Consider the following 230,686-nt stretch of genomic DNA (forward strand, 5'->3'; position numbering starts at 1 on the left):
GAACATGCTGGGTGGCAAGGACGACGAACCAACCAACACAGGAGGCACCGAAACGACGGCCTCCTCTGCCACTGCGCCTTCCTCTTCCGCATCCTCCAGCTCTTCGAAGCCAACCTCCAGCGGCAAGCAGCAGCCTGTCTACGACCCAGGCACCACCGACCCGACGAAGAGCGAACGACACATCTTCAACCGCGAACCAAGCACGAAGGACGTGCTGCCAGCAGAGTTCGCGGACAAGATCCGCAGCTGCCTGGACAAGCGCACCGACAAGTTCGGCACCACCTGGGTGGAGGGCACCAACGCGATGCACTACTCCTGCCTGATGGACTACGGCGCGCTCGGCGAGTTTGAGAAGGAGATCGCCTACAACGGCTCCAAGTACATCTTCGTCGGCGCGGACGCAGAGACCGCGTACCAGGACATCCAGAAGAACGAGAAGATCAAGCCACAGAAGATCCAGGATGCCGGCAACGGCAAACCTGAGATCAACATCGGCTACGAGAACCCGCAGGACAACAGCCCAGACTGGATGGTGTACTACCCAGACCAGAAGGTGCTGGTGACCTCCCACACCGGAACCAACTTCCGTGGCAAGGAGAACGACTACCTGAAGTTCTTCGGCTTCATGTAAGAGGTACGTGATGTACAACCCCTACCAGGACGATCTTCAGTTTGGACAGCCACCGCCGCCCGAACCCAAGAAGCGGGGCTGGCTGGGACCACTGCTTGCCTTCCTCGTGTTACTCGCGGGTGGGGTAGCGGTGTGGTTCTTCGTCCTAGGTGGGCAGGTGCCGGGGAACGACACTCCAGCACCAATTGTCACCGAAACCCCGCAATGGAAATGGGAACAAAAGTCGCCCTAGGCGCATTACACAGCTGATATTGACTTACTTACCAAAGGAATCGCTCGCATGAATGACGCTTGGCACCTCGCCATTGACTTTGGCACCAGCAATACTTCGGCCGCACACACTGCGCCTTTGTCGGGAAGCATCGAGGCGGTCGCCCTGACGCACCGCTCGAATTTGCTGCCTTCAGCGGTTTTCTACCACGAGGGCGACGTACTCACCGGTGAAACCGCTCTCATGCAGGGGCGCAAAGACCCAGCAAACCTGATGATGTCGCCGAAGCGCTTCATCGACCACGACAGCGTGCAGCTCGGTGGCCGCGAAGTCGAGCAGCTGGACCTAGTTGCTGCCGTGATCAAGCACGCCGTCGAACAAGCAAAGTCCCAACACTCCGGCACCAATCCGGCAACCGTCACCCTGACTCACCCGGAAGCCTGGTCCGCGCACTCACTCGGCCAGCTGCTGTCCGCGGCTCGTCGCGCCGGGCTTGTCGACGACCAAATCCGCACCATCTCGGAGCCTCGCGCCGCCGCGATCCACTATGCGGCTCAACAGCAGATTCCTGCTGGCAAGCACGTTGCAGTGTTCGACTTCGGTGGCGGCACCCTCGACATTGCCGTGCTGCAGGCACAGCCGGATGGCAACTTCCGCGTGGTGTCCGCCAAGGGTGACAACACCCTGGGTGGTCGCACCGTGGATAACCTGATGTACCGCTGGGTGATCTCCCAGATCGAACTCGACGACCCCGACTTTGCCGACTACATCAAGAAAGCCCCAGCCTCAGTCATGCACTCCCTGGAGTCGAGCGTGCGAGAGGCCAAGGAAGTGCTTTCCGACGCCTCCTCGGCATCCATCACCATTACCACCCCGCAGGGCGAACGCGATCTGCTGCTCACCCGCGAAGAGTTCAACAACATCATCGAGGGCGCTGTCACCCGCGCGGTCGAGCTCACTGCCTCCGCATTGCAACAGGCAGGCGTCCAGGGCTCCGAAACTCCGCTGTACCTCACCGGCGGTTCCTCCCGCATCCCGCACGTCCACAACCGTCTCGCGCAGGTTGGGCAGGTCGAGCGTCTCGACGACCCAAAGACCGTGGTCTCCCGTGGCGCACTGCGCGCGACCCTCAGTGGTTTCACCGCAGGCGCGGACGGTGCCACCACCCACACTGCTCCGCAAGCCAACCCACTGTTCGCAGCCCCAACCTCTGGCGCGAACCCATACACGAACCCACCACAGCAGCCGCAGCAACAGCCACAGGCATCGTCAATGGTCAACATGGCTAAGCTTCCCAAGCCAGGTGGATCCGGCATCAAGAAGTGGGTCATTGGTGGCGCCGCGGGCCTCGTCCTCATTCTTGGCCTTGTCGCCGTGCCAAAGCTAATCGGCGGAAACGACAAGTTTGAAGTCACGCCACAAATGGACGAGGACCACCTGGCTCGCGTTGAACCAGAAACCGCCAACATCATGCCGGCTGCATTCCTGGACAAGGTCTCCGACTGCAACGATCCATCCAAGTCCTACTCCTCCGTCAGCTGGATGAAGGACAAGGAATCCCGCAGCTGCCAATTCGTCAAGGACCTTCCAAACGCTCCGGGCAGCTCCAACTACTACACCAACAACTTCGAAGTGTTCACAGGTGACACCGCAAAGCAGGTCTACGACGCCATGAATGGTTCGGGTGGCAAGATTCGTGAATTCCAGAAGGGCAAGGGCGGAAAGCCGGAGATCGTCGCCGTAGAAAACGACGGCTACACCTCCATCGTTGTCTGGTACAAGAAGGAAAACTACCTGATGGTGTGGGACAACTACGCTAAGCCGACCGACAAAGAAATCAGCGACTGGGCGCAGTACTTCGGCTTCATCAAGAAGTAAGGAAAAACATCCCGTATTTGAGCCAGTTTCTGAGCATTTCCCCAGGTGAGCTTGTCCAAATACGGGAAAGATTTCCCTTGAACTGAAAAACATCCCCCATTTCGACCGTTCCTCCTGGGCAAAACGCCAGGAAAGCCGTCCAAATGAGGGATGTTTTTATGCCTCCGCGACGCCTGCTTCGCGCAGCGCCTCCAGCAACCGGGTGCGCGCCCGGTTGATTCGGCTTTTAACGGTTTGGATTGGGATGCCTTGCTGGTCCGCGATTTCTTGGTAGCTCAGGCCACCGTATTCGCGTAGGACGAGGGATTCGCGGAATTCGTCGGGAAGCTGCGCGAGGGCTTCCTTGACCACGATTGACGCGGTGACCTGCTCGTCGACTGCGGAGCCGGTGGCGACTTCGTCCATGCCGGCTTCGTCGTCGGGGAGTTCGCGGCGCTTGCGGACGATTTGGAGTGCCGCGTTGGAGGCGATGCGGTAGGCCCAGGTGGAGAATTTGGCTTTGCCGTCGAAACGCTGCAGGTTTTGCCAGGCCGCGGTGAGGGCGTTTTGCATGGCGTCTTCGGCGTCGTGGCGGTTGCCGGTGATCGAGAGGCACACGGCCCACATGCGGCCGGAGGCTTCCTTGGCGAGGGCAGCAAAAGCTCGCTCGTCGCCAGCTTGGGCGCGAGCGAGCAGTTCTGCTTGGTTAGGAGTGGTGTCGTCGAATCCTGCGAGGTTAATGTCCGTCATGGCTTATACCCCCGGATCGATGTCGTCGAGGCTGGAGCCGGGGTCTTCGTCGCCTGCGGGAGCGAAGGGATCGTCGTCCTGGTGATCGAAGGCTTCTGGCTCAGCGCTGTCGGGGAGGAAATCATCGTCCAGTGAGTCGTATGGCTCATCGGCGAACATGTCGTCAGCCGATGGCGCATAGTCATCATTCGGGATGAGATCGCCTTCCGGAGCTGGAGTGTTGGGGTCGGTTGCGATGCTCAGCATTGCGTCCAAATCCAAGTCCTCAGGTAGTGCGTCCTGCCCGTACAGCTCCTCCAATGGTGGGAGTACGGGGGTATCTGCGCCGGAATCAGCGAAGTCGGCAGCAAGATCGATGTCGTTACTCATGTGTGTCACCTCCGTTCCACCAGATCAAAGAATGTGCGTTGTTGCGGTTGAACCATCTACCAACAGCTCACCTATCAGTAAGATGCGCCGATTGGGTGAAAGGTTCCCGAAGTTCGCAATTTTTTGAGTGGTGGTGGTTAGAATCCGACGAATCGGGTGGACAGTGCGGGCTCGTCACGAGAAAGTGCCAAGCCTTCCCATGGCAACGACACTAGCTGAGCTGCCAGGTATTCGCGTGATTGGTCGAGTGTCGGCAAGTCGGCGACAGGGTGTCCGTCGCGCATCAGTGGCACAGTCAGTGGCCGAACGTTCAGCGAACCGATCTTCGGAGCTTCAGCGTCGAAAGGCGTGACGATTTCTTCGACCGCGGTGCCCGTGTTGCGGCATGCGCGGAAGCCACGCTTTGCGCCGCCGACAGACTTCTTGCTGGACGAGCGCTTCGCGACGGGGTGGCCGTCGACCTCAACGACCTTGTACACCATGCTTGCGGTTGGTGCGCCGGAGCCGGTGACCACGGAGGTGCCGACGCCATAAATATCGACGGGGTCGCCACGTAGGCCCGCGATCGCGAATTCGTCCAGGTCGCTGGAGACCACGATCTTCGTGTTGTGCGCGCCGAGATCATCCAATTGCTTGCGCACGCGCCTGGTCAGGATGCCGAGGTCACCGGAGTCGATACGGACGCCACCGAGTTCTGGTCCTGCCACTCTAATGGCGGTTTCCACACCCTTTTCAATGTCGAAGGTATCGACCAGCAAGATCGTCCCAACCCCCTGGGAAGCAATCTGGGACTTGAACGCTGCCTCTTCGTTCGGCGTTCCGTCTTCATTGACGTGCACAAGGGTCCACGAGTGTGCTGCGGTGCCGGACACTGGAATTCCATAGCGGTGGCCCGCCTCAAGGTTCGAGGTTGCCTGGAATCCAGCGAGGTAGGCAGCTCGGGAAGCGGTGACCGCCGCGTACTCATGGGTGCGACGAGAGCCCATCTCGATGATCGGGCGACCATCAGCTGCCGTGACCATACGTGCAGCCGCGGATGCAATTGCGGAGTCTGCGTTCATGATGGAGAGGATGACCGTCTCCAAAATCACGCATTCTGCGAAGGTGCCGCGGATGGTCAGGATCGGGGAGTTAGGGAAGTAGAGTTCGCCTTCGCGGTAGCCGTCGATATGCCCGGAGAACTTAAAATTGCGCAGGTAATCCAGGGTCGTCTCGTTGAGAAAATCGAGGCCTTCCAACTGGTCTTCGGTGAAGACATAGTCCTCAACAGCATGAAGGACGCGGGCTGTGCCTGCGACAACTCCGTAGCGTCGTTCATTGGGAAGGCGCCGGGAAAACACTTCGAAGGTGCATTGACGGTGCGCAGTGCCGTCCGCCAGTGCGGCCTCCAACATTGTCAGCTCGTACTTATCGGTGAGCAGGGAAGTCGAGCGATCGGATGGAAGCGAGCTCGGATGCTTGGAAGGTGTTGAAGAGGTCACAATCGCAATCTTAGTGCACTCTTTCCGGGCGGTGGGGCGTGCGGTTTTGCTCGTCCTGGATCTATTGCCTGTAGTTTGCTACCACCACCCGTAACTCCAGCGGATTTTCAGATAGACCTACTAAGCTGGGTACCCATGAACATGATGAGCACCCCGTCGGCGCCCATGGCTACTCCAGAGTTGGAGGAAGCCATTGATGTAGACGTGATGACCAGCGAGAACCTGCCTTGGATGTGCATCGTGTGGGATGACCCGGTCAACCTCATGAGCTACGTAACTTACGTGTTCCAGACTGTCCTGGGCATGAGCCGGAAGCGTGCCACAGAGCTAATGATGCAGGTGCACACTGAGGGTAAAGCCGTGGTGAGTACTGGTGAGCGAGACAAGGTTGAGGGCGACGTGAAGAAGCTCCACACGGCTGGCCTGTGGGCCACGATGCAGCAGGCGGGATAACTGTTATGGATCCGTGGAAAAAGAAGAAGTCCCTGCTCAAGGGTGCTCGATACACCGTTACTTTTGAACCAATGGAGCGGGAAGTCCTGGGCGATATGGCAGCTGCCGTGGCGGAGGTGCTGATTAATCGTTGCCAAACTGCGCCGAAGGATGAGTTGGCAGAGCTCACTGGCATGGCATCGGGACATAAGGAAGCCCCGGCTGATCCTGCTCTTGCCCGCCTGTTGCCTGATTTTGAGATGCAGGGCGATGAGGAGTTTGAGGGGGATAACTCCTTGCTGCGATCCCTGCACGAGAATGATATTTGCCGTGCGAAGCTGGAAAACCTCCAGGTCATCACCAACGCTCTCGGACCCGATGGTGGCGTACATGTGACGGCAACTGAAGCCGAGGTGCACGCTTGGCTCGCTGGACTCAATGACATTCGCCTGTACCTGGCCTCCGGTGAGCTTTCCGGTGCCGAGGGTGAGGCTGAGGATCGGGACATGCTCGTGCAGTGGCTGGCATACAACCAGGAATCGCTGCTCGAAGCCATGATGGGGGAGCTGTAGCGTGCTTTGCGACGTCCCCGGCCTCCGCGTCGGTCACCGTAGTTTGGGGGATACCGGCGTGACAGTGGTGGTGGCTCCTGATAGTGCCGTCGCTGCCGTCGATGTGCGGGGCGGTGGCCCGGGCACTCGGGAAACTGACTTGCTGGAACCACACAACACGGTCGAACGAGTGCATGCGGTGGTGCTTTCTGGTGGCTCAGCCTTCGGTCTGGCCAGCGCGGACGGCGTGATGCGGGCCTTGGAGGAACGCGGAATTGGATTCCAAGTGGTGGGGGACATTCGGGTTCCGATTGTTCCGGGCGCGGTGATCTTTGACCTGTTGGTCGGGGATGCGAAGCATCGGCCGACAGCAGAGGACGGGTATCTGGCTGTTCAGACAGCTTTTGAAGACGAAGTATCGGGCTCGGGATCTGTCGGTGCCGGCTGTGGCGCTACTGCGGGCGTAATTCGGGGCGGTTTTGGTCAGGCGTCGGTGAAGGTTGGGCAGTACACGGTGGCCGCCGGCGTGGTGGCTAATCCCGTTGGTGCGGTGATCGATAAGGAAACCGGCAGGCTGTGGGGAGATCCGGGCCGGGAGGCCGTCGATAAGGCGCGGTTTGCCCAGTTGAAGGGCCTGGAAACCAAGCTCAACACGACCATTGGTGTTATCGCTACGGATGCGCCGGTGACGAAGGCGCAGGCAAAGCGGCTAGCGATGACAGGACACGATGGTTTGGCGCGAGCGGTTCGCCCAGCTCATTCGCCATTGGACGGCGATACTTTGTTCGCGCTGTCTACCGGGGCTGGCAGCGGGGTTAGTACGGAAGAGATGATTGCACTGTCCACGGCATCCGCGGATGCGGTCTGTGCAGCCATTGTGGATGCGGTGATACACGCAGCCAATGGGTATGGGCTCAGTTGTTATCGAGATCTTGTGTAGTTCTTTAGGACAATTCTTTCCAAAAACTAACCCAAATGGGTGGGGATAGGGCTCTGGAAGTGCCTCATTTACGATGAAGCACAGATAACGTTGAATGTGTTCACAAATATCTCCTAAAGAAATTGGATGATTTGCATGGCGCATTACGATCTCTACAAATCTCTCAGCCTTTCCACCGCAAGTTCTACAGAAGATCTCGCGGCTCAGCTCGATTCCCGCATCGCTACCTTGCGTGCTCAGGGAATCCAGGATCACCAGGCTGAACTTCAAGAGCCACTGACTGCGCGTGCCATCCTCGGAGATCCAACCAAGCGAGAAACCTACGACCGCATGCTCGCGGACCCAACCGGACCGGAGATCGGCATCCAGCAGCTGCGTGAGCTCGCGTCGCACAACCCATGGGCCGCGCCAAAGACGACCTCCTTTGACAGCGCGAAGCAGTTCTCGCAGCAGGCGCTCGGCAACTTCCAAACGAAAATCGCAGCGGAAGCCGTCGGCAAGCCACTGCCGGCAAACGCTGGGCTGCGTGAGTCCTGGAAGGGCTCGCCAACGATGGTGAAGGTCCTCGCCATCCTGTGCTTCGTCATCGCTGGCCTGAACCTGATCCGTTTCATGGTGTGGATGTTCGGCATCGGTGAATTCACCAGCGCATTCAAGAAGGAGCTCAGCTCCTCGTCATCCTCTTCTTCGTCCACGCTGTCCGGCATCATGGATGAGCTGGGAAACATCCTCGGAATTTTGGTTGTTCCGCTCATGCTGTTCTTCATGCTCCTGGTGGGCATGTGCGTACTGCAGTACATCTGGTCTGGAATCGTCGTGCTCCGAGGCCACAACAGCTCTGCGAAGATCATGATTCCTGCCATTTCCTTCATTTGGTTCGTTATCCAGATCGCCTTTTTGATGTTCCTAAGTGCCCTCGCAGCGGCCGAGTCTGAAGGCGAATCCCTCCTTCCGGGCGGTTTTGTTATCCAGGGAATGAACTGGATCAACACCCTGCTGATTTTCGCTGTTATCGTCTGCGCAGTCTTCCCGGTGGTGCGCGCGTGGCTGGACGCCAAACCAGTCCAGAATGCGTCCGACCATGGCTAGCACGGTTTACCGCTACGATGCCTACGACATCTTGGGCATCGAGCGCACCATGTCCTCCGCTGAGATCGCGCAGCTTATCGACGAGCGCATCGCCTGCCACACCTGGACCAACCGCGGTGGCCGCGAGGAACTCATGGCCATCAGGCATGTCCTCGGCGATTCCCGCAAGCGCCGGTGCTACGACGCGCGGCTCGACAGTGAAAGCGACGCCGAGCTGGGAATGGAAAGCTTCATTTACCTGGCCAACGAGCATATCGGGGAAAGTAAGAAGCCGTACGCTTTGGCCTTGGTAGCTGTGGTGACAGCGCTGGTGCTGACTCTTGGAATTAGCCTGACAGCGCAGTTTGCTCCCACTACAGAGGAAGAACTGGTCTACAGACCTGAGCTGGGCGGGGATGAGCACAGCCGGATGGTCTGGGACGAAGAAGAGTCACTCTAACCCAGGGGCTGTAATAGGCTGGGGTGCGACCGTGAGCAGATTCAGGAGTCCGCGATGTACAACTCTTCCAGCGCCCCAGCCTCCCCGCCTAAACGTGACCGCGCTTTGAAGCGTGGCTTCAACTGGGCGATCACTTACCTCGCGGTGATTTGGATCGTCCATCTGCTGGTGATCCTCACCGGTGGATACTTGCGCGCATTTGGTGTGCATCCTCTCGACCTCAGCAGTCTGCCGTTTATCTTTACCAGCCCATTCCTGCATCTCAATTTCGCTCACCTGATTTCCAACAGCATTCCGGGCGCCCTGTTTATCTTCCTCATCGGCATCAGCGGTAACCGCGTGGTGGCCGAAGTAACCCTCTTCACCATCGTTATTGGTGGCCTCGGCACCTGGCTCACTGGCGGACCAGGCACGAACCACATTGGCGCTTCTGAATTGGTGTACGGCTGGCTGGCCTACCTGATCATTCGCGGCATTTTTAACCGCCACTTTGGGCAGGTCGCCCTCGGTATTGTGCTGGCGTTTTCCTACGCGGGATACATCTGGGGCATGTTCCCGAACACCCCGGGGATCAGCTGGCAGGCGCACCTTTTCGGCGCGATTGGTGGCCTCGTTGCCGGCGCAGTCATTACCTCGGATGATCCGATCGAATTGATCCAGAAGCGGGAGCAGAAGCGCCTGGGGCAGCGCCTGATGTAGCAGGGCTAGTATTGAACTCAATATGATTTCCAAAGACGCGCCCATTGGCATTTTCGACTCCGGAGTAGGTGGCCTCACCGTCGCCAGGTCCATCATTGACCAGCTCCCCAACGAGTCAATCCTTTACATCGGCGACACCGCCAACGGCCCCTACGGCCCACTGCCTATCCAGAAGGTCCGCGAGCACGCGATGCGCATCGCCGACGAACTCGTTGAACGTGGCTGCAAGATGATCGTCATCGCCTGTAACACCGCCACCGCTGCATTTCTTCGCGACGCCCGCGAGCGCTACGACATCCCCGTCGTCCAGGTCATTTTGCCTGCTGTACGACGCGCAGTAGCCACCACCCGCAACGGCAAAATCGGCGTCATCGGCACCCTAGGAACCATCAACTCGGGCGCGTACCAGGACATGTTCGCCGCTTCACCACACATCGAATGCGTCGCTGCTCCGTGCCCGCGCTTCGTGGACTTCGTCGAGCGTGGCATTACATCGGGGCGCCAGATCCTCGGCGTGGCGGAAGCCTATTTGGCTCCATTGCAGGCCGCAGGCGTCGACACGCTCGTGCTTGGGTGCACGCACTACCCGTTGTTGTCGGGCGTCATCCAGCTCGCGATGGGCGACAATGTCACCCTCGTCTCCAGCGCGGAAGAGACCGCCAAGGATGTGCTGAAGGTGTTGAGCGAAACGGACATGCTTTCCGACGGCCCCGCCACCAGGACTTTTGAATCCACCGGCGACCCGGAGAAGTTTGCTCTCCTTTCACACCGGTTCCTTGGCCCCGGCATCATCGAAGTCTCACCCCACGAGAATTTCGCTTAAGCTTCGCAAAAATCGTCCGTTCGTGAGAAAGTTGGGTTATGAAGCTGACCATTCTTGGCTGCAGTGGAAGCACCGGAGCCCCAAACAATCCCGCCTCCGGCTACTTCATCGACGTGCCCGGCGCGCCGGGCGTCCTCATGGATTGTGGCCCAGGTGCCCTCGCGAAGCTGCAGGAATACGCTAACCCTGCAGAACAACACCTCGTGCTCAGCCACCTCCACGCCGACCACTGCCTGGATGTTCCGTCGCTCATAGTGTGGCGACGCTACCACCCGACGGCCCCCTCCTCGGCGCGTCATTTCCTGCTCGGCCCTTCCAACACGATCGACCACATCGGCCGAATGACGCTGGAAGCCCGCAACGGCCTCGACGACATGTCCGACACCTTTGCCTTCACCGCATGGCAGGACCGCGTCCCACAGATCCTCGACCGCGTGACGATCACCCCATACCCGGTCATCCACCCAGTGGAAACCTTCGCCCTGCGCGTCACCGAAGCCACCACCGGCAAGACCATCGCCTACTCCGGCGACTCCGCCTACACCGACGCACTCGTCGAATGCGCCAAAGACGCCGACATCTTCCTCTGTGAAGCCACCTGGGGAGCATCCTCCCTCGGCAAGGCTCCTGACATGCACCTCAGCGGAGCGGAAGCCGGCCTCATCGCTTCCCGCGCAGGCGTGAAGAAGCTGGTCCTGGTGCACATTCCGCCATGGGCCAACCCGCAGGAATCCCTGGATGCTGCCCGAGACAACTTCGATGGGGAAGTAGTCGTTGGCGAGTCCGGGATGGTTTTCGACATCTAGAAATCTTTCCCCTATTTGGACCAGGATTTGGGCAAAGTCCCAGGTGAGCCTGTCCAAAGATGGGAAAGATTTGCCTTCTTCCGAAAAACATCCCCCATTTGAGCAGGGTGACCTGGGGAAACGTCGAAAAGCGCGTCCAAATAGGGGAAAGATTTCGGCTACGCTGGTCGTATGACTTCTTTTACTCGCGCCGATGGCCGCGCGCTCGATGAAATGCGTCCTGTCAAGATCACCCGCGGTTTCACTACGAATCCTGCGGGTTCCGTGCTCGTCGAGTTCGGTAACACCCGCGTCATGTGCACCGCTTCCGTGGAGGAGGGCGTGCCTCGCTTCAAGAAGGATTCCGGCGAAGGTTGGCTGACCGCCGAATATTCGATGCTCCCAGCGTCCACTCACGAGCGCATGCCTCGCGAGTCCATGAAGGGCAAGGTCAAGGGCCGCACCCATGAAATCTCTCGCCTGATTGGTCGTTCCCTCCGTGCTGCGATTGATCTGAAGGAGCTTGGCGAGAACACCATCAACATCGACTGCGATGTTCTCCAGGCCGATGGTGGCACCCGCACCGCCTCCATCACTGGCGCTTATGTCGCACTTGCCGACGCAATCGCAGTCCTCAAGGCTCGCGGCGTTGTCCCTGGTAATCCGCTGCTTCCGCCAGTTGCCGCTGTGTCCGTTGGCCTTATCGACGGCAACGTCTGCCTCGACCTCCCATACGAAGAGGATTCCCGCGCCGAGGTCGACATGAATGTTGTGATGACCGAGTCCGGCCAGTTCGTGGAGATCCAGGGCACCGCCGAGCACGGCACCTTTACTCGCGAGCAGATGAACGCTTTCCTCGACACCGCTGAAAAGGGCCTGTACTCTCTGATCGCAGCGCAGAAGGCTGCACTGGAGCTGCCACTCTAATGGATCTGCTGCTCGCCTCAAACAACAAGAAAAAGGCTGCTGAGCTGGCCCGCGTGGTCGAGGGCGTGAATATCCTGCTGCTAAAGGATGTTGAGCCTTACGAGGAACCCGTCGAAGACGGACGCACCTTCGAAGACAATGCTTTGATCAAAGCACGTGCTGGAATGAAGGCAACGGGGTTGCCCACGCTTGCTGATGACTCGGGCCTGGCCGTCGATGAGCTAAACGGCATGCCAGGCGTGCTTTCCGCGCGCTGGTCGGGCAAGCACGGCGACGATGAAGCCAACAATGACCTGCTTCTTGGTCAGATGGCGCACGTTCCCGACGAGCGTCGCGGTTGTGCCTTCGTTTCCGTCTGCGCGCTCGTGCTGCCGGACGGCACCGAACATGTTGCCAAGGGAGAGTGGCGTGGCATGCTGCTTCGCGAGCGTCGTGGCGAGAACGGGTTCGGCTACGACCCGCTGTTCCTGCCTGACGACGCCGACGGTCGCGCATCCGCTGAACTCACGGCAGAAGAAAAGGACGCGCGCTCCCATCGCGGGAAGGCTCTGGCGCAGTTGGCAGATCGGATCGCTGCGCTGAAGTAGTTCGTAACCTGTTCGTCGTAAAACCCCGTTTTCGGAGGTTTCTCGAAAACGGGGTTCTTGATTCTACGACCTAGTTGTTACGACAAACGCTGATCTACAGCAGCCCAGCCTCCGCCACGATCTCGCGGATTGCCTTGCGGGAAGGCTCATCATCGATTGGGGCCAGAGGTGCGGTCATGTGGTTGGTGGTGAACACACCCATGAGCTCGAGGGCGGTCTTGAAGGAACCGACGCCTGCTGCCGGGCCTACCTTGCCAATTGGTTGGAAGACGATCTCGAAGAGTGCTGCCAGCCTGTCCTGCTCTGCCTTCATGGCGGCGAAGTCGCCGGCCTGGTAGGCCTGCCACATGCGTACGTAACCAGCTGGATCCACGTTGCCAAGACCTGGGACGCAGCCGTCAGCGCCAGCAAGATATGCGCCATCAACCACTGCTTCGTGGCCGGTCAGGACGGTCAGTGGGCTGCCTGCTGCCTTGTTCATCATGCAGAGGCGACGGAAGGAGACATCGTCGCCGGAGGAGTCCTTTACTCCCTGGAGGACTCCTTCGGCGCCGAGCCGCACCAGCATCTCTGGTGCAAGTTTGCTGTGCACACACACTGGGATGTCGTAGGCAATGAGTGGGAGAGAGGTTGCTTCGCGCAGCGCGCGGAAGTGAGCCTCAATCTCGCTAGGTCCGGTGATTGCGTAGAACGGCGCGGTGGCAACCACTGCTTGGACGCCGAGGCGTTCGGCCACGCGAATGTGCTCAATGACTCGGTTGGTTTGGGTATCAATCACACCTGCGTAGACGGGGACACGGCCGTCGACAAGCTGCAAGACGGTGGCGATGACCTGCTCGCGCACGGCGTCGCTGAGGAAGGCGACCTCGCCGGAAGAACCGAGGACGAAGATTCCGTCCACGCCACCGCTGATGAGGTGCTCGACCAGCTTGGTCAGGGATGGGACGTCGACATCGCCGCTGTGGGTGAGCGGGGTGAGAATTGGCGGGATGATGCCGGAAACGATGGAATTCATTGCAAATGCAGCTTTCTTAAAGCAGAGATGGGGTAGCAGCCAGGAGCGTGCGGGTGTACTCCTGCTGAGGGCTTGCGAAAAGGTCATCGGTTGCCTGTTGCTCGATGATTTCGCCCTTGTACATCACGCACATGCGATCCGCGATGTAGCGGACGGTGTTGATGTCGTGGGAAATGAACACCAAGCCGAGGCCGAGCTCGGAGCGAAGATCGGTGAGCAGGTTCAGGATCTGCGCGCGAACAGACACATCCAGTGCGGAGGTCGGCTCGTCGGCGATGATGAGGTCGGGCTCAAGGGCGAGTGCGCGGGCAATAGCGACGCGCTGACGCTGGCCACCGGAAATCTGACGAGGCAGCACGTCCAGTGCGGAGCGGGGCAGACCCACCAAGTCCAGGAGCACTTCGACTCGCTTTAGGCGAGTGTTGTCGTTGCCGATGTGGTGCACACGCAGCGGATCAAGCAGTTGCTCCTTCACCGTCATGCGCGGGTTCAGGGCGGTGGCAGGATCCTGGAACACCATGGAAATTGAGCGGCCGAGCTCCTTGCGGACCTTGCTGTTGTGCTTCAGTGGCTTGTCGTGGAAGAACACCTCGCCACTGGTTGGCTTTTGCAGGCCAACCATGACGCGCGCCAGCGTGGATTTGCCACAGCCCGACTCGCCCACGATGCCGACCACTTCCCGGCGATCCACCCAGAAGTTCACGTCCTTGTTGGCGTGCACGGTGTCGGGGCGGAATAGCTTGCCGGTGCGGGTCTTGTGGATGACGTTGATGTTCTTGAGCTCAATGATTCGTTCAGACATGATCTATGCTTCCTTGTCAGCCTTAGCCTTGCGAGCAGCCATAACGTCATCGGTTGCCGCAAAGAAGTGAGTCGTTGAGCCAGCCACCGCACGTGGGATTGGGCGTTGTCCAACTCCCAGCTGCGGAGTGCGCGAACGCGGTGCGAAGCGATCGCCGTCGACAAAATCGCGCGGACTTGGTACGGTGCCGGGCACTTGGTACAGGCGGTCAGCGCCGGCCTCAATGGACAGCACTGCGCCGAGCAGACCACGCGTGTACTCATGCTGCGGGTCAGCGAGCAGCTCGCGGGTATCGCCGCGCTCCACAACCTGACCTGCGTACATCACCGTGATCTTGTGCACAAGCTTTGCGACGAGCGCGAGATCGTGGCTGACGAAGATCATCGAAAAGCCCAGCTTCTCGCGCAGCTCATTGATGAGGTCAACAACCTGGTGCTGCACCGTCACGTCCAACGCGGTCGTTGGTTCGTCGGCGATGAGCAGGCGAGGATTCCTGGTCAGCGCCATTGCGATGAGCACGCGCTGGCGCTGACCACCCGAAAGTTCGTGCGGGTAGGACTTGAGAGTACGGACTGGATCCAGGCCCACAAGCTCCATCAGCTCTTCTGCGCTGCGCTTGCCACCGCGACGGATGAGCTGCTGCAGCTGGGTGCGAATGAGCATGGAAGGGTTCAGCGAGCTGAGGGCATCTTGGTAGATCATGGCCATGTCGTGGCCACGAAGTGCGTTGCGCTCCTGAGGGGACAGCTCGAGGAGGTTCTTGCCGTCAAACAGGATTTCGCCACTGATGCGAGCCGTTGGTGGGAGAAGTCCCATGATGCACATGGCGATGAGCGACTTGCCACAGCCGGATTCGCCGACCAGGCCCATAGCCTCGCCGGGTGCCACCGTGAAACTGACATGATCCACGATATTCACGTCGCCGTGCGCCTCTGGGAAGGCGATGCACAGGTCCTTGACCTCGATGAGAGGCTCGTGCGAATGGTCGAAGCTCATGCGCCTGTTGTCGGCCATTTCGGCGTCGTGAAGCTTAGCCAAAGAAAGCTCGAGGGAGGCGACGGCTTCGTCGTCGGAGACAGAACCAAGTGCCTTGCGGGTGTCGATGGAAGGGTCGTCGTCATGCACGCTGACCGTACGCTTAATGCGTGGCGACGCCATGGCGTCCGTGAGTCCTTCAGACAAAATGTTGAGGGCAAGCACGGTGATGAGGATCATCAGGCCAGGGAAGAAGGTAGGCCACCATGCTCCGGAGAGCAGCAACTGCTTGCCGTCGGCAAGGATATTGCCCCAGGATGGCAGCGGTGGCTTCACGCCGGCGTTGATGAAGGACAGGGATGCTTCGAAGACGATCGCGTCAGCAACGAGCACCGTGGCAAACACCGCCACTGGCGCGATGGTGTTGCGCGCTACGTGCTTGAACAGGATGTGTGGAATGCTCGCACCCATCACCTTCGTGGCGGCCACGTAGTCCTCGCCGAACTCGGACAACACATTCGCGCGCACCACGCGGGAAAGCTGCGGAATGTAGAGGAAGCCGATGGCGAAAACAAGGACCGGGATGGAGTTACCGAACACGGCCACGAAGACCGCAGCCAATGCGATGCCAGGGAAGGACATGATGATGTCCAGGATGCGCATCAACACTTCGGAAATAACCTTGTTCGAGGTTGCCGCAACGGATCCGAGTACGGCTGCAACAGCCAGGGCCGCTGCCGTCGCGCACAGACCAATGATCAGCGAAGCACGGGAACCGTAGACAACGCGAGAGAAGATGTCGCGGCCAATGGCGTCCGTGCCGAACCAGTGTTCGCTGCTTGGTGGCTGCACTGGCACGTTGGATTCGAGTGGGCTGTACGACGTGAGCAACGGTGCGAAGAGCGCCATGAGGGCTACCAGCCCGAGGAATCCCAGGGCAATCTTGGAAGCAATCGGAAGAGAACGCAGGCCTTGGAAACGGTATCCAGCCTTGGATTCCAGTTCGGAAGTGAGTTTCTTTCGCATTAGATGCTCCTGATGCGTGGATTAACCAGGACGTACAGCATGTCCACCACGATGTTGATGATGATGAAGGCAATGGCCACGGTGAGCGTGACGCCTTGAACCAGGTACACGTCGTTGCGGGTGACGCCGTCCAGAATGAGCTGGCCCATGGCCTGGATGTTGAAGATGATCTCGATGATCACCGCGCCACCCATCAGGTAGCCAACACGAAGGCCCAAGACGGTGATAGGGGTGATCAGCGCATTGCGCAGCACATTGCGGGAAATCACCTCAGCCTTTGGAATGCCAGCGCCGATGGCGGTGCGCACATAGTCCTTATCCAGCTCTTCCACCATGGCGGTGCGGACAACACGTGTCAGGGAACCTGCCACAGGAACCGCGAGGGCAAACGCAGGCAGGAACATGTTGTTCAGATACACGGATGGATTCTCGGCAAACGGCACCCACATCGTGATCAGAGCAGGGAAGTAGCCGAGGCCGCCTGGGATCGTGCCCAGCCATTGAATGAGGAGAATAGCGAGCCAGAACGAAGGAGTGGCGAGCGAGGCAATCGAGATGACGCGAATCACCTGATCAGGCCACTTATCACGGTAAAGAGCCGCGATGACGCCGAACACGAGGGAAATGATGGCGGCGATGATAAGGCCTAGGAAGGTGAGCTGAAGAGTGATCGGGAATGCCTTGGCTACCACCTCAGTAACGGAGGAATTACCGGTAGTGGTGCCGAGGTCTCCTTGCATCATTCCGACGAGGAAGTCCCAGTATCTGGCGAGAAGCGGATCGTTGAGGCCGTGTTCTTCGCGGTATTGCGCCAGCGCATCAAGCGATGCTGATTCACCGAGTGCGAGTCGCGCCGGGTCTGCTGGGCTGAACGACATGATGAAAAACACCAGGAACGTCACACCGAGGATCATGATGGGCAGTGCGATCAGGCGTCGACCGATAAGTCGAATGAGATTTGACACGAGCTGTCCTTAACCAGTGTGTGGATAGAGCTGGAGGACTGTAAGTTATCCCCCGGGCTGGGCGGGGTCCCCTTGGATAACCCCGCCCAGATGAACTACTGCGTTACTTTGTGGTGGCGACGTCGAGGAACGACAAGCCTGTGAGAGCGATTGGCTTGAAGTCGATCAGCGTCGACTTATCCCACGCAGTAGTGGTCTTGCGGTGGAACAGCGGGTAGAGCGGGACATACTCGGAGATCTTGTCGAAGAGCTCGGCCCACTTGGCATCCTGTGCGTTTGGATCGGTGTCCTTCAGGGCTGCGTCGAGAAGCTTCTGCACCTCGTTGTAGCTTTCCTGACCCTTCCAGTTCATACGGGTGTCGGTCCAGGTATCGCCGGCGTACCACCAGCGCATGAGCAGGTCAGGGTCGGAGCCGAAGACGGATGGGTCACCAGGAGCGATGACGACGTCGAAGGACTCAGGCTTGCCGTCGATGGTGTTGTACACATCGGAGGACTTCTTCTCGATGAACTCGACCTTCAGGCCAACACCAGTCAGGGACTGCTCGATCAGTGGGGTGCACTTCTTGACCCAGTCGTGGTCGGTGCACAGCAAGCGCATCTCCTTCAGGCCAGTCTCCGCGAACAGCTCGCGAGCCTTTTCTGGCTTGTAGGTGTAGACGTTCTTAGCCTGCTTGTACTTTGGGTGCTCCTTGTGCAGGAAGCTCGTGGCGGCAGTTGCCTGGCCGAGCATTGCGGTCTCGATGATCTTGTTGAAGTCGATAGCGTAGAGGAAGCCCTGGCGGTTCTTCACATCGTTGAACTTCGAGGTCGCTGCGCAGTTGAACATGGCGAACAGCAAGCCGAAGCCCTGCACTGACTCCACGGTGGATACTGCCTTGAGCTGCTCGACAGAGAGGTAAGGCACGGAGTCGATGGCCTGGACAGTCTTGGACTGGATGGCGTTCGTACGGGTGGAAGCGTCAGGGATGATCTGCCAAACCATGTTCTTTGCCTGGGCTGGGCGAGGGCCGTTGTAGCCATCGAAACGCTCAAACTTGATGGTCTTGGACGTACCGCCGTTGTCGGTCATCTTGTAAGGGCCACTGCCCATTGGGTTGGCTGCGAACTTGTCCAGGTCGGCCTCGACAGCTTTGCGGGAAATGATCTTCACCACGGCCAAGCGCTCGGCAAAGACACCGACTTCGTGCTTCATGGTGAATTCGACGGTCTTGTCGTCCTTTGCCTTCACAGATTCGATGAACGGAATGAAGGAGGCGTACAGCGACTTGTTGGCTTTGTCCAGCACACGCTGGAAGGAGAATACAACGTCATCGGCGGTGACAGGGCTGCCATCGTGGAATTTTGCGCCATCACGCAGCGTGACCTCTGCGGTGGTGCCCTTTGGATTTGGCATTTCCTTCGCCAGTGCGGCGTAGGCTTTGCCAGTTGCAGGATCCATCTCGGTCAGGCCTTCAAGGGTGTGCCAGTTCGCTGCCACGGTGAGGGCTGCAGTGGTGGACATTGGGTCGTAGCCATTGGTGCCAAGCTCGTAGGAGATGGCTGCGTTGATGGTGCCGTCTTCCTTCTTAGCCTTTGGATCGGCGGCAGGGGCGTTGGCTCCGCCGTTTTGGGCAGGCTTGCCACATGCGGACAGGGTGGCACTCAGGCCGGCTGCGGCGCCGACGACGCCACTGATCTTCATGAAGTCGCGACGGGAGTATGCGCGGGTCATGGGGTGTTCCTTTCAGGTTGTGCTCTGTCGTACCGATGAGCTCGAATTCGAGATATTTAGTTATTTGGGTCACAAAGTCTGGGGGTGAGGTGGGTGAATCACTTCCTGTTAGAAAATAGCATACGTCAGACGTCTGACGTTGTACAGGTTTTCTGGTAATCTCTGGCATGAAAGCGATCACCGTTTTATTTGCCCACGTCAAGCGGTGAACTAGTGAGCATGATGAGAGCTTTCGCGGTTATCTCATACCCCTTTGTGGGCCGGACAAACTCCGGCGCACGTCACATAAGGACCCCTCATGGCACGAGCGAGTGATAAGAACAAAGTCAATCCGACGGTTACTGCGATCGAAAACTACATGCGGGAAAATTCGCTGAAACCCGGTGATCTCATGCCTTCGGAAGCTGCTCTGTGTGAACTCCTCGACGTCTCCCGAAGCTCAGTACGCGAAGCGATTCGAACCCTCGTTTCCCTTGATGTGATCGAGGTTCGTCATGGCCACGGAACCTACGTTGGCCAGATGTCCCTTGCACCTCTCGTGAATGGGTTGACGCTGCGTCTGACCATCGGCAAGGACGGTGCACTGCGAAACCTGCAGCAGGTAGTCGACGCCCGCATGGCGTTTGACAAGTTCAATGCCAAGCAGCTCATCGAGGCGTATCGCACCAGCTCAACGGACAAATTGCGGGAGATCGTCGACTGCATGCGCGAAAGCTTCAACAAGGGCAAGCAGATCACCAAGTACGACGCGAAGTTCCACGAAGAGCTCAACAGCAAGCTGTCCAACCAGCTCATCCAGGAGCTGTACATGGCACTGTGGCAAGTCCACACCAAGGCCGTGCCGCTCCTCGACCTCACCAGGGAAAAAGACTTCGAAGAAACCGTCAAAGCACACAAGGGCATTATCAAAGCGCTCGAAGCAGGCGACGAGGAACAATTGCTCCGCATGATCGACGCACATTACGGCCCGCTGCAACGAATGATCGAGGAAAGGCTCAATGACTAACTCGGTAATCGCCATCGACATCGGCGGCACCAAAATCGCTGCCGCGCTTGTCGACGCCTCCGACCCCACCCGCGTTCTGCACAAGATGCGCGTTCCAACCCCACCTAGCAACGTGTTGGCAGAGGTCAGCGCGGTCATTCGTTCCCTGCTGAACCTGTCTACTGGAACGGTTCTTGGAGTGGGAATCGGCGCGCCAGGAGTGATTGACCCTGTCCGCGGCACCGTGGTCTCCTCTGGCCCAACAATGTCAGGTTGGGCGGGAACAGCGATTGCTAAAACCCTATCCAACGAGTTTTCTCTGCCCATCGCAGTGCACAACGATGTCCGCATCATGGGTCTTGGCGAGGCAACCTTCGGCGCTGGTCAAGAATTTGGCAGCACGCTGTTCGTCAGCCTCGGCACCGGCGTGGGTGGCGCGATCGTCCGAGATGGAAGGCTGCAAAAGTCCCCGCATTTCACAGCTGGTGAGCTGCGCGGTCTGATCGGGCGCCAAGCGGACGGCACCGCTGCGTCCATTGAGGACTTCGCCTCTGGCACTGGACTTGCTGCCACGTACAACCGCTTGCACGGCACGAACATCGATCTCCACGAAATCATGCGCCGCTACGAGTCTGGTGACGCTGGAGCCCAAGAAGTCATCGCCCGCAACATGACAGGTTTGGGAGAAACCCTCGCTGGTTTTGCTAGCGCCATTGATGTGGACGCAATTGTGGTTGGCGGGGGAGTAGCCACCATCGGCGAACCCATCATGGAGCCTTTGACCGCCGCATTCCGAGCCTGCGCACTACCGCCACTCAATACCATTCCCATCATCCGGGCCGAACTCGGCACCGATGCGCCCCTCATCGGTGCAGCCTGGTGGGCACTAACCACCATCAAGGAGAACAAGCAATGAAAACCCAAAAATTCCTCGACGCCGTACGCGGCAGCCTCATCGTGTCAGCCCAGGCCCCAACTGGTCACCCGCTCCGCGATACCCGCACCATCGCCTTCCTGGCAAAGGCAGCGGAAGCCGGTGGCAGCACCGCCATTCGCTGTGGCGGCTACGGCGGACTAGCGGACATTGAGGCCGTTGTTGAGGCAGTGAATGTGCCGGTCATCGGACTTACCAAGGAAGGCGACACCGGTGTGTACATCACGCCTTCCGTGGCTTCGGCGGTAGCCGTCGCAAAGGCAGGAGCAGCGGTGGTTGCCATTGATGCAACTGACCGGCCTCGTCAAGATGGTTCAACCTTCGCTGAGCAGGTAGCTGCGGTGCATGAAGCGGGCGCGATCGCCATGGCTGACATTGCGACGGCTGCGGAAGCAGTGGCAGCTCACGAGGCTGGTGCCGACCTCATTTCGACGACGCTGGCGGGCTACACTCCGCATCGCGAAAAGACGGAAGGACCGGACCTTGAGCTCATTCGGGACATTCGCGCCCAGTTGGGCGATGACGTGTTCCTCATCGGCGAGGGCCGTTTCCACACCCCAGAGCACGTGCGAGCTGGCAAGGAAGCGGGCGCGGACGCAATCATCGTGGGCACCGCCATCACCGACGTCGCGTGGATAACCACCCGGTTTGCTGGAGCATTCAATGACTGATCAGTACGTCGCCCTCATTGAGCTGCCGACAGGATCACTCGGCGCGCATCGAGTAGGGGTTGCAGATGGCGTCATCACATCGATGCAGCCCACGGATGAGAAACCAGATCTGCGGATTCTTCCCGGGCTGGCAGACATTCACAATCACGGGGCAGTAGGGGAGTCCTTTCCCAACTCTGACCTCGATGGATGTCGGGCAGCTGCGCGATACCACCGTTTGCGTGGCACCACGACCTTGCTGGCCTCAACCGTGTCACTGCCAGAAAACCTGCTGTTGCCACAATTGAGCGTGCTTGCCGATCTGACTGACCTCGGGGAAATCGACGGAATTCATGCCGAAGGGCCCTTTGTCAACGCATGCCGATGTGGCGCCCAAAATCCGGCCGCCATCATTCCTGGCGATCCCGATCTACTTTCTCGCATGATTGAAGCCTCCCGCGGGCACCTGAAGTCCATCACTTTTGCGCCCGAGACCGCGCGGATGCGGGAGCTCGTCGACATGTGCGCCAAGCACGGCATCATCGTGTCTTTTGGTCACACCGACGCCTCCTTTGCCGAGATGAACGCCGCGATTATTCAGGCGGTGGACGCTGGGGCTACCGTCACCGCAACGCACCTGTTCAACGCCATGCCTCCACTTCATCACCGGGATCCGGGCGCCGTCGCAGCGCTTGTTACTGCTGCGACTCGTGGCGAAGCCGTCGTTGAGCTCATCGCCGATGGCGTGCACCTCGCCGACGACACCGTCAACATGGTCCTAGCGACCGTTGGCGCAGATCGTGTCACCTTCGTCAGCGACGCCATGGCCGCAGCCGGACGCGCCGATGGCCAGTACATCCTCGGCGAGCTGGACGTCACCGTCGCAGCCGGAGTTGCACGCTTGTCGACGTCCGACGGCAGCGAAGGCGCCATCGCCGGCGGCACCTCGACGGTCATTGAGCAGGTTCAGCGCCAGGTACAGCATGGGCGCTTGCTTCACGACGCCCTCACCGCAGCCACCACAGGCCACCGCCTCCTCGGCGTGGAACACCGAAGCCGCATTGAAGTGGGAAGACCTGCGAACTTTGTGGTGTGCGGGCCTGATTTCACCGTTCGGAAAGTTTATCGAGAAGGCCAGGAGGTTTCGCCATAATGGACGTCATCATCACAGACCAGCCGGACAAGGTGGCTGCCGACATCATCGAGCCCTACGTCCGAGACAATGCCACGTTGGGCCTTGCTACGGGTTCAACCCCGCTGCCGACCTATCGCGAGCTCATCCGGCGTCATGAAGAGGAAGGCTTGAGCTTCGCCAAGTGTCGCGCCTTCCTGCTCGATGAATACATCGGGCTACCCATCACTCACGAGCAAAGCTACTACCGCACCATCAGGCGCGAATTCACCTCGCGCATAGACATTCCCGATGCCATGGTGCAAAGCCCAAACGGCATGGCACTGGATTCAGTAGAGGCAGGTCACGAATATGACGCTGCTATCAAAGCAGCAGGTGGGGTGGATATTCAGATTCTTGGTGTCGGTACCGACGGGCACATCGCCTTCAACGAGCCAGGATCTGCTTTTGAATCCCGCACCCGGCCGACCTCACTTCACCCGCAAACCGTGAAAGATAATTCGCGGTTCTTTGAGGGGGACGAATCAAAAGTGCCCCGTCGCGTACTGACGCAGGGGCTTGCGACGATCATGGAAGCGCGTCACCTCGTTCTTATTGCTACTGGTAGTGGCAAGAAAGAGGCAGTTGCTGCGCTCGTGGAAGGGCCGGTTGACACCGCGTGCCCAGCCTCAGTGCTGCAACGGCATCCGCATGCCACGGTGATCGTCGATGAGGCGGCTGCTGCGTTGTTGAGTAGGAAGTAGCGAATGTCGTAGCTGGTTGGTCGTAGAATCAAGGACCGCGTTTGGGGTAGGCCTGGAAAAGGTGGATTTACGACCAACTTGTTACGACAACTGCGCAGCGCGCTCTACAGCTGGAAAGCCGCAGTGACTTCCTTGCGTCGCTTGTGCTCAGCAACGAAGGAGAGGAACGGGATCGTGCCAGCGAGGGCGGTAGTGATCCACTTGAGTGGTTCCCATCGGGCATTGATGCCGAGGTTGACCGTGCTGATCAGATACAGCATGTAGAACACGCCGTGGGCCTGGGCAACGTAGAAGAACCAGCCTGGCGCGTCGCTTGGCGAAGGCAGAATCAGGTACTTGTACACCATTTCGGCTACCAAGATCAGCAGCCAGACACCGGTGACAAAGGCAGCTGTGGAGAACAGCTTCAGTGCTTTTCGTACTCGTTCCTGGCGTTCTGGGTGAATCTGCGTCATTGCTCTTTCCTTCGTCTGCGGGGCTCGTTGAGTGCGTTGAATTCTTCGACGTCCGTGTTGATTCGGGTAGGCAAGAAGTCCTCGTCGATTTCCGTGATTTCGCCTTGTTTTTCCAGCTCGACTGGAGCGACGCCTGTTTCGGCGTATTCATTTTCCAGTTGAATGTAGCGTCGGTAGGCGTAAACGATGAAGGCGCCGAAAGCTGGCCATTGGATGGCGTAGCCAAGGTTTTGGAACGTGCCGGTGCCTGCTCGGAACCTGGTCCATTGCCAATACGCCAAACCAAGGGTGGCGGCGACGGCAAGGGTGAGGAAGACAATGTGGGAGAACTTCACACGTTTCTTCGTGCGAGCAGGCTCGATACTTTCGTCGTTTACTTCACTCACAAGGCAACAGTGTACCTGTTGTCCCTGGAAGGCAAGCGATTCGGTAGTTGAACTACGTGATGTGTATTATGTGAGAAACCACGGGCTTGTGGCGGAATTGGCAGACGCGCTGGATTTAGGTTCCAGTGTCTTAGGACGTGGGAGTTCAAGTCTCCCCAGGCCCACAATATGAAGCGAGATCCTATGGATAGGATCTCGCTTCTTTTTGTTTCCCAGCTATCCTAAAGATATGAGTATTTCACGCCATGTCGACGCGTTTCTGGCTGCCGGTGGGATTGAGCAGTCCGACGAAGTCGTGCCCGAGAATGAATGTCAGATTTTTTCTGGCCAGGTGGCGGATAGTGAAGCGGAACTCGCCCAGGCGCGTGAGTTCGTAGCCACTTTGCTAAGTTAGCTAGCCCCCCAAGATTGGGGTAGCTCGCTCAAAACTAGTTTTCGTAGCAAAAATAACCAACGTCCAGGGGATTTGAAAGGGAAAAGGTTAGACACGCAAAACTAAACACCGCTCAAACATGACGGTTTCCTCAAGATCTGTGGCATATTTGCTTTCGTTAACCCGCGAGATGGGTGAAGTGTGCCCAGGCAATGGAAAGAGGAAAACATGCATGTAATCGGTGCAAATCGACTTATTGACGAGCTATCCAGTACTCCGTTTGCGCTGGTATTTGCAGGTCAGGGTGTCGATTGGCTGAATGGTTTGCGCACTGCCATCGCAGCAGGTGCTGGCCGGGCGATCACCGACATTGTCGAGGAAGCTGCCACCAAACTCACTGCCGTGGAAGATGAGATCGCGGCCGCGCGGCCGTTCGGATTCGAGCCAATTCAGTGGGCGGATTCTGAGCAGCCACCGCTGATTGATGCATCTATGGCGTCGATAAGCGTGCCAGGCATCTTTACCGCGCAGCTCGCCACCTTGCAGAATCTTGAGGCGCAGGGACTCGACATTGAACGCGCTCGCACTGCCATTGGACACTCGCAGGGCATCCTCGCTGCCTTCGCAATGCGGGACCTGACGCGCGCTTCCGAGTTCCTCGCTATCGCCCAGCTCATTGGCGCTGCGGGCAGCAAGGTTGCTCGGGAAAAGGGTTTGGTGCCGGCAGGGGAGTCCACCCCGATGCTGTCCATACAGGGCATTACTCGCGAGCAGCTCGAAGCAGCGATTAAGGGCACAGGCATTGAGATTGGGCTGCGCAATGCGCGCAACTGGTTCGTCGCTGTTGGCGCTCCACAGGAACTGGAGCAGCTGCAGGCCAAGCTCGAAAAGCTGGCTGCGAAGGATGCCCGTGATATCGAAACCAAGAAGCGCGGTGGCACCCCATTCGCGCCAAAGTTTGCCTTCCTCGGCGTGCAAATCGCTTTCCACCACAGCGCGATGCAGCCAGCCGTCGATCTCGCAACCGCGTGGGCTGAGCAGGCCGGACTCGACGTGGAACTTACCCGCGAGCTCGCCACCGACATCCTGATCACCCCGGAAGACTGGGTTTCCGATGTCCTTGAAGCAGTTGATGCGGGCGCGCAGTGGCTCCTCGACGTCGGCCCCGGCGAAGGCGTCTGCGCCCTCACCACCAGCGTCGCAGCAGGCCGCGGCGTGGGCACCCTGCGCATCGGCACCGCTGCCGGCCAAACGCAGCTTTTCGACGCCGGCCACGCGCCTACCCGCCCCGTTTCCTACGACCACTTCGCTCCACGCGTGGAAAACGGCAAGCTCGTCACCAAGTTCACCGAGCTCACCGGCCGTTCCCCAATGCTGCTTGCGGGCATGACCCCGACCACCGTTGACCCGGAGATTGTCGCTGCTGCCGCGAACGCTGGCCACTGGGCCGAGCTCGCTGGTGGTGGCCAGGTGACCCCGGAGATCCTAGAGTGCCACCTGGAACAGCTCGATGACCTTCTGAATCCTGGCGTAAACGCCCAGTTCAACTCGATGTTCCTCGACCCTTACCTGTGGGGTATGCAGATCGGCGGCAAGCGTCTCGTACAGAAGGCTCGTCTCAATGGCGCCCCAATCGACGGCGTGGTCATCACCGCTGGTATCCCGGAGCACGACGAAGCTATCGAGCTCATTCACGAGCTCCGCGACAATGGCTTCCCATGGGTCGCCTTCAAGCCGGGCGCCGTGAACCAGGTGCGCAAGATCCTGGAGATCGCCCGCGCGGTCCCAGAAATCCCAGTGATCCTGCAGGTCGAAGGTGGTAAGGCCGGTGGCCACCACTCCTGGGAAGAGCTCGATGACCTGCTGATCGCCACTTACGGCATGATCCGCGACACCCCGAACACCGTCCTGTGTGTCGGCGGTGGCATCGGCACCCCAGAGCGCGCTGCCGAGTACATCCTCGGCACCTGGTCCGAGAAGTACGACCTGCCAAAGATGCCTGTCGACGGCATCCTCGTCGGCACCGCTGCCATGGCCACCAAGGAGGCCAAGACCTCTGATTCCGTCAAGCAACTCCTGGTGGAAACCAAGGGCCAGGACGAGTGGGTTGGCGCAGGTAGCGCCGCTTTCGGCATGGCCTCCGGCCGTTCCCAGCTGGGCGCGGACATTCACGAGATCGACAACTCCTTTGCCAAGTGCGGTCGTTTGCTCGATGAAGTCGCAGGCGACGCTGAGGCCGTTGCCGCCAAGCGCGAAGAAATCATCGCCGCCATGGCCAAGACCTGCAAGGTCTACTTCGGTGACCTGGAGGAGATGACGTACAACCAGTGGCTCAGCCGCTACCTCGAATTGTCAGGACCCGTTAACGGGTCCTGGACCGACGTCTCCTGGAAGAACCGCTTCGCGCAGATGATCGAGCGCACCGAAGCCCGCCTCGTCGCCCAGGACCACGGCGAGTTCGAGCCTCAGGTCACCCTGGTCAATGACCCGGCTGCGGCCGTCGCCAAGCTTGACGAGCTCTACACCACCGATGACCTGCTGCACCCAGCCGACGTCGCCTGGTTCCTCGGCCTGTGCCGCACCCCGGGCAAGCCGGTTAACTTCGTGCCGGTGATCGACAAGGACGTCCGCCGCTGGTGGCGCTCCGACTCCCTGTGGCAGGCGCACGACGCGCGTTACGACGCCGACCAGGTCTGCATCATCCCAGGACCTGCTGCGGTCGCCGGCATCACCCGCGCGGACGAGCCAGTGGCCGAGTTGCTGGGCCGCTTCAACCAGGCTGCGATCGATCGCCTGAGCGATGCCGTAGTTGCTGAGAAGACCGCGTCTGACCGTGTGCTCGCAGCTGAGGGCACCTACTGGGCCGGTCGCAACATCCCATCCATGATCGCGAGCCTCGGTGCTCGCGATGAGTGGCAACTCACCGAGGACGGTGCGAACCACGCTGCTACCGGTGCCACCCTGCGTGACCTTGATGCCTCCCATGCAGAGCTCACCGTGCCGCTGTCCGGCTCCACCGCGCCGGGCACCACCGCGGACCTCAAGATCCGCTTCACCGTTCCTGAGGTCGGCGTACCGATCGTCACCCAGGAAGATGCAGAGGCCGCCATGGGCGAGCTGACCTGCATCGCCGCCGGTGGGGAACTGGCAACGATCCAGGACGGCGTCGCCCGCTGGACCACCACGCTATCCACGGACCATATCGCCGACTACAACAACGTCACCGCCGCCTACCTGGATCGCACCGTGACCCCCGCTGGCACCGCACCAGACGTGCTGGTGGGCTTGGCATGGCCAGCGATCTTCGCTGCCGTGAAGTCCGCCGTTATCCCGGGCACCGATTCCGCATCCGTAGTCGAAGGCATGCTGTCCCTGGTCCACCTCGAGCACCACATCAAGCTGGTCGAGGCGCAGCCTGACGAGATGCCAGCAGCTTCCGTTGCTATTCGCGTCGAAGCAACTGCGGACGAAGTTTCCGACACTGACATGGGGCGCGTGGTCATCGTGCGCGCCCGCGTTTACGCAGGATTCCCAGATGGTGAGCGCCAGGTAGCGCAGCTTTCCGAGCGCTTTGCCATCCGTGGCCGCGCCGGCAAAATGACCGCCCGAACCAACACCTCCGTGTTCCCAACCGTGGTGGACACCCCGCGTTCCTTCCGCGCCTACGCCAAGGTCGTGGCTCCAACCTCGATGAAGCCGTTCGCCATTGTCTCCGGCGACCGCAACCCAATCCACGTCTCCGACAGCGCCGCCGCGCTGGCGGGCCTGCCAGACGGTGTCATCGTTCACGGCATGTGGACCTCTGCCATTGCTGAGCTCATCGCATCCTCCGGTTTCGAAGGATCTGAGCCGGTCAAGGTCATGGAGTACACCGCAACGATGCTCGCACCGGTTCTGCCGGGTGCGGAAATCGAGTTCACCGTTGAGCGTTCCGGTGTGGACAACCGTCCGGGCTTTGGTGAGGTCCGCGAAATCACCGCGAAGGTGGACGGCAACCTGGTCATGACGGGTACCGCAGTCATGGCAGCCCCGCGCACCTTCTACGCTTTCCCAGGCCAGGGCATCCAGTCCCCAGGCATGGGCATGGCCGCCTACGCAAGCTCCGCTGCAGCGCGCGACGTGTGGGATCGCGCGGACGCGCACACCCGCTCCAAGCTGGGCTTCTCCATCCTGGAGATCGTCCGCAACAACCCTTCCGAAGTGATCGTGAAGGGCGAGAAGTTCCAGCACCCAGACGGCGTGCTGTACCTGACGCAGTTCACCCAGGTCGGCATGGCAACCCTGGGCTGCGCGCAGATCGCCGAGATGCGCGAGGCCTCGGCTCTCAACCAGCGCGCCTTCTTCGCTGGCCACTCCGTGGGTGAGTACAACGCGCTGGCAGCGTACGCTGGCGTGCTGTCCCTGGAATCCGTAGTTGAGATTGTTTACGCCCGCGGCCTCACCATGCACCGTTTGGTCGAGCGCGACGAACAGGGCGTTTCCAACTACGGCCTGGCTGCGCTGCGTCCGAACAAGATGAAGCTGTCCTCCGCAGAGGTCTTCGACTACGTGGCCGGCATTGCTCAGCGCACGGGCGAGTTCCTGGAGATCGTTAACTACAACATTGATGGTGTTCAGTACGCTGTCGCCGGCACCCGCGCAGGCCTTGCAGCTCTTGCTGAAGACGCAGAAAAGCGCGCGCCAGGCATGCGTGCCTTCATCCAGATTCCGGGCATTGACGTGCCGTTCCATTCCTCGCACTTGCGCGATGGCGTTGGCGCATTCCGTGAGCACCTCGATTCTCTGATCCCAGCCGAGATCGACCTGGACATCCTGGTCGGACGCTACATTCCAAACCTGGTGGCCCGCCCATTCTCCCTTGAGCGCAACTTCGCCGAATCCATGGCCGAGGTCGTCTCCTCGCACCTGCTGGACGAGATCCTCGCTGACTTCGAGGCCGCTGAGAAGGACCCGATGAAGCTCGGTCGCACCCTGCTCATCGAGCTCCTGGCTTGGCAGTTCGCCTCCCCAGTGCGCTGGATTGAAACCCAGCACTTGGCCCTGACCTCGTTGAACGTGGATCGCTTCGTGGAGGTCGGCGTCGGCTCCGCACCGACGATTGCCAACATGATGGGGCAGACCCTTCGCCTGCCACAGTATGCAGCCACCAAGATCGAGGTCCTTAACATCGAGCGCGATGCCGCGACTGTGTTCGCCACCGATGCGATCACTCGCGAAGTGCCTGAAGAGGAAGCTCCGGAAGAAAACCCTGTGTCCGAAAATATCGCGGTTCAGGCCACGGAAACTCCGGTTGCCTCTGCTGCACCGACTGGTGGCGCCGGCCCGGATGACATCGCCTACACTCCGGCCGACGCGACAGAAATGCTCATCGCCATCTGGACCAAGGTTCGCCCAGATCAGATGGGTGCCACGGACTCTATCGAGACCCTGGTGGAGGGCGTGTCCTCCCGCCGCAACCAGCTCCTCCTGGACCTCGGCGTCGAGTTCGGCCTGGGTGCGATCGATGGTGCAGCCGATGCCGAACTGTCCGATCTGAAGAACACCGTCTCCCGCATGGCCAAGGGCTACAAGGCCTTCGGACCTGTGCTCTCTGATGCCTCCGCCGACGCTCTGCGCCGCATCACCGGACCTACGGGCAAGCGCCCTGGCTACATCGCCGAGCGCGTCACCGGCACTTGGCAGCTCGGCCAGGGCTGGGCTGACCACGTCCAAGCCGAAGTTGTCATCGGCGCCCGTGAAGGTGCCTCCCTGCGTGGTGGCGACCTCGCCACCCTCTCGCCGATGGCCCCAAGCAACGCCTCCGAGCTCGACGCGCTTATCGACGCCGCAGTCCAGGCCGTCGCTTCCCGCCGAGGCATCTCCGTAGGCCTGCCTTCCGCAGGTGGCGCTGGCGGTGGAGTAGTGGATTCCGCTGCGCTCGGTGAGTTCGCGGAAGCAGTCACTGGCCGTGAGGGCGTGCTGGCAGAAACTGCCCGCACGATCTTGTCCAACCTGGGGCTGTCCGCAGCTCCAGGCAAGGGACTGCCTGAGGCTGACGAGAACGCTGCACTGTTCGACTTGGTGTCTCGTGAACTCGGCTCCGACTGGCCACGCCAGGTCGCACCTTCCTTCGATGCGAACAAGGCCGTGCTGCTCGATGATCGTTGGGCTTCCGCCCGCGAAGACATTTCCCGCTTCGCGCTAGGCTCGCTGGAACACCTCGACATCACCGGCGCTGGCGAAGCCGCAGCTCAGCAGGCCGAGTACTTCGGTCTGACCGAGCTGGCTGCCCAAGCCCGAAACACCGAGGCACTGCAGTACAGCACTGACGTTGCCGTGGTGACCGGTGCTTCCCCGAACTCCATCGCTGCAGCGGTCACCGAAGGTTTGCTCGCTGGCGGTGCGACCGTCGTGGTGACCACGTCCAACCTGAGCCACAAGCGCTTGGAGTTCTACAAGAAGCTCTACCGCGACGCAGCTCGTGGCCAGGCCGCGCTGTGGATCGTCCCAGCTAACCTGTCCTCCTACGCTGACCTTGACGATGTGATCGAGTGGATCGGCAACGAACAGACCGCGACCGTGAACGGCGCGAAGAAGGTTCTGAAGCCTGCGCTCGTTCCGACGCTGCTCTTCCCATTCGCAGCACCGCGCGTCTCCGGCTCCCTCGCCGATGCCGGCCCGCAGGCCGAGAACCAGATGCGTCTGTTGCTGTGGTCCGTCGAGCGCCTCATCGCGGGTCTCTCCGAGATCGGCGTGGACAATGAGATCGGCAAGCGCCTGCACGTCGTGATCCCTGGTTCCCCTAACCGTGGCCGTTTCGGTGGCGACGGTGCCTACGGTGAATCCAAGGCCGCCCTCGACGCGCTGGTCACCCGCTGGCATGCCGAGCCGGTCTGGGGTAGTCGCACCTCGCTGGTTCACGCTCTCATCGGCTGGGTTCGTGGTACCGGCCTCATGGGTGGCAACGACCCACTCGTCGACGCCGTCGAGGCCGCAGGCGTGCGCACCTATGCCACCACCGAGATCGCAGCAGAGCTGCTATCCCAGGTTGCTTTGGAAGTACGCGAAGCCGCTTCGAATGCTCCGATTACTCGCGACTTCACCGGTGGCCTTGGCGAGGCCGATCTGAACCTCGCTGAACTGGCTCGCGGCGCTGCCGCTCGCCAGGAAGTGAAGGAGGACGTCGAGAAGCCAGTGACTGTTAAGGCACTGCCGACGCCGTTCCGCCCATTCACCAACACCACGCCGTCCTTCGAGGTCACGCAGCGTCTTGAGGACATGGTCGTCATCGTTGGTGCCGGTGAGCTGGGCCCTTACGGCTCTGCCCGCACGCGTTTCGACGCCGAATTGACCGGCGATCTGTCGGCCGCGGGCGTCGCGGAGCTGGCATGGACTATGGGCCTGATCCACTGGGATGAGGATCCGAAGCCAGGCTGGTACGACGCATCCGACGAGCCAGTGGCCGAGGAAGACATCTACGAGCGCTTCCACGATGAGGTCTTGGCACGAGTCGGCGTGCGCCAGTACCACGACGACTTCGGTATGGTCAGCAACCTCATGCCTGAACTGACCACCGTCTACCTGGACCGCGATCTGTCCTTCTCCGTTTCTGATGAGGCAGCAGCCCGCACGTTCGTGGACTCCGAGCCGGAAACCACCACCGCTCACTTTGATGAGGAAGCAGGGGAGTGGATTGTTACCCGCAAGGCTGGCTCCGCTGTCCGCGTGCCACGTCGCATGGCGATGTCCCGCTTCGTCGGCGGTCAGATTCCGGAGGGCTTCGACCCAGCGGTGTACGGCATTCCTGCCGACATGATCGACAACCTCGACCGCGTGGCCGTCTGGAACCTGGTGTGCACCGTTGACGCCTTCCTGGCCAGCGGTTTCACTCCGGCGGAAATCATGCGGGCGATTCACCCAACCCGCGTATCCTCCACCCAGGGCACCGGCATGGGCGGTATGGCCTCCCTGCGCTCCCTCTTCGTTGACGGTCTGCTGGCCGAGCCACGCCAGAACGACATCCTGCAGGAGGCACTGCCAAACGTCATGGCCGGTCACGTCATGCAGTCCTACGTCGGCGGCTACGGCCAGATGATCCACCCAGTGGCTGCCTGCGCGACCGCCGCGGTGTCGGTGGAAGAGGGCATGGACAAGATTCGCCTCGGTAAGGCTGACTTCGTGGTCGCTGGCGGCCTCGATGACCTTTCGATGGAAGGCATCACCGGCTTCGGCGATATGGCAGCTACCGCCGATTCAGGAGAGATGCGTGGCAAGGGCATCTCCGATCGCTACTTCTCTCGCGCCAATGATCGTCGTCGTGGGGGCTTCGTGGAATCCGCAGGTGGTGGCACCATTTTGCTGGCGCGCGGCAGCGTCGCTGCAGATCTTGGATTGCCAGTTCTCGGTGTGCTCGGTTTCGCTGAGTCCTTTGCTGATGGCGCTCACACCTCTATTCCAGCGCCAGGCCTGGGTGCCCTGGGTGCTGCGCGTGGCGGTACCAACTCGCGCCTTGTGCATGCGTTGGCGGCTCTCGGCGTCACCCCAGATGACATCGCGATCGTGTCTAAGCACGACACCTCCACCACAGCGAACGATCCGAACGAGTCCGACCTGCACACCCGCATTGCGCGTGCCATCGGTCGTACCCCGGGCAACCCGCTGTACGTCATCTCCCAGAAGACGCTCACCGGCCACGCCAAGGGTGGCGCCGCCGCCTTCCAGATGATTGGTCTTACCCAGGTGCTGCGCTCCGGTGTGGTTCCGCCAAACCGTTCCCTGGACTGCGTCGACCCAGCTCTCGCGGGCAATGAGAACCTGGTATGGCTGCGTTCACCGCTGCAACTTGAGGCTCCAAAGGCGGGTCTGGTTACCTCTCTTGGATTCGGTCACGTCTCCGCGCTCATTGCGATCGTGCACCCGGCAGCCTTCGAGGCTGCGCTGGGCGATCGCGCTTCCGAGTGGCGTTCTGCTGCGGCTGCACGCGAAACCGCAGGTCTGCGCCGAATCCTCGGTGCAATGCATGGCGGATCCGCGCTCTACGAAAAGCCAGTCGACCGCAACCTTGGCGGCACCGGTCAAGTGGCCAAGGAACGCGAAGCAGCGATGCTCCTGTCCGAGAACGCGCGTCTCATTGATGGGGTGATGCAGAGCTAGGATTTCTGGATCTGGCAAGGCCCGGTATTCCCATGGGATACCGGGCCGTTTGCCTTTCTGCAGGAACACTCTCCTCGCCGGGATCATTTCACTGTCGTAGGTTCGGTGTCACTAGGAGGTAGCCCATGATGCGCAGTGATTCATTGAAATGGCTGCAACGTTCCGCCTTAGCGTGGATGGTTTTCGATGTGCTCTGCCTGATGGTCGCCTTCCGAACAAATGAAAAGCTTGATGGCCCAGAAGCCATCATCCTCTTGCTGTTTTTGCCACTTGTTTTCCTCTATTTCGTAGTGCTTATGCTGTGGGCACTAGTGCACCTTGTCTTGAGCATCGCTGCTCTGAAGGCTGCGGAGAAGAGTGAACGATTCAACGTTCTCTTTCATGCTGTCTCCGCTGTATTGGCGATGGCGCTATTTATTTGGATCGCCCCGAAGGGCTTGTTCCACATGAATCTGGTGATGGTTCCTTTTGGGATGATTCCGGCTTGGTTGTGCGGACTTATCGGCCCGTATTTGACCACATCTCGAACCGATTCCTCGGAATGGGATGTGATGCTTCCACGGTGATGACAGGGGGCTATCGAAGTAACAAATCAATTACGGTAACCGCGTATTTTCAGTGGCGTGGGTTACTATCTCGCGGTTTCGCCCCAGACTTGATTTGCGATAAGACTATTTGACATAACGCAATGTGGTAGCGGGTTTTCGGGGCGGGGTCAGTGGGCGATTGGCGCGCTAACAGGTCAACAGTTGATAACGATTTGCGCCTGTGACCTGCAAAGATGTTAACGGAGGGGTGGTTAATCTAGATAGGTACGGCTTAAGAACTTCATCGAAAGGCTAGACCTGTGATCTCCTCAAGACCATTCGCCATCGCCATGTCCTTCGTGGGACTTCTCGTGGGGGCAGGCTTCGCGACTGGCCAAGAGGTTGTTCAATACTTCACCTCCTTCGGTGTCGAAGGTGTCTGGGGAATCATCGTCGCTGGCGCTATCATGACGCTCGCCGGCACCGTCTTCCTACAACTCGGTAGCTATTTCCGTGCCAGCGAGCACAATGCCGTTTTCCGTGAGGTTACGCACCCGGCGATTTCCAAACTCCTCGACATTTCCGTCATCATCACCCTGTTCGCCATCGGCTTTGTGATGCTCGCCGGCGCCGGCTCCAACATGGCGCAGCAGTTCGGCTGGCCGACGTGGGCTGGTTCCACTCTGATGTTGGTGCTGGTCATGGCGTGTGGGCTTCTCGACGTCAACAAGGTCTCAGCTGTCATCGGAGCTGTGACCCCGTTGATCATCATCGCAGTGGCTTTTGTCGGTATTTACACTGCGCTGAACATGCCCTCGGACCCAGGCGCGATGATGGAGATGTCTGCGCAGATCGAGTCGCCGGTATCGAACTGGCTGGTCTCTGCATTGAACTACAATGGCTTGGCCCTGATCCTTGCCGTTTCCATGAGTCTGGTGATTGGTGGCGATCACCTCGATCCACGCGAGGCTGGCCGTGGTGGTTTCTGGGGCGGAATCGTCTACACCGTGCTGATGGGTATCGCATTCTTTGCCCTGCTCATGAACGCCGATGATGTCATGCAGTCCGACATCCCAATGCTGTACATTTTGGACGGCATTCACCCAGCGCTCGGCTTCATCATGTCCATTATCATCTTCCTGATGATCTTCAATACTGCCATCGGCATGTTCTACGCCCTGGGCAAGCGACTTTCCGCGGGTAGGGAAGAGCGCTACCTGCCGATCTTCATCGGTGGCTGCCTCGCGGGCTACGCCGTCTCCTTCTTTGGCTTCAAGACTCTCATGGCCTACGTCTACCCGGTTATCGGCTACATCGGCATGTTCATGGTCGTTGTCCTGGTGTTCGCCTGGATTAAGTACCTCGGAGACATTAAGGATGAAACCCGTCGCCGTGCCCGCATCAAGGCACTGCTGCGCCTCAAGCTGCGTCCGGATGCTCCTTACGACGACGCCAAGGATGCCGTCATCGGCGAAGCCCTCACCGATTCCGTGGTCGACGAGGGCGAGCTGCTTAACGACGTCCTCGAAGAGGTGGCAGAAGACCTGCACAATGATGATTCAGTTGACTTCGATGCCGCAGACTTCGATGCAAGCGATCACGATGCCCAGGACTATGTGGAGGCTGCGCGCTAATCCTTGGTCGTAATCAGTTGGTCGTAAAACCGGCACTTTCGAGGGCTCGCTTTTCTCGGATCTGTAGGTTTACGACCATTTTTTTCACGACAAACTGGCGGAAGCAATCTCCCGGAGGGCCGCGAGGTGTGCCTTCCAGGCCTGCATTCCATTCTTTGTTAGCGCTAACCGAGTCTGTGGCCTTTTGCCCACGAAGAGTTTCTTGATCTTCACGTACTCTAATTCTTCCAATGCTGACGCATGCTTCGAAAGTGTGGAATCGGTGGTGGCGAGATAGTCGCGCAATTCGGTAAACGGCATGTATTCCACGCCAGCTAGAGCTGCCATGATGGAAAAGCGCAGTGGATTGGAAAAAGCAGGGTTGAGTTCCATGCGGGGATGCGTGCTCATCGGTTCGCCAACGCTTCCCAGGTAGGGCCTGCAATGGCGAGAATCAGGAAGATAATGGCTTCCGTCATGGCGACCTCCAGTGAAGTCGGGATCACGGTTGTCGCGGCCCAAGTGAGCATCCAGACAACCATCATCACAGACCAGCGGGTTCCGAAACCGCGCCGGGCAGAGGGGTGAATCTTTGCGAACAGGCCGATGAGACTGGTGGCAGCAATGTTCCAAATCATCAACAGAATGATGAGTTCCTGAGGAGCACCCCCGGCGTAGTACTGGCACATCGCGTACATGGCGGTTGCGCCGCAAATGAGTTCGTATGTGATCCATGCGGGGTGGAATCCACTGGCGCGGCGCTCTAGTGATTGGGCGAGAGCGAGTTGTTCTTGGGCGTTTTGTGGTGTGGTCATACTTCAGATCGTAGCAACTACTTTCCATTTTGGAAAGTGCTTTCCTGCACTATTCTTAAAAACTCTACGAATTCATATTTCGGTAGAAGAATGTTCACTCAACCGTTATTGCGCAGTCACAAACATGTGTGAATATCAACATCCGTGACTGAATCGGTAAAAGATCTGCGTCGAAAAGCAGAAAAAGCCAAGCGCCGCGAGTGGTGGTTGGCCACGCTGCTGCTGGCGCCCAACCTGATCTTGCTAACGGTGTTTACCTACCGTCCGCTGATCGACAATATCCGACTGTCCTTCTTCAACTGGAACATTTCCTCGCCAACGTCCACCTTCATCGGGCTGGACAACTACAAGGAATGGTTCACTAGGGAAGACACTCGGACCATCCTGTCCAACACACTCGTGTTCACCTTCTTTGCGGTGCTCGGATCGATGGTGCTCGGGCTCGCGCTGGCCATGGTGCTGGATCAGAAACTGAAAGGTCGCAACTTCACGCGCTCGGTGGTTTTCGCCCCGTTTGCAATCTCCGGCGCCGCCATCGGCGTGGCATTCCAATTCATTTTCGACCCCAACTACGGCCTTATCCAGGACCTCCTCGCCCGAATCGGGCAGGTAGCGCCGAACTTCTACGGCGAGCCGAAGTGGGCCATGTTCATGGTCACCTTCACCTTCGTCTGGAAGAACCTCGGCTACACCTTCGTCATCTACCTGGCGGCCATGCAGGCTTTATCGAAAGACCTGGAGGAAGCCAGCGCCATCGATGGCGCAAACTGGTGGACCAGGTTTACCAAGGTCACGCTGCCACAGCTGCGTCCGACCACTTTCTTCCTCTCCATCACTGTCACCCTGAACTCGGTGCAGGTCTTCGACATCATCAACGTCATGACCCGTGGTGGCCCCCAGGGCGACGGCACGATGACGCTGGTGTTCCAGGTCTACGAGGAAACTTTCCGCAACTTCCGCGCCGGCTATGGCGCGACGGTGGCGACGATCCTCTTCCTGATTCTCCTGGCCATCACGTTGATTCAGGTTCGGTACATGGATAAGGAGCACAACCGATGATGGACATTCATGGTGGATCACCAGCGATGCGCGTCGGAAAGCGCGTGGCAGGTTACCTTGCCATCGTCGCCATCCTGCTCTTCGTCGGCTTGCCATTGTTCTGGATCTTGATGACCTCCTTCAAGGAGCGCGGTGACATCTACACCCAGCCGGTCGCGTGGCTGCCACCGAACTGGACCAACGAAAACTACGGCGTTGCGACGACTGAAGTGCCGTACTGGAAGTACCTGCGGAACTCGGTCATTATCACGCTTTCTTTGTGCGTGATTAAGGTCGTTCTCGGCACCTTGTCGGCATATGCCCTGGCTATCTTGCGATTCCCGGGTCGAAACTTGGTTTTTATCATCGTCATTTCGGCGCTGATGGTGCCGAGCGAAATCACCGTGATTTCTAACTTCGCGCTCGTGAATTCGCTGGGCTGGCGCAACACCTTCCAGGGCGTCATCATCCCGCTGGCAGGCGTCGCATTTGGAACCTTCCTCATGCGCAATCACTTTATGTCCCTGCCGTACGAGCTCATCGAGGCAGCACAGATGGATGGCGCGGGCCCCATCAAGTTGCTCACCCGCGTGCTGCTGCCGATCTCGATGCCGACCCTGGTGGCGTTCACCGTGATCACCCTGGTCAACGAGTGGAACACCTACCTGTGGCCGTACATCATCACGGACACCGAAGCCGTCGCCCCGCTTCCAGTGGGCCTGACGATGCTGCAAAACAACGACGGCATGACCAACTGGGGTCCCGTCATGGCGGCGACCATCCTCACGATGATCCCGATCCTCATAATCTTCCTTGGTCTGCAGAAATACATGATCAAGGGCCTCACCACCGGCGCCGTCAAGGGCTAACCGGACCACACAATTCAGGAGAAACAATGAAGCGTCGCAATTTCCTCGCGCTGGCCGGCCTCGGCGCCGCTGGTGCAACTCTGACCGCCTGCGCAGGCACCTCCTCTACCTCTACTGATTCCGGCAAGTCCGACGGCAAGAAGGTTACCGAGCTGACCTGGTGGTCCAACCACCCAGGCAAGTCCAAGGACGTCGAAACCGAGCTGATCAAGCGTTTCAACGAAAAGAACCCTGACATCAAGATCAACCTGATCGACGGCGGCAAGAACTACGAAGAAGTCGCCCAGAAGTTCAACGCAGCCCTCACCGGCAACGACCTGCCTGACATCGTCGTGCTTTCCGACGTCTGGTGGTTCAACTTCGCCATCAACGGCCAGATCGCCAAGATGAACGAAGTGGCAAAGAAGGCCAGCATCGACACTTCTTCCTACGTGTCTTCCCTGTACGGCGACTACGAGCTCGACGGCGCCAACTACGCCTTCCCGTTCGCCCGTTCCACGCCGCTGTTTTACTACAACAAGGACGTCTGGGCTAAGGCTGGCCTGCCTGAGCGTGGCCCAGAGACCTGGGAAGAAATGGACGAGTGGGGCAAGAAGATCATGGCCGTTGTCGACGGCAAGACCAAGGCACACGGCTGGGGCAACGCAGTTGACTACCTGGCATGGACCTTCGAAGGCCCAATGTGGACCCTGGGCGGCTCCTACTCCGACAAATGGGACCTGAAGTTCAACTCCCCAGAGACCGTCAAGGCTGTTGAGTGGCTGAAGAAGACCGTGGTCGGCGACGGTGCCTACGCTACTGTCTCCCAGGACATCGCCGCTGACTTCTCCGCAGGCTTGGTTGCTTCCGCCATCATGTCCACGGGTGACCTCTCCGGTCTGAAGAAGAACGGCAAGGTCAACTTCGGCACCGCTCCGCTGCCAAACCCAAAGGGAAACGGTGGCTGCCCAACTGGTGGCGCAGGTCTGGCAATCCCAGCAAAGATCTCCGAGGAGCGCCAGATCGCAGCTGCGAAGTTCATCGACTTCATCACCAACGCAGCCAACACCGCTTACTGGTCCCGCAACGTCGGCTACATGCCAGTTCGCACCACCGCAGTGGACGATCCTGAGCAGAAGAAGTTCATGGACGAGAACCCGAACTACAAGACGGCCGTCGATCAGCTGCCAAAGACCCGTTCCCAGGACTACGCTCGCGTGTTCATCCCAGGTGCGGACACCAAGATCGGTGGCGCCTTCGAATCCATTTTGATCGGCAACAAGGATCCGAAGGAAGAAATGGACAAGCTTCAGAAGGAAGTCCAGTCCATTTACGACGCTCAGGTCAAGCCACAGCTGAAGAAGAAGTAGGAACAAAGAACCCATGGCAACTGTCACGTTTAACAACGTCAGCCGCATTTACCCGAAGGCCGAGCGCCCTGCAGTGGACTCGCTGAACCTCGACATCGCCGATGGCGAGTTCATCTGCCTCGTCGGTCCGTCCGGCTGTGGCAAGTCCACCAGCCTGCGCATGCTCGCTGGCCTGGAGCCGACTGACAAAGGCAGCATCCACATCGGTGGCATGGACGCCACTGGTGTCGCTCCTCGCGACCGTGACGTTGCCATGGTGTTCCAAAACTACGCGCTGTACCCAAACATGACCGTGGCGCAGAACATGGGTTTTGCGCTGCAGAACGCGGGCGTGCCGAAGGCCGACATCGCCTCGAAAGTCGCTGAGGCCGCCCGCATCCTTCAACTCGAAGAGTTCTTGGACCGCAAGCCAGCCAACCTCTCCGGTGGCCAGCGCCAGCGCGTCGCCATGGGCCGCGCCATCGTCCGCGACCCCAAAGTCTTCCTCATGGACGAACCCCTGTCCAACCTCGACGCCAAGCTTCGCGTCTCCACCCGCTCGCAGATCTCCGCGCTCCAGCGTCGCCTCGGCACCACCACGGTCTACGTCACCCACGACCAGGTCGAAGCCATGACGATGGGCGACCGCGTCGCAGTGCTTTCCGACGGCGTCCTGCAGCAATGCGCCTCCCCTCGCGAAATCTACGATCGCCCAGCCAACGCCTTCGTCGCCGGCTTCATCGGCTCGCCAGCCATGAACCTGTTCACTCTGCCTCTTACGTCGAACGGGGTCTCGCTCGGTAACTGGTCGGTTGGGCTCACCCCTGGCCAGGATGTTCGCTCTGACAAGGACATCATCATGGGCGTGCGACCAGAAGATTGGATCATTGGCACCTCAGGTCTTGAGGTAGTGGTAGAACATGTCGAAGAGCTGGGCCACGAATCCTACGGCTACTGTGTGCCAGTCTCAGGTTCCGTTGAAGCTCACTCTGGCGACATGAACCGCATCGCTGTCCACGCACCACATGCCCGCGGAATGAACATCGGTGATCGTTTCTTCATCGAGCCACGCCCAGATTCCTTCCACATGTTCTCCACCTCAACGGGCTCTAGGATTTAGCCTGTCGGATTTGGTGAAGCAAACGATAGAATTGGGAGCATTTCTACAGTTTGCTTCACCAAATTCCGCAAAGGGTTCTATGCACATCGGAATCGACCTCGTCCACATCCCATCTTTTGCTGCTCAGCTTGAGCAGCCGGGATCGAGGTTCCTTGAGGTCTTCCACCCCACGGAGCTGCGCCGATCGCTCTCCAAGGTGAATCGCGCTGAGCATTTGGCTGGCTGTTGGGCGGCGAAAGAAGCCTTCGTCAAAGCCTGGTCGCAGTCTCTTTACGGTCAGCCGCCGGTTGCCGAGGAAATGATCTGGTCCTCCCTCATAGTTGAACAGGACCAATGGGGGAGAGCGCGCCTCCGCCAATCCTTAGTCGACGCAACAGCGGAAATCTCCATCAGCCACGACGGGGACTACGCGACGGCAGTGTGCATGTTTGAGCCGGGCGAACCCTGAGTTTAGGACCCCGAGTTTCGGGCGACTCGAGGAGAATTTTCGCCCAAAAACGCCGAAACTCGGGTTCCTAAACTCATCGGTCAGGGGATTGGCCGTCGCGACGGCCGGGTGAGGAATTGGTTGAGCTCGGGTATGAATTGATTGTCGCGGAGCATCTTCCAATCAACGCGCAGGAATTCGTATCCCAGGTTCTTGAGGCGCTTTTCGCGTTTGAGTTCGGCCAAGACGATTTCGGAGGCGTCTCCGTAGTCGCCGAGGTATTTGTGGTCGCAGTCCACTTCGATGATCAGCCATTCGTCGAGGTAGATGTCGGCAAAGTGGATGTGCCCTCCAGTATGAAGCTCCTTTTGTAGCTCCATTTTGGTGAACGGTGGTGATGCTTCAATTATTTGAGCTCGAGCCCAGGATTCCGCCGCACTTTCGCTTTTGGGGTTGGCGCAGTCAATGACTTTCCTCGCAACAGCGGAACCTTTCGCTCGTCCGATCTTTTCGACTTCGTGTTTCAGCGAGGCAACCGTGCCGCCACGGCGTAGGTAACCGTCGGCGACGGCGAGTCCAACGTGAAAGCCGTGCCAACGCGCGACATCGATAACAGTTCGAGTTGGTGTGGTCACGTTGAAATTTTCAAATCTCTTGATTGCTTCAGCTGGCAGATACGCATGCCGATAAATGGTGTGCCTTGGCCAACTGGATTTGCGGGGTGGCCGGCTATGTCCTGGAAGGGTCAATTCGCTTGGGGACCAAGGCACGATCACGGGCAATCTCCATAGGCGCGCTGCGGACAGACCACACACAACTGCCTTGTGGGCTGAATAGCCGCTGGCCAAAGCTCGAACACGGGCCTGTTCCCACACTGGCAGTTGATAGAAGGCACTTCTATCCACGTAGATGTGGCCGTGTAGTTGTAGCAAGGTGTCGCTTCCGAGGCCTTCCCAAAATTCTGGATCGCTTAAGTTTTGGGATCGGTAATTGTGAAACGGAACGGGGCTTTTGTTGATTTGCATGCCCCGGAACATAGGTACATAGGGGCTTAGCGGTCATCCGTTGGGTCTGAAAAACTGTGGACAGCTGGGGTTGTCCACAGGCATAGGGATGAACCGTGTAATTAGGATTGCGTGTTTCGGTGAAATCAGGTACAAAAATAGGCTTGTTTCAGCGAAAACCGCCCGAAACTCGGGTTCCTAAACTCATGTTTCGGGCCCTGAGCCCGCCCCCAAAAAACTAGACCTGCGCCACGGCAAACAGGTATGCCACGAGCATCCGTTTGATCTCTACGACGGTCGCCTCAAAAGAGTATTCGTCTTCGCGAATTCCGTAGTTGAGCAGCGAAGTTACGGTGTGTATCAGGATGCCGGCGAGGCCCAGGCGCATTTCTAGTGGGGCGTTCGGCGCGAGCGGCTCCATGACGGAAGCGATGATGGAAAGCATTTCTTGCTCTGTCGCTGCCGCGGTCGCGCGAGTTGCTGGTGTCGACTGGATGGCGTGCCACACTGCGCGTCGGGAAGGATCTTCCTTCCACAGTTTGGCCAGGTGGTCGATGAATTCGTCGAGGAAGTCTGGCCATTGCAGGGCAGGGACTCGTTGGGAGAATGCCTGCAATTCGGAGACGATGGAGGCGGTGTCTTCGCGATCCAGCTCGCAGATGAGCACGTATTTGTTGGCGAAGAACTGGTAAAGCGTTCCGATGGGAACCTCGGCCCGCTTGGCGACTTCGTCAAACGTGAAAGACTCGAACCCGGCGTCGATAAGCACAGCGCGTGCGGAAGCCAAGATGCGGCTGTACTTTTCGCGGCTTCGTTGCTGCGCGGGGCGGCGCCGGGGGACGAGGATTTCAGACATGGCTTAGGAGGCGACTCCGAGGTCGCGAAGGACGCGGGCGACGTGGCCGGTGGCGCGCACATTGCGGAGGGCCAGGCCGATGGTCCCGTCGGCTTCGATGAGGAATGTGGAACGAATGACACCCTCAACGATCTTGCCGTAGTTCTTCTTCTCACCGAACGCGCCGTAGGCCTTCAAGGTTTCCTTGGAGGGGTCGGAAAGGAGTGGGAAGTTGAGGTTGTGGTCGGCGCGGAATTTTGCGAGCTTATCGACGGCATCAGGGGAAATACCTACGACCTTGATGCCTACCTCGTTGAGTGGCTCCAGGCTGTCGCGGAAGTCGCATGCTTCCTTGGTGCAGCCGGGCGTGTTCGCGCGAGGGTAGAAGAAAAGCAGGACTCGTTCGCCGGCGAAATCGGACAGGGAAATGGTTTTTCCTGTGTCGTCGCTAAGGCTGAACTGAGGGGCTGCGTCACCTGTGGCTAGTGTCATGAATCCAAGCTTACCTGGGAGTCCTGCACGAAGGCCCTTTAAGACGGTAGAGTTGAGCGGAGAAATCGAACGTAAATCTTAGGAGAGAACTCGTGGCACGCAACATCGATGACATTCAGCGCGAGATTGAGCGCACCCGCCGTCAGCTTGCTAGCACCCTCGACCAGCTGGCTGAGCGCAGCCGTCCACAGGCCCTGGTGAGCGATGCACAGCAGTCTTTGACCCAGAAGCTGCAGGACCCAAAGGTGCAGGCAGCAATCGGTGGTGCAGTAGCACTCGTCGTTGCACTCGTCGGCGTTTCGGTGTCCCGTTCCCGTAAGAAGAGCCGCGACCTCAAGGAAATCCAGCGTATGCTCGCAGCTCGCGCTTCCTAGTCATTTCGCAGTTGCAAGGCCCTCCGCATCGAGCGGAGGGCCTTTTTGTATGCATTGTGAAATAAGAAAAACACCGCCTGACTAGGTCAGACGGTGTTTCTATTGTGCGCCATCAGGGACTTGAACCCCGAAGGGTTTTAGAAGCTGAATAACAGTGCGTTTGCACTGGTCAACGGCATACTTTGGTAGATGCTCTGCTCTGGAAAATAACCATACACGGGCTTTGTGCCCAATTCGTGCCCAGAGAGAGGTAAAACCATGAAGTTGTTTCAAGACTTGCTGACGCTAGATAAAGCTTTGAAGGCCATCGTCATCAAAGGTGAGTGTGATCTAGTTGATGTTGACCGAATCGCCTTCGCAGGCGTTGAAGACGGCCGCATTTTCCTCATCCATGATGAGAACTTGAGTGACGAACACCCGATCATCTCCCCCGTGATTGACCTTGCCCGGCGCGCCGGGTTGGTGGCGGATAGCGACATCACGCGGGAATCTGAACAATACCTGTCCACATTGGAACGTGTACGCTGGTTCGCCTAAGACATGAAAAATGCCCTCACAGCTTCGCGCTGTGGGGGCTTCGTCGTGTTCGTGGTTAGTCTTCCAACGCCCGGTAGATGGATGGCCGAGAAACTCCGAACTGTTTGGCGATGGCAGAGATGCTTTCGCCTTCGGCTTTGAGCTGTCGCACTTGCTGCATCTGCTCTGGAGACAGCGATGGCTTGCGTCCCTTGTACTTGCCCTGTGCCTTTGCGATGGCAATGCCTTCGGCTTGTCGCTCCTTAATCATGGAACGTTCAAACTCTGCTACGGCTCCCAACATGTTCAGGAGCAAGTTGGACATAGGGGAGTCTTCGCCGGTGAACTCCAAATTTTCTTTGATGAATCGGACAGCGACACCCTTGCCGTTCAGTTCCTCGACGATGGTGCGAAGGTCAACGATGTTACGCGCCAGCCTGTCCATGCTGTGGACGGTGAAGGTATCGCCTTTGCGTGCGTAGCGGATGGCTTCTTGCAGCTGTGGACGGTTCGCATCCTTGCCGCTTGCCTTGTCGGTAAACATCTCATCGACGTGGATGCCTTCTAATTGCCGCTGCTCGTTTTGGCCTACAGAGCTAACGCGCTGGTATCCGATCACTGCCATTGTCCTAGTCCCTTCGTTGCCGTGGTGTGTACGGATAAATCTAAGACCTAACCGGACAACTGTCAAACAATGGGAGATTTGACCCTAACGTACAGCGGGAACAGGTTGGGGTGGTGATGTACGTATGGCTGTACGTTATACACACATTAGGACCTTAAGGCAGCAATCCGAATTGAGAACCTTTCTGAAAAATCATCCATTTTGCAAACCTAATTGTGGTAGAATCACCTTAAACTTTTCAAGGCTACACCTCCCTTTCTCACACCGCATTCATGAAGGAAGATTTTAAGTGAAGGACAGAAAACGTCTCACCGGTCTTGCCCTTGTAACTGCAAGCGCAGTCTTCGCAGGGAAACAGCCAATGCCCAGGATGCATGGAATAAGGAAGACGACGAAGGGAGGGTAACAACGCGGCACACTGGAGAAATGTCCAGAGGTTTGGGAAACCAAGCACAAGAATCGTCCAATACTTCAAAAACGGACCATGCTTTTGATGAAATATTTTTCGGCAATGGCCCCAACGCTAAGATCCTCGCAAAGAACCTAAAAGATCCCATTTACGCTTCATTAGCTAAAGAAAAGGAGGCATCCCGCGAGGATGATGAACTTCACCTAAAGGTGAGGACCCAGGTTGAGTCCATGGAGCCTGGTTTTGTAGAGGGCTTCAACAATGAAATCGCGACTGGAAACCCTTATCGGATCGAAAGGGCGCTCGAACGAGGAAGCGATCTCATTACCCAGTCCCTTGAAAATGACCTAAACAATTCAGGCGCAAACGCATCCCCACAATGCGCATTCGTTTTTGCCTGGGCAGTCGCTGTTTTGGTCAACTACGGTGCGGCCGTAAATATTGAGACGTATGCGCTTGTCCATCATAAGGTTAAGCTCGCTGAGTCCAGGGCTGTCATTTCCGAGGAGCAGGCAAGTCTGGAGCGTCAGCGAGTTGTTACAGCGATCTTGGAGACTTACGCCCCGTGATCTCAGGGAATAGATCATCGACAGCAGTGCCTCTGCGGAGGAGTTCCCATTACATCCTGAGTTTCGTGTTTTCAGTGCTCTTTTTAACAATGACGTTTACAGCACTACCTACATTGGCGTTCGATCCCCCCTGGAAGGGGACGAAATGGGAAAGTATACAAGGCCATGTTTTCCCCCAAGGGTGGGGTTTCTTCACTAGAAGCGCCCAAGAGCCCTTGGTAACTCCTTGGAGCAAGGATGGTTTGCCACTCTCGCACCTACCGACTTCTCGCTGGGTGAATTTCTTTGGACTAAATCGAGAGGGACGGGCTCAAGGCGTGGAAGTTGGATCTCTCCAGAGCCAACTTTCCGATGAACAGTGGACTTCATGTGCCGACCTAGCCACCCCTACAAGATGCTTGCAGAAAGCAAAGGTAGAAGGTGGCGACAAGTTTAGCGTGCATTCCACTACGAGAAGCCCCAGTTTGTGCGGAGAAATAATGCTCTTAGAAACTAAGCCCGCTGATTTCATGTATAGGAGCTATGTTGATGAAGATATCATCGCCGTCAGATTCGCAAGAATTGACGTACACTGCGCGAGCAGGCCTTAAATCTAAAGTATTTTTGCCGAATGTAATTGGCCCTAGTTTCTCAGTTTTTCGGTCGGGTCTCGCGGCTTGCGCCGGTGCCACACTCCTTTTTACGCCCGGGGATAAACTAGTTCCCCCGCGGTTTATAGGCGAAGTGCCCAATCCAGTGTTCGAAGGGATAAACAAGCTTTCCTTGTTCTTCATCCTCAGCGATCATCCCGAAGCTGCAAGAGTTATAGGCCTGATACTGTGCTTAGCATCTATATTGGGGGCATCCTCTATTGGAGTAGCGTGGATCTTCTACTCTCTACACAATACGGCAATCACTCCAGACGGAGGCGATCAGATTGGCTTGATCGCGAGTATCTTCTGCTTGACCCTCGGTTTGGCAAGATGGATCATCAAGCAATTCCCGACACGTCGGCTTGGCTACCTTCTAGCTTTCTATTCATTTTTACTGTTTAAAGTTCAGGTGGCATTTGTTTATGCAAATGCGGCAATCGCAAAAATTAGAGTAGACAACTGGGCAAATGGGACTGAAGTCTATTATGACCTTATTTCTCCATTCTTCGGGCTCACTGGGCTCAGGCAAATCCTCTTTGCTCCGATTTTAGCGAGCCCCGCTTTTATTACGTTTCTCACTTGGGGCACTATTGCGGTTGAGCTGTACATAGCTGCAGCTACTTTCGCATCCGACAAATGGAAATCTACGGCGATCTTGGCAGCTGTGTTTTTGCACGGGGGAATTGCTTTATTCATGGGAATTACCTCATTCTCCCTCACGATGCTCACAGTGGTGATTTTCGCCTTACTACCCATGAAGATAGTTGGAAGGAAGTTGAGTGATATTCATGACTGGTTCAAGTTATCGATCAAGAGTATTTGGATATAATTTTAGTCGGATCGTACTTATCTTCGCAGTACTCTTATTGTGTGTCTACTTCTTGACCAGAAGAGATCAAACCGCCTTTATCACATGCGGTCTTTTAGTGTCTCTGGCAATTTTCTTTAATGTCGGGGTGTTGCTGAATGATGAAATCCTTCGGATTTCAGTTCTTGGCATTCCAGTTAGCAACGTTCGTTTGGAATCTCTGAAGGGGGCGGAGATCCTTCCCTCGGGCCCCATACTCGAATCCCAAACGTTTGGGGTTCACTTCCTGGATGGCACTATTTCATTCCATGCCGGTTCTGCAAATATCCTCCTACACCGCAATATCGGAAGACCCATTCGCTTGACGGTTAAAGACCCAGAGGAATTTTTACACCTCCTAGCGGAGAACTCCGCTATTCGACCCGCTTCTCACAGTTAAGCCCCCGGTGCCGACACAACTGGCAACCAAAAGCATAGTCCAACGGACAGGTTTGGGTATGGCATCGCTTCGGGGTGGCATAGTGTCCTCGCGCCGGGATGGTGGGATGGATGGCCTTGCCTGCGGCGTGGATTGGGCTTGCTGTCCTGTGTGGCCTTTGGGATGTATTGGGGAGCGTTTGCAGTTGGGATGCTGTAGCCGTCCCAATTCTGGTGAGGTTTGATCGGGAATGTCTGAGCGGGTGGCACATACTCAACTCCGGGAAGGCAGTCTTGACTTGCATGGCCTACGTACCCCAGGGGGGTATACCCCTGCCCTGGGGGTGCCACCGAAGCGTAATGCGGGTGTCAGTTCGTGTACGAGTCTGAGGTTTATGGTTGGTGTTCACCAACTATTTTGCATTGTGAACTACCTGGAGTTTTCGACATTTTGGGGGAAAAGTCTGTAATTTACATCACAAAACGCCCCTCTGACTTGATATTGCCAAAGGGGTTGCTGTAATGTTGAAGGGCTAGACTCTGCGTTTCTGTCGAACGCTTGTTCTAGCTTGCTATGTGAGAACTGAACAGTGAACCCCGATGCCCACAGGAGAAGTCTGTCATTTTTCAGTTGCGGCGCACTGCCATGCGCCCACAATTTCCCGAGCACAACAAAGTCAAGGAGGTACGAAAAATCATGTAGTCACGACACTACACCCCCTCACCCAACGCTGTCCAATATCACGTTGACAGCATCACCCAACTAACAAAGGAGATTCCTATTTCTAAAGTCAAAAAGTCTTTCTCTGAACTCCGAGAGTTCTACGCACTGCAAGGCAAGCGCCTTTGCAAGACCTGTTTCGACGTCATCGACTTCGATGCATTCCCCAACGATAAGAAGGGCAATCGTGGCAAGGCGGGAGAGTGCCAGCCATGCCAGAGTGAGCGCCAGCGCAACCGTGCCCGAAAAGCCAACGGTGTCCAAGGCCGTCTTGACTCTGCGGTTAAGCGATTCCGAAGGAACGGCAAGCGGGTCTATCCGTTCACGCCTGGGGAATGGAAGGAGTACATGGTCAAGAAACGCCATGCTGACATTGATCGCTGCTACTACACCGGAACCCCGTTGCAAAGCAATGACAAGTCCGATGCCAGCACGTTCATGGAGCTGGACCATGTTAAGCCGATGAGCGCTCCGCGTTCCACGCACTCTGTGGGCAACGTAGTACCCGCCACCAAGGCGTTTAACAATTTCAAGCGTGATAAGCGTGCCATCGAAGCCGTGATGACCGCCCCGGAACATCTCCAACCCATCCAATGCTATGCAGGTTTTGCCGAAGGCATGGCGGGCACTGACTGCTACGGCAACCCCAACGCCCCGGCGCGAATCGAAGGGTGGAGCGACGGCGATTCCCCTGCCATCACGTTCTACGTGCCCGAAGATGACACCGTGGGCGGTGGTCGATGACCGTCGATGCATACACCGACCAGGACATTCAACGCCTGGTAGATGAGCATTTTGCTTCGATTCTGCCAACGCCTTCGGCTTATGACATCGCCCAAAGACTCAACGGCGATCTTGAGGAGTGGGTTTATCCCGGCTTCGTCTGCGATAGCTACACGATGTTCGTCGGCAAGCCCAAACAAGGTAAATCGCTACTTGCAGTGAACCTTGCCGCTTCGTTTATCTCCGGTGAACCTTTTATAGGTGTTTCGCCTGCGAAGGCCTTGAGCTGCAATAACGTCCTAATTGTCACCACCGAAGCCAATGGTGAGAAGGAGAACGTTAGAAGGTTGCAAGCCCTGGGTGTTGACCTGCAACACGCTTTCGTCAACCGCGTTGGCATCGAAGGCGTACCAGAGCTGTCCTACGAAGCTGCCGAAGCTGGAAACGTCGGCCTGGTCATAATCGACAACATCTTAGGTGTCTGCCGTGGCATCGACATCAACAAGCCCGAAGCTATTACGGCATTGACCGAAGTAGCAGAGCGGTTTAACCGCGCCGGGGTGCCTGTGGTGTTCATCCACCACAGTGCCAAGGCAAGTGGTAGTGACCCGTTGGCTGCGTCGATGGGTAACAACGGCATCGTCGGATTGATGCGCCACGTCGTGGGCGTGGTGAAGTCAAAGGATGCGGTGAAGCTGACCACCGAAGGCAATGTAGGAGACAGTGGGAGTCTACGCATCCGCTTTGACGAGAACGGCAAGGCTGAACGGGTGGAGGATGCAAAGCCCGAAGCATCCGAAGCTAACAAGGCATTGGCTGCAATGGCAGAGTTGGCACGAAGCGCCCCGGCTTCGTGTACATCCAAAGCCGATGTGTTCCGCTACGTCACCTCCCAGCTGGACCGGCAAGGCGTATACAACGCCAATGGCACGCCATACAGCGAAAACACGGTGAAGAATCGCATCAACCAGATGGTGAAGTCCGATGACTCATCCTTGCGATGGGATGCCGAATCGAAGCGATTCACCTAGGAAAGTTGACCGATGGGGCTTCGGTCAAGTCGGTCAAGTGGTCATATAACCGCTGGTCACAGGCTTGACTTCTGACCGAAGTTTCCCCTTATGTATCCCCTGGTCAAAATTCTTTCTTGTCTCATCGGAGAGTGAATATCCAACGGCCAATTGGGGATTGGCCTTGGGTATGAACGACCAACCACAGTGGAAGGCTGGAGCCATCAAGCTCCAGCCGACCAAGGATAACTAAGTTATATTCCCTCGCCGGGCACCAAGCCCCGGCGGGGTAGTGGAGAATAGTGGTTCCGTCGATGACTAAGCATCTCCGTCACCTAGTAGGCCTCCGAAGAATGATGATCTTCGTCGGCCACCGAAAAAAGGCTCGTTCTACTCACTCACACCGCCCCAGGTGTTCGTTCGTACCCTCGAGATGAGCGACGGGGAAAACCCGGCGCGATCAGTCACCAAGGTTAAGGTTGTCCATCAACTCCTGTGGCCTGTGTTCCCTTGCTCGCATGTACGTGCCAACGATGGTTGCTGTATCCTCCTGTCCTAGTATCCTGCCTATTTCCGATGGAGTGGCACCGGCTTCGGCAAGCCGGGTGATGAGGTACACACGCCCGTAGTGTGGCGTGATCTCCGAAGTAACTCCTGCCTTGTCTTTGGCACGGTTGAAGATGCTTCGGTAGCTGGTGTCGAAGACAACACTGCCTTTGTCTGTCATCGTGGCGTACTCCTCCATGCCGGGGTTGTATGTGTTGATGTGGTCGATGATGATGCTTCGGAACTCCCGAAGGACAGGTACGGTACGGTAGCCTGCCATTGTCTTAGGTGGATGCAAAGCCATTTTCATCCCACCGACTCCGTTGGGAACCCGTGACAAAGTACCGCGTACACGCACGTTTGACGGGTTAATATCCTGTCCCTTGAGTGCAAGTGCTTCGCCGATCCTAAGGCCGTGAAACAGGCAAAGAACGGTGATTAAGCGGTATCTGTGAGGTACTTCGTCAAGGATTGCCCGAAGCTCTGCTGTGGCGGGTAGCTCCTTGCGATGCGGCTTGCTTCGCTTCGTCGCTGCTCTGACGTAGACAGGGTTATACGTGATGTATCCGTACTCAACGGCAAGCTGCATCACCGACCTTAGTTTCTGGTAGGCCTTCGTGTTTCTGTGAGCTGTGCCAGCGTTTGCGGTAACGGTGTCTTGCCACCACGACGCTACTTTCTTCGGGGTGAGCTTGTCCACAGAGGTCTTGCACAGCCCTTCGTGACAAAGCACTCTGCTCGACAACACTTCGGTGTAGGTGTTCAACGTCGATGCCCGAATGTTGGGAGCTTGCACCTCCAGCCAATGGCGAACAAACTCCCCAACGGTGGGAATCTTTGGGGGAACTGGCTTGTCCTGTGGCGGTGTCCATGTGCCAAGGTCGATGCTCCTGCGAACATCTGCCAGCCATCCAAAGGCTGCTAGTTCATCTGGGAATGTGTCTTCGGCCTTGTATCTGTTGCCATCTGGCCCTGTGTATCTCGCTTGCACTCTGCCCGAAGGTAGGTGCCGAAGGGAGCCAAAACCGCGTGCCCAATTCGTGCCCACGCGTGCCCTAAAACCTTCCTCCAAACGCATCGCGGACAGCGAAGACGCGCCGGGGGTTGTGATAGTCTAATTCCTGTCCTAAGCAGGGCAAACCACCAAAAAAGACCAGGTTCAAAACAGTAAAAATACCGTTTGACCTGGCCTTATTGTGCGCCATCAGGGACTTGAACCCCGAACCCACTGATTAAGAGTCAGTTGCTCTGCCAATTGAGCTAATGGCGCATCGTTGTCTTAGAAGCTCTTGGCCTCGTTGGCAACGAAGAAAAATATAACAGGTAGTCGGTCAACAAACAAAATCGCCTGGTCATGACGCATTTTTTGGGGCGGGAACATTCTGTGCCGAATTGTTATCTAACTGGGTGAGTTTTAGTAACGAAGATCTGAGGAATGGGGATACATTGTTAAGCGTTTGGAATATTTGTTGCGTTATTGCGGAGGATAAATGAAAAGGTCCGTCGGTGCGGTTGCTGTCGCGGTCGTGATGGCGTTGTCGCTGGTGGGTTGCACTATCGAGCGAGGAGAAGACGGATCCGGTTCTGCTCATACGCCGGAGGCACAAGTTGCCGTCGTTGAGAAGCTCCCTCCGGTCATCTCGGTCGATGATGGTGCAAAGAACGTGAGCCCCGGCGAGCCTGTCGTTGTAAAAGCGCAAGGCGAAGACCTTACTGAGGTCGTCATGAAGAATCAGGACGGCAAGGTTGTCAAGGGCGAGCTGTCGGCCGATAAGAAGTCTTGGACCACCGCGGAAGTGCTTGGTTACTACCGCACGTACACCTTGGTTGCCAAGGATGCGGGTGGCAACGAGTCCACTTCCAAGTTCTCCACCGTTTCTCCGGCGGGCACTGCAACCGTGCGACTTTCGCCATTCGAGGGCGCGAACGTTGGCGTGGGGCAGACGATCGGCATGCGCTTTTCGACGCCTATTACTGATCGAAAGGCCGCTCAGGAGGCCATTCAGATCACGACCGAGCCAAAGGTCGAGGGCGCGTTTTACTGGCTGAACGATTACGAAGTTCGCTGGCGTCCGGAGCACTACTGGGCTCCAGGTACGAAGGTAAACGTGAACGCCAAAATCTACGGCGCTGACCTTGGTGGCGGCATTTATGGTGGGGAGGACAACTCCACCCACTTCACCGTCGTGGGCGGTTACACCGCGGAAATTGATGACAACACCAAGACCATGACCATTTACGACGGCGACCAGGTAATCAAGACGATGCCGGTGTCCCTCGGTTCCAGCAGGTGGCCAACGCCAAGCGGTATTTACATCGTCGGCGATGAATACCCTGAGATGATCATGGACTCGGAGTCTTTCGGTCTTTCCATCAAGGAGGGCGGCTACAAGACTCCGGTTAAGTACGCGACGCAGCTCAGTTACTCGGGCATCTTCGTCCACGCCGCACCATGGTCAGTGTGGGCGCAAGGGAGTCAGAACACCTCTCACGGCTGCGTGAACGTCTCCACTGAGAACGCCGCGTGGTTCCAGGAGAACTTCAAGCGCGGAGATATCGTCACCATCTCTAACACCATCGGTGGTCCGTTCTCCGGCTATGACGGACTCGGTGACTGGAATATTCCTTGGTCCGAATGGAGCAAGGGCAACGCCTAGTTCAAGGCCTCCGACATGGAGGCCTTTTCCTTTTCCAGCTCAGCCACAGTCAGCTCAGCTGCCTCCCGCACCTCTGGGTTGAAACCCTCCGTGAGATGCTGCTGGGCGGAGCGCCCAAAGCCCTCCAAATTGGCTAGCATCATCTCCACATAGCGTCGGTCGAGGTCCGCGCCATGAAGCGCCCCCATCTGGTCAATCTCGGCCTCAGTTGGGATGCCCGCTGGATTGGCAGGGAAAATGGCCTCCGGCGTGGAGACACCCCACACCGCCAGCAATTCCTGTTGCGAAGTGAGCGTGGCCGAATGCTGCGCAGAAAGACGCTTGGCGATCTCTTGGCCCTTTGCCGAAATGCCAGGGGCTTTCAGATACAGCTCAGTGGCCTTGGCTACGCGCTGACTACGCACAACTGATTCAGATACGAACTCGACATCAGCAGAATTGAAATTCGTATCACGAGGCATGCTGTCGGGAGCTTGTGCCTTTGGGGACTCGGGGATGGTCGTCGACGTCGGTGCGGTGGAAACTTCTGACGACGACGGCTGTGGGCTAGGGGTTGGGGAAATCAGCGTAATCGGCCGTGCGCCTGGGGAGGCTTCCGGCTGAGGATCTTTTGACCCGCAGCCTGCCACCAGCATCACGGGGACAGCCATTGCGATAACAGATTTCTTCATCATTCACCTTCCTGTCCTTCAACCCAAGGTAGCGAAAGTTCGTACCAATGCGCATTGATTTATTGGAAGTGACAGGAAAGAGACAGCAAAAAGCCCCGGACTAAAAAGTCCGGGGCTTCATACTAGGGGTGGCTGACGGGACTCGAACCCGCGACACCCAGGATCACAACCTGGTGCTCTACCAGCTGAACTACAGCCACCATCGCTGTTTTAAGCAGCGGAGTTCATATTAATGCACAGCGCGTAATTTACAAAAACCGCTGGTAGGCGTCGGTCGAGGCGGTTGCACACGCGGTTGCTTCCTCGGAAGTCGGGCCTGGATCTGCGACGAAAATTGCACGTCGGTAGTAATCCAGTTCGCGGATGGATTCCACGATGTCGGCCAGCGCGCGGTGAGACATTCCCTTGTCCGGCTGCCCAAAGTACACACGTGGGTACCAGCGCCGGGCGAGTTCCTTTACGGAGGACACATCGACCATGCGGTAGTGCAATGCTTCGTCGAGGCGAGGCATGAACGCCCGGATAAACGTCCTATCCGTTGCGATCGAATTGCCAGCTAGTGGTGCTGGATGCTCGGGGGAGCAGTGCTCTTCGATCAGTGCGAGAACCGCATCCTCGGCGTCCTCCAGGGACAGGGTGGAGGTGCGGATGTCGTCGATAAGCCCGTTGCTGGTGTGCATGTTACGGACGTAGTCGTCCATCTCGGCGAGCTCGTCTTCGGTGGCGTGGATGACCAGGTCGACGCCTTCGCCAAGGATGTTCAGGTTCGCGTCGGTCACCAGCGCTGCGATCTCGACGATGGCGTGGCGCGAAGGGTCGAGGCCGGTCATTTCCAGGTCAACCCAGACGAGTCGGTCATTTTTCAGTGCTACAGGTTCCATCTACTGGCCCATCTTCTTGTAGAAACCACCGATGATTGGCGCGATGACGCGGGTCGGGGCGACGTTGGTGACAACTTCCATGATCTTGGCCAACGGGCCCGGCACGACGCGGCGCTTACCAGCAGCCATGGCCTCGAGAGTCTCACGGGAGCAGGACTCGTAGGTGGTCCACACGGCGTCGGGGACAACGCGGTCAACGATTGTTTGTTCCTCTTCCGGAATCACGGCTTCGCGCACCGGGCCTGGTGCCAAGAGGGTGCAGGTCACGCCGGTGCCCTTGAGTTCGTAGTGCAGCGCCTCGGTGAATTTGTTGAGGCCGGACTTGGTGAAAATGTACGTTGCATTGTTCGGAATCACCATGTCGCCCGCGAGGGAGCCGACGTTGCAGATCGCACCTGATCGGCGTGGCAGCATCTGGTCCAGTGCAGCGCGGGTGAGTTCGAAGCATGCGGTGGCGTTGAGGTGGAACTGGGTGAGTTCATAGTCCCAGCTCTGATCCATGAACTTGCCAAAGGAGGCGATACCCGCGGAGTTGATCAGGATGTTGATTTCGCGGGACTTCATGTGTTCGATGAGTGCGCGACGAGCATCGTGTTCGGCCAGGTCGCAGGCGTACACCTCCGCGATGATGCCGTATTTTTCCTGCAATTCATTTGCAAAGGTCTGCAGGACATCTTCGCGACGCGCCACCAAAATCAGATTGTGGCCCATGTCAGCGAGGTCGTGGGCCATGGCCATGCCAATTCCTTGGCTCGCTCCCGTCACGAGCGCTCGGGCGTTGGGGCTGGGCTTGGGAAGTGCCATGGTTCTCCTTGTTGGTTCGTTGTGCGCCTTAAGTTTAGCGGGGCACGCTTATCGACGACTATCGTTGTATTAGTCACTCTTTGTAGTCATCCTTGGGAGTCTCATTGCTGAAACGATCCACTGCCTGCGCACTTGCAGTATTCATGTTGGCCACCCCGCAGGCGGGAGCTCAAGTTATGGGAAGCTCCCAGCTGCCTCCCTTTGTGATACCTCAGATGCCTCAGCTTCCACCGCTGCCAGCTGGATCCTCACTGCCGCATATTCCGGGAGTGCCACTTCCTGTGGCGGGCAATGTCAATGTGGATACTGTTTTGGGGCAGATCAATTCGCAGCGCATCGCTGGCGGTCTCGGAACAGTCTCCTACGATCAGGGGATCGCTAACCGGGCGTACGGTCACACACGCGTGCTGCTGGACAACGACACACTCAATCACAGTGGCACTGAGTTGGAAATCATCGCGCGCGTGCCGGAGATCGGAATGGCTGTGCCCATGTGGATGGACTCTTCACCACACCGAGCAGTGCTAATGGAACCGAGCAATACCCGAGTTGGCATGGGGATTGAGTTTGACCCGACGGATGGGCGCTGGGTGATTGTTGCTCAATTCGCATAGCTTTTATAGCCTGCGCAACTAAGTGTGATCAGGTACTCTCGCGGGCATGATCCCAGAGATTCGTCGTGTAGGACAACACGCTGCCCTTGTTGCGAATACCAAGCAGGAGATGTTCGGTGAGTTCCTCACCGCTCACCTTGGCGAGGAATACCACTGGAGCTTCGATTCCGGTGTCCTCACCTTTGAATCGGAGCAGGGGAGTATCCAATGCGATACCTACCCAATTGCTTCGATCGCTGTGGATCCAGCGACCTTGTTGTGGCGCTGGCAGCCACTTTCTGAGCAGGAAGCCCAGTACTTCCGCGGGGAAGTGTCTGGCCACTTCCGCGAATTTGGCGAGCAGCACGGACTGACAACCTTCACGTCTCCAGAAGTTCCTTACGAAGTGGGCGAAGACCAGGCTGCGACCATTGCGCAGGTTGGCCATGACATCATTCACGCAGGCTACGAAATCTTTGGCCCAAATGCCGTTTTCTACCAGGCACGTTTCAACGCGGCCGGTTCCAGGCTCGTGTGGGGCCTCGGCAACTTCCGCACTGAAGCAGGCCCGATTTATGTCCCAACCCCAGATCTTCTCGATGTCCTCATCAAAGCCGATCGTCTGCTGATGTCTGTTGACGATATCGGCTGGTCCATGGACGGCCTCGCACGTCACTTCCCAGGCGTAGATTCCAAGATCGACGAACTTATTCCAGGACGCTCCTACAAGGCGACCTACACCGAACCGACGGGCATGAAGCACGAAATCCAGTGGATGTACAACGAAGCGCGCACTGAGCTCAACCTGGAAAGCAAGATCGGTCAGAAGCCTTGAGTGGTTTCTGCGGGTTTAGTTGCGCGGGGATCGCAGCTCGCCCTAACTGAAAACTGGTGACATCCAGGGATCCCCGCACAACTTATGAACATATACCTGAAAAAAGAAAAGCCCCCCCTGCAGGATTCGAACCTGCGACCTTACGGGTAGAAGCCGTCTGCTCTGATCCGCTGAGCTAAGGAGGGATTGTTCGCTTAGAACAATAGGAGACTTTACCGCACCTGCCTCGGCTGCGAACAAATTAGGTGGGGACCGTGCCGGGCGGGTTAGGGTAGTAGCCATGACGGGTAAGTACAAGGACTCTAAGCTGCTCTATTTGCTGTTTGCAGCGGTTGCCGGTGTAGTGGGAGCTTACATTTCCTGGGTGTTCCTCGGGGAGTCTCTCGCGGCTCTCGGTATCCCGGATCCGGGGCCTCTTACTACCGCTGGCCTGCCGTTCCTTCGATCGGCGGGACTCATGGTGGCGGCCTTGGCGGTCGGTTCGTTCATGGCAGCGGCTTTCTTCATCAAGCCACAAACCAATGATTTGCGGGAAACTCAGCTGAGCGTCGACGGCAGCGTTGCTGCCCGCACGGGCGCGATTTCCAGCCTGGTTTTTGCTGTGATTGCGCAGCTTATGGTTCCGATGTACCTGTCCGATGTTTCGGGCGCACCTCTCAGCGCGACGGTCAATCCTGCCGAATGGCCTCGCGCGCTGGAGCTCGTGTCTACCTCCTTGGCATGGCAGGTCACCGCAGCGTTCGCCTTCATCACCGGCATCGGCGCTCTCACCACGTACCGCTGGATAATGCAGCCGGTGTGGCTCGTCGGTTCATTGTTAGCCGTCGTGCCACTTGGTATGGAGGGACACTCCGCAACCGGTGGCGACCACGACTACGGCACGAATTCCTACCTGTGGCACCTGATCTTCATGATGCTGTGGGTCGGCGGCCTCATGGCGCTCATTGCTCATGGCCGTCGAAAAGGCCCCGGCTTGGACGTTGCGACCAGGCGCTACTCGACGCTGGCGCTGGTGTCCGTCGTGGTGATGGCGGTGTCTGGCTTGATCAACACGTCTATTCGCATGCACTGGACAGACCTGCTGACCACGGGATATGGGTTGCTGATCCTGGCCAAGACGATCGGCGTGATTGTGTTGGGGCTGTTCGGCTTTGTGCACCGCCAGCTGACGATCCCGAAGCTGCCGGAGCAGCCGGCGTTGTTCAAGCGCGTGGCGATCGTAGAAGTCCTGGTCATGGGCGCGATCACCGGTGTTGCTATTTCGCTGGGGCGCACTCCGCCACCGCCACCGCGCAATATTGACCTGAACACCATGGATATTGAGCTCGGATACAAGCTGTTCAAAGAGCCAACCATCTGGAACGTGTGGACCATGTGGCGCTTCGACATCCTCTTCGGTGCAGCTGCCATCATCTTCGCCATCGCGTACCTGTGGGCCGTGTTCAAGGTGAAGGATTGGCCGATTCACCGCACCTTCTGGTTCCTGCTCGGCTGCCTAACGCTGCTGCTCACCGTATGTTCCGGCATCGGTATGAACATGCCGGCAACGTTTTCCATGCACATGGTCGGCCACATGATTCTGACCATGGGCGTGCCGATCGGCTGGGTACTTGGTGGTCCTGTGACCCTGTTCCTGCAGGCGCTGAAGCCAAATCCCGACAATCCGGGCCCGCGCGAATGGCTAGAGGTAGCGGTGGATAATCCGTGGCTGCGTTTCCTGATGAACCCAGCCGTCAACACGGTGCAGTTCGTGGTGTTCTTCTACATTCTGTACATCACGCCACTGTACGAAATCATGATTGATGAGCATGCTGGTCACCTCATCATGAACGTGGTGTTCCTATGGTCGGGTTCCTTGTACTACTGGGATCTGATTGGCGTCGATAAGCGACCGGTGGAGCACACCCCAATGTCCAAGCTGTGGTGGCTGACGTTCTCCATGCCGTTCCACCTCTTCTTTGGCGTTTATCTGATGATGAATTCCACCATCCTCGGCGAGGAGTTCTACACCAACCTTGGCCTGCCGTGGCACGTCGATCTGCTTCGCGACCAAATGGTCGGCGGCGGCATCTCTTGGGGCTCGGGCCAATTCCCGCTGCTCATCGTGTGGGTTGCCCTGATCTGGGAATGGTTCACCTACGACCGTGACACCACAGCCGTACAGGAGTCCAACGTGAAGGAACTTGAGGACGATCTCGACCTCTACAACGCCCAACTGCAATCTTTCAGTAAAGGCAAAAATCCTCACGATGACTACTACAGCGCCACCTTCGACCGCTAAACCTGTGGATAACTCGAGTTATCCACAGCCCAGCGCGCGGGCTTCTCGACGCCCATAGGTACATCAGCCATAGTTTCCTTCCGTATCCACTTTGGTACGCATCCGAGAAAAACAATTTGGGGGAACTATGGCTCAACACAGCTTTACTATCACCGGCAACATCATTTCCGATCCGTCTTTCCACTCATGGGAGGACAAAGCCGTTTACCGCATGCGCGTGGCGACCTCGCGGCCTGTGCGCGTCGGCGAGGAGTGGGTCAACTACGACCAGCTCTACATCAGCGTCGAGTGCTGGGGCGAACTAGCTCGCAACTGCAGGATGTCCTTGTGGAAAGGCATCAACATCATTGCCACCGGCACGCTCGTGACACACGAGTGGGAGGACAAGGATGGAATCAAACAGTCCCGCATTGTCCTCAAGGCGACGCACATCGGCCCAGACCTTGGCAAGTTTGTGGTCAATCCGATGCGTTCGGACCAGCTAAATCCGACGAAGAAGGACCAGGAGCAGCAGCCTGACTCCACTCCAACCGATGAACAGGTAGAGAAGGTCCTTTCCGAGCACGAGAAAGAAATGGAGCCAGCAATGGCGGGGGCCAGTGCCCCGGAGGAGAAAGGGGAGCCACCTTTCTAACTGAAACCGATCAGCTCATGTACCCTTTAGGTGACTATTGACTCTTAACTAAAAGGGGACATCTTGGGCGAGTTCATCTACACGATGAAGAACGTGCGTAAGGCGCACGGCGAAAAGGTCATTCTGGACAACGTCACCATGGCGTTCTACCCAGGTGCCAAGATCGGTGTCGTTGGTCCTAACGGTGCTGGTAAGTCGTCGATTCTGAAGATCATGGCCGGCATCGACCAGCCGTCCAACGGCGAGGCCTTCCTGGATCCAGGTGCCACCGTCGGCATCCTGCTCCAGGAGCCACCACTCAACGAGGAAAAGACTGTTCGCGAGAACGTCGAAGAAGGCCTCGGTGAGATCTTCGAGAAGAAGCAGCGCTTCGAGGCCATCGCCGAAGAAATGGCGACCAACTACACCGACCAGCTCATGGAAGAAATGGGCAAGCTGCAGGAAGAACTCGACGCAGCTGACGCTTGGGAGATCGACTCCAAGATCGAGCAGGCGATGGAAGCCCTGCGCTGCCCACCTTCCGATTCCCCGGTCACCCAGCTCTCTGGTGGTGAGCGTCGCCGTGTCGCACTCGCAAAGCTGCTGCTTTCCGAGCCTGACCTGCTGCTCCTCGACGAGCCTACCAACCACCTCGACGCAGAATCCGTCCTGTGGCTGGAAAAGCACCTGGCCGATTACAAGGGCGCCGTCCTGGCCGTCACCCACGACCGCTACTTCCTCGACCACGTCGCAGGCTGGATCTGTGAAGTTGACCGAGGCAAGCTCTACCCATACGAAGGCAACTACTCCACCTACCTGGAGAAGAAGGCTGAGCGTCTGGAGGTTGCTGGCAAGAAGGACCAGAAGCTGCAGAAGCGCCTGAAGGAAGAACTCGCGTGGGTTCGCTCCGGTGCTAAGGCTCGTCAGGCCAAGAACAAGGCACGTCTGGACCGCTACGAGGAAATGGTCGCGGAAGCCGAGAAGTACAAGAAGCTCGACTTCGAAGAAATCCAGATCCCAACCCCACCACGCCTGGGCAACCAGGTTGTTGAGGTAAAGAACCTGGAGAAGGGCTTCGATGGCCGCGTCCTGATCAAGGACCTGTCGTTCACCCTGCCTCGAAACGGCATTGTTGGCGTCATTGGTCCAAACGGTGTGGGTAAGTCCACCCTGTTCAAGACCATCGTTGGCCTTGAGCAGCCGGATGCCGGCGAAGTTGTTGTTGGCCAGACCGTCAAGCTTTCCTACGTTGACCAGAACCGCGAGAACATCGATCCGGAAAAGACCGTGTGGGAGGTTGTCTCCGACGGCCTTGACTACATCGTGGTCGGCCAGAACGAAATGCCATCCCGCGCCTACCTGTCCGCCTTCGGCTTCAAGGGCCCAGACCAGCAGAAGCCTTCCAAGGTCCTCTCCGGTGGTGAGCGCAACCGCCTGAACCTGGCGCTGACCCTCAAGCAGGGTGGCAACCTGATCCTCCTCGACGAGCCAACCAACGACCTCGATGTGGAAACCCTGTCGTCCCTGGAAAACGCACTCCAGCAATTCCCAGGCTGTGCCGTGGTCATCTCCCACGACCGCTGGTTCCTCGACCGTACCTGTACCCACATCCTCGCGTGGGAAGGCAACGTCGCTGAAGGCCAGTGGTTCTGGTTCGAAGGCAACTTCGAGGACTACGAAAAGAACAAGGTCGACCGCCTCGGTGCTGAAGCCGCACGCCCATCGCGCGTCACGCACCGCAAGCTGAGCCGCTAAGCGACACGCCGAAGCCCTCTTCCCACACAGTGAGGAGGGCTTTTGCTATGGGGGTGCAGCTCGATCAGAAATATCCCCCCATTAAGGGTCAGTTAAGCGTTTTCTTTCCTTGGGGTGAATGAATACAGGTTAATTCTGATCTTTTCTGTGGAAAATTTTTGCCAAATGTCTTTTACCTGCGAAAGTTCTACGATTAAAGAACATAAATTTGTCTGAAAATTGGATTCTTTAAAAGATCGTAGGTGCTGACATGGCCTGTCGGATTAGCGCTTCCATTTGGCGAGCGGTTGTAGCGATTCTAACTGTCGCCGCAGTTGTGGCTTCAGGGATGGTTTCCCTAGCGGGGCAATCGCAGGCGCAAATTTTGCCACCTCCGCCTCAGCCATCTGAGACTATGTACGTCAATTCCGGTGTCTTTGGCTACCCAGAAGGTGGAACAGACCTGTTCTACGTTGGTAGCAGTTTCGGCTCTGTGAGGGCATTGCCTCAGATGACTTGTCCTGGGTCCCCAGTAGATTTGTTGCCGGGACAGGAAAAGGCGTGTTTACAGACAGGAATTCAAGCACCTTACGGCATGGTGCTGACGGATGTGCAGATCCAGCAGCCGGCAAATGCGGAAGATTTCCAATGCTTTGACTCTGCGGGCGCTCCGTGGACTCAGGGTGGCACGATTGAATTTGGCCAGAACGTGACGTGTTATGGCGCGATTGCGTACGCGAATACTGCGGAAACCAATACCTACGAAGTCGTGGCCACAGCGGTTGATATGGCCACCGGGCAAACTATCAGCAGTAGTGACCCGCTGACTTTCCTCACCCGAGTGGCGAACGTCCAATTCACCAAGATGATCAGTGGTGTTGCGACTCAAAAAGCGCCAGGTGTTTTGATTCCAAGCGATGCGGAAGTGCCTGTAACGTTTTTGGTCAAGAACATGGGTGACCTGGAGCTGACGTCGATTAGCGTTGCGGACCCGACGGTAAACAATCTGAGCTGCCTAAAGGATGTCCTTGCTATCGGCGAGGAAATGACCTGTACTGCAACACTCAGCCCGATCGGGCCGGAAGCAAACTATTCCGGGACTGCGAATCTTACCGCCACAGTCACGCCACCTTCAGGCCCAACTCAATTAACTGCCGAATCTACGGGGTACGCTTACTCCGCGTCAGCGCCGAAAATGACCGTGACCGAAACCGTCTCGCCGTTGGCTGGGCCTGGAGACTTGAACGTGTCTCCGGGACCGCTAGTCATGATTCGGCGCGGACTCGACTTCTTTGTTGAAGTTACCAACTATGGCAATGAAGCGCTGAATAATGTTTCAGTTGCTTCTAATGATCCGAGCATTTACTTCTATGCCCAGAATGGCAATCCTTATTCCCTTGCTCCTGGTGAAACCGTCGTTTTTGCTGCACAGAAATACCCGGGGCTTGACGCAAATACGGAATACAGTCACACCGTCACGGTCACTGCCGTGAGCGCAAACACCGCTACCCCAATGAGTGCTCAGCAGACTGTGTACGTTCACACCGATGCGTTGTCCCTTGACGTGGGACTCAAGAAGCAGGTTTGGGGTAGAAGTGCTGAGGGAATTGTCGGATGGTACGACGCAGACGCGGTAGCTGACGGGATTGTGATCATTCCAAGGCAAACCTGTGAAGGCATGGACCCTATGGGGCCAACGCCGAAGTTTGCTGGGCCAACGGCGGATCCAATCCTGGAACCGATGCCTACTAACACGTGTTTCCGGTTCATTGTTGAAAACAACAGCAACACCGTGATTACCGAAGGAAGGATAGTTGATGACGTCCTTTCGGATGTGATCCTGGATCCTATCGGCATGGAAAGCACGCGCGGCCTGATTCGCTGTGGTGGCGGTGGTGGGATTTACATGGCCCAGCCGATGGTCAGTGATCCAGTAGCCAATCCCACGATCGAACCTTCAGTGTGGCTACCATTGATTGAGCCGGGCACGAATTACACCTGCTACGGCAGTTTGCCGACCACCGAGACGTCCGATCCGCACGTGAATAATGCGACGGTAACAGTGGGCTCACTGGATCCAAACTACTCGGTAACCAATCCTGTGTTTGCCATCCCAGAACCACCGTTGCCACACAGTTTCACTGTGAAGAAATTCATCAACGGTGTGGAGGCGCCAGACAAAGCAAGCGCGGTGGTCGTCGAAAACGGTGCAGTGCCTGCCTTTACCTTTGAGGTAGCGAATACCGGTCAGGCTCCAATGACAAGTTTCCAGCTGACCGACAGTTACTTTGCGCCTGATCAAATCACTTGTGATGCGACAAGTTTGGCTCCCGGAGCAAAAACTACGTGTCGAGTACTAGATGGTGCAATGGATCCGCTTAGCTATGGACAGTTGCATACGAACAAGGCAACTGTCGTTGCGACGTTCCAGCCGTACACCACACGCGCTGATCTGGTCGTAGAAACCTTGTCTGCGCAGGCATTTGCAACGGTGCTTCCAACGACTGTCACTACAACTCAGACCGAAACTGTAACCTCCACCTCGGTCACGACGGAACCGGCAGTAACCGAGACGGTTATGAACACGACTACGTCTGTCACGACCGAACCAGCCGTAACTGCAACGGTGACCGAGTCGTTCACGGCTGATCCAGTGACGACAACCCTGGAAATTCCTACGACGGTCGAGATTCCAACCACGCTCAGCGTGCCGACCACGATCGAGAATCCAGTCACCATCGTGGTTCCAACGACGATCGACGCCCCTCCGGCAGAAACGATCACGGCAACTGCCACTGTGACTGAACAAGTCACGGCGGAACCGGTCACGACGACGCTGGAGATTCCAACGACGGTCGAGATCCCAACCACCATTAGCGTCCCGACTACCATTGCGACGACGCTGCCGGGAACGACGTCAGAAGTCGTTATTACTACGACTCTCGAGGTGCCGACCACGATCGATAATCCAACCACGATCGAGGTTCCAACGACGATCGATGCGCCACCACCAGTCACGGTTACGACTACTGTCACGACGCCATGCAACTGCACGACGATCACGACGCTTCCAACCGAGCCGGGAGCCACGGAAACCGTGACGGTCACGGTCGTCGTACCGGAAGACAATGTGGTCACCACGACAGTCACTAACCCGGAGGTCACGGTAACTCAGACCATCGAGCCGACGACTACCGCTCCGGGGGAACCCGTCACCATCACTGTGGTGGTACCTGAGCCAGAAACTCCAGGGACCATCACGGAAGTTGTCACGACGACGGTCACGACAACGGTGGACAAGCCATGTCCAGATTGCACGAGTGAGCCACCGACGGACGTCGATAAGCCAGGCGGAAGTTCCGAGGGGAGCTGGTGGTGGCTGCTCGCCATTCCGCTGGTTGCGGGCGTGATCGGGTTGATCGCTCACTTCCTGCCGCAGCTCTCGCCGGGCATTAGGCTTCCGGCGTGGCTTGGAGTCCAGAATCCACCGCCAGAGCCAGTTGTTGTGACAACTGAGCAGCATCCGGAGCTGACCAAGGGGATTCCGCCGCAGTGACACGCATTTAATTTCTAGTCCAAAACTAGTTTGTGCGGTGGGAGGGTGTAAAACTAGTTAGGCTGGATGTGTTCGAAAACTGTGAAGGAGTATGCGATGGCCGAGACGAATAACCGATTGACCAATGGGCCGGTCCACACCACAAAGATCCCGGTGCGTTGGGGCGACTTCGACCGTTTCGGCCACATCAACAATGCGTCGTACATTGAGCTGGCGCAGGAAGCGCGCGCTGTCTTCGCGATGGAGGAATTCGTCGAGCGAGGCCACGCCATGCCAGCAGCATTTGTGCGTAGCATGAAGATCGACTACCTCTCCGCGATCATGCCGGACACGATGGAAGTGATCGTCGAGACGCAGGTCGTGCACATCGGCACCACCTCCTTCACCACGGTCCAAAACGTCAAGGACCGACACGGCGCGATCGCCTGCGTCGTCGAATGTGTGCAAATCACCGTCGATCTCAAAACCGGTCGCCCGCGCCCCATCGAGGAACATGAGCGCAAGGTGCTCGCAAGCGTCTCGACGCCTGAAGCCGCCCTCACCCCAGGTCAGGACAACGAGTGAACATCACTGCAGGGGAGCAGGGGCTGAAAACCCTGCTCCAGCGAGCCATTGCTCTCGATAGTCAAGCCCTCGCCCGCGTTCAACAGCTCCCGGACGACCAACTCGACATCTTCGTCACCACGCCCTTCAACGTGCTCGCTTCTCGACGCATCACAGGCACCCTCAACGAAGCACCGGGTACCTTCTCGGCGACAGCTTTCCTAGACGGGACACAACTAGGCGATCTCACGGCGGCGTGGCCGGGCGCGCTTCCGCCTCATGACGGATGGCAAGAACTCGACGTGCTTCCTGTCGACGTAGTGCACCAGCTCGCGGACCAAGGTCGCGACCTCGCGCGTCAGTTTTCTGGGCCAATGGGCCCTCCGAAATCATTGCTCGACCAAACCGTCATCGAAGTATCAAACGAGTCGGCGGTTGCTGCTGTGTCGATGCGACTTATTTTTGCCTGCACATCGCTCGGATTGATCCCTGGAATCGGGGCTCGTCCGGATATTCCGCGACACCTGCGAGTATCCAAATGTGGCCGATGGACCCGCATCGATGCGCCGTTCGGATCCGTGTACCAGAACCAGGGGTTGGGGTTGCTGGTTTAGGGGCTGGGGCTGGCGCCTCGTTTTCACGAGGACGATAATCCCCGTTAGATAATGGGCCTGTAGTACTTTTGAAGTGGCCAATATCTAACGGGGATTATCGTTGTCGTGGGGCGCGCCCCACGACTTACCCTCGCTCCACCCGGTTAATCAGCATGTCTGCGACTCGAACCATGTGATCCCACATGGCTGCGCGATGTTCTTCGGACATGTCGATGGTGTCCAGGGCTTCCTTCATGATGGTTAGCCAGCGCTCGGCTTCCGGGACTCCGATGGAGAAGTGGGCGTGGCGCATGCGTAGTCGCGGATGCCCTCGGTTTTCGGAGAAGGTTTGGGGGCCTCCCCAATATTGGGCGAGGAACCAGCGGAGACGTTCTTCGGCGCCTTCCCAGTCGTCATCCGGGTACATGGGACCAATGAGGTCGTCTTTGCGCATCCGGATGTAGAACTCGTGGACCAGCTTGTTGAAGGTGGCTTCGCCGCCGACGGAGTCGTAGAAGGTCATTTAATCGGCTTTCGGTTCGCTAGCGTTTGGTCGTGGCAGGCGTGGATAAGGGGGCTCGATGCCTACCTGGCCCAGGGATGGGATGATCCGGGCGAGCATTTCACGCTGCACCAACCACTGTTGGTTTGGCTTGGTCTTGACACGCAGGCGGATGATCATGTGGTCGATGTCCACGGAGTTGACGCCGTCGAGGACCGGTGCTTCCAGTAGGTGGGGCTTGATGTCTTCCTCGTCTGCGACGGACCGGGCCGTGGCGAGCAGCGTTTCCTTGGCGAGCTTAATGTCGTTGTCCAAGGCGATTGGGATGTCGATGCGGGCAATGGCGTAGCCCTGACTGAAGTTGCCGACTTTCAGGATTTCGCCATTGCGGACAAACCAAAGCGTGCCATCGACGTCGCGAAGCGTGGTGAGGCGCAGGCTCACATCCTCAACGGTGCCGGACACGCTGCCGACATCAATGATGTCGCCGACACCGTACTGGTCTTCCACCAGCATGAAGATGCCCGAGAGGAAGTCCTTCACCAGCGACTGGGCGCCGAAGCCGAGGGCAACGCCGACAACACCCGCGGACGCGATGATGGGGGCGACGTTGACGCCGAGCTCGGAAAGGATCGCGATGATTGCCCATAGCCACACGAACAGGGCAAGGGCCGAGGTGGCGACGGCACCGAGGGTACGGATGCGGGCGTCGCGACGCGGATCATGTGTGATCTTCGGCGCCTTCTCTCCCGGGCGCAGCGGTCCGAGGGTGGGCAGGCGAGGGGGAGTGTCGATAGTGTGTTGCACAACCTTCTTCACCACACGACGCAGCACCCAATTCGCCACCACTGCGATCACCAAAATGAGGGCGATCTGGATAGGGCGCTCGATGAGCCACATGTGTGTAGTGGGGTTGTTCCACCAGGAAGAGACGTCCTGAACAGTTTGGCTTTGCATCACCGAACTAGGTTAGCGGAACTAGACGCAAGAAGCAGTAATGATGAACGTCATCGGGAAGAGTTGGGTCTGTCCCGAGTACACGCGTGTTCCCTCGGCCTCGCCACTGATTGTCGTGACCCCGTCCACCTTCGTCATCTCAACCTGGATCGCATGGTCGGTGAATTCGACGGCATCTTCGGCATCGGAAATGGACAGTGCGCGGACGCCCTTGTCGTCAATGATCACGCTCGCTGCGCTTTTCGACGGCATGTCCCCAATAATCACGGTCGTATCTTTTCCGTGAGTTGCGCACACGGCAGTGGTACCCGGTGGCAGGATCTGGATGCCGTTGAGATACGCGGATCCGGTGGCGTGCGTACTTTGCGTTGGGCTTGAGTTGGGGCGTGTGGCCTCGGAGGAAGTCTGTGGTTCGTCACCAGTTTGCACGTTGTCCTTCGAGCAGCCTGCAGCTGAAAGGCTGAGTAGGCAGCAGGCTAGTGCGGTGAACGTGCGCAGTGGGGTGAACCTCATGGATAACAGCCTATCTGATGGGTGTAGCGGACTGGGCTTCACGTTTGACCGAAAACATTATTGGAAGCTACTGTCAATACATTATTGGCACTAGTTTTCATGAAAGGCAGTCATGCATCGTTCACGTCGAATGTTGAGCTGCATCCTCGTCGCATCTTTACTGGGCGGAATCGCTCCCGTAGCCGCTCATGCTGGACCCAACGACGACAAAACCCTGGCAACCCAAAGGCACATTGATTCGCCGAAAATCACATGGGATGAAGGCCGAAAGAACTTTCACCTGGTGTCGGAATTTGGTGGCAAGCAACTGCCAATCGAAGACACCGCCAACTGGATCGGTCGGGGAGACCCCAGCAACCCCCAATACGTCTTTGAGGTCCCTGCGGACGAACGCATGAGCTTCCTGGGGAATGAAGGGGACCAGCTATATTGGGCGCACCCATTTCCCACAGGTGATTTCCCTATCTGGATTGGGTTCGGCGCCGATGTCGGGATTCCGGTTTCAGAGTTTCGCGACGAATCCTTCCAGCTCGACCTCGTTGGATTCGAAGGACCCGGCCACATGGAGCTGTTCGGCTACAGCGACGAAGATTTCCCCGTCACCCGCATGCTGTCCAGCCATGACCCTGGCTTTCGCAGCACCTGGGTCGAACCAGGAAACCACACGCACAACCACACAACCTTCACCAAACCCGGCCAATACCTGATCACCTATCGAGCTTCCGCGCGCGACAAGTCAGGCAACCTCATCGCCTCGGAACCTCAGACCGTCGCGTGGCAAGTTGGCGGCTCTAAGCCAAGTGCGCAGGGGCTTGGCGACGTCCAAGCGAAGTTTGACGCTGCCAGCACGATGGATTCTGGCCCCACCTTTACTGTTGAGCCTGGCGACGGCGATCTGACTAGTTTGAGCCTCGATACCGGAAACGAGTCGGACTCGGGCCATGTTGTGTTCTTCATTGATGGTCACTACCTCGCCGAAGTTCCAGTGTCCGGAGGCGTGGGGCAGTGGAATGAAATGCTGGGTTCCCAGCAGTCGAATCTTCAAGCTGTCTACATTTCTGATGACAACAAGGCCTGGGCATCGGAGCCCATTGAGTTCACTCCGGGAATGGAGCAGACCAGCACCACCGCTTCCGGGAGCTACCCAGAACCTACGACTCAGGATCCTGCCCCTGCATTCACCACCGATGAAATCACCGTGACAGAGCCCGGGATTTCGGTTACCTCGCAAGAGCACCCGGTTGGAATGGACATGGTCGCCATCACCACGAATCCGCAAGACGATCGACTGTCATACCGGGTAATCGGTGGCTACTACAGTGGACCAGACGAGGAATTCCCTGTCTGCCCGATCGACTTCATCTCCGCCCCAGGCAGTCGAACCAGCATCCAAAATCGCACAGACTGCGAAGATATGGAGCTGCGCCTTCGATTCATCCCAGATTCCAAAACCAATGTTGGAGCAGTGACCGAAAGCTTCCCAAATGGGCAAGGCGAAACTGCGTTTACGATGCAGACCGGTGCTACACCAACGACGACCGCAGCCCCGGAACCGATTGAACCGCCAGCCGAAGGGGAAGCAGTCCGAATCGATCGAGGCCACATCGACATCGGGCCCCGAAACATCGATGGCACCACACAGCTGATGATTACCGACGACTCGGGCCAGCACGCAAAAGACAGCGTGGTTCGAAAGCCATCAGATGTCACGCTCGTCGTGACACCACGATCGAAAGAAAAAGTCAGTGGCGACGTCGAAGGATTCGACTTCCTGAAGGGAGTGTCCGAAGCATGGGTGCTCGGCCAGGCTCAACAACCTGGAATCGTGTGGCCAGGATTTTCCACCGAGCACCTACCGGAACTCGGAGACAAGGACCGGGTCCAATTCACCCTGGAAACGGAAGAGCAACCTGAAGGCGCAGCGTGGTTTGCCTTTACCCAGGGGATCGTCGGCGTTGAGGAAATGCTGGCTAACTCAAAGGACAAGTCCACTTTTGAGCGCACCGGACGGATCCACCTTCACAACAACTGGGTTTTCACCAAGCCGGGAACTTACAAGATCCGAGTGAAAGTGGAGTCGGATACGTGGAAGACCGACTTTGGCACGATCACTTTCGATGTCGTCGATAAGGCGGGGGAGCAGCCCGGGGTACCGGTACCTACGAGCACGCCGGCACCGCAGCCGACCTCGCAAGTCCCAAAGCCCACCACGACGGCAACGCCGGCACCGAAGCCGACCACGCAGCCGACCTCGCAAGTCCCAAAGCCCACCACGACGGCAACGCCGGCACCGAAGCCCACCACGCCACCGACTAAAGGCAGCTCCAATTGGCCACTCGTAGCGGGAGCAGCGGGCCTCGGAGCGCTCGTTCTTGCCAAGAAGCATGCTTCTCAGGGAAGTTCCGAAGCTCCAGAGCGAAACGTGAGCGCAACCAAAAACGCGACGCAAAACACCGCCAAGGGTGAAACTCCCGAAGCTGTGGCGAAGCAAGCCAGCAAGCCTAAAACCCAACTGGCTCAGACCGGCGCAAACGCGATGATCCTGGTGGGCATCGCCATGTTCTGCGCCGGTATTGGGCTTGCACTCCTCGCGCTGCGCAGACTGCAAGCCTAACGACTACTCCGCTGCGTCGATGGCTCGCAGACGCAGGGAGCGTGCCACGCGGTCGCGGGCCTCGGAAACAACACGTTCGAGGCCAGCGATCGGCTTGGTGGCCAGGAACTTGTCAGCGCGAGCCAAGCCTTCTTCGGTGATGTCCCACGTAGGGAACAATCCGGTGAGCGTTGCGCGTGCGACCTCGGAGGATGCTCCATCCCAGAATGCGCCCGCACGCTGGTAGAAGGCCTCGTTGAACTGCTGCAGATTCTCAGAGCTGCCTGCGAAGGTGAGGCCTTCCAGCTTGTGGCGGGTGTTGAGGTTGGACAGCGGGTTCTCCAAATCCAACAAGGTCTCAAACACTGCAGCCTTGTTGTCCGCGGTGTTGATTGCGGCCTCGGCACGCCAAGCGGAATTCTGGCCGGAAGCTGACTTGTCGCGTTCCTGCTCGGCAGCGATGGCTGCAGGAGCATCCTCGATGTGGCCCGCGGCAATGAGCGCGGTCAGTGCCCACCAGCGCAGGTCAGCATCAATGTCGAGGCCCTGAGGGGCATTGCCGTCAAGGATGCCTCGGAAGTAAGCGATTGCGCGCTCATTCGGACGTACCTTAGCCAGCGCCTGAGCGAAAGCCAGCTGGTAGTCGCCGGTCTTAGACTCCACACCATCGAGCAACAGATCAGCCAGCATGTCGTTGCCGGTTTCCTTCACCCATGCCGGATCGGCGTAAGAGGTCACAGCGGTGGATGCCTGCAACAGAATGCGCTCGAGAACTGCGATTTCCGACTCGGAAGCTGCGCCAGCTGCCACGAGCGCAACGAAGTCGCGTGCCTTCAGATCTCCTGCGCGGGTCATCTCCCACGCTGCGGACCAGCACAGAGTGCGGGCCATCGGATCCTCAATATCGGCGATGTGCTGCTGCACGAAAACCAGGGAATCAGGATCGAGGTTCATCAGGCAGTAGGTGAGGTCATCGTCGTTGACCAAAATGAGGTCCGCCTTATCGACGCCCACCAGCTGGTCCACGGAAGTCGTTGCGCCTTCGATGTCCAGTTCTACCTGGTGGGTGCGCTGGACGCGGCCGTCGATAAGCGAGTAGAGCCCGACAGCGACGCGGTGGGTGCGCAGCTCACCTGCACCTGGATGAGCGCCTTCCTGGGTGACGGCGAAGGAGGTGTACTTGCCGTCCTGGACGGTGAAAACAGGGGAGAGCTTGTTGATGCCCGTGGTCTTCAGCCACTGGTCAGCCCAGGTGGACAGGTCGCGGCCGGACGACGCTTCGAATGCCTGCAGGAGGTCGCCAAAAGTCGCATTGCCGAAGGCATGGTTGGCGAAGTGGCGGCGCACACCGGCGATGAAGGCCTCGCGTCCAACGTAGGCCTGCAGCTGCTTGAGGACGGAGGAACCCTTGGCGTAGGTAATGCCGTCGAAGTTCGCTTCCACGGTTTCGATGTCGGTCGCATCTGCGAAGACAGGGTGGGTGGAAGGCAGCATGTCCTGCTGGTATGCCCAAGACTTCTCCACGTTGGCGAAGGTCACCCACGCGGTATCGAACTCGGTTTCCTCGGCCTGGGAAATGGCGGCGGACCAGGTGGCGAAGGACTCATTGAGCCACAGATCGTCCCACCACTGCATGGTGACGAGGTCGCCGAACCACATGTGGGCCATCTCGTGGAGGACCGTGTCGCAGCGGCGCTCGTAGCGGTAGCGGGTGACCTTGGAGGTGAAGACGTACTCGTCGCGGAAGGTCACGCAGCCAGCGTTTTCCATGGCGCCCATGTTGAACTCCGGTACGAAGAGCTGGTCGTACTTGCCAAATGGGTAGGCGTAGCCGAAGTTGCGGTGGTACCAGTCGAAGCCCTGCTTGGTCTGCTCGAACAGGGTGTCCGCGTCCAGTTTCTGGGCGATCGAGGCACGGCAGAAAATGCCGAGTGGAATTTCTAGCTCGTGTGGCTGGTCAGCTGGGGTTTCTGGATGGTGCGTGAGCGATCCCTTCCAGGTGTCGCGGATCTCGTAGTAAGGGCCGGCGCAAACAGCGACGAGGTAGGTGGACAGCAGATAATCAACCTCAGCCTTATGGATTGCGGTGTCTCCATTGTCTTCAATGGTGGTTGCCGCGTTGGTGATGAACTTCCAGTCCTTCGGCGTGGTCGCAGTGATGGAATAGGTGGCCTTCTGATCAGGCTGATCGAAGCAGGCGAACATGCGCTTGGCATCGGCGGTCTCGAACTGGGTGTACAGGTAGGTGTTGCCATCGGCTGGGTCTTCAAAGCGGTGCAGGCCCTGGCCGGTGTGGGAGAAAGGAATGGTGGCGTCCACGACCAGCTCGTACTCGCCCGGCTGGAGGCCCTTGAGCTGGAGGCCGTTTTCTGGGGAGTAGTCACCATCGAATGCTTCGCCATTGAGCGTCGCGCTGACGCGATTGGCACGCAGGTCAATGAAGGTGTCACCGGCCTTCTTGACAGTGAACTTTACGGTGGTGAGGGACTCAAAAGTGTCGTCAGTCTTGGTCAGGTCAAGCGTGATGTCGTAGTGCTTTACCTGGAGCAATTCGGAGCGCTGCTGTGCTTCGGCCCGCGTCAAATTGATAGAAGTCATGGTGTCCTTTCTCTACAATTGACTCCAATGTACCCCGTCGAAAAGGAGCTTTTCCGATGACTTCCACCGTCACTTTTTGGTTCGATGTGTCCTGCCCTTACTGCTGGATTACGTCCCGCTGGATCAAGGAAGTAGAGAAGGTGCGCGACATTTCGGTGCAGTGGGTGCCGATGTCGCTGTCTGTGCTTAACGACGGCCGAGACCTGGATCCCGGATACATGGAAAAGATGCAGGCGAACTGGGGGCCAGCCCGCGTGTTCGCTGCCGTCGCCACCGATTACCCAGAGAAGGTAGATGAGCTGTACACGGTTCTGGGCACGATGGTGCACAACGATGGAAACGGTGGGCGTAGGGGCTTTGGTGGCTACGACGATCTCATCCCAACTGCTCTGGAAAAGGTTGGTTTGCCAGCCTCGTTGGCAGCTGTTGCCAACACTGACGAGTGGGATGCGGCGTTGCGCGACTTCCATGCATCCGCGATGAAAGAAGTGGGCGACGAGGTGGGAACCCCAGTGGTCAAGCTGGGGGACACCGCGTTCTTCGGTCCAGTCCTCACCCGCATTCCGCGAGGCGAGGACGCTGGGCGCATCTTTGATGGTGCCTTCGCCCTCGCCGGCTATCCACACTTCTTTGAGATCAAGCGCTCCCGCAACGAACGACCGGAATTCGACTAGAAGTTAGCGTCGGACCACATGCAGCTGGCGCCGGTTGGGGAGTCCTTTTCCTCTACGATCACCCTGTCGCCTTGCAATACTCGGCAGGTGAAGGTGGCCGCGGGGTCGACGGAGTAGATATCGACAGGCATAGTCGAGGCTATGCCGGCTGACTTCAGTGTTTTGGCCTTGACGGTGTAGGGCATCTGTTGGTCGACTAGATCCACGACTCCCTTGTCATCGGTGTAAGACAAGGTTGCCTTGCCAGCGCTGGAGTCAAACTCGAAGGTGACTTCCTCGAAGAAGGATTCACCGAGCTTTGGCTGTTCCGGAGCTAAGGTGGCGCCAGGAGTGGCCTGTGCATTGTTGTTGCTCTGGTTTTCTGGCGCCTTTTCTGCCTCCTTTTCTGGGGCTTTTTCTGGAGTGCCCGATGAGCACGCGGCCAGTGAACAACAGAGAATACCGGCCACAGCAAGCTTTGCGAACTTCAATGAAGTCTCCTCATTTTTATAGGTTGAACAGGTCCTCTCATTTTGAGTCAAGGATCATGAAGCATGCCTGCAAACTCGGCATTTTGTTGCAGATTTGATACCGCTTGGGGCTACAGAATCACCTTCCCTTCATCGATGTCCTGTAAAAGTTGGCCCGGAACCGAACACTGACTGATGCCATCCGGTGGCGCGGTGCGCTCAAATAACAGCTTCCCTTGGTAGTAGGCGGAGCATTTGAGTGGTTCTCTATCTGGAGTCGCCGCGGTGGCGTTGATGTAGTAATCGTCCGTGGTGATGTCCGTGGTGTACGGGAGCGACACTTTCTGAGCCGAACCCTTGTCGATGGTTGCAATTGCAACCCCATCGCCGTGAAAGGTCACGGTAACGGTGCGCTGCTTCCTGTCGTACTTCAGTCCGCTGTCTTTCATGTATTCGTGCAGAACCGCTTCGCTCATCGGCTTTGGTGGCCGATCGGACGGGGTCGGTGGCGTCGTTATGTTTTGGGGCACCGCGGTCTGGAGCACATGTGTTTCCGTTGCAGACGGTTTCTCGGGATCAGTTGTCCCTGAATTGGTCGAGCATGCTGTGATGAGTGAGCATGCCACCATAGCGCCAAAAACTTGTCGTGTTTTCACGGCTCACCTACTTGAAGTCAGAGTCGGTCCAAATGCAGCTGGCCACAATGGAAGAGTTCACCGACTCTGCGATCACCTTGTTCCCCTTCTTCACGCGGCAGGTGTACGTGGCCTTGTGATTAGACTTCGTCGTCTGTGCTGGGGAAACAGACGCAGCGCCCATTGCCGTGAAGGTCTTAGCGTTCACCTTGTATGGCATCTTCTGGTTTTCCTTGGCCTCGGCGCCATTTTCCGTTGTGTAGGTGATATTCGCCGTCGGCTCAGAAGACTCAAACTCAAAAGTGACTTCCTCGGTTTCGCCACCAGGCAGCGGAGAATTCTTGTTCGGAGCCTTGGACGCGCCAGGAGCACCATTCCTCAACTCCTCGATTTCCTTCTTCTTCGCGTCCTTTTCTTCTTGAGGCATGCCATGATCGATGATCTCATTGCCCCGCTTCTCAAAACGACCACCTTCAGAATTGAAAGACTCATCTTCCTTGCCAGGCAGCTGAACACTCATGCAGCCAGTCAGGGACACACACAACAGGGAAGCAATAACAGCCTTAGCGATCTTCACGGGAAGCTCCTCACGTAGCAGTTCAATAGGTTACGTCAATTGAATGTGGCTACGTGAGGAAATGTTCCCGGAAAAATTAGGCGGAGCGCCAGCGCATGCGGCCATCTTTTCCTGGCGCGCAGACCATTGGTGTGCCCTTGCTGGTTACTCCCGTTCCTCCCGAGCAAAAGGCTCCGGGGTGAACAACGTTGCCAGCGGCTGGGGCAGCAGGAGCTTCGGCCGGAACCTTAGCTGGCGGAAGCTGCTGCTTCTCGACGGGAGCTGGCGCCGGTGCGGGAGCAGGAGCTGGTGCCTCTTGCTTCTTTTCGACAGGCGCCTTTTCTTCCTTCACCTCGACCTTTTCGGGTGCCGGTGACTCAGGAGCTTTCGATTCAGGCGCCTTGGATTCCTTAGAAGGCTTTTCCGTCTTGGAAGGTTTTGGGGTTTCCGAGGACGTTGGGATGGAAGCGATGCCCTTTGGCTCTTGGGTATCGGAGGAGGAAGAACACCCAGTGAGTAACAATGCGGCAGCGGTGAATAGGGCAAGGTAAGGCTTGGTGGCAGACAAGGAAACCTCTTAATCAAGTGGCGAAAGTGACCTATTCGTTATCTTTCTCCCTTTTCTTGAGCTTCGCATTGCGGGCGCTAAAGATCACTTATTTGTGGGGCATTCTTTGAGAACCTGCTCGATCGCATCCCGTTCTTCGGGCGTGGCCCAGAGGTGGTATTTCCGCTTGACCTCGATTTGTCGTTCCACGTAGGCGCACCTGAACTCGGTGTTTGGCGGTAGCCACCGGGCTGCATCCGCATCGCCTTTGCGAATGTTTTCTTCGCCCGAGACAGCAATGAGATTGAGCGGGTCATTGGCGAAGTTGCGCTTTGCGTCGTCGTCAAGCTGCTGCGCCCCGGTTTGCCACGCGTTCGACAACGCAACGACGTGGTCGATCTGCACCTGTTTGCTCCCGCGCTGGAAGTCGATGCTGGTGCCGGTGAAGGGGTCGTTCAGGGTGCCGCTGAGTACGACGCAGCCGCGGGTGCCGGGTTTGAGGGTGACGTCGGTGAGGTCGCGTCGCAGAATGTCGTTGCGGGTGTCGCAACCATTGTGGCCGAATTCGGTGGTGACGTCGTCTGACCAGGCCTGACCGAATGCCGCCCGCGTGTAGCCGGTTTTCGGGTCGCTTGGCCGAACCTCCAGTGGGAATGGTTCAGGCGCCGCCGAGCAACTGGTCAGGAGCAGGGCGACGCCGACAAGAACCGCAACCTTATGACTGTGCAGCGGTTGCCTCCACGACGCGGATCGGCAAGGTCATTTCCGCGGGCTTCACGACGTCTACAGGACCATCCCATGCTGGTGGGATGTAAACGCACGTTGGGTCGGACGCACTGACATCGCCGGTCAATGCGTAGGCTGTGGAGCGAGAGCCACCGCACACGTTGTGGAATTCGCAGACCGAGCACTTACCGTGCCAAGAATCAGGGTCACGCAGCTTCTTGAATACCGGCGAGTTGGTGTAGATGTCGTGGAAGTCCTGCGTTTTGACGTTTCCGCAGTGCATCGGCAGGAATCCGTTGGGGTAGACGTCGCCGATGTGGTCGATGAACGCGAAACCGGAACCGGAGTTCACGGCCATCGGTGGGCGTGGCGGGCGAGGGTTCTCCGCGACTGCTCCAAGCAGCTTGGCGGTCTTTTCGGTCAGCTCCTGGTACAGTGCGCCACCTTCATATGGGACGCCTTGTTCGTTTTGAATGACCACGCGACGGTATTGAGGTGCTTCGGTGGTCTTGATTGCGATGCGGTTGGAAATATCGGCGAGCCAGTGCAGCACATCCTCGCGCTCCTGGGGGTTCAGCGCGTCGAGGGCGGCGCCACGGCCAGTAGGGACCAGGAAGAAGACGTACCACATCTTGGCGCCCATCTCCATGACCGTCTTGAGCAGCGCAGGGGCTTCGTGGATGTTCTTCTTGGTGAGTGTCGAATTGATCTGAAGGCGGTATCCGGCTTCATTGATCACAGGCGCCATAGCGACGGTTTTATCGAAGGTGCCCGAGAACCCACGGAACGCATCATGAGTTTCTGGGGTGGCACCATCCAACGACATCGACATTGCCTTGCCGCCGGCTTCGCGGAGACGGTTGATCCGCTCTGGAGTTAGCTTTGGGGTGACGGAAGGGGAGAGGGAGATATTCAGTCCCAGCTCGGTGCCATATCGGGTGAGCTCTTCGAGGTCATCGCGTTCAAACGGGTCACCGCCAGTGAGGACCACCAGTGGCTTTGGTTTGTCGTAGCTAGCAAGATTTTCGAGCAGTTTCTTGCCCTCTTCGAGCGTCAACTGGTTCGGATTCGGTTCGTGCTGCGCGTCCGCGCGACAGTGCTTGCACACCAGAGCGCAGGCGCGAGTCACCTCCCAAATAACGATGAAAGGCTTGGCATTGATGTCATGGCGTACGGTGCGTACGACGGGCGCATGAGGCACAGCAAATTCTCCTATAAGCAAGGTGTTATCTCCGACGCTAGCCCCGAAGATCGCTATTCGTCCAACTTTGTGACGAACAACTACAATTGCTTACATGCGCGTATACCTAGGAGCGGACCACGCAGGGTTCGAAATGAAGAACATCATCGCTGAGCATCTTCGTGGCTTGGGCCATGAAGTTATCGACTGCGGTGCCCACACTTACGATGCCGACGACGATTACCCAGCTTTCTGCATTGAAGCTGCATCCCGCACGGTTAACGACCCAGGTTCCCTGGGCATCGTTCTTGGCGGATCCGGCAACGGCGAACAAATCGCCGCAAACAAGGTAAAGGGTGCCCGCTGCGCACTCGCGTGGTCCCCTGAGACCGCACGCCTTGCGCGCGAGCACAACAATGCACAGCTCATCGGCCTCGGCGGCCGCATGCACACGCAGGAAGAGGCGCTCGCCATTGTCGACGCGTTCCTCGACCAGGAATGGAGCCAGGCCGAGCGTCACCAGCGTCGCATCGACATCCTCGCCGACTACGAGAAGACCGGCATCGCACCAGCTCTCCCAGCTGAATAAGCTACTTCTTCGCTTTAGCGCGCCCCGCAGCCCATTCCTTTACTTCATCCGAACTCCACAAAGTAAGGCCATGAAGTTTGGCTACCGGCTTCGGGGCGCGCCCACGTCCGGCATAGCTGGTAAAAGTACCGCGAGCGGTATTAGAAAACTCCGCACACTCGGATGCGGTCCACAAATCTTGTCCGGTAACAGCGTCAATAATCTTAGGTTGCATGCCCCTCGATTTTAGAGAGCTTCAAGCTTAAAATGGTCTACTGTGCGCCACAGTTCTATAACGGTCCAGCGAATTTTGGTGCCTGAGTCGCAGTGCGCTATAGTTATCGCTCGTACCACACTTGGGAATGTCGTATAGTGGCTATTACCCCAGCCTTCCAAGCTGGTGACGCGGGTTCGATTCCCGTCATTCCCTCCAATTTTAACCGCCAGTTAGCTGGCGGTTTTTCGCATCTCTGACATTGTTTTCGCCGGTCGGCTGAATCTGCACCCTGCTATGCGGTTGTGCCGGGCTGGATTGCGTGTTGGAGGGTGCAGATTTGAACTGTCGGCAGAATCTGCACCCTGCTATGCGGTTGTGCCGGGCTGGATTGCGTGTTGGAGGGTGCAGATTTGAACTGTCGGCAAAATCTACACCCAGCTATGCGGTCTCACGGGGCTGATTTACGCGTTGGAGGGTGCAGATTTGAACTGTCGGCAAAATCTACACCCAGCTATGCGGTTGTGCCGGGCTGATTTACGCGTTGGAGGGTGCAGATTTGAACTGTCGGCAAAATCTACACCCAGCTATGCGGTTGTGCCGGGCTGATTTACGCGTTGGAGGGTGCAGATTTGAACTGTCGGCAAAATCTACACCCAGCTATGCGGTTGTGCCGGGCTGATTTACGCGTTGGAGGGTGCAGATTTGAACTGTCGGCAAAATCTACACCCAGCTATGCGGTTGTGCCGGGCTGATTTACGCGTTGGAGGGTGCAGATTTGAACTGTCGGCAAAATCTACACCCAGCTATGCGGTCTCACGGGGCTGATTTACGTTTAGGAGGGTGCAGATTTGAACAGCCAACAGAATCTACACCCTGCTGTTGGCGCAGCACCGACCTAACGCCACAATGACTGAATCCTGCGCGGAAGATGCAGTGGAAAAACACTTTCTGCCAGCCGTTTTGCTTTCCATTGTTAAGTCTGTGTAAAGTACTCTCTCGTACCGCACACAAGCGGAACAAAGATCGGGGCGTGGCGCAGCTTGGTAGCGCATCTGCTTTGGGAGCAGAGGGTCGCAGGTTCAAATCCTGTCGCCCCGACAAAATAACGAGGTATCACGAAAGTGGTACCTCGTTTTTGTTTCTTTGTATGGTTAAGACCCCCTCGTTGAATTAGGCTGAAAACGCCACCGGTAGAGTGTTGACTTAACTTACTCGCACTAACTAACCCCAGGAGATTTACTCGTGAAGAGTTCTGTAGAGCAGCTGAGCGAAACCCGCGTCAAGATCACCGCCTCGATTCCTTTCGAGGAACTCAAGCCTGAATTCGACCAGGCCTACCAGACGCTGTCTCAGCAGGTTTCCATCCCGGGTTTCCGTAAGGGCAAGGCTCCTCGCCAGCTTCTGGAAGCACGCATCGGTCGTGGCCCAGTGCTCGAGCAGGTCATCAATGACATGATTCCTTCCCGCTACTCCCAGGCAGTGGATGAGCACGAGCTCAAGGTCATTGGCCAGCCAGTCATCGACATCACCAAGCTGGAAGACGGCGAGCTCGTTGAGTTCACCGCTGACGTTGATGTTCGCCCAGAGATCACCGTCCCTGACTTCTCCAAGATCTCCGTCGAGGTTCCTTCCATTGCAGCTGGCGAGGACGCTATCGACCACGAGCTTGATCACCTGCGTGAGCGCTTCGGCACCCTGAAGGATCACAACCACAAGCTCAAGAAGGGCGAGTTCGTCACCATCAATCTGTCCGCCACCGTTGACGGCGAGCCAGTTGAAGAGGCCACCACCGAGGGTATGAACTACGAGATCGGCAGCGACGACCTTATCGAAGGCCTGGACAAGGCCCTCATCGGTCTAAAGAAGGACGAAGTTGCTGAGTTCACCACCACCCTGACCCAGCCTGAGTACGAAGGCAAGGAAGCCGTCGTTAAGGCTGAGATTACCGCGACCAAGATGCGTGAGCTCCCAGAAGCTGACGACGAGTTCGCTCAGATGGCTTCCGAGTTCGACACCATCGAAGAGCTGCGCGAGTCTCTGGCAAAGCAGGTCGAGGAGAACTCCAAGGCTCAGCAGGCAGGCGCAATTCGCGACGCTGTTCTGAAGGAAGCTCTCGCACAGTCCAAGTTCCCACTCCCAGAGTCCATCGTCGAGGAGCAGGTCCAGGGCCAGCTTCAGCAGCTGCTCGGCCAGTTCGGTGGCGACGAGAACCTGTTCAACTCCCTCCTTGAGGCGCAGGGCACCACTCGTGAGAAGTTCGACGAGGATTCCCGCAAGTCCGCTGAAGAAGCAGTTCGTACCCAGCTGTTCCTCGATGTTCTCGCTGAGGAAGAGCAGCCAGAGGTTTCTCAGCAGGAGCTGTCCGACCACATCCTGTTCACCGCACAGTCCTACGGCATGGATCCAAACCAGTTCGTGCAGCAGCTGACCCAGTCCGGCCAGATCGCGAACCTGTTCGCTGACGTCCGCCGCGGCAAGGCTCTCGCCGCTGCTATCTGCAAGACCTCCGTGAAGGACGCAGACGGCAACGATGTTGACCCAGCTCAGTACTTCGGTGCTGAGGAAGAGGAAGCAACCGAAGAGGCCTAAAGCCTTTTAAAGAAGTTCCCGGGCTATGCCCGGGAACTTTTGTTTGTGCAGGTTGTAACAAGCACAGTGTTTAGCTGCGTACATAAGCGACCGGCCTGAAGATGAACTGCAGATTTGTGCATTCTTGAGTGCTCGCAACGCTGACAGCGAACACGGGCATTTTCCGGTAGCTTCGTGCGTTACATTGGTTGCTAACGAAACTTAGAAAGTAGGGATTTCATGACCTCACCAAACGGAATGAACCTGAGCGACTCCGTCTACGAGCGTCTGCTCCGTGAGCGCATCATTTTCCTGGGTAGCCAGGTGGACGACGATATCGCCAACAAGCTGTGCGCGCAGATCCTGCTCCTTTCCGCTGAGGATCCAACTCGCGACATTTCGCTGTACATCAACTCCCCAGGTGGTTCCGTGACCGCTGGCATGGCGATCTACGACACCATGAAGTACTCCCCATGCGACATTGCTACCTACGGCATGGGCCTGGCTGCATCCATGGGTCAGTTCCTGCTCTCCGCAGGTACCAAGGGCAAGCGCTACGCCCTGCCACACGCTCGCATCATGATGCACCAGCCTTCCGCCGGCGTCGGCGGCACTGCTTCCGACATCGCGATCCAGGCTGAGCAGTTCGCGCACACCAAGCGCGAGATGGCGGAGCTGATCGCTGAGCACACCGGCCAGACTTTCGAACAGATCACCAAGGACTCTGACCGTGACCGTTGGTTCACCGCGCAGCAGGCCAAGGAGTACGGCTTCGTCGACCACGTCATCGAGCACGCCAAGCACGGCGATCTCACAAACTAAGGAAGGACTGTTTCACCATGCAGATGCCAACTTCCCGTTACGTCCTTCCACAGTTCGTCGAGCAGTCCGCTTACGGCACGAAGACCACGGACCCATACAACAAGCTCTTTGAAGAGCGCATCATCTTCCTGGCGAACCAGGTTGACGATGTCACCGCCAACGACATCATGGCGCAGCTTCTTGTGCTTGAAGGCATGGACCCAGATCGCGACATCACCATGTACATCAACTCCCCAGGTGGCTCCTTCACCTCGTTGATGGCGATTTACGACACCATGCAGTACGTCCGCCCTGACGTTCAGACCGTCTGCCTCGGCCAGGCTGCTTCCGCTGCAGCTGTCCTGCTCGCAGCCGGTGCCCCAGGTAAGCGCGCTGCACTGCCAAACGCTCGCGTTCTGATTCACCAACCAGCAACCGGTGGCGTCCAAGGCCAGGTCTCCGACCTTGAAATCCAGGCCCGCGAGATCGAGCGCATGCGTTCCCTCATGGAAACCACCCTGGCTCACCACACCGGCAAGAGCGCAGAGCAGATCCGCATCGACACGGATCGTGACAAGATCCTGACCGCCGCTGAAGCAGTCGAGTACGGCATCATCGACCAGGTCTTTGACTACCGCAAGCTGAACAAGTAATCAGCGCGCGAAGATGAGCGCCTGAATTGGACTTCTGAGCCAGTTCAGGCGCTTTTTCTAACCCAAGAACTCCTCCACTAAGGCATTGAACTCCGCTGCCCGCTCTACATTGAGCAAATGTGCAGCAGGGGAGAACTCCTCGTAACGGGATCCCGGAATAGCTTGCAGGGTTTGCACCACAGATGGTGGGGTAGAGGTGTCCTGTTCGCCGGCGACGATAAGAGTCGGCACCGTAATTGATTCCAAAGAAGTGTTATGGAACCCGGAAAGTGCCTCGCAGGCCAGCGCGTAGCCCTCAGCAGGGGAACCGGACACCATCTGGCGCCAGTATTCGTAGGAAGCTGGGTGGGAAGCCCGCCAGGTAGGGGAGAACCAACGCTCAAGGGTGCCGTGGGAGAACTCATCCAGCTTTCCGGCGCGAACATCAGCTGCCTTTTGGATCCAGGCGTCTGATTCTCCAAACTTCGGGGCGGTGGAGACCAGAACCAACCGGCGCACTCGATCAGGGTGGTTCAAAGCGATGTGTTGTGCAAGCGCACCTCCGAGGGACAGTCCCATGAGGTCGAACTGTTCAAACGGGAGCGTGTTAAGGATGGCCGTCGCAAAGCTCTCAACGCTTGGTGCGACGGTGTCGGACAGGCCGTGCCCCGGCAGATCAACCGCGACTACCTGGCGGGAGGCGGAAAAATGGTCAAGCTGCGGGAGCCACATCTTGACGGAGGAACCGAGAGAACCGAGGAGCACGAGTGGGGTTTCGGATGAGGAACCGTAGGTCACAGTGTGAAGAGTCATAGGCACAAGCCTAGTCACGGCGGGGCATTGTTGACCGGCTAGAAATATGCGGTATGGTAGGGCATCTCCCCTTGGAACCTGGCCGAAGATTGCGAGATCGAATACACCCATGGCACGCATGCAAGAAAGCGCTGACCTGCTCAAATGCTCGTTTTGTGGCAAGAGTCAAAAGCAGGTGAAAAAGCTCATCGCCGGTGGCGGTGTGTACATCTGTGACGAGTGCATCGAGCTGTGCAATGAGATCATCGAAGAGGAGCTTGGGGCTGCCGCTGCGGAGCAGAGCAACGAGCAAAAGCTGCCAAAGCCAACCGAGATTTCCGCGTTCCTGGATAAGTACGTCATCGGCCAGGACCGTGCCAAGCGCGTGCTCGCAGTGGCGGTGTACAACCACTACAAGCGCATCCGTGCCGAAGAAGCCCGCAATCTTGGTCGCAAGAAGGACGACGAAGTCGAGCTCGCCAAGTCCAACATCCTCATGCTCGGACCAACAGGCTCCGGCAAGACGTACCTCGCACAGACACTCGCCAAGCTTCTCGACGTTCCATTCGCCATCGCCGATGCCACTTCGCTGACCGAAGCGGGTTACGTGGGCGAGGACGTAGAAAACATCCTGCTCAAGCTGCTGCAGGCTGCTGACTACGACGTTGCCCGTGCGCAGCGCGGCATCATCTACATCGACGAAGTGGACAAGATTTCCCGCAAGTCCGAGAACCCGTCCATCACCCGTGACGTGTCCGGTGAGGGCGTGCAGCAAGCATTGCTGAAGATCCTGGAAGGTACCGTCGCTGCCGTGCCACCTCAAGGCGGTCGCAAGCACCCGAACCAGGAGTTCATCCAGCTGGATACCTCCAACATCCTGTTCATCGTGGCGGGTGCATTCGCTGGCCTGGAGCAGGTCATCGAGGCCCGTCGAGGCAAGAAGGGCTTGGGATTCGGCGCTGAAGTGACGTCGAAAGCCGAGCGTGACGAGGTGGACATCTTCTCTGAGGTGCGCCCAGAAGACCTGGTGAAGTTCGGTCTGATCCCAGAATTCATCGGTCGTCTGCCGGTCGTTGCGACCGTGACGAACCTGGACCGCGAATCGCTCGTTCGGGTGCTCACTGAGCCGCGCAACTCCCTGGTCAAGCAGTACCAGCGACTGTTTGAGATGGACGACGTGTCCTTGACCTTCACCCCTGAGTCTCTGGAAGCTATCGCTGACCTGGCACTGGATCGCAAGACCGGTGCGCGTGGCCTGCGCTCCATCATGGAAGAGATTCTCGTGCCGATCATGTACGACATCCCTGACCGTGAGGATCTTGCCGAGGTTGTCATCTCCGCAGAGGTCGCGCGTGGCGAGGCGGAGCCTCAGCTGATCACGCGTTCCGAGAAGGAAAAAACCGCTTAGAAATTGAGGGAGTCGTCGTAAATTGCGCTGCTGGCGCCCTTATCGCCGGCGTCGGCGCGCAACTTCAGGTAGCTCATTTCCTCGCGTGATCCCAGGTTGGATGTGAGGAATGCAAGCACCGTGTCGACCACCAAGTTGAGATTGCCTTCGAAGTTGGCCTCGTCCAGAAGGTCGATGGAGTAAAGGTTGTTGAAGGTCGCGGAGTAGACCGTGCGGTGGTAGCAGATCGACGTGATGATCGAGTAGACATCCACCGCTGAAATGCCCGAACGGAAAGCACCAGCATCCTGGCCCATCATAAGCAGCTTGTCCATTTGAAGCAGCACGCTGGACTGATCCGCTAGGGGAGCGGACTCACGCATGCCACCCCAGTCAAAGAGATTCTCCAGCACCATCAGTCGCACCGCATGTGGGTGGGAAGTGATGCGACGGTAAATGACCTCGACAACCTTCCGAACGCCTTCCACAGGAACCGTGGACTCAAGCTCCATGTCCTGTGGCTCCGGGCGGAGCTGAGCGATCGCGAGGTTGAGGGCTTCCATATACAGGCCCTTTTTGTCACCGAAGTGGTAGTGGATCATGCGCTTGGACATTCCCGATTCGTGCGCAATCGTGTCGATCTTGGCTTCATCGAATCCGACTTCCGCGAATTGGACCAGTGCAGTTTCCACAACGCGTGCGGTGTCAGATTGAACGGAGGCGCTCACTACGGTGACCTTTTCTTCAAAAAATTCGGGCAAGGATATAGAACCAATCGTGCCTGAAAAAGTCCGTTTCAGTGGTGGCGTGGCGAAACATCCAGTGTGAGTCACACAATCTCACCTCCGATTGGGTGTAGCAAGGCACAACGTTGATGTCGTTGTCATTGCACCCGATCTTGGTCATGTCAATTTTTTGTCCTGTGGAAACGGTGCTTTCTCGCTACGCTGGGTGTTAATGCATCCGGTTTGAAAGGACCAACATATGACCGCCGCAAAGAAGATCACCGTCACCGGCGCTGCCGGTAACATCGCCTACTCCCTCCTCTGGCGCATCGCCAACGGCGACGTCTACGGCAAGGATGTCCCAGTTGAGCTCAACCTTCTCGAGATCGAGTCAGCCCTGCGCGCCACCGAAGGCGTCGCAATGGAGCTCCTGGACTCTGCATTCCCACTGCTGAAGAACATCCGCATCACCGCAAATGCTAACGAGGCTTTCGACGGCGCTTCCGCTGCCTTCCTGGTTGGTGCAAAGCCACGCGGCAAGGGCGAGGAACGCTCTGACCTGCTCGCTGCCAACGGCAAGATCTTCGGACCACAGGGCAAGGCCATCAACGAGGGCGCTGCTGATGACATCCGCGTCGTCGTCGTGGGCAACCCAGCCAACACCAACGCCATGATCGCCATGAACGCAGCTCCAGACGTACCGGCATCTCGCTTCTCCGCTCTCATGCGTCTGGACCACAACCGCGCCCTGTCCCAGCTGGCCACCAAGCTGGACAAGGACTCCACTGACTTCGAGAAGATGGTCATCTGGGGCAACCACTCCGCAACCCAGTTCCCAGACATCACCTACGCAACCTGCGAGGGCAAGCCAGTGTCCGAGCTCGTGGATGCTGACTGGTACAAGGGTGAGTTCATCCCACGCGTCGCAAAGCGTGGCGCTGAAATCATCGAGGTCCGCGGCCACTCGTCCGCAGCCTCCGCAGCTTCCGCAGCTGTCGACCACATGCACGACTGGATCAACGGCACCACCTCTTGGGTCTCCGCTGCAATCCCATCCACCGGTGCATACGGCATCCCAGAAGGGGTCATCGTTGGTATGCCAACCTACGCTGAGGGTGGCGAGTGGAAGGTCGTCGAGGGCCTCGAGCTTTCCGACTTCCAGCGCGAGATGATCGACGCCAACGTCAAGGAGCTTTTCGACGAGCGCGAAGCCGTCAAGGACCTGCTCGGCTAGTCTCTCTTAGTGAAGCGCCCCGCTTTTGTGCGGGGCGTTTTGCGTTACCAGGGTGGGGTTGATAGCGGGTTGTCGGATGAAACGAATCGCTACGCGTTCAATAACTGATTACCGGGGTGTCTGTGATGGGTAGGCGTAGGGGTTTGTACCCGTAAACAAATCGCTATCAACGGCTCACCGGTAGTTCTGAAATGATTGTTAGTCACTCACAAAAGCATTGTCTGGTTCATCCGCCCACAAGTCGATGCGGGACACAGCTACTTCCTGTTTTTGCTGCCACCACCACCGTGGTGATTCCACCAGTACGGGGCGGTTCAACAGTACTTCGATATTGGTCCCTTCCGCACCCCCGAGAATAAGGCCATCATCCGCAATGCAGTGCTGATCCGTGGCAAAGGTTCGGCCGTGTCGAAAGCAAGAGATGGCATCTCGAGGGACGACTGCGACTTGTGCTCCCTTCACCTTAAGTACCAGCGTCGAACCATCGAGGAAACTCGGATAGACGTACTGTCGGCCACAATACGCAATGAGCATGAAGATTCCATAGCCACTTAACGCAGCGAGACTGAGTCGCAAAGCTAGGGAATCCAACAACAGTTCAATGGCGATGAGCTCAATGATCGACGCGCAACCGATGGCGATGGGGAGTGTCCACATCCCTTTGGTGTGCATGATGGGTTGGGCATCGGTGGGAAAGAACTGCTTGCGACGGACCAAGTACCAGAAGTCGCGCCAAAGTTGCAGTTCCTGAAGAAACACCCGGACCGGAAGAACGGATTTGATGCCGTGGCGGGCGGCCTGAGTAATTTGAACTACGAGGAGGACAAGGACAACGAGCCCGAACCATTTCATGGCAGCGCAGCCTCAAGTAGCTTTCGCTGAGTAGGAGAAAGGTCTAGGTCTGAGAGCTGGAATGGCAGAGAACCAGGGCGGAGGGTTTCTTCGATTCCTTGAGTGTAGGCCTGCGGAACAGCTTCCCGGAACTCTTGCAGTACCTCAGTGGTCGGCTCTGAGCAGCTCCAAAGCGCTGCGAGTTTTCGCGTTGCAGCTATGTGGCTGGCTGACTTGAGGTTTCGTGACAATAGCTCCCACGTGCGGGGAGTAGTCACCCCTGCAATGACCATGAGATCAAGCATGGCAATCTCATGCTTGGCAAAATCTGAATTCCCGATGACATCAACGAGCAGTTGCGTGACTGCCCGCGGCGCGCCTACTTCGCCTAGAGCCAACAGCTCTAAGCGACGGCGTTGCTCCGCAATAGCCTGTTCTTGAGCATCCAGATTCGCCTGGGCTTCGGTAACGAGCTCAGAAAGTGGCGCTGTACCGATCTTTTTCAGTGGGACCCCTGCCTGGCTCAAGGTTCTGATTTGGAAGGCGTGCGCCAGGTTATTCACCGAATACTCCCGATAGTTCGCAGACGTGCGACGAGGCTCTGGGAGCACCCCAAGTGCATGGTAGTTGTGAATAGTGCGCACCGAGCAACCGCATGCCTTCGCAACATCAGAAATCTTCATGCCCCAGTTGTAAACCATGACACAGTGTGAGGGTCAAGGAATTCCGGTGTAGAACCCCGCCACTGGTGCAGATGTAGACCGCGTTAAGATAGTCTCCATGACTAATCGCGCGGACAAACTTCCAAAGAGCTGGGACCCGAAGGCCGTCGAAAAGGGCCTGTACGAGGGTTGGGTAGAAAAGGGCTACTTCACTGCTGATCCAAGCAGTGACAAACAGCCATTCTCCGTTATGTTGCCGCCGCCGAACGTGACGGGCCAGCTCCACATGGGCCACGCGCTGAACAACACGCTCATCGACGCCATCACCCGTCGCAAGCGCATGCAGGGCTTCGAGGTCCTGTGGCTGCCGGGCATGGACCACGCCGGCATTGCGACGCAGACCAAGGTCGAGGCGATGCTGCGTGAGACCGAGGGCAAGAAGCGCTGGGATTATGAGCGCGAGGAGTTCATCGAGAAGGTTTGGGAGTGGAAGCGCGAATACGGCGGACGCATTACCAACCAGATGCGCGCCATCGGTTCCGGCGTCGACTGGTCCCGCGAGCGCTTTACGCTGGATGAGGGCTTGTCCAACGCTGTTCAGACCATCTTTAAGCAGCTGTACGACCAGGGCATGATTTACCGCGCGAATCGCCTGGTCAACTGGTCCCCAGTGCTCGAGACCGCTGTCTCCGACATTGAGGTCGTGTACAAGGACGTCGAAGGCGAGCTCGTCTCTATCCTCTACGGCGATCCAGACGGCGACCACGTTATTGTCGCCACCACCCGTGTCGAGACGATGCTTGGCGACGTTGCTGTCGCTGTCCACCCAGATGATGAGCGTTACAAGGACCTCGTCGGCAAAAAGCTTCCACACCCATTCATCGAAGGCCGCGAGATGATCGTGGTTGCCGATACCTACGTCGACCCAGAGTTCGGCACCGGCGCCGTAAAGATTACCCCAGCTCACGACCCTAACGACTACGCCCTTGGCCAGCGCCATGACCTGGACATGCCAACCATCATGGACGCCACCGGCCACATCTCCGACACCGGCACCCAGTTCGATGGCATGGACCGCTTCGAGGCCCGCGTGAAGATCCGCGAAGCCTTGGCCGCACAAAACAGAATCGTGAAGGAAGTGCGCCCATACCTGCACTCCGTCGGCCACTCCGAGCGCTCCGGCGAGCCAATCGAGCCACGCCTGTCCCTGCAGTGGTTCGTAAAGGTAGAGGAGCTGGCCAAGATGGCCGGCGACGCCGTGCGTAATGGCGACACCAAGATCCACCCAACGAATCTCGAGCCTCGTTACTTCGACTGGGTCGATGACATGCACGACTGGACCATCTCGCGCCAGCTGTGGTGGGGCCACCGCATCCCGATCTGGTACGGACCAGAGGGCGAAGTCGTCTGCGTCGGACCTGGCGAGACTGCACCTGAGGGTTACGTCCAGGACGAAGACGTCCTCGACACCTGGTTCTCCTCCGCACTGTGGCCGTTCTCCACGATGGACTGGCCAGAGGGCTCCCCAGAGCTGGAGAAGTTCTACCCAACGTCCGTGCTGGTCACCGCCTACGACATTCTGTTCTTCTGGGTTGCCCGCATGATGATGTTCGGCACCTTCGCAGGCAAGAACTCCGACCTGCCGAAGATCCCGTTCACCGACATCTTCCTTCACGGCCTCGTCCGCGACGAGCAGGGCCGCAAGATGAGTAAGTCCCTGGGCAATGGCATTGACCCAATGGATTGGGTGGAGAAGTACGGTGCCGACGCCCTGCGCTTCACCCTGGCTCGTGGCGCCAACCCTGGCGTTGACCTGCCGGTGGGCGAAGACGCCGCACAGAGCTCCCGCAACTTCGCTACGAAGCTCTTCAACGCAACGAAGTTCGCCCTGATGAACGGCGCAAAGGTCGGCGACCTCCCAGCCCGCGATGAGCTGACGGATGCTGACAAGTGGATCCTCGACCGCCTCGAGACAGTCCGCGCGGAAGTCGACGATTACCTGGATCGTTACCAGTTCTCCAAGGCTAACGAAGCCCTCTTCCACTTCGTCTGGGACGAGTTCTGCGACTGGTACCTGGAGATCGCCAAGACTCAGATGAACGAGAATACTCAGATCGTTCTCGGCCGCGTCCTGGACGTGGTGCTGCGTCTGCTGCACCCAGCGATGCCATTCGTTACCGAGGTCCTCTGGCAGGCGCTTACCGACGGCGAATCGCTCGTCATCGCCCAGTGGCCAACGGCCGAGATGACCAACGGCGGCCTCCCAGTCGATGAAACCGCAGCTCGTCGCATCGACGATGCCCAAAAGCTCATCACCGAGATCCGTCGCTTCCGCTCCGACCAGGGAGTGAAGCCATCCCAGTGGGTTCCTGCTCGTCTTGACTTTGAAAAGGTGGACCTGGAAGGCCTCGAGGAGACGATTCGTGGCCTGGCACGCGTCGAGAAGCCAGCGGAGGAGTTCGCAGCCACCGCAAGCATCGAGGTGCGCCTGGCTCAGGGCACTGTAGAGGTCGAGCTCGATACCTCCGGAAGTGTGGACGTTGAGGCCGAGCGCAAGCGCCTGGAGAAGGACCTGAAGGTGGCGGAGAAGGAGCTCGATACGACGGCGAAGAAGCTGGGTAACGAGGCATTCTTGGCGAAGGCTCCGGAGGCTGTGGTGGAGAAGATCCGCGCGCGTCAGGCGCTGGCCAAGGAAGAGTTCGAGCGCATCACTGCGCGCCTGAAGGAGCTCGGCTAGGGTCTACAGTCATGCACTTCGGCATCGACTTCGGCACCACAAGAACCGTCATCGCAGCCGTTGACCGCGGGAATTACCCCGTGGTCGCGGTTGCTGACACATACGGTGACATGCGGGAATACATTCCGACCGTGGTGGCGCTCGATGGCGAAAAGCTCGTTGCGGGCTGGGAGGCAGAGGAGCGGCCACATAAGCTGCGCTCGTTTAAGCGATTCCTCTCCGACCCGCAGGCGCACCCCAGCATGAAGGTGCGCATCGGGGACAGCGAACGAACGCTGGAAGAAATCCTCGACGCGTTCGCCCAGGAAGTAGTGCGTAAACTGCAGGAACACTGCCAAAGCGAACACATTGATGTTGTGTTGGGAGTGCCCGCCAACGCGCACTCGGCGCAGCGCCTCATGACGCTGGCCGCTTTCACCAAGGCAGGGGCTACGGTCACCGGCATGGTGAACGAGCCATCCGCCGCGGCCTTTGAATACACCCACCGCCACGCGCGGACGCTCAACGCGAAGCGCCGCGCCGTCATCGTCTATGACCTCGGCGGAGGCACCTTCGACTGCACCTTGCTGCGTATCGAGGACCATGAACACGTGGTGGAGAAGACCGTTGGTATCTCTCGTCTTGGTGGCGACGACTTCGATGAACTGCTCGCAGACCTTGCCCGCAAGAAGTTGGGTAAGGACGCCGACCTTCTTGAGGAAGCCCGACTGGCCAAGGAGCAGCTCAAGCCCCAAACCAAGCGGATGTACTTGGACGCAGGCGATGACGCTGTTGTTGTTCCGGCCGAAGAGTTCTACGAGGCAGCCACACCGTTGGTGGAGCAGACCTATGAGGTGCTTCAGCCACTCATCGGTGATTCGGAAAGCCTCACCGACACCGACATTGCGGGCATTTACCTGGTCGGCGGCGCGAGCTCCCTCCCGCTGATTCCGCGGTTGCTGCGCGAACGATACGGCCACCGCGTCCACCGCTCTCCACTGCCAACCGCATCCACCGCGGTGGGACTGGCGATCTTTGCCGACCCCGAATCAGACTTCAAACTCCGCGACAAAGTCTCCCGAGGCATCGGAGTGTTCCGCGAACGCAACCATGGCGCAGAGGTCAGCCTCGATACTGTCCTCGAGCCGGGCCTGGCAGAACAGCACGAAGTGCAGCGCCGATACTGGGCAGCGCACAACATTGGCTGGTTCCGCTACGTCGAATTCTCCGCCACTAGCCCCGGCGACTTCAGCATCCTGGCTGAGCTCCTCGTCCCGTTTGATCCGGCCCTCAGGCACCATTCCCAAGAAGAACTCGCGCAGGTGCCAGTCCAACGCTGGCCGGACGGCTATCCGTGGCCCGAGGTCGTGGAAAGCATCAGCATGGATTCCAACGGGATCGCCTCCATCAAGATTGGTATTCCGGCAGAAAGCTTTGAAGTGGCCGTCGACGTGCGTGCGCTACACTAATCCGCATGGCTGAACACGAGGTTTCCCTGGGAGAATCAGGGCTGATGCTGCCCATCGACGCGGCAGGTCCCGCCAACGAACCCGAGTCACGAGAAATCACTGCCGAGGACTTGGCAGAGCTCGCGCGGGTAGAAGCAGAACTGGATCAGCGCTGGTCCGAGACTCAAATCGACCCGACGTTGGAGCGCATCGAACTGCTCATGGATCTGCTCGGTAATCCAGAGCGTTCCTTCCCCGCGATCCACGTGGCCGGAACCAACGGCAAGACCTCGACCGTCCGCATGATCGAATCGCTGCTGCGCGCGTTCCACCGCCGCACCGGTCGCACCACGAGCCCGCACCTGCAGCTCGTCACCGAGCGCATCGCCATCGACGGCCTCCCGATCCACCCTCGCGACTACGTGCGCACCTGGGAAGAAATCAAGCCTTACGTTGAGATGGTCGATGCCCGCTCCGAAGTGCCGATGAGCAAATTCGAAGTGCTCGTCGCCATGGCCTACGCAGCCTTCGCAGACGCACCGGTTGATGTCGCCGTCGTGGAGGTTGGCCTGGGTGGTCGCTGGGATGCCACCAACGTCATCAACGCGGACGTCAACGTCATCACCCCAATCGGCCTCGACCACACCGGAATCCTCGGAGACACGATTGCACAGATCGCAGGGGAGAAGGCCGGCATCATCAAGTCCCGCTGGGACAAAGATGACCTGCTCGCACCACCGGACAACGTCGTGGTCATCGCCGAACAGGAGCCGGACGCAATGACGGTCCTGCTGGAAAAAGCCGTCTCTGTGGACGCTGCGGTTGCGCGCGTTGGGTCTGAATTCGGCGCAGTGTCCAGCACGATCGCTGTCGGTGGCCAGCAAGTCACCCTCAAGGGGCTGGGCGGTGTGTACGAGGACATTTTCCTGCCACTGTCTGGTGAGCACCAGGCGCGCAATGCTGCTGTCGCGCTCGCTGCCGTCGAAGCATTCTTCGGCGCGGGCCCGGGACGACAGCTGGACCTCGACACCGTCCGCGAGGGCTTTGCCCAGGTGGAATCCCCAGGCCGCCTCGAGCGCGTGCGTGGCACCCCTACTGTCTTCATCGATGCAGCTCACAACCCGCACGGAGCAGCTGCCCTCGGCAAGGCATTGGACCGAGACTTCAACTTCAGCCGCATCATCGGCGTCATCTCCGTCCTCGCTGACAAGGACGTCCGCGGCGTCTTGCTTGCACTCGAGCCATTCCTCAGCGAAGTGATCATCACCCAAAACACCTCGCCACGCGTAATGGACGCCTACGAACTCGCCGAGCTCGCCCGCGACATTTACGGCGACGAGCGGGTGCGCGTCGAGGAGCGCCTTGTCGACGCCGTCGACGCCGCCATCGAACTGGCCGATGAGAACCCAGGATCTGGCATCATCATCACTGGCTCTGTTGTGACTGCGGGCGAGGCTCGCGCACTGTTTGGAAAGGAACCTGCATGAGTAAGCCTGAATACGGTCCTCTTGGCCCCGGTCACGCCCCGGCGAAAGACCCCATGAAAGGCCTTCGTGGCGTCATGGCGGGCACTTTAGTGATGGAAGCAATTTCTATCTTGCTGGTGCTCACCGTCATCCTTCGCGTTGATGGTGGCGAGCACTGGACGCCACTGAACTGGGGTTACGTGACTTTTGTGGGCGTTGCCATGTTCGTCTGGGCTTTCATGCAGCGGCTTCCCTTTGCGCTGCCGGTAAACCTCGGGCTGCAGGTGCTGGCCGTAGCTGGATTCTTCGTGCATCCGTCCATGGGCATCATGGGTCTGGTTTTCGTGGGAGTATGGGCATACATCCTCGTGCTGCGCAAGAACCTAATCGAGCGTATGCGACGTGGTCTGCTCACTACTCAGCACACCTAGGAGCTACGTTTTCATGTTCATGCGTAATCTCGACTTCTTCGCAGCTGCGATCTTTGCCTTGCTTGCCATCTATGTGCGCGCTGCAGGAATGGGAATGTGGCTGGCGATCGTGTTCATCATCGCTGCAGGCTCCAGCCTTATTTCGGGCATGGTCAAGCGTAATAACCGTCTGCGGTTGGAGCGTGAGCCTATCACCCTCACACCAGAACAAGTCAAGATTATCCGCGATCTGAAAGCGCAGGATAAGGGCTATGCCGCGATGAAGCAGGTGCGCCTGTGGTACCGCTATTGCGACCTTAAGACTGCAGTGGAACTAGTAGAGAAGGTAAAGTAACTGCCATGACTGAACGTACTCTGATCCTCATCAAGCCAGACGGTGTTGCAAACGGCCACGTTGGCGAAATCATCACCCGCATCGAGCGCAAGGGCCTCAAGCTCGTCGCCATGGACCTGCGCATCGCAGACAAGGAAACCGCTGAGAAGCACTACGCTGAGCACGCCGACAAGCCATTCTTCGGCGAGCTGGTTGAGTTCATCACCTCCGCACCACTGGTTGCTGGCATCGTTGAGGGCCCACGCGCCATCGAAGCTTGGCGTCAGCTGGCCGGTGGCACCGACCCAGTGTCCAAGGCAACCCCTGGCACCATCCGCGGCGACTTCGCACTGACCGTTGGCGAGAACGTCGTCCACGGCTCCGACTCCCCAGAGTCCGCAGAGCGCGAAATCGGCATCTGGTTCCCAAACCTCTAAGCTCTTAGGTTCCAGGCCCGTCTCCTTGTTGTGGGAGGCGGGCTTTTTGCTTGTGCTTATCGGGTTTTCCGGGATGTGTGTTGTCGGCCGGAGGGTTTGTGTCTTTTGCTGAGTTTAGGAACCTGAGTTTCGGAGGGGATGCGGTTGTTTTGCCCTCGGCCGGAGGGATTTCATCCCTAAACTCGGGTTCTTAAACTCCGGTTTCCGGGCTAGTCCCTCCGTTTGTGCGGGGTTTGCTGGTTATCGGTGGTATTCATTAGGAGTGGCCTGGGATTCCCGCAGAAGTGATCCCGTTGTAACGGCTAATCCCTAGAAACGAGCTCCACGTACGTGCCACCCACTTCCGAAAGATCCGCCAAACCGACCTTCGCGAGTGCCACGCTGGATTGGAGTACCTCGATTTCCGGTACATCCAGCTGCTTAGCCAAGTAGTCGATTCGGACTCGGGTGCCGTCGATCGCTCCCAGGTTCAGGAGTTTCTTCATCAGTGCTTCGTGCTGGGCCGCTACTTCGGCAACCTCTGGTTCGCGAAGCTTGGCGGCTAGCTGTGCGCGGGCCTCGCGAGTCTGCCAGCGAGAGATGCGTTCCTGTTGGTTCGTCGCAGTAAAGAGAGAGTAGGCCATGAGGATCGTGAACAACACGAAAGTGAGAACGCGATCCGAAATTAGATGCAGCAGCGCGAAGGCTCCCAGCGCGGAAAACATTGCGGAAAGTGGATAGGCGACAAAATATGGCGCTGGTGGATGAACTCGGTAGACATCAATTACGTCAAGTGGGCGTTTCTTCAGTCCTAGTGTGGCGAAGCTCGCGATCATGAAAAGGAACACGATGGCCCAGAACCAGGGTTGGTCGTCGTAAAGCCCGGTTGCGAGGGCGGCGGTGAGCATAGCAGATGTGCCAATTGCCACAAGTTTCCACATGTTTCCCATCATAGCCACGCTGTATCTGCATGGGCGGGCGCGGTTGTGACACAATGGAGTGCACGAACGCTGTTGTTCGCTCCTTAATGAGGATCGCTGAACGACGGGCGGACGGAGAAGACTTGAAAAAATCCAATAGTGCGCGACCTGTGCGGCGGCTTTATATGCGCCCGGGACAAGCGCACATAAATGAACATAGGAGTGGACCGTGGCAAACGGCGTAGCAGAATTTGATAGAAGTCAGCTAGGGGAGAAGACGCGTGTCCACCTGCTGGCGAAGGCTATCGGGCTGAGCTCGAAAGAGCTGATTGACCAGCTGAAAGAGATGGGTCTGAAGAAGGTCGCGCAGTCTACGCTAAGCAAGGACGAAGCTGAGCGCCTGTTGGATGCACTGGCCGGAACGGACGAAACCCCAGAGGTCGACGAGGCGCTGCGCAAGCGCGTCGAGGCTAATGTGGCCAATGAGATCCATCAGATCGAGGAAAAGGTTGAGCGCGAGCTCAGCGCAATTGACTTGACTCCAGCTCCGGAAGAGGAGCTGCTGGAGGACATCGAGCCTGCCATCACCCCAGCTCCGGAGAATATTTTCATCCCGCCTATTTTCAAGGCGCCGGAGCCAGTTGTGGTCGAAGAGCCTGCTGATGAAGAGGAAACTGCTGCCCCGAAGCGCCGCGGTCGTCGTGGCAAGGGCCGTGGCAAGGCTGTTGAAGAGCCGGTGGTTGAGGAAGAAGTCACCGACGAGCCAGTGGGCATCAAGGGCTCCACTCGCCTGGAGGCTCAGCGTCGCCGTCGTTCTGAGCTGCGCGAAGAGGGCCGCAAGAAGCGCCACATCGTTTCCGAAGCTGAGTTCCTTGCTCGCCGCGAGTCCGTTGAGCGCGTGATGGTTGTTCGCGAGCGTGAGCGCGAGGACGGACTTGGTCGTGTGACCCAGGTTGGCGTTCTCGAAGACTCCATGCTTGTCGAGCACTTCGTCACCTCCGATACCCAGTCCACCATGGTGGGCAACATCTACCTCGGCCGCGTCCAGAACGTGCTGCCATCCATGGAAGCCGCATTCATCGACATCGGAAAGGGCCGCAACGGCGTGCTCTACGCCGGCGAAGTCGACTGGCGCAGCGCTGGCCTCGGCGGCCGTTCCCGCAAGATTGAGCAGGCACTCAAGTCGGGCGATCAGGTGCTCGTGCAGGTCACCAAGGATCCGGTGGGGCACAAGGGCGCACGCTTAACGACGCAGATTTCCCTTGCGGGTCGCTTCTTGGTGTACGTCCCAGGCGGACGCTCGGCCGGCATTTCCCGGAAACTGCCAGAGCCAGAGCGTCGTCGCTTGAAGGAAATCCTGAAGGAAGTAGTCCCAGGTGATGGCGGGGCCATCATTCGTACCGCTGCCGAAGGCGTGCACGAGCGTGAAATCGGAGCCGACGTCAACCGTCTGCACACCCTGTGGGAGCAGATCCAGGATCGCACCGCGAAGGAAAAGTCCTCCAAGGGTGCGAAGCCTGTCACCATGTACGAAGAGCCAGACATGCTGGTCAAGGTTGTCCGTGACCTGTTCAATGAGGACTTTGACAAGCTCATTGTTGACGGCGATCGCCCGTGGAACACCGTGTCCGCATACGTGAAGTCGGTGGCGCCTGATCTTTACGATCGCCTGGAAAAGTACGAGTCCTACGACCACGGTGGCGCGGACGCCTTCGAGACTTACCGCATTGACGAGCAGCTCCACAAGGCCCTCGCTCGCAAGGTGTGGCTGCCTTCCGGTGGCACCCTCGTCATTGACCGCACCGAGGCGATGACCGTTATCGACGTCAACACCGGCAAGTTCACCGGTTCCGGTGGCAACCTGGAAGAGACCGTCACCAAGAACAACTTGGAAGCTGCCGAAGAAATCGTGCGCCAGATGCGCCTGCGTGACATGGGCGGCATGATCGTCATCGACTTCATCGACATGGTCCTCCCAGAAAATCAGGACCTGGTGCTGCGCCGCCTCACCGAGGCCCTCGGTCGTGACCGTACCCGGCACCAGGTTTCCGAGGTCACTTCGCTTGGTCTGGTGCAGGTCACCCGCAAGAAGCTCGGAACTGGCCTGCTCGAGACCTTCTCATCCGAGTGTGAATGCTGCCAGGGGCGCGGAATAATCCTGCACACCGATCCAATCGACCAGGACGATGATCGCCCTATCTACGGCAAGAAAGCCGCTAAGGCTGCCGAAAAGAAGCGCGAGCCAAAGGAACACCCTGCCATCAAGGCGATGCACCGCGAAGAGGAAGCGGAGGAGCCAAGCATTGAAGAGCTCGCCGCTGCTGTCGTCGTGGTGGAACCAGAGGTTAAGGAAGAAAAGCGTCCTTCGAGGCGTCGCCGTGGCCGTCGGGGTTCCGATAGCAAGTCCTCCGAAAACAAGGTGTCTGAGATCGAAAAGATTGCTGCAGAAGCTGTAGCAACAGCTGATGAAGCAGATCCAGAAGAACCATCGGGTGCATCCTACGAACAGGCATTGGAGGAGTACAACAACTCGCCACGCCGTCGACGCGCCACGCGCGGAAACTCGAAGTCGGACGTGCCTCCACGCAAGGCTGATTTCGAACCGAAGGTAGAGCCAAAGGAAGAAGAGCTACCAAAGGAAGACGTCACGGTTATTCCGGCGCCTCGCAAGGGACGTCGCCGGGTAGTGAAGCGCCTCGCGGCTACCGATAATCCGGCTGCGGTCGTCGATAAGCCTGTGAAGTCTCAGCCTTCACAGGGGTCACAGCCGTCTCGCGGGCGTCGTCGGGTAGTTCGCCGCACAAGTAGGTAGCGAGCACGCGGTTTGTATTTTTAGGCGTTTACCGGGTAGTCTTTGACAGTCGCTGTTTACAGCAAGGTAAACGCAAAAAATCATTTGTCCATTCGGGTGCGCATCCGCGCGTCCGAGCCGAGTTCTAGATAAAGGGGTAGCCCTCCTATGTATGCGATCGTCAAGACCGGCGGAAAGCAGTACAAGGTTGCCGAAGGTGACCTCGTCAAGGTCGAGAAGATCGAGGGTGAGCCAGGTTCGTCCGTGGCTCTCACCCCGGTTCTGCTCGTCGATGGCGCAACTGTAACCACCGATGCTGAAAAGCTTTCGAAGGTCAGCGTTAACGCTGAGATCGTCGAGCACACCAAGGGCCCGAAGATCAAGATTCTGAAGTACAAGAACAAGACTGGTTACAAGAAGCGTCAGGGCCACCGTCAGCCACTGACCGTTGTCAAGGTAACCGGCATCAAGTAAGCCGGCAGGCTTTGTAGATTTCCTGAAGGAGGGAAAACCAAATGGCACATAAGAAGGGTGCATCCTCGACCTCTAACGGTCGTGATTCCGAGGCAAAGCGCCTTGGCGTTAAGCGCTTCGGTGGTCAGCAGGTCAAGGCCGGCGAGATCCTCATCCGTCAGCGCGGAACCAAGTTCCACCCAGGCGAGAACGTTGGCCGTGGTGGCGACGACTCCCTGTTCGCTCTCAAGGCTGGCGCTGTCCAGTTCTCCACCAAGCGCAACCGTCGCATGGTGAACATCGTCCCAGCTGAGGCTGTAGAGGCGTAAGAGCTTTACAAAAACAAGGACCCCGCTTAGGCGGGGTCTTTGTCGTTTCGAAGGTCCTACCGTTCAATCATGTTGTTATCGGCAATAGTAATCTTGCCGTGTGGCCACACATCCTTAAAGTCTTGAGGCTTTGGATGCGGCTCGTCCTTCTTTCGGTAGTTCTCCGGCAGCAGTACAAGATCGCCATCGCCGTAGACTCTCGCACCAGTGATGCCACGCCCTTCCAACTTGGGCTGCAATTCTAGGAGCCATGAAATTGCTTGCGGGGCTTCCTCCGGTTTTGCAGTGACTGACCACAGAAAGTTGCCCTTTGACTTCTCTCCTCCGCACTCGACCAGTCGTAACTCCAGGGTTGGTGAATTAGGCAACGTGCTGGAGCTTTCGATAGCAGCTTTGCTGTCCTTGAAAAAGTTGGTGCAGGAGGAGTCTTTCATTTTGTACCACTTGACTTCGCTGCGATCACCCTCGATCCGGATCCAGTCGGCCGAACGAGGTGCAGCAAAGGCGAGGTCGAGAAGCACTTCGATGTCTTTCCCTAGATGCCCATTCGAGACGATGTCGATGCTTCGCTCGCCCCACGACTTAAACGAATAGTCTTGGTGACCGATTTTCCACTTCTTTGGCGTGGATGCGCGCAGTTCTTTGTCGATGCCGGTGACGATTGCGCGCCCCCGAGCCTTATCTACGGGCTCACGTGCGGTGACGTCGATTGAGAGCTTTGGATTGCTGTGCTTTTTGTTGCGGGATTTCACGGACACAGTCGCGTCTTCGCCAGCAACGTCTTTCAGTGAGTTCGTGATGTGCAGGATCGTGGCAGTCTCAGCTTCGGTGAGTGGCTCCTCGATGAGGGTCTTTTCCCATAGAAAGTTGCCACCTGCAAGTAGGCCGCCAACGAAAAGGAGGCTCAATATGATGACGCTTGCACAACCACCTAGGAGGCCGAGTGCAATCACCGTTGCCTTGTTCATACCTATGAAGCTACCGCGACGCAGCAGCGAAGTGACGGATCAAGGGCCAAACCGTTATACTCAATCGAATCTCGCCAGGGCACCTAGGATGGGAGCCGTAGGCGTCGAAAAGCATGCAATAGATAGGAACACCCATGAACCGTTTTGTTGACCGCGTGGTCTTGCACCTTCAGGCTGGCGACGGCGGAAACGGGTGTGCTTCCATCCACCGCGAGAAGTTCAAGCCACTGGGTGGCCCTGACGGCGGTAACGGCGGACATGGTGGCGACATCATCCTTGAGGCCAGCCCACAGGTGCACACCCTGCTCGACCTGCACTACCGCCCGCACATCAAGGCGCAGCGAGGCGCCAATGGCGCTGGTGATCACCGCAACGGTGCTCGTGGTGAGGACCTGGTGCTGGAGGTGCCAGCCGGTACCGTCGTGATGAATGACAAGGGCGAGGTCATGGCCGACCTGACTGCACACGGCATGCGCTACATTGCAGCTGAAGGTGGCCACGGTGGCCTCGGCAATGCTTCACTGGCTAGCCGCTCCCGCAAGGCTCCGGGCTTCGCTCTCAACGGTGAACCAGGCGAGCAGCACGACGTCATCTTGGAGCTCAAATCCATGGCTGACGTCGGACTCCTCGGCTTCCCATCTGCTGGCAAGTCGAGCTTGATCTCGGTCATTTCTGCCGCAAAGCCGAAGATCGGCGATTACCCATTCACTACGCTGCAGCCGAACCTTGGCGTGGTGGAGGTTGGACACGAGACCTTCACCATCGCTGACGTTCCTGGCCTCATCCCGGGGGCAAGCGAAGGCAAGGGACTGGGCTTGGACTTCCTCCGCCACATCGAGCGCACTGCTGTGCTTGCGCACATCATCGACACCGCAACGATGGAGCCAGGTCGCGATCCAATCTCTGACATCGAGGCGCTTGAAGAAGAGCTGGCGAAGTACGAGTCTGCGCTGGCCGGTGACGTCGGGCTGGGTGATCTGAAGGATCGCCCGCGCATCGTTGTGCTGAACAAGACCGATGTTCCGGAGGCGCTTGAGCTGGCTGAATTCCTCAAGGCTGAGATTGAGGAGAAGTTCGGCTGGCCGGTATTTATCATCTCGGCTGTCGCGCACCAGGGCCTCGAGCCACTGAAGTACAAGCTCTTGGAGATCGTGCAGCAGCACCGCAAGGCGAATCCGAAGGCAAAGGCTGAGGTCCGCACGATTATCCGTCCGAAGGCTGTGGACGCGGTGGACAACAAGCAGGGCTTCGTCGTTGAGGAAGACCCTGAATTTGAGGGCGCGTTCATCGTTCGTGGTGAAAAGCCAGAGCGCTGGATTCTGCAGACCGACTTCGAAAACGACGAGGCGATCGGCTACCTCGCGGACCGCCTGGCACGTGCGGGCGTCGAGGATGCGTTGTACAAGGCCGGCGCCGTCGAGGGCGCGCAGGTGACCATCGGTGGTGTGAGCTTCGAATGGGAGCCAATGACCGCCGCCGGCACCGACACCCCAATGACCGGACGAGGCACCGACGTGCGCCTGGAGCGCACCGACCGTGTTTCTGCAGCAGAGCGTAAGCGCGCTTCCCAGGCTCGTCGTGGCCTCATCGACGAGTTCGACTATGGCGAGGGGGAAGTGGCCGATCGTGATCGCTGGCAGGGCTAGAATTAGCTCTCATGCACTCTCTGCCACACACGCCGTATAACCTCGACTCGACCAAACCCGCGCAATTCCCAGATGCGCTGGCGAGCGGTCCGGCGTTCGGGCACGAGTCAGAACTTCGCGAGCGGATCTCCAAGGCCCGCCGCGTGGTGGTCAAGATTGGTTCTTCTTCGCTCACTGCGCCTGACCACACCGTTGACGTGGCGAAAATTGACCGCATTGTCGACGCGCTGCAGGCACGCATGAGCCGCAACACCGACATCGCTGTCGTGAGCTCCGGCGCTATCGCTGCTGGCATGGCGCCTTTGGGCCTCAAGAATCGTCCGACCGACCTTCCAACCAAACAAGCAGCTGCGGCCGTTGGCCAGGTTTATTTGGCTCACCAGTGGGGTATCAGTTTCGCCAGGTACGGCAGGGCAGTGGGACAGGTTCTGCTGACCGCGAGCGACGCAGGGCAGCGCGACCGCGCCCGTAATGCGCAAAACACTATCGACCGGCTTCGCCAGCTCCGCACCGTGCCGATCATCAACGAAAACGACACCGTCGCCACGTCCGAGGTGCGTTTCGGTGACAACGACCGGCTCGCTGCCATCGTCGCCAACCTGATCAGTGCCGACGCATTGGTGCTGCTTAGCGACGTCGATGGCCTCTATGACAAGAACCCTACGGATCCCACGGCCCGCTTCATCTCAGAGGTGCGCGACAGTCGCGATTTGGAGGGAGTTATCGCCGGTGGTGGCGGCTCCGTTGGTACGGGTGGCATGGCAACGAAGCTTTCCGCCGCGGGCCTGGCTACCCGTGGCGGAATCCCTGTGCTCTTGACCAGCGCTGACAACATTGGTCCTGCACTTGATAGGGCAGACGTCGGTACGGTTTTCCACCCGAAGGCCAATGCGCTAAATGCTTGGAAGTTTTGGGCGCTGTATGCGGCCGATACTGCAGGTACCCTGCGCCTCGATGCAGGCGCAGTGAAAGCTGTGACCTCGGGCGGTACTTCGCTGCTCGCGGTGGGTATCACCGAGATCGAGGGTGATTTCCATGCAGGTGACATCGTGGACATCATCGGCCCGGCAGGGGAGATCGTGGGGCGCGGCGAAGTGGCCTTTGACTCGAAGACTCTGCTGACTATGCTCGGCAAGCACACCCACGAGCTGCCAGAGGGCATGCAGCGACCAGTGGTACACGCCGATTACTTGTCCAACTTCGCCTCCCGAGCCTGACTGAGGAATTTTCAGTTAGGGGGTGTGTGAGGTCCCCGGAGAGACTAGGCTAATTAGCCACATACTGTTTGGTCTAGAAAAGGAAACCTCATGAAGTCTCTGTCTAAGTCCCTGGTTGCTGCTGGTCTTGCAACTGCTCTGACTCTTTCTGCTGCTCCTGCCTACGCACAGTCCTCTGAGCCTGCTCCAACTACCGATACCACCACCACTCAGACCGATAACTCCATGGCCCCAGGCACCATCGGTGCTCTCGTTGGCTCTTCCGTGGTTGGCTTGGGCGCTGCGCTGGCAACCCAGGGCCAGGCTCCACTGCTGGACATCGCAAAGATCCAGGAAGGTTTCTCTAACCCTGCTCTGATGCCTTACGCTGCTGCGTTCACCGCGGGCATTCTTGGTCTTGGCGCTGTCATTGGCACCATGATCGCAAACGCAGTCGGCTAAAATTTGTCGGTATGACTGTTGATACCGGCTCGTACACCACTGAACGCGAAGAAGTCCTGGCCAAAGCCCGTAAGGCTAAAGCGATCACGAGCATCATTGCTCGCCTGACCACAGGCCAGAAGGACGAAGTGTTGGTGGCGGCCGGTCACCGGCTCATCGAGCGCAGCGCAGACATCATCGCAGCAAATGCGAAAGATATCGCTGCTGGTCGCGAGGCCGGAATGGACGATTCGATCATCGATCGCCTGTCGTTGGACGAGCAGCGCATCGCCGGCATCGCGGGGGGATTGTTCCAGGTCGCAGGCCTGAAGGACCCGGTGGGGGAAGTGCTTCGTGGCGGGGTGATGCCGAACGGCATCCAGATGAAGCAAATTCGAGTGCCTCTCGGTGTCATGGGCATGGTGTATGAAGCACGCCCAAATGTCACGGTAGATGCCTTCGGACTCGCGCTGAAATCCGGCAATGTGGCGCTGCTACGTGGCTCGAAGTCAGCGCGCAATTCAAACGTGGCCCTGGTACAGATTTTGCAGGAAGTGCTGGTTGAGCACGGCATTCCTGCTGAAGCTGTGCAGCTTTTGCCTTGCGAAACTCACGAGAGCGTCAAAGACCTCATCACCGCCCGCGGGCTGGTGGACGTGGTCATTCCGCGCGGTGGCGCGGGACTGATCAACGCAGTGGTCACGGGAGCGACGGTGCCAACCATCGAAACAGGCACTGGCAACTGCCATGTCTACATTGACCGCGACGCCGATCCAGCCATCGCGGTGGACATTCTCCTCAACTCGAAGACCCGCCGCCCGAGCGTATGCAACACTGCGGAAACCGTCCTCCTGGACTCCGCCCTCGCGGATCCGCAGCACTACATCAAGGCCCTGCAGGCCGCGGGTGTGAAGGTTCATGGTGACGTCGAAAAGCTCGGCGCTGACGTTGAGGCGGGCGAGGACGACTTCGCCGACGAGTACCTCAGCATGGACATCGCAGTCGCGCTTGTCGACGGCGTAGACGGCGCAATCGAGCACATTGCTCGTTACTCGTCCGGGCATACGGAAGCGATCGTGACCAGCAACATTGTCACTGCGCAGCGCTTCGCGGACACGGTTGATGCGGCTGCTGTGATGATCAATGCGTCCACCGCATTCACTGATGGTGAGCAGTACGGCATGGGTGCAGAAATCGGTATCTCCACGCAAAAGCTGCACGCCCGTGGCCCAATGGCGTTGCCGGAGCTCACCTCCACCAAATGGGTGCTGCAGGGGACTGGACAGACCCGTCCTTAAAACTCATTTGCATCACAAACCCCAGTGGGAACATGCGTTTCAGCTGGGGTTTCATTCGTTTTTAAGGTGTGTCACAATCGACGCTGTTATTCGACTGGAGTGGGAGCGGACATGAAGAAGATTGCGGCATTATTCGGTGCATTGGTGACGGCAGCAGCAGGATTGGCGGTCACACCGGCTGCGGTTGCACAGGATCAATGTCCGGCTGTTGTAGTTCTGGCTGCTCGTGGCTCCGGCCAAAATGGTGGCTACGAGTGGCAACCAACCCAGTACGGTGCGTCCCCGTGGGTGTCCAATGGTCGCGAAGGATCGACCATCCGCACCTTCCTGCACTACGTAGATAACGTTCATCAGCGTGATCACGGCACCTCCGTAATGTCGAACGTGCAGGTAGTGGGCATTGATGAGCGCGCCTACCCAGCAAACTTCCCAGAGACTGACTTCCGCCAACCAACCAACGTCTCCGAGGCGCTGTCCGAATTCACTGGCAAGGCGCTGCCACGTGCAACGACCTTCATCCAGTCCATTACCCAGGGGCGCGTTGGCGCTGAAGCAACCGTTCGTGCACACGACGCTGCCACCGGTTGTAACTCCAAGTACCTGCTCGTCGGCTTCTCCCAGGGCGCCGCAGTTATCACCGACCTGGAGACCAAGTTGGCCCGCGAGGGACGCCTGGCCGGTGCTGTGTACCTCGGCTCTCCATACACCTCCGCGAGCGACCCGCACCGCTTTGGTTCCGGTCTTTCCGGCAACGGCGTCCTGTCGAAGACGCCAGGCAATGGCTCCCGAATCGCAAGCAATAACCAGCGCATCGAATACTGCGTGCAGGGCGACGTCTGGTGCGACTTCAACGCGTCCAAGGTGGCAAACGGCACCGTGGAAAATCCTTGGGGCCATAACCAGTACTTCATTGGCAACACGCCGTTCCCAGGGGATCGTGACCACGTGGCGCGTCGAGTAGCAGAATTCATTCACGCCGCCGGATAGCGTGTTGTAGGCTGAAGAGCCATGACTGGAGCTTCGCAGCCACAACGCATCGGCATCATGGGCGGGACCTTCGATCCGATCCACAACGGACACCTCGTGGCCGGGTCGGAAGTGGCGTCCCGTTACAACCTCGATCTGGTTATTTACGTGCCGACGGGGCAGCCTTGGCAAAAATCCGACCGCAAAGTGTCTTCGGCGGAGGATCGCTACCTCATGACTGTGATCGCGACGGCCTCCAACCCATCATTCCGCGTCTCGCGCGTCGACATTGAGCGCGAAGGGCCTACGTACACGATCGACACCCTCAACGACCTGCGGAAGCAGTACCCAGACGCTGAACTGTATTTCATCACCGGCGCCGACGCGCTGGCCCAAATTGTCACCTGGCGCGACTGGCCGGAAATGTTCGAGCTGGCCCACTTTGTTGGCGTCACCCGCCCAGGCTACGAACTGACCTCCACAATTGACCCCGCAATTCACAAGGGGCGGGTCACTTTGCTGGAGATTCCTGCCATGGCGATTTCCTCAACAGACTGCCGAGCGCGCGCCGCCTCGGGGCGCCCAGTCTGGTACCTCGTCCCCGACGGAGTCGTGCAATTCATCAGTAAAACCGGCCTGTATGAAACCATTTGAGGGGTTTCATCCGTCTAAGTAAGTGTGAACACTTTTACTTTTGACTCCATTCCAATCCCTGTTTCTCGAGGTCGGGCAGGATTTACCCGCATCGACCGTGGCGTACACATACCCACCGGATCCCCACTTTCGGGGGTGTTGTGGGCGAGATGTATTTGGACCAAGTCGCCCTCCGTAATCTTCGGTGGCTTTGTCGGGCTTACCTACCACTACATCCATTTCTGGCAGGACACCTTGCCGATTGTCGGGCATGTGCTCGGTTCCAAGTCTTTCAATAGAAAGCTTTACCTGCAGTGGGGACGATTTTCAGGCCAGAGCATTGCTGGCCTCGACCCTTGCTTCAGAGACCTTCGCGTCGCATCACTACCTGACTGCGTCATCGATTGCCTCATTCAGCTCAAAAAACACCAGGTCGAGTGGGACGTCCCACCGATCCCAGGTCTTGAGCCTTGGCAAGTCCGAGCCGTGCAAGTCATTGATGCAGCGCGGCGCCACCGACAACTTACCTGGGCTGAATTAAAGCAGGCCGCAAAACACCGCTTCTGCGCCAAGCAACTTCTCGCACTCAGCACATCAAGTTCAGATCTTTGCGACTCACCACGCGAAACTCTCTTACGCCTGTTAATTTCTGATCTCGCTGCAAACCCCGAGTTGCAGCACCCGATCTTTCGGAATCCAGGCGATGAATTCCCGTTCACCATCATCGACCTGGCATGGAAAGACCACAAAGTAGCTGTCTACTACGACGGCGAACACCACCTAGATCGACGACAGCGGAATAGAGATGCAGAGATCAGAAACCATCTCGAAGAACTCGGATGGGTGGTAGTCGCCGTCACTGCTCCCGAACTAAGGAATCCAGAGCGACTACGCCGCAGAGTGAAGAGGGCTATCGATAGAGGGCGGTAGGTTGCTTGGAGAGAATCTGCACCCTGCTAGGCGATTTTGAGTGCGTGTTTGTTGCGTTGGAGGGTGCAGATTTGCTCCGCTGTTAGAATCTGCACCCTGTTGCCCGCCCGAAACGCGTTGGAGGGTGCAGATTTGCTCTGCCGTTAGAATCTGCACCCTGTTGTCCGCCCCAAACGCGTTCAAAGGTGCAATTTTGCCACCACAAAGATTGACACCAGGGCACCCAACAGGTGACTGAATCTTGAATGGCTGTGCCCTCGACTGGCTCAAACCCCCTATGGCGTGGAAAACTAGGTACTTAACTACTACCTGAAGGATTTTCGTGACTGCTTCTCAAGATTCGATTCGCTTTGCGACTATTGCTGCAAAGGCCGCCGATGAAAAGCTGGCGGAAGAAATCGCTGTCATCGATGTGTCTGACGTCCTGACCATTACGGATGTTTTCGTTATCGCGTCGGCAAGCAGCGAGCGTCAGGTGAGCGCGATCGTGGAAGAGATCGAGGATAAGCTCACCGAGAACAACATGGAGCCTATTCGTCGTGAGGGTGCTCGCGAGGGGCGTTGGGCGCTGCTGGACTATGGCGAGTTCGTCGTTCACATTTTCCGCACCCAGGAGCGCGAGTTCTATGGTCTCGACCGCTTGTGGCGCGACTGCCCACTGATCGACATTGAGGGCATCGAGACTCCGCAGCGTCCAAAGGCGTGGGAGATGGAAGTCAATGAGCGCGATGCGCAGTCCATTGACGATATTCCGCTCGCTGAGCAAGAACCTGATGTGGATGAGCTGTGACTCGTCAGCTCATTTTGATGCGTCACGGGGAGACGTTCTATAACGCGACCCGTAGGATGCAGGGGCAGATGGACACGGACCTGTCTGATGTGGGCCGTGAGCAGGCGCAGAGCGCGGCTGAGTATCTGCATGACAAGGGCATCGCCAAGATCATTTCCAGCGATTTGAAGCGTGCTCATGACACCGCGATGGCGGTAGCGACCAAGATTGGTGCGGACGTGGTCGTCGATAAGCGTTTGCGTGAAACCCACCTTGGGCAGTGGCAGGGCATGAACCACGAGGAAGTCGACGCGCAGTACCCAGGTGCGCGCGCGTTGTGGCGCCACGATGCTGCGTGGGCACCTCCGGAGGGGGAGTCGCGCATTGAGGTGGCGGCGCGTGCACGGGCGGTTATCGACGAGCTGATGCTCGCCTACCCGCAGTGGGACGACGCTACTGTCCTGGTTGTCGCCCACGGTGGCACGATTGGCGCGTTGACCTCGGCGTTGCTCGGTCTCAGCACAGATCAGTACCCGATTTTCTCCGGCCTCAAGAACACGTGTTGGGCGCAGCTGACTGCCCGCCCGCGTTACTACGTCGGCAGCCCTGATGCTGACGGCGAGGGGGATCCGGTGATCCCGCAGGCACGTTTCACGGCTGAAAATGTGGGCGATGCGCAGTGGTACCTGGACGGCTGGAACATGTCTGCTCCAAAGGTGGGGTAAGCGATGCCGGTGAGGGTTGTTACTGACTCGTCGGCGGGCCTGCCTAAGGATTTGGCCGAGGATCTGGAAATCACTGTGCTGCCGTTGCACGTGATGAGTCGTGGGGGAGCCACCTCTACCGCGGGGCTGACGGCGCTTGAGCTGACAGCGGCGTACGCCCGTCAATTGGAGCGTGGCAACGACGACGGCGTGCTGGCCCTGCACCTGTCGAAGGAACTGTCCTCCACCTGGACAAATGCAGTGACGGCTGCTGGCGTTTTCGACGGCACCGTGCATGTGGTGGACACGAATTCCGCAGGCATGGCAATTGGCGCTGCTGCGATGGCAGCGGCGAAACTGGCCAAACAGGGCGAGGATCTGGAGACGTGCTACCAGGCCGCGATCGACACCTTGGAACGCGCCGAGCTGTACCTGTACCTGCACCGAGTGGATGATTTGCGCAAGTCAGGTCGTCTTTCGGCGACCACGGCACTGATGTCTTCTGCGCTCGCAACGCGTCCGATCATGACGCTGCGCGAGGGGCGCGTTGAGCTCGCCGCGAAGACCCGCACCCAAACAAAGGCCTTTATCAAGCTGGTGGAAATGATCGCGGAAAAGGCTTCTGGCCAGCCCGTTTTCATTGCGATCCAGCACACCGAAGCCCGCGAGGCAGCGAACACGCTACTCAAGACGATGCAGGCCGTGCTGCACGTGGATTCTTCCTATGTCCTCACCGATCTGGACGAAGCCATCAGCACCCATGTTGGCCCGGGAGCCCTCGCGATCGCCGTTGTTTATCCACAGACGGTCACTCATCCACAGGCATAGCACTTTCGCTAACGTGCGATCGGGGCCAGCGCGCTAACTTCTAGCGCCATGGACCTCTCACAACGCCTCACCGACCTTGCCCGCCCCACCGGCGAGGAAGACCTGCTCGCCGTCAAATACCCCGAGCCTCGCCTGCGCATCAGCCCCACCCACGGCTTGTGGGTCGCCGCCCTGTGCGTGGTTGCGCTGTGCGGGTGGCTGTTGCTTCGCGACGCCCCATCCCAGCCATCCACCTTCGCCCCAGCGGAACTCGTCTCAACCACGCCTACCCCAGATTTTCTGGTGGTGAGCGTAGTAGGAGAGGTGACTCGTCCAGGACTAGTCACGCTCACTCCCGGCGCCCGAGTCGACGCCGCTGTGCAGGAAGCGGGCCCATTACCTGGAGCGGATTTGTCGGCGTTGAACTTGGCCGAAAAGCTCAGCGATGGCAAACAGATCGTGGTTCCCGTCCCAGGGGTTGCCCCTCCCGGTGTTGGGGCTGCGACTCCGGGCAAGATCTCTCTCAATTCCGCCACCGCTGCGGATCTAGAGCAACTGGATGGGGTGGGGCAGAAGACGGCGGAGGCGATCATCAAGCATAGGGATTCGATTGGTGGTTTCACCTCGGTTGAGCAGCTCAAAGATGTCAAAGGTATTGGTCCCGCCAAGTTCGCTGCCATCGAGCCCGAGGTCAGCTTGTGAGGGAACTTCGCCTAGTTCCCGCAGCGACAGTGACGTGGCTGGCAGTGCTCGTTACGTTGATGTCCCGTCAGCCGCTATGGGGCATGGCGATAGTTGCAGTCACGGCGCTGGCAGCGTTTTGGTTCCTTGGTGAGGCCGTCACTGCAGCATCGCTGGCAGGCACAGCAGTGTGCCTGGCATGGCTTCGGATGAAAAGCGTGCCTAAAGAACTAGCCGCTCAATTCTTGGCGAAAGTGGTGTCTACCCCGATACAGACCCGCACAGGCGGTTGGTCGATGCAACTCGAGGTAGGTGGCACATCGCTACGTGCATTCACCCAGCAACAGCCTCCGCCTCGCGGGGCGACGATCCTGGTGACGGGGGAGGAACAGAAACACGACGACCCGGAAATCGCTTCCTATCACGTACGAGTCTCAAGGGCCCATATCGTAGAGGAACCCCAGGGGTTCACGGCCTGGTCCAACGATCTGAAGGACCGGTTTCTGGAAACCTGCGCCCGCTGGCTGGGCCCTAAAACTGAAGGCCTCGTTCCTGGAATGGTGCTGGGCGATACCCGCGCGCAGAGCGACACCGAAAAACAGATGTATGTCGATACCGGTCTCGCCCATCTATCGGCGGTATCTGGTGCAAACATCACGATCATGACGGTCACCGCCGTATTCCTGGTCAAAGCCTGCACTTTGGGGCCACGCGCGCAGGTCGCTGGGGCAGCGTTCACTCTAGGAGTGTTTGTGGCAATCGTGGGATTTGAACCCTCTGTGCTGCGCGCCAGCGTCATGGGGATCGTTGGATTGCTAGCGGTCCTTGGCTCAGCTCAGGCCGAACCTGCGCATGGCTTATGCCTCGCCGTGATCGCCCTGCTCATTTATGACTCCAACCTAGCCACCTCCTTCGGCTTCGCCCTCTCTGTGGCAGCAACGGCCGGTCTCATCGCTCTCGCCCCACTGATTTACCGTGCCATCGCAAGATTCCCTGGCCCCGATCTACTGAAAAGAGCTCTCGCGGTTGCCATCGCAGCGGACCTCGTGACCATGCCACTGGTTGCTGCGATGAGTGGGAAAGTCCTCACTGCCAGCGTCCCTGCCAACGTCGCTGCAGCGCCCGCAGTAGCCCCAGTGACGATTCTGGGCCTCATCGGAATCCTATTCCCGCCTGCACTCAAACTCGCCGAGCCCTTCGCCTGGTGGATCGCCACCGTCGCCCACACCTTTTCGAGCGCCCCCGATCTCGCGATCCCCACCACCTGGGCCCTCCTCATCGCTGGATGGCTGCTCTTTCTCATCCACATCAAGAAAGCACACTGGCTGCTGCTCGGCCTCATCCTCCTCATCCCGAAACGCGAAGCCGACACCGTCCCCTTAAGAAACGTCATTCACGTGCAGGACCTACCAGACGAATTCGAAGCGCCTCCCGGGGTGGATGCTGTGATCGTCGACAAGCCCGGGTGCCCCAGCAAACGACCCCACCGCAGCCCGGCCGGCGTGCCGATCCTGTACCCACAGCGGGATGGGGCGGTCCGCGTGCTTGTCGACGGCACCCAGCGCGCAGAGCGCGGTCACTTCTAGCTACGATGGACGCGTGACCCAACCCGTGCACCTGATCCTCGGCGAAGAAGACTTCCTAGCCGAGCGAACCCAAAAGACGCTCCTCGAACAACTCCGCGTTGAACTGCCAGCGGGGGAGCAACTGCAGGTCACGCACATGAAAACCGGACAGCTCACCCCTTATGAGCTGGTGGACATGTTCAGTCCTTCGCTGTTTTCCGATACGAGAGCGCTTGTGTTCACAGATGCTGCGGAATCCGGTAAAGAGCCACTCGAATTGCTCGTGGATGCGTGCCGTGATGTCGCGCCGGGCATCACGGTGATCATTAGGCACACGGGCAAGGGACGGAATAAGCCACTGCTGGACAAGCTGAAGAAGCTGTCGACGGTGCATGAGGTGAACAAGCTGAGCGCCAGGGATCGGCAAGGCTTCGTGACAAACGAGTTCCGAAATCTCGGCGTACGCCCAACCCCAGACGTGGTGCACGCGCTGCTGGAAGGCGTCGGCTCAGATCTGCGGGAACTTGCATCGGCAGTGGGGCAGCTCGTCGCCGATACTAATGGGCACGTCACCGTCGAAGCCGTAAAGGCCTACTACGAGGGCGTAGCGGAAGTTAGTGGTTTTGATATCGCCGACCTCGCGTGCTCGGGAAACGTGACCAGGGCAGTGGCATCCACGCGCCGGGCCTTGCAACTCGGCGTCGCCCCGGTCCTCATCGCCGCCGCGCTGTCTAACTCAGTGATGGCCATCGCTAGGTGTTACGCCGTACGCGGGCGGGCGAATGAATACGAGCTGGCCAAGACGCTTGGCGTGCCACCATTCAAGGTGAAGTCCATCCTCCAGGTGGCGCGTCGTTGGAATGGCGATGCGATCTCTGATGCCGTGATCCTCATGGCTGATCTGGAGGCCCAAACCCGTGGCCGGGGCGGAGACATTGAGTTCTCGGTGGAAAGCGCGGTCCGTCAGGTCGCAGAATTGGCAGGGCGTTAGACTGTTCGGCGTGACTTTTTCTGAAGGCAGCCGCGCATGACACTTTCCCAACTCGGCACCATTCTCGCGCTCAACGTAGCGGGAATGTACACCCCCGGACCTGATGTGTTCCTGCTGCTCCGCTTGGCGGCCCGCTCCAGGCGCCATGCTCTTGCAGCCGTGGCAGGCATCGCCACGGGCATTTTCGTGTGGGTGACGCTCACCGTGATGGGCACAGCTGCGCTCTTCGTGGCCAATCCATCGCTGCTGGGATGGATCCAACTTCTTGGTGGAATGTGGCTGCTGTGGATGGGATTCAGCATGGTGCGTTCCGGATGGGAGCAACGCGTGAACAACGTTGTGCTGTCGGAACTAGCATCTGATGAGCTGCTGGGCAGCATGGGGAAGAATTACCGTCTCGGACTGATGACCAACCTGGCTAACCCGAAGGCCGTGCTGTTCTTCGCCTCGATCATGTCGCCGTTCATGCCAACTGATCCGACGGTGCTGACCTCCATCGAGATCATCGGCAGCATCGTGTGCTGCACCTTCCTCGGGTTCGCGTTGTTGGTATTCATCGTGTCCGCGGATGTCGTGCGCAGGCGACTCGTGGCCGCCGGGCCGTGGATTGATATCGTGGCTGGACTATTGTTTCTGGCTGTCGGCGTGTGGATGGTTTCGCAAGGAGTCCAAGCGGTCTTTTAAGAAAGACAAATGTGGCCCCGGATCAATGAAGATCCGGGGCCACATTCAGCAGAAGGTTATTAAGCCATCTTGTTCACTGCGGAAGCCATGTTGGACTTCTTGTTAGCAGCGTTGTTGCGGTGGAAAACGCCCTTAGAAACAGCCTTGTCCAGGGAGCGGGAAGCTACGCGAAGCTGTGCCTCTGCAGCAGCCTTGTCGCCAGCCTCAACAGCTGCACGGAACTTGCGGATCTCGGTGCGGACTGCGGAGCGAACTGCCTGGTTGCGCTGACGAGCCTTCTCGTTCGTCTTGATGCGCTTCATCTGAGACTTGATGTTTGCCATCTTGAAAATACCTCTTGTGAGTAGAAAACAATGGAAATGTTTCCACTAGAAACCCAGCCGTGTAGGCGGACCCAAGGTCCTGACCGCCATATTGTGGTCACGGGGGTGAAAAGTGAATAACGGGTAAACCCTAGCACCTACCTCTAGGTGCCACCAAATTAGCCCCAGCCGTATTCGCTGCGCAGCTTCGTCGCGATGCGCTCGAAGCGTCGACGAGGCACAATCGCCCCTTCCCGGCGAATCGCGAGTTCGGGCACTTCGATGACCTTATCCACGCACAGCCAGCACGGCGCGCCGGAGCAGTCCCAGCTGCCGGATCCAATATCCAGCCAACCTTCTTCATCCTCGTGATCCGAGTTTGGCGAAATCAACAGGCCAAGGATCGTTTCCATTCCGTGCCCAACCACCAGAATCGGGCGTTCCCTCGGGCCCTCCGGTCCCGCCAGGGAGATCCACACGACTTCGCCGGGTTCGGCGTGCCCGTCCATGTCGGGGGCGTAATAGATATTGCGGACGATCTCCGCGGTAGGGTGCACGTCGCAGACCGCTTCAACGCGTTCGCTAGTCTCCTCTGACGAGCTGCCGTCCAGTCCTAGCCGGTTCCCGAGCCTTGCGAGTCCCGCATCCAACCGGGCACGCTTTGCTTCTCGACGCCGCTGCGCAAACGTCCTCATGTGCGTCAGCATTTCTTGAAACTTGCCTGCACGCGAAACCTCGGTCATAGGTAACTAGGGTACCCGAAAAACGCTGCTATGGGCGTGGCTTTCCTTCGTACCAGAAGGGGACAAAGGTGATGTCGCAGGCAGGGATTCCGAGGTGGTGAATGCCATAACGGCGGGCTGCCTTGACCAGGCGATCTTCTCCAGAAGCCCACAACTTCTTGGTGCCGTTCAGGTGCCAGCTGGACAGTGTGTTTTCCATCGTGGTTGGCGCTGAGGACGGTGGGGTTTCAGTGATCGCACAATGGGCAAGTTGCGGGGCGTATGAGGTGAGGGCGGATAGCTCGACGTCGAGAAGCGACGGGGTGCAAACGGCGACGCTGCATCGGGCGAGGGCTGGGGACGGCAGGCGATCCAGGATTGAGAGGAGGGCAGGGGTGCCCGTTGCGTCTGCTACCAAGACTTGTGGTGCGGAAGTTGGTTGCCAGAGGGATTGGGCTGTCCAAAAGCCGCAGGTGTCGCCTGGTTGTGCAGTGGAAACCCAAGACGATCCCGGCCCGGCTGCATGCAGAACGACGTCGAAGGACAACAGTCCTTGCTCGGGATCCAACTTGCGGACCGTGTACCAGCGCAGGTTAGGGCGAGTCTCTTCAGGTAGCCGAGCAACCGCAGCACGGATGTTGATGTCAGAGCATTCAAAGGGGACAAATCGCTGGCCTTGTTGAGGCATGACAAGGCCAAAGTATTCATCAGGACCAGTGAGTTGGTATCCGATGAATTGTGGGGAAAACAAGGTGATTCGGCGCAGGTTAGGGCAGGGGTCAACGATGGAGAATACCGTGCAGCTCAACAGTGAGTGTGCCATTTCCCGTATGCCTTTCTTGTTTGCCCCGTCGAGGTTAGGTTAACCTTAGTTCACTAAGGTAAGGGTTACCTAAAGAAAAGGATTGGAAGATATGAACCGTCGCGGTTTTCTCGCCGTCGTTGCAGCGTCCGCACTCGTGCTCACAGGGTGTTCCCGGGCAGAGGTTTCCACGTCCACGCCTGAATCGCCACGAGTCGCAGCCCTCGGTCTCGGCGACGCCGATACTCTCCTTGCCCTCGGCATCACACCGGTGGCTGTAGCCCCATTTTCTCCGGAAGGTTCCCTGCCAAAGAACGGATTGGAGCCATGGTCGCAAGAGTTGGCCAAGGATAAGGAGATCACGCCGATCTTCAATACTGCGCAGGGCTTCACGGCTCAGGTGTTGGAAAAGGTTACGGCGACGAATCCATCGCAGATCGTGGCAGTGAACCAGGCTGTCGATGACCAGGCGAAGGCATCGTTGGAAAAGATCGCGCCACTGACGCTCAAGCCTGCCGGCGAGAAGGATTGGCAGATTCCGTGGGACAAGCAGGTCACCACGATTGCTGGTGCCGTAGGCAAGTCCGCTGAAGGTGAAAAGCTGATCAAGGACACTGAGCAGGCGTTTGCCACCTATCGGGACAAGCACCCTGAGCTGCAGGGCAAGAAGGCTGCCATCGTGATGCCTTATGCCGGCAAGCTCGGTCTCTACACGTCGCTTGACGGCCGTGGCCAGTTCATTGAATCGATGGGCGTGACGATCCCGAAGGAGCTGCAGGGTTCGGAAGGCAGCTTTTACGTAGACATTGCACCGGAGAACTACCACACTCTGGAGCAGGTCGACGTGCTGTATGTGCTGGATTACCAGGGCTCTGCCGAGCCTTTGAAGACTGATCCGGCTTTTGCGACCCTGTTGCCTAAGACGAAGTTCGTCTCCCAAGAAGTCGGCAACGCGATGAGCACGCCAAATCCGGTTTCCATTCCGTGGGCCCTTGAAAAGCTCAGTTAGCCTCTTGGGATTGCTAGCGCTGTTCATCGTCTCCTTGGCGGTGGGTTCGCGCTACATCCCAGTTTCTGAATTAATGGACCCGTCGGTCCGCCATATCGTGGTGGGGATGCGCCTCCCTCGAGGCGTGGTCGCACTGTGCGTTGGGGCGTCGCTGGGGCTGGCGGGACTACTTGCGCAGACCTGGACTCGGAATCCGCTTGCCGACCCTGGCATTGTCGGCATCACTGCCGGTGCGCGGTTCCTCGTAGCGCTCGGCTCCTTGGTCGGCGTCACGAGCCTGTGGCTGCAAGGAGCTTTCGCACTGGTAGGGGCCTTGTTGGCCACGTTGCTGGTGCTGGGTGTGGCCCGGACGGTGTCTGACCCGCTCACTCTCATCCTTGTGGGCGTGGGTGTCAATGCCACCCTCATGGCATTGACGATGCTCCTCGCGCTGCAATCCCAGTCGGTCTTTAACGACATGCGATCTTGGTCCGTCGGCTCCACCATCGGCCGGGGTGTCGGACACGTGTGGGTCGCTGCCATTGGCCTGCTGTTGGCAGCCGTTATCGCCTTTGTCGCCTCCCGCGACCTCGACATTCTTGGTATGGGCGCAGATTCCGCGGCGGCCCTGGGTGTCTCAATTCCTCGAACGCTGGCCCTCGTGGTGTGTGCGATTGTTATTGCGGCGGGTTCGGCCACGGCCGTGGTGGGTCCGGTGGCGTTCCTGGGGTTGGCTGCCCCACACATGGTTCGGGGGTCTTCTGTGCGGCGTCGATTAGCGCCCGTCATGCTGGTCGGCGCTGGACTTGCCCTGCTTGCCGACGTCCTCGGCCGCCTCCTCCTGCACCCTGGCGAAGTCGAATTCTCCGTCGTGCTCGCCGCAATTGGCGCGCCTCTCATGATTTGGATGATCCGCCGATGATCCGAGTTTCTCTTTTAGGTATCGTCGCCTATTTCGCCTTGCTTTGCCTGGGCGCAGTCGCGCTCTCACCGCTGGATGTATTCGCGGCGCTGACCGGTGGCGGTTCGGCGCAAGCAGTCAACGTGGTGTGGGATTTGCGTTTGCCCGTCGCGATCGTCACCGCCGTAGCAGGAGCAAGCTTGGCGACGGCTGGCGCCTGGTCCACGACGGTCGCGCGCAATCCGCTTGCCTCGCCCGACATGCTGGGCATCAGTGGTGGTGCCGCGGTGGCCGTCGTGGCCTTTCCTGTGTCGTCCTTCTGGGAACGAGCTCTACTGGCTCTCGCAGGTGCGGTTTCATTTTTGCTGCTTCTGCTGTTCCTGAGCATCCGGAGGTCGGTGCAGCAACTGATCTTGATCGGCGTTGCTTTGGCGCTGTTTTCCCAGGCCGCGGTGTCCTACCTGTTGCTGCGAGCAGACCTTATGCGGGCGACTGAAGCGCAAGTGTGGCTGGCGGGTTCCACCGCCTTTGCGCGTTGGCCGGTGGTGCTGCCTTTGATACTGGGTGTGCTTCCGTTCTTGGTGTTGGGGCTGTCGCAGCATTCCTCCTTGCCGATTCTTGCGCACGACGATGCCACCGCGATCTCCCTTGGTGTCCCGGTTTCCCGAGTGCGCTTGTTACTGGTTATCGCAGCAACTGGAATTGTCGCTGTTGTCGTGTCCGTGGTGGGGCCGCTGGCGTTTGTGGCGCTGGTGGCGCCGCAGCTCGCCCGACTCATGGGCGGGGGAGTGCTGCTTTCTGCCATTTGGGGTGCAACACTCATGCTCGTGTGCGCAGTCGTTTCAGTACTGTTGCCGGTGACCGCTCCGGTCGGCCTGCTCACCTCCGCAATCGGTGGCGTGATGCTGGTGTACTTGGTTGTCTCAAGGAGGTCCGCATGGAACTGATCGCTAAGGATATCGTCGCAGGCTACGGTGCTGGACCTTCGGTGGTGCAAGGGGTGTCCTTGACGGCCCAGCCGGGCACCGTCACCACGCTTCTTGGTCCGAACGGTTGTGGCAAGTCCACGTTTTTGAAGACGCTCTCCCGTGTGCTTTCGCCGCGCTCTGGATCCGTCACCGTGGATGGATCTCTGGTGCATGACATGGCTCCTCGTGAGGCATCACGGATCATTGGCATGCTCGCCCAGCAACCCATCGCCCCGGCCGGTATTACCGTCTCCGACTTGATTGCGCGCGGGCGCCACCCTTACCGAGGTCTCTTCGGAGGCTTATCGGCTACTGATAAGGAAGCTATCTCTAACGCCATGGAGATGGCTGGCGTAACTTCGCTGGCAACGGTCCCAGTGGCCGACCTTTCTGGAGGTCAGCGCCAACGAGTTTGGTTCGCCATGGTGCTCGCTCAAGACACCCCGATCATCCTGCTCGACGAACCAACTACCTACCTCGACCCAGCTCACGCCCTCATGGTGCTCGACTTGGCCCGCGAACAAGCGTTATTAGGGAAGACGGTGATCGCCGTTCTTCACGACCTCCAGCTAGCCGGAACCTACTCCGACCAGCTCATACTGATGAAGTCCGGTGAAGTTGTAGCGTCTGGTGCTCCAGCTTCCGTTCTGACACCTTCGAATCTTGCTTCAGTGTATGGACTCCGAGCAGAAGTATGGGAAGATCCATCTTCCGACTCGCCGGTGATCGTGCCAAGGGGAGTTGTGTAAGGGCTGGTGGTTAGACGAGTTCGTTTTGACGAGGATTCCTAGGTGGCGGTCTGACCCCAGTCGTGGTTCCTTGGATTCTCATCTAATCATTCTCGTCAAACTGCGTGTGGGTGGCCGGATGTCTCTTAGCCGGGCGGATGCCGAGATTGGATCGGGCTTTGTCGTGTTGGACGAGTTCGTTTTGACGAGGATTCCTGGATGGTGGCCTGACCCCAGTCGTGGTTCCTTGGATTCTCGTCTAAACGTCTTCGTCAAACTGGCGTTTGGGGGGCCGGATGTCTCTTAGCCGGGCGGATGCCGAGATTGGATCGGGCTTTGTCGTGTTGGACGAGTTCGTTTTGACGAGGATTCCTGGATGGCACTCGGGTCCTCGTCCCGTGTCCTTGGATTCTCGTCCAATCGTCTTCGTCAAACTGCGCAACCTGACGACGCTTGTTACGATCCAGGCATGTCCATTTGGGGGAATGGAATCGATGTTAGGGATGCGCGTCGCGTCTCCGCTTCCGATCACATCTTTTTTGCAGAGGTTGCATCCGGTCTTTGGTATCGGTTGCATGGTTCTTTCTATATCCGGGAAGAAGATAAATGGGAGCTCCCGCCGTGGACGTTGCAGCGTTTGCGGGTGATTGCGGTAGGCAAGCAGGTGAGGGTGGCTGTGCTCGTCGGCAAGGCTGCGGCCGTGTTGTGGAATTTCCGGCCGATCGATCACGAATTCACGATCGAGCTGGCGTTTCCGAAGGGAACGGCAGTACCTCCGAAACGGAGTCAGTTGGAGCATGTGAGGTATCGGCGACAGTTCCTCCCGAGGGGGGACACGGTGGTGCATAAGGGCATTCGGTTGACGTCGGCGGCGAGGACAGTCATCGATGTTTGTCGGTGGGAGAGTTTTGCTGAGGGGTTGGCGGCAGTGGAGTCGTATCTTCGGGCCGGGTACAGCAAGAGGCAGTTGTATAAGACTTTGAACGTCATGGGGAAGGTACATGGAAAGACGCAGGTACTTCGCGTTTTAGAGGTGGCGAGTGCGATATCGGAATCGGTGGCGGAAAGTTGGGCGAAGGCTGAGCTCATCGAGATGGGGCTGGACTTTGGCAAGGTCAAGCAGAATCCAAAGCTTCAGATCGAAGGCAGGGAACGACGCCCGGACTTCCTCTACGAAGATTGGCTCGCAATAGAGATCGATGGCAAAGCCAAATACGACGGTTCATACGGCGATCCGATACCCGCTTTGCAGGCGGAGCGTCGTCGTGAGAAGCAGTTCCTTAATGCCGGATTCACACTAGTGAGGGCCGAGTGGGCGGACCTGAAGTCGGGCCAGTTCAGGGTCCGCGTCGCAGACGCTTTGCGACGCCATAGGCGCTAATCCGTTTGCCATCTTGGACGAGTTCGTTTTGACGAGGATTCCTGGATGGTGCTGAGGTTTTCAACCTGTGTCCTTGGATTCTCGTCTAATCATTCTCGTCAAACTGCGTTTGGGAGGCCTGGCGGGCGGCCTTGCGGGTCTTGGACGGGCGTATCCCGTAAATGGTACGGGTTCCGCCGTCTTTGACGAGTTCGTTTTGACGAGGATTCCTGGATGGCGGTCTGACCCCAGTCATGGTTCCTTGGATTCTCGTCTAATCATTCTCGTCAAACTGCGCCTCAAGTAAACCGTGAAATAACAGCCCACGGCCTCTGGTAATGTTCCTAGCGTTATATAGGAAAGGGCCCTCATTGTCTAAGAACAACTTTGCGGAAACTACGTTCACGGATCCAAAGCAGATCCGTAACTTCTGCATCATCGCGCACATCGACCACGGTAAATCCACGCTGGCCGACCGCATCCTTGGTCTTTCCGGCGTTATCGAGGCGCGTGATATGCGCGATCAGTACCTCGACAATATGGACATTGAGCGCGAGCGTGGCATCACCATCAAGGCGCAGAACGTGCGCATTCCGTGGACCCCGAAGACGGGCAAGCATGCGGGCGAGCAGATCGTCATGCACCTCATCGATACGCCGGGCCACGTCGACTTCACCTACGAGGTCTCCCGCGCGCTGGAGGCATGTGAGGGCGCCATTTTGCTTGTCGACGCCGCCCAAGGCATCGAAGCCCAGACCCTGGCGAATCTCTACCTGGCCATGGAGAACGATCTCGAGATCATCCCGGTCCTCAACAAGATCGACCTGCCGGCTGCTGATCCGGAGAAGTACTCCCTGGAGATCGCGAACATCGTGGGCTGCGAGCCGGAGGACGTGCTGCGAGTATCCGGCAAGACTGGCGAAGGCGTGGAAGCGCTGCTGGACAAGGTGTGCGAACTCGTGCCACCTCCGACTTCCGAGTTCGGTGCAGACGCTCCGGCTCGTGCGATGATTTTCGACTCCGTCTATGACACCTACCGTGGCGTGGTCACCTACATTCGTATGATCGACGGCAAGCTCGAGCCGCGCCAGAAGATCAAGATGATGTCCACCGGCGCGACGCACGAACTGCTGGAAATCGGCATCGTATCCCCAACGCCGAAGAAGTGCGCAGGCCTTGGCCCGGGCGAAGTCGGTTACCTGATCACCGGTGTGAAGGACGTCCGCCAGTCCAAGGTCGGCGATACCGTCACCTGGGCAACCGGTGGTGCAGAGGAACCACTCAAGGGCTACGCCGACCCGAAGCCAATGGTGTACTCGGGTCTCTTCCCGATTTCGCAGGCGCAATACCCGGATCTTCGCGATGCCCTGGAAAAGCTGCAGCTCAACGATGCAGCGCTTACCTGGGAGCCTGAGACTTCCGTGGCGCTGGGATTCGGTTTCCGCCTCGGATTCCTTGGCCTGCTGCACATGGAGATCACCCGCGACCGCTTGCAGCGCGAGTTCGACCTGGATCTGATTTCCACTGCGCCGTCGGTAAGCTACCGCGTCGTTGCCGAGGACGGCACCGAGCTCATGGTGCACAACCCGAGCGACTGGCCGGGCGGCAAGCTGCGTGAGGTGTGGGAGCCGATCGTGAAGACGACCATCATCGTGCCTTCGGAGTTTGTGGGCACGACGATGGAGCTGTGCCAGCAAAAGCGTGGCCAGATGGGTGGCATGGACTACCTCTCCGAGGATCGCGTGGAGCTGCGCTACGTGATGCCGCTGGGCGAAATCATCTTCGACTTCTTCGACATGCTCAAGTCCCGCACCCGCGGCTACGCCTCCCTCAACTACGAAGAGGCCGGCGAGCAGCAGGCGGACCTGGTAAAGGTCGATATCCTGCTCCAGGGCGAGCCTGTCGACGCCTTCTCTGCCATCGTCCACAAGGACAACGCGCAGTGGTACGGCAACAAGATGACCGTGAAGCTCAAGGAACTCATCCCGCGCCAGCAGTTCGAAGTGCCAGTGCAGGCCGCCATCGGCACCAAGGTCATTGCGCGTGAAAACATCCGCGCCCTGCGCAAGGATGTCCTGGCCAAGTGCTATGGCGGCGATGTCTCCCGTAAGCGCAAGCTGCTGGAGAAGCAGAAGGAAGGTAAGAAGCGCATGAAGAATATCGGTTCTGTCTCCGTGCCGCAGGAAGCGTTCGTTGCGGCGCTGAGCACGGACGAAAGCTAGCGCGCTTGTCGACGGCCGGTTCCGGGTCTACCTGGGGCCGGCCGTTTTGTTATTCCGGATTCCGGTCGAATGTCAGGTGCCCTTGGCGCTTGCGTGCTTCGGTGAGTATGCCGCTCGCAGAGACGATAAACGCGATGGCGCACACGTATTCAAGCAGGTAGCACGGCCCCCACACCACGTACTTCAGCAATCCGGTAGGTGAGCCGCTTTCGATCCTGGCGTAGTAGATCATCCAGCACGTTGTGAGCGTAACTAGTGTCGGACCGATCCAGGTGGGGTAGTGGGGATGCCTCGCGAGGCAGTAGGCGAACACGACGAGCACGCCGATGTAGGAAATCTTGGACATGTGCAGCAGGCCATACATCGCCATTACCTGAGCAACGGGCCGCATGCGATCGCGCAAAGGCCAGCCATCATGAGTTTCTGCGGGCGCACGGCTCGCGGGAAGGCATATTGCACACTAATCGCGATCGCGATGTCGAACATCATCCCGGTAAACCTTGCAAGCGCTGACACGATCGATCCAGGTTCGGTCGCATCTGCAATCCCGATGAAAACGGCGTACCCAAAGAAGGAAAGACCTGCGAGAATGCCGGCAAGGCCTTGGTCTTCTTGTTGATAGTCGTCGCCGAGATCCACCGGGCTCAGGAATTTGCTCAGCACTCTCTCCAGGATCTAGGGGGATTGTGTTTACTTCTCAGATTATCAGGAGGGGTTGGGTTTTCTCCCCGGAGGAATGTGGCTCTAGGTGCACATTCCTCCGGCCGTTTGGTGTATTTCCGCTGCTAGCGCTTTCGCTAGGCCGGGGTTTCTTGTTTCGGATACCAAATTCCTCCGGGGAGATCCGGGGATGAAGGCAGCTCACTATGAAGCTTCAAACCAATGCAAAACTCTGTAGAACAATCGCTTTTTGTGTTTACCCCCAAAAGTGGAGGATAATGAGTGTCATGTCACAAACTCAACCGCAGCGTAGCGCAGAGCGTACGTTCTTCGGCCATCCGTGGGGCCTGGCCAACCTTTTTGGAGTCGAGATGTGGGAGCGTTTCAGCTTCTACGGCTTGCAATCTTTGTTGCTGTTTTACATGTACTACCAGACCACTGAAGGCGGTCTGGGTATGGATAAGAAGCTCGCTACCTCAATCGTTGGTGCTTACGGTGGCATGGTTTACCTGTCGGCGATCCTCGGCGGTTGGATTGCCGACCGTCTGTTGGGTGCAGAGAAGACAGTGTTCTACTCCGGCATTCTCATTGTCTTTGGTCACGCTTCGCTTGCTGTGATTCCGGGTTACGCGGGCATGATCATTGGCCTGATTTGCATTGCACTCGGCGCTGGATGTTTGAAAACTGCCGCTGGTACCGTGCTCGGCAACTTGTATGAGAAGGGGGACCCACGTCGTGACGCTGGCTTCTCTGTTTTCTACATGGGCATCAACATTGGCGCTTTGTTTGGTCCGATGGTCACGGGTGCATTGTGGCGTTGGAATGGTTTCCACTGGGGCTTCGGAGCAGCGGCTGTTGGTATGACGCTGGGCCTGATTCAGTACATGTCCATGCGCAAGCACACCATCACGCCGGAAACGCATGCGCCGGTGAACCCGCTGCCGAAGGAAAAGCTGCCACTGCTTGGCGTTGGCGCCCTGGTGGGCATTGGCGTGATCATCGCATTGTTCTATTTCCGCATTCTCCATGCGAAGCAGCTGTCTAACATCGTGGTGATCATCGCGGTTATCACTTCCATTGTGCTGTTCGTGCAGATGTTTACCTCTAAGCTGACGCAGCAGGAAGAAAAACGTCGCCTCATCGGCTACATCCCAATGTTCATTGGCTCGGTGACTTTCTTCGCCATCTTTAAACAGCAGTTCACCGTGCTTGCCGTCTACACTGACAAGCGCCTGAACCACACGTTCGGTGGGTTCGAGATCCCACCATCCTGGATCCACTCCATCAACCCGATCTTCATCATCGTCTTCGCAGCCGTCTTCGCTGGTCTGTGGTCCAAGATGGGGGACAAGCAGCCTTCAGCGCCGATGAAGTATGCTCTCGGCACTCTCATTATTGGCATCGCTCCACTGGTGTTCATCCCATTCGCCGGTGGTGGCGAACTGTCAACGCCGTTCTGGGTAATTGTCCTCGTGCTCTTCCTATTCACCATGGCCGAGCTCCACATTTCCCCGGTTGGTCTTTCACTCGCAACTAAGGTCGCTCCGAGTGCATTCAAAGCTCGCGCCATGACACTGAATATGCTTTCCCTGTCGATCGGCACGGCCTTGTCCGGCACCCTCGCCGGCTACTACGACCCATCCTCCGCCTCTGCTGAGCGCACTTACTTTATCGCGCTGTCTGCCTCCGCGCTGGTGGTCTCCGTGATCCTGTTCTTGTTGATTAAGCCGATTTTGAAGTCGTTTGGAGGCGTGCGCTAAACCGACGTCCCTTCCAAGCCACTGTGTGACCTGGCGGAGTGACTACCGGGCGCAGCCCGGAGGAATTTGTCCCTTGATACAGATCCCTCCGGGCTTTTGGCGTGTTTCCCTGCTAGCACTTTTGCTAAGCAGGAGTTTTCTTTTTCCTGCGCCAGATTCCTCCGGGAAGTCAACCTAAAATCCGGCCGGTCTCAGAAGTTAGAAGCCGTGTGAGTGCGCAACTCGTTTGCGCGCTTCGGTCAGCATGCCACTGCTGGCCACAATGAAAGCGATGCTGCAGGCAAATTCGAGTAGCAGGCACGGCCCCCATGCGATATAACTCAGCAACACCTGCGGCTCACCTACTTTGACCTGGGAGTAGTACGTCATCCAGATCGGGGTCACGACCATCAGAGACGGGCCTATCCACGTCGGTAAGTGCGGGTGGCGGGCCAGGCAGTACGCGAAAACGATCAGTACGCCCATGAAGCACAGGTTGGAAAAGCGTAGCCAGCCGTACATCGACCAGGTTTCGGCGATCGGCTTCATCAGTTCGCTGACGCCGTTAAATTGCATGATGACGCCCAGGATGCACAGCGCGGCCATGAGCAATTTTGGGCACTTCATCGACTTGGGAAAAGTGAAAGTAATCGCGATGATGATGGCGACCGCGAAGAAAATGCCGATCAAGCGAGCGGTTGCGGAGACGATGCCACCGGTGTCATTGGCGTCGGCGATCGCATTAAAAGCGATGTAGCCGAAGAAAGCGAGTCCGGCGAGGATCCCTGCGAGACCTTGGTTTTCGATTTGGTAATCGTCGCCGAGGTCGACGGGGGCAAGGAACGCTGCGAGCACACCGACTCCAACTGAATAAAAAGGGATTACTTACCCATCAATTGTACGTCCAAACTGGGCGTCGAAGGGTTCTTCGGTATTTTGTTGGTCATGACTCTCACTAAGGCTCAGCAGACACTTTTCTTTCCACTTCTCGGCCGCGCGGCCGCGTCAAGATCGTGGCCCGAGTTGTTTGCGGATCCTTGGGCTGAGCAGGCCGAAGAGGTAGCGCGCAGAGAAAGCATGCCAGTGACTGACATGATGCCGTTTGCGCAGGCCTCCTATGGTCTGCGGCATCTGGCATCGATTGCGGAGATCAAGCGCTACCTTGCCGATCACTCCTCCGCCGCAGTAGTCAACATCGGGTGTGGCCTGGACCGTTTGGAGGACGACCTCACCGACTTCCCCGACGCCCGAATCTACAACCTTGACTTCCCCGAGGTCATCGAGCTCCGCCAGCGCTACCTGCCCGCCGGCGACTCCATCGACCTACCCTTCAGTGCTTTCGACCGTGCATGGCTGGACGAGGTGGATGCGCGCGGTGGGTTCGTCGCGCTCGCCGCCGGCGTCATGCACTTCTTCGAGGTGGAAAAGGCCGCCGCGCTTATCGACGCCATGGGCCGTCAATTCCCAGGCGGAATCTTCATCTATGATGCCCAATCACCCGAGATCACCAGGCAGAGCGAACAGGAGCTCGCATCAGCGGGTTTCGATGCGTGGATGCCCTTCAAAGTGGGCGATCCCTATTCGGTTCGCGACTGGTCGCGGTGTATTTCCGACGTGGTTGTGGATTTCAACTTCTTGAATTACCTGCCTGAAGGGCGGCGAGGGGAGTTGCCTTTAGAGGTTGTGGAGGCGTTTGCGCAGCTAGAAGAGGCAAGGGGGATGTATGTGGTGAGGGGGGGGTTTGGAGGATGAAGTTTGAAAGCATTGTTGATCAATAAACAGGATGCAAAGGCTAAGTTTTGCGAAATGCTGCACGCAAATTGTTCAATACCGGGATTAGCTCACTTAACTAATCAAGCAAATAGTAACGCTTAGGAATCAACGGGCCGTTGAACGATTTGAAGCCAATATGCTTTACCGAAACAGTGACTTGCGACACAGGGAGGTAGTAATGAGTATCGGTAAAGATTGGCTTGCCAAGTGGGAAGAACTGCTGACTTGTGAAGAAGTAGCGGAACTGGATGGCGTGTTCGATGGGCAGTCTTTCTGGCGCGACTTCGTCACATTCACTTGGAACATTCATACTGCCGAGGGCCTCTCTCAGATTGACGAACTGCTCCGCCACGATCCATCCATGCGTCCGGTATCGGCAGTGCAGGTCGTTGATGAAGTTGAAGAATCTGATGGTGTGACGCGGGTGAGTTTTGAATTCGAAACCCCACTCTTCTTCGGTAAAGGAATTGCACGCATCAGGGATGGCAAAGCCTGGACGTTGCTTACCAGCGCCCGCGAATTGAAAGCCAGGCCGGAGAAGCGAGGCAGAAATCGCGAGCTTGGCGCAGAGCATGGCATCAACGCAGGGCGAAAGAATTGGGCCGACCTGAAAACGGAACGTATCCAAGCACTGGGGTATCAAGACCAGCCATATGTATTGATCATCGGTGGCGGACAAGGTGGCATCGCATTGGCTGCGCGATTGAAGCGGCTGAATATCCCGACACTGGTGGTCGACAAACATGCACGCCCGGGCGACCAGTGGCGTGGCCGCTACTACTCCCTCTGCCTGCATGATCCAGTCTGGTACGACCACCTCCCATATCTACCGTTCCCAGATGACTGGCCAGTATTTACACCCAAGGACAAGATGGGTGATTGGCTCGAGCATTACGTAGGCATTATGGATCTGGACTACTGGTCTAACTCCACCTGTACCAAGGCGGAGTTCTGTGGTGACGCATGGAAAGTACAGGTTGACCGTGATGGGACTCCAATTGAGCTCAACCCAACACATCTTGTTTTCGCCACCGGCATGTCCGGTGTTCCCAACATGCCTAGTTTCCCTGGTCAAGAGGAATTCTTGGGGGACATTGTCCACTCATCACAGCACCCAGGCGGTGCCAAATACAAAGGCAAGACCGTTGTCGTGCTTGGCGCTAATAACTCGGCGCATGATATCTCGGCGGACCTTTACGAGAACGGTGCACACCCCGTGATGGTGCAGCGATCTTCCACACATGTTTCACGTTCAGAAACTTTGATGAAGCATGTATTTGGGCCACTCTACTCTGAGGATGCTCTTGAGGCAGGCATTGATACAGACACCGCCGACCTGCTCTTCGCTTCGTGGCCGTACAAGGTATTGCCGGATGTCCAGCGAGAGGTGTTTAACCAGATCCGTGAGGAGGATGCTGACTACTACCAAAAGCTCGAAGACGCAGGCTTCATGCTGGACTTCGGAGATGATGATTCAGGGCTGTTCCTGAAGTACCTACGCCGTGGCTCTGGGTACTACATCGATGTCGGTGCCTGTGACCTGGTTGCCGATGGATCAATCGAACTGCACTCGCGGTGCACCATTGAAAAGTTCACCCCTAGCGGAATGTTTCTGACAGACGGTACGGAGATCGAATGCGCCGCTGTCATCTTCGCGACAGGATTTGGTTCTATGAGCGGGTGGGTGGAGCAGATCATCGATCGCGAAACGGCGAAACGAGTCGGCCGTTGCTGGGGCCTCGGCTCGGACACCACAAAGGATCCTGGCCCATGGGAAGGCGAGCTTCGCAACATGTGGAAGCCGACCCAGGTAGACAACCTCTGGTTCCATGGCGGAAACCTACACCAATCCCGACACTATTCGAGGTATCTGGCAATTCAGCTTGCAGCACGATACCTTGGCATGGAAACGCCGGTGCACAAGATTCCTGTGGTGAATCACCAGGGGTGATCTACGTGATGAGTTGAGCAGTGTTCGATTGACCTCGGTATGGAAGCGTCAATCTATTTTGGATCAGGTACTGGCTGGCAGTATTCATTAAGTCTTTTGCTGCCGGTCAAGCCTCGGGCTTAAGCTTGCCAATTATTATTTAGTGATTGACCCTTTCATGTTCCGAAGAAAATAGTCATTGTACTGAAGTGATAGGTTTTTCAAGAAAGGATCACCTTCAGATGGGTGCAACCCTTGGGTCACTAGATGCGCGATTCCGCGGCATTCGAAAAGGGTCATATTTCTTGCATGGTCCCTGATTTTCAGTATCTGTGCGCGATCCAGGCCGCCAGTCATTGCTGCTAAGTATGCGCGACCCAATATACCTCCGTAGCCTCGCTCCAAATTCAAATAGGCGTCGAACAAGTCGTTGTAGTTTGCAAATTTCTTGTTTGAAAAAAGCCTTGCAATGGAAAGTAAAATAAACTCGGGAGTTGACCTAGAGTGCAGCTGGGCACGATAGAATTCAACTATATTGGAAATTTCATTTTCGGGAATGTGATCTGAGTGTTTAATCAGAAAAGATACGGTGTAGGGGGTAAATTGGGGGCATTTCGAAGTTAATTTTACCAGCGAAGAACTATAACTAAATTTGCCCTGTGTAGCCATTCCGGAACAAATGTTTCGAAAAGTCTTCTCGTCAAGGATTGTTGCTCGCTTCAGTTGTGATATCTCGTATCTAATATTCAAAAGCTGAAGAAATTCCTTTTCACTTTCGCTTGGATTGCGAAATTTCAACGGGATAAGTCCAGCGTATCTTGACTTTGGTGCGGTGTTTTGGGAATTCTCAAATTGAAGGTGAGTCGCCTCCTGAACAGATGTCAGGTTTTCATCTGATGCCTCCATTTCAGGGGATCCTTGTGAGGTGTCAGTGTCGAGGACGTAGGTTTCGGAAACGTCGACAATTCTTGTTTTTGAAGAATTGAGAAACAGCCCTTCTCGTTCAAGCAGTTTTACAAGCAGTGCAAGATGCTTATTCGCTATAGATGCATTGTTTGCGAAAATGCGATAGTCGTCAACAAATCGAATGAAATCGACTCCTTCTTTTGCTAATTGTCGGTCGACTTCGATTAATGCAGCCTCAGCCAGGATTCTCGACCCGTTGGATCCAACGGGTAGTCCATATGAATTTCGATCCTGCCAGAATAGCAACAGTTCATCCAGTAATTGTATAACGTCAGAATCGGTGCCTTTGATGCTTAGAAGTATTGAATTTAGCCTATGAAGGTTAAGTCGATCGTAAAAAGAGGCGATATCGCAATCAATTCGAACCTTCGTGGAGCTGCGCTTTGATTTTTCGAGTACCTTTCTCCCGAAAGAAGTGAAGGAATATTCCTCATGGAAAAGTTTGTCATTTTCTGGAGTGCCATCAAAACGGTAGGAATAGACTCGATCTTTTTGTTTGGAAATCCGGTCGGCTTCGATTTTTCTTGCTATCAGTAACACTAATGAAAGATATGTTATTTCATCTTTTATGTCGGCGAGGGAGCACTTTCGAAAATCTGCAATCGTCTTTTTAGGAATCAGTACATGCTGTAGCGGTTGAAGCTGTAACTGTTCAAGCCTCACTTTGCCTTTCTTTTCCTTATTAAGCGCTTTTGTGATATTTTGGGAAATTTCTTCCACTAGCGTCTGCCAATTGTCGCGACCCTGTTTTCTTAGCAGCGGTACCTCAAATAGTTCGGGCATTAATTCAACATCAGTTACACCGTATTGGGAAACATGTTTTGTGGCCCGGTTTACCTGATCTAGAATAGCTTTTTCCGTATTTTTATTTTGCGATGGCATTGTGTGTTCCTTGTTTGTTTAATTTTTCTATCTACTCTTTGAATCATTTGCCAAAGCGTAAAGTGCAAATAGATGTGCAACGATCTTCTCCTCGTCGCCATTAAAATCGACTCCATACGCCTTTTCGACCACCTGATCGAGCTCCCGATGAGCCTTCATCAACTCGGGATACAAGAAATCATTGTCCGGGTCGTACATTTCAGCCAGGGTCGCCTTAGGGTATAGGGCGCGTGCATCAAGCACGGCGCGTGCCCGCTTCTCCACGTTCTTTTTTGTTTTCGCATCCACTTGCGGGAAGACGAAGTTGTTGTAGACGACCGTATTTGAGTATCGGTAGTCCGATTTCAATCGACCTGCCACTACACGGTTCCATGCATTATGGAATTGTGAAGTCAGAATTCCAAATATGTAATAGGAAGCAGTTGGAAGGAACCAGAGCATGTTTCCCGGTATCATGCCGTCTGTGACGAAATCGATTGGTATGTAAGATCTACGCGCGGATGAGACTTGCGGAACTGCAATATAGGTGTCAGTTCCTGAATATCGAATTTCATCAAAGAGCCATGGCGTGGCAGCCTTCTTTCTTGTTGCGGGTTTGGTTGAAGACAGACGCATTTCGCGAACTGCCAAGACTCGGTTCTTTACCATTGGCATTTGGGAAAGCTTGTTTGGTGGACAGTCGACTAACCATAGACAGTAACGATCTTTGCCGTTGATGAATTCCGAGCCCATCGAGTATTTGCGAATGAATTCTCTCGATTCGGGCTCCAGCCTTTCCAGTTCACTAGCCTCTTCTGGCGATAGCAAAAGATTTCCACCGTCTGTTGCACCGTTTCCTCGAATCATCTGTGGGGCGAGGGAAATTGGATGGGCCCGTTTAGACACAGCAATATTCGGCGCATCCGCGAGATAGCCGTTCAAATTTGTTGGCTCCGAATACTCGACACCCTTGCGCGTATATGTCCACGCCTGCTTCACAGGTCGGTCGACATACGAGAACCCGACGATGATGCAGAAGACATGCGCCTGATCTGTGGCTTCATTGCTCCAGACAAATGTACGGTGGGCAAAGTTGATTTCGATTCCGGCGTCGAAAAGCGGCTTCCATAGCGGTGTGACTTGTTGGCCCTGACAGATGGAGTTGGTGGATACGAGGGCGGCTTCGCATTGGGTGCCCTTCATAAAGTCGGCGGCCTTCTTGTGCCAACAGGCGACGTAATCCAGGAGGCCGCCATCCTTGCCGAAGATCGCCTTGCGGTCCTCTTTTTGCTCGTCGGTGAGTCGGGAATAGCCGAGGAATGGCGGGTTACCAATGATGTAGTCGCACTTCTCAGGTGCGATGACGCCGGCCCAGTTGGTACGCAGGGCGTTGCCGTGGTCGATGTGGGCGGCGTCGTGAAGCGGAAGGCTTTCGATGTTCGTTGTGACGATCGTTTCGGCCTCGATGTTGGCCTGGAGCTGGGCGATCCAGAGGGCGGTGGAAGCCACAGAGACGGCGAAGTCGTTGATCTCGATCCCGTGGAACTGGTTAAGGCTGACTTTGAGGGTGACATCGCTGAAGCCGAGCTGGGTTTGGTCGCCGGCGAGCTCGGAAAGGATCTTGTTCTCCAGCTTGCGCAGGTGAATGTAGGTTTCCGTGAGGAAGTTGCCCGAGCCACAAGCAGGGTCGAAGAAGGTGAGGCCCGCGATCTTGTTATGGAAGGCTTCAAGCTTCTTCTTGCGCTTGTTCGCGGAAATGCCAGTTTCCTCGACGATGCTGGTGAGCTCAGTTTTGAGGGCATCCAGGAACAGCGGGTCAATTACCTTGTGGATGTTCTCCGGCGAGGTGTAGTGCATGCCGCCCTTCGCGCGGGTCTCCGGGTTCAGCGTGGACTCGAAAACGCCGCCGAAGATCGTCGGGGAGATCTGTGCCCAGTTGGTTTTCTGGGACACCTCGTTGAGCAGTAGATCCAGGATTTCCTGGGTGAAGTGCGGGATCTGCTCTTCCTTCGCAAATAGGCCGCCGTTGACGTAAGGGAAGGCCTTGAGCTGGTCGGAAAGGTACGGATCGCGCTGATCGACAGGGGTGTTGAGTACCTTGAATAGCTCGAGAAGCGCGGTGCGGACCTGGTCGTGGCGAAGACCGTTGAGGTAGCGGAAGAAGGCATCCTTCTCAAAGAGGCCCGCGTCCTCGGCAAACAAGCAGAAGACGAGGCGGACACACAGCACGTTGAGGGAATGTTGGGGCTCGTCGGTATCGGGATCTAAGTATTGGGACCGTAGGGCGTCGTAAAGCTTGCCGACCAGCTGGCCGGCATCCATCGAGACCTTTTCTTCGCGGACGGCGCGGGCGCGTTGCGGGTCGATGAGGAAATCGAGGAGGTGGATCTGGTCGGGAAGCTCGGCGAGGGTGAAGCTTAAGTAATTGGCCTCCGCGTTCTCCTTGTCCAGGTCATAGATGCGGAACTCCTGGAAATTGCAGGTGATGATGTAACGCGGGCGCTGGCTGAACTGCATCGTGTTTGCATAATTGAGCGCCTGGCGGAACGCCGTCACCGTCTGCCCCTGTCGGATGTCCGCTTTGTCGAGATCGACATTGATCGACTTCTGCTCAATGAAAGTCTTCGCATCCGGAATCCACACATCGATGTAGCCGCGCTGGCTTGTCTTCGCCTCAAAGATGACGTTGGTGGTCGTGTCCTTCATCCCCACGACCTTCTCGAGAAGTTCGAGCCAAAACTGCTGGGTGTCGGACTTCTCGTTGCCGCGATCTTTCCATGTCTCGGCGAAGTTCTGGGCGGCGAGCAACTTTTCGGCAGGGGAGAGGGAGGTCATGGGTATTACTTTAGCGGAGGCTTCGTTGAATTCCTGTTTGACCTGCAGAAAGGGAAAGCCCAGGCGCATATGGCCTGGGCGGTGAGCAAAGCAGGAAACTAGATTTTCTCCGCAGAACCGACCTTAGCTGGTAGGAACATGGAAATTGCCACTGCAATGGCTGCGCAAATCAGTCCAACGAGTAAGCCAGCTGCATATCCGTTGTCGGTAGAACGAGCGACGGTTGACGCCATCACACCAATGCCCATGCCTGCACCCAAATTGAACGCCGCGGATGTTAGACCAGGGAGAACACCTGGTCGGGTTTCAGATGCGTACAGTACTCCCAGTGCGTTCAAGCATGTATTAGAAATTCCGGCGTAGCTAACACCCATCAGCAATGCAAGAGCAAAGATGAGCCACTTGTCTCCGAAACCAAAGAATTGCATTACACCGAGAATCACCAACGTTCCAATCAACCCCGACCTAAGAACGAGACGATAGCCCAAACGTGGAGCGAAAGATCCCACGAGCGGTGCCACTAACCAGCCTGCTAGGGAGAACGGCGTCAGATACATGATCGCAGATGTCGTACTTGCCATTCCAAATGACTTTGGATCTTGCGAAACTGCAGGAATCAAGTAGATAAGTACAGCGAACGCTGAAGCCATCGTGAAAAACGTCGTACCCAGTTGCGCCCACGTAGACCGGGCTGCTAGCTCCGACAACGGAACAAGGGGATCGTGATGGTTCTTCTCCACGATGAAGAAGGCAGATGCAGAAATCAAAGTAATTGCAAACATGGCGATTGTCAGAGGGGAAGTCCAACCCACTTGGCTGAAACCAAATGTTACAGCCATGTTTAGGCCCCACAGGGCTCCAGTAAGAGAAATGGCTCCCATCCAGTCCATGTTCGCAACTGCCGGAATGGAAGTTTCTGGCACATAAAGTTGAACCATGAGCAGTGCCAACACTTCAACTAGAAGGATCACGAGGATTACTGATTTGTAGCCGTAGGCATCGGTAAGGACACCACCAAGCAAGGTATCAACACCAGCTACGCCGGAATTCACGGCGGCAACTAGGCCAATGTAAAACCCATACTTTTGGGGATCAAGGATCGCACGCAAAGTGAGATTTCCCAAGGCAAAGGTCGCTCCGCAGAATCCTTGCAGCGCACGTCCCAGAATGAGCAGCGCCGGGGAGTTGGTGAACAGCACGATAAGGGTGCCCACGACCATTACTGCAACGGAAATCGTGGTGACTTTCTTCCGGCCGATTTTGTCTGCCAACGGTGGAAAGAAGACCGCCAACGCTGCGGCTACTGATAGAAAGACAGTTGAGCTCCAACCAATCACACCAGGATTAGTATTTAGCCGTGTTGCCATGTCACCGATCGCAGGCGACAGCATCGTGGCGTTGAGCTGGAAACTGGAGATCACCAGCATGAACGAGATCAAGACGAGGACAGACGAGATCTCTTTGTTTCTTGCAGGGGTTACCCGGACCTCAGTGGACGTGGTCATGACACGGTCATTTCTTGATTCGGCTGAGTATTGGTAGCCAACATGTCGTCGACAAGCGCGAAGAAGCCTTCCTTGTTGACCTTTTCGAACACCGTTGCGTTTGGCTCCACATCGAACTTGTCCCACGCCATAAAGGAATATCCGCGAGTCAGCTCGGAATTGCACTCAACTTCGACTCGATACTTGCCCTTTTCTTCCACCAACTCCGGGTAGAGCAGCGTGGCTAGAGTCATGGAATCAGGGTGCGTCGAGCCGTCGACACCAACTGATTCGTTGAAATCAAGGGTAGTATCGCACACTGCCTTGAAAAACTTGGCTACCGGTGTGTCGACCGAGACCTTCTGGTTGTACACCTCACGGGTGATCGTGGCATCGCGCAACGTCACAGGATCCCACACCAGGACATGGATGTCTTCGAAACCAGCCGTGAACACGATTTGAGCAGCTTCCGGGTCAACATAGAAGTTGAATTCCGCAGCAGCCGTGATGTTTCCGCGGCCATTGTTGGAGCCACCCATGATGTACACGCTCTTGACATTCTTGACGAAGTCACGATCCTTGGCGACGGCCATAGCAATGTTGGTCAGAGGGCCGATGCAGACCAGGCTCACTTCGCCAGGATTTTCCTTCGTGATTCGGATGAGTGCATCTACGGCGTGCTCGTCTTCAGTCCTGCACGTTGAAAAATCCATGGTGAGACCGCCGGCGCCATCGCCGTGGACATTCTCTGCAGACACCCATGGCCGAGCTATTGGCTGACTGCACCCAACATGGATGGGAACTTCACCCAGTTTTCCAGCCGCATTGAGAGTCATGTGGGCATTGGCGATCTGTCGCTCAAACCCGACATTTCCGGCAACCATGGTGATGGCGCGCATGTCAGCGCGCGGACTGAGTAGGCCGAGGAGAATGGTGACACAGTCATCCTGAGCGGTGTCGGTATCGAGAATGAAAGGAATCTTTTCCATGGTTTAGTTTCCAGTTCTAGTAGCTTCCGACATTGTTCAATTCGCCGGTGACGATGGCGACAGAGTTAGATGAGCCGACGAGGGAAGCGCCAGCTTCGATCAGCGACTTTGCGTGCTCGAAAGTCGAAATGCCACCAGATCCCTTTACCAGGACTCCTTCTGGTGCGAGCGACTTCAGGAACTTGATTGATTCGACATCTGCCTTTTGGACCGATCCTGAAGAGGCATTCTTCAAGTACTTTGCTCCTGCTTCAACTGCCAGTTCGACAGCGGTCTTTCGCTGGTCGAGAGTCAGCAGTGGAAGCTCCAGCATGACCTTGATTGGCACGCCACATGCAACTACTCCGGCAATGTCCTGCTTGAAGCGCTCGTAATCGCCGTCTTTGAGCCAGCCGATCTGAACACCGATATCGATCTGAGTTGCGCCGGCCTTCACTAGCGCTTCCGCCTCAGCGGCCTTACCTGCTGATGTCATTACACCAGTGGTTGGAAAGTCGAGAGCGGATGCGACTTCAATTCCGGTCCCCTTGAGAACTGCGGCCGTTTCGGCGACGCGAGATCCCGCTACCATTGCAGCGTTGAATCCAAACTTCACTGCTTCTTCGGCATGTTGAATTGCTTCTTCTTTTGTCGTTCCGATAGCAATGCGAGTGTGCTGAATGAACGGAGCGAGATCGCTTGGCTTTTCGATGTTCATTTTTACCTTTCTAGGGTCAATCCAAATCGTTCTTGGACAGTCTTAGCTGTAGGAAGGGCTGGTATGACGCCCTCAGTTTCGACGGCCAGAGCACCGACAGCGGTGCCGTACTTCACTGCTTGGTGTAAATCCAAACCATGCAAAAGGGCTGCGGCGAGCCCCGCATTAAACGAGTCACCAGCACCTGTTGTGTCGACAACACGTTCCGCGCGATGTGCTGGGATGACTTCTGCAGTCCCGCCTGGTACAGCCACGACGCATCCGTGGCTGCCATTGGTTACGACCACCGCTACTTGATACTTTTCGGCCAACAGTTCCGCTACTCGGGGGATTTCGATTCCAGTGGAATCTTCTCCCAATAGTTGCCGTGCTTCCGTCGAGTTTGGAGTGACGACATCAATGTTGGCCCAGTCTTCGTCTGTTAATTCGGGAACAGGTGCCGGATTGAGAATTGTGCGCGCGCCCTTTTCGTGCGCGAGTTTCAGTGCTCTTCGGACAGTGGAACTAGGAACCTCGCACGACACCAAGACCATGTCTGTGGAGAACGCTTCAATTTGGTTCTCGATAATCTCCGGTGTGAAGTCATCCAAAACGCCGTTCGCTAACAAGATTCGGTTTTCGCCGTTCGCTTCGGTGATGATGCATCCCACCATCGTCTTGCCAGACAAACTAGTGACGCTTGAACTACCAACTGATTCTGTTTCCCATAAATGGAATGCTGCTTCACCAAAAGAATCAGCTCCGACTGAAGTGCAAAGTTCTACTTCAATGCCTAGTCTTGATGCCGCTACTGCCTGATTGGAAGCTTTTCCACCATGATGTTCTGTAAGTCTGGCTCCGGAAAGCGTTTCTCCGGCTTCAGGTGCATGATCGGTAAAGAATGACAACCCGACCCCATAGCCACCAACTACGAGAAGCTTCACTGTGTATCCTCCTTTCGCCTAAGTGGATGTGTACAACACTACACAACTTGTACAACTATGTACATCACTTTTCTAGTGATAAACTTCTCTTGTGCCTGGGACGTGTTATGAAGTTTGACAACTTAGCACCTTTGTATAAGCAAGTAGTCGAGGAAATTCTTCGACGAATTGATACTGGGGAGTGGCCACCTCGGCACAAGCTGCCATCGGAGCCGGAATTGGCTGATGAGCTTGGGGTTGCTCGAGGTACGTTGCGACGAGCCCTAGCAGAGCTGCATGACACACATCGATTGGTGAAGGTGCATGGTAAAGGCACATTTGTTGCAGCAACTGCTTTACAGTCGCCAATGACAACGACATTGACATCGATCGCCGAAGAACTCGAACGAAGGGGAATCTCCTACGAGACCGCAATTGTTCACACTGGTGTTGAAAAGGCAGCAAGGAGAATTGCCCAGAGACTCCAACTGGATTCCCGAGATGAGGTAATCCGCATCGATCGATTGCGAAAAGACGATGAAGGGGCCATTGCCTTTACCAAGAATTGGGTGAGACTTGATTCCATACCGACTCGGAAATTTCTCGAAGCAGATCTGAGTCAAACGTCATTGTTTGCCTTTATTGAAACCGAGTTAGGCGAACGAATTGCCTTTGGTGAACGCTCAATAACTGCAACAGTTGCCGATGCGGAACTAGCAGGCATTGTGGGAATTGGGGTTGGTGAACCATTGTTGTTCATGGAGCAAACTTCTTTCCTCGACGAAAGTCGGCCTATCGAATGCTCGGACATTTGGATCAATCCCAATCGAATGCGTGTGCACGCGGTGGCTCCACGATAGCCTCTTAAAGGTTGTGGGTCGAAGTGCATTTCGGCTTCGAATAACCTTCACAACAGGTGCTTGGATTTATATCATCTGCGACGGTATTGCAGCTCAAAAAACCGGGAAAGTCCTATAAACTAACGCCGGGGAGACAAGAGAAGCAAAGAGGCGGAGCCTGCCGGCTTCGCCTCTAATCAGTTTGCGCTAGCTCAGCTTTCGCACTGCGTCTTCGACCATGGACCAGAACTTGTCAAAGTCCAGTTCCACAGCTGCTTGGGTATTGCAGTCCTCTGGGGCCGGAGCGCGGAAGTCGGCGACGGTCATTCCGGTGGTGAGGGCGCCAGTCAGCTCGACGTCAATAGGTACCCGGACCGTGGTGAACACTGTTGGGTCGATGACGTAAGCGACTGCACAAGGGTCGTGGACCGGTGGGTTTTCGAAGCCCTGCGCATCCTGGTAATTCTTGCGGAACGCGCCAAAGAGTGCGACCACGAAATCAGCTACGTCAGATCCGATGGCTTTGATCTTGGCTTCTACCTCAGGGGTTGCTAGTGCCTGGTGTGTGAGGTCGAGACCCACCATCGTGACAGGCCAGGCCTCGTTGAACACGATATGTGCAGCCTCTGGGTCAATCTTGATGTTGAATTCGGCAACAGGGGACCAGTTGCCCACGTGGTAGCCACCACCCATCAACACAACTTCCTTGACGCGCTCGACGATTCGGGGCTCCTTGCGCGCCGCCATCGCAATGTTGGTCAGCGGGCCAGTTGGGACCAAAGTAATGGTTCCTGGTTCATGGCTCATGACGGTATCGATGATGAAATCGACAGCGTGAGTTGGCTGCACCGTGGCGGTCGGTTTCGGCAGCTCATAGTTATGGATCTCCATGCCCGTATCGCCGTGGATATTTTCAGCGACTTCGACAGGACGGACCAGAGGGCGGGTGCAGCCTGCATAGATTGGCGCTTCGATTCCAGCAATGGTCGCGACAACTTGGGCGTTGTGGGTGACCTTCGACAGGGTTTGGTTACCGCCGATGGTGGTCACGCCCAGCAACTCGATGTTCGGGTTGGCTGCAGCGAGCAGCATTGCGACGGCATCATCATGTCCTGGGTCGCAGTCAAGGATGATCTTGTTCATATTGTCAAGCTCCTAATCTGATGAGGTGTTGCGCAGCTCGAGTGCCTTCTGCGCTGCCAAAGTATCGGAAATAGTCTCTGGCTTCGGGATGAGAAGAGAAGAGAAAAATGCGCAGGCCAAAATGATGGCTCCTGCGAAAATACCAGCACGATAGCCACCTGCGTTGTTCACAAATGCCGTGGAGACCGCAAAGAGAATCGCGAACGAAATACCAGCACCGAGGTTAAAGGCACCAGCGTTCATGCCTGGCAGGTAACCCTGATTGTCGGCAGGGGAGAGCACAATGCCAAGGCCATTGAGCATGATGTTCGCAATACCTGCGTAGGTAACGCCCACGAAAATGGAAATGATCAACAGGCTGAGCTTGGTGATTCCCTCGGACATCAAAGCAGATGCGATGAGGCCAACAAACGTGCCGACGAGTCCGACCTGAAGGACAAGCTTGTAACCGAACTTCGCTGCCAAGGCACCCGCGATAGGGCCGAAGAACAATCCCGCGAGGGCATAAGGAGTGAGTGTCCACCAGGACACCACATCTGCGGCAAGCCCGGCGCCATTCGCGCTGTCCTGCGCCAAATTAGGAACCAAGCCGTTCATCACGGCAAACACACCGGTCATGGTGAGCAGCGTCGTCAGCAATAACGCCCAGGTGCGGCGTTGGCCGAGGTAATCGATCGTGACCAACGGATGTGCCACTCGCTTTTCGATGTTCCAGAAGGCCACGAAACCTCCCAATCCGATGACGATAAGCAACCCGACAAGCCACCAGCGGGCGTCGGCAAGCTTGCCAGCTTCATTGAACGCAATCAGCAACGCGCCAGTAGCGACGGCGAGTGGGGCGACACCGGCCCAGTCCATCGGGGCAGTCTCATCAGCGGTGGATTCCTTGGTGAACAGCTGGACGACAACAACGGCAAGTACGCACACCCCGGTCATGACCCAGAAGATGGAACGGAAACCCATGTGGCCGGCAAGCCAACCGCCGAGGAGCGCGTCGACGCCACCGATGCCACCATTGACGGACGTCAAAATACCAAGTAGCAGCGCATATTGCTTTTCATTGGCCACTTGCTGACGAAGCATGATCAAACACAACGGAACAGTCGGACCAGCAACGCCCTGGATAATGCGGCCAATGAACAGCACCGTCACGTTTGGCGCTAGAGCAGCAACTACACAACCAATCCCGGTGAGAGTCATCATGCCAACAAGGACCTTGCGGCGACCAACCAAATCGCCCCAACGAGGAAGGAACAGAGAAAACAATGCAGCCGCGGTGAAGAAAGCGGTCTGAGAAAGTCCGATCTGAGCAGCAGTAGTGTTCAGCTCCTTCTCCATCGTGGCAAGAGCTGGCGACAGCATGGAAGCATTGAGCTGAAACGCAAACACCGCTGCAAGCAGCGCAAGCATTAACGGGATCGTCTGAGAACGAGGAACCTTGGGTACCTCCACAATGTGACTCATACGGAGTCCTCCTTAGTAAATACGGCAATAAACACAAGTTTATGGATTTTCGCTATCCAGTAGAAGAAGTTTTTGTGTGGGATAGCTTTCATCAGACCTTGAGGGCGCCACTTGCTTTAGGCGATATTCAGCAACACACAGTTGATGTTTGCTCTGCGGTCTTTCACCTAGGAGTGGACAATCGTCGTCCTCAGGATTCTCGGGAATGCTAGAAGGCTGATAAGCAATGGCATCTCGCGTGACTTTTAGTCATTTCGATCAGCGATGGGGCAGTTTCCTACGAAAAATTGAATTCAACCCCGTTTTGGATACCGGCTTCAGCGACTATCCGTATCTTCGGCCAACTGTAGGTACCCGAACACGTAACTGGAGATTCCGTGCGTGACCGCGGAGAACTGAAGAAAGTGGTTCGCGCACAGGCTGAATGCGCTCGGGCATTGTCGGTTGAACAGCTGTAGACTTTTAGTTTCCTCAACTTACTCCGCGCGCAGATCCTGGATCGGCTTCATCTCTACGCCGCGAATGTCAAGGTCAAGGCGGTGGATCAAACTTCCAATAGAAATATCCACCAATGGGCCCAGATATTTGAGTTTTTCCTGCCATGGCAAATTCCGGAAAGGCCCGCAAGCGATACCGTGCGCGATTCCGTGTGCATAGGACCAGAGGGAAAGCGTGGAATCGTAGAGAACCAGAGTGTCCTGTGGGCCGTCACCTTCGACGATGCATTGGCGAACGAGATCGACCAAAAGGGAAAAAGCATCGCCCATCTCGAATACTCCGTCACAGCTTTCGAAGGTACTGGGCACGATGGAGCCAGAAGAAAGCTCAATGTACACTTCGAACCCCAGCGGATCCATCAAAGCGCATTTGATGTAACCCAAAGCGTTCGCTTTGCCGTAACTGATGAAAGGTTGCCCTTTGGGCACCGATGCCATGTGGGATTCAAGAACTTGTGTGGAAAGAGCATCCAGGTGGTTTTCCACCTGTTTTGCAAAAGAAATGTCGGTGTCAAGAAACCTGCGCGCTACGCTAAGGGAAAGGTCGGCTCGAGCGGCAGCACCTTCCACGCTTAATCTGTCTGCACCTACGGTCGCAACTTCCTCCACGGCACCTCTGAACAATGCCATTTCAGCTTCGGCTGGTGTGCTGCGAGGGAAGAAACGTGCCGGAGGAATAACGGGGAAATTAATAATGCCAGCGAATTCCCTCGGCTCCATAGTGAGGCCACACCCGGTCTCCAAGGAATCGCTGATACCGCCGATCACGTGAGTTACAGCGGAATCCAAATAGCGATTCCTGGCTCCTTCTCTTAGATGTCGAAGGATCCCGACTGTGCACAAGTGAGCACAGCCGTGAATCGAAAAGAATAGCGCCAGGGTGCGGGTAGTGCGCAGCCAGTCTGAGGCATCAGGAGCTTCCCGTTTCACTATCTCTCGTGTGAGGATGATCAGCGGGTGAATGTCGAGGCTGTTGCGCTCCATAAAATCGGGTGGAGCCAGGAACAGGTTGCTCATCGCATTAAAATAGACTGGGGCGCCTGTGGCAAAGTCGATGTAACTAAAAAGCAACTCTCGGACATTAGTTTCAAGGTTGGCAGAGCTTGGAGCTGCAACTGTGTTGCTGAAATGATGAATGAGCTCTCTTTTGAGCGCAATAACGAAGTCAGCGTCGCTATCAAAGAGCTTCTTGGCAGTTACTGCTGAGATACCAGTGTCTTCGCACGCCTGGGAGATCGTGACAGTCCGGCCTGTCAACGAAGCGAGGGCAAGCCCCTTTTGGATCAATTCGGACCGTGAAGACCTAAGAGAAGATTCATGCCCAGGTGGTGTCATGATTCCAACCTCACGTAAATGCTCTTATTTTTCAGGTTCAACTATGCGGTATTTCCGTCGGGATACAGCTCACTTGCTTCTGTGCTGCTCGAATTACATAAATTTTAGTGGAATAAATCTTAGTTTTCAGGTGTAGTGTACTAAAAATTGACAGCATTTGATAACAGCATGTTGTCAATCTGCTTCGACTTGATGTTGTGTTGTCATGCGTTTTGAAGAAGAGTCGTAGCGGGTTTGTTAATGGTGGGAGCAGTACGCTTTCCCGCAATCCATGGCCTCTGGCAGGGGATCCGACGAATACTTCAACACTTAACTTGGGGAGTAGTTGCCTGTTTGCTCGGTGCAGTACAAATCCTGTGTCGGGGTGCCAATTCTGGAACTAATGTAATTCTACGTCTATGCGTAGAAGGGCTAGGGGTGACTTAGAACATTTGGCCGTCACATCGCGCGCCCGGACGTCGAAGCTGGTTGGGGCCGAATGTAAAACTTGCGCTCCCTGGACCTGGGAAATCAATGCGACTGTTTTCCCTTCTGGTACCGCTTTGGTTTTGCAGTCGTTGGAGGATGTAAGGGAAATTGGCGATTATTGCCTGGATAGGTAGGGGGGACTTGTTGCCAGTTTTCATACGAAACTGTTGCAATGGTTACTTTTAGCAATTTACTTGCATGCGAAAGGTAGCCAGATCAAAAACCCGGTAACAATCACGGGGGTAGATTTGATCGTAGTTTCAGCGATAGAAAGGCAACTGACGTGGAAGACCGCGAACTCCAGGCCATTGATGCTGCAAAGCTCTACTACCTGGGGAATTACTCTCAATCAGAGGTAGCTGAACGGATGGGGGTGTCTCGTCCGACGGTCTCGAAGTTGCTGTCGCTGGCCAAAGAGACCGGCTATGTGAGGATCGAAATTGATGATCCGCGGGAATCCGGCTCCGAGATCGGGCGCATGTTAGCGGAGAAATATCACCTGGTTGACGTGGCAGTCACTCCGGTCCGTGCTGGCAGTAGGGAAGAGGTGCTTCCGGCACTCGGTAGGCTGGGAGCGGAAAAGCTTCAAGAGCTCGTTAAGGACAATTTCGTCGTTGGTGTGAGCTGGGGAAACACCCTCTATTCCATGGCTCGCCACCTCAAGGCTCAAAACCTGCATGGCGTGGAAGTTGTGCAGCTCAAGGGGGGATTGAGTCACTCAGACAAAACCACGAATGACTTTGAAACCATTGATCTGTTTTGTCGTTCACTCAATGCAAAGGCCCGATTGCTACCTCTGCCTGCAGTGTTCCGTAGTGCGGAAGTGAAGCGATTGGTAGAGGATGAGCCTTTCATCTCCGACGTTATGGATCATGCGCGGCATGCGGACGTTGTTGTCTTCACTGTGGGTAGCGCTCGACCTGACTCAACGCTGTTTGCAATGGGCTACTTCACTGAAAAGGACAAAGAGAAAATCGTGGCCACAGCAGTAGGGGACATCTGCTCGCGTTGGATCAACACCGATGGTGAGATCTGTGTGCCGGACGTGGATCAGCGCACTGTGGGTATTTCGCTGGATCAACTCAAGGATCGTCCGGTCAGGTTGATGGTTGCCGGAGGCGTCGAAAAGGCGCAGGTCATTGAGGTTGCGCTGCGCTGTGGCTATGCCACACATTTGGTTATCGATCAGGCGACAGCCCTAAAAGTGTTAGGTTTGGAACAGTTGTAAAACAAACCATTGACAATCGTGCCTCACTGGATGAATATTGGGTTAACAACCCATTTTGAAAGAGAGGTCACAGATGTCCGACCCAAAGCTCATAGATCACACTCTGCTGAAGCCAACAGCGACAAAGGCTCAAGTGGAGCAGCTGATTGACGAAGCCATCCAGGCAGATTTCGCCTCCGTGTGCGTGAATCCAACGTGGGTTCCACTCGCAGAAGCTAAGCTCAACGGAACTAATGTAAAAGTGTGCACCGTGATCGGGTTCCCACTTGGTGCGAACACCACGGCCGTCAAGGCTTTTGAGGCCGCTGACGCGGTGAAGAATGGTGCTCACGAAGTCGATATGGTCATCAATGTCGGCGCAGCGCTGGAGGGCGAATGGGAATTCGTCGAGGAAGACATCGCAGCCGTCGTCACCGCAGCCCAGCCTGCTTTGGTGAAGGTCATCCTGGAAACCTGCTACCTGGATGAAAAACAAATCAAGGAAGCATCCAAGCGCGCCGTCGCAGCAGGCGCCGACTTCGTCAAGACGTCCACCGGCTTCGGAGATGGTGGCGCCACCGTCGAGGCAGTCCGCATCATGCGCGAAACGGTCGGGCCGGACATCGGTGTGAAGGCTTCTGGTGGTGTCCGCACCCCAGAAGACCTCGCTGCCATGGTCGCCGCGGGCGCAACCCGCATTGGCACCTCGAATGGGGTGAGCCTGATATGACACTCATCAAGGACCCAACCGTCCAGCAGAAAGACGGCTACCTGGACCGAATGCCATGGTTCCAGTTCATCCTGATCTCCATCTGCTTCCCCATGTGGGGCGCCGCCGCCTCGCTCAACGACATCCTGATTACCCAGTTCAAGTCGATCTTCACGCTATCTGACTTCGCCTCCGCCTTCGTGCAGTCCGCGTTCTACGGCGGCTACTTCCTCATTGCCATCCCAGCATCGCGCGTGATCAAGAAGTACAGCTACAAGCTCTCTATCCTGATCGGCCTGTCCCTGTACATCGTCGGTTGCACGCTGTTCTTCCCGGCCTCGCACATGGCAACTTACAGCGTCTTCCTCGTCGCACTGTTCGCCATCGCCGTCGGCCTGTCCTTCCTGGAGACGTCCTGCAACACGTACTCCACCATGCTTGGCCCGCAGTCCTCGTCCACTCTGCGCCTGAACATCTCCCAGACGTTCTACCCACTGGGCTCCATCTTCGGTATTTTGCTGGGCAAGTACCTGGTCTTCACCGACGGTGACGCCCTGCATGAGCAGATGGCCACCATGACCGCCGAGGAAAAGACGGCCTTTGCAGAGGAAATGCTGCAGCGCACCCTGACTCCGTACCAGTTCATCATCATGGTGCTGGTGGTCCTGCTCATCATCGTGGCCCTGACCCAGATGCCAAGCTGCAAGCCGCTTCGCGACGACTCCCACGAGGCCACCGCCTCCATCGGCGAAACCCTGTCCTACTTGGCCGGAAACGCTAAGTTCCGCCGAGGCATCTTGACTCAGTTCCTGTACGTCGGCATGCAGACTGCCGTGTGGTCCTTCACCATCCGCCTGGCGCTCAACCTGGACACCAGCCTGAACGAACGCACCGCGTCGACTTTCATGATCTTCGCCTTCGCTGCATTCTTCCTGGGTAAGTTCCTGGCCAACATCTTCATGTCCAAGATCGATCCAAACCTGGTCTTGATCGGCTATTCGTTGCTGGGCTGCCTCGCCCTGCTGTACGTGATGTTCGTGCCAAACATCACCGCTGTCTACGCCGCCATCCTCACCTCGGGCCTGTTCGGACCATGCTGGGCAACGATTTACTCCCGCACCCTGGACGCCATCGAGGACAAGCGCCATACCGAAACTGGTGGCGCCGTGATCGTGATGTCCATCATCGGCGGCGCCGTGGTCCCACTGATCCAGGGCCTAGTTTCCGACAACACCGGCTCCATGCAGCTCGCCTTCGGCGTGAGCCTCGTCTGCTTCGCCGCCGTGCTCGTTCACTTCATCCGCTTGTACAAGGAAGGCTAAGGTCATGTACAAGATCCCATTGCAGCGCGGCGCCTACCGCAGCAACACCACGCTCATCACTTCCGAAGAATTCACCGTCACCGCGTGGACCTACAACTCCGGTGTCGAAACCGTCCGCATCGAAAACAGCCGCGGATACGTCGAAGTCCTGCCGTTCCTCGGACAGATCATCTGGGACGCAAACTTCGACGGCACCTCGCTGACCATGAAAAACATGTTCACCGAGCCAAAGCCAGCCGACGTCATCGTCGACACCTACGGCTGCTTCGCATTCCACTCCGGCCTGCTCGCCGCTGGCTGCCCAGCCCCCGACGACACTCACCCGCTCCACGGTGAGTTCCCATGCGCGCTTTTCGACGAAGCATGGCTCGAAATCACCGAAGACAGCATCGCCATCTCCGGCTCCTACACCTACGTGCAGGGCTTTGGCCACCACTACCGCGCCGTCCCAGTCGTCCGCCTGGGAGCCGGGGCCACTGAGTTCGACATTGACCTCGAGGTGACCAACCTGAGCAAGTACCAGCCCATGCCACTGCAGTACATGTGCCACATGAACTACGCCTACGTGGACGGTGCCGAATTCGGAGGCAGCCTGCCAGCCGACGCATTCAAGCTGCGCGAATCCGTTCCGGCTCACGTAAATCCAACGCCCGAATGGACTGCGTTCAACGAGGAAATCGTCGGTAAGCCTTACCCAGCCCTCACCGAGCCGGAGAAGTACGACCCAGAAATCGTTTGGTTCGCCGACGACCTGCCACAGTACGGTTCGGACATTGAGGTGACGATGGGCGACTTTTTCACTAAGTTCGATTCTAAGGAGTTCCCAGTAGCAACCCGGTGGGTGCTGTACAACGCTGACCAGCAAGTTGCTGCCTTCGTCCTGCCGGGCACGTCCCGACCAGAAGGCGCCAACGCTGCTCGAAAGGCAGGCACGCTCATCGAACTGCCAGCTGGCGAAACCCGACAATTCCACGTTCGAACGGGCTTGAGGAGCACGAAATGATCGCCGTCGTCGGATCCAACATGGTGGACCTGATCACATACATCGACCGGATGCCTGGACCAGGTGAAACCATCGAGGCCCCAGACTTCCGCATGGGTTGCGGTGGCAAAGGCGCCAATCAAGCCGTCGCTGCCGCCCGCAACGGGGCAGAAGTGCTCATGGTTACTCGCGTGGGTAACGATGCCTTCGCCGCCAACACTAAGGCCAACTTCGCAGCCAACGGCATCGATACCAAATACGTCCTCGATACCGACGCTACCAGCGGGGTTGCCCCGATCTTTGTGGATGAGAGCTCCCAGAACTCCATCCTGATTGTCAAGGGCGCCAACGCGAAGCTCACCCCAGAAGACGTGGCAGCAGCGCGCGCCGACCTGGCTAAGTGCAGCCTGATCGTCATGCAGCTCGAAATCCCACTGCCAACGGTCTACTACACCATCCGTCTGGCGAAGGAACTCGGCGTACCGGTCGCACTGAACCCAGCGCCGGCCCAGCCAGATCTCAAGCTGGAAGAGATCACCGACTGCACGTACTTCATGCCAAACGAGTCCGAGCTTTCCCTGATCACCGGCATGCCAGTAAGCACCCTCGATGAAGTTCGCGCGGCAGCGGAATACCTGCGCCGTCAGGGCATTCGCAACGTGATCGTCACCCTCGGCGCCCGCGGTGTGCTCTGCCTCAACGATGACGGCGAGATCTTCACCCCACCATTCCCAGTCGCCGCAGTCGACACGACCGGTGCCGGCGATGCCTTCATCGGCTGCTTCGCCCACGCTGTCGACGCAGGTTATGGCCTTGAGGATGCACTTAAGCGCGCTGCCTACTACGCCGCCGACTCCGTCACCAAGCGTGGCACACAGTACTCCTACGCCCGTGCGGAGGACATCGAGTTCCCATAACTTGCTGTGGGTGAGATTTCCCCCGCGAGGTTGTCAGATTTTGCTCGGATCTGGCAGTTTCGCGGGGGATCTTTCCATCACAACGCCTCTCCACCGGTTGCCGCTTCTGAGCACGTCACCGAGCATGAGTGTAGGAAAGGGGAAATAGTGTCTGAGTAGTGGCGGCAGCGCTTCATCGACAACGGTTGGTCAATTGAAAACATCGGGCCCTGGGAGGCTGTGAATTCCCCGAGCTTTGGCAGCACGGAGCTGTCGTTCGCTATTCCTGACCTGGTAAGCGATCCTCTCGAAAACGCCGTTATGATTCTGCGAATCACCAGCGAGAAGTAGAAGCTATTTGGCAAGAAGAGCGAAACCGCCAGCTACAACATCGATCCAATGGGGGATGGGGACCTCATTGTTGAATACCTCTCGGAAATTGCTGGACCGATCACGAAAGAACAAGTCCTCGAGTTCCTGGAGCTACACACCATGGCTCTATTCCAAGAAATTTAGTCTGAGCAGAGGGGCACTAGCAGCTGGCCAGAAAATTCAACATCTCAAACGATATGGGATTTTGGTTAATCTGACCAGATTCCATTTTCCAAGCGAGTGCGTCCGACAAACGGTCCCAAGTACATTGATCGTTGAATAGTGGTGGACAAGCGCTTGCCCAGATAGAGATCCTGAATCTCTTGAGGGGCAGTCTTGCCGATGAACTCGATCCGATCCTCGGGCTTGGCAGTTGTGTTGATGAAGTACTGCGTCGAATTGGCGGGCAGCCATGCCGCCACTGACATTACATAAACGATGCGCTTTTCGACGACACCTGCCAAATACTCAATTTGCCCCGCCTTTTCCGGGTGGATGCTCCACGCGCCACGCGTGGATTCGTACAAAGCTGCCTCGTCGTCGCCATAGCGTTCGTAGGTATGGCGAATGGGAACAGCAGCCATATTGTGCCTGACCTCGCTCAAGACTTCGTCCTCGAGCCTCTTGAGCAATGTGCGTGCATCAATTCGCCCGTATTGAAGAGCGCCCGCGCCACGGGTTTTGTTCAGAAGTGCATCGATCCCAATGAGATCAATCGCTGCGGCTTCCACCTTTTTGGCAGTTTCTTCATCGAGCCCAAAGGCCAGAATGTCTATTCCATAGCTGCCTGCACTGATTCTGTCGTTCACCAAATCATTGTGCGAGCCTCGCTCATGGGAGAACCCGCGACCGGCCTTGCCTCTGCCGATATAGAACGGTTCATTGGTCGCTTTGTCGTAATAGACATACACATAGTCGCCCAGTAATTCAGCCTGGTGCTTACTGATCTTTTGGGAAGGCGAGGTCATGATTTGGAGTTTAGCGAAAATCATCATGAAATCCTTCCCGTGATAAGGCAATCGGGCCTATTCGCAAGGCCCCATTTCCCGCAACCTCTGTTCTAGGTAAACGTCCCCCACTGGCACCATGCGCGGGTAGTAGATTTTGTTTGCCTTCGTTTGTTGCAGGGGCCGGATGAGGTCATATCGATAGTCGTACCCCCACTCGATGTGGCTTTGGGCTTGGAAAAGTTCTGCCACCTGCTCGGGTCGGTGCATCCAGAACCAGAGTGGTCCGCCTTGGTCGATGGTTGCTTGGAACATTTGGCCGTCGATGAGCGTCACGCGGAAGGGAAGCAGTCTTTCCGATACATTTTTCGTGCTGGCAAACACGTGGCCGTGGTATGGGCGGTGGCCAGGGGCGTAGCTGGTGCAGTTGAGCTGCATGATGGGGTTCCTAAAAAATCGCAGTTCCTCCACGCGGACCCGTGCGGAGGCGGATCTTCCTTTACGGGCACCGTTCTTGCAGATTGCGATTTAGCGGTTGCCAGCTGGCCAGGTAAAGGGCTTGGGGCCAGGCTTCGTGATCCTACGGAAAGGATAACACGCCTAGACTAAGCTGTCTAGTAAAGTGCCTCGCGAATGTATTCCCAGCCTGGCTCGAAGTGCTGGTTGAAGTTTGGCCATTCGTGGGAGCCGTAGTCGGTGTAGACGAATTTCGCATCGTCGTGGACACCATGGATGGTCATGGCGTTGTCCAGCTCTTGGGTGCACGTGCGCACGCCAACTTCGAGAGCATTGGATGCCATCGGCGCCGGCTGGTTGAGCCACGCATCGCGCTTGGCCGGGTCCACAACGCCACTGCCTGCGGAAAGATACATGCGGGTGCCGTCGAGTCCGCTTGGGTCGCCCGGGACGTGGTGGCGACGCCAACCTTCGGATCCAAATCGTCCCCACATGTTGTCCAGGTCGCCGCCTCGTGACCTAATCATGAGGTACGTGGTCTCGTGGCCGATAGTGCTCATGGTGGAGTAGCAGCCGGAAATACCAAGAACTGCCTGGTAGAAACCAGGATTCAGGTTCGCGATCATCACGGAGGCGCTCGCACCCATCGAAATGCCACCAATGGCGCGCTTGCCATTGAAGTTCACGTCGGATTCCACGAGCCCCGGCAGCTCCTTGGTCAGGAAAGTCTCCCACATGTGGCGCCCCAGTACTGGGTCTTCCTTCTCCCAGTCCATCCACAGCGATCCGCGACCGCTGGTTGGCATCACGATTGTCACATTGTCCTGAATGCCGGACAGATCGCCCTGGTAGAGGAAGTCGCCGATGGCGTCCGCGTTGACGCCGTCCAGGAGGTACAGCACGGGCGCGCTTGTCGACGCATCCTTCTGCGGCTTCACCAGAACTTCGACGTTCCGCTTGAGGGCGGGACTCGCAATAACCCATCGTTCGGCCTGGCCTTCAGGCGTTTTCGAGATGATCGCAGGCTCCGTGATCCCATCGACCGTCGGTGGGGTAGGACGAAGTTCGATGCCGCCGAAGACAGTTTTTTCGGAGGAGCCGAGGAGGGAAATGGAGCTGAGCAGACCGTTCATCCACGCTTGGGAGGCAATCGGGGAGGAGAACAAGTTCTCGTAGAAGGAGTGCTCCCAGTCCTCTGGGTAGGTCGACAGTGCGGTCACGGCGGAGCTGCCGACAACCCCGCCCGGTTGGAAATCAGAAGATTGGGCGTGGGCCGATGGGGTGAAAGCTAAAGCCGTCGTTAAGGCGATCGCCACAATTCTTCTGCGCACTACAGCCATCCTTTTAGAATTAGTTTGTTTACCTAAAGTTAATATCACGAAACTGTTACAAAGCGTTAGCAGCGTAGGCTGGCGGTCATGATCAAACTGGACCATGTTGCCGTTTACGTGCGCAATCTCGAGGCGATGAAAGACTTCTATGTCACCTATTTCGGTGCGACGGCCAACGAGGGCTACCACAATCCGAACACTGGACTGCGCACCTATTTCCTGTCCTTTGGTGGCGAGGCACGCGTCGAAATCATGCAGCGCCCGAGGCATGAGGTGGAGCCAGATCCGCGGCGAACTGGCTGGATTCATGCTGCTTTCACGGTAGGGGCGAAGGCCGACGTAGATCAGCTAGCCGAGCGCCTGAAGGCGGACGGGTTCACCATTTCCAATGGTCCGCGAGTTACTGGGGACGGCTACTACGAGGCCGTGGTCGTGGACCCGGAAGGAAACGACATCGAAATAGTTGCAGACTGACGCACACCAGGCAGATCGCAACCCACCAGCCGACTAACTCCCAGGTAGGCACCCAACCTGGGTAAGAGAGCTGTCGACCAGCCACAAGTAGAACGGTGGCGATAATGACCGAGGGAACTGCCCCGGAGGTGGACAGCAACAGCCCAAGAAGAATCCCGCAGAGCAGGACGAATGCTCCGGCCGCCAGGAAATAAGGCTCAAAGCCGGACAGGTGTTGGTTGCGCACCAGGATGGGATTGATTTCGCGGAAATGTGTCAAGGTATGAGCTAGGCTGACGCGCTTGCCACCTGCGAAAAGAGCTCCATATGGTGCGGGATTGAGTCCCAGCGTGCGGGCTGTTTCCGGCGTGATCAGGATTTCAGCATCCGGGTCGAGTGAGGCCTGTGGGTGCAGTTCCAGGTGTTCGCCATCGAAAGAGACAACAGCGCCACCATTTTCGAGCGTGCGCTGCGCCTCCGCGCGGTCTACCGACTCCGGCAAGAGCTGAGCCGCTGACGGCGAAGCAACAATCAGCGCGCCCCGCGTTTCATATTGCGGGTTGAAGTTAAACGTCCGCTGCAGCACGCCATCAGGATGAGCTTTTGGATGCCCTGATAGGTAGAGGTCAACACGGATCGGGGCGTCTAATTCGTCCTGGATGCGGACGAAATCTTCCTCCGAGGCTTGCCCAATAATTTCTGCGCCCACCACCGGCACTTCGCGGGCGGAGTAGGGGATCGCCAAGATCAAGGCAAAGCCCATGGCCAGCAGCCCAAAAGTGGTCAACAACGTGGAGGAAATCAGACGAATGGTGGACATGAATTAGTTCAGGACTTCCACTTCGTACTGCGTAGTCTTGTCGAGGCGCGGCGTGCCCCATGGCAGGCTGGCGTCAGTTTGGAAGTACACCTTATCGAAGTGCAGGCGAATGCGTTTGCCCACGTACTGACGCCACGGCCCAGTGGTGTCCGGGCCGGCGTATTGCATGATTTCGTTCTGGCCGAGGCCGATGCTATCCACCGGCTTCGTGATGGAGCTATTCGCCTTCTGCCCAGTCACGCTTTGTTCTGGTTCGAGCTGCAAAACGATGTATTCGCTGCCCGGCGCAACCTCATATGGAAGCGGGTTGCCCCTCGAAACACCCATCGGATCCTTCACCACGACCACACCCTCAACGGACTGCGGTAGGGCGGACTTTTTGGTGTCTTCAGGCCCGGCCGGACGCAGCACCACCTGCGCGTTGTTGCCTCCCGAGCACACCGTTTCGGCTTCATTTCCAACGCAATTCATCGCGTAGCTCTGCCCCGTCACCGGGCTCGCGGCCTCAACTGTAAACGTGCCAGTCTTTCCCTGCGCAGCTCCAGCCACCGACTTCGCGAACGCGCACGAGGTCACGCTGGTTCCGGTTGCGACCGCGACACCAGCCACCACGCCACACTTCTCGACGACCGTAGCCTTCGCCTCCGCTTTCGGCTGCGCCTGGCCCTGTCCAAGCTGGTTCAACGCGCTCCGATCGGATGCAAGAGTCCACTCGATAGGCTTATGCTCGGCGTCTTCCAGATTTGTGGAGGGAAGTTGCTCCTCTTGCCCGGTTGCGACCAACTCCTTGTCGCGAATCTCAAACTTGCGCACCGACGCGGTTGGGGATACCGACTGCCAGGCCGCCTCATACAGTCCAGTTCCTGACTTCGACTCCAGGATCTGACCACGGCCACCACCTGCCGAGGCTGCCCCTTCAATCACAACCGACTTGGTGTTGAACAGCTCTCCGCCTGCCGGCTTGCTGAAGACGGTCACCGGCGCCCAGTAGTCCTTCACGTCTGCTCGGACTAGGAGTTCGGGGCGATCATCGCCAGTGACTTCGGCGATGGCGTAGGAGTAGGTGCCGCTAGGGGTGAAGTGATCAGTTTTGTTGAACTCGTAGGCGCCAGGGTTGTCGAGGACTTTGCTGTAGACGTCGATAAGCTCGGTATTTGCGTTTTCGGGCGCGGCCTCCGTGACGACCTCCACGATGGTCTGTGGCGCAGGTTTATCGGTGGTTCCGGAAGAACAGCCGACGAGCAGAGCAGTGCAGGCAAGGATCGCGAATCGACGCATATGACACCCCGTTTTAATTTTTTTAGTATTCCCTATCAGGGTAGCAGGGATTGTCTCAATTTGATGACAGTGCTGTGACTGAGGGCACCCTGCGTTAGCATCATTGAATAAATCTGCAATAGGGGGTGAATATGTTGCGTCGGGTTGGTGAAGCTGAACCGCTTCCAGAGCGCTATCTCCCGATTTTCCTGGGAGTTTTGGCCGTACTGTTTACTGTCGTTCCGCTCGTCTTTGTGAGCCTGGTCTTCTTCGGTACCCACCCCGGCGCCATCCCAGGATTACGCTCGGCGGAGAAGAAACTGGCCCCTGAGCTGGAACAAAATATCGGGGCGCTACCGGCAGGATTCCACGCCGAAACGAACATCATGGTCGCCGGAGGGGTCAGTATTTCCGCACGTGGCCAGGGAACCGTCGCGCAGGGTGCAGACACCCACCGCGTGCTTCTCGACGCCATTGACCGCACCGACACCGGCAAGACAAAAATCGCCGCTGAGACAACGGTGCTGATTGGGGAATCCATGGTCACCATTGCGGGACAAGATCGGGCGAATTTGGAGGCGATGACGCCGCTGGCCGGAACTCTCGTGGACCCAGCCTTGCAGGTCCGTATGACGCTCGACGAGCCAAAACTTTTGGTCCGGGCGGCGCACCAAACCACAGAATCAATTGACTCGGTGCACAGCACCGCGGGGCCGTGTGCCGCGTCCCGCGCCGAATTCATCTCCCACATCTCCGAGATCGCAGCCCTGGACGAACAAGGAATCCCCGTGGTCGGCGACTTCATGCACTGCGCGGATTCCGTTCCCGGCGCCTACTTCGGTGAGCATGTTTCCCCGCAGGCAGCCAAAGACCTCGATCGACTCTTGAACAGCCAGCTCGGCGGAACCGTGTTCTGGGCCAAAGTCGGCGACAACGGCAACATCAACGTCCGATTCAAATCCGGCTCCGAAACTGCCGAGGCGCAATGGAAAGAAAAGTGGCCCCACGGCGAAGTGAAGGTGTTTAAGGTCTAGATGAATTCGTTCGAAAAGTACGCAATTACGCTTCTGGTGTTGTTCTGCCTGCTCGTGGCAGCAGTTATGTCGCCAATCCTGTTGGCTCCGTTCGGCCTCAAGCCCTGGGACATTCCGGGCACTTACCCGGTGGAAAAGCGAGTAATCGCCGATATCAACGACAATCTGGCACCCCTGCCACCCGGTTTCACGCATTCGGAGAATCCCAGATTTCTCGGTGGCGTCAGCGTTCATGTCGAAGGAAATGGAAACTTCTCGGACAGCGCGAAGGCCCATCGGGCGCTTGTCGACGCCGTCGGAAAAGCAGACCCGTATGGGGACGTCCACATTCAAACCGTCTCTGAAAGATCGGACTCGAAAATCGTGATTCAAGGGTCCAACGTTGAAAACATGGAGGTGTTAACTACGTTGGCAGACAACCTCGCTGGCCCCGCCGGAATGGTTCTGATCGAACTTGATGAACGATCGGTTTCGGTCTACGCAGGTGAAATCTCCCTTGTTGATGATGAACGTGCTTATGCTGGCCCATGCGCTGCCTCTCGGGCAGAATATGTGGCCAACCTGCCCGAAATTGCCTCGGCAACGGATGCAGGATTTTCCGTAGATGGATTTTTCACCTATTGCACGGACACCGAAACCCCAGGCGCCACTTTTGTAGAAGTTGCGGATACCAAAGAGATTGCGGAACTTGATCGGCTTTTGAACGGGGCGCTGGGTGACACCGTGGAACGTGTTGGACTCTTCGATAACGGCACTCTGACTATTACCCTCAAGCCGGGACAAGAATCCGCGGAATCGCAGTGGCGAGAGAAATGGAAATACGGCGAGGTCAAAGTGATGTAGGCCCCGCCGCGTATTGAGGTCAATCAGCCCTCTACAACCGGATTCCCTAGCCTGCCAATCCCGTCAATTTCGATGGTGATGTGGTCTCCATCGGCGAGCGATGCTGCGCCGGCCGGGGCGCCGGTCGCGATGACGTCGCCAGGCATGAGGGTGATGGTGGCGGAAACGTACTCGATGATTTTGCCCAGGTCGTAAATCATGTCGGCTGCGTTGCCTTCTTGGATCACCGAAGTGGTGCCGGCATGAGTGTGGTGAGCCCGGATCGCCGCTGCCTCTGGGACGAATGAAGGATCTTCGCGCACGATCCATGGACCGATGGGGGAGAAGGTGTCGGCGCCTTTGGCGCGTGCCCATTGGCCGTCGGATTGCTGTAGGTCGCGGGCCGATACGTCATTGGTGATGGTGTATCCAAACACGACGTCCTTCCAGTCGGAGGCGGGGACTGCCTTGCATTTACGGCCGATGACGATGGCAAGTTCGCCCTCGAATTCCACCTTGTGGGCGATGGATGGCATGACGATGGCCTCGTCAGGGCCGATGACCGAGGTGGGTGGCTTGAAGAAGATCATCGGCGGCAAGATTTCGCCTTTAGCGCGCGCCGGGTAGTTGCGGGCGAGAGCGCAAATCTTGGTCGGTTCGACGGGGGCCAGCACTTTTACGTCTGAAAGTAGCCAGGTGTTTGAAGTAGTGACGATCTTTTCGAAGGGGCTGCCGAGGATTTCCCGGCAGATATCGCCGTCTTCGAAGGTGCAGTAGGTTTCGTGGCCCTCGACGAGGATTCTTCCAATGCGCATGTGATTCTCCTAGAAGTAGAAAGAAGGGTGGATGCGCGTGTGGGGGATTACTGGGGACGGGCCGTTGTTTTGCGAGGAATAAGCGTTGGGACGAATTCCCGTCGCAACTCGTCGGACGCTGGGCCAAACAACTGGTCAAGCGCTGCGCTGGCGATTTGCTCGAACGGCACTCTGACCGTAGTCAAAGGCTTAGGCATTTGCTCCGCCAGTGGAGTGTCGTTGTATCCCACCACCGACAAGTCCAGCGGAACTTTCAGACCCATCGTTCGAGCTTGCGCCATCACACCCAGCGCCATCGCATCGTTGGCAGCGAACACAGCGGTTGGTCTGTCCGCCCCCAGCAAAGCTGTGGCATTTGCGACGCCCGCCTCAAAATCGAACAGGCTGTGCAGAATCCAGTCCTCCCGGATCTCAAGACCTGCTTCCTCCATTGCCCGGCGGAAGCCAGTGAGGCGTCGACAAGCGGTGGAGGCGAACTTCGGTCCGGGGCACACGGCAATATGGGTGTGCCCAAGATCGATGAGGTGGCGGGTGGCAAGGTAGCCGCCGAGCTCGTCGTCGCACCCGACGGAAGGGCTTTCCCCGTCGGTACGGATGGCGAGCACATGGTCAACGTTGGTGGAACGGAGGTACTGGGCGATGGGGTCATCGGTGCGGGCTGCGGTGATGACCAGGCCATCAACTCGGCGAGTAAGCAGCGTATCCGCCGCTTTCTTCACCACCTCTTCATCGTCGCCACAGACGGAAACCAACGCGAAGATTCCGCGCCTTTGAGCTTCCGCGTAGATGGCTTCGAAGAAGACGGCGCTCACGGTGTCCGAAATGCGGGGGACCAGCACGCCGACGGTGGAAGGGCCTTTTCGACGCATCGACGAGGCGACCACGTCTCGCCGATACCCAAGTTTTTCCGCGACAGCACGCACGCGCTCGGCTGTCTCGGAGTGGGACGGAGGTTGACGATCATCCAGGAGCCGGGAGGCGGTAGATACCGACACCCCGGCTGCTGCCGCGACATCCTTTAATCGAACAGGCTTCATCATCACTTCCGTCACCATCAGTTAGTTGAACCTGTCAATCATATCCGCTGGGGATAGCATCGCGGCACTTTTCTTCAGCTAGACCACGACTTGGGCGAGCCCAAAGCCGATGATCACGCTGAGGCCCACCGCCATCAAACCTGGAATGAGGAATGGGTGATCGAAGAATTTGTTGCCAAGCTTGGTCGTACCGGTGTCATCCAGTTCGCAAGCTGCCAGCAACGTTGGATAGGTCGGGATGATAAACAGAGCCGAGGTAGCAGGGAAGCAGGCCACCGCAGTTGCAGGGGAAACGCCGAGTGCAAGTGCTGTTGGGAACAGTGCCTGGGTGGATGCTGCCTGCGAGTAGAGCAGTGCGGAGGCGAGGATCACGATGATGGCAAAGACCCAAGGCTTGCCGGCGATGACGTCGCCAAGGTGTTGCTTGATCCAGTCCTGGTTCGAGTTCATGAACGTCGTGCCCAGCCAGGCCACACCCAAGATGCAAGCGCAGGCGTTCATGCCGGTGCGGAAGATCGAGGACGTTGGAATGTCCTTTGGATCAACCTTGCACAGCACGAGTATGGCGCCAGCTGCGGTGAGCATGCCACCAATTCGGGCCTGAGCCGCGGTGAGAACAGGGTTCTCGATGACGCCCACCTTCTCGGAAATCAGGATTGAGTAGGCGAGGACAATGATCAGTGCGATGAGGAACAGCAACACGCTGAGCTTGCCCTGGCGGGTGACGTTCAGGTTGTCAACGACGGAACCCTTGCGAGTGTTATCAGGAACGTAGCCAGGGGTGGCGTCGAGCTTGTCGGTGCCACGGGCATGATCCCAGAACATGAAGAACGTTGCCGTCAGGACAGTGCCGAGCAACGTGGCCGGGATGCACACGAGCAGCAGGTCGATGAAGGTCCAGCCGGAATTTCCTTTTTCCAGCTGGGTGGACAAGAACACCACGGCTGCCGAAATTGGGGAAGCTGTAATGCCCAAGAGGGAGCCTGCCACACCAACAGACAATGCGCGGGTTGGGCGCAGATTGTTTTCCTTAGCGACCTCCACGATGACGGGCATCGTTGCGAAGGACACCTGGCCGGTGGAGGCCATCAAGGTAAGCAGGTAGGTAATGAGAGGAGCGGTAATGTTGAGCAGCTTCGGGTTGGCTCTGAGTGTTTTGTCTGTGAGCTCGACCAGGTAATCCAGGCCGCCAGCAACTTGCATTGCCGACGCCGCGTAGATCACCACCATGATAAAGACGATGACGAGCATTGGCAGGTCACCCGGCTTAGCCCCCAGCAAAGACAGCGCAATGACGCCTGCGCCACCGGCAAACGCTACGCCAATGCCCTTTAACCGTGCTCCGAGCAGGATAAAGAAGAGGAAGACGATGAATTGTACAAGGACCATCATTTTAAAAATTCCTTGCTTGATGTGTTGTTGGTGCCGCTACCAGTCACACAATTCACGTCTGGTTGCGGCTAGGAGGGGATAAGCAAAAGGGGCTGCATCTCAAATTAGTAGGTGAGGTGCAGCCCCCTTCGTTAATGCTGAGTCTTTTACTTGTTCAGTGGGAACTCAACCTTGCCGAGCTTGGCTGCCTCGAGTGCAGCAGCGATCTCTGCGTGTGCGCCCTCTGCCAGTGGCAGGAGTGGGGAGCGGACAGTTGCGGTCTCGAGGACGCCACGGGCAACCAGGGCTTCCTTGAGCGCGACGGTGCCTTCCATGTGGGAGCCACGGTGGTAGACGTTCTGGGTGACTGGGAACAGCTGGTCGTGGATGGCGCGAGCTCCGTCGTAGTCATGTGCCTGGCCGGCCTTCAGGAGCTTGATAAGCAGCTCAGGTGCGATGTTGCCGTAGCCAACGAGGAGGCCGTCCACATCGAAGATGGTGTGGAGCAGGTACTCGTCGTGGCAGCTCATGATGGTCAGATCTGGGAAGGCTTCGCGGAGGATTGGGATTTCGGTGTCCCAACGACGCATGTTGCGAACGCCGTTCTTGGTGTAGTGGACGCCTGGCAGAGCTGCGATCTCGAGCTGGGTGTCGAGGTCGTAGGAGCACTTGGTGACGTCTGGGTACTGGAACAGAATCTCGTTCAGCCCGGACTCTTCGTAGATGGCCTTGTAACGATCCTGTGGGGCGCCTGGCTGGAAGCCGAAGCGGAGCCAGCCGTGGGATGGGTAGATCAGGCCGGCGGTAGCACCTGCAGCGACAGCGCGCTTTGCCTCTTCGACGGCAACCTTGGTGCCCTCACCAGTGATGCCTGCGACAACTGGGACGCGGCCTTCGGTGGAAGCAACGAATGCTTCGATGACTGCGACCTGCTCGTCCTGCGTCATGAAGGTGCCTTCACCTGCGTGGCCTAGGACTACGAGGGAAGTGACCTCTGGGAAGGTGCCGAGCCAAGAGCCGAGTCGCTCGATGCCCTTGAAGTCGATCTCTCCGTCTGGGGTGAACGGGGTGACTGGGGCTGGGTTGAGTCCTCGGAGGTTAGGGACTGGAACGCTCATGATGTACTCGCTTTCTGGAGTGTCCGGTTAGCTATGGGAACGTTTGCGGGAACGTTTGCATTGTATGGTTTCGTGAATTCAGAAAGCAATATGGATTGGGTCACAGGGTACTGCTAATGAAACAACGCCTGCACAATCAGCATGATCGAAGCGCTGACTGCGATAATCACAACCAACTTGTTGAGCAGTGCGGAGTCGATCTTCTTGTTGAGGCGATGTGCGATAAGCAGCCCTACGATCGCCAAGGGCAAATAGGCGAGTGCCACCTGGATCTGGTGAAAAGTCACATGGCCGCTGATGCCCAAAATCGTGAGGGAAATGATGCAACCGACGACGAAGGTGGCGGACAACGTACCTCGGATGCGCGCCGGGTTGAAGCGCTTCATCACTAGCGCCATTGGCGGCCCACCAATGGAAGTTGTGGTGCCCAGAAAACCGGATGCGACGCCTGCGACCACGGTGTTTCGTGTTCGATACTCCGGGGTCCAGCCAAGCCACGATAGAGACATCGCGAAGATGACCGCGCAGCCGATGAACACCTGGAGTCCAGTCGGTGAGAGAACTGCGAGCGCCGATGCGCCCAGCAGCGAACCAGGCAGACGTGCGACCGAGGAAATACCCACAACACGCCAATCGGTTTCCGAGCGGTTCTTCGACAATGTGTAGCTTGCGATGAAGAAGGCCAGGATCAGAATAATGGTGGGTAGGAGCTCAGGTTTTATCAACGCAATGATCGGCGTTGCGATGGTCCCGAGACCAAAACCGATGGTTCCCTGTGCGATTGTCCCAAGCAAAATGAGGAAGCCGAGAAAGACATAAGTCGCAAACGGGTCCAAAACGGTCCTTTCATTCGAAAACAGTTATTGTTATCCAATGGCCTCAAAGAATGGGAAACGTACACTACGTGATTACGTGGTTGGCATCACACTGTTTGCAGTCTATCTTTCTGTCCCACCGCTCGTTGCACAGGTAGTCGAGCCTCCAGTGCAGGGCTGGCTGATCGTAGGCGTGCTTGCGGTGGCGTCGTTAAGCGCAGGGCTTGCCGACGCCCACTGGTTCCGCCCCACAGCCTCGTTCCCGTTCATCGCGGCAGCGCTGTTCTTCGTAGTTATGAGGCTGTATTTTGATGACCGCGCTTTGCTGTACCTGGTGCTGTTCGCGCTGCTCACGGGGCTAGGTGAGTGGCTGTACATGAAGAAGGAGACCTAGATGGAACGGTGGACTCTGGCACATCCGACCTTCGGGCTTATCGAGGTCGAGCGCGGATACGATGTTGAATTTCTTCAGCAGTACGAGGACTGGCCAGGCAACAAGACAAACCCGGCTGTTGAAGTGGGCGCCAAGGCGACACTGAAAGAGCGTGTGGAGGCGTGGAAGGAAAACCCTCACGCGCGCATCCAGATTAAGGTTGATGGGAAGCCATGCCGGCGAATCAAGGGGATCCCGAAGCGCAAAGCCGCCGTGGTGGAGAAAGACATTGAGGTCTTTGGCGACCGCGATGAGTTTCTCGCCCCAGGCGCTCCGTACTTGAAGTTCACTTCAACTCCGTTGGGGGAGATCATCGGGATTAGTTTCCACAACAAGGGTGAGGTGGTTGAACTCGATCCGCCGGCGGGATCGCGGGGAGCTAAGGTCCAGGCGGACATGGCTGAAAGCCCAATCAAGCGAGTGATGTATCCGCTGCTCCTAGGGTTGGGGAAGAGCGGTTGGGCTATCGCGATGCTCGTGCTCGTACCGTGGATTTCCGGGCTGCTCCCGGACATTGATGTAAAACTTCCCGAGGTAAAGCTGCCGACTTTCCCTTCGCCACCCCACATCGCGCTTCCTTACCCCACCATCCATCTCCCGCAGCTCCCGGCATTACCCCCGATTCCTGAGCTACCGGATTGGGTGAAGATGATCCTGGAACACTCCAACATTTGGTTCCCGCTGGTGGTCGGTATCTTCGTAGGTTTACTTGCGCTGCGCAATCACAAGAAGTCCGAACGGGCAAAGCAGAAGTGGGAAGCAGAGCAGTCGGAAGCACAGTCCGGACTGGATACCCCCGAATACCCCCGGTCGTAGAAGTTGCGCTGCATCGTTTCAAGGGCGGTATCAAAATGAAGGATCGTATTGTTTGATTCTTCATCAACTGAAAGGCTCCCTAGGATCATGTTTCCTAAAAGTGCACGCTTGGCGCTTGCCACGTTGTCCGCAACTGCTCTCCTTGTAGGCTGCGCCGAACCTGCCGAAAAGGTTGATGACAAGGCTAAGTCCGGCGAAAAGACCAAGATCACGGTCTACACTTCGGAGCCTGAGGCAAAGGTTGATGAGATCAACAAGGCTTTCCAGGAGAAGAATCCAAACATCGAGGTTGAGGTTTTCCGCGCAGGTACCGGCGACTTGAACGCGCGCATTGAATCCGAGAAGAAGACCGGCAAGATCGGCGCCGACATCCTGTGGGCAGCAGACGCTCCAACCTTCGAGACCTACGCCAAGGCGGGCGACCTCGCAAAGCTGGACAAGCTGGACACCAAGGCAGTGATCGACGACGCGAAGGATCCAAATAACTTCTACGTCGGCACCCGCATCATTCCTACGGTGATCGCTTACAACACCAAGGAAATCACCGAAGCCCCAGGTTCCTGGAAGGATCTGACCGATCCTAAGTTCCTGGACAAGTTGGTGCTGCCAGATCCTGCTGTTTCTGGTGCTGCAGCGTTCAACGCATCTGCCTGGAAGAACGATCCATCTCTCGGCGAAGAGTTCATCAAGGGACTCGGTGATAACAAGCCGATGATCGCAAAGTCCAACGGCCCTGCATCCCAGGAGATCGCCTCCGGTTCTCGCCCAGTCGGCATCGTGGTCGACTACCTAGTGCGCGACCTCGCGGTTAAGGGATCCCCAGTAGCGGTTTCTTACCCGAAGGAAGGCGCCCCATTCATCACCGAACCGGCGGGCATCTTCAAGACTTCCGAGAAGCAGGAAGCAGCCACGAAGTACCTGGAGTTCCTCATTTCCAAGGAAGGCCAGGAACTGGCAGTCAAGCAGAACTACCTCCCAGTTCGCGAGGACGCAGGTGCACCAAAGGACGCTCCAAAGCTCAAGGACATCGCGCTGATGGACCAGGACCTGGAGAAGATCACCGCTGACAAGAAGGCAGCTGTTGCTGCTTTCCAGGAAGCAATGAAGTGACACAAGTTCGATTGATGAGGATGGGCGTTTGGCTCATCCTCATTGGCCTTTTTCTTACCCCTTTGGGCCTGGTTGTTTCGCTTGCCTTCGGCGGAAACCAGTGGCCAATTTTGCTCGAGCAAGGCTTGGGAACAGCAACCTGGAACTCGGCCTACACAACGATCCTGGCCAGCGTCGGTGCTCTTGTTGTGGGGACGGCGGGGGCTCTCATTCTGGAACGAACTGACGTTCGTGGCGCCCAACTCCTGAGGCTCTTCCTGCTCTCGCCACTTCTTGTGCCACCGTTTATTGGCGCGATTGCGTGGATGCAACTGTTCGGCCCGAAACAGGGCTTCAACAGTTGGTTTGGTGGGGAATTATGGAATGTCTATGGTGCCGACGGCGTCATTGTGCTCATGATCCTGCACTCCTACCCGGTGGTGTATTTGGTGATCGCGGCAGCGCTCAAACACATTCCAGGAGACATGGAGCACGCCGCCCGGATCAGTGGCGCCGGGACGTTCACCGCGCTGCGAACCGTCACCATCCCGTTGCTGCGCTCAGCTCTGCTCAGCGCATTTACCCTCACTGCGGTAGCCAACCTTGCTGACTTTGGCATCCCAGCAATCCTCGGCTCTCCCGAGCGTTTTGAAACGCTCGCCACCATGATCTACCGCTTTATGGATTCCGGGACCGTGGCCAACCCGCTCCAGGTGGTGTCGACAGTCGGCGTTGTTTTGTTGTTGCTGGGCATCGGAGCAGTTATCTGCGACTACATGGTGTCCCTGTGGGCGTCGGCAAGCATGCCCGATACGGGCGCGACGCAGCGCTACCCGCTCGGACGTCTGCGCATTCCGGTGACGGTGATCGCGTGGCTGCTAGGACTGGCAGTGACGTTGGCGCCACTTCTCGGGCTCACGTACCGTTCGCTGCTGCCAGCACCTGGTGTTCCGTTCACCCCGGAGACCGTCAGCCTGGACAATTTCCGTTTGGCGCTGGACAACCCACGTGTGATCGAGGGATTCGGCAATTCGGCACTACTCGCAGTTTCGGCCGCCCTGCTGTGTGGTGGGCTTGGCTGGGTGGCAGGAATCATCGTCACCAGGACCAAGCACTGGAGTAATGTGCCAATGTCGCTGGTCATCCTCCTACCCACCGCGCTACCAGGATTGATCATCGGTGTGGGTTGGCTGATTCTTGGCCGATACACCGGCACTTACAACACACGCTGGGTAATCCTGGGCGCCTATGTTTGTGCGTTCACCGCGCTGGTGTTGCAAGCAGTGCGAGCCCCGCTGCAACAGACCCCACTCGCAGTGGAGGAAGCCGCGCGCATTTCAGGAGCGTCGCGTCTGCGCTCACTGCTCACCACCGGTTTGATCTCGCTGCCGGCAGCAATTTCGGGCGCGGTACTGGTGCTGGTCACCGCCATCCGTGAACTCACTATTTCCATTCTGTTGGTCGCGCCGGGCACCACTACGCTCGGCGTGCAAGTATTCAATCTGCAACTGGCCGGTGACTACAACCAGGCCAGCGCCCTGTCGCTTCTCTTCGTCCTCGTCGGCGTCGCAGCGCTCAGCTTTACAGTAAAGGACCGCGCATGATTCAGCTCAGCGGCTTGGGAGTCACATTCCCAGACGGCACCACCGGACTCAGCGACATCAACCTCAGCGTCGAGCCCGGCGAATTCGTTGCCCTCGTCGGCCCCTCCGGATCAGGCAAGACAACGTTGCTGCGCACCATCGCCGGATTCATCGAGCCAACCGAAGGCAGGCTGCTTATCGACGGGGATCCCATGACCGGAGTCCCGCCGGAAAAGCGCCATCTGGGCATGGTCTTTCAGCAGCATGCAGTGTGGCCGCACATGAATGTCTTCGAAAACGTGGCTTATCCGCTCCGACGAGGAGGGGTGTTCTCTGCGGAGCGAGTAAGCGAAGCATTAGACATGGTTGGGTTGGGAGGCTTTGCAAAGCGAAAGCCCGCGTCCCTGTCCGGTGGTCAGCGTCAGCGCGTCGCACTTGCCCGTGCCATCGTGGCGGATCCTCGGGTGCTGTTGTTGGATGAGGCGTTGTCCGCGCTCGATGAACCACTTCGCGATTCCCTTCGTCGTGACCTTGTCACCCTTGTTCGTTCGAAGGGGCTCACCACGATCCACGTGACTCACGATCGCGCGGAAGCGCTCGCCCTCGCGGATCGGGTGGTGGTGCTCTCTGGTGGCAAAATTCTGCAGGTTGCTCCGCCAGCTGAGCTGCTGTCTGCGCCGAATTCTGCCGAGGTGGCGTCTTTCATTGCCGACGCAACTGTACTGCCATCCGGGGATTGGGTATTGCCTGCTGATGTGACAGTTGTTTCGGAAAAGCACGGCAAGCTCGACGGCACAGTGCAATCGGTTCTGTTTGAGCGCAGCGGTTACTCCGTCACCGTTCTCGCAGACGGCCTGACGTTCCGCGCATTCACCGCAGAAAAGCTTGAAGTTGGACAGCCAGTGGGGATCGATTTTCCCTAGGGGGCTGGCCAAAGCGTTGGCGGGGTGAAGTCTCCAAGATTTCCGTCCTCGTCGATGCTCGTCCAGTAGCGCTTCCAGTCGCGCGCGATGATATTCGTCTGGGTTGCTTTAAGTCCGGAGATAGTGGCGAAATCGTGATTGAGGATGGTCGTCAGTTCGTGGCGATTTCGGCACACACCCGTGGCGAAGACATCCGAGTCTCCAGCGATCTGGGTCACGAAGCGGTTGGCAGGGTGCGGGGAAAACTCCCGCAGAACGGACTCCGTGTGCTGCGGGTCCGACTGAACCCGAACCAGGAATTTACATCCCATTCCGATGGCAGAGAGATTGCATTCGACACGAGGCCGGAACCAGCCGTCGTCGATAAGGCGGTTGATGAGTCGCTGCGCGGTGGGGATCGATGTGCCGATCACTCCGCTGAGTTCCGTTGCGGTTAGGCGGCCATCTCGCTGCAACGCGCTGAGAGCCAAAACATCCGTTTTTGTGCGCGGAAGCTCAGGGGCAGCTGTTATCTGTGGCAAGTGTGGTGGCGCATTCAGCGGCAGGACTTCTCTCGCTCGCTCGAGGTGTTCGCCTTCCAGCAACAATGGGTTCCAACCTGAGGCTTTTACAGCCCATTGCAACACAGGAAGCGTGTAGACCGCTGAGACACCGTCGATGCAATGAATCTGATCGATGACTCGGACGGCATCGATGTCATTTTGGCCATGCAGCGTGGCAAACACTGGCTCCCGCCCATACAGCGAGGCCACATGCTGCGCTTCGGGGAGCTGGGCAACCTCGCGCGCAACGGCGGAATGCTCCCTCCCCGAGACACTAATCCAGGCGTGAACCGGGTACGTCTGCGAAAACAAATGCCAAGACACCTCACCGACCACACGAATAGTTCGTGATTCCACGAGGCGACGAAGCCGGCGGGAAGCTGTAGATGCTGACACCCCTGTGACGTGCCCCAAGGCATCGAAGGTGGCGCGTGGATCAAAGAAAAGGGCGCCGACCAGAGCAACATCGGTGTCATCGAGCATGTTTTCATCATTGCACAAAAATCGCTTTTTCAAATCATGCATGAGGGGGTGAAAATGTGAACAAATTCGGCAAAATGTGCTTTACTGTGATCCAAGTCGCCAACAATGGCCGAATAAATCTACTTCACTCAAAGGGGGTTGAAATGTCTGCACCAGTCCAAACCTCGGCACAAGAGGTTTCGGGAGGAAAGCTCATTCAGCTGGCATTCCGCTCAATTAACGCCATCGAAAAGTGGGGCAACAAGCTGCCACATCCGTTTTGGCTGTTCTGCATTCTTTCCGTGCTGCTCATCGTGCTCAGTGCGGCTCTCAAGGCAATGGGCGTTACCGCGGTGAACCCTGCTGACGGCAAAACAATCGCCATCAAATCGCTGCTATCTCAAGCCGGTGCAGAGGTGATCATCGGTGACGTGGTGAAGAACTTCGCTGATTTTCCACCACTTGCCACCATTTTGACCACCATGCTTGGCATTGTGATCGCCGAAAAGAGCGGGCTTTTCGACGCCGTTCTACGCCTTACTGTGCTGCGAATTCCGGCGCGCTTCACCACGTTTGCGCTGGCATACGCAGGCATGATTGGCCACGTTGCCGGCGACGCAGCTTACGTAACGTTGATTCCACTCGGCGGCATCGTCTTCAAATCCTTAGGACGTAGCCCCGTGCTTGGGTGCATTGTCGCGTTCGTTTCTGTATCTGCGGGCTACGACGCATCGCCGTCGATTACCCCGACCGATATTTTGCTCTCCACTATTTCGACCGCAGCAATCCACACCATGGATCCTGCGGGATACATGAACCCAACGTCGAACTACTTCTTCTCGTTGGCATCCTCCGTGGTGGTGGCTCTCACTATCACCGTGGTTGTGGAAAAGGTACTGGTCAAGCGGCCAGATCTGGAGGCAGACGAAGACGCTTCTGGTGAATCCACCGCCATTTCTACCTTGGAACTCAGCAGCAATGAACGCGCCGGCATCCGTATGGCCACTGTAGTTGCACTGCTGTTCTTTGCAGCGCTCGTTATCGCCATGGCAATTCCTGATTCGCCTTTCCGTGGCCCTCAGAATGAGTTGCTGAAGTCTCCAGTGATGGAAGGAATGGCAGGTGTTATTGGCTTGTTCTTCGCTTTCGTGGGTTTTGCCTACGGAAAAGCAGCGAAGACTTACTCGAAGCTTGGTGATGTTATTCCAGCAATGACCGAGGGATTCAAGTCGATGGCCCCCATCCTTGTACTGTTCTTTGCCATCGCGCAGTTCCTGGCCTACTTCAAGTGGACCGGAATTGGTCAAGTTTTGGCGATCTACGGCGCTGACATCTTTAAGCAGATCAACGCTCCGGGTTGGGCAATTCTGCTGGGCATGGCCCTCGTCATTTCGGTAATGAACTTGATCCTGACCAGTGGATCTGCCATGTGGGCGCTTGCAGCTCCAGTATTCATTCCAATGCTCATGCTGCTCGGAATCGAACCAGAAGCCACCCAAGCTATGTACCGCGTGGCGGACTCGGTTACCAACTGTGTCACTCCGATGAGCCCGTACTTTGTGATGGCTCTTGGCTTCATTCAGTCCTACAAGAAGAGCGCTGGTATTGGCACCCTGGCTTCCTTCACTCTGCCGCTAGCAGGTGTTATTTGGGTGGTCTGGGTTGCCTTCTTCATGATCTGGTACCTCGCTGGTATCCCGTTCGGTTTCTAACAGGAAGAGGAAAAACTATGACTTTGCATATCGAACTGGAACAACGCCTGGAAGATATCGTCTCTGACATCACTCGATTGGTTGAAACAGAAACGTACAGCACGGACCTAGTTGGCCTCGGAAATGGGGCTGCGGTTATTCAAGAGATTCTGAATGATCGCCTGGGTAGTTCGGCTACCATCGAGACCATCCCAGCCGATGGATACGGCGACCATTTCGTTGTCACCGTGCCGGGTACGACTGACAAGAAAGTTTTGTTCGTTGGACACTACGATACGGTGTGGCCTCAGGGCACACTTGCGCAGTGGAATCAGAGGGAAGGCACGGATGCAGCTGGCCGGAGGCAACTGTCGGGGCCCGGAGTTTTCGACATGAAAACAGGCCTGGTGCAGGCAATCTGGGCAACCAAAGTGTTGCAGGACAAGGATCTGCCACGCCCAACAATCACGTTGCTCATCAACGGTGACGAGGAGATCGGGTCGCCGTCGTCGCGAGCACTCATCGAGAAATACGCGAAGGGCAGTGACATGGCCTTTGTGTTTGAAGCTTCTCATGAAGGCAAGGTCAAAACCTCTCGTAAAGGCGTAGGCCTCATCACCGTCGAAGCTACTGGTGTGGAATCACATGCGGGTCTGAACCCTCAGGATGGAGCTAGCGCCATCACTGCGCTCATGGAGTGGTGCTTGGCTGCCGAGAAGTTGGCCGACGATGCGGAAGGCACGACCGTCAATGTCGGTCTCATTTCAGGCGGCACCGGCAGCAATGTGGTTGCCGGTAAAGCCACGGCGCAACTAGACATTCGACTGCGTACGGTTGCAGAGCAACAGCGTCTTGACGACGCCTTTGACCACATCACTTGGAGCGATGACCGCGTCCAGATGAAGGTGACCAAGGAATGGAATCGGCCTCCGATGGAATTCACTCCGGCTTCTCAAGGGTTGTATCGCGAAGTGGAAGCTACGGCACTTGAAATGGGGCGCACGATTGAGCACACCGCGGTTGGCGGTGCCAGTGATGCCAACTTCATCGCGCCTTTGGGAATCCCGGTGATCTGTGGCATCGGTGCTGACGGAGCGGGCGCGCACGCTCGCCACGAATTCATTTACCCGGACTCAATTCCGTTCTTTACCGCACTGGTAGCGGGCACTGTCTCTCGCCTAGCCTGAGAATACCGTCCGTCTGACCAGCCACTCCAGCAGATCTTCGCTGTGCCGAACCACTACAAAGATCAGGGCGATGCTCACAGCTAGAGCCATCGTCCACGATTGGTGCCCATGCAGCAAGATCGAATAGCTGCTGAGTGGCTGGTATACCTTTTCATGCTCCATGCCAGATAGCGGGCTGTAGCGAATCCAATTGAAGGTTGCCGAACCAGAGCCGAGGACAGAGGCTACTACCGCCATAGCGACGTTGAACGTGAGACTGCTCCGGCCGAGAATCTTGATCGGGCGTACATCCGGAAGAATCTGGCACAGTCCGCTAACCAGCAATGCAGCTCCAATAGCTTCAAGCGGTGAGACCACGGTGAATTGGTCGTTGTGCCCAGAAATCAAGAAGGAAAAGTCTTCGCCTTCTAGCAACAAGCGATCCGTCACGATAAATGCTGCGCCAATGACTACGTTCACCCAACGGTATTCGCACAACAACATAGTCAGGAGCGCAGCAATGACGATGGGGAAGGGGCGGTCTTCGAAAAGCTGCACATAGTCGAGCCCTGCTGCCACAACCAAAGTCGGGATGATCGCCCAGCGAGGCGCCCTTGTCACGAGAGCGCAAGCAACAACCACAAACCCGAAGACAAGAGGCAGCGATTCGGCGGAAAGCGGATCAATGCGAAAGTGGAGCAAGCCGAGACCTGCAACCACTGCGCCAATTGCCACAGCCTTGAAAGCCTGTGGCCAGGTGTGGATTCCAGCCTTACATAGGAGGGCAATTCCAGTGGCCAGGGCACCGATGGCCAAAGGTAACAAACTCAGCGAAACAGAGAACGGCAAGGGGATGAATCGCCAGCAAGCCAGTAGCAAGGTGCCGAAACCAAGGGCTGTCCAGGCTGTAGACGTCGACAAGCTAGTTACCCCGAATCATCGCAACCAGCCCCGCAATCGCCATGGGGAGAGCAACGACGGCGAAGATAAACCAGGTAATGAAGGGCCACAATGACATACCGACCATAGCCAACATCGAGGCGAATGCAGTGCAGATGCAGCTGACGCGAAGCAGCGTGCCACTGCGACTGTTGGGGAAACCAACGATGGCGCGAATGATGCAATAGAACGAAAGGACGAGAACTCCAAACTGCAACAAAAGCAGAGCAAGTTTAAGGGGATCGACGAGAATCCCCGAAAAAATCGCGAAGCTAGCCAGCGCAGTGAAAATCACGCCTACTAGAGCGAGTCCGAAACAGAACTTGTCGAGTGCGTTCATACTTCAACCTTCGTCAGTGAAAGCCAACCAGCTACAGCGACCGGAATTACGGAAATGGGCAGCCCCAATCCCAGTAAGATTAACCACTGGAATGAGCCAACGAAACAGCACAGGCCAATTAATAGTGAAAGCCGGCAACTGCGCCAGCCCGTGCACGCGCGATAAAACACCCACGGCAGAAATACGACGCCACCAAAAGCCATTGGTAAGAACAAGATGGGGAGCATCCCGTCGCCCGCGCCCGAAGCCGTGCCCATAATGATCATCGCCGTCGCGATGAGCACTAGGTTGGCGAAGACCACGAAAAACTTGTCGATGACACGCATAGAGCTCCCCTCATGAAAAACGTTGGTACCTGTCTAATGTGCGGGCGCGAGGAGATGTTCCTAACTGCTTTGTTGCCACACATGGTCCCACGTGGCCTCGTCAGGCCAGGTCCGTATCCGGAACCTGATGGGGCTGTATGCAGGGTCTACTTCGATGTAGTCGGTGGCCACGCAAAGGAAGTCGCTTAAGGAGACGCTGTGGTCGCCGACATGCAGCTTATCGACGTCCGGTAGTTGCAAGGAATACTATTGGCCGAGTCCGGGCTCGATGCGGCAAAAAGTGAAACCGGTGTCCGGGTCAATTTCGTGGTCGACCAGGAAATCGCCAGTCTCCTTGAGGTTCTCCTGACCCCAGCCGGTGGTTTCATACAGGTTCTTTTGCACGCGGTAGGCATGATCACAGCTGTATGCGAAAGCAAAGTGAATGTCTTGATAAGCGGGATGATCAGCGGGAGGGAACCATGGAACAGGACTGCTGTCTTCAAAGACTAACGGGTAGGTGGCGATTGGAACCGCCCAGAATTCCCGAGCGCTGGGAACGAACATGACTGGATCGTCAACAAAAAGCTCAACTGAGCTGGGGAACAATAGCCACGAGGCCTCGAATTCCTCAGGGCCAAGGGCCTGGAAGAATTGCGCACCGCTGGTTTCGGACCACCCACAATCAGAAATGGGGATCTCGAATTCGAGTTCAGCGCGAGCATCGGCGAAGAGTGGTTCCGCGTTGTCTTGGAACGGAACGCCCTCCAGCATTTCCACCAGATGATTGGTTAGTTTACGGAAACAAGGAACGTGCGATTGTGGTTTGGCCGAGCCATTCACCGCTACGAACTACTGGCAGAGCGTCCATAATCCCAATCCTAGAAGTAGAGATAATCATCCGCAGCAAAAATTATGGTCACAGGCTGAGCCAAGAGTAGCGCTGGGGTATCGTTGTGCTGTGAATTCCCTGTACCTGACAGCTCTGCTCTTTGCCATCATCGGTGGCTTCGTCGCCGCTGTGCTGCGACTGCCACCCCTGATCGGTTTCTTGGGTGCGGGATTCGCCATCAGTGCGATCGGATTGAACAGCATTCCCTTCGTAGACAACATGGCTGAACTCGGCGTCACCACGCTGCTATTCACAATTGGCTTGAAACTCAATCCCCGTGACATCGCTGGGCCCCGAGTGGTGGGGTCGGCAACAGGACATGCGATAGCAAACACCGCGATCTTTGCGGTGATCTTTGGGCTGGCCAGCTTCCTACCACTAAAAGAACTGGCCGGACTGAGCTTCACCTCGCTCATCTACATCGGCATCGCGACATCGTTTTCTTCCACAGTGTTTGTGATGAGTCAGTTGGAAGAGCAAAGCCGTAGCGGTTCTGCGGTCGGCCGCATCGCCATTGGTGTGCTCGTCTTACAGGACATTATCGCCGTCGGCGTACTCGTAGCCTCCTCAGGCAAACGACCTGAAATGTGGGCCCTCGTTCTGCCTTTGCTACTGCTGCTCCGGCCTCTCGTGACACGGCTTCCAGACCGCATGTTCCGGACCGAATTGCTGGTCCTCACTGGCATCGGCATCGCTGTTGGCGCATATTCGTTGTTTGAACTCGCTGGGCTTTCGGGATCGCTTGGTTCTCTGGTCGCGGGCATCTTGTTGTCCGGGCACCCGGTGTCAGACCGGCTGTCCGACGCTTTGCTTAGCGTCCGCGAACTACTGCTGGTTGGTTTCTTCCTACAAATTGGCCTAGGCGGTCTGCCAAATGCAGGTGGTTTCCTTATCGCCGGAATCTTGATTCTGGCGTTGTTCGCAAAGGCTCTCATCTTCATCGCGATCATTCACCGCGTGGGTATGTCCGCGCGTACTAGTGCGCTCTCGGGATTAACCCTGGCGAACTATTCCGAGTTCGGTTTGATTGTCACAGCGGTAGCCGTCGACAAGGGCGTGGTAGGGCCGACCTGGACCTCCATCATGGCGATCGCGGTTGCCGGCAGCTTCATCGTCGGGTCAGTGGCGTCCGCGCAGGAAGAAAAGCTGTTGCCGTGGATTCTGCGCGGAATCAAAGAACTGCCCGTGGAGCGACTAGCACCCGACGAGAGGCCAGTGGTGGTGCACGACTGCGACGCCCTGGTGCTCGGCATGGGGCGCGTCGGACTCGGTGTGTACCACCGCCTCCACGACGAATACGGCCTGCGCGTCTACGGCATCGACTTTGACGAAGAACGCATCGAGCGCCTGCGCGCCACCGGACACAACATCATCGCAGGTGATGCCACCGACCATGAACTCTGGCGACGCATCGAGCTGACCCGCCAACCCAAGCTCATCGTTCTCGCCGTGCCCGCGCATTTCGACGCCGTCCAAATCTTGGAGTCGATTCGTCGCCACAATAAAGACGTGGTGGTTGCGAGCACAACGCAGGTGCGCAAACATTGCCAGGAGCTTCTCGACGGCGGGGCCAACGTAGCCGTGTACCTCTACGACGGCGCGGGTGAAGAACTTGCCGACCAAGCAATGCGGAAGGTTCTCCGCTAGGAACTAGCGGCGTACGATTTCTTCGCGGACAGCACCAGGCAAATCTAGCTCTAGTCGCTTGATGAACCCCTCCAAGTTGAGGTCCATGACCGGCCCCGCAATATCTATTTTCACCTTCAACGGCAGTCTGTGCATAGGGCCTCCGGAGACGCCGTGGGCAAGGCCGTGGCAGACGCACCAGAGCACAAGGGTGCTTTCATACAGCGCCCAAGCTTCTTGAGGTCCACCACCTTCGACGATGAGATCTCGGACCAGCTTCACCAAAATTTCAAAGGCTTCATCCTGCTCAAAGTGGCTGTTCCCGCTGGCAAAGTTGGTGGTGATGATGGATCCGCTACATACCTCGGTAAACACGTCAAGGCCCACCGGGTCAGTGAGTGCAAACGCCACGTATCCCAAACTGTTGGCTTTGCCCTGAGCAAGTAATGAACTAGAACCTGCCGCCTCATTCATCTGTTTCCGGATGGCACCTGCCACCAGGGAATTCATATAGCGCTCGAGCTGCAAATGGAGTGGTTCATCAGGCGTGACCAGGCAGCGGGCTCGTTCCATCGTCAGACCTGCCTGCGCAGCTGCGTCGTCGAAAGTGACCATGTCGACGCCACGATTGATAGCAATTTCAACCGCGCCTCGGAACAGCGCCATCTTTGCTTCCTCGCAGTTAGCGCGTGGGAAACTCTTAGCGCTCGGTACTGGTGAGAGGTCGAGTGGGCCAACAATATGGTGCGGTTCGATAACTAGTCCGCATCCGCTGTGAAGCGAATCGCCGATTCCTGCAACAATGTGCGAAGCGAGTGCGACAGCGAGATGATCCTTCACCGGGGTACTAAGGTGGCGGAGAACTCCAGCGGTGCACAAATGGGCATAACCGTGCAAAGCCGACAAAATGGCTAGCGAACGAGTGACGCGAACCCATTCTGACACCCCCGGGGCCTCCCGGAGGATGAGCGCATTGAGTGTTTCGTACACCGGGTTAGCGTGCGTATCAGTGATGTCCGGCGACAACGCAAAGAGATTGCACATTGCGCGGCAGATTTGGGCATTTGCCGTGGAAAACTTCGCAAAATGGATGATGACTTCTGTGAGAGCCTCGTCAAAACCCTCTGCGTTTGGGGCAGGCATGAAATCGACAAACATCTGGCGCAAATACGCTTTCGCAGCGTCGATAAGCGCGCGATCATCCGGAAAAATCTGACGCACCTCATTAATGTGCACGCCGTGCATGTCGGCCACTCGACGGAGAGTGACGTCGACGGGGTGAGGTACAGAGGCCAACGCGACAGCTGAATTGATCAGCTTGTCGCGCAGTCTTTGCGCAGATATGGGAGTATTTGACCTCACGATGATAACGATACTGGTCATCGGGGCAGCCGTAAACAGGAACGAGTCCAGGTAGGGTGGGCGCTAGAAAATTCCTGTCGATCAGAAGGGAAGCGCCATGTCCACCACCAATACCCCTCACATCAACCCCAATGGCGCGCCGATCGCCAAGACTGTTTTGATGCCAGGCGATCCGCTGCGCGCAAAGTTCATCGCGGAAACTTACCTCGAAGACGTTGTTCAGTTCAACGGAGTCCGCAACATGTTCGGATTCACCGGAACCTACCAAGGCCACGAAGTCTCCATCATGGGATCCGGAATGGGCATGCCATCCATCGGCATCTACGCTTCGGAATTGGTGAAGTTCTACGACGTACAGCGAATCATCCGAATCGGCTCGTGCGGTGGTCTGCAAAAGGACGTCAACCTCTATGACATCGTCTTCGCGATGGCAGCCTCCACCGATTCCAATTTCATCAGCCAGTACAACTTGCCTGGTACCTGGGCTCCAACGGCATCGTGGAAGCTGCTCAAGGCGGCCGTCGATGAGGCAGAAAAGCACGGGGCACGCTACCACGTGGGCAACGTCCTGTCCTCGGACATTTTCTATCATGACGACCCAACTGCCAACGACCGCTGGTCCGGAATGGGCGTACTCGGCGTTGAAATGGAAACCGCAGCACTCTACGCAATCGCTGCGCGCCACGGCATCGAAGCGCTGGGCCTATTCACTGCTTCGGACAACATCATCACAGGTGAGCAAACGACGGCGACTGAGCGCCAGACTGCGTTCACCGCGATGATGGAAATCGCACTGCCACTCGCGGGGCTGCCATGAAAGAACACGTAAATCCCAAAGCTGCTGTCCCAGCCCTGCTGTTCGCCTTCGTCTTTTGCCTGATCGTTGACAACGGTTTCAAAACGATGACCGGTCCCATTGCGGAAGGCCTCGGCATTTCCGGAAATACTGCGAGCCTGCAGGCATCATTGGCCGGAGTGATCATCGGCATTGGTGCAGTTTTCTATGCTGCGCTAGCCGACTCCATCTCGATTCGAAAGCTGATGCTCACCGGCATCGCGCTGATTACGGTCGGCTCCCTCATCGGATTCTTTGGCTCCGGATCGTGGCCTCTCGTGCTGGCTGGGCGCCTGATTCAAACCACCGGCCTGGCCGCCGCGGAAACGCTGTACGTCATCTATGTGACCAAGCATCTGTCCGAAAAAGACCAAAAGACGTATCTCGGGTTTTCCACCGCGGCCTTCCAAATGGGACTGCTTGTTGGTGCGCTGACCTCCGGTTACATTGCCACTTATATGTCCTGGACGGCGATGTTCCTGGTGCCACTCGTGCTGTTGCTTATTGCACCAGTGATCTACAAAACCGTGCCTGAAGACGAGGCCGTGGAAGGTCACCTGGATGTTTTCGGGTTGTTGCTCATCGCTGTGTTCGCGGCCAGCCTGACGATGTACATGCAGGCATTTAACTGGTTGTGGCTTATCCCAGCAGTCGTCGGCATTGCGCTGTTCGCATGGCATGTTTCCGCGCATTCCGGCGCGATGGTTGCACCCGAATTTTTCCACAATGGCCGATACGTTTGGGCGCTGGTGTTGGTACTCATTATTTACTCCACGCAGCTTGGATTTATCTTCCTGCTTCCATTCGCCGGCGAGAAGCTCCATGGTCTCACCCAAGACCAGTCCGCGCTGCTCATGGTCCCCGGATACGTCTGTGCGGTGCTCGTTGGCATCTTTTCTGGGCTCATCGGAAAGGTGCTGTCCTCCCGGGCAGCGATCTTCACTGCGCTGGGAATGATCATTTCCGCACTGGTGCTTGCCGCAGTGTTCATCGAAGCTCACGTTGCAATTCTGATCGTCGCCATCGTGCTGTTCGCTTCCGGATTCGCGCTCATGTACGCCCCGCTGGTGAAGACGGCGTTGCAGAACATCACTGCTGCTAAGTCAGGCATTGCCATTGGCTTTTACAACCTCACCATCAATATTGCGATCCCGCTGGGAATTGCATATTCAGCAAAACTGCAAGATCTTTCCGTGACGTGGTTTGCCGGACTCTCGGGCGCAACGACAGCGTCGGGGCAGTTGTACGCCACGGTACTGTGGGTGCTTGCTTTCGTCGCCATCTCCGGCGCCGTGATCTATCTTTTTGCCGATCGATTCCTGGCTACCAAGGAGGCCTCCCATGTCTGAAAAAGAGACCGTTGCTCGACTCATTGACCACACGTTGCTCAAGCCGGAAGCGACCGTGGCGGACGTGGCGGAGCTCGTCGCTGAAGCGCACCGCCTGGGTGCCTATTCCATTTGTGTTTCGCCGTCTCAGCTGCCCGTATCCGTCCCTGAGGGGCTGCATGTGGCAACCGTAGTGGGGTTTCCCTCCGGCGCGGTTCATCCGAGCGTGAAGGCCTTCGAGGCAGCGCAAGCCGTCCGCGACGGCGCGGAAGAAATCGACATGGTTATAAACATTTCTTTGGCCAAGGAGGGGCGTTGGTCCGAACTCGAGGCGGAGATCGCCGCGGTCCGCGCTGAGGTGCCCGGCGTCCTCAAAGTCATCATCGAATCTGCCGCGCTTAACGACGACCAAATCATCGATTCCTGTCGCGCAGCCGAAGCCGCCGGCGCTGACTTCGTCAAGACTTCAACGGGTTTCCATCCGGCCGGAGGAGCTACGGTTCATGCAGTGTCCCTGATGGCGCAAACTGTCGGTGGCCGACTTGGGGTGAAAGCATCGGGTGGTATCCGCACGGCTGAAGCTGCTCGCGAGATGATCGCAGCAGGTGCAACACGTCTGGGACTGTCTGCGTCTGCCACGATTTTGGGAGAGCTCGAATGACGCTCCTTGACACTGCAGCGCAGTGGGCAGAGCACGATCCGGATCCTGCTACTAAGAAGATCGTGCAGGACTTGGTTGCTGCTGGGGACACGGCGTCACTAGCTCCTCTTTTTGCAGGTCCCCTTACCTTCGGCACAGCGGGCCTGCGAGCCGAGGTCGGGGCGGGGGAGTCCCGGCTCAATATCGCGGTAGTAACCAGGGTGACGTGGGGGTTGGTGACTTGGATTCGCTCCAAGATTGATGCTGATCCAGTGGTGGTCGTCGGCTGCGATGCTAGGCATGGCTCCGCGAAATTTCAGCAGGCAGCAGCCGGAGTGATTTCAGCTCTTGGCGGTCAAGCGCTGTTGCTTCCGCCCCAGAACCCGACTCCGCTGACGGCATTTGCGGTGAAGAAATACGGCGCGGACGCCGCCATCATGGTGACCGCTTCGCACAACCCGCCGGCTGATAACGGGTACAAGGTGTACCTCGGCGGTCGAGTGGCGACAGGTAGTGAGGAAGGCGTGCAGCTGGTCTCTCCAGCCGATGCAGAAATTGCCGAGTGCTTTGTCAAAGCTCCCGTTGCCGACGAAATTCCGCTGTCGACCTCGGGCATCACACACATTGATCCGCGTGCGGACTACGTCGCCCGAGCATGCACACTGGCAGGCCCTGATCGCTCGCTCACCATTGCGCTCACGGCTATGCATGGTGTGGGAGGAACGCTAGGCCAGCAGATCCTGTCCGAACTCGGCTTCAACGTCTCGATGGTGCCCGAGCAATCCGAGCCAGATCCCGACTTCCCAACCGTGTCTTTCCCGAATCCGGAGGAACGCGGCGCTTTGGACCTGGCAAAGGCCCATGCGGCATCCATCAATGCCGACATCATCATTGCCTACGACCCAGATGCCGACCGCTGCGCAGTTGCTGTTCCTACCTTGGAAGGTTGGCAGCAGCTTTCCGGCGACGAATTGGGCGCCTTGCTAGGGGACTACCTCGCTTCCCGTGGCGCAAAGGGCACTTTTGCTAACTCGATTGTTTCTTCCCGACTCCTGGCGAAGATCGCCACCACTCACGGCCTGCAGCACCAGGCCACGCTTACTGGTTTTAAATGGATCGCCAGGACGCCCGACCTGGCCTTTGGTTACGAGGAAGCAATCGGTTATTGTTCCGATCCTTCCCACGTGGCCGACAAAGACGGAATTGGCGCATCAGTGCTGGTGGCAAGCATGGCAGCGACGCTCAAAGCATCGGGTCAGACCTTGGGGGACAAGCTCGATGACCTTGCCCGCGAGCATGGCCTGTACCTCACCGCTCCGCTGACCTTCCGGGTGTCCGATCTTGGGCTGATCGCAGCTGCCATGTCGACGCTCCGAGCCACGCCTCCAACTTCCCTCGCGGGCTCGTCAGTGGTCGAATTCCTGGACTTGGCGAAGGGGGAGCATCCGGCAGGTGTGACTGAAGGGCTGTATTTCCGCACAGAAGCCGATGATCGCGTGATCGTGCGACCAAGCGGAACGGAACCGAAGCTCAAGTGCTATCTCGAGGTGGTGCTACCTGTCACTGGGCAAGAGGTGCCACGTACGCAGGCGAAGCAGCGACTCGATCGCATAGCTACTGAGCTGCGCGTGTTGCTGGGGATGTAGCTAACTCAAGGGTGATTTATTGGGGGGCACGGAAATGGCTTCGGCGCTGTGGAGTCAGCCCGACGGCCGTCGAAAAGCCCCGCCCAAAACAGGCCGAAGTGGGGAAGTGGTACTAAATTCTAAATAATGAAGATCGCCCAGTTTGTTGACAACTACGGTCCCGCACGCAACGGCCTGCTGGTTGCGGTGCAGCAGCTCGAAGGAGATTTGCTGTCGCGAGGACATGAGGTGATTGTGGTGTCACCGCAGGCAAAGGGGCCAAACCCGCACAAGGATAATCCGCGCCGAGAAGAGATTCGGCTGCCATCGGTGTTTGTGCCGAAGCTGCCTGTGCGTGTGGCGTCGGGGCGTGGTTTTAAGAAGACAATCAAGAAGCTGGCGAACAACCGGCCCGATGTTATCCACGTGCACGGGTTTGGGCCGATTGGCGTGCTCGGGCTGTGGGCCGCGCTGCGTCTCGACGTTCCGCTGCTGGTCACGTGGCACACGGATTTTGATGCGTACGCCGAGCACTACCCGGCGGTGTTGCCACTGCTCAAGGGCGTGGTTCGTCTGTTTGCGCGCATGAACAACTCCGAAGTTTACGACGCCAAGGCGATCAAAGAAGCACGTCTGGAGCTGGGAGATAATGCCTCCCTGCTGGGCTTGATGCGCAAAATGCTCAACGAAGCCGACATCGTCACCGCGCCGTCACCGAAGACTTGCAACCGCGCGCAAATCCTCGCGCCGAAAGCGAACGTGCGGTGCGTGCCCAATGGCGTCGACCCGCTCCCGATCGGTGAACCTCCAGTGGAACGCGGCGAAGGTCCCCTCATCATGTACGCGGGGCGCGTCGCGCCAGAGAAGAGCATCAGCTTGCTTCTCGACGCCTTTGTCCTGGTCACCGAAATCAGGCCGGATGCGCAACTAATGATCGTCGGAAATTGGGAACAGCACCCTAAGCTTCGCAAGCAGATCGCCAAGATGAAGGACAAATACAACCTCATCCTGCCCGGTGAGCGGCCACGCGCAGACCTTGGTTCGTTCTATGCCATGGCTGACCTATTCGCGTTCCCATCCCAGACAGATACCCAGGCACTTGTCCTGCATGAAGCGGCGCTTGCCGGCCTACCAATCGTGGCCGTGGATAGCGAGCTCAACCTGGTCATTGAGCCGGGTGTGAATGGTGAATTCTCGGGCCCTTCGCCGATTTCGCTGGCTGCTGTTCTGCTGCGCATGATCGATCGTCTGGAGGATCCGGAATGGAAGGCAGCAGCGTCCTTGCGCTCCAAGGAACTGGCCGGGCAGTGGTCGGTTCATTCCCAAGCTGAAGCGATGATGAAGGTCTACGAGGAACTGGCGGGCAACTAAGCGCTGCGCTCACGGTATGTGAGCATTATCCTGTGCGGGTATGGAACCTATTTATCTCGCACACCTTACTCTGCAACGTTCTATTGAAATTCCGAAGGAAATCCCGGGAATCCTCGCGAGGGGAGAACATCCCGTGGCCGCTTTTGCCACGCTTCGTGATTCTGCGGTGTTCACCACCAAGCGCCTCATTCTTAAAGACACGCAAGGGGTAACCGGAAGGAAATCAGAGGTCTACTCAATTCCATTTTCACAGGTGCACATGTGGTCGACGGAAAACGCCGGCACGTTTGACATCACCACCGAAATCGAGCTGTGGACCAAAGAAGGGCGCATCAAAATTCAGATCGGCCGGGGAGTGGACGTGCGGGCGATTGACCAGCTGATTGCGAATTGTGTGCTGGGGAATTAAGCGCATCTAGGTGATAATTGCCACTCGACATCCATCAACGTCCGAATATTCAATTGAATGTTTGATTATTGAGGTCAGGGCGAGTAAACACAGTAGGTATGAAGGAATACTTGCCCACCCTGCTTATTGCGTCACTAGCCCTTGCCTCGTGCGGTGATCCTTCACGCACGAGCGCAGTAGACGAGTACCCAACTCGCTTGGTCGTCTCAGAGGGCGAAGGGATGTCCAATTTTCATCCCACTTCTGGGTATGGCCAAGCTGGCGTATCGCCGATTTACGATGGTCTGCTGCGCCCCGTTCCGCGAGGCCAGGGGCAGCTGCCGAGTTTTGAACCCGCATTGGCGGCTGCTCAACCTGCTCGGCACGGCAGCACCTGGACTGTGACTCTGAAGGAGGGAATCACCTTCAGTGACGGAACAGCATTCGATGCCGCTGACGTGGTGGCCAGCTACGAGGCAGCCAAAGACACCGGGCGTGGCTCTGAAGTGGCTGGCTCCTACTCCGTCATTGACAGGGTAGAAGCCACAACTCCGCACGAGGTTGTTTTCTATTTGAAAGAGCCATTGTCAGATATTTCTGCTCGGCTGACGTACCCTATCACTCCATCGGAAAAACTAACTGAACAGGAGTTTCCTTCTAGTGATCTCGCAGCCCACCCTGTGGGTACCGGCGCGTACAAACTTCAGGAACGCCGGGGAAATGACTCCGTATTCGTAGCCAATGAGGACTACTGGGCGGGCGCTCCTGAAATCAAGGAGCTGATCATCACGTCCGCCGCCGACGATGCGTCACGAGGCCAACGCGTAGCCGCAGGCGAACTCGATGGGGCAGTCATCCCGCAGGTCCAGGCGAAAAACTTCCGGTCAAACGAGCGCGTTCATATGGACGTCGCAAAGGGCGCAGACTGGCGGGCAGTGTCCCTTCCCGCCGGCCTCGACCCAGCTGTACGGCGCGCGATGAACCTCGCCACGAACCGGCAGGCGCTTATCGACGGCCCGCTGGCAGGATACGGCGCGCCAGCAAGCACCCCCATTTCCCCGGTGTACGGCGACGCCTACAATCCAGCAGCGACCTACCCACTGGATGTAGCCAAAGCGGAACAGCTCCTGGATGAAGCTGGCTGGCGACGAGGTAGCGATGGCGTTCGCGCGAAGGGCGGGGTGCGTCTGGAAATGTCGCTTTACTACACCGGCGTTGACACCACGCGCCGAGATGTCGCGATTGAATTCGCAGCTCACATGAAGAAAGTGGGCATTGATGTGCAGCCTATGGCTGGCACGTGGGACGAGATCACTCCGAAGATGTCTAGCGCCGCAGTGATTCTGGGCGGCGGTGAAATGCCATACGATCTCACGATGGCTGCGGTGGACTATCTGCACACCCGGACCCCAGAGACCAGCCCGTACCACAACGCCGGAAACTACGGTTCCGCAGAACTAGATGGGGTGCTCGTACAAGCCATGCGAGAAGCCGACCCAACTCGCGCTAACGAGCTGTGGCACAAGGCCCAGGGCTTGTACATGGAGAATCCGTCCTTGGTGATGATCGGCACCGTCGATCACGTATACGTGTCGAAGCCAAACAAGTGGCAAAAGCCTGAGCTGCAGCTCGAGCCTCACGTTCATGGCGCAATGTGGGGTCCGTGGTGGCGACTTGCTGAGTGGACCCGCTAATCATGCGTGGGAGCCTGGAGTCGGTACCCCGTCTCATTGGGCGACGACTAGTTGCCATTGCTCTGACCTCAATTGCGGTGACGGCGGTGGTGTTTGGCCTGGCAGCCGCGTCACCGTTTGATCCGTTGGCGTACCGGCTGGGAAGTCAATACGGGAAGTTCACACCCGGTGAACTGGAACAGCTCAGAAGCGCAGCAGGCTTTGACAAGCCTTGGTGGCAGCAGTTGTTGTCCTGGTGGGGCGGATTGCTGCGAGGAGATGCGGGCTTTTCGCATCTGTACAACAAACCCGTTGCAGATGTGATGGCTGAGCGCGTGCCATGGACACTGGTGTTATCAGGCGCGGGACTGATCATCGCCCTGGTCGGCGCGGTGGGCTTAGGTATCTGGGCTGCATGGCAGCCTGAAGGCCTGGTAGCGAAGACTATTTCTTTCCTAGGAGTGGCACTAGCTGCAACGCCCACCTTCGTTTACGCACTGGGAATCATCGTGGTGTTCGGGACTTTGCTACACCTCATTCCGCTAGGCGGGGCGGCGCCCCCGGGTACAGTGCCAACTCTTGGCGGAATGGGCCCGTATTTGATTGCACCCGCATTCGTCCTAGGGTTGTCTCAACTGCCCTGGCCGTTGCTTGCGATGGAAGAAGCGTCGCGCTCGGCGTGGAATTCGCCGGCGGTTGAAGCTGCACAGCTGCGCGGGCTTTCTCGATGGCAAGTACTCGTTGGGCATGTGTTGCCGATGTCGGTGTTGCCGATGGTGACGGTGTTCGGCACGCGGCTCGGCGAGCTTGTCGTAGGTGCGGTCATCATTGAATCAGTGTTTTCTTGGCCAGGCTTGGCCCAAGCAACAGTGGAATCAGCGCTTGCCGTTGATTTCTCGTTGCTGGCAGTGATTACCGTCGCCACCACAGTATTGGTGATGGTCGGTTCCCTGATGTCTGACGTGGCCTATCTTGTGCTTGATCCGCGGGTGAGCGATGTCTAGGTATCTCTTTGGACTTTTAGTGGCATATGCCCTCGTCGTGCCCCTGGTGTGGGGTGCAGGGGATGCGAGCTTCGCTCAGGCGCTGCTCGCCCCGAGTGCCTCCCACTGGTTTGGCACTGACCATTTCGGTTTTGATCTGTGGGTGCGAACGGCGCAGTCATTGCGGGTGTCTTTGGCTGTGGGCGTGGTGTCAGCCTTGCTCGCCACATTCTTTGGCCTTGTTGTCGGATTGGGTGCTGCTGCATTAGGTGGGCTGGCTGATCGCATCCTCATGCGATGCACAGACGCGGTTAATTCGATTCCACATCTCATTTTGTCCGTGGTCGTGGTGGCCCTGTTTAAAGGTTCGCTTGTTGCTTTGGTGCTGGCCATCGCAGCTACGCACTGGACGACAGTGGCGCGCGTCGTACGATCCACTGTTCTGTCTGTGCGAGAATCGGACTTTGTCGCCGCGTCTTATGGAGCGGGAGCCAGCACGTTCTGGGTGCTGCGCAAACACTTAGCACCAGCAGCTCTCGGACAGTGTGTCATCGCCTTCGTCATGTTGCTGCCTCACGCGGTGTGGCACGAGTCGGCCCTGTCGTTTTTGGGCCTTGGCATGCAACCCGATGACCCGTCGCTGGGAACCCTGTTGGAGCTGTCCCGCACCGATATCACCAGTGGGGCTTGGTGGACGTTGGTCTTCCCAGGCGGAGTGCTGCTCGCCACCACCTTGTCGGGTGTCATGATGCTGCGAGGACGCAAGCAACTCAGAACGAGCGAAGAGATGCCTGTTGCCGAAGGCGACCTCGAGGCTAGGGACGTATCGATTTCCCTAGACGAAAAACAACTCCTCCCAGCCACGAGCCTGCTCGTACGTAGGGGAGAAGTGCATGCCGTTCTTGGGGAGTCCGGCGCAGGTAAATCCACCCTGGCCAGGGCCCTTGTCGGCCGGATCCCGCGAGGCGCGAAGGTGAGCGGGCATGTGACGTCGACAAGCGCAGTGGGGTACGTTCCGCAAGCTGCCGCGCAATCCTTCACGCCCGTGCGTCGGGTGGGGGCGCAGCTCGCCGAGGTGGTGGGTGCGCACCGCACGTCTCATACTGAGGCGGAGTTGCTCGCTAAGGTGCAGCTACCTGCGGAGACCGCCCGGCTGTATCCACACCAGTTGTCGGGCGGTATGGCTCAACGAGCAGCGATTGCCGCAGCGCTGGCGGCCGATCCCGAATCTCTCATTGCTGACGAACCGACAAGCGCGCTCGATCCCCATCTCAGCAAGGCAATGTTTGAGCTGCTGCGACAACTCGCGAATGATGGAATCGGTGTGCTCGTCATCAGCCACGACACAGAGCTCGTTGCTGAATACGCAGATCAAACGACCGTGGTGGGAGAACACAGTTGCTTAGCGCCCAATCAATAACCATCCGCCATGCCCAGGTGTTCGACTTCTCCCTCGACCTTGCCCCCGGCCAGCTCATTGGGCTTGCCGGCCCCTCGGGATCGGGTAAGACCTCCATCGCGCGCGCACTCGCCGGAATCGTCGCCCCAGACGCCGGAACCGTGCTTATCGACGGCCACCGCATCACCTACCGCAGACGCTCGCGCCCAACCCAGGTGGCACTCATCGGGCAGCAACCCCGGGCTGCGTGCAACCCGAGGTGGACGCTGCGCGAGATCATTTCAGAGCCCCAGCGAATCGCAGGACGCCCCGCTACGCCGGACCCATTGTGTGACGAAGTGAATCTCGATCGGGAGTTACTCGACCGAAAACCCGCCGATGTGAGCGACGGTCAGCTCCAGCGCGCAGTGATAGCCAGGGCACTGGCCCAACGGCCACGCTATTTAGTGTGCGACGAACCAACCTCGGCGCTCGATCCGAACAATCGACAAGTAATTGCTGACCTGCTGCGACAGGTGGCGGCCAATGAGGTTGGGGTGCTGCTCATTTCGCATGATGCGCGCCTCATCGACGACGTCGCCGACAACGTGCGCCACCTAGGCTAGTCCCACGAGCCGAGTGAGACCATCAGCTTCCACGTCCCCCACAACCACTGCCCGGGTTCTACTTCGAAGGAATCCGGTAGAGCGACAGTAACAGGTAGATTCTCTGAAACTGTCGCGACTTTGAAGGTGGCGCCGTTGAGCTCATTTGTTCGCTGCTCGACGCCGCCAATGGTCAAGCCCATGTGTATGTAAGGCGTAATCTCAGCGCGATCCACCGTGCCTTCGGAGAGCGCGAACAAGTCTGGTGCAGAAATAAAGTCGGCTCCAAACGGAATAGGGCCGTCAAAGTCATCCTCGGAGGAATACACCGCGACATCAAGAGGAACAGCGGAAAAGTATGCCTGCTTGACGCCTGCGGTGGCTTCCAGCTCGAACCGGAACGGATCCTCCACACCAGCGATCAACCGGTGGGTCAGCTGGAGATCGTCATCAAAAACATCGGTGAGCGCCACAAACGGCGTCACAAGCGTAATGTTCGCCGGGCGTGGCTCGGCCTCCGAACGGAGCGTGGGCCACAGCTCCACGGCATCGCCTTTCTCAGCAACGAGTACTCTGGCGCCGCTGGCTTCGGTGAAACAACCCAGGCTGTCGAGCCCGGGTGCAGTGCGCACAGTCGGAACGTCGCGCCGGGAAATGTTTCGTGCGAGCTTATCCAGCGTGGGGATGTGCAGGCCAATGGCTTCAAACTCTGACAACATGGTCACCAGCCTACCTGGATAGAATGTTCACTCATGAACAACGAGCGCGTCTTTGCCATGACCTTCGCCAGTATCTATCCGTTGTACTTGGCCAAGGTGGAGCGTAAAGGGAAGACGAAGGATGAACTCGATACTGTGCTGTGCTGGCTCACCGGTTTTGACGCTGCGGGGCTGGCGGACGCAGCCGCCAGTGACTGGACATTGCAAGAGTTCTTTGAGCGCATTCCGGAGCTCAATCCAGCTGCTAGTGAGATCAAGGGAGTCATCTGTGGCTACCGAGTCGAAGACATCGAGGACCCCTTGATGCAAAAGATCCGCTACATGGACAAAGTGGTGGACGAGCTAGCTCGTGGCAAGGAGATGGAAAACATCCTCCGAAAAAGTTAGACAGCATGGTCTATTTCTAGTAGGCTGACTCACACGATCCAGAAGCTGACCTTTTGCCTCCTTGCGGCGGTCGGCTGGCAACCGCACATCGCTTGACGGTGCCTGCAAGGAAAGATCGGCCCGTGGCTCACTTTGGTCGCGGGAAGCGCGATAAGGAAAGGCCTGCAACAATTGAACTTTCAGCCCGGTTATGACGTCGATCCAACCCGAGTGCAGCTGTCTGAAAAACGGGAAGAGGCCGGCTTTCTCCCATTGACTGCCACATTGCTCAAGCAAGATGGCGGAGCATTCCTGCTTTCTATTGATGGTCGGCCACCTGTGTGGGCATGGCTGCATGATCCAGGATTAGTGTCGCAGCTCTTTGAATGGTTCTCTGAGTGGGGCTTTGCGCGCTACGACGAGCAATTTGGGCTGCTCAAAGTGTGGTCGGGAAGCTTCTTGGCTATCGCTTGTCCGCGCATTGCTGCTCCGGGGCAGCGGGATGATTCCGGGGAGTTTCTCGCCGAAGTGATGAAGCGAAGCGTCGGGGTTCTTGGCTAAATTGGCAATTTTCAATAGCTAAAAGTATCAACTCGGTCTCAATTGTTTACAAAAGCGATGTGGTTGCCATCACAACACATATAGTGTGGTGAATCACAAAGTTAGCAAATGTGAATGATGGGACTGATCGTATGACTCAAGGCGTCGCAAAGCCAGTGCGTACTCGCCCCCAGCCGTCCGGTCGCTGGGATAGAGTGCTCGGCACAATTGAAGTGGTGGGCAACAAGCTGCCTGAGCCATTTACCCTCTTCCTCATCCTGTTCCTGATTACAGGCGTTGCATCGACAGCCATGCACCTGGCAGGGGTGAGCGTCATGGTGCCAGGCAAAGACGAGCTTCGCATCAATGGCCTGTTCACCTCCCAAGGTATGCGGTGGCTGACCACCAATATTGGCCAAAACTACATTGGGTTCCCACCGCTGCTCACCGTGCTTCCGATCCTGTTGGCGGTGGGCGTTGCCGAGCGCTCGGGAATGCTGAGCGCTCTTGTTCGCAGGTTGTTCGCCTCCGCCAAGAAATGGACGTTGCCTTATGCTGTCGGCATCGTTGGCGTGTCAGCGTCCGTCATGGCGGACTCTGCCTGGGTCGTTATCCCGCCGCTCGCGGCCATGGTGTTTAAGGCCGCGGGTCGCCACCCGGTGGCCGGTTTGCTCGGTGGCTTTGCGTCGGTGGGCGCTGGCTACTCGACGTCTTTCTTCCCGACGAGCCTTGACGCCCTCTTCGCAGGTATCACGAACGCGGTGATGACGACCCTGCCGGGAACCACGGCGACAGAAGTCAACCCGGTTTCCAACTTCTATTTCAACTTTGTTTCCGCACTCCTGCTGGGCCTGTTGGCTGGCTTCATCACCGATAAGGTCTTGGAACCTCGCATGGTGAAGCTGGGTGTTCCTACTGAGGAAACGGTGGACCCGGAGGATGCGAAGCATCGCGGCGACCGCGACGAAGAAGGAAATGAACTGTCCCCTCAGCTTTCTCCGATTGAGTCGAAGGCACTGTGGGCATCGCTTGGAGCTTCCTTGCTTCTCACCGTGGTGATGCTCGCGTCTGTCCTGGTGCCGGGCTCTCCATGGCGAAATGACGCTGGCAGCTTCCTGCCGAAGTCACCGCTGCTGGATTCCATCGTCTTCATTGTTTTTGCCTACTTCATGGTGATGGGCATCGTGTATGGTGCGGTGCTGGGCAATATCAAGGGCATGCCTGACATCGTCACGATGATGGGCCTGGCGATGAAAGACATGATCGACTTCCTGGTCCTGGCCTTCATCCTGGGGCAATTCGTCGCACTGTTTTCCTGGACCGGCATCGGTACCTATACCGCGGTGAAGGGTGCCGCGTTCCTCGAATCGATGCATCTCACCGGTTTCGTGGCGATCCTGGCCTTCATCGTGTTGGCATCCTGCCTGAATCTCTTGGTGATCTCGGGCTCGGCCATGTGGACCCTCATGGCTGCAGTCTTCGTGCCAATGTTCGCACTCATTGGCTATGAACCTGCGTTTGTGCAGGCAGCGTTCCGCGTGGGTGACTCCGCCACCCAGGTCATGACCCCGCTGAACCCATACATGATCGTCATTTTGGGGCTGCTGCGTCGCTACGAGCCTGAAGCAGGCCTCGGCACCCTGATGTCTAGGTTGGTGCCGTTCGTGGTGCCATTCTGGCTGGCCTGGGTGGCAATCCTGTTCGGCTGGTACTTGTTGGATCTGCCGCTCGGCCCGGGCGCTGCGATCATGATGGAGGGATAGCACATGGATCGGCTTACCCCGTCTCGCGCTTATCTCGATCAGATCAATAGCCAGGTCGAGGCCGACATCGCCGCCACCGAGGAACTTTCCTATCCAGATCCCGACTACCCGGAACAGCCTAAGTTGTGGCAGCGCGTCGCTGCAGCCGCCGAATCGTACCAGGATGATCTGGTAGCGCTGTCGCTTGATCTGCACGCTCATCCGGAGGTTGCGTTCGAGGAGCATCGCTCCGCTGCTGCAATTGCCGAGCTCTTGGAACAGCACGGCGTATCCGTGACGCGCCAGGCTTTTGGCGTGGAAACGGCGCTTCATGCCTCGTGGGCGACCACCGATTTCGATCCGCAGCTTCATCCCACGATCGCCGTGCTCAGCGAATATGACGCACTGCCGGGAATTGGTCACGCCTGCGGGCACAACGTCATTGCAGCTTGTGGCGTGGGCGGTTTTATCAGTGCCCTGGAAGCACTGAAGAATGCGGAAATCCCGGGCCGACTGGTGTTTCTGGGAACACCCGCTGAGGAAGGACATTCTGGAAAGGAATACCTCATCCGCGGGGGCGCCTTCGAGGGCGTTGACGCAGCGATAATGATCCACCCATTCTCCTACGACATTGGCAGTCACGTCTGGGTGGGACGTAGAAACCTATCGGTCACGTTCCGAGGCGTCGCAGCACACGCATCCTCGGAACCCTTCATGGGGCGCAACGCGCTCGACGCTGCGACGTTGGCCTACCAAGGGCTGGGGCTGTTGCGCCAACAAATGCCACATTCTGACAGATTGCACGCCATTATCGACGACGGAGGCGAGCGAGCCTCGATCATTCCAGAGTCCGCGTCGATGAGCATCTACGTGCGCTCTCTCTACACCGACACCCTTCTTGACCTGTCGTCTCGGGTAGACGACATCATCGAAGGCGCAGCTCTGATGGCGGGCGTCACGGTAGAGAAGAAGTGGGATGTGCACCCCGCAACACTTCCGGTTCGCAATAACGAGACCTTGGTTGCTCGCTGGACCCGCACTCAGGTGGAACAGGGGAGGCAGCCCCTTCCGGCTGGAATCATTCCAGCCACGCTCGCGGCCTCGACGGACTTCGGCAATGTCTCGCAATTGGTGCCGGGGCTGCATCCAATGGTGAAGATCGCACCGGTGGGAGTTGCATTGCACACCGAAGGCATGGAACGAGCAGCTGCTTCAGAGGAAGCCGCGACAGCTATCGTGCATTCCGCAGCGGGGTTGGGGCAGGTGGCTATCGACGCACTAGCTGACCCGACCTTGCTGGCGCGGGCCCGGGAGGAATTCGCAGCAGAGGGCGGAGTTGTGCGTTCGGCCGACCTTTTCGGGGCATAAGCTGAAGGGCATGGCAAAACTTCGCGCCCTTGATTTTCGCTCCGCTGATTTCGCCCCGCGCTTTTATGATTCGGATCCTGAAGGTACGCCCACTGATGCCGTAGTTTTGCTGCACGGCACCTTCGGATCCACTGCATCTCACTACGGACTCGTCTTTCCGGAAATCGCGCGTGAGCGTCGCGTGATTGGGCTGGACTTTCAGTGCACCACGTCCGTCACGCTGGAGGACCTGGTCGCACAAGTTCGCAGCCTTATCGACGGGCTCGAGCTGCAGCGCCCTCACATCGTTGGATATTCCCTAGGAGCTGTGGCGGCAGCTGCTTTTGCCGCGCGCCATGCGGGCCAGGTGGGTCGCCTCGTGCTGCTCGCAGGGTGGGCGCGCACAGACGCTCACCAAGTGTTGCGCAATGATCTGCACCAGCGACTGCGCGCTGCTGACGAGGACGCGCTGCGAGAGTTCGTCACACTATCAGTGTTTTCGCCAGAATTCTTAGCTGGACTGAGCCCTGCTGCGCTCAAGGCCACAAAGCAAAGCGTGCGTTTTAGCGAAGTGGGAGACGCGCAAATGCGGTTGAATCGCCAGGTGGATATCCTCAATGAGCTGGCAGATATCACTGCGGAAACGCTCGTGCTGTCCTGCACGCAAGATGCCATGGTGCCACCACACCATCAGGAACAGCTGGCGCAGCTCATTCCCGATGCCCACCGCGAATATCTCCATGGCGGGCACGGAATCGTCTTCGAGGAACCGGACGCAGTGGCAGCAGCGATTACGGAGTTCTTGCGTTAGCGCTGTTTCGCACGTGTTGGGCCAGCTGCTCGATTTCACCCAGGCTGAGTTTGGTGTCTGAGTGGGCGGAGCAGTAGTCCAGTAGCGCATATCCAGTGTCCTGCAGCTGGAGATGCTGCTGCCAGCGCTCAGCTGCCACAGGGCGATTGTTGGCGGCCAACGATTGGATGGCGCCGCGCTCGCCGAGGAGTTCGTGCTGTAGGTCGCGTCGATAAGCCAGCGCTTCGGCCGGCGACTTAATGGTGAGCGCGCCCAGCAAGTTGCCCATCGCGCCGAAGCAGCGCTCCATGAGTTCCGCGTGGCGGCTGCGGTCGGCGCCTCGGAAGACGAACCACAACGCTGCCACGGCGAAGAAAGTGGCGATCGTGGTTTCGGCGATGCGGGAAATCATGACGGGAGCGAGCTCACCATGGGTGGCCCCGCCCATAAGCAGCGCCAATGGGGTGGTGAAAATGACGGTGATCGCGTAGTTGCGGACGACGAAAATTTCCGCCATGAACTGCGTCATCGCGAGGAAGCACAGCAAGCCGAGTGGGTTCGGGTCAAGCCAGTGGATGAGGGCAAAGGCGCCGATACCGATGATCGAACCGATGAGGCGATGTGCACCGCGGATCGTGCCGGCGACCACGTCAGGGCCCATTTGCAACATCATCACTGCGGAGACGATGGCCCAGTCGGGGCGGTCGAACCCCAAGGCTATGCCCACGACCGATGCTGCGAGGGAAGCCAGCAAGATACGCACCGTGGTGACCGTTGCGTGGCTGTGCCAAGATATCGAGCGGTAGAGCCGGAATTTCGCGGTAGGGCGGGTGTGCGGGATAACGAGGCGGGTCGTGTCCACGTAGGTAGGTGAGTCGCTGGCAGTGGCTCCCGCTTCGGTTCCTCTGGAGAGTCGGACCAGTTCTTGCTGCGCGGCGAGGGCTCGGGTGACCAGCTCGCGACGAGACTCATCGATGACCTTGCCACCCTGTACCACGCGGGCATCAGCCAGCGCGTACCACGCATTGGCCAGCGCAGTCTCGGCCTGATGGCGACGCCCGACGTTCATGCCGTCGCTTTCCTTCAACGCCTTGATTGCGCCCTCCAGCACTGCGACGGCGTTGGCTTCCGGCTTATGCGGGTGAATGAGGGCCGGTGCCATGCCGAGGAGAAAACCACTGAGAGCGCCGATACTGGCGAACATCGCGACTTGCCATGGTTCGACGCTGAGGCGCGGAGTCATTGTCGACGCTGAGGCCACCATGACGATGAAGAACGGTCCCGGAGGGGGAAGTCGCAGGGCGTTGGAGATGAAGAGCAATACTCCTGCGATTGCGCAGGCAAACAGGGCTGTGAGAAGTAACCACCAGTGGCTATCGCCTGCGTTAATGTGCCCCCACACCACCTGGCCAACGAGCGCGCCCATTCCAGTGCCACTGATGATGAGTGCAGCGGCTATCGCCAGCACTTTCCACCGAGTTCGGAACGGATGTCCTTCGCCGTAGATGACCGTGCATGAACCTGCGGTGATGAGTACGACCTCGTGGTCAAGGCCTAAAGCAAGGGCAATGATGCCGGGAATGAACATCGCCAGTGCGGCGCGAAGTGCGCCTGGCCAGCGTGGGCCCGGTGTGTGGAAGGCGGTGAGAAGGTGCCAAGGATTCGGGGCGGGTGGCATCTTTTCTTGTCGATGTTGCTCTCCCGCGTTCACACACTCACCCTTCCTCATCAAATTTTTGCGTACCTCATTTAACTCGGTCGGGCGATTTTGTGCCAGTTGAGGTGGATTTTCTCCCCCACAAAGAACCATTTGGTCTACTTTCTATGGACATAGCCGTACATAGTGGTCTAGTCTGTCTGAACAGAATGGTTTAAATGAACGAAAGGCAAGCCTATGATCATTACTGGATTAGTGCTCGGCGTCCTCTTGGGCGCAGTGATGCAACGAGGGCGCTTCTGTGTCACAGGTATGCTTCGCGACATCTTCACCTTGAAATCATGGCGAGGCATCGTGGGCTTGCTCATCGTCATCTCAGTGCACGCTGTGGGAATCGCTGCATTGACGACGGCCGGAATCATTTCGCCAAAACCGGACACCTTCGCTCCACTGGCCGTGATCGTGGGTAGCCTCCTCTTCGGAATCGGCATCGTGCTTGCCGGTGGCTGCGCCTCCGGCACCTGGTACCGCTCAGGTGAAGGCCTCGTCGGATCCTGGCTCGCACTCGTTGGCTACGGCGTATCAGCAGCGGCCATGAAGCGGGGAGTGCTGAAGCCAGTCAACGAGTTCCTCGGTTCCCGCACCACCGAACTCACTACCATTCCAGCCTCGCTGGGAATCTCCCCGTGGTGGTTCGCGCTGGCGCTGTCCGCGCTGACCCTGTACGCCGTTAACTTCTACCTCCAGCGTGACGCGCTGCGCGGGCCGAAGACGCGTCTCGACGCGCCGGTGTGGCAGCGTCCACTGCACCTGTACACAGCGGGCCTTCTTGTTGGCGTCCTCGGCGTGATCGCCTGGCCACTGTCCGCAGCCACCGGTCGCAATGGTGGACTCGGCATCACCACTCCTAGCGCGGATGTCTTCAGCTTCCTGATCACCGCAAATACCAAGTACCTCAACTGGGGAACGCTGCTGGTCATTGGCATTCTCATTGGTTCCTACTTGGCTGCGCGGGCCACGGGTGAGTTCCGGGTCCGTGTGCCGGATGCTGTTCAGGCACAGCGCTCCGTCGTCGGCGGAGTTCTGATGGGCATTGGCGCATCCTGGGCAGGTGGCTGCACCGTGGGCAACGGTATGGTCCAGACCGCGCTCTTCGGTTACCAGGGGTGGGTGGCGCTGCTGTTCACCGCCATTGGCGTAGGTATTGCTGCCAAGATTTGGCTGAAGCCAACCCAAGCTGTTGAAGTACAGCAGGCGCCGGTGAAGGATGTTCCAGAATTCTCCTTCGCCACGGCTCCAGTGGCACTTAAGGTGCGGACGGGTGAAAAGACCGGTCTGCGCCAGATCGCGGAGCAGACCTACGCGCTCGACACCCTGGGTGCCGTGTGCCCGTTCCCACTCGTCGACGCGCGAGCCGCTATGGCCGGCCTGGCCCCAGGTGACCGCCTCGTGATCGACTTCGACTGCACCCAAGCGACGGAAACAATCCCACAGTGGGCATCCGACGAAGGATTTAAAGTCACCGATTTCCGCAGGCAGGGCAATGCGGGTTGGCAGATTACCGTGCAAAAGTAACTAACATTGGTGGACATGCGCACAATTAATGCCCACCTGTTCAGTTCTGTTGATGGCGACGTCGAGAGGCCGAACCTTTTCCAATTCGATTGCTTCGGCCCCGACGAAGCCGAAATGATGACCTCCGCCATGGCAGACGTAGACACGGGCATCATGGGAGCCACAATCTACCGCGAGTGGTCCCAGTACTGGCCGGGCGTGACTGATGACTTTGGCCCAATCATCAACCCGATGCGCAAGCTGGTCGCCTCCACCACGCTGGAAGAGCCACTAAGCTGGGAAAACTCCGAGCTCATCGAAGGCGACCTTATCGAGTCCGTCCGTGCACTGAAGGAAACCGACGGTGGGGACATCACCGTCTTCGGTATCTCGGTCATCCGTCAGCTGCTGCTCGCTGGTCTCATCGATCGCCTCCACCTCACCATCCACCCGGCCTCGGGCACCAATGGCAAGCGGCTTTTCGACGGCATCGACGAGCCAGTCCGTCTCGAACTCATCGACACCAAGGTGTCCTCAGTGGGCAACCTACTAGCAACCTACGCTCTGAAGACCGTCGACTAATTGCCGAATGTGATCCTCCGTGTGATTTGCCATGACGGTCACCCTGAGGATCGCCTCGCCCCGTTTAACAGTTGGATACCTAATTGCGGGGACCCACATGCCCAGCTCTTTGAGCTGGGCTGACGCATGCATCGCCTTGTCCTCGTCGCCCACGGGAATCGGGATAATCGGGGAAGGGGAATCGGGCAGGTGGAGCGCAGTGCGAAGGGACGCGATATTTCGGCGGAGTGAGGGCAATTGCTCGTCGATAAGCCTGAGAGCAGCGAGAATCGCGGCGGGGGAGGCCGCTGCGGTGGCGGTTGAGAACACGTAGGAGCGGGCTCGATTGCGCAGGAGCTGCGCGAATTCGTGGCTGCAACACACGAAACCGCCCTCTGCGCCGAGCGCTTTGCTGGCGGTGCCGATGAGGATGTCTGGAAGTGTTGTATCGAAGTGGTCGGCGGTGCCTTTGCCGTGCGGGCCTAGGGTGCCGATGGCATGGGCGTCGTCCACCATCAACCAGGCGCCGTGTTCAGTGCAGATGCGCTGCAATTCGGGGAGCGGGGCGATGTCGCCGTCCATGGAAAATAGCCCGTCGGTGATCACCAAAGCATGCTCAGTGCTACGAGCCTGCAACGCTGCTTCCAGCGCAGATCTGTCGCCGTGCGGGAATACGGTGAGGGGCAGGCGGGATAGTCTGCAGCCATCAATGATGCTGGCGTGGTTGAGGGAATCGGAAAAGATGGTGAGGGACTCGCTCACCGCGCCGAGCGCTGCAATGGTCGAGAGATTTGCCTGGTAGCCGGTAGCAAAATACACGGCGTCTTCGCTTCCCACGAAGCGTGCGAAGGCGCGCTCGACTGCGGTGTGTAGCTCCGTGGTGCCCGTAGTGAGGCGGGATCCGCCCGATCCGGCGCCGTATTTTTCGACAGCCTTAATGGCTGAACTAACAACTGCCGGATGAGCACTCAGGCTGAGATAGTTGGAGGATGAAAACAGCAGGTAATCTCGCCCGTCGATGAGGGCGATCGGGTGTTGGGCAGTGTCAAACGTGCCGGGACTGCGGAGCAAACCAGCCGTAGCCCATGCAGTGTTTGCGGAGCGCGCGAGGTCGGTGAGACTCATCGTTGTTCCACCAGGACAGGCGTGTTTTCCAGGTAGTCAATGGTGTTTTCCACTTCGGATTCGGGCCCGTCGTAGAGAAATACCCGCGTTCCCAGCTGCGCCCCTGGCTCTTTGCAGTGGCGCAGCCGGTAGTAGGTGCCCGCAAACGCCAGGTAGCCAGTGGTGTAATTCGGATCATCGGAAATGCACAGCTCAGCCAGGATATTCGGGTGGGCGGCTACTTTCGAGGACAGAGCCAGGGCCTCCGTGAAGTACTGCTTCTCCTCCGAGGCGGTGGAACCTACCAGATCCATCGCGCTCACCCGCACGCCCCGCTGCGGATCGGGGGAGAGATTGGCGCCCGTGCGGGCGTCGATAAGCATTGCACCGCGGAGCCCTGTGACGGTGTACAGCAGCTCCAACGCCACAGGATTCAGACCGTTGGCTACAAAGAAACGCTGCAGGTAGTCGGTGGTTTCCGCAGCGCTTTGCGACGGCACTTCCTCAACTTCCAAAGCCGGAACGCGCACGATGTCCTGCGTGATCTCCTGGACCGACACGTTGAGGAAATCCGGCGTGCCGTTGGGATGATGCAATGCGCGGTGGGTGAGGGCTTGCGTGGTGGCGGAGATGAGATCGAAGGGCACGATTCGCTCTGCGCCGGAGACATGTGTGCCAGCGGAGGAGGCACGCATCTTGACCGAGTAGAGGCTCATGCCTACATCTTAAACGGTGTTCAAATCAGCAAGGTTCCGAGGCTTGCAACCCCGATAACGCCCGCGGTCACCGAGACGCCAACGAGGAAGGGCCGCAGGCCGGATTTTAGGAGCGCGCCGACAGTGACGGAAGTACCGAGGGCAAACATTGCCGCAGCGAACAGCCACGTCTTCAGCTCTCCGACGATGTCCAAAAACAGCGGTGGCAAAGGGAAGACCGAGCGGATCAGGACGGCCAGCAGAAAACCGCGGATGAACAGCGGGAACAAAGTATTCAGATCGGATTTGCGATCTGATCCCATCCCCATCAGCGCAACCACAGGTGCCAGCAGCAGGACACGTCCCAGTTTGACGGCCACTGCCATTTCTACGACCCCGGAAATCATGCCCGCGGCCACGACCTGGCCGACCTCATGGGTGGAGCCACCAATGAACAATCCGGCCTGCTCGGGAGACAAACCAAAGCTCAGAGCAACCAACGGGCCGACCGCAATCATGGCGGTGCCCAACACGACGATCACCGCAATCGCCGACGCGAATTCCTCCGCCTTACGTTTGGGCAACACGCTTTCGACGGCACTGATCGCAGCCGCGCCACAAATGGTGCAGCCAGCACCAATCATCAGCACATGCTCCCGCGACAGAGAAGACCAACGGGTCAAAGCAAACGTAAGGGCAGTGCCACCAGCGACGATCGCCACGATGGTAGCCAGCGCCACCACACCCAAATCCGCCAAAGCCGAAAGGGAAATCGAGAACCCGAGCAACGCCACACCAAAACGAAGCACCTTCTTCGATGCGAAAGTGAGTCCTGGTGTCCAACGGTCTGACAGGGGACGAAGATTGCCGACCACCATGCCGACGATGATCGCGACGAGGATGAGCGTCGACACCCCAGTTGTCGCCTTGATTCCCAGGTCAATCCCGTAGGCAAGCAGCGCTCCCACAATGCTGAGCAGGAGCCCGGGTGCGATTTTGTGCGCAGTGGTCATGCTTACGTATTGTGCCCGATAGTGTGAAGGGTATGAGTATTGCGCAGCGCACCTACCGCAGAATGGGGCACGCCTTCATCGAGCACAGCCTCGACCTTCCTCTGGACTATGGCAATCCAGGCCAGGAAAAGATCACCGTCTATGCGCGAGAAATTCGCCCAGACGGCGGCGAAAAACTTCCAATGCTCGTCTACTTCCAGGGTGGCCCAGGTTTCCCAGCGCCTCGGCCTACTGACCTTGGCGGTTGGCTCGGTGTGATGCTGAAGAAGTACCGCGTGCTGCTGTTGGATCAGCGTGGGACAGGTCGTTCCAGCCGCGTTGACCAAGAATCCGAGTGGTCCGCCGACCAGCTCGCGTGCCTGCGGGCAGACAACATCTGCCGTGATGCGGAAGAGTTTCGTATGGCGCTGGGGCTCAAGAGCTGGTCACTCATGGGGCAAAGCTTCGGCGGATTTTGCATCACCACGTACGCCTCGCTGTTTCCAGCGAGCATCGATCGCGCCTACCTCACCGGCGGGCTGCCCGGCGTGGGCGTGCATATCGACGACATTTACCGCGCCACCTACAGCGCCTTGCAGCGCCGCCACGACAAGTTCAACGCACAGTTTCCTTGGGCTGAGCAGCGTATCCGAGAGATCTGTCATCACCTGGACAATGCAGAGGAAATTCTTCCCACGGGCGAACGGCTCAGCTCGCGGCGTTTCCGCACCATTGGAATCGAACTTGGCAGGGGCGCGGGCTTCGACACCCTGGCGTATCTGCTGGAAGAGCCCTTCCGCACCGTTCGGGGAGAAAAGCGCCTGCGCTCGGATTTCTTGAGCGATGTTGGCGCTCGAGTCTCCTTCGCCGCCGGCCCGCTCTACGCTGCGATTCACGAGGCCATCTACGCAGTCCCCGGTGAAGCCACCAACTGGTCGGCCCACCGCATCCGCGAGGAAGTGGCAGGCTTCTCAGAGCAGGCAGATCCACGCTCGAGCGAGCCGTTTTATTTGACTGGCGAGCACATTTACCCATGGCAGTTTGAGGAGGATCCGGCGCTGCACAAGTTGGCGGATTCGGCGCGAGACCTCGCGCAGCGCACCGACTGGACGAACCTGTATGACCTGCACGGATTGGGGGACACCTCGGCAACTGTGGCAGCTGCGGTGTACCTGGATGACATCTTCGTTCCGTTTGCCTACTCAATGGCTACATCCGAGATGTTCCGCGATGCTCGCGTCCACGTGACCAACAAATTCCAGCACGATGGCCTGCGCGTCGACGGCGCCAGCATTGTGACGGAACTGGATCGACTGATCGAGGACCACTAGTTCTCGGCAACACCTGCGATGAAGCGTGTCGAGGCGAAAGTTATCCAGAAGTCGCTTAACCTGAAGGGCAGTGCCACGCTATTGCACGTCCTTCAGGAGAGAAGTTTCATGGAGTTTTTCGCTTTGCCGGCAGCTGAGCAGGCTGAGTTCGATCGGCTCACTGCTATTTTCGAGGTCGAAGAGGAACACGTGCTTGACCCGTCCTACTTGCTACCGATCATTCACTCCAGCTAGCCGAGGTATCGCGGACAGCAGCTGGCGCGTGTACTCCTCCTGAGGTGAGTTGTACACCTGCTCAACGGGGCCCTGTTCAATCACTCGCCCCTTGTTCATGACCACGACATCCGAGCACAGTTGACGCACCACCGACAAGTCGTGGGACACGAAAATCAGCGACATCCCATGTGCGCCTACCAGGTCTTCCAAGATATTTAGGACCATTGCTCGCACGGACACATCGAGGGCTGAGACAGGTTCGTCGGCAAGCAAAATATCGGGTCGCACGGTGATGGCGCGCGCGATGGAGATGCGCTGACGCTGACCGCCGGAGAACTCGTGCGGGTAGCGGCTTAGCGCAGTAGCAGGGATCCCGACCTCGTCGAGTACGGTGCGCACGCGCTTCATCCGTTCGGCTTGCGAAAGGTTGCGGAGCGGTTCCGCCACGGAATCGGCAATGGTCATCCGCGGATCAAGGGAGGAAAACGGGTCCTGGAACACCATTTGGGTGCGACCGGAAACCTCAACTGTGCCCGAAGTGGGCTTATCCAATCCCGCGATGATCCGCAGCATCGTGGACTTTCCGGAACCGGAACCACCCACCAAGCCCAGGCGCTGCCCTCGGCGGAGGGTGAAGGAAACGTCTGTGGCCGCCACGGTTTCGCTCGCACCGAAAAGGGTGCGACGCTTGTACACCCGGCTGACGTCCGTCACGCGCACGATGTCCTCACCTGGCTTCGGACGCTGCGGCGTCGCCAAGGCAACACCTGGTTGGTAGGTGCCTTCCGCCGCGGAACGCACCGTGTACAGGTGCCCGTTCGCATCGCGCGCGTCAAGATCCGAGGCGGCGAGCAAACCGCGAGTGTAAGCGTGCTGTGGCCGGTTCAGCATGACTTCGGTCGGGCCATCTTCCACGATGTGGCCGTCCTTCATCACCAGGACTCGCTCGCTCACCGAACTAACAAGCCCCAGGTCATGGGTGATAAACAGTAACGCGGTGCCGTGCTTTTCTGCCAGCTGAATGATCAGCTCCACGATCTGTCGCTGCACCGTCACGTCGAGAGCGGTGGTGGGTTCGTCGCAGAGCAGCAGGTCCGGCCCACCCGCCAGCGCCATCGCAATGAGGACACGCTGTCGCTGCCCGCCCGACATCTGGTGCGGGTAGCGCTTTGCCATTTCAGGTGCGAGTCCGACGTCCGCGAGCAGATCCGCGGTGGCTGCCTTAGCCGCGCTTTTCGACGCTAAAGAGTGCACCGTCATGACCTCAGCGATCTGCGCGCCTACCGTCATCAACGGGTTAAGGGCGGTCATCGGCTCCTGGAAAATCATCGAGATCCGGTCGCCGCGGAGCTTAGCCAGGTCCTTTTCTGATGCGCCGAGTAGTTCCCGGCCCTGGAAAGTCACGCTGCCGGTGGCCGTGAGATTGCCATCTAGCAGACCCATGATCGCGAGCGCTGTCAGGGACTTGCCGGAACCAGACTCGCCGATGAGGCCGACTCGCTCACCAGGGGCGATGGAAAAAGACACCCCATGCAGCAATTCGGTTCCGGAGGCCGTGGTGACGCTGAGATTGTCGACAGTAATCACAGGGACTCCACCTTCACGGATCGACGTGTCTTGGGGTCGAGGACATCTCGCAAGCTATCACCCAGCAAATTGAATCCCAGGACGGTCACCGCAATGGTTGCGCCCGGCCACACCGCGAGCATTGGTGCGCTGGCCAGGGAGCTTTGGGCATTTTGCAGCAACCTGCCCCACGACGGATCAGGTGGTGGTGTGCCGAGTCCGAGGAAGGACAGTGCGGCTTCGGCCAGGATTGCCAGGGCGAAAGACACCGAGGACTGCACGATCAGCATGCCGGCGATGTTGGGTATCACGTGCTGCAGCGCGATGCGCCAACTTGGGAGGCCTGCATCGCGAGCAGCCAGGATGAAGTCCTTGCTCATCACCTGAATCGTGCCGGTGCGGGTAATTCGCGTAAACGCAGGAATCGACGCGACGCCGATCGCAGCCATGGCGGTGACAGTGGAGGATCCCCAAATGGCGCCAGTAATGATCGCAAGCAACAATGCTGGGAATGCGAGCAATACGTCAGTCATCCGCATGATCACGCGATCGATCCACCCGCGGCGCATGCCCGCGATCAGGCCCAATGGAGTTCCAATGACTGCACCAATTCCGGTGGCTACGATTCCCACGAGCAAAGCGATCTGAGCGCCGGCCATCATCTGGGAAAACACATCGCGGCCGTAACGGTCCGTGCCCATCAGATGCCGCAGGCTGGAGCCTTGCAAACGATCGGCTGGGATGGCGTGAATTGGATCGTATGGAGTCCAGACGAAGGACACCAAGGCCGCCGCGACCACTGAGGCAACGATGGCGAGGCCAACTTTTCCAGAAAAGTTCAGTTTCATTGGGTCCTCGTTCGTGGGTCGATAATCGTGTGCGCCACATCAACCGTCAGATTGACCAGCAGAGTGAACAAGACAAGGAGCATCACGATCGTTTGTACCGTGGTGATGTCTCGGCCTACGACGGCGTCGAGAAGCATGGAACCCAGCCCAGGGATGGTGAAAACGCGCTCGATCACCACGGCGCCCACCACCAGCGACGTCAACTGCAAACCAGCAACTGTGACCACCGGTAGCGCTGCGTTGCGCAGTCCGTGGCGACGAAGAGCTTGCAAGGTGGTAAGTCCCTTTGCACGGGCAGTGCGGAGAAAATCGTCCTTCAAAATGTCGAGCACCGCGCTACGTACGTACCTAGTCATGATCGCGCCCTGGACCGCTGCGAGAGCGCCCGCAGGCAAAATCAAGCGGGAGAGGAATCCCATGAAGGAATAGCCGGGCGGGATCCAGCCGTTGGCGGGGAACCAGCCGAGGCGGACAGAAAACACCGACACGGCAAGGATCGCAGCGAGGAAGGACGGGATGGCGATGCCGAGCTGCGATGCGGCCGTAATAGCAATACCGTCCCAGGACCTTGCGCGCAGCGCGGCCCAGGTGCCCAGCGGAATGGCGATGAGTAGCGAGAGCAGCATCGCGGTCATCACGAGAATGAGCGAGACTTGCATGCGGTCCCACACCAGGGGAGAGATTTCGGCCCCGGAGGTCAGAGATCGGCCGAAATCGCCACGGAAGATTCCACCCATCCACTGGAAGTATTGAGTGAGTAGTGGCTGGTCGAGGCCCAATTGCGCGCGCTTGGCAGCCACAGCTTCGGCGGTTGCGGTGACTCCTAGAGCTACTTCAGCAGGGTCGCCTGGCACCACTCGGAGCAGTAAGAAGACCACAATGCTGGCGAAGAGGAAAGTGGTGAGGTAGCGCACCACAAAGCGTGCAATTCTTAAGGTCATGAGTTCTTCCCCAATCCAGCCAGAGCGATGCCATCAGTTCGCACGTCAGGTTCGATGCCGGTGATGTCTTCGCGCGCCACCACAATGTTTGGGAAATTGAACAAGGTATCTGCCGCTGCATTCGACATGATCGTGTCTACGGCTTGCCCCATGAGCTGCGGGTATTCCGCCTCGGTGCCAGCGTCAGCGCGCGCGAAAAGCTCGGTCGTGGTCGGGTCGTCGTAGCCGAGGTAGTAGCCCTTGGAAAAGAGCGTGGTGAGGTCGCGTGGCTCGACGTGCGCGATCAAAGACATGTCGTAATCCTTGCCTTTGAGCACTTGCGATAGCCACACCGCAGGAAACTCTACCGATTGAATGGTCACATCCAGACCGACATCCCTCAGCTGTGAGACAACCAGCTCGGAAATTGCTGAGGCATAGGGCAGAGACGGGACGGTGAAGGTCACCTTGTTGTTGGACTCATTGATCCCGGCCTCTGCGAGCAGCCGACGAGCCTTGTCCGGATCAAACGGGTACTGTTCAGACTTGTAAAACCACGGGTCCGTAGGAGGAACCGGAACGCCTCCGGTGTCGGTGCCGTACCCGTCCCACGCGGTATCGATCACCGCCTGTCGGTCAATCGCGTGCATCACCGCTTGGCGCACGCGCACATCATTGAAAGGTGCGCGCTGGTTGTTCATGGATAGCAGCACCTCGCCATTTGTGGTGCCTACCTGCACTTGGTAGTCGCCCCGCGCCTGCAGCACGTCGAGTAGCTCGGGGCTTTGCATCGCCCACACCACATCGACATCGCCGGACTGCAGCGCGTTTGTTGCTCCGACGGCATCAGAGAAGTAGCGGATCGCAGCGGTGTTGTTGGCTGGTCGCTCACCCCAGTAATCCGAACGAGCGGTGAAAGTCAGCGACTGTCCGACGGCCCAGTGGTCCAGCACGTATGGGCCGGTTCCGATGGGCTGTTCCGCAAGCTTATCGACGCCATTCGGCGTCATCATCGCGCCGACAAACGTACCCATCGCCCATAGCCATTGATTGCTTGGTCGCTTGAGGCGAACCTTTAACGTGTGCTGATCGAGGGCTTCGGTACTTTCCACCACGGCCATCTGTGATTTCAAACCATTGGTCCAGGCATCGGTGCTGACGCGATCAATGGAAAACTTTGCGGTGTCGGCAGTGAATTCATCACCGTTGGAAAAGCGGACCCCTTCGCGTAGGTGGAAGATGTACTCTCGCCCGTCGTCGCTGCGCTCCCAGCTGGTGGCGAGCAGTGGTTGGACCTGGCCTTCTTCGTCGATGTGGACGAGCCCCTCGTAAACGTTCTTCATCAGCGCGCCAGGTATAGCGGCGCCCGCGGTGCGGGTGAAGTCAAGGGAAGCTGGCGGGCCAAAGGTGGCCACTACCACGGCGTTTGAATCGGCGATGCGGCCGACCCGGGTGGCGGTGCTGCCCGCTGAGCACGCGCTCAGTGCCAGGGTGGCAGTGAGGGCGATAGCGGTGAGTACCGTGCTCACAGTGCGCATGTTATCCCGATCTCACGAATATGGGGGGTTTGTTAACACGCAACATTATAGGGCGCAGCCTCCGGATCCCTAACTGGTATGCGCGTTAGACTTGTGCCCCGTGGAACCCATTCGCGTGACCTCAGATTTTGGAGCCCTGCTGCGTTCGCCGGCGGCGCGAACCTTGGGTTTGCTCATTCTTGTTCTCGGCCCGTTGACCTGGTTCTTATACCGGTCGCTTGAAGGAACAGACAACGGAACTTTGCGGTTGTTGTACGGGTTGGGTGTCGCAGCTCCTGCGTGTGGCATTGTGGTCGCGGTATTCAGCTTTTTGGGATTTTTGGTGCGTAAGCGTCGCGTCGTGCTGAACGTGGGGGAGCAGGTGAGCCTGCCACGCACGGGTATAGAATTTGCCCTGAGTGATCTGGATACCTTGCAGCTTTTCACAAAGGACGGCGCTTCCTATTTGGCGCTGTTGCCCAGCCACGTTCTTGAGCGACTCACCGCAGCTACTGCCCGGTCGGGCGAGCACAAACTCGATGGCTACATTGTGGAATTTCCTGAGCGGCCAAACTTCCAGACGTACGAGGTTGCCGACAAAATTCGCCACGCGAATCCAGCCGTACAGATTGAAAAAATAGGCGCTGTCTAAATAACGAAAAAATTACCATTAGGTCACGGGTTGTGAGGATCGTAGGAAAACGTAGTGGTTGTGCAGTAATCGAGTAATAATCTCGAACTTTGTCACAGTCCGTTTTCTCACAGGAAGACCTTTCATGGATTCCATCAAAGTGGTCGAAGAGACCACTCCCGACAACCCCAAGGACCGTTCATTTCTGGGGCTGAAGACTGATCCGCTGATCTTTCTAGCCTCTACCGGGTTCATCATCGTATTCGTAGTCGCCACGATTGCGCTGGGTAAGCGAGCACAGGAGACATTCACTTCCATTGCAGGTTCGCTGCTCACCAACGTTGGATGGATGTACATCGGTGGTGTGTCCTTGGCGTTCCTCTTTCTCATCGCTATCTTTGTTTCCCGTTTCGGTCGGGTCAAACTCGGCGACGATGACGATGAGCCAGAGCACTCCCTGCCCGTGTGGTTCGCCATGCTTTTCGCAGGTGGAACCGGTGCGGTCCTGATGTTTTGGGGTGTGGCCGAGCCTATCAATCACTACTACAACGTGCCGAAAGGCGACGTAGACTCCCAAACCCAGGCAGCTGCGCGTGAGGCGATGGCCTTCACTTTCTACCACTTTGGCCTGCACATGTGGGTGATCTTCGTACTGCCAGGCTTGGCACTCGGCTACTTCATTTACAAGCGTAAACTTCCGCCACGCCTATCCTCGGTGTTCGCTCCGTTGCTTGGCGCGCGCATCTATTCCACGCCGGGCAAGCTTATCGACGCCCTCGCGGTCGTCGGCACCGTGTTCGGCATCGCAGTGTCCGTAGGACTTGGCGCGCTCCAGGTCAACGCAGGTCTGCACAAGATGTATGGTGTCCCCGAGATCAGCTGGGTGCAGCTGGCTATCTTGCTGGTGATCACTGTTGCCGCGTGTTTGTCGGTGGCATCTGGTTTGGAAAAGGGTATCAAGATTCTGTCGAACCTCAATATCGGCATGGCAATGTTGTTCCTGATCTTCATCCTGATCGCGGGCCCAACTTTGACCCTGCTGCGTGCGACGGTGGAGAGTTTCGGTATCTATGCAGCTGAGCTTCCTGAGCTGATGTTCTGGACCGATTCCTTCGATCAAAACCCAGGTTGGCAGGGCAAGTGGACCGTGTTCTACTGGGCTTGGACGATCTGTTGGTCACCATTCGTGGGCCTTTTCGTGGCCCGTATTTCGCGAGGCCGCACGGTGCGCGAGTTCATCGCCGGTGTCCTTGCCTTGCCGACGACCTTCGCCCTCATCTGGTTCGCCATTTTTGGCCGCGCTGGACTGGAACTCGAATTCTCCGATCCTGGCTTCCTGACCACACCGGTTGTCGTGGAAGGCGACGTTCCGGCTGCGCTGTTCAAGTTCCTTGAGGCATATCCGATGACGGCTATTGTGGCCCCGCTTGCCCTGGCAATCGTCGTCATCTTCTTCATCACCTCCATTGACTCCGCAGCCATGGTCACGGACATGATGTGCACCGGCGAGGAAAACCAATCGCCAACTTCATATCGAGTCCTGTGGGCCGTGCTCATTGGTTCGGTGGCGGCGGCACTCTTGCTCGTCTCCCCGGATACGGGCATCGCAACACTACAGGAAGTCGTGATCATCGTGGCATTGCCGTTCTTCCTCATGCAGTTCGTGATGATGTACTCACTGATCAAGGGCATGAGCGATGACGCTGCGGCGCGTCGCAAGGTACAGACCCGTCAGTGGGAGAAGACGGATACCCCGGAGAAGCTGGAGGCTCACGAGGCGTTGCCAGCGCCGGGCTACGACGACGAAGGCAACGAGCTGCCAACCCTGCGATACGACTACGACGAAGAAGGCCGCATCGTCATCTCTGGTGACGTGGTCATCGCCGGCGACCTCGGCGTGGTGGGCGATATCGACGAGGATCCACACGACGACAGTTCGAGTGAAGTTGGGGACAGTCACACGGTGATTGAGTCCACTTCACCGCGAAACTGGACTTAGAAAAAAGGGGGCTGGTTCAACATTGAACCAGCCCCCTTGTTCGTTGGCGTTAGAGCGTTGGCAGCTCTGGCTCTACGTCTTCACGAAGGACAATGTCTTCCTTCGGACGGGTGAAGTCAATGATGGCGCCAATGACTACTGCGATCAGGGTAGGTACAACCCAGCCCAGATCAATCTTGTGCATTGGGGACCAGCCGATGATTGGCTCGATAACGTTGGAGCCCCAGCCCAGGGTGTTGAAGCTCATCAGGGCAGCCCAGATGATGGCCACTGGCAGCGCCAGCTTGAACATGGTGTTCATGCGACGGCCGAACAGTGGCTCAGCCAGCGTCAGGAAGATCAGGGCGATGGCTGGTGGGTACAGGAAGCCGATGATTGGACCGGCGATGGCCAGGACTGCTTCCAGGCCCATGATGGACAGCAGGGTAGCCACGACGGTGAAGATCACTGCCCACACGCGGTAGGAGATCGAAGGCACCAGGTGGTTGAAGAACTCAGAGGTCGCGCCGATCAGGCCAACGGAGGTGGTGATGCAGGCGAGCAGCACGATGGCGCCGAAGACGATCATGCCTGGCTGGCCCATGGTCAGCTTCGCAGCGTCGGTAAGCAGGGCAGCGCCGTTGGCGTACTTGGTTGGCTCAGGGATGACCTGGCCGATCATGCCCAGGCCGACGTAGATCACTGCGAGCAGTGCGCCAGCGATGACAGCGGCCATCGATACGCCACGAACCAGGGTGTTGCCCTCTGGGAAGCCCTTGTAACGCAGTGCGTTCACGACGACGATGCCGAAGGCCAGGGCTGCGAGGGAGTCCATGGTCAGGTAGCCGACAACCAGGCCGTGCGCCATTGGTGCGTTGGAGTAGTCGGCGTTTGCAGCGCCTGGGGTGCCATCGAGGTTGGCGATGGACAGGATGACCAGCAACACCAGCAGGATCAGCAGGAGCGGGGTCAGTGCCTTACCCAGCGCATCCACCAGGCCGGCAGGGTTGAGTGCTAGCAACAGGGAAACGCCGAAGAAGATAATGGAGAACACCGCGTTGGCGGCCATGCCGCTCATGCCGGTGATCGGAACGATAGCGGTCTCGAAGCTGACCACACCGGTTCGAGGCAGTGCGTAGAAGCAGCCAATCGACAGGTAGGTGAGCACAGGGAAAAGAATTCCGAAGATCGTTCCGCCACGCTTGGCGAGGTCCTGGACGTTGTTACCGGTGAGGGCGATGGAGACGACGCCGATGACTGGAAGGGCTACGCCAGCAAGGCAGAAGCCAATGATGGCTGGCCAGAACTTGTCGCCGGACTCGACGCCCAGCATTGGAGGGAAGATCAGATTGCCGGCGCCGAAGAACATCGAGAACAGCATCAAGCTGGTCGCGACGACAATCGTGGTGCGCGACTTTGCGCTCATTGGTGAGGCAGTTGAGTCGGCGTTGGTCATGAGAAACCTTTCAAAGAATCCATTTCTTGTGCTGCCCATAGTCTTGAGCCGAGGGTGGAGGTCAAAACTAGTGGAACAGTGCTATCGAGTATGGGGTGTCCATGATCATAGCAGCTTGTCTCACTAAGTGGGAAAAATTTTAGGATTGCAGTCCAAACTGCTGCAGTCTCCTGCGGTTTTCTTGTGAATTAGAAGCAGTTAACTGGAGTAATTCGGCGTAAATTCCCCCCGTTGTGGCGAGCTCAGCTGGCGAGCCGATCTCGTCCACTCGGCCGTCGACAAGCGTGATGATCTTGTCGACCGTGGCGATCGTCGACAGGCGGTGCGCGATGATCAACGTGGTGCGGCCAACCATGAGCTCATCCAGGCCCTTCTGTACAGCGCGCTCGGCCTTGGTATCCAGCGCCGAGGTGGCCTCATCGAGGACCAACACCGGGGCGTCCTTCAAAATCGCGCGAGCGACCGCCACGCGCTGCTTCTGACCGCCAGATAGGCGCAGACCTCGCTCGCCAATGACGGTGTCGTAGCCGTCCGAGAACTTCGTGATGAAGTCGTGGGCGTTCGCGCGCCGGGCCGCCTCGATGATTTCCGCTTCGGTTGCATCGGGGCGACCGTAGGCGATGTTCTCTCGGACTGTGCCAGAAAACAGCGCTGCCTCCTGGAACACCACGCCAACCGACGAACGCAAGGTTGCGTTATCGAGCTGATCCACATCCTGACCACACACCAGCATCCGGCCGGAACTCGGGCGATACAGACCCAGCAACAGGTTCACCAGGGTGGACTTGCCGCCACCTGACTCGCCGACCAGCGCAATGCGTTCGCCAGCCTCGGCTGCAAAAGTGACGTCGTGGATGACCTCTTCGTCGGTGTAGCCAAAGCTCACGCCGTCGAAAGCGATCACTGGCTTGTCCGCCGTTGGCTTCAAGGGGGTTACTTGCTCGGGGTGCAGCTCCGGTGTTTCTGAAGTGCTAGCTGCAGCAATCAGCTGCTTATTAGCGGTGTGCTCCGGGATTTGGGCCATGACCTCGAAGTAATCAATCGATCCTGCAATCGCACGCTGTGCAGAATCCACCAAGTAGCTCATCATGAAAACGGGCTGCTTCGCCATGTTGATGAGCTGCAAAAGCAGCACGAGATCGCCCAAGCTGAAGTATCCGTGCAGCGTGCGGTAGAAGAGCAAAAAGTAAATGCCGAAGAAGATCAAGTTCATCGCGCCGCCGCGGGCAAAGTCCATCGCGTGCCAGTAACGAGACTGCGCGCGAGTGAGGGTGACGGTGTGGGCGTATCGACGGCCAAAGCCACCTAGCTCCCTCAGCTCCGACACAAAAGACTTGACCACCTTTACTTGGCCGACGACCTCGGCAAACCGACCTCCGGCGATGTCGATATCCTTGTTCTTTTCTCCCTCAATGCGCTGCCACTTCTTCGAGGTCAGGGTGGTGAGCCACATGTACAGCGGGAAGATAATGGCAAGCAGTAGAGCCAGTGGCCAGTAGTACCAACCAGTGATGCCCAGCACCGCGACGGTGGTGATGAGCATTGGGAAGAAGTTGTTGGAAAAAGACTGGAGGAACTGCGTGATGGACGTGATGGAGCGGTCGAGGCGCGCGATGATCGTGCCGGTGACCTGGTTATCGAAGTAGCCCTGTGGCAGGCTCAGCAGTTTGGCAAAGTACCGGGTGGACAGGATCTGGCGCATGCGGGCCGACATCACGTCGCCGATGTAGCCGCCAATGTTGTGGATGGTTGTGTTTGCCAGTTCAGCGGCAAGCAACCCCAGAGCGAGGAAGATGATGGTCTTGGTGACGCTATCTGCGGTCACCTCGCCGCTGACCGCAGAGACGATGTTGTTCGTAGCAGTGCGCAAAATGAACGGCGTGACCAGGGACAACGCGGCGACCGCGACGGAAGCGAGAATCACCCCCACATAAAACGGCCAAAGTGCAGAAGTGGTTCGTAAGATTCGGGCTAAAGATCGCACGGCTTTCCCATCAAGTTGGTTGGTGACCTAGCTACAATATCCTTAAAAGGCTCTAAGATGCTTTCCGAAAACGACTCCAAGGTTGATTAATGACTCTTCACCCACGCTCTGCCATCGCTCTCCTTGCCGCCGTAACCTTGACTCTTTCCGGCTGCGCGCCTCTCGGTGAGATGTTGAATGGAAAGAACGCGACGGTCGCTGGCGACGGTGAAGAAGTCCACGTGGAAAAGACCAAAGAGCCACAATTCGAGCCAAAGCAGGTAGCTCCAGTTACTGCCAAGACCCCTAGCGAAGCCGTGAAGGACGAAGGTCTCGGCGTGGAGTGGCGGATCATGTCCGTCGATCAAGGTCCAACAGGTGGCGCGCGCTGCCGCATTGAAATGAAAAACCTCAACGAAAAATTTGCCGTGCCACAGTCCGCAGTGGGCGACCCAACCCTGTCCACCAAGGCCGGTGGCAAGATCGCTCTGAAGCAGGTAGAAGATCAAGGCCTGGACGCACCACTGGGTGCGCTGGCCACCACGGTTATTGAGTACACGTTCAACACCACGCCGTGGAGCCTGAGCGATGCCGAATTCCAGATCGGCAACGCCATTTTCAAGGGCTACCTGAACCTCTAGAGTTTCCCTTCTTCCCGCAACCTGGTCAGCACATTTTCGGCGCTGATCAGGCACATCGGCAAACCCACCCCAGGAACCGTCGTCGCACCCGCAAAGTACAGGCCGTCAACCTTCCGCGATGCGTTGCTGCCACGCAGGAAAGCAGACTGGCCGAGCGTGTGTGCCAGACCGATCGCGTTGCCCCGCCACGCGTTGAAGTTTTCGGCAAAGTCGCTCGGCCCGATGCTGCGCCTCACGACGACGTTGCCTGCAATCCGCGAGCCCGTGCGCTCGTCGATAAGCGCGATGACTTGATCGATGATGCTCTCAACCTTCTGGTCGCCACCGTGACCAAAGTCCTCGCGGGCCGGAACTGGGATGAGCACAAATACGTTGGAATGGCCTGCTGGGGCGCACCCAGGATCGGTCTCCGACGCCTTGCAGACGTAGATCGAGCGGGAGTAACCGTCCCCCTTTTCCAGTGCGCGGAAGTCCGCGTCCCAGTCCTCGCTGAGGATCAGTTGGTGGTGGGTGAGCTCAGGGAGCTCACCGCGTACGCCCAACAACGCAACGACGCAGCTGATACCCGGATCTTTTCGGTCCCACTTCGTGGTGCGCAGCTGTTGGGGCAGCAGGGACTCGGTGTGGTTGAGGTCTGCGCCAGAAACGACGATGTCTGCACTGAGGTGCGCAAGCTTGTCATTATCCATAACGCGCACGCCGGTCACTGATCCGGCGCTCGTGGTGATGGCAGTGACGGTCGCGCCCGTGCGAATCTCTGTGCCCTTTTCACGGGCGAGATCGGCGATGGTAGCCATCAGTTGCGAGAAACCGCCCATCGGATAGCGCACGCCCTCCACCAGATCGGTGTGGGACAACAAGTGGTACATCGCCGGGGTGCGACGCGGGGCGCTGGAAAGGAATACCGCGGGATACTCCAACACTTGGCGGATCCTGCGGTCGTGGAAATCGCGGGCCACCCACTGGTGCAGATTGAGCGTGAGGAGCTGCGTGAGCAGGGCAATGTTGCCCAGCACCTGCTTGGTGAGGAAAGGCGCAAGTGAAGAAAACGTGGTGTACAAGAAAGAATCGACTGCCACCCGGTAGGTGAAGCTCGCAGTCTCCAAGTACTTTTGCGCGACGGCGCCCGCTCCGGGCTCGAAGGATTCGAAAAGCTCCGGCGCTTTGCCCGTCTCAACGTCAAAGGCAGCGGCGTTCTCGGGAAAGACCCGATACGCAGGGGAGAGGTCGACCAAGTTAAGGCGCTCGCGAGTGGCGGTGCCGAGAGATGCGAAGAACCGGTCGAAGGCCTCGGGCATCAAATACCAGCTGGGGCCGGTGTCGAAAGTGAAACCATCAACCTGGAGCGAACCGGCACGGCCGCCGAGCTCGGAGTTCTTCTCTAGTAGTGTGACTTCGGCTCCCGCGTCGGCAAGCAAGGCCGCGGTGGCCAGGCCTGCGATTCCGCCTCCGATGATGATGGCGCGCATTAATGCTCCTTGAGTCGTGGGGCGATGGCAACCGCGCGGGCAGCCAGATAGCTCTTTCGGGTGGCGGGAACGCGGACGCGTTCAGTGGCGATATCCGCTAGTGACGCAGCCTCCAACCTGTCCGTGAGGTCCTGGAACAACAGGAAGGCAGCAAACACTCCCGTTCGGGCGGTAAGTGGCAAGAATGGAATTCCGAGTCGCGCAATGGCCAGATCATCTCGAATTTGCTTGATCAGCTCTGCCTTGCTGTCGGCGGTGAGCTGTACATAGTGCCGGCCGAGCGCGGTGTCATCGGTGTGGTAGTCGCGGAGGAAATTAATCAGCTGAAATGCCCGGCCCAAATGACGTGCCGAGGTAAAACAGGTGCCCTCCGCGCGAGCAGACAAGTTCTTTCCAGAGATGAAGATGCTCAGGCACATCAGCCCAATGACCTCGGCGGAACCGAAGACGTAGGTGTCAAGGCTTTCCGGGGTGTGCACGTCTGGCGTGAGGTCGGCGCGCATGGAGGCGAAGAACGAGCGAAGGTGCTCGGGATCGATCGAACATTCCCGCGCCGTTCGTGCAAAGGCGTGCAACGCAGGGTTCGAGGAAAACTGCAGGTCGATCGCTTGAAAGGTGGCGGCTTCAAAATCGCTCAATGCCTGAGCAATTTGTTCCGGGCTCAGCCCTGCCTCGGCTGCGACGCCGTCGACGATCTCGTCGGCAATGCGCACTACTGCGTATAGGTTTTTGATGTGCGCCCTCGTCTCCGGGCCAAGGAGGGAGCTCGCTAGCGAAAAACTCGTGGAATACGATGCGATCACCGCTTCGGCCGAACGAGTGGACATCCGGGTGAATTTTTCCAACGGTGTCACAGCCAAAACCTACCTTGCGAAACTGCCATGCCCTCCATATTCTCACGACTGGTGACACAAACACAGCTGCCCTTCGGCTACGGTGGTAAATCATGACAGTGAGCCCTGAATTGGTCGTCCTTGTTGCCCCCGACGGAACCGCCACCGGGACCGCGCCGAAAGCAACCGTGCACACCGCGGACACCCCGTTGCACCTTGCGTTTTCCTGCTATGTACAACGCGAATCGGGGGAATTGCTGATCACCAGGCGCTCACTCCACAAGCTGACGTGGCCGGGCATCTGGACCAATTCCATGTGCGGGCATCCCGGCCCCGGGGAAGACTTCGAGGCTGCGATTGCCCGGCGCGCCACCGTTGAGCTGGGGCTGCCGGAGGACGTGCTTGTCGACGTCCGTTGCATCCTTCCTGAGTTCGCCTACCGGGCAACCGATTCCTCCGGAGTCGTGGAATGGGAGATTTGTCCGGTGTTCCGCGCGACGCTTCCGGAAGGCGTGGATGTTCAGCCTTCGCATTTGGAAGTTGATTCTCACACCTGGGTGAGCCCGCAAAATCTGATTTCTGCAGTGCACAGCGCCCCGTTCGCCTTCAGTCCGTGGATGGCGGAGCAGCTGACGAACAAGGAGCTGCGGGACGCGCTACTTGGAAAGTAGGCGCCTCACCGCTCCGAGTGGGATGTGCACCCAGTCGGGGCGGTTGTTTACTTCGTAGGCAACTTCGTAGAGCGCTTTGTCCACGATGAGAGCTGTGAGCAGCGGAGATTCTTTTGCGCCGTACGCTTGCAGCAGCGATTGCGAACAGTCCGCCAGCCACTCATCGGGGTTGTCCAGCGTGCCCTCAAAATGAGCCGCGTAGTCGAAGGAACGCAGCAACCCGGCGACGTCCTGCAGTGGGGAGAACATCTGTCGTCGCTCGGCAAGGGGGCGTGCCGGTTCGCCCTCGAAGTCGATGAAGAGATAACGATCATTCGTGCGCAGGATCTGACCGAGGTGGGCGTCTCCGTGGATTCGTTGCACCGTGGTCGTGCCCGCCGCAGCCTCGCGATAGACCGCACGGATCTGTCCCCCGTAGTCGGCGAGCACGGGAGCCTGTTTGATCAGTGTCTCCATACGATCCACCAGTCCGGAAACGATTCTGTTGGCAGGCACTTCTGCCGTCCCGAACGCCTCAGCCAGATCGCGGTGAATCTGACCCATGGCCTGGCCGATCAGCTCAGCCTCATCCGCGCACGGGGCACCAGCCCCAGCGCGGGAGGTGATGAGGTCCCAACCTTCCCGGGAACCTTGCGCAAAGTCCTGCACCATCGCAGTGACATAGGTGTCGCCATCCCATTCGATGTGTGAATAGGCGCGCAGGCGCGGGACGTAGGCGCAGCCTACCTTCGCGAGGCCTTCCAGCAGCTCGACCTCCGGATTAATCCCGGGCTCGAGCTTGCGGAAGAACTTGGCAATGGCAGGGCTCTCGCCTTTAAAGATCAGCGAGGAGTTCGATTGCTCAGCGCCCGATACAGACACCTCGGCTGGTTCGGGTAGCACCGGGTCGGAGACAACCACGAGAGTGCCGTCGCCAACCGCCTTGCCGGTAGCGAAGCACTGCGCGACCGCGTCCAACACTTCTTGGGTGTGGAGGACGTCGCGATCTTCGCTCAGGACGAGCTGATACAGGTCGCCGTCGACGTCGGCAAGCACCCATCGAGCAGGGCCACAGGGGGCGCTACGCAGTTCGGTGAGGTTGGTGATGCCGGCCTGCTTGGATCGAAAGAATCGTTGCTGGGCAATGTCTTCGTACATGGCGTTCCTAACGGGTCAGGTCGAACCAGAAGAAGCCGTGTGGGGCGAGGGTGACGGTCCACTCGCGGTCGCCGATTTCGGGGAAGTCGGCGCCACCGGTGAGCTCGCGAGGCACGACGCGGACGAATTCGGAAAGGTCCAAAGACACAGCTTGTGGGCGCTTGGACAGGTTGTTCACGCACAAGATGACCTGGCCCTCGAACTCGCGCAGGTAGCAGAACACTGCGTTGTTCTCGGATTCCACCTCGCGGAACGTACCCAGGCCAAACGCCTCGTAATGCTTGCGCACATGAATCAGCGAGCGCGTCCACTTGAGGAAGGAATTCTCCTGATTCATCTGCGTCTGCACGTTTACCGCCGCGTAGCCGTACTGCGCGTTTTGAATTGCAGGCAGGTACAGTCGCTCCGGGTCGGCCTTGGAAAAGCCACCGTTGCGGTCATCACTCCACTGCATTGGGGTGCGGACGCCGTCGCGGTCGTGCAGCCAAATGTTGTCGCCCATGCCGATCTCATCGCCATAGTAGAGCACCGGAGAACCGGGCAGGGAAAGCAGCATGGCGTGGAACAACTCGAGCTGGTTGCGGTCGCCGTCGAGAAGCGGGGCTAGACGACGGCGAATGCCGACATTCGCCCGCATGCGTGGCTCTTTCGCGTACTGCGAATACATGAAGGCGCGTTCCTCATCCGTCACCATTTCCAGCGTCAGCTCGTCGTGGTTGCGCAGGAAGATGCCCCACTGGGCCGTCTTTGGAATCGGCGGGGTGTCGCGGATGATGTTGGAGATCGGGATGCGGGATTCCTTGCGCACCGCCATGAACAGGCGTGGCATGAGCGGGAAGTGGAAGGCCATGTGGCACTCGTCGCCGAGCTCCGGTTCGCCGAAGTACTCCACCACGTCGCGTGGCCACTGGTTGGCCTCCGCGAGCAGGACGCGGCCTGGGTATTCCTTCTCAATCACCTGGCGGCACAGCTTCAGGAACTCATGCGTTTCCGGCAGGTTCTCGCCATTGGTGTTCTCGCGTTCGAACAGGTACGGCACGGCATCCAGGCGGAAGCCATCCAGGCCGAGATCGAGCCAGAAGCGCATCGCATCGAGCATCGCGTCCTGCACGGCCGGGTTGTCGTAGTTCAGGTCCGGCTGGTGGCTGAAGAAACGGTGCCAGTAGTACTGACCGCGCACCGGGTCATACGTCCAGTTGGACTCCTCGGTGTCGATGAAAATAACGCGGGCGTCTTCGTAGAGCTTGTCGGTGTCGCTCCACACGTAGAAGTCGCCGTAAGGGCCCTCCGGGTCGCGCCGAGACTCGACGAACCATGGGTGCTGGTCCGAGGTGTGGTTCATGACCAAGTCGGTAATCACACGGATGCCACGCTGGTGCGCCTTGTCGACGAGCTCGACGAAGTCATCCACTGTGCCAAACTCGGGCAGGATCTCGCGGAAATTGCGGATGTCGTAGCCGCCGTCTTTGAGTGGGGAATCATAGAACGGCGGAATCCAGAGGCAGTCCACGCCAAGCCACTGCAGATAGTCGAGCTTGCTCGTCAGTCCCCGCAGGTCACCGATGCCGTCGCCGTTGGCATCGGAGAATGCTCGAACGAGCACTTCGTAAAACACGGCCTGCTTGTACCACTCGGGTTGTGGGCGCTCCCACGGCTCTTCGCCGGGAGCGGGGGCTGGCGTGCGGTAGCTGTCAGCCGATGGTTCGACCACGAATCCTTGGTCGTCGATCAGAGGGGTGGTGGAGATCGGTTCAGTCATAACAACAAGCGTAGGCAAATATCTACAACTGTGTCGCGTACGTCACTATGATGTAGAGGGCAATCCAAAAGATTAACGGGAGAATGTTCGTGAAAAAGCTCAAAATTGGGGCAATCGCGCTGGCCGCAGGTACCTCTGCACTGGCGGTATATGACTACCTGCAACCAAAGCACTCAATCCGTCGCAACTTCCCAGTCGTGGGACGTGCCCGCTGGATCGCGGAATCGCTGCGAGACCCGGTGCAGCAGTACTTCGTGGAATCCGACACCGACGGCGCACCGTTCGACCGTGAAACTCGCACCATGGTGTACCAGCAGGCCAAGAACCTGGGCGCGGAGGAAGCCTTTGGTACTGAGCGCGACCTGCTCAAGCCAGGCCGTGACCACATCATGCACTCGGCGAACCCTGCGCCGATGCTGACCGAGGCTCCAAAGGTTCGCCTAGGTGGCCCGCAGTGCACCCAGCCTTTCGACATTCCACTGTTCAATATCTCCTCCATGTCTTATGGCTCCCTGTCCAAGACGGCTGTCCTGGCGATGAACAAGGGCGCAGCCATGGGCGGATTCGTGCACGAGACCGGCGAAGGCGGCCTGACCCCGTACCACCTGGAATACGGAGCGGATTTGGTCTGGGAAATCGGTTCCGGCTATTTCGGTTGCCGTAACGAAGACGGCACTTTCAGCCCGGAGAAGTTTGCAGAAAAGGCGAAGACCTCGCAGGTCAAGGCGATCCTCATCAAGCTCAGCCAGGGGGCAAAGCCAGGCATGGGTGGCATGCTGCCAGGTGAAAAGGTCACCGAAGAGTTGGCGGAAATCCGAGGCATTCCGGTAGGCAAGGACTGCCTGTCCCCATCCTCTCACTCGGCATTTACCAACCCGACGGAGATGATGCACTTCATCCAGCAGCTCCGTGAGCTCTCTGGCGGAAAGCCGATCGGTTTCAAGCTGTGCGTCGGTACCCGCCATGAGGTGCTGTGCATGTGCAAGGCCATGGTGGAAACGGGCATTCTCCCGGACTTCATCACCGTCGACGGCGCCGAAGGCGGCACCGGCGCAGCACCACTGGAATTCCTCGACCGCGTGGGTACGCCACTGTCTGAGGGCCTGATCATCGTTCACAACGCACTCGTTGGCTGCAACCTGCGCCAGCACATCGCGATTGGTGCTGCGGGCAAGATCGTCGGAGGCGCGGACATCATCCGTCGTCTCGCGATTGGCGCAGACTTCACCAACTCGGCCCGTGGCATGATGATGGCGGTTGGCTGTATCCAGGCAAAGGCCTGCCATACGAATGAGTGCCCAGCGGGCGTCGCAACGCAGGACCCACGCTTCTACCGTGGCCTCGACGTTGACGATAAGGCCGAGCGTGTAAAGAACTACCAGGCCAACACCCTGAAGTCAGCCATGCGCATCCTATCCGCCATGGGGCTTACCGACTTCCGTGACCTGGGCCCAGCCCACATTGTTCGTCGTATTGACCCGACCACGGCCCGTCCTTACGAGGACATTTTCGACTGGTTGGCACCCGGTGCACTCCTCAACGGCGAAGCGCCATACGATTGGCAGCGTGACTTCGATCGCGCGTCTGCCGAAACGTACACCGCTCCGCCGACCCGCGCTGGCCTGATTCGTACCCGAATGGACTAAACATATGAACCCGTTGCTCGACCCCTCGACGCTGGACTACCAGCTGCCACCATTTGCACAGATCAAGGTGGAGGATTATCTGCCGGCCTTTGAAACGGCCCTGGTAGACCACCAGGCGGAGATCGCTGCGATCGTCGCCAACCCAGAGCCTGCCACCTGGGAAAACACGATGGAGGCGTTCGAGGCGTCGGGCCAGGCGCTCGCTCGCGTGTCCAATGTGTTTTTCAACCTTTCGGGTACGGACGCCTCCGATGAGTTCAATGCCATCTCTGAAGAAGTCCTGCCGAAGCTGTCGGCGCATTCCTCGGCGATCTACCAAAACTCGGAGCTTTACGCGCGACTGAAGTCGCTCACCGCTCCTGAAGATGAGGAAAGCCAGCGCCTGCTGGACTACACCCTGCGCGCCTTCCAGCGTCGGGGTGCGGACCTTGATGACGCTGGTAAGAAGCGATTGACCGAGATCGATTCCGAGCTATCTTCGCTGTCGGAAACCTTCCGGAACAACCTGCTGGCCGACACGAAGGACCTCGCTGTCTCCTTTGAGCGTGACGAACTCGCTGGCTTCAGCGACGCCCGCATCGAATCTGCTGCTGCCTACGCGCGTGAGTTGGGTCGCGAAGGTTACGTTGTGCCACTTGAACTGCCAACCGTGCAGTCCGAGCAGGCAGCGCTCGATCTTCCGGAATCCCGCGCAAAACTCTACGAGGCATCTCAGCAGCGCGGTCGTGCGAATGGCAAGGTGGCTCTGGACATGGTGCGCCTGCGCGCAGAACGCGCTGAGCTGCTTGGCTACGCCAGCCACGCTGAGTACATCGTTGAGGAAGAAACTGCGGATGACGCGGAAGCGGTCCGCAACCTGCTGAGCGGGCTTTCTCCAGCTGCGTCAGCAAACGCGGCAGGGGAGTACAAGCTGCTCGCCGAGGCTGCAGACGGCGACATCTCTGGTGCCGACTGGCCATATTGGGAATCCAAGGTCCGCGCACGCGACTTCGCGCTGGACGAGGATGAGCTGCGCACCTACTTCCCGCTGTCTCGGGTGCTGCGCGACGGCGTCTTCTATGCTGCCAACCTGCTCTACGGAATCACCATCGAGCCCCGTGAAGACCTCGAAGGCTACGCCGAAGGCGTGGACGTGTGGGAGGTTAAGGAAGAAGACGGAACGGGCATTGGTTTGCTCCTCACCGACTACTTCGGCCGGCCGTCGAAACGCGGTGGCGCGTGGATGAGCTCCTTCGTTGACCAAAGCCACCTGCTGGGGACCAAGCCGGTGATCGTGAACGTCATGGGCATCACCAAGCCGGTGTCAGGGGACGCGTATCTCACCCTCGACGAGCTCACCACCGTCTTCCACGAATTCGGCCACGCGCTGCACGGTCTGCTTTCCGACGTACGCTACCCAAGTTTCTCCGGCACGAACGTGCCGCGCGACTACGTTGAATTCCCATCTCAGATCAATGAGAACTGGGCGTTCCACCCAGCGGTGCTCGCCAACTACGCTCCGGAGCTGCCACAACGCCTTATCGACGCCATCGAAGCCGCCAAGCAGTTCGGCCAAGGTTTCGCCACCAGCGAATACCTTGCAGCATCGATCATCGATTTCGCCTGGCACAGCCTGTCCTCCAGCGAACTGGCAGACATGACCGAGGCTGACATCGATGCCTTTGAACAGCGCGCGCTGGAGTCATACGGCTTGAGTGTCGAGCACATCAAGGCTCGCTACCAGACCCGATACTTCAACCACATTTTCGGTGGCGGGTACTCCGCTGGCTACTACTCCTACCTGTGGGCAGAGGTGCTCGACGCCGACGGCTACGACTGGTTCACCCAGCAAAGTGATCTGCGCGCAGCCGGCCAGAAGTTCCGTGACCTGGTGCTCTCTCGCGGTGCCTCCAGGGACTACACCGCTGCATTCACCGAGTTGCGCGGTCGTGAACGGGACATGGAGCCATTGCTGCGCCGTCGTGGATTGGGTGGCTCCAAGGTGTAGGCTATGCACATCATGGATCTCATCACCTCAGCGCCACTCTGGCTGCAAGCACCTCTTGTGGTGGCAGTTTCGGTGCTGTTGTGTGGGGTCCTGGCATTCTTGCTCCTGCGCGTCATCGACGTTGTCGGGGGACATACACACCGATGGTTCGAAGGAAAGAATGAAGAATAAGTATCCGCAATCCAGGGTGAAGCTTGCCCTTTACGTGCTGCTTGCACTCGTGGTCATTGCCTGGCTGATTAGCCTCATCTAGAAAAACATCCCCCATTTGGGCACCGTCACCTGGGAAAACTCCAGGAAAGCGGTCCAAATGGGGGATTAATTTCTTTAGTGGCGCTTGCCGGCCTCCGCAATCTTCTTGAACATCGGATGCGAGGCTAGGTCGTCGATAAGCACCGGCTTGCCCTCGGAATCGCACAGTGGCACGCACCAGTTCGGGTACATGTCGCGGGTGGTACCCGGCTGGTTTTGGGCGCGGATGTCGCCGACCATGTCCACGAGGGACGTGCAGGTGAGCAGGGATGGGGTGGAAGCGACGAAGCGGTGCATGTCGGCCATGAGCTCGACAAAATCGCCGTCAAAGCGCTTGTCTCCGAAGTCTTCGCCACCGCGAACCATGGACAGCACCTGGTTCTGCCACGCCACATCCTCGGCTTCTTCCTCGGCCGCCGGACGGGTGAGTACGCCCAAGTTTTCGCGCAAGGTGATGTGGGAGCCCTGCAGGTAGCCCATGGTTGGTGGCAGGTCGTGGGTCGTGACGGAGGACAGCGCGAGCTCGCGGTACTCGGTTGCTGGCTTCGGGGTGTCACCGTTGTTTTCGAACCACAGGATCGAGGTGCCCATGATGCCACGGCTGGCCAAGACTTCCTGTACCCAAGGCTCAAAGGTGCCAAGGTCTTCGCCCACCACGACGGCGCCGGCGCGCTCTGCTTCCAGGGCAAGAATGCCGACGAGAGCGTTGTGATCGTAGTAAACGTACGTGCCAGTCAGCGGAGACTGCATGCGCGGAATCCACCACAGACGGAACAGGCCGAGGACGTGGTCGATGCGGATACCGCCAGAATGGCGCAGCACGGTGCGGAGCATGTCACGCCATGGCTTGTAACCGGCACGCGCCAACTTCTTTGGATGCCACGGAGGCTGCGACCAGTCCTGGCCCTGCTGGTTGTAGCCGTCAGCGGGAGCTCCGACAGACGCAGCTGGGGCAAGAACGGATGCGAGGTTTTCAGCGTCGGCGCCACCTGGGTGCACACCAACCGCGAGATCAGCCATGATGCCGATGCTCATGCCAGCCGCCTTGGCGCGCGCCTGCGCGTTCTCCAGCTGCTGGTCACAAATCCACTGCATCCAGCGGTAGAAATCAGCAGTTTCCTCCACGGATGGCATGATGCCGTGGTTGGAATCCTCCGGGCGCTCGCGATGCTCGCGGGCTGCACACCAGCGGGCAAAATCATCCAGGCCCTTGCCTTCGAGAGCGCAGTAGTCCTCAAAAGCCTTCTGACGCTCAGGGGAGCGCACCACGTGGAAAATCTCGTGCAGCACCTGCAGCTTGGCCATGAAAATCGGGTTGCGTTCGATGATCGCATCGGAGGTATTGAGTTCCCGGAACTCTGCTGCCATTTCCTTGATGTCGGCGAGCAGCTCCTTGTCCAGACCAGCCATCTCTGGAATGTCCTCGACCCGGATGTAAATCGGGTTGATGAAGCGGCGGGTGGTCGGCAGGTAAGGGGAATCCTCAACTGGTGGGAATGGCTCTGCTGCGTGCAGCGGGTTGATCAGCAGGAAGTCGGCGTCGGCTTCCTTCGCCAGCACTTCAGCAGTGGCGCCCAAGTCATTGAAATCGCCCATGCCCCAGGAATTCTTGCTGCGCACTGAGTACATCTGGCTCATGGCACCCGCCACGCGGCCTGTGACCGTCGACAAGCGCTCTGGCGTGACGACGAGCGTTGCCGTCGCCTTCAAATTGTTGGACACCAGCGTGATTTCATGCCAACCCAGGGGAATGTCGGCGGGGATCGCGAAGGAGGCTTCGCCCCACATGACGCCGTCGATGTTGCGTGGCGGGGTCCAGTTTTCGCGCTGCTCGGCAGCGATGGTGGTGCCGTCCTCGAGGTAGATGCTGACCTCAGCAGGGGCGCCGTCGTGGACGTGGACGTTCACCACGTACTCGGAGCCAGCGGTCATTACCACGGTCGGTGGGAGAGGTAGGGACGCTGCTTCGTTGTGGAAGTCCTCGATGGCAGCGCTGATGGAGTCATGGTTTGGATCGACGTCAACATCGAGGGCATGAAGAGTCTTCAGCAAGGTGTCTTCAGAGACCTCAATGAATTCGCCGTCCGACGACCAGTAGCTCGTTGCCACGCCGTGGAGATCTGCCAGTTCCTTAAGGGATTCGAAGTAGCTCACAAGAAAACATATTGCCATCGAACGGCGTCGTGTGCCCGCTGTTGGAGCTGAAAGTGTACCGTGAACATGAACGAACCCTCAGGAAAAGGACAAGCATGCAAGAGTACGAGACCCCAGCCGGTTACGCTTTGGACCCGGATGATACGGTCCTCAAGCTTCTGTTCGCGCAGGTGAAAGCGCGTCCGCATGGCGTCATGTTTACCCGCCCGCAAAACTACGAGTGGGTCAACGTCACTGCGAAGGAGTTTCGGGACGAAGTTATTGAGGTAGCCAAAGGACTCATCGCGAATGGGGTACAGGCGGGGGATCGTGTCGTCCTGCTGTCTGAAACTCGTTACGAGTGGTCCCTCCTCGATTACGCCATCTGGGCAGCCGGCGCGGCCTCCGTACCGATTTATGGTTCTTCCTCGCAATCGCAGGTTCAATGGATTATTGAGGACTCCGGTGCGGTATTTGCCGTCACCGAGAGCCGCGAGCACACCGAACTGATGGAGCACCTCACGCTTCAGGAAGACGGCACTCCTCGCCTCCAGGGTTCCCCAACGAAGCTTCGCCGTATTCTGGAAATCAATGCATCTGCCATTGACACCCTGAAGTTTGAAGGCCGTGGCATCAGCGACGAGGAAGTCCTCGAACGGGCAAACGCAACCGTCGGTTCTGACCTGGCATCCCTGGTGTATACCTCTGGCACCACCGGCCGCCCAAAGGGCTGTTACCTCACCCACACCAACTGGGTTACTGAAGTCCGCGGATTGCTGTCCCACCCGATTGGCGGAATCGCAGTCCCTGGCACCCGCGTGCTCACCTTCCTGCCAATGGCGCACGTCCTGGCCCGCGCAGTGTCCCTCGCGGTTGCCGTCGGTGGTGCCACCCAATCCCACTGGTCCGATTTCAGTTCCCTGACCGTTGAATTCCAGCGCTCTCGTCCGAACTTGATCCTCGGTGTGCCTCGCGTTTTTGAAAAGGTGCGCAATGGCGCCGCCACAAAGGCAGCCGACAAGAGTCCTATTTCCGGCGCGATTTTCCTCGAAGCGGAAAAGGTTGCGATCGAGTACTCCAAGTCCCTCGATGCCGATGGACCATCCCGGTCCTTGAAGCTCAAACACAAGATGTTTGATCGCCTGGTCTACAGCAAGATTCGCGCCGCCATGGGCGATGAAGTCAAGTACTGCATCTCCGGTGGCTCCGCCATCAGCCATGATCTGCTGCACTTCTACCGTGGCCTGGGCGTCCCAATCTACGAAGGCTACGGGCTCACGGAAACCACGGCCGCAGCGGCCGTCGATTTCAAGCCACAGCGCATCGGCACGGTTGGTCGCCCGGTGGGAGGCATGGCCGCAAAGATCAATGAAGACGGCGAGATCCTGCTCAAGGGTTCCATGCTCTGCAACGGCTACTGGAACAACCCAGAGGCAACCGCTGCAGCAATCCAGGACGGCTGGTTCAACACCGGCGACCTGGGTGAAATCACCGAGGACGGCTACCTGATCATCTCGGGCCGTAAGAAGGATCTCATCGTCACCGCAGGTGGCAAGAACGTCTCCCCAGGACCGTTGGAAGATCTGCTGCGCTCCCACCCAATGATCAGCCAGGCGCTTGTTGTTGGCGACGGCAAGCCTTTCATCGGCGCCCTCATTACGCTGGACGAGGACGCGTTCCGCCGTTGGAAACTCGTGCACAACCTGCCAGAAAAGGCTACCGTCACCGAGCTTGCCATGAACCCACAGCTCCGGGCAGATATCCAGGACGCGATCAACAACGCCAACGCTACTGTTTCCCACACCGAGGCAATCAAGAAGTTCTACATTCTTGACCGCGACCTCAGTGAGGAAGCCGACGAGCTCACCCCAACGATGAAGGTAAAGCGCAACGTGGTGACGCGTCGATTTGCCAAGGAAATCGCTCACATTTACACCCGCTAAAGACATTCTCGGCGGGGCATAACGATTTTGCCCCGCAAGGTGTCTATGGTTGGCGTAGTTACCTCAACTACCCCACACCAACGATGAGCGAAGGAGCTTAAAGACGTGCAAGTTTTTGACGCCACCCTGCGCCATCGCGAATTGACCCAAGAGGTCTATGACATTGGGGACGAGGTTGTTGAGTACATCGAGCATCTCATGGAAGCTATCGCTGATTGGGATGTTGAGCTGGTGGAGGACTGCCTCGCCGAGTTCACTGAAATCGTCGAAGAAGCACGGGGCGACTCCCGCCGGGTCGTAGCTGAGCTAGCAGGCCTGCGCCAAGCGCTGACCTCCGGATTGCGTTCCGGTACCGTGAGCGTTCGTGCAAAGCGCGCAACAGGGGCCGACACTCCGGATGCCCTGACCGTTGCCGGAATCATCGCAGCGATTCCGCTGGAAGCACCAGCGCTTATTCGCGACATGACCAGCGCCATGAACGAACGCACCCAAGCCGTTCTCGACTGCCTGGAAAAGGTCAACGAGTGGATCCTGAATCAGACCGCCGTTGTTGCCGATGACCTGGACTCCCTCAGCCTTCCCGTGCTGTACTCCCGCGCGCAGCGCATCGTGAACACCACGATCGAAACATGGCAGGAAACCGTCGCTCAGCAGCACCCTGAGTACGTGCGCACCATGCGCGGATCCAATCCGCCGCGCTTCTTGCTGGAACGCGCGCGTATCGACGCGATCGTGGCCAAGGTTGCTGCCAAGCGTGCCAAGGGTCGGGCTTCGTGACCTTCGGGCTCTACCTGCACGTCCCGTTTTGCGCCTCTCGCTGCGGTTACTGCGATTTCAACACATACACACCCGGCGAACTCGGTATGGGGCCTGCCGCCTACCAAGACGCAATTGAGGTCGAGCTGGCACTGGCTGCTGCGCAGGCGCCTCGCCAGGTAGACACCATTTTTGTTGGTGGAGGCACTCCTTCAATGCTGGGAGGTGAGGGGTTAACCCGGCTGCTCAAAGCGGTGCGCGACAACTTCGATGTGAAACCGGACGCGGAAATCACTACCGAATCCAATCCGGAAAGCACCAGCCCCGAGTTCTTTGCTGAGCTCAAGGAAGCTGGTTTCACCCGCATTTCCTTAGGCATGCAAAGCGCCGCACCTCACGTGCTGCAGATTCTGGAGCGAAAGCACACCCCTGGACGCGCAGTAGAAGCCGCCAAGGAAGCCCGCGCAGCAGGGTTTGAGCACGTCAACCTGGACATGATTTACGGCACCCCGTCCGAAACCGATGACGACGTGCGCCGCACCGTGGAGGCGATCCTCAGCGCCGATGTGGACCACGTCAGCGCCTACTCGCTCATCGTCGAGGACGGCACTGCTATGGCCCGCAAGGTGCGCAAAGGTGAACTTCCGGCGCCCGACGAGGACGTGCTTGCCGACCGCTACGCCATTATCGATTCCATGCTCGAAGGCTTCGACTGGTACGAAGTGTCCAACTGGGCCAAGCCGGGTGGCGAGTGCCAGCACAACCTCGGCTATTGGCGTGACGGCGATTGGTGGGGTGCAGGCCCAGGCGCACATTCGCACATCGGTGGCACCAGGTTCTTCAACGTCAAGCATCCGCGTCGCTACAACGAGCCCCTCGCAAAGGGACAACTGCCGATTCAGGAACGGGAAGTCCTGACTGAAGAGGACAAGCACATTGAGCGCGTCATGCTCGGACTTCGCCTCAAAGAGGGAATCCCTGCGGGCTGGGTGGATGCTCCGGAGGTCGTCGAGAAGCACGTGCGCGCGGGGCTGCTCACGGCAGGGGAGAGGCTCGCGGTCACCGACGCCGGGCGCCTGCTTGCCGACGGCATCATTGCCGACCTTCTCGCTGCGGAGGGCTAAACTGGTCGGCATGGCTTCCTCAACGAAAGCACGAAGGCAAAAGGTTCTCAATGCCATCGTTGCGGATTACATTGCATCGCAAGAACCGGTCGGTTCCAAGGCGCTGGTGGAACGACACCAGCTCCAGGTGTCCTCGGCGACGATCCGCAATGATATGGCCGCGTTGGAAGCGGAGGGGCTGATCGCGCAGCAACATGCCAGCTCCGGGCGTATTCCAACGGAAAAGGGTTACCGCATGTTCGTGGATTCGATCCACGACATCAAGCCACTGTCCATGGCGGAACGCACCGCGATTTTGAACTTCCTCGAGCGTGGCGTTGACCTGGAGGACGTCCTGCGTCGTTCTGTGCAATTGTTGGCGCAGCTAACCAGGCAGGCCGCCGTGATTCAGCTGCCGTCGCTTCGGACCTCTCGGGTCAAGCATTGCGAGGTGGTGGCGCTCACCCCAACCAGATTGTTGCTGGTGATGATCACCGACTTGGGGCGTGTAGAGCAGCGCAACGTGGAACTCATGCGTCCGATCGAGGACGTTTCTACGCTGCGCGCGCTGCTGAACAACGCGCTCGCGGACAAGACGATGGAAGACGCCAGCGTGGCGCTTGCCGATCTGGTCGAACACACGCCAAGTGAGCTGCGTGATGAGATGCTGCGCTGCGCGACCGTGCTCATTGAGACTTTGGTGGAGGCGCCATCGGACCGCCTCATCTTGGCAGGCACCTCAAACCTTTCTCGAATTTCGCCGCTTAGTACCTCCGTATTGGAAGCGTTGGAAGAGCAAGTAGTAGTTTTGAAACTGCTATCGCATGTGCAAGAAGGCGAAGTCAACGTCAGCATCGGCGCTGAACACCAGGAGCAGGGACTGCATTCTGCTTCGATTGTGTCCACTGGATACGGTGACGAGGACGCAACGTTTGGTGCGCTCGGGGTGGTTGGGCCGACGTATATGGACTACACCGGAACTATTTCGAAGGTGTCAGCCGTTGCACAATATGTCAGCAGAGTGCTTAAGAGTTAGAGAAAGGTTTTGTGAATGGCGCGCGACTATTACGGCATTCTTGGAGTCGACAAGGGGGCGACCGACTCGGAAATCAAGAAGGCGTACCGTCGTCTGGCCCGCAAGTACCACCCGGATGTCAACGACACCGAGGAAGCAGCCGAGAAGTTCCGCGAAATTTCCCTCGCCAATGAGGTTCTGACCGACCCAGAAAAGCGTCGCATCGTGGACATGGGTGGCGACCCGATGGAACAGTCCGCGGGTGGCTTCGGCGGTGGCCCAGCCGGTGGCTTCGGCGACATCTTCGAAGCTTTCTTCGGTGGTGGCGGCCAGCGCGGACCGCGTTCCCGCGTGCAACCAGGTGCTGATGCCCTGCTGCGTACCCGCATCACCTTGGAAGATGCCTACAAGGGTATGAAGAAGGACATCACCGTCGACACCGCTATTGTCTGTGACGCCTGCAGCGGATCCGGCAGCAAATCCGGCGCCAAGCCAGTTACCTGTGGCCACTGCCACGGCCAGGGCTCGATTCAGGAAGTGCAGCGCAGCTTCCTCGGCAACGTCATGACCACTCGCCCGTGCCACGTGTGCCAGGGCACCGGTGAAATCATCCAGGATCCATGCGAGAAGTGCTCCGGCGACGGTCGCGTGAAGGCACGCAAGGATCTCACGGTCAATATCCCAGCTGGTATCGCCGATGGCATGCGCATCCGCATGGCTGGCCGCGGTGAGGTCGGCCCTGGCGGCGGACCTGCTGGCGACCTGTATGTTGAGATCTCCGTGGCACCGCACCCAACGTTTATCCGCGAGGGCGACAACCTCCACGTCACCGCCAAGGTCCCGATGCTCGATGCAGCACTGGGCACCGAGCTAACCCTCGATTCCCTGGATGGATCCCCGATCACCATCACCGTCCCTGCTGGTTCCCAGCCAGGACAGCAGCTGCACCTGTCCGGTGCGGGCATGCCAGTGCTGCGAGCCGAGTCCGCCCACGGCGACCTCATCGCTCACGTGGATGTTCAGATCCCAACCTCCCTGGATAACCACACCCGCGAGGTGCTGGAGAAGCTGCGCAACCACCGTGGCGATTCCGCAGAGATCCACAGCGAAGAGGCGGACGATTCCGTCTTCGGCCGACTGAAGAACCGCTTCCGCCGATGAGCCTGCCTACCTTCGTCTACGACCTCGACACCGTCCTCGCCGGCGGTCGCCCCGAGCTGCCTGAAACAACCGGTGTCCTGGACGGGGCCGAAGGTAAGCATGCCGCCACCGTCAAGCGGATCGAGGTCGGTGAGCGCATGCTGCTTATCGACGGCCACGGCTCCGGCATCGAAGTGACCGCGACCGCGACCTCAAAGAGCGCGGTGACCTTTAGCGTCGATAAGCGCGTGTCCTTCCCTGCACGACCTGCGGTGACCATCGTGCAGGCGTTGCCAAAATCGGAGCGCTCGGAGTTGGCGGTCGATTTGATGACGCAAGGTGGCGTCGATGTGATTGTGCCGTGGCAGGCCTCGCGCTCGATTGCGAAGTGGGGAGCGAAGGCGGAAAAGGCAGTGGCTAAGTGGCGG

General features: G+C 57.8%; 217 protein-coding genes, 6 tRNA genes, 1 pseudogene and 2 riboswitches (2 of these 226 only partly in view). Of the genes and pseudogenes, 135 read left to right on the forward strand and 89 right to left on the reverse strand.

Features of this window, described 5'->3' with window-relative positions; all coding sequences use genetic code 11:
- Positions 1-631, forward strand: the 3' portion of a protein-coding gene (locus tag WG939_RS08380; RefSeq protein WP_339984677.1) for an Hsp70 family protein. 1,379 nt of this gene lie to the left of the window's left edge; 631 of the gene's 2,010 nt are visible here — the last part of the coding sequence; the start codon falls outside the window, past its left edge; the stop codon is at positions 629-631.
- Positions 632-911: 280 nt separating this feature from the next.
- Positions 912-2,720 carry an Hsp70 family protein gene (locus tag WG939_RS08385; protein ID WP_339984679.1) on the forward strand — a complete coding sequence of 603 codons (1,809 nt, stop codon included), beginning with the start codon at positions 912-914 and terminating at the stop codon, positions 2,718-2,720.
- A gap of 156 nt (positions 2,721-2,876) precedes the next feature.
- Here the strand turns inward: WG939_RS08385 and WG939_RS08390 are convergent, their stop codons facing one another.
- The 3 genes from WG939_RS08390 to WG939_RS08400 all read right to left on the reverse strand — a co-directional run bounded on the left by WG939_RS08390 (position 2,877) and on the right by WG939_RS08400 (position 5,299).
- Positions 2,877-3,449, reverse strand: coding sequence for an RNA polymerase sigma factor (locus WG939_RS08390; protein WP_339984681.1), 573 nt, complete (start codon positions 3,447-3,449; stop codon positions 2,877-2,879).
- A gap of 3 nt (positions 3,450-3,452) precedes the next feature.
- Positions 3,453-3,818 carry a hypothetical protein gene (locus WG939_RS08395; RefSeq protein ID WP_339984683.1) on the reverse strand — a complete coding sequence of 122 codons (366 nt, stop codon included), beginning with the start codon at positions 3,816-3,818 and terminating at the stop codon, positions 3,453-3,455.
- 137 nt (positions 3,819-3,955) lie between these two features.
- The gene (locus WG939_RS08400; RefSeq protein ID WP_339984685.1) at positions 3,956-5,299 is read right to left on the reverse strand and encodes a nicotinate phosphoribosyltransferase; all 1,344 of its coding nucleotides are present in this window, start codon (positions 5,297-5,299) and stop codon (positions 3,956-3,958) included.
- Between the two features lie 144 nt (positions 5,300-5,443).
- On the opposite strand from WG939_RS08400, the gene clpS reads away from it, so the two are divergent.
- The 10 genes from clpS (at position 5,444) to rdgB (ending at position 12,571) form a co-directional block, all read left to right on the forward strand.
- The gene (clpS, locus tag WG939_RS08405) at positions 5,444-5,752 is read left to right on the forward strand and encodes an ATP-dependent Clp protease adapter ClpS (protein ID WP_339985231.1); all 309 of its coding nucleotides are present in this window, start codon (positions 5,444-5,446) and stop codon (positions 5,750-5,752) included.
- Between the two features lie 5 nt (positions 5,753-5,757).
- Positions 5,758-6,303: a DUF2017 domain-containing protein gene (locus WG939_RS08410; RefSeq protein WP_339984687.1), complete on the forward strand. Its 546-nt coding sequence runs from the start codon at positions 5,758-5,760 to the stop codon at positions 6,301-6,303.
- Position 6,304: 1 nt separating this feature from the next.
- Complete coding sequence (locus WG939_RS08415; RefSeq protein WP_339984689.1) at positions 6,305-7,222, forward strand: P1 family peptidase; 918 nt, start codon at positions 6,305-6,307, stop codon at positions 7,220-7,222.
- Between the two features lie 135 nt (positions 7,223-7,357).
- Positions 7,358-8,311 carry a hypothetical protein gene (locus WG939_RS08420; protein WP_339984691.1) on the forward strand — a complete coding sequence of 318 codons (954 nt, stop codon included), beginning with the start codon at positions 7,358-7,360 and terminating at the stop codon, positions 8,309-8,311.
- Positions 8,304-8,750, forward strand: a complete 447-nt coding sequence (locus WG939_RS08425; protein ID WP_339984693.1) for a hypothetical protein — start codon at positions 8,304-8,306, stop codon at positions 8,748-8,750. The genes WG939_RS08420 and WG939_RS08425 overlap by 8 nt, the downstream gene beginning before the upstream one ends.
- Positions 8,751-8,804: 54 nt before the next feature.
- The gene (locus tag WG939_RS08430) at positions 8,805-9,449 is read left to right on the forward strand and encodes a rhomboid family intramembrane serine protease (protein WP_339984695.1); all 645 of its coding nucleotides are present in this window, start codon (positions 8,805-8,807) and stop codon (positions 9,447-9,449) included.
- A gap of 22 nt (positions 9,450-9,471) precedes the next feature.
- Positions 9,472-10,272 carry a glutamate racemase gene (gene murI, locus WG939_RS08435; protein WP_339984697.1) on the forward strand — a complete coding sequence of 267 codons (801 nt, stop codon included), beginning with the start codon at positions 9,472-9,474 and terminating at the stop codon, positions 10,270-10,272.
- Positions 10,273-10,310: 38 nt separating this feature from the next.
- Positions 10,311-11,078: an MBL fold metallo-hydrolase gene (locus WG939_RS08440; protein WP_339984699.1), complete on the forward strand. Its 768-nt coding sequence runs from the start codon at positions 10,311-10,313 to the stop codon at positions 11,076-11,078.
- A 171-nt stretch (positions 11,079-11,249) separates the two neighbouring features.
- Complete coding sequence (gene rph, locus WG939_RS08445; RefSeq protein ID WP_339984701.1) at positions 11,250-11,984, forward strand: ribonuclease PH; 735 nt, start codon at positions 11,250-11,252, stop codon at positions 11,982-11,984.
- Complete coding sequence (gene rdgB / locus WG939_RS08450) at positions 11,984-12,571, forward strand: RdgB/HAM1 family non-canonical purine NTP pyrophosphatase (protein ID WP_339984703.1); 588 nt, start codon at positions 11,984-11,986, stop codon at positions 12,569-12,571. The genes rph and rdgB overlap by 1 nt, the downstream gene beginning before the upstream one ends.
- Positions 12,572-12,665: 94 nt before the next feature.
- On the opposite strand, the gene WG939_RS08455 is transcribed toward rdgB, so the two are convergent.
- The 5 genes from WG939_RS08455 to WG939_RS08475 all read right to left on the reverse strand — a co-directional run bounded on the left by WG939_RS08455 (position 12,666) and on the right by WG939_RS08475 (position 19,068).
- Positions 12,666-13,586: a dihydrodipicolinate synthase family protein gene (locus tag WG939_RS08455; RefSeq protein ID WP_339984705.1), complete on the reverse strand. Its 921-nt coding sequence runs from the start codon at positions 13,584-13,586 to the stop codon at positions 12,666-12,668.
- A 16-nt stretch (positions 13,587-13,602) separates the two neighbouring features.
- A complete protein-coding gene (locus WG939_RS08460; RefSeq protein ID WP_339984707.1) occupies positions 13,603-14,388 on the reverse strand; it encodes an ABC transporter ATP-binding protein in 786 nt (261 codons plus the stop codon).
- Positions 14,389-14,391: 3 nt separating this feature from the next.
- Positions 14,392-16,389: a dipeptide/oligopeptide/nickel ABC transporter permease/ATP-binding protein gene (locus WG939_RS08465; protein WP_339984709.1), complete on the reverse strand. Its 1,998-nt coding sequence runs from the start codon at positions 16,387-16,389 to the stop codon at positions 14,392-14,394.
- Entirely contained in the window at positions 16,389-17,354 is a 966-nt protein-coding gene (locus WG939_RS08470; RefSeq protein ID WP_339984711.1) for an ABC transporter permease, read from the reverse strand. Before WG939_RS08470 ends, WG939_RS08465 begins: the two co-directional genes overlap by 1 nt.
- A gap of 103 nt (positions 17,355-17,457) precedes the next feature.
- Positions 17,458-19,068 (reverse strand): ABC transporter substrate-binding protein, encoded by a 1,611-nt coding sequence (locus WG939_RS08475; protein ID WP_339984713.1) that lies wholly within the window; start codon positions 19,066-19,068, stop codon positions 17,458-17,460.
- Positions 19,069-19,366: 298 nt separating this feature from the next.
- Between WG939_RS08475 and WG939_RS08480 the strand changes: the two genes are divergently transcribed.
- The 5 genes from WG939_RS08480 to WG939_RS08500 are packed head-to-tail and all read left to right on the forward strand — an operon-like array spanning position 19,367 to position 23,512.
- A complete protein-coding gene (locus tag WG939_RS08480) occupies positions 19,367-20,074 on the forward strand; it encodes a FadR/GntR family transcriptional regulator (RefSeq protein WP_339984716.1) in 708 nt (235 codons plus the stop codon).
- The gene (locus tag WG939_RS08485) at positions 20,067-20,969 is read left to right on the forward strand and encodes an ROK family protein (protein ID WP_339984718.1); all 903 of its coding nucleotides are present in this window, start codon (positions 20,067-20,069) and stop codon (positions 20,967-20,969) included. Before WG939_RS08480 ends, WG939_RS08485 begins: the two co-directional genes overlap by 8 nt.
- A complete protein-coding gene (locus WG939_RS08490) occupies positions 20,966-21,658 on the forward strand; it encodes a putative N-acetylmannosamine-6-phosphate 2-epimerase (protein WP_339984720.1) in 693 nt (230 codons plus the stop codon). Before WG939_RS08485 ends, WG939_RS08490 begins: the two co-directional genes overlap by 4 nt.
- The gene (locus tag WG939_RS08495) at positions 21,651-22,790 is read left to right on the forward strand and encodes an N-acetylglucosamine-6-phosphate deacetylase (protein ID WP_339984722.1); all 1,140 of its coding nucleotides are present in this window, start codon (positions 21,651-21,653) and stop codon (positions 22,788-22,790) included. Before WG939_RS08490 ends, WG939_RS08495 begins: the two co-directional genes overlap by 8 nt.
- On the forward strand, positions 22,790-23,512 hold the full coding sequence (locus WG939_RS08500) for a glucosamine-6-phosphate deaminase (protein WP_339984724.1): 723 nt from the start codon (positions 22,790-22,792) through the stop codon (positions 23,510-23,512). The genes WG939_RS08495 and WG939_RS08500 overlap by 1 nt, the downstream gene beginning before the upstream one ends.
- 104 nt (positions 23,513-23,616) lie before the next feature.
- On the opposite strand, the gene WG939_RS08505 is transcribed toward WG939_RS08500, so the two are convergent.
- Together WG939_RS08505 and WG939_RS08510 are read right to left on the reverse strand one after the other, a co-directional pair.
- Positions 23,617-23,967, reverse strand: coding sequence for a DUF3817 domain-containing protein (locus WG939_RS08505; protein ID WP_339984726.1), 351 nt, complete (start codon positions 23,965-23,967; stop codon positions 23,617-23,619).
- Positions 23,964-24,353, reverse strand: coding sequence for a hypothetical protein (locus WG939_RS08510; RefSeq protein ID WP_339984728.1), 390 nt, complete (start codon positions 24,351-24,353; stop codon positions 23,964-23,966). The genes WG939_RS08505 and WG939_RS08510 overlap by 4 nt, the downstream gene beginning before the upstream one ends.
- Positions 24,354-24,435: 82 nt before the next feature.
- Here WG939_RS08510 and WG939_RS08515 point away from each other — a divergent pair.
- From WG939_RS08515 to WG939_RS08535, 5 genes are all read left to right on the forward strand, one after another.
- Positions 24,436-24,517, forward strand: a tRNA-Leu gene (locus tag WG939_RS08515).
- Between the two features lie 65 nt (positions 24,518-24,582).
- Positions 24,583-24,747 (forward strand): hypothetical protein, encoded by a 165-nt coding sequence (locus WG939_RS08520; protein ID WP_339984730.1) that lies wholly within the window; start codon positions 24,583-24,585, stop codon positions 24,745-24,747.
- 207 nt (positions 24,748-24,954) lie between these two features.
- A complete protein-coding gene (locus tag WG939_RS08525; RefSeq protein WP_339984732.1) occupies positions 24,955-33,858 on the forward strand; it encodes a fatty acid synthase subunit beta domain-containing protein in 8,904 nt (2,967 codons plus the stop codon).
- A 125-nt stretch (positions 33,859-33,983) separates the two neighbouring features.
- Positions 33,984-34,424, forward strand: a complete 441-nt coding sequence (locus WG939_RS08530) for a hypothetical protein (RefSeq protein ID WP_339984734.1) — start codon at positions 33,984-33,986, stop codon at positions 34,422-34,424.
- 281 nt (positions 34,425-34,705) lie between these two features.
- A complete protein-coding gene (locus tag WG939_RS08535; RefSeq protein ID WP_445227893.1) occupies positions 34,706-36,019 on the forward strand; it encodes a YkvI family membrane protein in 1,314 nt (437 codons plus the stop codon).
- An 84-nt stretch (positions 36,020-36,103) separates the two neighbouring features.
- Here the strand turns inward: WG939_RS08535 and WG939_RS08540 are convergent, their stop codons facing one another.
- Together WG939_RS08540 and WG939_RS08545 are read right to left on the reverse strand one after the other, a co-directional pair.
- Positions 36,104-36,409 (reverse strand): transcriptional regulator, encoded by a 306-nt coding sequence (locus WG939_RS08540; RefSeq protein ID WP_339984736.1) that lies wholly within the window; start codon positions 36,407-36,409, stop codon positions 36,104-36,106.
- Positions 36,406-36,813 (reverse strand): hypothetical protein, encoded by a 408-nt coding sequence (locus WG939_RS08545; RefSeq protein WP_339984738.1) that lies wholly within the window; start codon positions 36,811-36,813, stop codon positions 36,406-36,408. Before WG939_RS08545 ends, WG939_RS08540 begins: the two co-directional genes overlap by 4 nt.
- A 144-nt stretch (positions 36,814-36,957) precedes the next feature.
- Here WG939_RS08545 and WG939_RS08550 point away from each other — a divergent pair, with 144 nt between their 5' ends.
- From WG939_RS08550 to acpS, 5 genes are all read left to right on the forward strand, one after another.
- Positions 36,958-37,872 carry a carbohydrate ABC transporter permease gene (locus WG939_RS08550; protein WP_339984740.1) on the forward strand — a complete coding sequence of 305 codons (915 nt, stop codon included), beginning with the start codon at positions 36,958-36,960 and terminating at the stop codon, positions 37,870-37,872.
- Positions 37,869-38,720 carry a carbohydrate ABC transporter permease gene (locus WG939_RS08555; RefSeq protein ID WP_339984742.1) on the forward strand — a complete coding sequence of 284 codons (852 nt, stop codon included), beginning with the start codon at positions 37,869-37,871 and terminating at the stop codon, positions 38,718-38,720. The genes WG939_RS08550 and WG939_RS08555 overlap by 4 nt, the downstream gene beginning before the upstream one ends.
- A 26-nt stretch (positions 38,721-38,746) precedes the next feature.
- Positions 38,747-40,069: an ABC transporter substrate-binding protein gene (locus tag WG939_RS08560; RefSeq protein ID WP_339984744.1), complete on the forward strand. Its 1,323-nt coding sequence runs from the start codon at positions 38,747-38,749 to the stop codon at positions 40,067-40,069.
- A gap of 13 nt (positions 40,070-40,082) precedes the next feature.
- The gene (locus tag WG939_RS08565; protein WP_339984746.1) at positions 40,083-41,168 is read left to right on the forward strand and encodes an ABC transporter ATP-binding protein; all 1,086 of its coding nucleotides are present in this window, start codon (positions 40,083-40,085) and stop codon (positions 41,166-41,168) included.
- Between the two features lie 79 nt (positions 41,169-41,247).
- Positions 41,248-41,616, forward strand: coding sequence for a holo-ACP synthase AcpS (acpS, locus tag WG939_RS08570; RefSeq protein WP_339984748.1), 369 nt, complete (start codon positions 41,248-41,250; stop codon positions 41,614-41,616).
- An 80-nt stretch (positions 41,617-41,696) separates the two neighbouring features.
- On the opposite strand, the gene WG939_RS08575 is transcribed toward acpS, so the two are convergent.
- The 3 genes from WG939_RS08575 to bcp all read right to left on the reverse strand — a co-directional run bounded on the left by WG939_RS08575 (position 41,697) and on the right by bcp (position 43,926).
- Complete coding sequence (locus WG939_RS08575; RefSeq protein ID WP_339984750.1) at positions 41,697-42,230, reverse strand: hypothetical protein; 534 nt, start codon at positions 42,228-42,230, stop codon at positions 41,697-41,699.
- A 607-nt stretch (positions 42,231-42,837) separates the two neighbouring features.
- Positions 42,838-43,455: a TetR/AcrR family transcriptional regulator gene (locus tag WG939_RS08580; RefSeq protein WP_339984752.1), complete on the reverse strand. Its 618-nt coding sequence runs from the start codon at positions 43,453-43,455 to the stop codon at positions 42,838-42,840.
- A 3-nt stretch (positions 43,456-43,458) separates the two neighbouring features.
- On the reverse strand, positions 43,459-43,926 hold the full coding sequence (bcp, locus tag WG939_RS08585) for a thioredoxin-dependent thiol peroxidase (protein ID WP_339984754.1): 468 nt from the start codon (positions 43,924-43,926) through the stop codon (positions 43,459-43,461).
- Between the two features lie 92 nt (positions 43,927-44,018).
- Here bcp and WG939_RS08590 point away from each other — a divergent pair, with 92 nt between their 5' ends.
- Together WG939_RS08590 and WG939_RS08595 are read left to right on the forward strand one after the other, a co-directional pair.
- Positions 44,019-44,300, forward strand: a complete 282-nt coding sequence (locus WG939_RS08590) for a DUF3618 domain-containing protein (protein ID WP_339984756.1) — start codon at positions 44,019-44,021, stop codon at positions 44,298-44,300.
- A 258-nt stretch (positions 44,301-44,558) separates the two neighbouring features.
- The gene (locus WG939_RS08595; protein WP_271033573.1) at positions 44,559-44,837 is read left to right on the forward strand and encodes a hypothetical protein; all 279 of its coding nucleotides are present in this window, start codon (positions 44,559-44,561) and stop codon (positions 44,835-44,837) included.
- A gap of 55 nt (positions 44,838-44,892) precedes the next feature.
- Here WG939_RS08595 and WG939_RS08600 read toward each other — a convergent pair whose 3' ends face one another.
- Positions 44,893-45,441 carry a recombinase family protein gene (locus WG939_RS08600; RefSeq protein ID WP_271033572.1) on the reverse strand — a complete coding sequence of 183 codons (549 nt, stop codon included), beginning with the start codon at positions 45,439-45,441 and terminating at the stop codon, positions 44,893-44,895.
- 426 nt (positions 45,442-45,867) lie between these two features.
- Here WG939_RS08600 and WG939_RS08605 point away from each other — a divergent pair, with 426 nt between their 5' ends.
- From WG939_RS08605 to WG939_RS08610, 3 genes are all read left to right on the forward strand, one after another.
- Positions 45,868-46,419 carry a hypothetical protein gene (locus tag WG939_RS08605; protein ID WP_339984763.1) on the forward strand — a complete coding sequence of 184 codons (552 nt, stop codon included), beginning with the start codon at positions 45,868-45,870 and terminating at the stop codon, positions 46,417-46,419.
- Between the two features lie 89 nt (positions 46,420-46,508).
- Entirely contained in the window at positions 46,509-47,009 is a 501-nt protein-coding gene (locus WG939_RS12055; protein WP_349821145.1) for an SdpA family antimicrobial peptide system protein, read from the forward strand.
- A gap of 133 nt (positions 47,010-47,142) precedes the next feature.
- On the forward strand, positions 47,143-47,880 hold the full coding sequence (locus WG939_RS08610) for a hypothetical protein (RefSeq protein ID WP_197693080.1): 738 nt from the start codon (positions 47,143-47,145) through the stop codon (positions 47,878-47,880).
- 1,159 nt (positions 47,881-49,039) lie between these two features.
- Here the strand turns inward: WG939_RS08610 and WG939_RS08615 are convergent.
- Positions 49,040-49,363, reverse strand: coding sequence for a hypothetical protein (locus WG939_RS08615; RefSeq protein WP_271033570.1), 324 nt, complete (start codon positions 49,361-49,363; stop codon positions 49,040-49,042).
- On the opposite strand from WG939_RS08615, the gene WG939_RS08620 reads away from it, so the two are divergent.
- Positions 49,346-49,741 (forward strand): hypothetical protein, encoded by a 396-nt coding sequence (locus tag WG939_RS08620; RefSeq protein ID WP_271033569.1) that lies wholly within the window; start codon positions 49,346-49,348, stop codon positions 49,739-49,741. The two genes, WG939_RS08615 and WG939_RS08620, sit on opposite strands and share 18 nt — an antisense overlap.
- A complete protein-coding gene (locus tag WG939_RS08625; RefSeq protein WP_271033568.1) occupies positions 49,738-50,751 on the forward strand; it encodes an AAA family ATPase in 1,014 nt (337 codons plus the stop codon). The genes WG939_RS08620 and WG939_RS08625 overlap by 4 nt, the downstream gene beginning before the upstream one ends.
- Positions 50,752-51,190: 439 nt before the next feature.
- On the opposite strand, the gene WG939_RS08630 is transcribed toward WG939_RS08625, so the two are convergent.
- Both WG939_RS08630 and WG939_RS08635 read right to left on the reverse strand, forming a co-directional pair.
- Entirely contained in the window at positions 51,191-52,267 is a 1,077-nt protein-coding gene (locus WG939_RS08630; RefSeq protein WP_339984767.1) for a tyrosine-type recombinase/integrase, read from the reverse strand.
- A 206-nt stretch (positions 52,268-52,473) separates the two neighbouring features.
- Positions 52,474-52,546, reverse strand: a tRNA-Lys gene (locus WG939_RS08635).
- Between the two features lie 220 nt (positions 52,547-52,766).
- Here WG939_RS08635 and WG939_RS08640 point away from each other — a divergent pair.
- Complete coding sequence (locus WG939_RS08640; protein ID WP_339984769.1) at positions 52,767-53,933, forward strand: L,D-transpeptidase; 1,167 nt, start codon at positions 52,767-52,769, stop codon at positions 53,931-53,933.
- On the opposite strand, the gene WG939_RS08645 is transcribed toward WG939_RS08640, so the two are convergent.
- From WG939_RS08645 to cmrA, 4 genes are all read right to left on the reverse strand, one after another.
- Entirely contained in the window at positions 53,930-54,607 is a 678-nt protein-coding gene (locus WG939_RS08645; RefSeq protein WP_339984771.1) for a DUF4142 domain-containing protein, read from the reverse strand. The two genes, WG939_RS08640 and WG939_RS08645, sit on opposite strands and share 4 nt — an antisense overlap.
- A 124-nt stretch (positions 54,608-54,731) precedes the next feature.
- Positions 54,732-54,804, reverse strand: a tRNA-His gene (locus tag WG939_RS08650).
- Between the two features lie 48 nt (positions 54,805-54,852).
- Positions 54,853-55,485, reverse strand: coding sequence for an oligoribonuclease (gene orn / locus WG939_RS08655; RefSeq protein ID WP_339984773.1), 633 nt, complete (start codon positions 55,483-55,485; stop codon positions 54,853-54,855).
- Entirely contained in the window at positions 55,486-56,289 is an 804-nt protein-coding gene (gene cmrA / locus WG939_RS08660) for a mycolate reductase (RefSeq protein WP_339984775.1), read from the reverse strand. It abuts the gene before it with no gap.
- Positions 56,290-56,393: 104 nt separating this feature from the next.
- Here cmrA and WG939_RS08665 point away from each other — a divergent pair, with 104 nt between their 5' ends.
- Positions 56,394-56,903 carry a CAP domain-containing protein gene (locus WG939_RS08665; RefSeq protein WP_339984777.1) on the forward strand — a complete coding sequence of 170 codons (510 nt, stop codon included), beginning with the start codon at positions 56,394-56,396 and terminating at the stop codon, positions 56,901-56,903.
- Between the two features lie 46 nt (positions 56,904-56,949).
- Positions 56,950-57,717: a DUF6882 domain-containing protein gene (locus tag WG939_RS08670; protein ID WP_339984779.1), complete on the forward strand. Its 768-nt coding sequence runs from the start codon at positions 56,950-56,952 to the stop codon at positions 57,715-57,717.
- 111 nt (positions 57,718-57,828) lie between these two features.
- On the opposite strand, the gene WG939_RS08675 is transcribed toward WG939_RS08670, so the two are convergent.
- Positions 57,829-57,902: transfer RNA gene (locus WG939_RS08675), tRNA-Arg, on the reverse strand.
- Between the two features lie 95 nt (positions 57,903-57,997).
- On the opposite strand from WG939_RS08675, the gene WG939_RS08680 reads away from it, so the two are divergent.
- The 6 genes from WG939_RS08680 to WG939_RS08705 all read left to right on the forward strand — a co-directional run bounded on the left by WG939_RS08680 (position 57,998) and on the right by WG939_RS08705 (position 67,058).
- A complete protein-coding gene (locus WG939_RS08680) occupies positions 57,998-59,998 on the forward strand; it encodes a bifunctional copper resistance protein CopD/cytochrome c oxidase assembly protein (protein ID WP_339984781.1) in 2,001 nt (666 codons plus the stop codon).
- A gap of 127 nt (positions 59,999-60,125) precedes the next feature.
- A complete protein-coding gene (locus WG939_RS08685; protein WP_339984783.1) occupies positions 60,126-60,632 on the forward strand; it encodes a single-stranded DNA-binding protein in 507 nt (168 codons plus the stop codon).
- A 63-nt stretch (positions 60,633-60,695) separates the two neighbouring features.
- Positions 60,696-62,366 (forward strand): energy-dependent translational throttle protein EttA, encoded by a 1,671-nt coding sequence (gene ettA / locus WG939_RS08690; RefSeq protein ID WP_339984785.1) that lies wholly within the window; start codon positions 60,696-60,698, stop codon positions 62,364-62,366.
- 364 nt (positions 62,367-62,730) lie between these two features.
- Positions 62,731-65,901, forward strand: coding sequence for a hypothetical protein (locus WG939_RS08695; RefSeq protein ID WP_339984787.1), 3,171 nt, complete (start codon positions 62,731-62,733; stop codon positions 65,899-65,901).
- Between the two features lie 96 nt (positions 65,902-65,997).
- The gene (locus tag WG939_RS08700) at positions 65,998-66,465 is read left to right on the forward strand and encodes an acyl-CoA thioesterase (RefSeq protein WP_339984789.1); all 468 of its coding nucleotides are present in this window, start codon (positions 65,998-66,000) and stop codon (positions 66,463-66,465) included.
- Positions 66,462-67,058 carry a hypothetical protein gene (locus WG939_RS08705; protein ID WP_339984791.1) on the forward strand — a complete coding sequence of 199 codons (597 nt, stop codon included), beginning with the start codon at positions 66,462-66,464 and terminating at the stop codon, positions 67,056-67,058. Before WG939_RS08700 ends, WG939_RS08705 begins: the two co-directional genes overlap by 4 nt.
- Positions 67,059-67,182: 124 nt before the next feature.
- Here the strand turns inward: WG939_RS08705 and WG939_RS08710 are convergent, their stop codons facing one another.
- From WG939_RS08710 to WG939_RS08720, 3 genes are read right to left on the reverse strand one after another with little or no spacing between them, the layout of a single operon-like run.
- Positions 67,183-67,560, reverse strand: a complete 378-nt coding sequence (locus WG939_RS08710; protein WP_339984793.1) for a globin — start codon at positions 67,558-67,560, stop codon at positions 67,183-67,185.
- Positions 67,561-68,496 (reverse strand): mechanosensitive ion channel family protein, encoded by a 936-nt coding sequence (locus tag WG939_RS08715; RefSeq protein ID WP_339985235.1) that lies wholly within the window; start codon positions 68,494-68,496, stop codon positions 67,561-67,563. It abuts the gene before it with no gap.
- Between the two features lie 21 nt (positions 68,497-68,517).
- Positions 68,518-69,009 carry a lipoprotein LpqH gene (locus WG939_RS08720; protein ID WP_339984795.1) on the reverse strand — a complete coding sequence of 164 codons (492 nt, stop codon included), beginning with the start codon at positions 69,007-69,009 and terminating at the stop codon, positions 68,518-68,520.
- A gap of 112 nt (positions 69,010-69,121) precedes the next feature.
- Between WG939_RS08720 and WG939_RS08725 the strand changes: the two genes are divergently transcribed.
- Complete coding sequence (locus tag WG939_RS08725; protein WP_339984797.1) at positions 69,122-71,623, forward strand: choice-of-anchor M domain-containing protein; 2,502 nt, start codon at positions 69,122-69,124, stop codon at positions 71,621-71,623.
- 3 nt (positions 71,624-71,626) lie between these two features.
- Here WG939_RS08725 and pepN read toward each other — a convergent pair whose 3' ends face one another.
- Positions 71,627-74,200, reverse strand: a complete 2,574-nt coding sequence (gene pepN, locus WG939_RS08730; protein WP_339984799.1) for an aminopeptidase N — start codon at positions 74,198-74,200, stop codon at positions 71,627-71,629.
- Between the two features lie 56 nt (positions 74,201-74,256).
- On the opposite strand from pepN, the gene WG939_RS08735 reads away from it, so the two are divergent.
- Complete coding sequence (locus WG939_RS08735) at positions 74,257-74,874, forward strand: DsbA family protein (protein WP_339984802.1); 618 nt, start codon at positions 74,257-74,259, stop codon at positions 74,872-74,874.
- Here WG939_RS08735 and WG939_RS08740 read toward each other — a convergent pair.
- The 6 genes from WG939_RS08740 to WG939_RS08765 form a co-directional block, all read right to left on the reverse strand.
- Positions 74,871-75,344 carry a hypothetical protein gene (locus WG939_RS08740; RefSeq protein WP_339984804.1) on the reverse strand — a complete coding sequence of 158 codons (474 nt, stop codon included), beginning with the start codon at positions 75,342-75,344 and terminating at the stop codon, positions 74,871-74,873. The genes WG939_RS08735 and WG939_RS08740 overlap by 4 nt on opposite strands.
- 110 nt (positions 75,345-75,454) lie before the next feature.
- Positions 75,455-75,799, reverse strand: coding sequence for a hypothetical protein (locus WG939_RS08745; protein WP_339984806.1), 345 nt, complete (start codon positions 75,797-75,799; stop codon positions 75,455-75,457).
- A gap of 187 nt (positions 75,800-75,986) precedes the next feature.
- Positions 75,987-76,535: a hypothetical protein gene (locus tag WG939_RS08750; protein WP_339984808.1), complete on the reverse strand. Its 549-nt coding sequence runs from the start codon at positions 76,533-76,535 to the stop codon at positions 75,987-75,989.
- Between the two features lie 76 nt (positions 76,536-76,611).
- Positions 76,612-77,082, reverse strand: coding sequence for a hypothetical protein (locus tag WG939_RS08755; protein WP_339984810.1), 471 nt, complete (start codon positions 77,080-77,082; stop codon positions 76,612-76,614).
- Positions 77,083-77,166: 84 nt separating this feature from the next.
- Positions 77,167-77,790: an HNH endonuclease family protein gene (locus tag WG939_RS08760; RefSeq protein ID WP_445227896.1), complete on the reverse strand. Its 624-nt coding sequence runs from the start codon at positions 77,788-77,790 to the stop codon at positions 77,167-77,169.
- Complete coding sequence (locus tag WG939_RS08765; protein ID WP_339984812.1) at positions 77,777-78,988, reverse strand: TIGR04053 family radical SAM/SPASM domain-containing protein; 1,212 nt, start codon at positions 78,986-78,988, stop codon at positions 77,777-77,779. Before WG939_RS08765 ends, WG939_RS08760 begins: the two co-directional genes overlap by 14 nt.
- 94 nt (positions 78,989-79,082) lie before the next feature.
- Here WG939_RS08765 and WG939_RS08770 point away from each other — a divergent pair, with 94 nt between their 5' ends.
- Complete coding sequence (locus WG939_RS08770) at positions 79,083-79,556, forward strand: ribose-5-phosphate isomerase (RefSeq protein WP_339984814.1); 474 nt, start codon at positions 79,083-79,085, stop codon at positions 79,554-79,556.
- Between the two features lies 1 nt (position 79,557).
- Here the strand turns inward: WG939_RS08770 and WG939_RS08775 are convergent, their stop codons facing one another.
- The gene (locus WG939_RS08775) at positions 79,558-79,770 is read right to left on the reverse strand and encodes a helix-turn-helix transcriptional regulator (protein WP_339984816.1); all 213 of its coding nucleotides are present in this window, start codon (positions 79,768-79,770) and stop codon (positions 79,558-79,560) included.
- A gap of 123 nt (positions 79,771-79,893) precedes the next feature.
- Between WG939_RS08775 and WG939_RS08780 the strand changes: the two genes are divergently transcribed.
- The 5 genes from WG939_RS08780 (at position 79,894) to WG939_RS08800 (ending at position 83,774) form a co-directional block, all read left to right on the forward strand.
- Positions 79,894-79,968 (forward strand) — tRNA-Gly (locus WG939_RS08780).
- 808 nt (positions 79,969-80,776) lie between these two features.
- Positions 80,777-80,850 (forward strand) — tRNA-Pro (locus tag WG939_RS08785).
- Between the two features lie 144 nt (positions 80,851-80,994).
- Positions 80,995-82,341, forward strand: coding sequence for a trigger factor (gene tig, locus WG939_RS08790; RefSeq protein WP_339984818.1), 1,347 nt, complete (start codon positions 80,995-80,997; stop codon positions 82,339-82,341).
- Between the two features lie 219 nt (positions 82,342-82,560).
- On the forward strand, positions 82,561-83,142 hold the full coding sequence (locus WG939_RS08795) for an ATP-dependent Clp protease proteolytic subunit (RefSeq protein ID WP_339984820.1): 582 nt from the start codon (positions 82,561-82,563) through the stop codon (positions 83,140-83,142).
- Between the two features lie 17 nt (positions 83,143-83,159).
- The gene (locus WG939_RS08800) at positions 83,160-83,774 is read left to right on the forward strand and encodes an ATP-dependent Clp protease proteolytic subunit (RefSeq protein ID WP_339984822.1); all 615 of its coding nucleotides are present in this window, start codon (positions 83,160-83,162) and stop codon (positions 83,772-83,774) included.
- A 57-nt stretch (positions 83,775-83,831) separates the two neighbouring features.
- Here the strand turns inward: WG939_RS08800 and WG939_RS08805 are convergent, their stop codons facing one another.
- Positions 83,832-84,566, reverse strand: coding sequence for an alpha/beta fold hydrolase (locus tag WG939_RS08805; RefSeq protein ID WP_339984824.1), 735 nt, complete (start codon positions 84,564-84,566; stop codon positions 83,832-83,834).
- Positions 84,567-84,675: 109 nt separating this feature from the next.
- Between WG939_RS08805 and clpX the strand changes: the two genes are divergently transcribed.
- Positions 84,676-85,953, forward strand: coding sequence for an ATP-dependent Clp protease ATP-binding subunit ClpX (clpX, locus tag WG939_RS08810; RefSeq protein WP_339984826.1), 1,278 nt, complete (start codon positions 84,676-84,678; stop codon positions 85,951-85,953).
- On the opposite strand, the gene WG939_RS08815 is transcribed toward clpX, so the two are convergent.
- Entirely contained in the window at positions 85,950-86,660 is a 711-nt protein-coding gene (locus tag WG939_RS08815; RefSeq protein ID WP_339984828.1) for a TetR/AcrR family transcriptional regulator, read from the reverse strand. The two genes, clpX and WG939_RS08815, sit on opposite strands and share 4 nt — an antisense overlap.
- A 256-nt stretch (positions 86,661-86,916) precedes the next feature.
- Here WG939_RS08815 and WG939_RS08820 point away from each other — a divergent pair, with 256 nt between their 5' ends.
- Positions 86,917-87,891, forward strand: coding sequence for a malate dehydrogenase (locus WG939_RS08820; RefSeq protein WP_339984830.1), 975 nt, complete (start codon positions 86,917-86,919; stop codon positions 87,889-87,891).
- 198 nt (positions 87,892-88,089) lie between these two features.
- On the opposite strand, the gene WG939_RS08825 is transcribed toward WG939_RS08820, so the two are convergent.
- Both WG939_RS08825 and WG939_RS08830 read right to left on the reverse strand, forming a co-directional pair.
- Positions 88,090-88,743, reverse strand: a complete 654-nt coding sequence (locus WG939_RS08825) for a hypothetical protein (protein ID WP_339984832.1) — start codon at positions 88,741-88,743, stop codon at positions 88,090-88,092.
- Positions 88,740-89,405 carry a MerR family transcriptional regulator gene (locus tag WG939_RS08830; protein WP_339984835.1) on the reverse strand — a complete coding sequence of 222 codons (666 nt, stop codon included), beginning with the start codon at positions 89,403-89,405 and terminating at the stop codon, positions 88,740-88,742. Before WG939_RS08830 ends, WG939_RS08825 begins: the two co-directional genes overlap by 4 nt.
- A gap of 97 nt (positions 89,406-89,502) precedes the next feature.
- Here WG939_RS08830 and WG939_RS08835 point away from each other — a divergent pair, with 97 nt between their 5' ends.
- The 6 genes from WG939_RS08835 to ndk are packed head-to-tail and all read left to right on the forward strand — an operon-like array spanning position 89,503 to position 96,195.
- Positions 89,503-92,121: a valine--tRNA ligase gene (locus WG939_RS08835; RefSeq protein WP_339984837.1), complete on the forward strand. Its 2,619-nt coding sequence runs from the start codon at positions 89,503-89,505 to the stop codon at positions 92,119-92,121.
- Positions 92,122-92,132: 11 nt separating this feature from the next.
- A complete protein-coding gene (locus WG939_RS08840) occupies positions 92,133-93,569 on the forward strand; it encodes an Hsp70 family protein (RefSeq protein ID WP_339984839.1) in 1,437 nt (478 codons plus the stop codon).
- Positions 93,570-93,574: 5 nt separating this feature from the next.
- The gene (gene folC, locus WG939_RS08845) at positions 93,575-95,035 is read left to right on the forward strand and encodes a bifunctional tetrahydrofolate synthase/dihydrofolate synthase (protein ID WP_339984842.1); all 1,461 of its coding nucleotides are present in this window, start codon (positions 93,575-93,577) and stop codon (positions 95,033-95,035) included.
- Entirely contained in the window at positions 95,032-95,445 is a 414-nt protein-coding gene (locus WG939_RS08850; RefSeq protein WP_339984844.1) for a DUF4233 domain-containing protein, read from the forward strand. The genes folC and WG939_RS08850 overlap by 4 nt, the downstream gene beginning before the upstream one ends.
- Before the next feature lie 13 nt (positions 95,446-95,458).
- Positions 95,459-95,779 (forward strand): hypothetical protein, encoded by a 321-nt coding sequence (locus WG939_RS08855; RefSeq protein WP_339984846.1) that lies wholly within the window; start codon positions 95,459-95,461, stop codon positions 95,777-95,779.
- 5 nt (positions 95,780-95,784) lie between these two features.
- Entirely contained in the window at positions 95,785-96,195 is a 411-nt protein-coding gene (gene ndk / locus WG939_RS08860; protein WP_339984848.1) for a nucleoside-diphosphate kinase, read from the forward strand.
- A gap of 302 nt (positions 96,196-96,497) precedes the next feature.
- Here ndk and WG939_RS08865 read toward each other — a convergent pair whose 3' ends face one another.
- Positions 96,498-97,115 (reverse strand): hypothetical protein, encoded by a 618-nt coding sequence (locus WG939_RS08865; protein WP_339984850.1) that lies wholly within the window; start codon positions 97,113-97,115, stop codon positions 96,498-96,500.
- Between the two features lie 208 nt (positions 97,116-97,323).
- Between WG939_RS08865 and WG939_RS08870 the strand changes: the two are divergent.
- The 3 genes and pseudogenes from WG939_RS08870 to rpmA all read left to right on the forward strand — a co-directional run.
- Positions 97,324-99,894 (forward strand): annotated as a pseudogene (locus WG939_RS08870) (translation initiation factor IF-2 N-terminal domain-containing protein); the annotation flags it as partial.
- Positions 99,895-100,053: 159 nt separating this feature from the next.
- On the forward strand, positions 100,054-100,359 hold the full coding sequence (rplU, locus tag WG939_RS08875; RefSeq protein WP_047240748.1) for a 50S ribosomal protein L21: 306 nt from the start codon (positions 100,054-100,056) through the stop codon (positions 100,357-100,359).
- 41 nt (positions 100,360-100,400) lie between these two features.
- Positions 100,401-100,667 carry a 50S ribosomal protein L27 gene (gene rpmA / locus WG939_RS08880; RefSeq protein ID WP_339564908.1) on the forward strand — a complete coding sequence of 89 codons (267 nt, stop codon included), beginning with the start codon at positions 100,401-100,403 and terminating at the stop codon, positions 100,665-100,667.
- A 56-nt stretch (positions 100,668-100,723) separates the two neighbouring features.
- Here the strand turns inward: rpmA and WG939_RS08885 are convergent, their stop codons facing one another.
- Entirely contained in the window at positions 100,724-101,635 is a 912-nt protein-coding gene (locus WG939_RS08885) for a hypothetical protein (protein ID WP_339984859.1), read from the reverse strand.
- 134 nt (positions 101,636-101,769) lie between these two features.
- Here WG939_RS08885 and obgE point away from each other — a divergent pair, with 134 nt between their 5' ends.
- The 14 genes from obgE to WG939_RS08955 all read left to right on the forward strand — a co-directional run bounded on the left by obgE (position 101,770) and on the right by WG939_RS08955 (position 114,946).
- Positions 101,770-103,281, forward strand: a complete 1,512-nt coding sequence (gene obgE / locus WG939_RS08890) for a GTPase ObgE (RefSeq protein WP_339984861.1) — start codon at positions 101,770-101,772, stop codon at positions 103,279-103,281.
- Positions 103,282-103,292: 11 nt separating this feature from the next.
- Positions 103,293-104,498, forward strand: coding sequence for a glutamate 5-kinase (gene proB, locus WG939_RS08895; protein ID WP_339984863.1), 1,206 nt, complete (start codon positions 103,293-103,295; stop codon positions 104,496-104,498).
- 90 nt (positions 104,499-104,588) lie between these two features.
- Positions 104,589-104,939, forward strand: coding sequence for a hypothetical protein (locus WG939_RS08900; RefSeq protein ID WP_339984865.1), 351 nt, complete (start codon positions 104,589-104,591; stop codon positions 104,937-104,939).
- 11 nt (positions 104,940-104,950) lie between these two features.
- Positions 104,951-106,216 (forward strand): glutamate-5-semialdehyde dehydrogenase, encoded by a 1,266-nt coding sequence (locus tag WG939_RS08905; protein ID WP_339984867.1) that lies wholly within the window; start codon positions 104,951-104,953, stop codon positions 106,214-106,216.
- 111 nt (positions 106,217-106,327) lie between these two features.
- Positions 106,328-107,203, forward strand: coding sequence for a hypothetical protein (locus WG939_RS08910; protein WP_339984869.1), 876 nt, complete (start codon positions 106,328-106,330; stop codon positions 107,201-107,203).
- A 21-nt stretch (positions 107,204-107,224) separates the two neighbouring features.
- Positions 107,225-107,836 (forward strand): nicotinate-nucleotide adenylyltransferase, encoded by a 612-nt coding sequence (gene nadD / locus WG939_RS08915; protein WP_339984871.1) that lies wholly within the window; start codon positions 107,225-107,227, stop codon positions 107,834-107,836.
- A gap of 24 nt (positions 107,837-107,860) precedes the next feature.
- Positions 107,861-108,745 (forward strand): endonuclease domain-containing protein, encoded by an 885-nt coding sequence (locus WG939_RS08920; RefSeq protein WP_339984873.1) that lies wholly within the window; start codon positions 107,861-107,863, stop codon positions 108,743-108,745.
- Between the two features lie 322 nt (positions 108,746-109,067).
- Entirely contained in the window at positions 109,068-109,535 is a 468-nt protein-coding gene (gene rsfS / locus WG939_RS08925; RefSeq protein ID WP_339984875.1) for a ribosome silencing factor, read from the forward strand.
- Complete coding sequence (locus WG939_RS08930; protein ID WP_339984877.1) at positions 109,532-110,239, forward strand: histidine phosphatase family protein; 708 nt, start codon at positions 109,532-109,534, stop codon at positions 110,237-110,239. Before rsfS ends, WG939_RS08930 begins: the two co-directional genes overlap by 4 nt.
- 3 nt (positions 110,240-110,242) lie before the next feature.
- On the forward strand, positions 110,243-111,046 hold the full coding sequence (locus WG939_RS08935) for a DegV family protein (protein WP_339984879.1): 804 nt from the start codon (positions 110,243-110,245) through the stop codon (positions 111,044-111,046).
- Positions 111,047-111,094: 48 nt separating this feature from the next.
- Positions 111,095-111,727, forward strand: a complete 633-nt coding sequence (locus tag WG939_RS08940) for a ComEA family DNA-binding protein (RefSeq protein WP_339984881.1) — start codon at positions 111,095-111,097, stop codon at positions 111,725-111,727.
- The gene (locus tag WG939_RS08945) at positions 111,724-113,292 is read left to right on the forward strand and encodes a ComEC/Rec2 family competence protein (protein WP_339984883.1); all 1,569 of its coding nucleotides are present in this window, start codon (positions 111,724-111,726) and stop codon (positions 113,290-113,292) included. The genes WG939_RS08940 and WG939_RS08945 overlap by 4 nt, the downstream gene beginning before the upstream one ends.
- Before the next feature lie 13 nt (positions 113,293-113,305).
- Positions 113,306-114,262: a DNA polymerase III subunit delta gene (holA, locus tag WG939_RS08950; protein ID WP_339984885.1), complete on the forward strand. Its 957-nt coding sequence runs from the start codon at positions 113,306-113,308 to the stop codon at positions 114,260-114,262.
- Between the two features lie 36 nt (positions 114,263-114,298).
- Positions 114,299-114,946 carry a LysE family translocator gene (locus tag WG939_RS08955; protein WP_339984888.1) on the forward strand — a complete coding sequence of 216 codons (648 nt, stop codon included), beginning with the start codon at positions 114,299-114,301 and terminating at the stop codon, positions 114,944-114,946.
- Between the two features lie 59 nt (positions 114,947-115,005).
- Here the strand turns inward: WG939_RS08955 and rpsT are convergent, their stop codons facing one another.
- The 3 genes from rpsT to WG939_RS08970 form a co-directional block, all read right to left on the reverse strand.
- The gene (gene rpsT, locus WG939_RS08960; protein WP_339984890.1) at positions 115,006-115,269 is read right to left on the reverse strand and encodes a 30S ribosomal protein S20; all 264 of its coding nucleotides are present in this window, start codon (positions 115,267-115,269) and stop codon (positions 115,006-115,008) included.
- Between the two features lie 158 nt (positions 115,270-115,427).
- The gene (locus WG939_RS08965; RefSeq protein WP_339984892.1) at positions 115,428-115,991 is read right to left on the reverse strand and encodes a type II toxin-antitoxin system PemK/MazF family toxin; all 564 of its coding nucleotides are present in this window, start codon (positions 115,989-115,991) and stop codon (positions 115,428-115,430) included.
- A 28-nt stretch (positions 115,992-116,019) separates the two neighbouring features.
- Positions 116,020-116,793 carry a siderophore-interacting protein gene (locus WG939_RS08970; protein WP_339984894.1) on the reverse strand — a complete coding sequence of 258 codons (774 nt, stop codon included), beginning with the start codon at positions 116,791-116,793 and terminating at the stop codon, positions 116,020-116,022.
- Positions 116,794-116,884: 91 nt separating this feature from the next.
- Here WG939_RS08970 and WG939_RS08975 point away from each other — a divergent pair, with 91 nt between their 5' ends.
- The 5 genes from WG939_RS08975 (at position 116,885) to WG939_RS08995 (ending at position 121,738) form a co-directional block, all read left to right on the forward strand.
- On the forward strand, positions 116,885-117,781 hold the full coding sequence (locus WG939_RS08975) for an ABC transporter substrate-binding protein (RefSeq protein WP_339984896.1): 897 nt from the start codon (positions 116,885-116,887) through the stop codon (positions 117,779-117,781).
- 34 nt (positions 117,782-117,815) lie between these two features.
- Complete coding sequence (locus tag WG939_RS08980; RefSeq protein ID WP_339985238.1) at positions 117,816-118,682, forward strand: FecCD family ABC transporter permease; 867 nt, start codon at positions 117,816-117,818, stop codon at positions 118,680-118,682.
- Entirely contained in the window at positions 118,679-119,608 is a 930-nt protein-coding gene (locus WG939_RS08985) for a FecCD family ABC transporter permease (RefSeq protein ID WP_339984898.1), read from the forward strand. The genes WG939_RS08980 and WG939_RS08985 overlap by 4 nt, the downstream gene beginning before the upstream one ends.
- Complete coding sequence (locus tag WG939_RS08990) at positions 119,599-120,378, forward strand: ABC transporter ATP-binding protein (RefSeq protein WP_339984900.1); 780 nt, start codon at positions 119,599-119,601, stop codon at positions 120,376-120,378. Before WG939_RS08985 ends, WG939_RS08990 begins: the two co-directional genes overlap by 10 nt.
- A gap of 967 nt (positions 120,379-121,345) precedes the next feature.
- The gene (locus WG939_RS08995) at positions 121,346-121,738 is read left to right on the forward strand and encodes a hypothetical protein (RefSeq protein WP_339984902.1); all 393 of its coding nucleotides are present in this window, start codon (positions 121,346-121,348) and stop codon (positions 121,736-121,738) included.
- Between the two features lie 85 nt (positions 121,739-121,823).
- Here the strand turns inward: WG939_RS08995 and WG939_RS09000 are convergent, their stop codons facing one another.
- Positions 121,824-121,973, reverse strand: a complete 150-nt coding sequence (locus WG939_RS09000; protein ID WP_339984904.1) for a hypothetical protein — start codon at positions 121,971-121,973, stop codon at positions 121,824-121,826.
- A gap of 115 nt (positions 121,974-122,088) precedes the next feature.
- On the opposite strand from WG939_RS09000, the gene lepA reads away from it, so the two are divergent.
- On the forward strand, positions 122,089-123,939 hold the full coding sequence (gene lepA, locus WG939_RS09005) for a translation elongation factor 4 (RefSeq protein ID WP_445227894.1): 1,851 nt from the start codon (positions 122,089-122,091) through the stop codon (positions 123,937-123,939).
- A gap of 49 nt (positions 123,940-123,988) precedes the next feature.
- Here lepA and WG939_RS09010 read toward each other — a convergent pair whose 3' ends face one another.
- Entirely contained in the window at positions 123,989-124,342 is a 354-nt protein-coding gene (locus WG939_RS09010; RefSeq protein WP_339984908.1) for a hypothetical protein, read from the reverse strand.
- The gene (locus WG939_RS09015) at positions 124,309-124,602 is read right to left on the reverse strand and encodes a hypothetical protein (protein ID WP_339984910.1); all 294 of its coding nucleotides are present in this window, start codon (positions 124,600-124,602) and stop codon (positions 124,309-124,311) included. The genes WG939_RS09010 and WG939_RS09015 overlap by 34 nt, the downstream gene beginning before the upstream one ends.
- A 284-nt stretch (positions 124,603-124,886) precedes the next feature.
- Between WG939_RS09015 and WG939_RS09020 the strand changes: the two genes are divergently transcribed.
- Positions 124,887-126,359 carry a peptide MFS transporter gene (locus tag WG939_RS09020; RefSeq protein WP_339984912.1) on the forward strand — a complete coding sequence of 491 codons (1,473 nt, stop codon included), beginning with the start codon at positions 124,887-124,889 and terminating at the stop codon, positions 126,357-126,359.
- Between the two features lie 198 nt (positions 126,360-126,557).
- Here WG939_RS09020 and WG939_RS09025 read toward each other — a convergent pair whose 3' ends face one another.
- Complete coding sequence (locus WG939_RS09025) at positions 126,558-127,193, reverse strand: hypothetical protein (RefSeq protein WP_339984914.1); 636 nt, start codon at positions 127,191-127,193, stop codon at positions 126,558-126,560.
- Positions 127,194-127,283: 90 nt separating this feature from the next.
- On the opposite strand from WG939_RS09025, the gene WG939_RS09030 reads away from it, so the two are divergent.
- On the forward strand, positions 127,284-128,090 hold the full coding sequence (locus tag WG939_RS09030; RefSeq protein ID WP_339984916.1) for a class I SAM-dependent methyltransferase: 807 nt from the start codon (positions 127,284-127,286) through the stop codon (positions 128,088-128,090).
- 199 nt (positions 128,091-128,289) lie between these two features.
- Positions 128,290-130,062 carry an NAD(P)/FAD-dependent oxidoreductase gene (locus WG939_RS09035; RefSeq protein ID WP_339984918.1) on the forward strand — a complete coding sequence of 591 codons (1,773 nt, stop codon included), beginning with the start codon at positions 128,290-128,292 and terminating at the stop codon, positions 130,060-130,062.
- 135 nt (positions 130,063-130,197) lie between these two features.
- Here the strand turns inward: WG939_RS09035 and WG939_RS09040 are convergent, their stop codons facing one another.
- The 6 genes from WG939_RS09040 to WG939_RS09065 all read right to left on the reverse strand — a co-directional run bounded on the left by WG939_RS09040 (position 130,198) and on the right by WG939_RS09065 (position 138,796).
- On the reverse strand, positions 130,198-131,889 hold the full coding sequence (locus WG939_RS09040) for an RNA-directed DNA polymerase (RefSeq protein WP_339984920.1): 1,692 nt from the start codon (positions 131,887-131,889) through the stop codon (positions 130,198-130,200).
- Between the two features lie 27 nt (positions 131,890-131,916).
- Positions 131,917-134,703 (reverse strand): DNA methyltransferase, encoded by a 2,787-nt coding sequence (locus tag WG939_RS09045; RefSeq protein ID WP_339984922.1) that lies wholly within the window; start codon positions 134,701-134,703, stop codon positions 131,917-131,919.
- 98 nt (positions 134,704-134,801) lie between these two features.
- The gene (locus WG939_RS09050; RefSeq protein ID WP_339984924.1) at positions 134,802-136,208 is read right to left on the reverse strand and encodes an MFS transporter; all 1,407 of its coding nucleotides are present in this window, start codon (positions 136,206-136,208) and stop codon (positions 134,802-134,804) included.
- Positions 136,205-137,176 carry a nucleoside hydrolase gene (locus WG939_RS09055; RefSeq protein ID WP_339984926.1) on the reverse strand — a complete coding sequence of 324 codons (972 nt, stop codon included), beginning with the start codon at positions 137,174-137,176 and terminating at the stop codon, positions 136,205-136,207. The genes WG939_RS09050 and WG939_RS09055 overlap by 4 nt, the downstream gene beginning before the upstream one ends.
- A 16-nt stretch (positions 137,177-137,192) precedes the next feature.
- Positions 137,193-137,873 (reverse strand): deoxyribose-phosphate aldolase, encoded by a 681-nt coding sequence (gene deoC, locus WG939_RS09060; RefSeq protein ID WP_339984928.1) that lies wholly within the window; start codon positions 137,871-137,873, stop codon positions 137,193-137,195.
- Between the two features lie 2 nt (positions 137,874-137,875).
- On the reverse strand, positions 137,876-138,796 hold the full coding sequence (locus tag WG939_RS09065; RefSeq protein ID WP_339984930.1) for a ribokinase: 921 nt from the start codon (positions 138,794-138,796) through the stop codon (positions 137,876-137,878).
- Positions 138,797-138,903: 107 nt separating this feature from the next.
- Here WG939_RS09065 and WG939_RS09070 point away from each other — a divergent pair, with 107 nt between their 5' ends.
- Positions 138,904-139,635, forward strand: coding sequence for a GntR family transcriptional regulator (locus WG939_RS09070; protein WP_339984932.1), 732 nt, complete (start codon positions 138,904-138,906; stop codon positions 139,633-139,635).
- 186 nt (positions 139,636-139,821) lie between these two features.
- Here the strand turns inward: WG939_RS09070 and uriH are convergent, their stop codons facing one another.
- The 3 genes from uriH to WG939_RS09085 all read right to left on the reverse strand — a co-directional run bounded on the left by uriH (position 139,822) and on the right by WG939_RS09085 (position 144,053).
- On the reverse strand, positions 139,822-140,757 hold the full coding sequence (gene uriH, locus WG939_RS09075) for a uridine-preferring nucleoside hydrolase UriH (protein ID WP_339984934.1): 936 nt from the start codon (positions 140,755-140,757) through the stop codon (positions 139,822-139,824).
- Between the two features lie 12 nt (positions 140,758-140,769).
- Positions 140,770-142,221: a uridine transporter UriT gene (uriT, locus tag WG939_RS09080; RefSeq protein WP_339984936.1), complete on the reverse strand. Its 1,452-nt coding sequence runs from the start codon at positions 142,219-142,221 to the stop codon at positions 140,770-140,772.
- A gap of 476 nt (positions 142,222-142,697) precedes the next feature.
- Positions 142,698-144,053 carry a hypothetical protein gene (locus WG939_RS09085; RefSeq protein WP_339984938.1) on the reverse strand — a complete coding sequence of 452 codons (1,356 nt, stop codon included), beginning with the start codon at positions 144,051-144,053 and terminating at the stop codon, positions 142,698-142,700.
- A gap of 751 nt (positions 144,054-144,804) precedes the next feature.
- On the opposite strand from WG939_RS09085, the gene WG939_RS09090 reads away from it, so the two are divergent.
- Genes WG939_RS09090 through rbsK form a run of 5 tightly spaced genes read left to right on the forward strand, consistent with a single transcriptional unit; the run spans position 144,805 to position 149,658 of the window.
- The gene (locus tag WG939_RS09090) at positions 144,805-145,749 is read left to right on the forward strand and encodes a sugar-binding transcriptional regulator (protein ID WP_339984940.1); all 945 of its coding nucleotides are present in this window, start codon (positions 144,805-144,807) and stop codon (positions 145,747-145,749) included.
- A gap of 52 nt (positions 145,750-145,801) precedes the next feature.
- The gene (deoC, locus tag WG939_RS09095) at positions 145,802-146,458 is read left to right on the forward strand and encodes a deoxyribose-phosphate aldolase (protein WP_445227897.1); all 657 of its coding nucleotides are present in this window, start codon (positions 145,802-145,804) and stop codon (positions 146,456-146,458) included.
- A complete protein-coding gene (gene fucP / locus WG939_RS09100; protein WP_339984944.1) occupies positions 146,455-147,759 on the forward strand; it encodes an L-fucose:H+ symporter permease in 1,305 nt (434 codons plus the stop codon). Before deoC (WG939_RS09095) ends, fucP begins: the two co-directional genes overlap by 4 nt.
- Before the next feature lie 4 nt (positions 147,760-147,763).
- Positions 147,764-148,762, forward strand: coding sequence for an aldose 1-epimerase family protein (locus WG939_RS09105; protein WP_339984946.1), 999 nt, complete (start codon positions 147,764-147,766; stop codon positions 148,760-148,762).
- Complete coding sequence (gene rbsK / locus WG939_RS09110) at positions 148,759-149,658, forward strand: ribokinase (RefSeq protein ID WP_339984948.1); 900 nt, start codon at positions 148,759-148,761, stop codon at positions 149,656-149,658. Before WG939_RS09105 ends, rbsK begins: the two co-directional genes overlap by 4 nt.
- Before the next feature lie 560 nt (positions 149,659-150,218).
- On the opposite strand, the gene WG939_RS09115 is transcribed toward rbsK, so the two are convergent.
- The 3 genes from WG939_RS09115 to WG939_RS09125 form a co-directional block, all read right to left on the reverse strand.
- Positions 150,219-150,977: a hypothetical protein gene (locus WG939_RS09115; protein WP_339984950.1), complete on the reverse strand. Its 759-nt coding sequence runs from the start codon at positions 150,975-150,977 to the stop codon at positions 150,219-150,221.
- Positions 150,978-151,034: 57 nt separating this feature from the next.
- Entirely contained in the window at positions 151,035-151,394 is a 360-nt protein-coding gene (locus WG939_RS09120) for a hypothetical protein (protein ID WP_339984952.1), read from the reverse strand.
- Between the two features lie 15 nt (positions 151,395-151,409).
- Positions 151,410-151,536: riboswitch (SAM riboswitch) on the reverse strand.
- Between the two features lie 34 nt (positions 151,537-151,570).
- On the reverse strand, positions 151,571-152,743 hold the full coding sequence (locus WG939_RS09125; protein WP_339984954.1) for an alpha/beta hydrolase: 1,173 nt from the start codon (positions 152,741-152,743) through the stop codon (positions 151,571-151,573).
- 87 nt (positions 152,744-152,830) lie between these two features.
- On the opposite strand from WG939_RS09125, the gene WG939_RS09130 reads away from it, so the two are divergent.
- Positions 152,831-153,217 (forward strand): VOC family protein, encoded by a 387-nt coding sequence (locus WG939_RS09130; RefSeq protein ID WP_339984956.1) that lies wholly within the window; start codon positions 152,831-152,833, stop codon positions 153,215-153,217.
- Here the strand turns inward: WG939_RS09130 and WG939_RS09135 are convergent.
- Both WG939_RS09135 and WG939_RS09140 read right to left on the reverse strand, forming a co-directional pair.
- Positions 153,144-154,016 (reverse strand): hypothetical protein, encoded by an 873-nt coding sequence (locus WG939_RS09135; protein ID WP_339984958.1) that lies wholly within the window; start codon positions 154,014-154,016, stop codon positions 153,144-153,146. The two genes, WG939_RS09130 and WG939_RS09135, sit on opposite strands and share 74 nt — an antisense overlap.
- Positions 154,017-154,019: 3 nt before the next feature.
- Positions 154,020-155,294, reverse strand: a complete 1,275-nt coding sequence (locus tag WG939_RS09140; RefSeq protein ID WP_339984960.1) for a hypothetical protein — start codon at positions 155,292-155,294, stop codon at positions 154,020-154,022.
- Positions 155,295-155,425: 131 nt separating this feature from the next.
- Between WG939_RS09140 and WG939_RS09145 the strand changes: the two genes are divergently transcribed.
- Positions 155,426-156,307 carry a hypothetical protein gene (locus WG939_RS09145; protein WP_339984962.1) on the forward strand — a complete coding sequence of 294 codons (882 nt, stop codon included), beginning with the start codon at positions 155,426-155,428 and terminating at the stop codon, positions 156,305-156,307.
- Positions 156,308-157,150, forward strand: coding sequence for a hypothetical protein (locus tag WG939_RS09150; protein ID WP_339984964.1), 843 nt, complete (start codon positions 156,308-156,310; stop codon positions 157,148-157,150).
- 23 nt (positions 157,151-157,173) lie between these two features.
- Here WG939_RS09150 and WG939_RS09155 read toward each other — a convergent pair whose 3' ends face one another.
- The 5 genes from WG939_RS09155 to WG939_RS09175 all read right to left on the reverse strand — a co-directional run bounded on the left by WG939_RS09155 (position 157,174) and on the right by WG939_RS09175 (position 162,306).
- Entirely contained in the window at positions 157,174-157,944 is a 771-nt protein-coding gene (locus tag WG939_RS09155) for a fumarylacetoacetate hydrolase family protein (RefSeq protein ID WP_339984966.1), read from the reverse strand.
- A gap of 47 nt (positions 157,945-157,991) precedes the next feature.
- Positions 157,992-158,984, reverse strand: coding sequence for a LacI family DNA-binding transcriptional regulator (locus WG939_RS09160; protein ID WP_339984968.1), 993 nt, complete (start codon positions 158,982-158,984; stop codon positions 157,992-157,994).
- Positions 158,985-159,059: 75 nt separating this feature from the next.
- A complete protein-coding gene (locus tag WG939_RS09165) occupies positions 159,060-160,373 on the reverse strand; it encodes an anaerobic C4-dicarboxylate transporter (RefSeq protein WP_339984970.1) in 1,314 nt (437 codons plus the stop codon).
- A 146-nt stretch (positions 160,374-160,519) separates the two neighbouring features.
- A complete protein-coding gene (locus tag WG939_RS09170) occupies positions 160,520-161,470 on the reverse strand; it encodes a dihydrodipicolinate synthase family protein (RefSeq protein WP_339984972.1) in 951 nt (316 codons plus the stop codon).
- 113 nt (positions 161,471-161,583) lie between these two features.
- The gene (locus WG939_RS09175; RefSeq protein WP_339984974.1) at positions 161,584-162,306 is read right to left on the reverse strand and encodes a sulfite exporter TauE/SafE family protein; all 723 of its coding nucleotides are present in this window, start codon (positions 162,304-162,306) and stop codon (positions 161,584-161,586) included.
- A gap of 76 nt (positions 162,307-162,382) precedes the next feature.
- On the opposite strand from WG939_RS09175, the gene WG939_RS09180 reads away from it, so the two are divergent.
- From WG939_RS09180 to WG939_RS09200, 5 genes are all read left to right on the forward strand, one after another.
- A complete protein-coding gene (locus tag WG939_RS09180; RefSeq protein WP_339984976.1) occupies positions 162,383-162,679 on the forward strand; it encodes a hypothetical protein in 297 nt (98 codons plus the stop codon).
- Positions 162,680-163,534 carry a hypothetical protein gene (locus tag WG939_RS09185; protein WP_339984978.1) on the forward strand — a complete coding sequence of 285 codons (855 nt, stop codon included), beginning with the start codon at positions 162,680-162,682 and terminating at the stop codon, positions 163,532-163,534.
- An 87-nt stretch (positions 163,535-163,621) separates the two neighbouring features.
- On the forward strand, positions 163,622-164,644 hold the full coding sequence (locus WG939_RS09190; protein ID WP_339984980.1) for an ABC transporter substrate-binding protein: 1,023 nt from the start codon (positions 163,622-163,624) through the stop codon (positions 164,642-164,644).
- A gap of 14 nt (positions 164,645-164,658) precedes the next feature.
- Positions 164,659-166,227: an ABC transporter permease gene (locus tag WG939_RS09195; protein WP_339985241.1), complete on the forward strand. Its 1,569-nt coding sequence runs from the start codon at positions 164,659-164,661 to the stop codon at positions 166,225-166,227.
- On the forward strand, positions 166,224-167,129 hold the full coding sequence (locus WG939_RS09200) for an ABC transporter ATP-binding protein (protein WP_339984982.1): 906 nt from the start codon (positions 166,224-166,226) through the stop codon (positions 167,127-167,129). Before WG939_RS09195 ends, WG939_RS09200 begins: the two co-directional genes overlap by 4 nt.
- Here the strand turns inward: WG939_RS09200 and WG939_RS09205 are convergent.
- Positions 167,126-168,154 carry an Lrp/AsnC family transcriptional regulator gene (locus WG939_RS09205; protein ID WP_339984984.1) on the reverse strand — a complete coding sequence of 343 codons (1,029 nt, stop codon included), beginning with the start codon at positions 168,152-168,154 and terminating at the stop codon, positions 167,126-167,128. The two genes, WG939_RS09200 and WG939_RS09205, sit on opposite strands and share 4 nt — an antisense overlap.
- 143 nt (positions 168,155-168,297) lie before the next feature.
- Here WG939_RS09205 and WG939_RS09210 point away from each other — a divergent pair, with 143 nt between their 5' ends.
- Together WG939_RS09210 and WG939_RS09215 are read left to right on the forward strand one after the other, a co-directional pair.
- Complete coding sequence (locus WG939_RS09210; RefSeq protein WP_339984986.1) at positions 168,298-169,845, forward strand: AbgT family transporter; 1,548 nt, start codon at positions 168,298-168,300, stop codon at positions 169,843-169,845.
- Between the two features lie 17 nt (positions 169,846-169,862).
- The gene (locus WG939_RS09215) at positions 169,863-171,011 is read left to right on the forward strand and encodes a M20 family metallopeptidase (RefSeq protein ID WP_339984988.1); all 1,149 of its coding nucleotides are present in this window, start codon (positions 169,863-169,865) and stop codon (positions 171,009-171,011) included.
- Here WG939_RS09215 and WG939_RS09220 read toward each other — a convergent pair.
- From WG939_RS09220 to WG939_RS09230, 3 genes are all read right to left on the reverse strand, one after another.
- Positions 171,003-171,806 carry a hypothetical protein gene (locus tag WG939_RS09220; RefSeq protein WP_339984990.1) on the reverse strand — a complete coding sequence of 268 codons (804 nt, stop codon included), beginning with the start codon at positions 171,804-171,806 and terminating at the stop codon, positions 171,003-171,005. The genes WG939_RS09215 and WG939_RS09220 overlap by 9 nt on opposite strands.
- Before the next feature lie 106 nt (positions 171,807-171,912).
- Entirely contained in the window at positions 171,913-172,269 is a 357-nt protein-coding gene (locus WG939_RS09225; RefSeq protein WP_339984992.1) for a hypothetical protein, read from the reverse strand.
- On the reverse strand, positions 172,266-172,595 hold the full coding sequence (locus WG939_RS09230; RefSeq protein WP_339984994.1) for a hypothetical protein: 330 nt from the start codon (positions 172,593-172,595) through the stop codon (positions 172,266-172,268). The genes WG939_RS09225 and WG939_RS09230 overlap by 4 nt, the downstream gene beginning before the upstream one ends.
- Before the next feature lie 12 nt (positions 172,596-172,607).
- Between WG939_RS09230 and WG939_RS09235 the strand changes: the two genes are divergently transcribed.
- On the forward strand, positions 172,608-172,784 hold the full coding sequence (locus WG939_RS09235) for a hypothetical protein (RefSeq protein WP_339984996.1): 177 nt from the start codon (positions 172,608-172,610) through the stop codon (positions 172,782-172,784).
- Between the two features lie 57 nt (positions 172,785-172,841).
- Here WG939_RS09235 and WG939_RS09240 read toward each other — a convergent pair whose 3' ends face one another.
- Positions 172,842-173,354, reverse strand: coding sequence for a hypothetical protein (locus WG939_RS09240; RefSeq protein ID WP_339984998.1), 513 nt, complete (start codon positions 173,352-173,354; stop codon positions 172,842-172,844).
- A gap of 181 nt (positions 173,355-173,535) precedes the next feature.
- Between WG939_RS09240 and WG939_RS09245 the strand changes: the two genes are divergently transcribed.
- On the forward strand, positions 173,536-175,113 hold the full coding sequence (locus tag WG939_RS09245) for a cation:proton antiporter family protein (protein WP_339985000.1): 1,578 nt from the start codon (positions 173,536-173,538) through the stop codon (positions 175,111-175,113).
- Positions 175,114-175,116: 3 nt separating this feature from the next.
- Here the strand turns inward: WG939_RS09245 and WG939_RS09250 are convergent, their stop codons facing one another.
- On the reverse strand, positions 175,117-176,475 hold the full coding sequence (locus tag WG939_RS09250) for a hypothetical protein (RefSeq protein WP_339985002.1): 1,359 nt from the start codon (positions 176,473-176,475) through the stop codon (positions 175,117-175,119).
- Positions 176,476-176,551: 76 nt separating this feature from the next.
- Between WG939_RS09250 and deoD the strand changes: the two genes are divergently transcribed.
- The 10 genes from deoD (at position 176,552) to WG939_RS09300 (ending at position 187,301) form a co-directional block, all read left to right on the forward strand.
- Entirely contained in the window at positions 176,552-177,271 is a 720-nt protein-coding gene (gene deoD / locus WG939_RS09255) for a purine-nucleoside phosphorylase (protein ID WP_339985004.1), read from the forward strand.
- Positions 177,268-178,638 (forward strand): MFS transporter, encoded by a 1,371-nt coding sequence (locus WG939_RS09260; protein WP_339985006.1) that lies wholly within the window; start codon positions 177,268-177,270, stop codon positions 178,636-178,638. Before deoD ends, WG939_RS09260 begins: the two co-directional genes overlap by 4 nt.
- A complete protein-coding gene (gene deoC, locus WG939_RS09265) occupies positions 178,631-179,278 on the forward strand; it encodes a deoxyribose-phosphate aldolase (protein ID WP_339985008.1) in 648 nt (215 codons plus the stop codon). Before WG939_RS09260 ends, deoC (WG939_RS09265) begins: the two co-directional genes overlap by 8 nt.
- Complete coding sequence (locus tag WG939_RS09270; RefSeq protein ID WP_339985010.1) at positions 179,275-180,903, forward strand: phospho-sugar mutase; 1,629 nt, start codon at positions 179,275-179,277, stop codon at positions 180,901-180,903. Before deoC (WG939_RS09265) ends, WG939_RS09270 begins: the two co-directional genes overlap by 4 nt.
- 126 nt (positions 180,904-181,029) lie before the next feature.
- Positions 181,030-182,253: a glycosyltransferase gene (locus WG939_RS09275; protein ID WP_339985012.1), complete on the forward strand. Its 1,224-nt coding sequence runs from the start codon at positions 181,030-181,032 to the stop codon at positions 182,251-182,253.
- Between the two features lie 40 nt (positions 182,254-182,293).
- Positions 182,294-182,662, forward strand: coding sequence for a PH domain-containing protein (locus tag WG939_RS09280; RefSeq protein ID WP_339985014.1), 369 nt, complete (start codon positions 182,294-182,296; stop codon positions 182,660-182,662).
- Between the two features lie 98 nt (positions 182,663-182,760).
- Positions 182,761-184,335 carry an ABC transporter substrate-binding protein gene (locus tag WG939_RS09285; RefSeq protein WP_339985016.1) on the forward strand — a complete coding sequence of 525 codons (1,575 nt, stop codon included), beginning with the start codon at positions 182,761-182,763 and terminating at the stop codon, positions 184,333-184,335.
- 2 nt (positions 184,336-184,337) lie between these two features.
- On the forward strand, positions 184,338-185,318 hold the full coding sequence (locus WG939_RS09290; protein ID WP_339985018.1) for an ABC transporter permease: 981 nt from the start codon (positions 184,338-184,340) through the stop codon (positions 185,316-185,318).
- Between the two features lie 19 nt (positions 185,319-185,337).
- Entirely contained in the window at positions 185,338-186,717 is a 1,380-nt protein-coding gene (locus WG939_RS09295; protein ID WP_339985020.1) for an ABC transporter permease subunit, read from the forward strand.
- Positions 186,696-187,301 (forward strand): ABC transporter ATP-binding protein, encoded by a 606-nt coding sequence (locus WG939_RS09300; RefSeq protein WP_339985022.1) that lies wholly within the window; start codon positions 186,696-186,698, stop codon positions 187,299-187,301. The genes WG939_RS09295 and WG939_RS09300 overlap by 22 nt, the downstream gene beginning before the upstream one ends.
- On the opposite strand, the gene WG939_RS09305 is transcribed toward WG939_RS09300, so the two are convergent.
- Positions 187,298-187,999 carry a hypothetical protein gene (locus tag WG939_RS09305; protein ID WP_339985024.1) on the reverse strand — a complete coding sequence of 234 codons (702 nt, stop codon included), beginning with the start codon at positions 187,997-187,999 and terminating at the stop codon, positions 187,298-187,300. The two genes, WG939_RS09300 and WG939_RS09305, sit on opposite strands and share 4 nt — an antisense overlap.
- Before the next feature lie 33 nt (positions 188,000-188,032).
- On the opposite strand from WG939_RS09305, the gene WG939_RS09310 reads away from it, so the two are divergent.
- From WG939_RS09310 to WG939_RS09330, 5 genes are all read left to right on the forward strand, one after another.
- Positions 188,033-188,386 carry a DUF2200 domain-containing protein gene (locus WG939_RS09310; RefSeq protein ID WP_339985026.1) on the forward strand — a complete coding sequence of 118 codons (354 nt, stop codon included), beginning with the start codon at positions 188,033-188,035 and terminating at the stop codon, positions 188,384-188,386.
- Positions 188,387-188,421: 35 nt separating this feature from the next.
- Positions 188,422-188,540: riboswitch (SAM riboswitch) on the forward strand.
- A 17-nt stretch (positions 188,541-188,557) separates the two neighbouring features.
- Positions 188,558-188,926 carry a hypothetical protein gene (locus WG939_RS09315; RefSeq protein ID WP_339985028.1) on the forward strand — a complete coding sequence of 123 codons (369 nt, stop codon included), beginning with the start codon at positions 188,558-188,560 and terminating at the stop codon, positions 188,924-188,926.
- 131 nt (positions 188,927-189,057) lie between these two features.
- A complete protein-coding gene (locus WG939_RS09320) occupies positions 189,058-190,668 on the forward strand; it encodes an AbgT family transporter (RefSeq protein WP_339985030.1) in 1,611 nt (536 codons plus the stop codon).
- 3 nt (positions 190,669-190,671) lie between these two features.
- Complete coding sequence (locus WG939_RS09325; RefSeq protein ID WP_339985032.1) at positions 190,672-192,015, forward strand: M20 family metallopeptidase; 1,344 nt, start codon at positions 190,672-190,674, stop codon at positions 192,013-192,015.
- A 10-nt stretch (positions 192,016-192,025) separates the two neighbouring features.
- Positions 192,026-192,805, forward strand: coding sequence for an alpha/beta fold hydrolase (locus WG939_RS09330; RefSeq protein WP_339985034.1), 780 nt, complete (start codon positions 192,026-192,028; stop codon positions 192,803-192,805).
- Here the strand turns inward: WG939_RS09330 and WG939_RS09335 are convergent.
- A complete protein-coding gene (locus tag WG939_RS09335) occupies positions 192,786-194,495 on the reverse strand; it encodes an FUSC family protein (protein ID WP_339985036.1) in 1,710 nt (569 codons plus the stop codon). The two genes, WG939_RS09330 and WG939_RS09335, sit on opposite strands and share 20 nt — an antisense overlap.
- Positions 194,496-194,678: 183 nt before the next feature.
- On the opposite strand from WG939_RS09335, the gene WG939_RS09340 reads away from it, so the two are divergent.
- On the forward strand, positions 194,679-196,016 hold the full coding sequence (locus tag WG939_RS09340) for a YeeE/YedE thiosulfate transporter family protein (RefSeq protein WP_339985038.1): 1,338 nt from the start codon (positions 194,679-194,681) through the stop codon (positions 196,014-196,016).
- A gap of 15 nt (positions 196,017-196,031) precedes the next feature.
- Positions 196,032-196,577, forward strand: coding sequence for a dihydrofolate reductase family protein (locus tag WG939_RS09345; protein WP_339985040.1), 546 nt, complete (start codon positions 196,032-196,034; stop codon positions 196,575-196,577).
- Here WG939_RS09345 and WG939_RS09350 read toward each other — a convergent pair.
- From WG939_RS09350 to WG939_RS09360, 3 genes are read right to left on the reverse strand one after another with little or no spacing between them, the layout of a single operon-like run.
- Entirely contained in the window at positions 196,545-197,681 is a 1,137-nt protein-coding gene (locus WG939_RS09350; protein WP_339985042.1) for an aminotransferase class I/II-fold pyridoxal phosphate-dependent enzyme, read from the reverse strand. The genes WG939_RS09345 and WG939_RS09350 overlap by 33 nt on opposite strands.
- Positions 197,678-198,376: a 6-carboxyhexanoate--CoA ligase gene (locus WG939_RS09355; RefSeq protein ID WP_339985044.1), complete on the reverse strand. Its 699-nt coding sequence runs from the start codon at positions 198,374-198,376 to the stop codon at positions 197,678-197,680. The genes WG939_RS09350 and WG939_RS09355 overlap by 4 nt, the downstream gene beginning before the upstream one ends.
- Positions 198,377-198,396: 20 nt before the next feature.
- Positions 198,397-199,368: a YeiH family protein gene (locus WG939_RS09360; RefSeq protein ID WP_339985046.1), complete on the reverse strand. Its 972-nt coding sequence runs from the start codon at positions 199,366-199,368 to the stop codon at positions 198,397-198,399.
- Between the two features lie 38 nt (positions 199,369-199,406).
- Here WG939_RS09360 and WG939_RS09365 point away from each other — a divergent pair, with 38 nt between their 5' ends.
- Together WG939_RS09365 and WG939_RS09370 are read left to right on the forward strand one after the other, a co-directional pair.
- The gene (locus tag WG939_RS09365) at positions 199,407-200,678 is read left to right on the forward strand and encodes an alpha/beta fold hydrolase (protein ID WP_445227898.1); all 1,272 of its coding nucleotides are present in this window, start codon (positions 199,407-199,409) and stop codon (positions 200,676-200,678) included.
- Between the two features lie 108 nt (positions 200,679-200,786).
- Positions 200,787-200,912 (forward strand): hypothetical protein, encoded by a 126-nt coding sequence (locus WG939_RS09370; protein WP_339985050.1) that lies wholly within the window; start codon positions 200,787-200,789, stop codon positions 200,910-200,912.
- Here WG939_RS09370 and WG939_RS09375 read toward each other — a convergent pair.
- Genes WG939_RS09375 through WG939_RS09390 form a run of 4 tightly spaced genes read right to left on the reverse strand, consistent with a single transcriptional unit; the run spans position 200,889 to position 205,766 of the window.
- Positions 200,889-202,481, reverse strand: a complete 1,593-nt coding sequence (locus WG939_RS09375; RefSeq protein ID WP_339985052.1) for an ABC transporter ATP-binding protein — start codon at positions 202,479-202,481, stop codon at positions 200,889-200,891. The genes WG939_RS09370 and WG939_RS09375 overlap by 24 nt on opposite strands.
- Complete coding sequence (locus WG939_RS09380) at positions 202,478-203,308, reverse strand: ABC transporter permease (protein WP_339985054.1); 831 nt, start codon at positions 203,306-203,308, stop codon at positions 202,478-202,480. The genes WG939_RS09375 and WG939_RS09380 overlap by 4 nt, the downstream gene beginning before the upstream one ends.
- Positions 203,305-204,249 carry an ABC transporter permease gene (locus tag WG939_RS09385; RefSeq protein WP_339985056.1) on the reverse strand — a complete coding sequence of 315 codons (945 nt, stop codon included), beginning with the start codon at positions 204,247-204,249 and terminating at the stop codon, positions 203,305-203,307. Before WG939_RS09385 ends, WG939_RS09380 begins: the two co-directional genes overlap by 4 nt.
- Positions 204,246-205,766 carry an ABC transporter substrate-binding protein gene (locus WG939_RS09390; protein ID WP_339985058.1) on the reverse strand — a complete coding sequence of 507 codons (1,521 nt, stop codon included), beginning with the start codon at positions 205,764-205,766 and terminating at the stop codon, positions 204,246-204,248. Before WG939_RS09390 ends, WG939_RS09385 begins: the two co-directional genes overlap by 4 nt.
- Positions 205,767-205,866: 100 nt before the next feature.
- On the opposite strand from WG939_RS09390, the gene WG939_RS09395 reads away from it, so the two are divergent.
- Both WG939_RS09395 and WG939_RS09400 read left to right on the forward strand, forming a co-directional pair.
- A complete protein-coding gene (locus WG939_RS09395; RefSeq protein ID WP_339985060.1) occupies positions 205,867-206,397 on the forward strand; it encodes a hypothetical protein in 531 nt (176 codons plus the stop codon).
- A 124-nt stretch (positions 206,398-206,521) separates the two neighbouring features.
- The gene (locus tag WG939_RS09400; RefSeq protein ID WP_339985062.1) at positions 206,522-208,375 is read left to right on the forward strand and encodes a BCCT family transporter; all 1,854 of its coding nucleotides are present in this window, start codon (positions 206,522-206,524) and stop codon (positions 208,373-208,375) included.
- 49 nt (positions 208,376-208,424) lie between these two features.
- Here WG939_RS09400 and brnQ read toward each other — a convergent pair whose 3' ends face one another.
- Together brnQ and WG939_RS09410 are read right to left on the reverse strand one after the other, a co-directional pair.
- A complete protein-coding gene (brnQ, locus tag WG939_RS09405; protein ID WP_339985064.1) occupies positions 208,425-209,810 on the reverse strand; it encodes a branched-chain amino acid transport system II carrier protein in 1,386 nt (461 codons plus the stop codon).
- A 139-nt stretch (positions 209,811-209,949) separates the two neighbouring features.
- Complete coding sequence (locus WG939_RS09410) at positions 209,950-211,794, reverse strand: ABC transporter ATP-binding protein (RefSeq protein WP_339985066.1); 1,845 nt, start codon at positions 211,792-211,794, stop codon at positions 209,950-209,952.
- An 89-nt stretch (positions 211,795-211,883) separates the two neighbouring features.
- Between WG939_RS09410 and WG939_RS09415 the strand changes: the two genes are divergently transcribed.
- Positions 211,884-212,414, forward strand: a complete 531-nt coding sequence (locus WG939_RS09415; protein ID WP_339985068.1) for a hypothetical protein — start codon at positions 211,884-211,886, stop codon at positions 212,412-212,414.
- On the opposite strand, the gene crtI is transcribed toward WG939_RS09415, so the two are convergent.
- A complete protein-coding gene (gene crtI, locus WG939_RS09420) occupies positions 212,411-213,883 on the reverse strand; it encodes a phytoene desaturase family protein (protein ID WP_339985070.1) in 1,473 nt (490 codons plus the stop codon). The genes WG939_RS09415 and crtI overlap by 4 nt on opposite strands.
- Positions 213,883-214,710, reverse strand: coding sequence for a phytoene/squalene synthase family protein (locus WG939_RS09425; RefSeq protein WP_339985072.1), 828 nt, complete (start codon positions 214,708-214,710; stop codon positions 213,883-213,885). Before WG939_RS09425 ends, crtI begins: the two co-directional genes overlap by 1 nt.
- 119 nt (positions 214,711-214,829) lie before the next feature.
- Here WG939_RS09425 and idi point away from each other — a divergent pair, with 119 nt between their 5' ends.
- Positions 214,830-215,387, forward strand: coding sequence for an isopentenyl-diphosphate Delta-isomerase (gene idi / locus WG939_RS09430; RefSeq protein WP_339985074.1), 558 nt, complete (start codon positions 214,830-214,832; stop codon positions 215,385-215,387).
- Here idi and WG939_RS09435 read toward each other — a convergent pair.
- On the reverse strand, positions 215,373-216,524 hold the full coding sequence (locus WG939_RS09435) for a phosphotransferase (protein WP_339985076.1): 1,152 nt from the start codon (positions 216,522-216,524) through the stop codon (positions 215,373-215,375). The genes idi and WG939_RS09435 overlap by 15 nt on opposite strands.
- A 7-nt stretch (positions 216,525-216,531) precedes the next feature.
- Entirely contained in the window at positions 216,532-218,283 is a 1,752-nt protein-coding gene (gene treS, locus WG939_RS09440; protein ID WP_339985078.1) for a maltose alpha-D-glucosyltransferase, read from the reverse strand.
- Between the two features lie 83 nt (positions 218,284-218,366).
- Here treS and WG939_RS09445 point away from each other — a divergent pair, with 83 nt between their 5' ends.
- The 3 genes from WG939_RS09445 to WG939_RS09455 are packed head-to-tail and all read left to right on the forward strand — an operon-like array spanning position 218,367 to position 222,087.
- Entirely contained in the window at positions 218,367-219,929 is a 1,563-nt protein-coding gene (locus tag WG939_RS09445) for an FMN-binding glutamate synthase family protein (protein WP_339985080.1), read from the forward strand.
- A 4-nt stretch (positions 219,930-219,933) separates the two neighbouring features.
- Positions 219,934-221,916 carry a M3 family metallopeptidase gene (locus tag WG939_RS09450; protein ID WP_339985082.1) on the forward strand — a complete coding sequence of 661 codons (1,983 nt, stop codon included), beginning with the start codon at positions 219,934-219,936 and terminating at the stop codon, positions 221,914-221,916.
- A 3-nt stretch (positions 221,917-221,919) separates the two neighbouring features.
- A complete protein-coding gene (locus tag WG939_RS09455) occupies positions 221,920-222,087 on the forward strand; it encodes a hypothetical protein (RefSeq protein WP_339985084.1) in 168 nt (55 codons plus the stop codon).
- Between the two features lie 156 nt (positions 222,088-222,243).
- Here the strand turns inward: WG939_RS09455 and malQ are convergent, their stop codons facing one another.
- Positions 222,244-224,322, reverse strand: a complete 2,079-nt coding sequence (gene malQ, locus WG939_RS09460; protein WP_339985086.1) for a 4-alpha-glucanotransferase — start codon at positions 224,320-224,322, stop codon at positions 222,244-222,246.
- A gap of 95 nt (positions 224,323-224,417) precedes the next feature.
- On the opposite strand from malQ, the gene WG939_RS09465 reads away from it, so the two are divergent.
- The 6 genes from WG939_RS09465 to WG939_RS09490 all read left to right on the forward strand — a co-directional run.
- On the forward strand, positions 224,418-226,244 hold the full coding sequence (locus tag WG939_RS09465) for an AMP-dependent synthetase/ligase (RefSeq protein ID WP_339985088.1): 1,827 nt from the start codon (positions 224,418-224,420) through the stop codon (positions 226,242-226,244).
- A 105-nt stretch (positions 226,245-226,349) separates the two neighbouring features.
- Positions 226,350-227,021, forward strand: coding sequence for a hypothetical protein (locus tag WG939_RS09470; protein WP_339985091.1), 672 nt, complete (start codon positions 226,350-226,352; stop codon positions 227,019-227,021).
- On the forward strand, positions 227,018-228,124 hold the full coding sequence (gene hemW / locus WG939_RS09475; RefSeq protein ID WP_339985093.1) for a radical SAM family heme chaperone HemW: 1,107 nt from the start codon (positions 227,018-227,020) through the stop codon (positions 228,122-228,124). Before WG939_RS09470 ends, hemW begins: the two co-directional genes overlap by 4 nt.
- Positions 228,125-228,134: 10 nt before the next feature.
- Positions 228,135-229,139 (forward strand): heat-inducible transcriptional repressor HrcA, encoded by a 1,005-nt coding sequence (gene hrcA, locus WG939_RS09480; protein WP_339985095.1) that lies wholly within the window; start codon positions 228,135-228,137, stop codon positions 229,137-229,139.
- A 15-nt stretch (positions 229,140-229,154) separates the two neighbouring features.
- Complete coding sequence (gene dnaJ, locus WG939_RS09485) at positions 229,155-230,279, forward strand: molecular chaperone DnaJ (RefSeq protein ID WP_339985097.1); 1,125 nt, start codon at positions 229,155-229,157, stop codon at positions 230,277-230,279.
- Positions 230,276-230,686: the 5' portion of a 16S rRNA (uracil(1498)-N(3))-methyltransferase gene (locus tag WG939_RS09490; protein WP_339985099.1), read on the forward strand. The gene runs 345 nt beyond the window's last position; the window shows 411 of its 756 coding nt (coding positions 1-411); the start codon lies at positions 230,276-230,278; its stop codon lies off the right edge, out of view. Before dnaJ ends, WG939_RS09490 begins: the two co-directional genes overlap by 4 nt.

Source organism: Corynebacterium sp. H130, assembly GCF_037572395.1.
Taxonomy (GTDB): domain Bacteria; phylum Actinomycetota; class Actinomycetes; order Mycobacteriales; family Mycobacteriaceae; genus Corynebacterium.

Excerpts from the sequence above, each read along its gene's own strand:
- WG939_RS08385 (WP_339984679.1), top strand. The coding sequence starts at position 912 with ATGAATGACGCTTGGCACCTCGCCATTGACTTTGGCACCAGCAATACT.
- WG939_RS08390 (WP_339984681.1), bottom strand. The coding sequence starts at position 3,449 with ATGACGGACATTAACCTCGCAGGATTCGACGACACCACTCCTAACCAA.
- WG939_RS08395 (WP_339984683.1), bottom strand. The coding sequence starts at position 3,818 with ATGAGTAACGACATCGATCTTGCTGCCGACTTCGCTGATTCCGGCGCA.
- clpS (WP_339985231.1), top strand. The coding sequence starts at position 5,444 with ATGAGCACCCCGTCGGCGCCCATGGCTACTCCAGAGTTGGAGGAAGCC.
- WG939_RS08410 (WP_339984687.1), top strand. The coding sequence starts at position 5,758 with ATGGATCCGTGGAAAAAGAAGAAGTCCCTGCTCAAGGGTGCTCGATAC.
- WG939_RS08420 (WP_339984691.1), top strand. The coding sequence starts at position 7,358 with ATGGCGCATTACGATCTCTACAAATCTCTCAGCCTTTCCACCGCAAGT.
- WG939_RS08425 (WP_339984693.1), top strand. The coding sequence starts at position 8,304 with ATGGCTAGCACGGTTTACCGCTACGATGCCTACGACATCTTGGGCATC.
- WG939_RS08430 (WP_339984695.1), top strand. The coding sequence starts at position 8,805 with ATGTACAACTCTTCCAGCGCCCCAGCCTCCCCGCCTAAACGTGACCGC.
- murI (WP_339984697.1), top strand. The coding sequence starts at position 9,472 with ATGATTTCCAAAGACGCGCCCATTGGCATTTTCGACTCCGGAGTAGGT.
- WG939_RS08440 (WP_339984699.1), top strand. The coding sequence starts at position 10,311 with ATGAAGCTGACCATTCTTGGCTGCAGTGGAAGCACCGGAGCCCCAAAC.
- rph (WP_339984701.1), top strand. The coding sequence starts at position 11,250 with ATGACTTCTTTTACTCGCGCCGATGGCCGCGCGCTCGATGAAATGCGT.
- rdgB (WP_339984703.1), top strand. The coding sequence starts at position 11,984 with ATGGATCTGCTGCTCGCCTCAAACAACAAGAAAAAGGCTGCTGAGCTG.
- WG939_RS08455 (WP_339984705.1), bottom strand. The coding sequence starts at position 13,586 with ATGAATTCCATCGTTTCCGGCATCATCCCGCCAATTCTCACCCCGCTC.
- WG939_RS08460 (WP_339984707.1), bottom strand. The coding sequence starts at position 14,388 with ATGTCTGAACGAATCATTGAGCTCAAGAACATCAACGTCATCCACAAG.
- WG939_RS08465 (WP_339984709.1), bottom strand. The coding sequence starts at position 16,389 with ATGCGAAAGAAACTCACTTCCGAACTGGAATCCAAGGCTGGATACCGT.
- WG939_RS08475 (WP_339984713.1), bottom strand. The coding sequence starts at position 19,068 with ATGACCCGCGCATACTCCCGTCGCGACTTCATGAAGATCAGTGGCGTC.
- WG939_RS08480 (WP_339984716.1), top strand. The coding sequence starts at position 19,367 with ATGGCACGAGCGAGTGATAAGAACAAAGTCAATCCGACGGTTACTGCG.
- WG939_RS08485 (WP_339984718.1), top strand. The coding sequence starts at position 20,067 with ATGACTAACTCGGTAATCGCCATCGACATCGGCGGCACCAAAATCGCT.
- WG939_RS08490 (WP_339984720.1), top strand. The coding sequence starts at position 20,966 with ATGAAAACCCAAAAATTCCTCGACGCCGTACGCGGCAGCCTCATCGTG.
- WG939_RS08495 (WP_339984722.1), top strand. The coding sequence starts at position 21,651 with ATGACTGATCAGTACGTCGCCCTCATTGAGCTGCCGACAGGATCACTC.
- WG939_RS08500 (WP_339984724.1), top strand. The coding sequence starts at position 22,790 with ATGGACGTCATCATCACAGACCAGCCGGACAAGGTGGCTGCCGACATC.
- WG939_RS08505 (WP_339984726.1), bottom strand. The coding sequence starts at position 23,967 with ATGACGCAGATTCACCCAGAACGCCAGGAACGAGTACGAAAAGCACTG.
- WG939_RS08520 (WP_339984730.1), top strand. The coding sequence starts at position 24,583 with ATGAGTATTTCACGCCATGTCGACGCGTTTCTGGCTGCCGGTGGGATT.
- WG939_RS08525 (WP_339984732.1), top strand. The coding sequence starts at position 24,955 with ATGCATGTAATCGGTGCAAATCGACTTATTGACGAGCTATCCAGTACT.
- WG939_RS08530 (WP_339984734.1), top strand. The coding sequence starts at position 33,984 with ATGATGCGCAGTGATTCATTGAAATGGCTGCAACGTTCCGCCTTAGCG.
- WG939_RS08540 (WP_339984736.1), bottom strand. The coding sequence starts at position 36,409 with ATGAGCACGCATCCCCGCATGGAACTCAACCCTGCTTTTTCCAATCCA.
- WG939_RS08545 (WP_339984738.1), bottom strand. The coding sequence starts at position 36,813 with ATGACCACACCACAAAACGCCCAAGAACAACTCGCTCTCGCCCAATCA.
- WG939_RS08555 (WP_339984742.1), top strand. The coding sequence starts at position 37,869 with ATGATGGACATTCATGGTGGATCACCAGCGATGCGCGTCGGAAAGCGC.
- WG939_RS08560 (WP_339984744.1), top strand. The coding sequence starts at position 38,747 with ATGAAGCGTCGCAATTTCCTCGCGCTGGCCGGCCTCGGCGCCGCTGGT.
- WG939_RS08565 (WP_339984746.1), top strand. The coding sequence starts at position 40,083 with ATGGCAACTGTCACGTTTAACAACGTCAGCCGCATTTACCCGAAGGCC.
- acpS (WP_339984748.1), top strand. The coding sequence starts at position 41,248 with ATGCACATCGGAATCGACCTCGTCCACATCCCATCTTTTGCTGCTCAG.
- WG939_RS08580 (WP_339984752.1), bottom strand. The coding sequence starts at position 43,455 with ATGTCTGAAATCCTCGTCCCCCGGCGCCGCCCCGCGCAGCAACGAAGC.
- bcp (WP_339984754.1), bottom strand. The coding sequence starts at position 43,926 with ATGACACTAGCCACAGGTGACGCAGCCCCTCAGTTCAGCCTTAGCGAC.
- WG939_RS08595 (WP_271033573.1), top strand. The coding sequence starts at position 44,559 with ATGAAGTTGTTTCAAGACTTGCTGACGCTAGATAAAGCTTTGAAGGCC.
- WG939_RS08600 (WP_271033572.1), bottom strand. The coding sequence starts at position 45,441 with ATGGCAGTGATCGGATACCAGCGCGTTAGCTCTGTAGGCCAAAACGAG.
- WG939_RS08605 (WP_339984763.1), top strand. The coding sequence starts at position 45,868 with ATGTCCAGAGGTTTGGGAAACCAAGCACAAGAATCGTCCAATACTTCA.
- WG939_RS12055 (WP_349821145.1), top strand. The coding sequence starts at position 46,509 with ATGACGTTTACAGCACTACCTACATTGGCGTTCGATCCCCCCTGGAAG.
- WG939_RS08620 (WP_271033569.1), top strand. The coding sequence starts at position 49,346 with ATGGTCAAGAAACGCCATGCTGACATTGATCGCTGCTACTACACCGGA.
- WG939_RS08615 (WP_271033570.1), bottom strand. The coding sequence starts at position 49,363 with ATGGCGTTTCTTGACCATGTACTCCTTCCATTCCCCAGGCGTGAACGG.
- WG939_RS08625 (WP_271033568.1), top strand. The coding sequence starts at position 49,738 with ATGACCGTCGATGCATACACCGACCAGGACATTCAACGCCTGGTAGAT.
- WG939_RS08640 (WP_339984769.1), top strand. The coding sequence starts at position 52,767 with ATGAAAAGGTCCGTCGGTGCGGTTGCTGTCGCGGTCGTGATGGCGTTG.
- WG939_RS08645 (WP_339984771.1), bottom strand. The coding sequence starts at position 54,607 with ATGATGAAGAAATCTGTTATCGCAATGGCTGTCCCCGTGATGCTGGTG.
- orn (WP_339984773.1), bottom strand. The coding sequence starts at position 55,485 with ATGGAACCTGTAGCACTGAAAAATGACCGACTCGTCTGGGTTGACCTG.
- cmrA (WP_339984775.1), bottom strand. The coding sequence starts at position 56,289 with ATGGCACTTCCCAAGCCCAGCCCCAACGCCCGAGCGCTCGTGACGGGA.
- WG939_RS08670 (WP_339984779.1), top strand. The coding sequence starts at position 56,950 with ATGATCCCAGAGATTCGTCGTGTAGGACAACACGCTGCCCTTGTTGCG.
- WG939_RS08680 (WP_339984781.1), top strand. The coding sequence starts at position 57,998 with ATGACGGGTAAGTACAAGGACTCTAAGCTGCTCTATTTGCTGTTTGCA.
- WG939_RS08685 (WP_339984783.1), top strand. The coding sequence starts at position 60,126 with ATGGCTCAACACAGCTTTACTATCACCGGCAACATCATTTCCGATCCG.
- WG939_RS08700 (WP_339984789.1), top strand. The coding sequence starts at position 65,998 with ATGGCCGAGACGAATAACCGATTGACCAATGGGCCGGTCCACACCACA.
- WG939_RS08710 (WP_339984793.1), bottom strand. The coding sequence starts at position 67,560 with ATGACCTTCTACGACTCCGTCGGCGGCGAAGCCACCTTCAACAAGCTG.
- WG939_RS08715 (WP_339985235.1), bottom strand. The coding sequence starts at position 68,496 with ATGCAAAGCCAAACTGTTCAGGACGTCTCTTCCTGGTGGAACAACCCC.
- WG939_RS08720 (WP_339984795.1), bottom strand. The coding sequence starts at position 69,009 with ATGAGGTTCACCCCACTGCGCACGTTCACCGCACTAGCCTGCTGCCTA.
- WG939_RS08725 (WP_339984797.1), top strand. The coding sequence starts at position 69,122 with ATGCATCGTTCACGTCGAATGTTGAGCTGCATCCTCGTCGCATCTTTA.
- pepN (WP_339984799.1), bottom strand. The coding sequence starts at position 74,200 with ATGACTTCTATCAATTTGACGCGGGCCGAAGCACAGCAGCGCTCCGAA.
- WG939_RS08735 (WP_339984802.1), top strand. The coding sequence starts at position 74,257 with ATGACTTCCACCGTCACTTTTTGGTTCGATGTGTCCTGCCCTTACTGC.
- WG939_RS08745 (WP_339984806.1), bottom strand. The coding sequence starts at position 75,799 with ATGAGCGAAGCGGTTCTGCACGAATACATGAAAGACAGCGGACTGAAG.
- WG939_RS08770 (WP_339984814.1), top strand. The coding sequence starts at position 79,083 with ATGCGCGTATACCTAGGAGCGGACCACGCAGGGTTCGAAATGAAGAAC.
- WG939_RS08775 (WP_339984816.1), bottom strand. The coding sequence starts at position 79,770 with ATGCAACCTAAGATTATTGACGCTGTTACCGGACAAGATTTGTGGACC.
- WG939_RS08795 (WP_339984820.1), top strand. The coding sequence starts at position 82,561 with ATGACCTCACCAAACGGAATGAACCTGAGCGACTCCGTCTACGAGCGT.
- WG939_RS08800 (WP_339984822.1), top strand. The coding sequence starts at position 83,160 with ATGCAGATGCCAACTTCCCGTTACGTCCTTCCACAGTTCGTCGAGCAG.
- WG939_RS08805 (WP_339984824.1), bottom strand. The coding sequence starts at position 84,566 with ATGACTCTTCACACTGTGACCTACGGTTCCTCATCCGAAACCCCACTC.
- clpX (WP_339984826.1), top strand. The coding sequence starts at position 84,676 with ATGGCACGCATGCAAGAAAGCGCTGACCTGCTCAAATGCTCGTTTTGT.
- WG939_RS08820 (WP_339984830.1), top strand. The coding sequence starts at position 86,917 with ATGACCGCCGCAAAGAAGATCACCGTCACCGGCGCTGCCGGTAACATC.
- WG939_RS08825 (WP_339984832.1), bottom strand. The coding sequence starts at position 88,743 with ATGAAATGGTTCGGGCTCGTTGTCCTTGTCCTCCTCGTAGTTCAAATT.
- WG939_RS08830 (WP_339984835.1), bottom strand. The coding sequence starts at position 89,405 with ATGAAGATTTCTGATGTTGCGAAGGCATGCGGTTGCTCGGTGCGCACT.
- WG939_RS08835 (WP_339984837.1), top strand. The coding sequence starts at position 89,503 with ATGACTAATCGCGCGGACAAACTTCCAAAGAGCTGGGACCCGAAGGCC.
- WG939_RS08840 (WP_339984839.1), top strand. The coding sequence starts at position 92,133 with ATGCACTTCGGCATCGACTTCGGCACCACAAGAACCGTCATCGCAGCC.
- folC (WP_339984842.1), top strand. The coding sequence starts at position 93,575 with ATGGCTGAACACGAGGTTTCCCTGGGAGAATCAGGGCTGATGCTGCCC.
- WG939_RS08850 (WP_339984844.1), top strand. The coding sequence starts at position 95,032 with ATGAGTAAGCCTGAATACGGTCCTCTTGGCCCCGGTCACGCCCCGGCG.
- WG939_RS08855 (WP_339984846.1), top strand. The coding sequence starts at position 95,459 with ATGTTCATGCGTAATCTCGACTTCTTCGCAGCTGCGATCTTTGCCTTG.
- ndk (WP_339984848.1), top strand. The coding sequence starts at position 95,785 with ATGACTGAACGTACTCTGATCCTCATCAAGCCAGACGGTGTTGCAAAC.
- WG939_RS08865 (WP_339984850.1), bottom strand. The coding sequence starts at position 97,115 with ATGTGGAAACTTGTGGCAATTGGCACATCTGCTATGCTCACCGCCGCC.
- rplU (WP_047240748.1), top strand. The coding sequence starts at position 100,054 with ATGTATGCGATCGTCAAGACCGGCGGAAAGCAGTACAAGGTTGCCGAA.
- rpmA (WP_339564908.1), top strand. The coding sequence starts at position 100,401 with ATGGCACATAAGAAGGGTGCATCCTCGACCTCTAACGGTCGTGATTCC.
- WG939_RS08885 (WP_339984859.1), bottom strand. The coding sequence starts at position 101,635 with ATGAACAAGGCAACGGTGATTGCACTCGGCCTCCTAGGTGGTTGTGCA.
- obgE (WP_339984861.1), top strand. The coding sequence starts at position 101,770 with ATGAACCGTTTTGTTGACCGCGTGGTCTTGCACCTTCAGGCTGGCGAC.
- proB (WP_339984863.1), top strand. The coding sequence starts at position 103,293 with ATGCACTCTCTGCCACACACGCCGTATAACCTCGACTCGACCAAACCC.
- WG939_RS08900 (WP_339984865.1), top strand. The coding sequence starts at position 104,589 with ATGAAGTCTCTGTCTAAGTCCCTGGTTGCTGCTGGTCTTGCAACTGCT.
- WG939_RS08905 (WP_339984867.1), top strand. The coding sequence starts at position 104,951 with ATGACTGTTGATACCGGCTCGTACACCACTGAACGCGAAGAAGTCCTG.
- WG939_RS08910 (WP_339984869.1), top strand. The coding sequence starts at position 106,328 with ATGAAGAAGATTGCGGCATTATTCGGTGCATTGGTGACGGCAGCAGCA.
- nadD (WP_339984871.1), top strand. The coding sequence starts at position 107,225 with ATGACTGGAGCTTCGCAGCCACAACGCATCGGCATCATGGGCGGGACC.
- WG939_RS08935 (WP_339984879.1), top strand. The coding sequence starts at position 110,243 with ATGCCGGTGAGGGTTGTTACTGACTCGTCGGCGGGCCTGCCTAAGGAT.
- WG939_RS08940 (WP_339984881.1), top strand. The coding sequence starts at position 111,095 with ATGGACCTCTCACAACGCCTCACCGACCTTGCCCGCCCCACCGGCGAG.
- WG939_RS08955 (WP_339984888.1), top strand. The coding sequence starts at position 114,299 with ATGACACTTTCCCAACTCGGCACCATTCTCGCGCTCAACGTAGCGGGA.
- rpsT (WP_339984890.1), bottom strand. The coding sequence starts at position 115,269 with ATGGCAAACATCAAGTCTCAGATGAAGCGCATCAAGACGAACGAGAAG.
- WG939_RS08965 (WP_339984892.1), bottom strand. The coding sequence starts at position 115,991 with ATGACCGAGGTTTCGCGTGCAGGCAAGTTTCAAGAAATGCTGACGCAC.
- WG939_RS08970 (WP_339984894.1), bottom strand. The coding sequence starts at position 116,793 with ATGGCACACTCACTGTTGAGCTGCACGGTATTCTCCATCGTTGACCCC.
- WG939_RS08975 (WP_339984896.1), top strand. The coding sequence starts at position 116,885 with ATGAACCGTCGCGGTTTTCTCGCCGTCGTTGCAGCGTCCGCACTCGTG.
- WG939_RS08985 (WP_339984898.1), top strand. The coding sequence starts at position 118,679 with ATGATCCGAGTTTCTCTTTTAGGTATCGTCGCCTATTTCGCCTTGCTT.
- WG939_RS08990 (WP_339984900.1), top strand. The coding sequence starts at position 119,599 with ATGGAACTGATCGCTAAGGATATCGTCGCAGGCTACGGTGCTGGACCT.
- WG939_RS08995 (WP_339984902.1), top strand. The coding sequence starts at position 121,346 with ATGGGGAAGGTACATGGAAAGACGCAGGTACTTCGCGTTTTAGAGGTG.
- WG939_RS09000 (WP_339984904.1), bottom strand. The coding sequence starts at position 121,973 with ATGACTGGGGTCAGACCGCCATCCAGGAATCCTCGTCAAAACGAACTC.
- WG939_RS09020 (WP_339984912.1), top strand. The coding sequence starts at position 124,887 with ATGTCACAAACTCAACCGCAGCGTAGCGCAGAGCGTACGTTCTTCGGC.
- WG939_RS09030 (WP_339984916.1), top strand. The coding sequence starts at position 127,284 with ATGACTCTCACTAAGGCTCAGCAGACACTTTTCTTTCCACTTCTCGGC.
- WG939_RS09035 (WP_339984918.1), top strand. The coding sequence starts at position 128,290 with ATGAGTATCGGTAAAGATTGGCTTGCCAAGTGGGAAGAACTGCTGACT.
- WG939_RS09040 (WP_339984920.1), bottom strand. The coding sequence starts at position 131,889 with ATGCCATCGCAAAATAAAAATACGGAAAAAGCTATTCTAGATCAGGTA.
- WG939_RS09045 (WP_339984922.1), bottom strand. The coding sequence starts at position 134,703 with ATGACCTCCCTCTCCCCTGCCGAAAAGTTGCTCGCCGCCCAGAACTTC.
- WG939_RS09050 (WP_339984924.1), bottom strand. The coding sequence starts at position 136,208 with ATGACCACGTCCACTGAGGTCCGGGTAACCCCTGCAAGAAACAAAGAG.
- WG939_RS09055 (WP_339984926.1), bottom strand. The coding sequence starts at position 137,176 with ATGGAAAAGATTCCTTTCATTCTCGATACCGACACCGCTCAGGATGAC.
- deoC (WP_339984928.1), bottom strand. The coding sequence starts at position 137,873 with ATGAACATCGAAAAGCCAAGCGATCTCGCTCCGTTCATTCAGCACACT.
- WG939_RS09070 (WP_339984932.1), top strand. The coding sequence starts at position 138,904 with ATGAAGTTTGACAACTTAGCACCTTTGTATAAGCAAGTAGTCGAGGAA.
- uriH (WP_339984934.1), bottom strand. The coding sequence starts at position 140,757 with ATGAACAAGATCATCCTTGACTGCGACCCAGGACATGATGATGCCGTC.
- uriT (WP_339984936.1), bottom strand. The coding sequence starts at position 142,221 with ATGAGTCACATTGTGGAGGTACCCAAGGTTCCTCGTTCTCAGACGATC.
- WG939_RS09085 (WP_339984938.1), bottom strand. The coding sequence starts at position 144,053 with ATGACACCACCTGGGCATGAATCTTCTCTTAGGTCTTCACGGTCCGAA.
- fucP (WP_339984944.1), top strand. The coding sequence starts at position 146,455 with ATGACACTCATCAAGGACCCAACCGTCCAGCAGAAAGACGGCTACCTG.
- WG939_RS09105 (WP_339984946.1), top strand. The coding sequence starts at position 147,764 with ATGTACAAGATCCCATTGCAGCGCGGCGCCTACCGCAGCAACACCACG.
- rbsK (WP_339984948.1), top strand. The coding sequence starts at position 148,759 with ATGATCGCCGTCGTCGGATCCAACATGGTGGACCTGATCACATACATC.
- WG939_RS09115 (WP_339984950.1), bottom strand. The coding sequence starts at position 150,977 with ATGACCTCGCCTTCCCAAAAGATCAGTAAGCACCAGGCTGAATTACTG.
- WG939_RS09120 (WP_339984952.1), bottom strand. The coding sequence starts at position 151,394 with ATGCAGCTCAACTGCACCAGCTACGCCCCTGGCCACCGCCCATACCAC.
- WG939_RS09130 (WP_339984956.1), top strand. The coding sequence starts at position 152,831 with ATGATCAAACTGGACCATGTTGCCGTTTACGTGCGCAATCTCGAGGCG.
- WG939_RS09135 (WP_339984958.1), bottom strand. The coding sequence starts at position 154,016 with ATGTCCACCATTCGTCTGATTTCCTCCACGTTGTTGACCACTTTTGGG.
- WG939_RS09140 (WP_339984960.1), bottom strand. The coding sequence starts at position 155,294 with ATGCGTCGATTCGCGATCCTTGCCTGCACTGCTCTGCTCGTCGGCTGT.
- WG939_RS09145 (WP_339984962.1), top strand. The coding sequence starts at position 155,426 with ATGTTGCGTCGGGTTGGTGAAGCTGAACCGCTTCCAGAGCGCTATCTC.
- WG939_RS09150 (WP_339984964.1), top strand. The coding sequence starts at position 156,308 with ATGAATTCGTTCGAAAAGTACGCAATTACGCTTCTGGTGTTGTTCTGC.
- WG939_RS09155 (WP_339984966.1), bottom strand. The coding sequence starts at position 157,944 with ATGCGCATTGGAAGAATCCTCGTCGAGGGCCACGAAACCTACTGCACC.
- WG939_RS09160 (WP_339984968.1), bottom strand. The coding sequence starts at position 158,984 with ATGATGAAGCCTGTTCGATTAAAGGATGTCGCGGCAGCAGCCGGGGTG.
- WG939_RS09165 (WP_339984970.1), bottom strand. The coding sequence starts at position 160,373 with ATGATGGTCCTTGTACAATTCATCGTCTTCCTCTTCTTTATCCTGCTC.
- WG939_RS09170 (WP_339984972.1), bottom strand. The coding sequence starts at position 161,470 with ATGAGCGTTCCAGTCCCTAACCTCCGAGGACTCAACCCAGCCCCAGTC.
- WG939_RS09185 (WP_339984978.1), top strand. The coding sequence starts at position 162,680 with ATGGAACGGTGGACTCTGGCACATCCGACCTTCGGGCTTATCGAGGTC.
- WG939_RS09190 (WP_339984980.1), top strand. The coding sequence starts at position 163,622 with ATGTTTCCTAAAAGTGCACGCTTGGCGCTTGCCACGTTGTCCGCAACT.
- WG939_RS09195 (WP_339985241.1), top strand. The coding sequence starts at position 164,659 with ATGAGGATGGGCGTTTGGCTCATCCTCATTGGCCTTTTTCTTACCCCT.
- WG939_RS09200 (WP_339984982.1), top strand. The coding sequence starts at position 166,224 with ATGATTCAGCTCAGCGGCTTGGGAGTCACATTCCCAGACGGCACCACC.
- WG939_RS09205 (WP_339984984.1), bottom strand. The coding sequence starts at position 168,154 with ATGCTCGATGACACCGATGTTGCTCTGGTCGGCGCCCTTTTCTTTGAT.
- WG939_RS09210 (WP_339984986.1), top strand. The coding sequence starts at position 168,298 with ATGTCTGCACCAGTCCAAACCTCGGCACAAGAGGTTTCGGGAGGAAAG.
- WG939_RS09215 (WP_339984988.1), top strand. The coding sequence starts at position 169,863 with ATGACTTTGCATATCGAACTGGAACAACGCCTGGAAGATATCGTCTCT.
- WG939_RS09225 (WP_339984992.1), bottom strand. The coding sequence starts at position 172,269 with ATGAACGCACTCGACAAGTTCTGTTTCGGACTCGCTCTAGTAGGCGTG.
- WG939_RS09230 (WP_339984994.1), bottom strand. The coding sequence starts at position 172,595 with ATGCGTGTCATCGACAAGTTTTTCGTGGTCTTCGCCAACCTAGTGCTC.
- WG939_RS09235 (WP_339984996.1), top strand. The coding sequence starts at position 172,608 with ATGAAAAACGTTGGTACCTGTCTAATGTGCGGGCGCGAGGAGATGTTC.
- WG939_RS09250 (WP_339985002.1), bottom strand. The coding sequence starts at position 176,475 with ATGACCAGTATCGTTATCATCGTGAGGTCAAATACTCCCATATCTGCG.
- deoD (WP_339985004.1), top strand. The coding sequence starts at position 176,552 with ATGTCCACCACCAATACCCCTCACATCAACCCCAATGGCGCGCCGATC.
- WG939_RS09260 (WP_339985006.1), top strand. The coding sequence starts at position 177,268 with ATGAAAGAACACGTAAATCCCAAAGCTGCTGTCCCAGCCCTGCTGTTC.
- deoC (WP_339985008.1), top strand. The coding sequence starts at position 178,631 with ATGTCTGAAAAAGAGACCGTTGCTCGACTCATTGACCACACGTTGCTC.
- WG939_RS09270 (WP_339985010.1), top strand. The coding sequence starts at position 179,275 with ATGACGCTCCTTGACACTGCAGCGCAGTGGGCAGAGCACGATCCGGAT.
- WG939_RS09275 (WP_339985012.1), top strand. The coding sequence starts at position 181,030 with ATGAAGATCGCCCAGTTTGTTGACAACTACGGTCCCGCACGCAACGGC.
- WG939_RS09280 (WP_339985014.1), top strand. The coding sequence starts at position 182,294 with ATGGAACCTATTTATCTCGCACACCTTACTCTGCAACGTTCTATTGAA.
- WG939_RS09285 (WP_339985016.1), top strand. The coding sequence starts at position 182,761 with ATGAAGGAATACTTGCCCACCCTGCTTATTGCGTCACTAGCCCTTGCC.
- WG939_RS09290 (WP_339985018.1), top strand. The coding sequence starts at position 184,338 with ATGCGTGGGAGCCTGGAGTCGGTACCCCGTCTCATTGGGCGACGACTA.
- WG939_RS09305 (WP_339985024.1), bottom strand. The coding sequence starts at position 187,999 with ATGTTGTCAGAGTTTGAAGCCATTGGCCTGCACATCCCCACGCTGGAT.
- WG939_RS09310 (WP_339985026.1), top strand. The coding sequence starts at position 188,033 with ATGAACAACGAGCGCGTCTTTGCCATGACCTTCGCCAGTATCTATCCG.
- WG939_RS09320 (WP_339985030.1), top strand. The coding sequence starts at position 189,058 with ATGACTCAAGGCGTCGCAAAGCCAGTGCGTACTCGCCCCCAGCCGTCC.
- WG939_RS09325 (WP_339985032.1), top strand. The coding sequence starts at position 190,672 with ATGGATCGGCTTACCCCGTCTCGCGCTTATCTCGATCAGATCAATAGC.
- WG939_RS09330 (WP_339985034.1), top strand. The coding sequence starts at position 192,026 with ATGGCAAAACTTCGCGCCCTTGATTTTCGCTCCGCTGATTTCGCCCCG.
- WG939_RS09340 (WP_339985038.1), top strand. The coding sequence starts at position 194,679 with ATGATCATTACTGGATTAGTGCTCGGCGTCCTCTTGGGCGCAGTGATG.
- WG939_RS09345 (WP_339985040.1), top strand. The coding sequence starts at position 196,032 with ATGCGCACAATTAATGCCCACCTGTTCAGTTCTGTTGATGGCGACGTC.
- WG939_RS09350 (WP_339985042.1), bottom strand. The coding sequence starts at position 197,681 with ATGAGTCTCACCGACCTCGCGCGCTCCGCAAACACTGCATGGGCTACG.
- WG939_RS09355 (WP_339985044.1), bottom strand. The coding sequence starts at position 198,376 with ATGAGCCTCTACTCGGTCAAGATGCGTGCCTCCTCCGCTGGCACACAT.
- WG939_RS09360 (WP_339985046.1), bottom strand. The coding sequence starts at position 199,368 with ATGACCACTGCGCACAAAATCGCACCCGGGCTCCTGCTCAGCATTGTG.
- WG939_RS09370 (WP_339985050.1), top strand. The coding sequence starts at position 200,787 with ATGGAGTTTTTCGCTTTGCCGGCAGCTGAGCAGGCTGAGTTCGATCGG.
- WG939_RS09380 (WP_339985054.1), bottom strand. The coding sequence starts at position 203,308 with ATGAAACTGAACTTTTCTGGAAAAGTTGGCCTCGCCATCGTTGCCTCA.
- WG939_RS09385 (WP_339985056.1), bottom strand. The coding sequence starts at position 204,249 with ATGACCTTAAGAATTGCACGCTTTGTGGTGCGCTACCTCACCACTTTC.
- WG939_RS09390 (WP_339985058.1), bottom strand. The coding sequence starts at position 205,766 with ATGCGCACTGTGAGCACGGTACTCACCGCTATCGCCCTCACTGCCACC.
- WG939_RS09400 (WP_339985062.1), top strand. The coding sequence starts at position 206,522 with ATGGATTCCATCAAAGTGGTCGAAGAGACCACTCCCGACAACCCCAAG.
- brnQ (WP_339985064.1), bottom strand. The coding sequence starts at position 209,810 with ATGACCAACGCCGACTCAACTGCCTCACCAATGAGCGCAAAGTCGCGC.
- WG939_RS09415 (WP_339985068.1), top strand. The coding sequence starts at position 211,884 with ATGACTCTTCACCCACGCTCTGCCATCGCTCTCCTTGCCGCCGTAACC.
- crtI (WP_339985070.1), bottom strand. The coding sequence starts at position 213,883 with ATGCGCGCCATCATCATCGGAGGCGGAATCGCAGGCCTGGCCACCGCG.
- WG939_RS09425 (WP_339985072.1), bottom strand. The coding sequence starts at position 214,710 with ATGTCCACTCGTTCGGCCGAAGCGGTGATCGCATCGTATTCCACGAGT.
- idi (WP_339985074.1), top strand. The coding sequence starts at position 214,830 with ATGACAGTGAGCCCTGAATTGGTCGTCCTTGTTGCCCCCGACGGAACC.
- WG939_RS09435 (WP_339985076.1), bottom strand. The coding sequence starts at position 216,524 with ATGTACGAAGACATTGCCCAGCAACGATTCTTTCGATCCAAGCAGGCC.
- treS (WP_339985078.1), bottom strand. The coding sequence starts at position 218,283 with ATGACTGAACCGATCTCCACCACCCCTCTGATCGACGACCAAGGATTC.
- WG939_RS09445 (WP_339985080.1), top strand. The coding sequence starts at position 218,367 with ATGTTCGTGAAAAAGCTCAAAATTGGGGCAATCGCGCTGGCCGCAGGT.
- WG939_RS09450 (WP_339985082.1), top strand. The coding sequence starts at position 219,934 with ATGAACCCGTTGCTCGACCCCTCGACGCTGGACTACCAGCTGCCACCA.
- WG939_RS09455 (WP_339985084.1), top strand. The coding sequence starts at position 221,920 with ATGCACATCATGGATCTCATCACCTCAGCGCCACTCTGGCTGCAAGCA.
- WG939_RS09465 (WP_339985088.1), top strand. The coding sequence starts at position 224,418 with ATGCAAGAGTACGAGACCCCAGCCGGTTACGCTTTGGACCCGGATGAT.
- hrcA (WP_339985095.1), top strand. The coding sequence starts at position 228,135 with ATGGCTTCCTCAACGAAAGCACGAAGGCAAAAGGTTCTCAATGCCATC.
- dnaJ (WP_339985097.1), top strand. The coding sequence starts at position 229,155 with ATGGCGCGCGACTATTACGGCATTCTTGGAGTCGACAAGGGGGCGACC.